Annotated in this window: 213 protein-coding genes, 1 tRNA gene and 6 pseudogenes; 133 read left to right on the top strand and 87 right to left on the bottom strand. The window is 68.5% G+C overall.

Annotated elements, in window-relative coordinates; all coding sequences use genetic code 11:
* Positions 1-24 precede the first annotated feature (24 nt).
* Positions 25-834, bottom strand: coding sequence for a hypothetical protein (locus AWB94_RS19920; protein WP_133058219.1), 810 nt, complete (start codon positions 832-834; stop codon positions 25-27).
* 531 nt (positions 835-1,365) lie between these two features.
* On the opposite strand from AWB94_RS19920, the gene AWB94_RS19925 reads away from it, so the two are divergent.
* Together AWB94_RS19925 and AWB94_RS19930 are read left to right on the top strand one after the other, a co-directional pair.
* Entirely contained in the window at positions 1,366-2,688 is a 1,323-nt protein-coding gene (locus AWB94_RS19925; RefSeq protein WP_062657235.1) for a UDP-glucose dehydrogenase family protein, read from the top strand.
* On the top strand, positions 2,688-3,617 hold the full coding sequence (locus AWB94_RS19930) for a glycosyltransferase family 2 protein (RefSeq protein WP_062657234.1): 930 nt from the start codon (positions 2,688-2,690) through the stop codon (positions 3,615-3,617). Before AWB94_RS19925 ends, AWB94_RS19930 begins: the two co-directional genes overlap by 1 nt.
* A gap of 74 nt (positions 3,618-3,691) precedes the next feature.
* Here the strand turns inward: AWB94_RS19930 and AWB94_RS19935 are convergent, their stop codons facing one another.
* The 3 genes from AWB94_RS19935 to AWB94_RS19945 are packed head-to-tail and all read right to left on the bottom strand — an operon-like array spanning position 3,692 to position 6,149.
* Positions 3,692-4,486, bottom strand: coding sequence for an ABC transporter permease (locus AWB94_RS19935; RefSeq protein WP_062657233.1), 795 nt, complete (start codon positions 4,484-4,486; stop codon positions 3,692-3,694).
* Complete coding sequence (locus AWB94_RS19940; protein ID WP_201029550.1) at positions 4,483-5,220, bottom strand: ABC transporter permease; 738 nt, start codon at positions 5,218-5,220, stop codon at positions 4,483-4,485. Before AWB94_RS19940 ends, AWB94_RS19935 begins: the two co-directional genes overlap by 4 nt.
* Positions 5,217-6,149, bottom strand: coding sequence for a daunorubicin/doxorubicin resistance ABC transporter ATP-binding protein DrrA (locus tag AWB94_RS19945; protein WP_062657232.1), 933 nt, complete (start codon positions 6,147-6,149; stop codon positions 5,217-5,219). Before AWB94_RS19945 ends, AWB94_RS19940 begins: the two co-directional genes overlap by 4 nt.
* 149 nt (positions 6,150-6,298) lie before the next feature.
* Between AWB94_RS19945 and dnaE the strand changes: the two genes are divergently transcribed.
* The 4 genes from dnaE to AWB94_RS19965 all read left to right on the top strand — a co-directional run bounded on the left by dnaE (position 6,299) and on the right by AWB94_RS19965 (position 12,470).
* Positions 6,299-9,841, top strand: coding sequence for a DNA polymerase III subunit alpha (gene dnaE, locus AWB94_RS19950; RefSeq protein ID WP_062657231.1), 3,543 nt, complete (start codon positions 6,299-6,301; stop codon positions 9,839-9,841).
* Positions 9,842-9,966: 125 nt separating this feature from the next.
* Positions 9,967-10,455: a hypothetical protein gene (locus AWB94_RS19955; RefSeq protein WP_062657230.1), complete on the top strand. Its 489-nt coding sequence runs from the start codon at positions 9,967-9,969 to the stop codon at positions 10,453-10,455.
* Positions 10,452-11,606 carry a hypothetical protein gene (locus AWB94_RS19960; RefSeq protein WP_064961308.1) on the top strand — a complete coding sequence of 385 codons (1,155 nt, stop codon included), beginning with the start codon at positions 10,452-10,454 and terminating at the stop codon, positions 11,604-11,606. Before AWB94_RS19955 ends, AWB94_RS19960 begins: the two co-directional genes overlap by 4 nt.
* A gap of 39 nt (positions 11,607-11,645) precedes the next feature.
* The gene (locus AWB94_RS19965; protein WP_131805309.1) at positions 11,646-12,470 is read left to right on the top strand and encodes a hypothetical protein; all 825 of its coding nucleotides are present in this window, start codon (positions 11,646-11,648) and stop codon (positions 12,468-12,470) included.
* 4 nt (positions 12,471-12,474) lie between these two features.
* On the opposite strand, the gene AWB94_RS19970 is transcribed toward AWB94_RS19965, so the two are convergent.
* Positions 12,475-13,188: a hypothetical protein gene (locus tag AWB94_RS19970; protein WP_062657228.1), complete on the bottom strand. Its 714-nt coding sequence runs from the start codon at positions 13,186-13,188 to the stop codon at positions 12,475-12,477.
* 61 nt (positions 13,189-13,249) lie between these two features.
* On the bottom strand, positions 13,250-13,441 hold the full coding sequence (locus AWB94_RS19975) for a hypothetical protein (RefSeq protein WP_062657227.1): 192 nt from the start codon (positions 13,439-13,441) through the stop codon (positions 13,250-13,252).
* Between the two features lie 100 nt (positions 13,442-13,541).
* Between AWB94_RS19975 and ilvA the strand changes: the two genes are divergently transcribed.
* Positions 13,542-14,834 (top strand): threonine ammonia-lyase IlvA, encoded by a 1,293-nt coding sequence (gene ilvA, locus AWB94_RS19980; RefSeq protein ID WP_062657226.1) that lies wholly within the window; start codon positions 13,542-13,544, stop codon positions 14,832-14,834.
* Positions 14,835-14,862: 28 nt separating this feature from the next.
* Here the strand turns inward: ilvA and treZ are convergent, their stop codons facing one another.
* Genes treZ through AWB94_RS20000 form a run of 4 tightly spaced genes read right to left on the bottom strand, consistent with a single transcriptional unit; the run spans position 14,863 to position 23,138 of the window.
* Positions 14,863-16,578 (bottom strand): malto-oligosyltrehalose trehalohydrolase, encoded by a 1,716-nt coding sequence (gene treZ / locus AWB94_RS19985; protein ID WP_062657225.1) that lies wholly within the window; start codon positions 16,576-16,578, stop codon positions 14,863-14,865.
* Entirely contained in the window at positions 16,575-18,857 is a 2,283-nt protein-coding gene (gene treY, locus AWB94_RS19990; protein ID WP_062657224.1) for a malto-oligosyltrehalose synthase, read from the bottom strand. Before treY ends, treZ begins: the two co-directional genes overlap by 4 nt.
* Positions 18,858-18,868: 11 nt before the next feature.
* Positions 18,869-20,998 (bottom strand): glycogen debranching protein GlgX, encoded by a 2,130-nt coding sequence (gene glgX / locus AWB94_RS19995; RefSeq protein WP_062657223.1) that lies wholly within the window; start codon positions 20,996-20,998, stop codon positions 18,869-18,871.
* Position 20,999: 1 nt separating this feature from the next.
* The gene (locus AWB94_RS20000; protein ID WP_062657222.1) at positions 21,000-23,138 is read right to left on the bottom strand and encodes an acetyltransferase SucT; all 2,139 of its coding nucleotides are present in this window, start codon (positions 23,136-23,138) and stop codon (positions 21,000-21,002) included.
* Between the two features lie 92 nt (positions 23,139-23,230).
* On the opposite strand from AWB94_RS20000, the gene AWB94_RS20005 reads away from it, so the two are divergent.
* Genes AWB94_RS20005 through AWB94_RS20020 form a run of 4 tightly spaced genes read left to right on the top strand, consistent with a single transcriptional unit; the run spans position 23,231 to position 26,899 of the window.
* Positions 23,231-24,523, top strand: a complete 1,293-nt coding sequence (locus AWB94_RS20005; protein WP_062657221.1) for an adenosylmethionine--8-amino-7-oxononanoate transaminase — start codon at positions 23,231-23,233, stop codon at positions 24,521-24,523.
* Positions 24,524-24,560: 37 nt separating this feature from the next.
* Positions 24,561-25,706: an 8-amino-7-oxononanoate synthase gene (locus tag AWB94_RS20010; protein ID WP_062657220.1), complete on the top strand. Its 1,146-nt coding sequence runs from the start codon at positions 24,561-24,563 to the stop codon at positions 25,704-25,706.
* Between the two features lie 7 nt (positions 25,707-25,713).
* Positions 25,714-26,385: a dethiobiotin synthase gene (gene bioD, locus AWB94_RS20015; RefSeq protein ID WP_062657219.1), complete on the top strand. Its 672-nt coding sequence runs from the start codon at positions 25,714-25,716 to the stop codon at positions 26,383-26,385.
* Position 26,386: 1 nt separating this feature from the next.
* Positions 26,387-26,899, top strand: a complete 513-nt coding sequence (locus tag AWB94_RS20020) for a 2'-5' RNA ligase family protein (protein ID WP_062657218.1) — start codon at positions 26,387-26,389, stop codon at positions 26,897-26,899.
* A gap of 4 nt (positions 26,900-26,903) precedes the next feature.
* Here AWB94_RS20020 and AWB94_RS20025 read toward each other — a convergent pair whose 3' ends face one another.
* Together AWB94_RS20025 and AWB94_RS20030 are read right to left on the bottom strand one after the other, a co-directional pair.
* Complete coding sequence (locus tag AWB94_RS20025; RefSeq protein WP_062657217.1) at positions 26,904-27,215, bottom strand: transcriptional regulator; 312 nt, start codon at positions 27,213-27,215, stop codon at positions 26,904-26,906.
* The gene (locus AWB94_RS20030; RefSeq protein WP_062657216.1) at positions 27,208-27,672 is read right to left on the bottom strand and encodes a hypothetical protein; all 465 of its coding nucleotides are present in this window, start codon (positions 27,670-27,672) and stop codon (positions 27,208-27,210) included. The genes AWB94_RS20025 and AWB94_RS20030 overlap by 8 nt, the downstream gene beginning before the upstream one ends.
* Positions 27,673-27,753: 81 nt before the next feature.
* Here AWB94_RS20030 and AWB94_RS20035 point away from each other — a divergent pair, with 81 nt between their 5' ends.
* Positions 27,754-28,521 carry a maleylpyruvate isomerase family mycothiol-dependent enzyme gene (locus AWB94_RS20035; protein ID WP_062657215.1) on the top strand — a complete coding sequence of 256 codons (768 nt, stop codon included), beginning with the start codon at positions 27,754-27,756 and terminating at the stop codon, positions 28,519-28,521.
* Here the strand turns inward: AWB94_RS20035 and AWB94_RS20040 are convergent.
* Complete coding sequence (locus AWB94_RS20040; protein ID WP_062657214.1) at positions 28,474-29,100, bottom strand: TetR/AcrR family transcriptional regulator C-terminal domain-containing protein; 627 nt, start codon at positions 29,098-29,100, stop codon at positions 28,474-28,476. The two genes, AWB94_RS20035 and AWB94_RS20040, sit on opposite strands and share 48 nt — an antisense overlap.
* Positions 29,101-29,168: 68 nt before the next feature.
* Between AWB94_RS20040 and bioB the strand changes: the two genes are divergently transcribed.
* The 5 genes from bioB to AWB94_RS20065 all read left to right on the top strand — a co-directional run bounded on the left by bioB (position 29,169) and on the right by AWB94_RS20065 (position 32,985).
* Positions 29,169-30,164, top strand: coding sequence for a biotin synthase BioB (gene bioB / locus AWB94_RS20045; RefSeq protein WP_062657213.1), 996 nt, complete (start codon positions 29,169-29,171; stop codon positions 30,162-30,164).
* A 12-nt stretch (positions 30,165-30,176) separates the two neighbouring features.
* The gene (gene bsaP, locus AWB94_RS20050) at positions 30,177-30,413 is read left to right on the top strand and encodes a biotin synthase auxiliary protein BsaP (protein ID WP_024453998.1); all 237 of its coding nucleotides are present in this window, start codon (positions 30,177-30,179) and stop codon (positions 30,411-30,413) included.
* Positions 30,410-31,033, top strand: a complete 624-nt coding sequence (locus AWB94_RS20055; RefSeq protein ID WP_062657212.1) for a DUF2567 domain-containing protein — start codon at positions 30,410-30,412, stop codon at positions 31,031-31,033. Before bsaP ends, AWB94_RS20055 begins: the two co-directional genes overlap by 4 nt.
* Positions 31,034-31,130: 97 nt before the next feature.
* Complete coding sequence (locus tag AWB94_RS20060) at positions 31,131-32,069, top strand: methionyl-tRNA formyltransferase (RefSeq protein ID WP_062657211.1); 939 nt, start codon at positions 31,131-31,133, stop codon at positions 32,067-32,069.
* 4 nt (positions 32,070-32,073) lie between these two features.
* Positions 32,074-32,985 carry an ATP-grasp fold amidoligase family protein gene (locus AWB94_RS20065; RefSeq protein WP_062657210.1) on the top strand — a complete coding sequence of 304 codons (912 nt, stop codon included), beginning with the start codon at positions 32,074-32,076 and terminating at the stop codon, positions 32,983-32,985.
* A 22-nt stretch (positions 32,986-33,007) separates the two neighbouring features.
* Here the strand turns inward: AWB94_RS20065 and AWB94_RS36135 are convergent, their stop codons facing one another.
* From AWB94_RS36135 to AWB94_RS20080, 3 genes are all read right to left on the bottom strand, one after another.
* The gene (locus AWB94_RS36135) at positions 33,008-34,774 is read right to left on the bottom strand and encodes a hypothetical protein (protein ID WP_085122488.1); all 1,767 of its coding nucleotides are present in this window, start codon (positions 34,772-34,774) and stop codon (positions 33,008-33,010) included.
* A gap of 141 nt (positions 34,775-34,915) precedes the next feature.
* The gene (locus AWB94_RS20075) at positions 34,916-36,268 is read right to left on the bottom strand and encodes a lipase family protein (RefSeq protein ID WP_062657208.1); all 1,353 of its coding nucleotides are present in this window, start codon (positions 36,266-36,268) and stop codon (positions 34,916-34,918) included.
* A gap of 42 nt (positions 36,269-36,310) precedes the next feature.
* A complete protein-coding gene (locus AWB94_RS20080) occupies positions 36,311-37,003 on the bottom strand; it encodes an NUDIX hydrolase (protein ID WP_062657207.1) in 693 nt (230 codons plus the stop codon).
* Positions 37,004-37,063: 60 nt separating this feature from the next.
* Here AWB94_RS20080 and nadA point away from each other — a divergent pair, with 60 nt between their 5' ends.
* The 3 genes from nadA to nadC are packed head-to-tail and all read left to right on the top strand — an operon-like array spanning position 37,064 to position 40,571.
* Positions 37,064-38,125: a quinolinate synthase NadA gene (gene nadA, locus AWB94_RS20085; protein WP_062657206.1), complete on the top strand. Its 1,062-nt coding sequence runs from the start codon at positions 37,064-37,066 to the stop codon at positions 38,123-38,125.
* On the top strand, positions 38,122-39,717 hold the full coding sequence (locus AWB94_RS20090) for an L-aspartate oxidase (RefSeq protein ID WP_062657205.1): 1,596 nt from the start codon (positions 38,122-38,124) through the stop codon (positions 39,715-39,717). The genes nadA and AWB94_RS20090 overlap by 4 nt, the downstream gene beginning before the upstream one ends.
* The gene (nadC, locus tag AWB94_RS20095) at positions 39,714-40,571 is read left to right on the top strand and encodes a carboxylating nicotinate-nucleotide diphosphorylase (RefSeq protein ID WP_062657204.1); all 858 of its coding nucleotides are present in this window, start codon (positions 39,714-39,716) and stop codon (positions 40,569-40,571) included. The genes AWB94_RS20090 and nadC overlap by 4 nt, the downstream gene beginning before the upstream one ends.
* Here nadC and AWB94_RS20100 read toward each other — a convergent pair.
* The 3 genes from AWB94_RS20100 to AWB94_RS20110 are packed head-to-tail and all read right to left on the bottom strand — an operon-like array spanning position 40,568 to position 42,277.
* Positions 40,568-41,137, bottom strand: a complete 570-nt coding sequence (locus AWB94_RS20100) for a TetR/AcrR family transcriptional regulator (protein WP_062657203.1) — start codon at positions 41,135-41,137, stop codon at positions 40,568-40,570. The genes nadC and AWB94_RS20100 overlap by 4 nt on opposite strands.
* Positions 41,138-41,179: 42 nt before the next feature.
* Positions 41,180-41,821 carry a LysE family transporter gene (locus AWB94_RS20105; RefSeq protein ID WP_062657202.1) on the bottom strand — a complete coding sequence of 214 codons (642 nt, stop codon included), beginning with the start codon at positions 41,819-41,821 and terminating at the stop codon, positions 41,180-41,182.
* A 33-nt stretch (positions 41,822-41,854) separates the two neighbouring features.
* The gene (locus AWB94_RS20110) at positions 41,855-42,277 is read right to left on the bottom strand and encodes a nitroreductase family deazaflavin-dependent oxidoreductase (protein ID WP_062657267.1); all 423 of its coding nucleotides are present in this window, start codon (positions 42,275-42,277) and stop codon (positions 41,855-41,857) included.
* Between the two features lie 75 nt (positions 42,278-42,352).
* On the opposite strand from AWB94_RS20110, the gene hisD reads away from it, so the two are divergent.
* Genes hisD through hisI form a run of 8 tightly spaced genes read left to right on the top strand, consistent with a single transcriptional unit; the run spans position 42,353 to position 48,716 of the window.
* Positions 42,353-43,651, top strand: a complete 1,299-nt coding sequence (gene hisD, locus AWB94_RS20115; protein WP_062657266.1) for a histidinol dehydrogenase — start codon at positions 42,353-42,355, stop codon at positions 43,649-43,651.
* Positions 43,651-44,769 (top strand): histidinol-phosphate transaminase, encoded by a 1,119-nt coding sequence (locus AWB94_RS20120; protein ID WP_062657201.1) that lies wholly within the window; start codon positions 43,651-43,653, stop codon positions 44,767-44,769. The genes hisD and AWB94_RS20120 overlap by 1 nt, the downstream gene beginning before the upstream one ends.
* Entirely contained in the window at positions 44,766-45,386 is a 621-nt protein-coding gene (gene hisB / locus AWB94_RS20125; RefSeq protein ID WP_062657200.1) for an imidazoleglycerol-phosphate dehydratase HisB, read from the top strand. The genes AWB94_RS20120 and hisB overlap by 4 nt, the downstream gene beginning before the upstream one ends.
* Positions 45,383-46,003: an imidazole glycerol phosphate synthase subunit HisH gene (gene hisH, locus AWB94_RS20130; protein WP_062657199.1), complete on the top strand. Its 621-nt coding sequence runs from the start codon at positions 45,383-45,385 to the stop codon at positions 46,001-46,003. The genes hisB and hisH overlap by 4 nt, the downstream gene beginning before the upstream one ends.
* Entirely contained in the window at positions 46,000-46,734 is a 735-nt protein-coding gene (gene priA / locus AWB94_RS20135) for a bifunctional 1-(5-phosphoribosyl)-5-((5-phosphoribosylamino)methylideneamino)imidazole-4-carboxamide isomerase/phosphoribosylanthranilate isomerase PriA (RefSeq protein WP_062657198.1), read from the top strand. Before hisH ends, priA begins: the two co-directional genes overlap by 4 nt.
* 5 nt (positions 46,735-46,739) lie before the next feature.
* Positions 46,740-47,552, top strand: coding sequence for an inositol monophosphatase family protein (locus AWB94_RS20140; RefSeq protein WP_062657197.1), 813 nt, complete (start codon positions 46,740-46,742; stop codon positions 47,550-47,552).
* A complete protein-coding gene (hisF, locus tag AWB94_RS20145; RefSeq protein WP_062657196.1) occupies positions 47,549-48,340 on the top strand; it encodes an imidazole glycerol phosphate synthase subunit HisF in 792 nt (263 codons plus the stop codon). Before AWB94_RS20140 ends, hisF begins: the two co-directional genes overlap by 4 nt.
* Positions 48,341-48,368: 28 nt before the next feature.
* Positions 48,369-48,716, top strand: coding sequence for a phosphoribosyl-AMP cyclohydrolase (gene hisI, locus AWB94_RS20150; RefSeq protein WP_062657265.1), 348 nt, complete (start codon positions 48,369-48,371; stop codon positions 48,714-48,716).
* 1 nt (position 48,717) lies between these two features.
* On the opposite strand, the gene AWB94_RS20155 is transcribed toward hisI, so the two are convergent.
* A complete protein-coding gene (locus AWB94_RS20155; RefSeq protein WP_062657195.1) occupies positions 48,718-48,960 on the bottom strand; it encodes a hypothetical protein in 243 nt (80 codons plus the stop codon).
* Positions 48,961-49,047: 87 nt separating this feature from the next.
* Between AWB94_RS20155 and AWB94_RS20160 the strand changes: the two genes are divergently transcribed.
* Together AWB94_RS20160 and AWB94_RS20165 are read left to right on the top strand one after the other, a co-directional pair.
* Complete coding sequence (locus AWB94_RS20160) at positions 49,048-50,670, top strand: N-6 DNA methylase (protein ID WP_234811810.1); 1,623 nt, start codon at positions 49,048-49,050, stop codon at positions 50,668-50,670.
* Positions 50,660-51,670 (top strand): hypothetical protein, encoded by a 1,011-nt coding sequence (locus AWB94_RS20165; protein ID WP_062657194.1) that lies wholly within the window; start codon positions 50,660-50,662, stop codon positions 51,668-51,670. Before AWB94_RS20160 ends, AWB94_RS20165 begins: the two co-directional genes overlap by 11 nt.
* Here the strand turns inward: AWB94_RS20165 and AWB94_RS20170 are convergent.
* The 3 genes from AWB94_RS20170 to AWB94_RS20180 all read right to left on the bottom strand — a co-directional run bounded on the left by AWB94_RS20170 (position 51,667) and on the right by AWB94_RS20180 (position 53,760).
* Entirely contained in the window at positions 51,667-52,464 is a 798-nt protein-coding gene (locus tag AWB94_RS20170; protein WP_062657193.1) for an ABC transporter ATP-binding protein, read from the bottom strand. The genes AWB94_RS20165 and AWB94_RS20170 overlap by 4 nt on opposite strands.
* Entirely contained in the window at positions 52,461-53,147 is a 687-nt protein-coding gene (locus AWB94_RS20175) for a FadR/GntR family transcriptional regulator (protein WP_234811811.1), read from the bottom strand. Before AWB94_RS20175 ends, AWB94_RS20170 begins: the two co-directional genes overlap by 4 nt.
* A 148-nt stretch (positions 53,148-53,295) precedes the next feature.
* On the bottom strand, positions 53,296-53,760 hold the full coding sequence (locus AWB94_RS20180; protein WP_062657192.1) for a peroxiredoxin: 465 nt from the start codon (positions 53,758-53,760) through the stop codon (positions 53,296-53,298).
* 30 nt (positions 53,761-53,790) lie between these two features.
* Between AWB94_RS20180 and AWB94_RS20185 the strand changes: the two genes are divergently transcribed.
* The 6 genes from AWB94_RS20185 (at position 53,791) to lgt (ending at position 60,644) form a co-directional block, all read left to right on the top strand.
* A complete protein-coding gene (locus AWB94_RS20185) occupies positions 53,791-55,398 on the top strand; it encodes an anthranilate synthase component I (RefSeq protein ID WP_062657191.1) in 1,608 nt (535 codons plus the stop codon).
* Positions 55,395-55,994: a TIGR02234 family membrane protein gene (locus AWB94_RS20190; protein ID WP_062657190.1), complete on the top strand. Its 600-nt coding sequence runs from the start codon at positions 55,395-55,397 to the stop codon at positions 55,992-55,994. Before AWB94_RS20185 ends, AWB94_RS20190 begins: the two co-directional genes overlap by 4 nt.
* 80 nt (positions 55,995-56,074) lie before the next feature.
* The gene (gene trpC / locus AWB94_RS20195) at positions 56,075-56,893 is read left to right on the top strand and encodes an indole-3-glycerol phosphate synthase TrpC (RefSeq protein WP_062657189.1); all 819 of its coding nucleotides are present in this window, start codon (positions 56,075-56,077) and stop codon (positions 56,891-56,893) included.
* A complete protein-coding gene (trpB, locus tag AWB94_RS20200) occupies positions 56,894-58,153 on the top strand; it encodes a tryptophan synthase subunit beta (RefSeq protein WP_062657188.1) in 1,260 nt (419 codons plus the stop codon).
* Complete coding sequence (gene trpA / locus AWB94_RS20205; RefSeq protein WP_062657187.1) at positions 58,150-58,938, top strand: tryptophan synthase subunit alpha; 789 nt, start codon at positions 58,150-58,152, stop codon at positions 58,936-58,938. The genes trpB and trpA overlap by 4 nt, the downstream gene beginning before the upstream one ends.
* On the top strand, positions 58,935-60,644 hold the full coding sequence (lgt, locus tag AWB94_RS20210) for a prolipoprotein diacylglyceryl transferase (protein ID WP_062657186.1): 1,710 nt from the start codon (positions 58,935-58,937) through the stop codon (positions 60,642-60,644). The genes trpA and lgt overlap by 4 nt, the downstream gene beginning before the upstream one ends.
* A 163-nt stretch (positions 60,645-60,807) precedes the next feature.
* Here lgt and AWB94_RS20215 read toward each other — a convergent pair whose 3' ends face one another.
* Positions 60,808-61,497, bottom strand: a complete 690-nt coding sequence (locus tag AWB94_RS20215) for a GntR family transcriptional regulator (protein ID WP_062657185.1) — start codon at positions 61,495-61,497, stop codon at positions 60,808-60,810.
* A 269-nt stretch (positions 61,498-61,766) separates the two neighbouring features.
* Here AWB94_RS20215 and AWB94_RS20220 point away from each other — a divergent pair, with 269 nt between their 5' ends.
* The 6 genes from AWB94_RS20220 to AWB94_RS20245 are packed head-to-tail and all read left to right on the top strand — an operon-like array spanning position 61,767 to position 67,375.
* Entirely contained in the window at positions 61,767-62,498 is a 732-nt protein-coding gene (locus tag AWB94_RS20220; RefSeq protein ID WP_234811812.1) for a transporter substrate-binding domain-containing protein, read from the top strand.
* An 11-nt stretch (positions 62,499-62,509) separates the two neighbouring features.
* A complete protein-coding gene (locus AWB94_RS20225) occupies positions 62,510-63,172 on the top strand; it encodes an amino acid ABC transporter permease (protein ID WP_062657183.1) in 663 nt (220 codons plus the stop codon).
* Positions 63,172-63,879: an amino acid ABC transporter permease gene (locus AWB94_RS20230; RefSeq protein ID WP_062657262.1), complete on the top strand. Its 708-nt coding sequence runs from the start codon at positions 63,172-63,174 to the stop codon at positions 63,877-63,879. Before AWB94_RS20225 ends, AWB94_RS20230 begins: the two co-directional genes overlap by 1 nt.
* On the top strand, positions 63,876-64,604 hold the full coding sequence (locus AWB94_RS20235) for an amino acid ABC transporter ATP-binding protein (RefSeq protein ID WP_062657182.1): 729 nt from the start codon (positions 63,876-63,878) through the stop codon (positions 64,602-64,604). The genes AWB94_RS20230 and AWB94_RS20235 overlap by 4 nt, the downstream gene beginning before the upstream one ends.
* Position 64,605: 1 nt before the next feature.
* On the top strand, positions 64,606-66,204 hold the full coding sequence (locus AWB94_RS20240) for an N-acyl-D-amino-acid deacylase family protein (RefSeq protein WP_062657181.1): 1,599 nt from the start codon (positions 64,606-64,608) through the stop codon (positions 66,202-66,204).
* A gap of 34 nt (positions 66,205-66,238) precedes the next feature.
* Positions 66,239-67,375, top strand: coding sequence for a mandelate racemase/muconate lactonizing enzyme family protein (locus tag AWB94_RS20245; RefSeq protein ID WP_062657180.1), 1,137 nt, complete (start codon positions 66,239-66,241; stop codon positions 67,373-67,375).
* A gap of 199 nt (positions 67,376-67,574) precedes the next feature.
* Here the strand turns inward: AWB94_RS20245 and AWB94_RS20250 are convergent, their stop codons facing one another.
* The 5 genes from AWB94_RS20250 to AWB94_RS20270 all read right to left on the bottom strand — a co-directional run bounded on the left by AWB94_RS20250 (position 67,575) and on the right by AWB94_RS20270 (position 72,217).
* Positions 67,575-68,225 (bottom strand): DUF222 domain-containing protein, encoded by a 651-nt coding sequence (locus AWB94_RS20250; protein WP_165605336.1) that lies wholly within the window; start codon positions 68,223-68,225, stop codon positions 67,575-67,577.
* On the bottom strand, positions 68,123-69,007 hold the full coding sequence (locus AWB94_RS20255; protein ID WP_084395191.1) for a DUF222 domain-containing protein: 885 nt from the start codon (positions 69,005-69,007) through the stop codon (positions 68,123-68,125). Before AWB94_RS20255 ends, AWB94_RS20250 begins: the two co-directional genes overlap by 103 nt.
* Positions 69,008-69,102: 95 nt before the next feature.
* Positions 69,103-69,399 carry a Rieske (2Fe-2S) protein gene (locus tag AWB94_RS20260; protein ID WP_062657177.1) on the bottom strand — a complete coding sequence of 99 codons (297 nt, stop codon included), beginning with the start codon at positions 69,397-69,399 and terminating at the stop codon, positions 69,103-69,105.
* Positions 69,396-71,864 (bottom strand): nitrite reductase large subunit NirB, encoded by a 2,469-nt coding sequence (nirB, locus tag AWB94_RS20265; RefSeq protein ID WP_062657176.1) that lies wholly within the window; start codon positions 71,862-71,864, stop codon positions 69,396-69,398. Before nirB ends, AWB94_RS20260 begins: the two co-directional genes overlap by 4 nt.
* Positions 71,861-72,217, bottom strand: coding sequence for a hypothetical protein (locus AWB94_RS20270; protein WP_062657175.1), 357 nt, complete (start codon positions 72,215-72,217; stop codon positions 71,861-71,863). Before AWB94_RS20270 ends, nirB begins: the two co-directional genes overlap by 4 nt.
* A gap of 193 nt (positions 72,218-72,410) precedes the next feature.
* Here AWB94_RS20270 and AWB94_RS20275 point away from each other — a divergent pair, with 193 nt between their 5' ends.
* The 3 genes from AWB94_RS20275 (at position 72,411) to AWB94_RS20285 (ending at position 78,271) form a co-directional block, all read left to right on the top strand.
* On the top strand, positions 72,411-73,826 hold the full coding sequence (locus AWB94_RS20275; RefSeq protein WP_201029549.1) for a nitrate/nitrite transporter: 1,416 nt from the start codon (positions 72,411-72,413) through the stop codon (positions 73,824-73,826).
* A 109-nt stretch (positions 73,827-73,935) separates the two neighbouring features.
* Positions 73,936-77,967, top strand: coding sequence for a bifunctional nitrate reductase/sulfite reductase flavoprotein subunit alpha (locus tag AWB94_RS20280; RefSeq protein ID WP_062657261.1), 4,032 nt, complete (start codon positions 73,936-73,938; stop codon positions 77,965-77,967).
* A 103-nt stretch (positions 77,968-78,070) separates the two neighbouring features.
* On the top strand, positions 78,071-78,271 hold the full coding sequence (locus tag AWB94_RS20285; RefSeq protein WP_062657173.1) for a hypothetical protein: 201 nt from the start codon (positions 78,071-78,073) through the stop codon (positions 78,269-78,271).
* Between the two features lie 229 nt (positions 78,272-78,500).
* Here the strand turns inward: AWB94_RS20285 and AWB94_RS20290 are convergent.
* A tRNA-Leu gene (locus AWB94_RS20290) sits at positions 78,501-78,586 on the bottom strand.
* Positions 78,587-78,689: 103 nt separating this feature from the next.
* Between AWB94_RS20290 and AWB94_RS20295 the strand changes: the two genes are divergently transcribed.
* Complete coding sequence (locus AWB94_RS20295) at positions 78,690-80,045, top strand: M20/M25/M40 family metallo-hydrolase (protein WP_084395190.1); 1,356 nt, start codon at positions 78,690-78,692, stop codon at positions 80,043-80,045.
* Positions 80,046-80,054: 9 nt separating this feature from the next.
* The gene (locus tag AWB94_RS20300; RefSeq protein ID WP_062657172.1) at positions 80,055-80,579 is read left to right on the top strand and encodes a YbhB/YbcL family Raf kinase inhibitor-like protein; all 525 of its coding nucleotides are present in this window, start codon (positions 80,055-80,057) and stop codon (positions 80,577-80,579) included.
* A 2-nt stretch (positions 80,580-80,581) separates the two neighbouring features.
* On the opposite strand, the gene AWB94_RS20305 is transcribed toward AWB94_RS20300, so the two are convergent.
* Genes AWB94_RS20305 through AWB94_RS20315 form a run of 3 tightly spaced genes read right to left on the bottom strand, consistent with a single transcriptional unit; the run spans position 80,582 to position 82,862 of the window.
* Positions 80,582-81,646 carry a quinone-dependent dihydroorotate dehydrogenase gene (locus AWB94_RS20305; RefSeq protein ID WP_084395189.1) on the bottom strand — a complete coding sequence of 355 codons (1,065 nt, stop codon included), beginning with the start codon at positions 81,644-81,646 and terminating at the stop codon, positions 80,582-80,584.
* Entirely contained in the window at positions 81,643-81,882 is a 240-nt protein-coding gene (locus AWB94_RS20310) for a DUF5703 family protein (RefSeq protein ID WP_024453565.1), read from the bottom strand. The genes AWB94_RS20305 and AWB94_RS20310 overlap by 4 nt, the downstream gene beginning before the upstream one ends.
* On the bottom strand, positions 81,879-82,862 hold the full coding sequence (locus tag AWB94_RS20315) for an NHL repeat-containing protein (protein WP_109762302.1): 984 nt from the start codon (positions 82,860-82,862) through the stop codon (positions 81,879-81,881). The genes AWB94_RS20310 and AWB94_RS20315 overlap by 4 nt, the downstream gene beginning before the upstream one ends.
* 139 nt (positions 82,863-83,001) lie before the next feature.
* On the opposite strand from AWB94_RS20315, the gene AWB94_RS20320 reads away from it, so the two are divergent.
* The 8 genes from AWB94_RS20320 to AWB94_RS20355 all read left to right on the top strand — a co-directional run bounded on the left by AWB94_RS20320 (position 83,002) and on the right by AWB94_RS20355 (position 89,429).
* A complete protein-coding gene (locus AWB94_RS20320) occupies positions 83,002-83,313 on the top strand; it encodes a hypothetical protein (RefSeq protein WP_062657170.1) in 312 nt (103 codons plus the stop codon).
* A gap of 36 nt (positions 83,314-83,349) precedes the next feature.
* Positions 83,350-84,180, top strand: a complete 831-nt coding sequence (locus AWB94_RS20325) for an undecaprenyl-diphosphate phosphatase (RefSeq protein ID WP_062657169.1) — start codon at positions 83,350-83,352, stop codon at positions 84,178-84,180.
* A complete protein-coding gene (locus tag AWB94_RS20330) occupies positions 84,177-84,878 on the top strand; it encodes a histidine phosphatase family protein (RefSeq protein ID WP_062657168.1) in 702 nt (233 codons plus the stop codon). The genes AWB94_RS20325 and AWB94_RS20330 overlap by 4 nt, the downstream gene beginning before the upstream one ends.
* 33 nt (positions 84,879-84,911) lie before the next feature.
* Complete coding sequence (locus tag AWB94_RS20335; RefSeq protein ID WP_062657167.1) at positions 84,912-85,499, top strand: Rv2134c family protein; 588 nt, start codon at positions 84,912-84,914, stop codon at positions 85,497-85,499.
* Entirely contained in the window at positions 85,480-86,346 is an 867-nt protein-coding gene (locus tag AWB94_RS20340) for an Rv2133c family protein (RefSeq protein WP_109762283.1), read from the top strand. Before AWB94_RS20335 ends, AWB94_RS20340 begins: the two co-directional genes overlap by 20 nt.
* Positions 86,346-87,146, top strand: coding sequence for a 3'(2'),5'-bisphosphate nucleotidase CysQ (locus AWB94_RS20345; RefSeq protein WP_062657165.1), 801 nt, complete (start codon positions 86,346-86,348; stop codon positions 87,144-87,146). The genes AWB94_RS20340 and AWB94_RS20345 overlap by 1 nt, the downstream gene beginning before the upstream one ends.
* A gap of 113 nt (positions 87,147-87,259) precedes the next feature.
* Positions 87,260-88,498, top strand: a complete 1,239-nt coding sequence (mshC, locus tag AWB94_RS20350) for a cysteine--1-D-myo-inosityl 2-amino-2-deoxy-alpha-D-glucopyranoside ligase (RefSeq protein ID WP_062657164.1) — start codon at positions 87,260-87,262, stop codon at positions 88,496-88,498.
* A 40-nt stretch (positions 88,499-88,538) separates the two neighbouring features.
* Complete coding sequence (locus tag AWB94_RS20355; RefSeq protein WP_062657163.1) at positions 88,539-89,429, top strand: SDR family oxidoreductase; 891 nt, start codon at positions 88,539-88,541, stop codon at positions 89,427-89,429.
* A gap of 48 nt (positions 89,430-89,477) precedes the next feature.
* Here the strand turns inward: AWB94_RS20355 and AWB94_RS20360 are convergent, their stop codons facing one another.
* Entirely contained in the window at positions 89,478-90,335 is an 858-nt protein-coding gene (locus AWB94_RS20360) for a PAC2 family protein (protein ID WP_062657162.1), read from the bottom strand.
* An 82-nt stretch (positions 90,336-90,417) separates the two neighbouring features.
* Here AWB94_RS20360 and AWB94_RS35200 point away from each other — a divergent pair, with 82 nt between their 5' ends.
* Complete coding sequence (locus AWB94_RS35200; RefSeq protein WP_165605335.1) at positions 90,418-90,564, top strand: hypothetical protein; 147 nt, start codon at positions 90,418-90,420, stop codon at positions 90,562-90,564.
* Between the two features lie 206 nt (positions 90,565-90,770).
* Positions 90,771-94,529, top strand: coding sequence for a methionine synthase (gene metH / locus AWB94_RS20365; protein WP_234811814.1), 3,759 nt, complete (start codon positions 90,771-90,773; stop codon positions 94,527-94,529).
* A 3-nt stretch (positions 94,530-94,532) separates the two neighbouring features.
* Here the strand turns inward: metH and AWB94_RS20370 are convergent, their stop codons facing one another.
* Positions 94,533-95,330: an SDR family oxidoreductase gene (locus AWB94_RS20370; protein WP_062657258.1), complete on the bottom strand. Its 798-nt coding sequence runs from the start codon at positions 95,328-95,330 to the stop codon at positions 94,533-94,535.
* Between the two features lie 87 nt (positions 95,331-95,417).
* Between AWB94_RS20370 and AWB94_RS20375 the strand changes: the two genes are divergently transcribed.
* Together AWB94_RS20375 and AWB94_RS20380 are read left to right on the top strand one after the other, a co-directional pair.
* Positions 95,418-96,089 carry an HAD family hydrolase gene (locus AWB94_RS20375; RefSeq protein WP_062657257.1) on the top strand — a complete coding sequence of 224 codons (672 nt, stop codon included), beginning with the start codon at positions 95,418-95,420 and terminating at the stop codon, positions 96,087-96,089.
* 66 nt (positions 96,090-96,155) lie between these two features.
* Positions 96,156-97,622, top strand: a complete 1,467-nt coding sequence (locus AWB94_RS20380; RefSeq protein WP_062657160.1) for a sugar porter family MFS transporter — start codon at positions 96,156-96,158, stop codon at positions 97,620-97,622.
* Here the strand turns inward: AWB94_RS20380 and pth2 are convergent.
* Positions 97,619-97,963, bottom strand: a complete 345-nt coding sequence (gene pth2 / locus AWB94_RS20385) for an aminoacyl-tRNA hydrolase (protein ID WP_062657159.1) — start codon at positions 97,961-97,963, stop codon at positions 97,619-97,621. The two genes, AWB94_RS20380 and pth2, sit on opposite strands and share 4 nt — an antisense overlap.
* Positions 97,964-98,004: 41 nt before the next feature.
* On the opposite strand from pth2, the gene AWB94_RS20390 reads away from it, so the two are divergent.
* From AWB94_RS20390 to AWB94_RS20405, 4 genes are read left to right on the top strand one after another with little or no spacing between them, the layout of a single operon-like run.
* Positions 98,005-98,286, top strand: coding sequence for a phosphoribosyl-ATP diphosphatase (locus AWB94_RS20390; RefSeq protein WP_062657158.1), 282 nt, complete (start codon positions 98,005-98,007; stop codon positions 98,284-98,286).
* Positions 98,287-98,292: 6 nt separating this feature from the next.
* Entirely contained in the window at positions 98,293-99,138 is an 846-nt protein-coding gene (gene hisG / locus AWB94_RS20395; RefSeq protein ID WP_062657157.1) for an ATP phosphoribosyltransferase, read from the top strand.
* Between the two features lie 43 nt (positions 99,139-99,181).
* Positions 99,182-99,682 carry a DUF4126 family protein gene (locus tag AWB94_RS20400; protein ID WP_062657156.1) on the top strand — a complete coding sequence of 167 codons (501 nt, stop codon included), beginning with the start codon at positions 99,182-99,184 and terminating at the stop codon, positions 99,680-99,682.
* 2 nt (positions 99,683-99,684) lie between these two features.
* Positions 99,685-101,064: an FAD-containing oxidoreductase gene (locus AWB94_RS20405; protein WP_062657256.1), complete on the top strand. Its 1,380-nt coding sequence runs from the start codon at positions 99,685-99,687 to the stop codon at positions 101,062-101,064.
* On the opposite strand, the gene AWB94_RS20410 is transcribed toward AWB94_RS20405, so the two are convergent.
* From AWB94_RS20410 to AWB94_RS20430, 5 genes are read right to left on the bottom strand one after another with little or no spacing between them, the layout of a single operon-like run.
* Positions 101,048-101,650: a flavodoxin family protein gene (locus AWB94_RS20410; RefSeq protein ID WP_062657155.1), complete on the bottom strand. Its 603-nt coding sequence runs from the start codon at positions 101,648-101,650 to the stop codon at positions 101,048-101,050. The genes AWB94_RS20405 and AWB94_RS20410 overlap by 17 nt on opposite strands.
* Positions 101,651-101,660: 10 nt before the next feature.
* Positions 101,661-102,161 (bottom strand): SRPBCC family protein, encoded by a 501-nt coding sequence (locus tag AWB94_RS20415; protein WP_062657154.1) that lies wholly within the window; start codon positions 102,159-102,161, stop codon positions 101,661-101,663.
* Positions 102,158-102,496, bottom strand: coding sequence for an ArsR/SmtB family transcription factor (locus AWB94_RS20420; RefSeq protein WP_062657153.1), 339 nt, complete (start codon positions 102,494-102,496; stop codon positions 102,158-102,160). Before AWB94_RS20420 ends, AWB94_RS20415 begins: the two co-directional genes overlap by 4 nt.
* A 50-nt stretch (positions 102,497-102,546) precedes the next feature.
* Entirely contained in the window at positions 102,547-103,344 is a 798-nt protein-coding gene (locus AWB94_RS20425) for a thioesterase family protein (RefSeq protein WP_062657152.1), read from the bottom strand.
* Entirely contained in the window at positions 103,341-104,168 is an 828-nt protein-coding gene (locus AWB94_RS20430) for a RecB family exonuclease (RefSeq protein ID WP_062657151.1), read from the bottom strand. The genes AWB94_RS20425 and AWB94_RS20430 overlap by 4 nt, the downstream gene beginning before the upstream one ends.
* 72 nt (positions 104,169-104,240) lie before the next feature.
* Between AWB94_RS20430 and AWB94_RS20435 the strand changes: the two genes are divergently transcribed.
* A complete protein-coding gene (locus tag AWB94_RS20435) occupies positions 104,241-105,071 on the top strand; it encodes a tRNA (adenine-N1)-methyltransferase (protein WP_062657150.1) in 831 nt (276 codons plus the stop codon).
* A 15-nt stretch (positions 105,072-105,086) separates the two neighbouring features.
* On the opposite strand, the gene lppK is transcribed toward AWB94_RS20435, so the two are convergent.
* Both lppK and AWB94_RS20445 read right to left on the bottom strand, forming a co-directional pair.
* Positions 105,087-105,602 carry a lipoprotein LppK gene (lppK, locus tag AWB94_RS20440; RefSeq protein WP_062657149.1) on the bottom strand — a complete coding sequence of 172 codons (516 nt, stop codon included), beginning with the start codon at positions 105,600-105,602 and terminating at the stop codon, positions 105,087-105,089.
* 8 nt (positions 105,603-105,610) lie between these two features.
* On the bottom strand, positions 105,611-106,093 hold the full coding sequence (locus AWB94_RS20445) for an MTB12 family secreted protein (RefSeq protein WP_109762281.1): 483 nt from the start codon (positions 106,091-106,093) through the stop codon (positions 105,611-105,613).
* 145 nt (positions 106,094-106,238) lie between these two features.
* On the opposite strand from AWB94_RS20445, the gene arc reads away from it, so the two are divergent.
* Both arc and AWB94_RS20455 read left to right on the top strand, forming a co-directional pair.
* On the top strand, positions 106,239-108,086 hold the full coding sequence (arc, locus tag AWB94_RS20450; RefSeq protein WP_062657148.1) for a proteasome ATPase: 1,848 nt from the start codon (positions 106,239-106,241) through the stop codon (positions 108,084-108,086).
* Between the two features lie 43 nt (positions 108,087-108,129).
* Complete coding sequence (locus tag AWB94_RS20455) at positions 108,130-108,735, top strand: hypothetical protein (protein WP_062657147.1); 606 nt, start codon at positions 108,130-108,132, stop codon at positions 108,733-108,735.
* On the opposite strand, the gene AWB94_RS20460 is transcribed toward AWB94_RS20455, so the two are convergent.
* Complete coding sequence (locus AWB94_RS20460) at positions 108,717-109,622, bottom strand: LysR family transcriptional regulator (protein WP_062657146.1); 906 nt, start codon at positions 109,620-109,622, stop codon at positions 108,717-108,719. The two genes, AWB94_RS20455 and AWB94_RS20460, sit on opposite strands and share 19 nt — an antisense overlap.
* Positions 109,623-109,693: 71 nt before the next feature.
* On the opposite strand from AWB94_RS20460, the pseudogene AWB94_RS35870 reads away from it, so the two are divergent.
* Positions 109,694-110,455 (top strand): annotated as a pseudogene (locus tag AWB94_RS35870) (DMT family transporter); the annotation flags it as partial.
* Here AWB94_RS35870 and AWB94_RS35875 read toward each other — a convergent pair.
* On the bottom strand, positions 110,405-111,727 hold the full coding sequence (locus AWB94_RS35875; protein ID WP_234811820.1) for a hypothetical protein: 1,323 nt from the start codon (positions 111,725-111,727) through the stop codon (positions 110,405-110,407). The pseudogene AWB94_RS35870 and the gene AWB94_RS35875 overlap by 51 nt on opposite strands.
* Before the next feature lie 31 nt (positions 111,728-111,758).
* On the opposite strand from AWB94_RS35875, the gene AWB94_RS20475 reads away from it, so the two are divergent.
* The gene (locus tag AWB94_RS20475; RefSeq protein ID WP_062657254.1) at positions 111,759-113,174 is read left to right on the top strand and encodes a HAMP domain-containing sensor histidine kinase; all 1,416 of its coding nucleotides are present in this window, start codon (positions 111,759-111,761) and stop codon (positions 113,172-113,174) included.
* On the opposite strand, the gene AWB94_RS20480 is transcribed toward AWB94_RS20475, so the two are convergent.
* Together AWB94_RS20480 and AWB94_RS20485 are read right to left on the bottom strand one after the other, a co-directional pair.
* Positions 113,153-113,824, bottom strand: a complete 672-nt coding sequence (locus AWB94_RS20480; RefSeq protein ID WP_062657144.1) for a response regulator transcription factor — start codon at positions 113,822-113,824, stop codon at positions 113,153-113,155. The two genes, AWB94_RS20475 and AWB94_RS20480, sit on opposite strands and share 22 nt — an antisense overlap.
* A 13-nt stretch (positions 113,825-113,837) precedes the next feature.
* Positions 113,838-114,989 (bottom strand): hypothetical protein, encoded by a 1,152-nt coding sequence (locus AWB94_RS20485; RefSeq protein ID WP_062657143.1) that lies wholly within the window; start codon positions 114,987-114,989, stop codon positions 113,838-113,840.
* Between the two features lie 74 nt (positions 114,990-115,063).
* Here AWB94_RS20485 and dop point away from each other — a divergent pair, with 74 nt between their 5' ends.
* The 12 genes from dop to pafA all read left to right on the top strand — a co-directional run bounded on the left by dop (position 115,064) and on the right by pafA (position 128,390).
* Positions 115,064-116,560 (top strand): depupylase/deamidase Dop, encoded by a 1,497-nt coding sequence (dop, locus tag AWB94_RS20490; RefSeq protein ID WP_062657142.1) that lies wholly within the window; start codon positions 115,064-115,066, stop codon positions 116,558-116,560.
* A gap of 74 nt (positions 116,561-116,634) precedes the next feature.
* Positions 116,635-116,829, top strand: coding sequence for a ubiquitin-like protein Pup (locus AWB94_RS20495; protein WP_024453532.1), 195 nt, complete (start codon positions 116,635-116,637; stop codon positions 116,827-116,829).
* 62 nt (positions 116,830-116,891) lie between these two features.
* Positions 116,892-117,683, top strand: a complete 792-nt coding sequence (gene prcB, locus AWB94_RS20500; protein WP_062657253.1) for a proteasome subunit beta — start codon at positions 116,892-116,894, stop codon at positions 117,681-117,683.
* Complete coding sequence (prcA, locus tag AWB94_RS20505; RefSeq protein ID WP_062657141.1) at positions 117,683-118,399, top strand: proteasome subunit alpha; 717 nt, start codon at positions 117,683-117,685, stop codon at positions 118,397-118,399. Before prcB ends, prcA begins: the two co-directional genes overlap by 1 nt.
* A gap of 93 nt (positions 118,400-118,492) precedes the next feature.
* Complete coding sequence (locus tag AWB94_RS20510) at positions 118,493-119,755, top strand: GlnX family signal transduction membrane protein (RefSeq protein WP_234811815.1); 1,263 nt, start codon at positions 118,493-118,495, stop codon at positions 119,753-119,755.
* Positions 119,752-120,711 (top strand): glutamate ABC transporter substrate-binding protein, encoded by a 960-nt coding sequence (locus AWB94_RS20515; RefSeq protein WP_062657140.1) that lies wholly within the window; start codon positions 119,752-119,754, stop codon positions 120,709-120,711. Before AWB94_RS20510 ends, AWB94_RS20515 begins: the two co-directional genes overlap by 4 nt.
* Before the next feature lies 1 nt (position 120,712).
* On the top strand, positions 120,713-121,858 hold the full coding sequence (locus AWB94_RS20520; RefSeq protein ID WP_062657139.1) for a hypothetical protein: 1,146 nt from the start codon (positions 120,713-120,715) through the stop codon (positions 121,856-121,858).
* Complete coding sequence (locus AWB94_RS20525; protein WP_062657138.1) at positions 121,855-124,044, top strand: serine/threonine-protein kinase; 2,190 nt, start codon at positions 121,855-121,857, stop codon at positions 124,042-124,044. The genes AWB94_RS20520 and AWB94_RS20525 overlap by 4 nt, the downstream gene beginning before the upstream one ends.
* On the top strand, positions 124,041-125,042 hold the full coding sequence (locus AWB94_RS20530) for a PP2C family protein-serine/threonine phosphatase (protein WP_062657137.1): 1,002 nt from the start codon (positions 124,041-124,043) through the stop codon (positions 125,040-125,042). The genes AWB94_RS20525 and AWB94_RS20530 overlap by 4 nt, the downstream gene beginning before the upstream one ends.
* Positions 125,039-126,334 carry a vWA domain-containing protein gene (locus tag AWB94_RS20535; protein WP_062657136.1) on the top strand — a complete coding sequence of 432 codons (1,296 nt, stop codon included), beginning with the start codon at positions 125,039-125,041 and terminating at the stop codon, positions 126,332-126,334. Before AWB94_RS20530 ends, AWB94_RS20535 begins: the two co-directional genes overlap by 4 nt.
* Complete coding sequence (locus tag AWB94_RS20540) at positions 126,334-126,951, top strand: FHA domain-containing protein (RefSeq protein ID WP_062657135.1); 618 nt, start codon at positions 126,334-126,336, stop codon at positions 126,949-126,951. Before AWB94_RS20535 ends, AWB94_RS20540 begins: the two co-directional genes overlap by 1 nt.
* 80 nt (positions 126,952-127,031) lie before the next feature.
* Positions 127,032-128,390, top strand: coding sequence for a Pup--protein ligase (gene pafA / locus AWB94_RS20545; RefSeq protein ID WP_109762279.1), 1,359 nt, complete (start codon positions 127,032-127,034; stop codon positions 128,388-128,390).
* A 3-nt stretch (positions 128,391-128,393) separates the two neighbouring features.
* On the opposite strand, the gene AWB94_RS20550 is transcribed toward pafA, so the two are convergent.
* On the bottom strand, positions 128,394-129,425 hold the full coding sequence (locus AWB94_RS20550; RefSeq protein WP_234811816.1) for a LacI family DNA-binding transcriptional regulator: 1,032 nt from the start codon (positions 129,423-129,425) through the stop codon (positions 128,394-128,396).
* Between the two features lie 212 nt (positions 129,426-129,637).
* On the opposite strand from AWB94_RS20550, the gene AWB94_RS20555 reads away from it, so the two are divergent.
* From AWB94_RS20555 to AWB94_RS20610, 12 genes are all read left to right on the top strand, one after another.
* Positions 129,638-130,609: an asparaginase gene (locus AWB94_RS20555; RefSeq protein WP_062657133.1), complete on the top strand. Its 972-nt coding sequence runs from the start codon at positions 129,638-129,640 to the stop codon at positions 130,607-130,609.
* Positions 130,610-130,636: 27 nt separating this feature from the next.
* On the top strand, positions 130,637-131,536 hold the full coding sequence (locus AWB94_RS20560; protein WP_062657132.1) for a polysaccharide deacetylase family protein: 900 nt from the start codon (positions 130,637-130,639) through the stop codon (positions 131,534-131,536).
* A 101-nt stretch (positions 131,537-131,637) separates the two neighbouring features.
* The gene (locus AWB94_RS20565; RefSeq protein ID WP_062657131.1) at positions 131,638-132,987 is read left to right on the top strand and encodes an MFS transporter; all 1,350 of its coding nucleotides are present in this window, start codon (positions 131,638-131,640) and stop codon (positions 132,985-132,987) included.
* On the top strand, positions 132,984-133,754 hold the full coding sequence (locus tag AWB94_RS20570; protein ID WP_062657130.1) for an SDR family NAD(P)-dependent oxidoreductase: 771 nt from the start codon (positions 132,984-132,986) through the stop codon (positions 133,752-133,754). The genes AWB94_RS20565 and AWB94_RS20570 overlap by 4 nt, the downstream gene beginning before the upstream one ends.
* A 20-nt stretch (positions 133,755-133,774) precedes the next feature.
* Positions 133,775-134,524: an SDR family NAD(P)-dependent oxidoreductase gene (locus AWB94_RS20575; RefSeq protein WP_062657129.1), complete on the top strand. Its 750-nt coding sequence runs from the start codon at positions 133,775-133,777 to the stop codon at positions 134,522-134,524.
* A gap of 47 nt (positions 134,525-134,571) precedes the next feature.
* On the top strand, positions 134,572-134,820 hold the full coding sequence (locus AWB94_RS20580; protein WP_165605334.1) for a hypothetical protein: 249 nt from the start codon (positions 134,572-134,574) through the stop codon (positions 134,818-134,820).
* Positions 134,821-134,841: 21 nt separating this feature from the next.
* Positions 134,842-135,846 carry a helix-turn-helix transcriptional regulator gene (locus AWB94_RS20585; protein ID WP_062657127.1) on the top strand — a complete coding sequence of 335 codons (1,005 nt, stop codon included), beginning with the start codon at positions 134,842-134,844 and terminating at the stop codon, positions 135,844-135,846.
* The gene (locus AWB94_RS20590; RefSeq protein WP_062657126.1) at positions 135,843-136,796 is read left to right on the top strand and encodes a helix-turn-helix transcriptional regulator; all 954 of its coding nucleotides are present in this window, start codon (positions 135,843-135,845) and stop codon (positions 136,794-136,796) included. Before AWB94_RS20585 ends, AWB94_RS20590 begins: the two co-directional genes overlap by 4 nt.
* A 30-nt stretch (positions 136,797-136,826) precedes the next feature.
* Positions 136,827-137,069, top strand: coding sequence for a Sec-independent protein translocase subunit TatA (gene tatA / locus AWB94_RS20595; RefSeq protein WP_024453512.1), 243 nt, complete (start codon positions 136,827-136,829; stop codon positions 137,067-137,069).
* A 55-nt stretch (positions 137,070-137,124) separates the two neighbouring features.
* The gene (gene tatC, locus AWB94_RS20600) at positions 137,125-138,075 is read left to right on the top strand and encodes a twin-arginine translocase subunit TatC (protein WP_062657125.1); all 951 of its coding nucleotides are present in this window, start codon (positions 137,125-137,127) and stop codon (positions 138,073-138,075) included.
* Positions 138,059-140,788: a DEAD/DEAH box helicase gene (locus tag AWB94_RS20605; protein ID WP_062657124.1), complete on the top strand. Its 2,730-nt coding sequence runs from the start codon at positions 138,059-138,061 to the stop codon at positions 140,786-140,788. Before tatC ends, AWB94_RS20605 begins: the two co-directional genes overlap by 17 nt.
* 77 nt (positions 140,789-140,865) lie before the next feature.
* Complete coding sequence (locus AWB94_RS20610) at positions 140,866-141,639, top strand: DUF4333 domain-containing protein (protein ID WP_062657123.1); 774 nt, start codon at positions 140,866-140,868, stop codon at positions 141,637-141,639.
* An 87-nt stretch (positions 141,640-141,726) separates the two neighbouring features.
* Here the strand turns inward: AWB94_RS20610 and AWB94_RS20615 are convergent, their stop codons facing one another.
* Complete coding sequence (locus AWB94_RS20615; protein WP_264021005.1) at positions 141,727-142,689, bottom strand: 5'-3' exonuclease; 963 nt, start codon at positions 142,687-142,689, stop codon at positions 141,727-141,729.
* Positions 142,690-142,713: 24 nt separating this feature from the next.
* Between AWB94_RS20615 and AWB94_RS20620 the strand changes: the two genes are divergently transcribed.
* Positions 142,714-143,109: a VOC family protein gene (locus AWB94_RS20620; RefSeq protein WP_062657122.1), complete on the top strand. Its 396-nt coding sequence runs from the start codon at positions 142,714-142,716 to the stop codon at positions 143,107-143,109.
* A gap of 10 nt (positions 143,110-143,119) precedes the next feature.
* A complete protein-coding gene (locus tag AWB94_RS20625) occupies positions 143,120-144,265 on the top strand; it encodes a M24 family metallopeptidase (RefSeq protein WP_062657121.1) in 1,146 nt (381 codons plus the stop codon).
* Positions 144,266-144,291: 26 nt separating this feature from the next.
* Here AWB94_RS20625 and AWB94_RS20630 read toward each other — a convergent pair whose 3' ends face one another.
* Positions 144,292-144,726 carry a F420-dependent biliverdin reductase gene (locus AWB94_RS20630; protein ID WP_062657120.1) on the bottom strand — a complete coding sequence of 145 codons (435 nt, stop codon included), beginning with the start codon at positions 144,724-144,726 and terminating at the stop codon, positions 144,292-144,294.
* A gap of 35 nt (positions 144,727-144,761) precedes the next feature.
* Here AWB94_RS20630 and AWB94_RS20635 point away from each other — a divergent pair, with 35 nt between their 5' ends.
* The 4 genes from AWB94_RS20635 to AWB94_RS20650 are packed head-to-tail and all read left to right on the top strand — an operon-like array spanning position 144,762 to position 148,211.
* Positions 144,762-145,568: a decaprenylphospho-beta-D-erythro-pentofuranosid-2-ulose 2-reductase gene (locus tag AWB94_RS20635; protein ID WP_084395183.1), complete on the top strand. Its 807-nt coding sequence runs from the start codon at positions 144,762-144,764 to the stop codon at positions 145,566-145,568.
* The gene (locus AWB94_RS20640; RefSeq protein WP_062657119.1) at positions 145,565-146,731 is read left to right on the top strand and encodes a bifunctional cobalt-precorrin-7 (C(5))-methyltransferase/cobalt-precorrin-6B (C(15))-methyltransferase; all 1,167 of its coding nucleotides are present in this window, start codon (positions 145,565-145,567) and stop codon (positions 146,729-146,731) included. The genes AWB94_RS20635 and AWB94_RS20640 overlap by 4 nt, the downstream gene beginning before the upstream one ends.
* Entirely contained in the window at positions 146,728-147,483 is a 756-nt protein-coding gene (gene cobM, locus AWB94_RS20645) for a precorrin-4 C(11)-methyltransferase (RefSeq protein WP_062657249.1), read from the top strand. Before AWB94_RS20640 ends, cobM begins: the two co-directional genes overlap by 4 nt.
* Entirely contained in the window at positions 147,483-148,211 is a 729-nt protein-coding gene (locus tag AWB94_RS20650) for a cobalt-precorrin-6A reductase (protein ID WP_062657118.1), read from the top strand. The genes cobM and AWB94_RS20650 overlap by 1 nt, the downstream gene beginning before the upstream one ends.
* Here AWB94_RS20650 and AWB94_RS20655 read toward each other — a convergent pair.
* From AWB94_RS20655 to cobG, 4 genes are read right to left on the bottom strand one after another with little or no spacing between them, the layout of a single operon-like run.
* Positions 148,208-149,248 (bottom strand): phosphotransferase family protein, encoded by a 1,041-nt coding sequence (locus tag AWB94_RS20655; protein WP_062657117.1) that lies wholly within the window; start codon positions 149,246-149,248, stop codon positions 148,208-148,210. The genes AWB94_RS20650 and AWB94_RS20655 overlap by 4 nt on opposite strands.
* A 51-nt stretch (positions 149,249-149,299) precedes the next feature.
* Complete coding sequence (locus tag AWB94_RS20660; RefSeq protein WP_062657116.1) at positions 149,300-150,877, bottom strand: precorrin-2 C(20)-methyltransferase; 1,578 nt, start codon at positions 150,875-150,877, stop codon at positions 149,300-149,302.
* A complete protein-coding gene (locus AWB94_RS20665) occupies positions 150,874-151,500 on the bottom strand; it encodes a precorrin-8X methylmutase (RefSeq protein ID WP_062657115.1) in 627 nt (208 codons plus the stop codon). Before AWB94_RS20665 ends, AWB94_RS20660 begins: the two co-directional genes overlap by 4 nt.
* Positions 151,501-151,509: 9 nt before the next feature.
* A complete protein-coding gene (gene cobG, locus AWB94_RS20670) occupies positions 151,510-152,613 on the bottom strand; it encodes a precorrin-3B synthase (RefSeq protein ID WP_062657114.1) in 1,104 nt (367 codons plus the stop codon).
* Positions 152,614-152,745: 132 nt separating this feature from the next.
* Here cobG and AWB94_RS20675 point away from each other — a divergent pair, with 132 nt between their 5' ends.
* A complete protein-coding gene (locus tag AWB94_RS20675) occupies positions 152,746-152,928 on the top strand; it encodes a hypothetical protein (protein ID WP_062657113.1) in 183 nt (60 codons plus the stop codon).
* Positions 152,929-152,932: 4 nt separating this feature from the next.
* Here the strand turns inward: AWB94_RS20675 and AWB94_RS36140 are convergent.
* A pseudogene (locus tag AWB94_RS36140) lies at positions 152,933-153,250 on the bottom strand (TauD/TfdA dioxygenase family protein); the annotation flags it as partial.
* A 333-nt stretch (positions 153,251-153,583) separates the two neighbouring features.
* Here AWB94_RS36140 and cobN point away from each other — a divergent pair.
* From cobN to AWB94_RS20720, 8 genes are read left to right on the top strand one after another with little or no spacing between them, the layout of a single operon-like run.
* Positions 153,584-157,189 carry a cobaltochelatase subunit CobN gene (gene cobN / locus AWB94_RS20685; protein WP_062657111.1) on the top strand — a complete coding sequence of 1,202 codons (3,606 nt, stop codon included), beginning with the start codon at positions 153,584-153,586 and terminating at the stop codon, positions 157,187-157,189.
* 9 nt (positions 157,190-157,198) lie between these two features.
* Positions 157,199-157,582, top strand: a complete 384-nt coding sequence (locus tag AWB94_RS20690) for a PPOX class F420-dependent oxidoreductase (protein WP_062657110.1) — start codon at positions 157,199-157,201, stop codon at positions 157,580-157,582.
* Positions 157,569-158,450: a formyltetrahydrofolate deformylase gene (purU, locus tag AWB94_RS20695; RefSeq protein ID WP_234811817.1), complete on the top strand. Its 882-nt coding sequence runs from the start codon at positions 157,569-157,571 to the stop codon at positions 158,448-158,450. The genes AWB94_RS20690 and purU overlap by 14 nt, the downstream gene beginning before the upstream one ends.
* A 34-nt stretch (positions 158,451-158,484) precedes the next feature.
* The gene (locus tag AWB94_RS20700; protein ID WP_062657108.1) at positions 158,485-158,889 is read left to right on the top strand and encodes a PPOX class F420-dependent oxidoreductase; all 405 of its coding nucleotides are present in this window, start codon (positions 158,485-158,487) and stop codon (positions 158,887-158,889) included.
* Positions 158,890-158,930: 41 nt separating this feature from the next.
* Positions 158,931-159,419 carry an FxsA family protein gene (locus AWB94_RS20705; protein WP_062657107.1) on the top strand — a complete coding sequence of 163 codons (489 nt, stop codon included), beginning with the start codon at positions 158,931-158,933 and terminating at the stop codon, positions 159,417-159,419.
* Positions 159,420-159,442: 23 nt separating this feature from the next.
* Positions 159,443-161,035, top strand: a complete 1,593-nt coding sequence (locus AWB94_RS20710; protein WP_062657106.1) for an amidohydrolase — start codon at positions 159,443-159,445, stop codon at positions 161,033-161,035.
* Positions 161,028-162,848, top strand: coding sequence for an apolipoprotein N-acyltransferase (lnt, locus tag AWB94_RS20715; RefSeq protein WP_084395182.1), 1,821 nt, complete (start codon positions 161,028-161,030; stop codon positions 162,846-162,848). The genes AWB94_RS20710 and lnt overlap by 8 nt, the downstream gene beginning before the upstream one ends.
* Complete coding sequence (locus AWB94_RS20720) at positions 162,845-163,633, top strand: polyprenol monophosphomannose synthase (protein WP_062657105.1); 789 nt, start codon at positions 162,845-162,847, stop codon at positions 163,631-163,633. Before lnt ends, AWB94_RS20720 begins: the two co-directional genes overlap by 4 nt.
* Before the next feature lie 55 nt (positions 163,634-163,688).
* Here the strand turns inward: AWB94_RS20720 and AWB94_RS20725 are convergent, their stop codons facing one another.
* Positions 163,689-164,027, bottom strand: a complete 339-nt coding sequence (locus AWB94_RS20725) for an RNA polymerase-binding protein RbpA (RefSeq protein ID WP_024454873.1) — start codon at positions 164,025-164,027, stop codon at positions 163,689-163,691.
* Between the two features lie 146 nt (positions 164,028-164,173).
* Here AWB94_RS20725 and AWB94_RS20730 point away from each other — a divergent pair, with 146 nt between their 5' ends.
* Entirely contained in the window at positions 164,174-164,527 is a 354-nt protein-coding gene (locus AWB94_RS20730; protein ID WP_062657104.1) for a hypothetical protein, read from the top strand.
* A gap of 72 nt (positions 164,528-164,599) precedes the next feature.
* Positions 164,600-165,301, top strand: coding sequence for a hypothetical protein (locus AWB94_RS20735; RefSeq protein WP_062657246.1), 702 nt, complete (start codon positions 164,600-164,602; stop codon positions 165,299-165,301).
* A 150-nt stretch (positions 165,302-165,451) separates the two neighbouring features.
* Here the strand turns inward: AWB94_RS20735 and AWB94_RS20740 are convergent, their stop codons facing one another.
* Positions 165,452-166,135 (bottom strand): hypothetical protein, encoded by a 684-nt coding sequence (locus AWB94_RS20740; protein ID WP_062657103.1) that lies wholly within the window; start codon positions 166,133-166,135, stop codon positions 165,452-165,454.
* Between the two features lie 33 nt (positions 166,136-166,168).
* Here AWB94_RS20740 and AWB94_RS20745 point away from each other — a divergent pair, with 33 nt between their 5' ends.
* The 3 genes from AWB94_RS20745 to AWB94_RS20755 are packed head-to-tail and all read left to right on the top strand — an operon-like array spanning position 166,169 to position 170,066.
* Complete coding sequence (locus tag AWB94_RS20745) at positions 166,169-167,689, top strand: carboxylesterase/lipase family protein (protein ID WP_062657102.1); 1,521 nt, start codon at positions 166,169-166,171, stop codon at positions 167,687-167,689.
* A gap of 47 nt (positions 167,690-167,736) precedes the next feature.
* The gene (locus AWB94_RS20750; protein ID WP_062657101.1) at positions 167,737-169,719 is read left to right on the top strand and encodes a DUF7064 domain-containing protein; all 1,983 of its coding nucleotides are present in this window, start codon (positions 167,737-167,739) and stop codon (positions 169,717-169,719) included.
* Between the two features lie 17 nt (positions 169,720-169,736).
* Complete coding sequence (locus AWB94_RS20755; RefSeq protein WP_062657100.1) at positions 169,737-170,066, top strand: YnfA family protein; 330 nt, start codon at positions 169,737-169,739, stop codon at positions 170,064-170,066.
* Here AWB94_RS20755 and AWB94_RS20760 read toward each other — a convergent pair.
* Positions 170,063-170,941 (bottom strand): SCO6745 family protein, encoded by an 879-nt coding sequence (locus tag AWB94_RS20760; RefSeq protein WP_062657099.1) that lies wholly within the window; start codon positions 170,939-170,941, stop codon positions 170,063-170,065. The two genes, AWB94_RS20755 and AWB94_RS20760, sit on opposite strands and share 4 nt — an antisense overlap.
* A gap of 62 nt (positions 170,942-171,003) precedes the next feature.
* Between AWB94_RS20760 and AWB94_RS20765 the strand changes: the two genes are divergently transcribed.
* Positions 171,004-171,642, top strand: a complete 639-nt coding sequence (locus tag AWB94_RS20765; protein WP_062657098.1) for a TetR/AcrR family transcriptional regulator — start codon at positions 171,004-171,006, stop codon at positions 171,640-171,642.
* A 7-nt stretch (positions 171,643-171,649) separates the two neighbouring features.
* Here the strand turns inward: AWB94_RS20765 and AWB94_RS20770 are convergent, their stop codons facing one another.
* Complete coding sequence (locus AWB94_RS20770) at positions 171,650-172,354, bottom strand: FadR/GntR family transcriptional regulator (protein WP_062657097.1); 705 nt, start codon at positions 172,352-172,354, stop codon at positions 171,650-171,652.
* Between the two features lie 122 nt (positions 172,355-172,476).
* Between AWB94_RS20770 and AWB94_RS20775 the strand changes: the two genes are divergently transcribed.
* On the top strand, positions 172,477-172,992 hold the full coding sequence (locus tag AWB94_RS20775; protein WP_062657096.1) for a gluconokinase: 516 nt from the start codon (positions 172,477-172,479) through the stop codon (positions 172,990-172,992).
* Positions 172,989-174,386, top strand: coding sequence for a GntP family permease (locus tag AWB94_RS20780; protein ID WP_062657095.1), 1,398 nt, complete (start codon positions 172,989-172,991; stop codon positions 174,384-174,386). Before AWB94_RS20775 ends, AWB94_RS20780 begins: the two co-directional genes overlap by 4 nt.
* A gap of 12 nt (positions 174,387-174,398) precedes the next feature.
* On the opposite strand, the gene AWB94_RS34265 is transcribed toward AWB94_RS20780, so the two are convergent.
* Entirely contained in the window at positions 174,399-174,725 is a 327-nt protein-coding gene (locus tag AWB94_RS34265) for a hypothetical protein (protein WP_062657094.1), read from the bottom strand.
* A gap of 21 nt (positions 174,726-174,746) precedes the next feature.
* Entirely contained in the window at positions 174,747-175,679 is a 933-nt protein-coding gene (locus AWB94_RS20790; RefSeq protein WP_062657093.1) for a LysR family transcriptional regulator, read from the bottom strand.
* Between the two features lie 59 nt (positions 175,680-175,738).
* On the opposite strand from AWB94_RS20790, the gene AWB94_RS20795 reads away from it, so the two are divergent.
* Positions 175,739-176,548, top strand: a complete 810-nt coding sequence (locus AWB94_RS20795) for an acyl-CoA thioesterase domain-containing protein (RefSeq protein ID WP_062657092.1) — start codon at positions 175,739-175,741, stop codon at positions 176,546-176,548.
* Positions 176,549-176,561: 13 nt separating this feature from the next.
* Here the strand turns inward: AWB94_RS20795 and AWB94_RS20800 are convergent, their stop codons facing one another.
* Entirely contained in the window at positions 176,562-177,104 is a 543-nt protein-coding gene (locus tag AWB94_RS20800) for a cysteine hydrolase family protein (RefSeq protein WP_062657091.1), read from the bottom strand.
* A gap of 283 nt (positions 177,105-177,387) precedes the next feature.
* Here AWB94_RS20800 and AWB94_RS20805 point away from each other — a divergent pair, with 283 nt between their 5' ends.
* Positions 177,388-177,780, top strand: a complete 393-nt coding sequence (locus AWB94_RS20805) for a heme-binding protein (RefSeq protein ID WP_062657245.1) — start codon at positions 177,388-177,390, stop codon at positions 177,778-177,780.
* A gap of 51 nt (positions 177,781-177,831) precedes the next feature.
* Here the strand turns inward: AWB94_RS20805 and AWB94_RS20810 are convergent, their stop codons facing one another.
* Positions 177,832-178,305: an RDD family protein gene (locus tag AWB94_RS20810; RefSeq protein WP_062657090.1), complete on the bottom strand. Its 474-nt coding sequence runs from the start codon at positions 178,303-178,305 to the stop codon at positions 177,832-177,834.
* 100 nt (positions 178,306-178,405) lie between these two features.
* Between AWB94_RS20810 and AWB94_RS20815 the strand changes: the two genes are divergently transcribed.
* Positions 178,406-179,278: an EamA family transporter gene (locus tag AWB94_RS20815; protein WP_062657244.1), complete on the top strand. Its 873-nt coding sequence runs from the start codon at positions 178,406-178,408 to the stop codon at positions 179,276-179,278.
* A gap of 34 nt (positions 179,279-179,312) precedes the next feature.
* The gene (locus AWB94_RS20820; protein ID WP_062657089.1) at positions 179,313-179,663 is read left to right on the top strand and encodes a hypothetical protein; all 351 of its coding nucleotides are present in this window, start codon (positions 179,313-179,315) and stop codon (positions 179,661-179,663) included.
* Positions 179,664-179,741: 78 nt separating this feature from the next.
* Here AWB94_RS20820 and AWB94_RS20825 read toward each other — a convergent pair whose 3' ends face one another.
* The 4 genes from AWB94_RS20825 to AWB94_RS20840 are packed head-to-tail and all read right to left on the bottom strand — an operon-like array spanning position 179,742 to position 183,979.
* Positions 179,742-180,572: an ABC transporter permease gene (locus AWB94_RS20825; protein ID WP_062657088.1), complete on the bottom strand. Its 831-nt coding sequence runs from the start codon at positions 180,570-180,572 to the stop codon at positions 179,742-179,744.
* Positions 180,569-181,444 carry an ABC transporter permease gene (locus tag AWB94_RS20830; RefSeq protein WP_062657087.1) on the bottom strand — a complete coding sequence of 292 codons (876 nt, stop codon included), beginning with the start codon at positions 181,442-181,444 and terminating at the stop codon, positions 180,569-180,571. The genes AWB94_RS20825 and AWB94_RS20830 overlap by 4 nt, the downstream gene beginning before the upstream one ends.
* Before the next feature lie 31 nt (positions 181,445-181,475).
* Positions 181,476-182,663 (bottom strand): polyamine ABC transporter substrate-binding protein, encoded by a 1,188-nt coding sequence (locus AWB94_RS20835; RefSeq protein WP_062657086.1) that lies wholly within the window; start codon positions 182,661-182,663, stop codon positions 181,476-181,478.
* Between the two features lie 56 nt (positions 182,664-182,719).
* Positions 182,720-183,979, bottom strand: coding sequence for an ABC transporter ATP-binding protein (locus AWB94_RS20840; protein ID WP_084395181.1), 1,260 nt, complete (start codon positions 183,977-183,979; stop codon positions 182,720-182,722).
* 165 nt (positions 183,980-184,144) lie between these two features.
* On the opposite strand from AWB94_RS20840, the gene AWB94_RS20845 reads away from it, so the two are divergent.
* Positions 184,145-185,554 carry a purine-cytosine permease family protein gene (locus AWB94_RS20845; RefSeq protein WP_062657085.1) on the top strand — a complete coding sequence of 470 codons (1,410 nt, stop codon included), beginning with the start codon at positions 184,145-184,147 and terminating at the stop codon, positions 185,552-185,554.
* On the opposite strand, the gene AWB94_RS20850 is transcribed toward AWB94_RS20845, so the two are convergent.
* Both AWB94_RS20850 and AWB94_RS20855 read right to left on the bottom strand, forming a co-directional pair.
* Positions 185,526-186,653 carry an epoxide hydrolase family protein gene (locus tag AWB94_RS20850; protein WP_062657242.1) on the bottom strand — a complete coding sequence of 376 codons (1,128 nt, stop codon included), beginning with the start codon at positions 186,651-186,653 and terminating at the stop codon, positions 185,526-185,528. The genes AWB94_RS20845 and AWB94_RS20850 overlap by 29 nt on opposite strands.
* A gap of 70 nt (positions 186,654-186,723) precedes the next feature.
* Positions 186,724-187,323, bottom strand: a complete 600-nt coding sequence (locus AWB94_RS20855; RefSeq protein WP_062657084.1) for a hypothetical protein — start codon at positions 187,321-187,323, stop codon at positions 186,724-186,726.
* A 90-nt stretch (positions 187,324-187,413) separates the two neighbouring features.
* Between AWB94_RS20855 and AWB94_RS20860 the strand changes: the two genes are divergently transcribed.
* From AWB94_RS20860 to rox, 3 genes are all read left to right on the top strand, one after another.
* Positions 187,414-188,865: an LLM class flavin-dependent oxidoreductase gene (locus AWB94_RS20860; protein WP_062657241.1), complete on the top strand. Its 1,452-nt coding sequence runs from the start codon at positions 187,414-187,416 to the stop codon at positions 188,863-188,865.
* A gap of 17 nt (positions 188,866-188,882) precedes the next feature.
* Positions 188,883-189,356: a GNAT family N-acetyltransferase gene (locus AWB94_RS20865; RefSeq protein ID WP_062657083.1), complete on the top strand. Its 474-nt coding sequence runs from the start codon at positions 188,883-188,885 to the stop codon at positions 189,354-189,356.
* 90 nt (positions 189,357-189,446) lie between these two features.
* Positions 189,447-190,889: a rifampin monooxygenase gene (rox, locus tag AWB94_RS20870; protein ID WP_062657082.1), complete on the top strand. Its 1,443-nt coding sequence runs from the start codon at positions 189,447-189,449 to the stop codon at positions 190,887-190,889.
* Here rox and AWB94_RS35880 read toward each other — a convergent pair.
* The 5 genes and pseudogenes from AWB94_RS35880 to AWB94_RS20895 form a co-directional block, all read right to left on the bottom strand.
* Positions 190,864-191,058: pseudogene (locus AWB94_RS35880) on the bottom strand (MetQ/NlpA family ABC transporter substrate-binding protein); the annotation flags it as partial. The gene rox and the pseudogene AWB94_RS35880 overlap by 26 nt on opposite strands.
* Before the next feature lie 12 nt (positions 191,059-191,070).
* A complete protein-coding gene (gene upp / locus AWB94_RS20880; protein WP_062657081.1) occupies positions 191,071-191,700 on the bottom strand; it encodes a uracil phosphoribosyltransferase in 630 nt (209 codons plus the stop codon).
* A 4-nt stretch (positions 191,701-191,704) separates the two neighbouring features.
* Positions 191,705-192,874 (bottom strand): URC4/urg3 family protein, encoded by a 1,170-nt coding sequence (locus AWB94_RS20885; RefSeq protein ID WP_062657080.1) that lies wholly within the window; start codon positions 192,872-192,874, stop codon positions 191,705-191,707.
* Positions 192,871-194,127, bottom strand: a complete 1,257-nt coding sequence (locus AWB94_RS20890; protein WP_062657079.1) for a GTP cyclohydrolase II — start codon at positions 194,125-194,127, stop codon at positions 192,871-192,873. The genes AWB94_RS20885 and AWB94_RS20890 overlap by 4 nt, the downstream gene beginning before the upstream one ends.
* A gap of 220 nt (positions 194,128-194,347) precedes the next feature.
* Entirely contained in the window at positions 194,348-195,040 is a 693-nt protein-coding gene (locus tag AWB94_RS20895; protein ID WP_062657078.1) for a TetR/AcrR family transcriptional regulator, read from the bottom strand.
* Positions 195,041-195,149: 109 nt separating this feature from the next.
* On the opposite strand from AWB94_RS20895, the gene AWB94_RS20900 reads away from it, so the two are divergent.
* Complete coding sequence (locus AWB94_RS20900; protein ID WP_062657077.1) at positions 195,150-196,307, top strand: acyl-CoA dehydrogenase family protein; 1,158 nt, start codon at positions 195,150-195,152, stop codon at positions 196,305-196,307.
* Between the two features lie 3 nt (positions 196,308-196,310).
* On the opposite strand, the gene AWB94_RS20905 is transcribed toward AWB94_RS20900, so the two are convergent.
* The 6 genes and pseudogenes from AWB94_RS20905 to AWB94_RS34270 form a co-directional block, all read right to left on the bottom strand.
* Positions 196,311-196,625, bottom strand: a complete 315-nt coding sequence (locus AWB94_RS20905; protein WP_131805307.1) for a hypothetical protein — start codon at positions 196,623-196,625, stop codon at positions 196,311-196,313.
* Between the two features lie 65 nt (positions 196,626-196,690).
* The gene (locus AWB94_RS20910) at positions 196,691-197,872 is read right to left on the bottom strand and encodes a zinc-dependent alcohol dehydrogenase (protein ID WP_062657075.1); all 1,182 of its coding nucleotides are present in this window, start codon (positions 197,870-197,872) and stop codon (positions 196,691-196,693) included.
* Positions 197,817-199,421, bottom strand: coding sequence for an FAD-dependent oxidoreductase (locus AWB94_RS20915; RefSeq protein WP_084395180.1), 1,605 nt, complete (start codon positions 199,419-199,421; stop codon positions 197,817-197,819). The genes AWB94_RS20910 and AWB94_RS20915 overlap by 56 nt, the downstream gene beginning before the upstream one ends.
* A 41-nt stretch (positions 199,422-199,462) precedes the next feature.
* Entirely contained in the window at positions 199,463-199,666 is a 204-nt protein-coding gene (locus AWB94_RS20920) for an NAD(P)-binding protein (protein ID WP_062657074.1), read from the bottom strand.
* 131 nt (positions 199,667-199,797) lie between these two features.
* A pseudogene (locus AWB94_RS20925) lies at positions 199,798-200,134 on the bottom strand (rhodanese-like domain-containing protein).
* 53 nt (positions 200,135-200,187) lie between these two features.
* Entirely contained in the window at positions 200,188-200,394 is a 207-nt protein-coding gene (locus tag AWB94_RS34270) for a hypothetical protein (protein WP_062657073.1), read from the bottom strand.
* A 79-nt stretch (positions 200,395-200,473) separates the two neighbouring features.
* Here AWB94_RS34270 and AWB94_RS20935 point away from each other — a divergent pair, with 79 nt between their 5' ends.
* Together AWB94_RS20935 and AWB94_RS20940 are read left to right on the top strand one after the other, a co-directional pair.
* Complete coding sequence (locus tag AWB94_RS20935) at positions 200,474-201,436, top strand: DMT family transporter (RefSeq protein WP_084395179.1); 963 nt, start codon at positions 200,474-200,476, stop codon at positions 201,434-201,436.
* Entirely contained in the window at positions 201,420-201,650 is a 231-nt protein-coding gene (locus AWB94_RS20940; RefSeq protein ID WP_062657072.1) for a hypothetical protein, read from the top strand. The genes AWB94_RS20935 and AWB94_RS20940 overlap by 17 nt, the downstream gene beginning before the upstream one ends.
* An 18-nt stretch (positions 201,651-201,668) precedes the next feature.
* Here AWB94_RS20940 and AWB94_RS20945 read toward each other — a convergent pair whose 3' ends face one another.
* From AWB94_RS20945 to AWB94_RS20960, 4 genes are all read right to left on the bottom strand, one after another.
* Complete coding sequence (locus tag AWB94_RS20945) at positions 201,669-202,496, bottom strand: ANTAR domain-containing response regulator (protein WP_062657071.1); 828 nt, start codon at positions 202,494-202,496, stop codon at positions 201,669-201,671.
* A gap of 165 nt (positions 202,497-202,661) precedes the next feature.
* Positions 202,662-203,006: a hypothetical protein gene (locus tag AWB94_RS35205; protein ID WP_165605333.1), complete on the bottom strand. Its 345-nt coding sequence runs from the start codon at positions 203,004-203,006 to the stop codon at positions 202,662-202,664.
* 21 nt (positions 203,007-203,027) lie between these two features.
* Positions 203,028-203,624: a TetR/AcrR family transcriptional regulator C-terminal domain-containing protein gene (locus AWB94_RS35210; RefSeq protein ID WP_165605332.1), complete on the bottom strand. Its 597-nt coding sequence runs from the start codon at positions 203,622-203,624 to the stop codon at positions 203,028-203,030.
* A gap of 165 nt (positions 203,625-203,789) precedes the next feature.
* Complete coding sequence (locus AWB94_RS20960; RefSeq protein ID WP_234811819.1) at positions 203,790-204,374, bottom strand: chorismate mutase; 585 nt, start codon at positions 204,372-204,374, stop codon at positions 203,790-203,792.
* A gap of 398 nt (positions 204,375-204,772) precedes the next feature.
* Here AWB94_RS20960 and AWB94_RS20965 point away from each other — a divergent pair, with 398 nt between their 5' ends.
* Positions 204,773-205,489 (top strand): TetR/AcrR family transcriptional regulator, encoded by a 717-nt coding sequence (locus AWB94_RS20965; protein ID WP_062657239.1) that lies wholly within the window; start codon positions 204,773-204,775, stop codon positions 205,487-205,489.
* A 126-nt stretch (positions 205,490-205,615) separates the two neighbouring features.
* Here the strand turns inward: AWB94_RS20965 and AWB94_RS20970 are convergent, their stop codons facing one another.
* Entirely contained in the window at positions 205,616-206,770 is a 1,155-nt protein-coding gene (locus tag AWB94_RS20970; protein ID WP_062657069.1) for an acyl-CoA dehydrogenase family protein, read from the bottom strand.
* Positions 206,771-207,333: 563 nt separating this feature from the next.
* Here AWB94_RS20970 and AWB94_RS20975 point away from each other — a divergent pair.
* From AWB94_RS20975 to AWB94_RS20985, 3 genes and pseudogenes are all read left to right on the top strand, one after another.
* A complete protein-coding gene (locus AWB94_RS20975; RefSeq protein WP_062657068.1) occupies positions 207,334-208,656 on the top strand; it encodes an FAD-binding oxidoreductase in 1,323 nt (440 codons plus the stop codon).
* Between the two features lie 403 nt (positions 208,657-209,059).
* Positions 209,060-209,407 (top strand): annotated as a pseudogene (locus AWB94_RS36300) (hypothetical protein); the annotation flags it as partial.
* 441 nt (positions 209,408-209,848) lie between these two features.
* Positions 209,849-210,544, top strand: coding sequence for an RNA polymerase sigma factor (locus AWB94_RS20985; protein WP_084395176.1), 696 nt, complete (start codon positions 209,849-209,851; stop codon positions 210,542-210,544).
* A gap of 147 nt (positions 210,545-210,691) precedes the next feature.
* On the opposite strand, the gene AWB94_RS20990 is transcribed toward AWB94_RS20985, so the two are convergent.
* Positions 210,692-212,347: an amidohydrolase gene (locus AWB94_RS20990; RefSeq protein ID WP_109762273.1), complete on the bottom strand. Its 1,656-nt coding sequence runs from the start codon at positions 212,345-212,347 to the stop codon at positions 210,692-210,694.
* Between the two features lie 249 nt (positions 212,348-212,596).
* Positions 212,597-214,030 carry an FAD-dependent oxidoreductase gene (locus tag AWB94_RS20995; RefSeq protein ID WP_201029548.1) on the bottom strand — a complete coding sequence of 478 codons (1,434 nt, stop codon included), beginning with the start codon at positions 214,028-214,030 and terminating at the stop codon, positions 212,597-212,599.
* 280 nt (positions 214,031-214,310) lie between these two features.
* Here AWB94_RS20995 and AWB94_RS36305 point away from each other — a divergent pair, with 280 nt between their 5' ends.
* The 3 genes and pseudogenes from AWB94_RS36305 (at position 214,311) to AWB94_RS21010 (ending at position 215,090) form a co-directional block, all read left to right on the top strand.
* Positions 214,311-214,439, top strand: coding sequence for an SDR family NAD(P)-dependent oxidoreductase (locus tag AWB94_RS36305; RefSeq protein WP_409371345.1), 129 nt, complete (start codon positions 214,311-214,313; stop codon positions 214,437-214,439).
* 15 nt (positions 214,440-214,454) lie between these two features.
* Positions 214,455-214,754 (top strand): annotated as a pseudogene (locus AWB94_RS36310) (hypothetical protein); the annotation flags it as partial.
* Positions 214,755-214,787: 33 nt separating this feature from the next.
* Entirely contained in the window at positions 214,788-215,090 is a 303-nt protein-coding gene (locus tag AWB94_RS21010) for an EthD family reductase (RefSeq protein WP_062657065.1), read from the top strand.
* Positions 215,091-215,559 lie beyond the last annotated feature (469 nt).

A 215,559-nucleotide genomic window follows, 5' to 3' on the forward strand; every position in this document is an offset into this window, starting at 1 on the left:
CTCATTTTCGAGAGACCTCGACCTCTATCCCGGCAACGACGCGCCAACCACCTCTACACCCTCATCTGTGAAGAGCCTCTTTGCGCCCGACCTGATTGCGGCGTAGTGGAGCCAGAAGTCGTCGGCGCGAGGGCATACAGTGGTGAATTCGTCGCCACGGACTCTGAGCGTGTGGAGCACTTCCGGCGCGTATGCCACACCGGAGGTACCCGTTGCGAATACGGTGTCCGCGGGTTCGGTTGTGGAGCACATCGGCCAGTCGCGATACGGCCCCTCCGTGCGAATTCGTGCGCGGAAAGCCGTCACTTGTTTCGAGCTGTGCGCGGCGAGAAGCTCGCTGAGCCAATTCACCGGGTAATAGACGTCGTCGTCAGCGGTGACCAGGGTGCGGTCGGGCTCGTCCGGCAGGATCTCATTGACATAGGGGAAGTACTTCTTGTGCGGCCCGTAGTCGGCGCATCTGCGGACTTCCAACCCGCGTGCCTGTAGGCGCTTCAGCGCCGGCGGCAGATCGGCAATAGCCGCGGCCTCATCCAGCCACAGGATCAACCGGCGGGGTTTGACGGTACCGGCACCGATGGTCTCGATTGTCTGCCATACGGTGGCAATTCGTTTGCCGTAGCTCGTCAACGACACGTTGACGTCAGCATCCCCCAGGATGCTTGCGGTGGACGTGCGGTTCGTGCGGCGTAGTTGCGCCGCCTGACGAGCATATTCGGCGACTGCAGCACACCACGCAATCGGCGTAGTCGGGAAGGTACCTGTGTTTCGGGTAGCTCGCTTCGGCCGCGCCGGAACGGGTTCGAGTCCCGTCACCGGGGGTGTGACGGCCACCGCTGTCCTCGCATGCCCCGATGAACGTAGCCCGCTCGCCAGCCCCCACATAGCCATGCGCCGGACCTTAACAATCTAAAGTGCCTGGTACCAGGCACTTTTGCAGACTCGACGGGGAGCGCCGAACACCGCGCACCCATGAGAATTTGCTGTTCCGCCGATTAGCTTCGGATATACGCGCCGTGCGGCTTCCCAGTGGTCCACCTCACATTTGCCCCGGTGTGTGCGCGCAAGCCAAAGAATTTCGTGTTAACACCCCGAGGCCGCATCGCCGGACCCGCCGACTCATCGCGCGCATGTCACCGCCGGTTCATCGGCCCGTCGGACCGTGTTCGCAGTGTGCACGACGTTGCGTGCGGGTGTCCGCCCGTAGCGAGAGCGGTGGTGATGAGGTGTGGTGTACTTAGCTGCGACCGAGCAAGGAGAAGTATTGGCGGGCAGACTCGATCCGGCCTCGATCGCGCTTCGCGACAATCGGCCGATGGCCCCCGTGCGGTCGCAACATACTGCGAGAGCCTGGAGTTCAGCTAGATGAGAATGAGCGTCATTGGAACGGGCTACCTGGGTGCCGTCCACGCCGCCTGCATGGCGCATATCGGGCACGAGGTCGTCGCGTATGACACCGACGCGGCCAAGATCGCCGCGCTGGCAACCGGCACCTCCCCGTTCTACGAACCGGGATTCGACGAACTGCTCACCGAGGTGCTCGGCACCGGCCGGTTGCGGTTCACCCAGTCCGTGCAGGAGGCCGTCTCCGGAGCCTCCGTGCACTTCGTCTGTGTCGGGACGCCACAGTCCTCGGGTTCGGACGCGGCCAACGTCGCCTACGTCGACAGCGCGTTCCGGTCGGTTGCCGTCAACGCCGATGTCGACGGATTGATCGTCGGCAAGTCCACCGTCCCGGTGGGCACGGCGCAGCGCCTCGCCGCCGAGGTGGCCGCGACGTCGTCGCCGCACCGCCTGGAGGTGGCGTGGAATCCCGAATTCCTTCGAGAGGGCAAGGCGATCGAGGACACGCTGCAGCCGGACCGCCTGGTTTTCGGAGTCACGTCCGAGTATGCCGAGAAGACGTTGCAAGAGGTGTACGGCAGTCTGCTGGATGCCGGGACGCCGCATCTGACGGCTGACCTCGCGACCTCGGAACTGGTCAAGGTCGCGGCCAACGCCTTTCTGGCCACCAAGATCTCGTTCATCAACGCGATGGCCGAGGTGTGCGAGATCGTCGACGCCGATGTGGTGACGCTCAGCCGCGCGCTGGGCTACGACGACCGGATCGGTAAGCGATTCCTCAACGCCGGCTTGGGTTTCGGCGGCGGGTGTCTGCCCAAGGACATCCGCGCCTTCAGCGCCAGGGCCGGTGAACTCGGTGCCGCCGACGCACTGCGATTCCTGCATGAGGTCGACAAGATCAACCTGCGCCGGCGCGAGAAGGCCGTCTCGGTGGCGCGCGCCGTCGTCGGTGGAGAATTCCTGGGCAAGAGCATCGCCGTCCTGGGTGCGGCGTTCAAGCCCAACAGCGACGACGTCCGCGATTCGCCGGCGTTGAACGTGGCCGCCGCCATGCATCTGAAGGGCGCGGACGTGCGCGTGCACGACCCGAAGGCGATCGACAACGCGAAAGCCCGGTTCCCCACGCTCGGATACTTCGCCAGTGTCGAGGATGCCTGCCGCAACGCGGATCTGATCGTGCTGGCCACCGAATGGGACGAGTACTGCAACATCGACCCGGTGGCGTTCCGGTCGGTGGTGAAACAGCCGCGCCTGCTCGACACCCGCAACGCGATCGACCGGGAGTACTGGTCCGGCGCCGGATGGCAGGTGTACAGCCTCGGCCGGGGCGGACTGAACGTCTGATGACCAAGCAGACCATCGAGGTCATCATCCCGGTCCGCAACATGGCCGACCATCTGCCGAAACTGCTGACGCCGGTGCTCGACCAGCTGGCCGAGGGAGACCGGGTGACCGTCGTCAACGACGCGTCCACCGACGAAACCGAAGCGGTGGCACGGTCCTTGGGTGCCAACGTGGTGACGGTGACCGACAGCCGGGGCCCGTACTACGCCCGGCAGGTCGCGGCGAGCAAGTCCACGGCGGACATCCTGCTGTTCACCGACGGGCGGTGCCGGCCGCTGCCGGGACTGATCGAGGCGCACCGGGCCCTGCAACAGAAACCGGGAGTCGCGCTGTCCTGCACCAACGTCCGCACGGTCTCCGGGGCGACGCTGGCGGCCAGGATGGCGGCCGCGATGCAGCCCTTCATGCTGCCGCGCGGGGGCGGGGCGATGAAGGCCACCATCGGGATGGTTCCGCCCAAACCGGATTACTATCCCACCGCCAACCTCGGCATCGACCGGATCGCCTTCGCCAAGGTGGGTGGTTTCCGGTCGATGCGCGGCGGGGGAGACCTCGACATCTGCTGGCGCATCCAGGAACAGGCGCTGGGTACGATCGCCACCGACACCCGGGTCCTGATGGAGTGGGAGCCGCGCACCTCGATGCGGGATCTGGCCAGCCAGTGGAAGCGCTACGGGCACAGCAACGCCTACATCCGGTGGGCCAGCCGCAACGACGCGGGCGCGGGCGGGCACGCCGCGCCGCGGCATTCACCGGTGCAGGCCTGGGCGACGTTGCGTACCGAGTTGCGCCGCCCGCCCGCCGAGTTGGCGGCCAACGCGCTCGTCGGTCTGGCCTTCCAGTACGGCTACCTGACCGCGACGCTGAAACGTTCGGAATTCGAGATGCCGGCACGCTTCGAGATCGCGCCCGACCTGGATTCGGTGTAGCCGAGCGGGTCATACCGACGGCTCAGCCACCTCTGTTCGATCGACGGCTCAGCCACCTCTGTTCGATCGACGGCTCAGCCGTCCTGTTTGCCGCCTTCGACCGCCGCCCGGTATCCGCGCACGGCCACCGGGACGAACAACGCCGCGATCACCACCGCCCACAGCAGCGTCAGCAGGATCGGCTGCCACAGCCCGCCGCCCGAGGACAGCGCACGCATGGCCGCCGCCGGCGGCGCGACCGGTTGGTACTCGGCCAGCGGGCGCAGCACCGCCGGCAGCCGGTCCAGCGGGATGAGCGTCGCGAATGCCAGCCCCATGCACGCGGTCTGGGTCCAGGTCAGGATGATCCGCCCCTGCGGACGCAGCGCAAGCGTGATCACCACCGTCGCGAAGACCACGACCACGACCACCGGCATCAGCAGGTAACCCAGCAGCTCGATCCAGCCTCCGCCGAAGCGGAACCCCATCACGTAGCCGGTGGCCACCACGACTGCCGACCCGGCGAAGGTGCGCACCGCCTCGGCCAGCAGCGCGCCGGTCAACGGCGCCGTCCGGTGCACCGGCATCAGCCACAGCCGGGTCAGCAGACCGCTGTCCCGGTCGTACGGCACCGCCAGGCCCGCCCCGACGGCGCCCGACATGGCGCCGGCCAGCGTGCACACCGGGATCAGCAGATCCAGTCCGCTGTTGCCGGTCAGCCGGACCATCGACTTGCCCACCAGCGCGCCGTAGATGATCAGCAGCAGCGTCGGGAACAGCAGCGCCTGCAGCGGCACCATCGGATAGCGGCGCCATTGCACGAACAGCCGGCCCGCGAAGATCCAACTCTCCGCCAGCAGCGAATGCCGATGTGCTGAACTCGTGGTCACGACGTGCGCCCCTGAAGTCGGATGGCGATCGGGCCGAACACGGCCAGCATGCCGATGCACCATGCCAGGCTGGTCGCCAGGTTGGCCGTCGTGACGTGGCCGCTGGTGAAGCCGCGCAGCGTCTCGGTGATCTGCGAGATCGGCTGGTAGCGCACGAAGCCCTGCAACCAGGACGGGAACGCCTCCACGGGGGCGAGGCCGGTGGACAGCATCACCAGCAGCAGCTGCGGGATCAACAACAGCTGGCTGGCCACTTCGGTGCGGCCGGCCTTGGCTCCCGTCGCGTCGGCACCGAACGACAGCGCCAGCGTCAGCGTCAGCGCCAGCAGCACAAACGCTGCGGCATAACCGAATCCGGTGGTCAACCGGAAGCCGAACAGGTAGGCCGCCAGGAACGACGCCACCAACGCCAGCACGCCGCGGATCAGGCAGTAGGCCATCCGGGCCATCAGCGGTGCGTAGGGCGAGATGGGCAGGGTGCGCATGCGCGCGCTCAGCCCGCTGGCCTTCTCCCAGGCCGCGCGGTCGGTGGTGGTGAGCGCGCCGAACAGCATGGCCTGCACCACCACCGCGGGCAGGATGTACTGGGCGTAGCTCATCTGACCGGTCGGGATGATGTCGCGCAGCAGGAACGTCAGACCGATCAGTCCGGAAATCGGTACCAGTGCCGCGAAGGCGAGATCCATCCGACCCTTCTGCACGATGCGTGCGGTCAGCAGTGCGAACGGCGTCACTTCGAGATGACCGGGGTGGTGAGGTGCAGGAACACCTCGTCGAGGGAGGGCCTGCGCAGCGAGATGTCCAGCAGTTCGACACCGAGCCCGTCCATCCGGCGGAACACCTCCGACAGCGTCGCCACGCCCTGCGGGGCGGGCACCGACACGGTGCTGGTGTCGGCGTCCACCTCCACCTCGTGGAAATCGGCGAGGGCCGCGGCGATCCGCGGCAGATCGTCGGAGTTGAGCGCGGTCATCTCGCAGTAGCTGGAACCGGTCTGGCGTTTGAGTTCGTCGGCGGTGCCCTTCGCCACGATCTGGCCGTGGTTCAGGATCACGATGAAGTCGCTGAGGATATCGGCTTCCTCGAGGTACTGGGTGGTCAGCAGGACGGTGATGTCCTGAGCCGCCATCGAGGACACCAGATTCCAGACGTCACGCCGGCTGCGCGGATCCAGCCCGGTGGTCGGCTCGTCCAGGAACAGCACCTTGGGCATCACCACCAGGGAGACGGCGATGTCGATGCGCCGCCGCATGCCGCCGGAGTAGCCACTGACCTGTCGGTCGGCCGCGTGGCCCATGTCGAATTGGGTGATGAGCTCCTCGGCCCTGGCGCGGGCCTCGGCGCGCCGCAACCCGCGCAGCCGCCCGAACAACACCAGGTTCTCCCGGCCGGTCAGCCGCGGATCCAGGGCGGCGTCCTGACCGGTGACACCGATGCTGCGGCGCACCATGGCCGGTTCGGTGGCCACGTCGTAGCCCGCGACGATGGCCTGACCGGAGGTCGGCTTCAGCAGTGTGGAGAGGATTTTGACCGTCGTCGTCTTCCCGGCGCCGTTGTGCCCCAGCAACGCGCACACGGACCCGGTGGGAACGGAAAAGCTCACGTCGCGCAGGGCGGGGACGTTGCCGCCGAATGTCTTGGCGACATTATTGAGCTCGATCACGGAGTCATACGATACAGCCGTTGCCGGGTATGTGAGACCTACGGTCGCAGGGTCACACCGGGCCCGCCGCCGGGCTCCACGCCGGGTGAGCAGACACGTCGCGCGACACGCCGAGAACTGTCGGTGGGCACCCATAGACTGGCGTTCCTATGAGCTCTCACCGGTCCTTCGTGCACTTACACAACCACACCGAATACTCCATGCTCGATGGTGCGGCGAAGGTCAAGCCGATGATCGCCGAGGCGCAGCGCCTGGAGATGCCCGCGATCGGGATGACCGACCACGGAAACATGTTCGGCGCCAGTGAGTTCTACAACAAGGCGACCGAGGCGGGCATCAAGCCGATCATCGGCATCGAGGCCTATATAGCGCCGGCGTCGCGCTTCGACACCAAGCGCGTCACATGGGGTGATCCCAGTCAGAAGGGCGACGACGTCTCGGGTAGCGGTTCGTACACCCACATGACGATGGTCGCCGAGAACGCGACCGGGCTGCGCAACCTGTTCAAGCTGTCCTCGCTGGCCTCCTTCGAGGGGCAGCTGGGCAAGTGGTCGCGAATGGACGCCGAGATCATCGCCGAACACGCCGCGGGCATCATCGCCACCACCGGCTGCCCGTCCGGTGAGGTGCAGACCCGGTTGCGGCTGGGTCACGAGAAAGAGGCGATCGAGGCCGCGGCGAAGTGGCAGGACATCTTCGGCAAGGAGAACTTCTTCCTGGAGCTGATGGACCACGGCATCGACATCGAGCGCCGGGTCCGCGAGGGACTGCTCGAGGTCGGGCGCAAGCTGGGCATCCCGCCGTTGGCCACCAACGACTGCCACTACGTCACCCGCGAGGCCTCGCACAACCACGAGGCGCTGCTGTGTATCCAGACCGGCAAGACCCTCTCGGATCCGGCCCGGTTCAAGTTCGACGGTGACGGCTACTACCTCAAGTCCGCCGAGGACATGCGGGCGCTGTGGGATCCGCAGGTTCCCGGGGCATGCGATTCCACCCTGCTGATCGCCGAGCGGGTGCAGTCCTACGCCGACGTGTGGGCCCCGCGCGACCGGATGCCCGTCTTCCCCGTCCCCGACGGGCACGATCAGGCCAGCTGGCTGCGCCACGAGGTGCACGCCGGCCTGAACCGGCGTTTCCCGGACGGCGTGCCGCAGGAATACCTCGACCGCGCCGACTACGAGATCAAGGTCATCTGCGACAAGGGTTTCCCGTCCTACTTCTTGATCGTGGCGGACCTGATCACCTACGCGCAGTCGGTCAACATCCGGGTGGGCCCCGGCCGTGGTTCGGCGGCCGGCTCGCTGGTGGCCTACGCCATGGGCATCACCAACATCGACCCGATCCCACACGGCCTGCTGTTCGAGCGGTTCCTCAACCCGGAGCGCCCGTCGGCTCCCGATATCGACATCGACTTCGACGACCGTCGCCGCGGCGAGATGGTGCGCTACGCCTCGGAGAAGTGGGGCAGCGACCGGGTGGCCCAGGTCATCACCTTCGGCACCATCAAAACCAAAGCGGCGCTGAAGGATTCGGCCCGCGTGCACTACGGCCAGCCCGGCTTCGCCATCGCCGACCGGATCACCAAGGCGCTGCCGCCGCCCATCATGGCCAAGGACATCCCGCTGTCCGGGATCACCGACCCCAACCACGAGCGGTACAAGGAAGCCGCCGAGGTGCGCGGGCTGATCGACACCGACCCCGACGTGCGCACCATCTACGAGACCGCCCGCGGCCTGGAGGGCCTGGTCCGCAACGCCGGCGTGCACGCCTGCGCGGTCATCATGAGCTCCGAACCGCTCATCGACGCCATCCCGATGTGGCGGCGGGCGCAGGACGGCGCCATCATCACCGGGTGGGACTACCCGTCGTGTGAGGCCATCGGCCTGCTCAAGATGGACTTCCTTGGCCTGCGCAACCTCACCGTCATCGGTGACGCGCTGGAGAACATCAAGGCCAACCGCGGCATCGACCTGGACATGGATCACCTGCCGCTGGACGACCCGGCCACCTATGAGCTGCTGTCCCGCGGTGACACCCTGGGCGTGTTCCAGCTCGACGGCGGCCCCATGCGGGACCTGTTGCGCCGCATGCAACCCACCGGCTTCAACGACATCGTCGCCGTGCTGGCGCTGTACCGCCCCGGCCCGATGGGCATGAACGCGCACAACGACTACGCCGACCGGAAGAACGGCCGGCAACCGATCAAGCCGATCCACCCCGAGCTGGAGGAACCGCTCAAGGACATCCTGGCCGAAACGTACGGCCTGATCGTCTACCAAGAGCAGATCATGTTCATCGCCCAGAAGGTCGCGTCGTACACCATGGGCAAGGCCGACGCGCTGCGCAAGGCCATGGGCAAGAAGAAGCTCGAGGTGCTCGAGGCCGAGTACAAGGGCTTCAAGGAGGGGATGACGGCCAACGGCTTCTCCGAGGCCGCGGTGAAGGCGTTGTGGGACACCATCCTTCCGTTCGCCGGGTACGCGTTCAACAAATCGCACGCCGCCGGCTACGGGCTGGTGTCGTTCTGGACGGCCTACCTCAAGGCCAATTTCCCGGCCGAGTACATGGCCGGGTTGCTCACCTCGGTCGGTGACGACAAGGACAAGGCCGCGGTGTACCTGTCGGATTGCCGCCGGCTCGGGATCACCGTGCTGCCACCGGATGTCAACGAATCCGTGCACAACTTCGCCTCGGTCGGCAACGACATCCGGTACGGCCTCGGTGGTGTGCGCAACGTCGGCGCCAACGTGGTGCAGTCGATCATCGCCGGGCGCCGCGACAAGGGCAAGTACACCGATTTCTCCGATTACCTGAACAAGGTGGACATCACCGCCTGCAACAAGAAGGTGACGGAATCGTTGATCAAGGCCGGGGCCTTCGACTCCCTCGGCCATCCCCGCAAGGGCCTGTTCCTGGTGCACGCCGACGCCGTGGATTCGGTGCTCGGCACCAAGAAGGCGGAGGCCATCGGTCAGTTCGACCTGTTCGGCGGGGGCGACGGTGATGCCGGCATCGAATCGGTTTTCACCATCCCGGTTCCCGACGGTGAGTGGGACGACAAGCACAAGCTGGCGCTGGAACGGGAGATGCTGGGCCTGTACGTGTCCGGCCATCCGCTCGACGGGGTGGCGCACCTGCTGACCGCCCAGGTGGATACCCAGATCCCGGCGATCCTGGAAGGCGATATCGCCAACGACACCCAGGTGCGCGTCGGCGGCATCCTGGCCTCGGTCAACCGTCGCGTCAACAAGAACGGCCTGCCGTGGGCCTCGGCTCAATTGGAGGACCTCACCGGCGGTATCGAGGTGCTGTTCTTCCCGCAGACCTATTCGGCGTTCGGAGCCGATATCGCCGACGATGCCGTGGTGCTGGTCGGGGCCAAGGTGGCCAAACGTGATGACCGGATCTCACTGATCGCCAATGACCTTGTGGTGCCAGACTTTTCGAACGCGCAGCCGGATCGGCCGCTCGCGCTGAGCCTGCCGACCCGGCAGTGCACGCACGACAAGGTCACCGCCCTCAAGCAGGTGCTGGCCCGCCACCCCGGCACGGCGCAGGTCCACCTGCGGTTGATCAGTGGGGAGCGGATCACCACGCTGGAGTTGGACCAGTCGCTGCGGGTGACGCCGTCCTCGGCGCTGATGGGTGACCTCAAGGCCCTGCTGGGCCCCGGCTGCCTGGGGGGATAGCCGGGGTACGCCGATCGGGCGAAAACGAGGGCTCGCCCTGCCACGGCCCCAGAATTGGGTTTACCGTGCCAACGGTGGTGTTCAGCAAACCCTTTGGGCGTCGCCATGATGCGGCGGAGGGCGCAGTGAGGCCGGCTAACAAGCGCACGGTGCGGATCGTCTTCGGGGCGACGGTGCTGTGGATCGTCGTGCTGCAGTACATCCCGTTCGCCGTGTGGCGCGCGGAACCCTATCCGGCACTCGTGCTGCCCGGCTTCCCTGCGCAATGCGCGGGGTGCCTCCTGGAAACCGGGGTACCACGGACGAAAGAGCCGGCGGTGGTGGCGCGGTTCACCGACGGTGCACCGCGACGGGTGCCGTTGGACAGCCTGCTTCCCGCCGGCCCGTCGGTGCGCCTGATGGTCTTCACCGCCGCGTTCAGCGACGGCAGCGTCGCCACCGATCCCGATGCCGTCGCCTGGCTGCGCTCCAGGACGGCCCAGCTCTTCCCCGGCTACCAGCCGACCGGACTGGACATCGTCTGGCGCACCGCGACTTACCGTGCCGCGGACGCATCCGCGGTGGAGTACCAGCCGCTGCGCACCATTCACATCGACTTCGGGAACCCGACGTGACGATCGCCGAGAGGTTCGACCGCTGGGTCGACAGCGGGCCGTTCACCCCGGCGGACCTCGGGATCTACCGGATCATCTATGCGATCAGTGCGCTGTTCATCGTCCCGGACATCGCGTGGCTGGGTCGGTACCCGGATTTCATGTTCCACGCCCCGCCGGGGCCCCTCCGGTTGTTCGCAGGCTTCCCTTCGCCGGGCGTGCTGATCGGGCTGGAAGTGCTGCGCTCGCTCACGCTGATCCTGCTCGGCCTGGGCCTGTGGACGAGGTACGTGTCGCTCGCCGCCGCGGTGATGCTCTTTGTCACCTATGGCTTCATGTATTGCCTCGGCAAGGTCGACCACACCATCCTGTTGCTGCTGGCGCCGCTGGTGCTGGCGTTCGCGGACTGGGGGAATCGCTACTCCCTCGACGCCTACCGACGCGGCGGTGCGCCTGTGCCGCAACGACAATGGCCGTTACGCCTACTCGCCCTCTTGATCGGGTGGGGATTCTTCACCGCGGCCCTGACCAAGTTGCTGACCGGTTGGCTTTCGTGGTCCAGCCAAGCGGCACGGGGGTACTTCGTCCTCGGCTTCCTGACCGAGGGCCGGACGTACTGGCTGGCCGAGTGGCTGGCCGCGCACGACATGCGCGCGATGTGGGAACTGGCCGACTGGCTGACCGTCATCTTCGAATTCGCCATCCTGCTGGCCATGCCCTGGTGGCGCGCCTTCCGGACGGTGCTCGCCGTCGCCACCGTTTTCCACCTGGGTGTGCTGCTGACCATGAGTATCGATTTCAGCAGTGCCGTGGTGGCCTATGGCGCGTTCGTGTCGTGGGGCGTCATCGCGCGGCGGATCGGTGATTCGGCCGCCGGGAGATTCGTCGCCACGACGGGCTTCGCGCGGCTCGGCCGATCCGGCGCGGTCGCCGCGTCGTGGCTGTGCGCCCTCGGTATCGGCGCAGCCGCGTGGGTTCTCATGGTCAGCCCGGCGGGGCGGATCTCGACCGGGCTCATCGCCAGCAATGTGGTCATCGTGCTCGCGGCGGCCATCGGGCTGTCATACCTCGCGCTGCAGGCCGGTCACGCCGAGCGGGCCCTCGCCCGGTTGCTGCCAGCCGTCCGAGCGAGGTCGAAGGCTCGCGCTGCCGCTCGCCCGATGATCGATTAACCTGCATAAAGGTGGTGGGGACCGCCCGTAGGGGGCAAGATGCGCAACACAGGGGTTCTTCCCGGAAACGGCATGCAATTGGGCATGGCGCTGGTCGAATTCGCGACGCTGAACATGCGCCTGTGGCTGCGGAATCGGCGTTGCGACACCCCGGTCGTCGGCGACGGTGCCGCCGACGTGTCGCTGACCAGCCACGGTCACCGGATCGGCACGGTGTGGCGGACGATCGAGACCATCGGCGCCGGTACCGTGAAACCGCGCCGGCTGATCCTGTGGCTCGACGACCCGGCCGCCATGGCGGCGCTGCCGGCATCGCTGGTCCGGCTGCGTACGCGCGGCTTGGAGATCAGGCTGTGTCGCGGCTACGGGCCGCACACCAAGTACTATCCGTACGTACGCGAAATTACTTGTGACGGCGAAGATTTCACGCTGGTCACCGCCGATGACGATGTCTACTACCCACCGACGTGGTTGGAAGAGCTGCTGCGGGCCCACCGGCCGGGTCAGGTCACCACGTTCCGGGCCCGGATACGGTCGGCGGAGCCGTACGTCAGCTGGCCGACGTGCACGACCACCGAAACCTCACCGCGGGTGTTCGCCACCGGTGTCTCGGGTGCGGCGTACCCCCCGGAGCTGCAGCGCACCCTGCGCGACCGCGGTGACGCGTTCATGGCGGTGTGTCCCCGTGCCGACGACTTCTGGCTGCACTATGCCGCCGTGGCGACGGGTATCCCGGTGCATCAGGTGCGCGACACCGCCGCGTTGTGGTGGTCGATGCCCGTCGCGTCGAAGCGCGGGCTCTGGGACGGCAAGGGCACCGCCAACGACGCGATCGCCGCGGCCACGGAACGGGCCTGGTTGTGAGCACTCACTTCAGCACGTTCACCGCGCGGGCGATCACCAGGGCCACCGTCGACATCGACACCAGTGCCTGCACCATCATGAGCATCTTGGCCCACCGGGCCAGTGGCATGGTGTCGGTGGGGGAGAAGGCCACCACATTGGTGAAGCTGACGTACAGATAGTCGACGAAGGTCGGGCGCCAGCCGGGTTCGGCGGTGTTCGGGTCCGACATCTGCGGGAACAAGAAATCGGGGTAGGGCTGCTCGCCGGCGCGCCGCGCGAATGGTCCACCGCGATCCAACTCCCAGTACCACAGCGCGAAGGCCAGCACGTTGGTGATGAAAATGGCCCCACCGCTGCCCAGCAGCACGGCCGCGTCATTGCTGACGTCCCCCGAGAGGATCCGGTAATCGAGAACGACGGCCGAGGCGGTGTTGTCGACGGTGATGGCGATGGTGAGCACCAGGCTGCCCCAGCGTGCCGCGGTGGTCCGGCGGGTCAGCCGCAGCGGGTTGATCGCCACCAGGACGACCAGCAGCAGCAACTCCATGACGATCAGCGGCCAGCGGGGCACCACGGTGTAGCGCTCGGGTACCGCGCGTTGCAGGGCGACGGCCACCAGGATGGCCGCGAGCACCGGCAGCCGGTTCTCGGGCTCGCCGGGCCGTAGCCAGGACGGCACCCGCTGCTCGGCGCGTTTGACGAACGCTTCGGCCGGCGTCTCCCGATTGGGTTCCATCGGCCCAGTGTGGCGGCCTGTGCTGCCTATCGACTGTATGTGCGGCGGCGCGCCGTGTCGGCTATCGGCGGGTTGCCGCGCCGAACACGGCCCAGGTCACGGTGCTGATCGCGGCGGCGCTCAGGACGGCGGTGGGGGCGCTGGCGGTGAGGACACCGACGACGATCAACGCGAGCGCGCCGACGATGAGCGCGATCACCTTGTACGTCGGCCACGGGACCCCGGCAATCCGTACTTCGGTGGGCGTGGTCATAGTTCAACGATAGCGCGTAACCCAGAGTTCGGACAACCGAAACTCCGATAGCGGCGCCCAGATTTTTCGTCGTGGGGACCGATGGTGGCACCATGAAGCGGTGTCTGCCGAACTGAGCCAGGATCCCCGAAGGACGCAGCTGACCTCACCCGTCTCAGCTGCCGATATCGACGAGGCCGCTCAGCGAATTTCCGGCGTGGTCACCGCCAGCCCGCTGCAGTTCAGCGAACGGCTGTCGACCCTGACCGGTGCCCAGGTCTACCTCAAGCGCGAGGACCTGCAGACGGTGCGCTCCTACAAGCTGCGCGGCGCCTACAACCTGCTCATGCAGCTGTCCCCGGAGGAGCTGGCGGCCGGGGTGGTGTGCTCCTCGGCCGGAAACCACGCCCAGGGCTTCGCCCTGGCATGCCGCTCGATGGGTGTGCACGGCCGGGTGTACGTCCCGGCCAAGACCCCCAAGCAGAAGCGGGACCGAATCCGCTATCACGGACGAGAGTTCATCGAGGTCATCGTCGGCGGCAAGACCTACGACATGGCGGCCGAGGCGGCCCTGGAGGACGTCGCCAGGACCGGCGCCACGCTGGTGCCCCCGTACGACGACCCGCGCACGATCGCCGGCCAGGGCACCATCGCCGTCGAGATCCTCGATCAACTGCCCACCGAACCCGACCTGGTCATCGTGCCGGTCGGCGGCGGTGGGTGCGTCTCGGGCATCACGACCTACCTGTCGGAACGCACCGCGGGCACCGCGGTGCTCGGCGTGGAACCCGCCGGCGCGGCGTCCATGATGGCCGCGCTCGCCGCCGGCGGTCCGGTGACGCTCGAGCACGTCGACCAGTTCGTCGACGGCGCCGCCGTGGCCAGGGCCGGCGTCAACACCTATGCGGCGCTGGCCGCCGCCGGCGACATGGTGTCGATCACCGCGATCGACGAGGGCGCGGTGTGCACCGCCATGCTCGACCTCTACCAGAACGAGGGGATCATCGCCGAGCCCGCCGGTGCGTTGTCGGTGGCCGCACTGCGCGAGACCGATATCGAGCCGGGGTCGACGGTGGTGTGCATCGTCTCGGGCGGCAACAACGACGTGTCCCGCTATGGTGAGGTGCTGGAGCGCTCCCTGGTGCATCTTGGCCTGAAGCACTACTTCCTGGTCGACTTTCCGCAGGAGCCGGGCGCGCTACGCCGCTTCCTGGACGGCGTGCTCGGACCCAACGACGACATCACCTTGTTCGAGTACGTCAAACGCAACAACCGCGAGACCGGCGAAGCCCTGGTGGGCATCGAACTGGTGTCGGCATCCGACCTGGACGGCCTGATGGCGCGCATGCACAGCTCGGAATGCCACGTGGAACTGCTGGAGCCGGGCTCGCCGACCTACCGCTATCTGACCTAGGCGGTTTCGTCAATTTCCCCGTCGGGCACTACCCGGTGCGCAGCACCGCGAACGAATGTCCCGGCAGCCGGGTGCCCGAGCCGTCCGGCGTCGGGTCGTCGGACGCCAGCACCACGGTCCCGGTCACCGGAACCAGCACCGCTTCGGTATTCAGATTGCAGACCACCGCAAAGGCGCCGCGGTACATGACGATCCAGCGGGTGTTCTCGTCGTAATCGACGCGCAGATGCGGCAGCCATGGATCGGCGAAGTCGGATTCGTTGCGGCGCAGGCGGATCAGGCCACGATAGGTCTCCAGCAGCCGGGCGTGTTCGCCGTTGCCCACTTCGGACCAGTCCAGCTTCGAGCGCTCGAAGGTCGCCGGATCCTGCGGGTCGGGAATCTCGTCGGCATCCCAGCCGTGCGCGGCGAACTCGGCTTTACGGCCCTCCGCGGTGGCGCGGCCCAATTCCGGTTCCGGGTGCGAGGTGAAGAACTGGAACGGGCTCGACGATCCCCACTCCTCGCCCATGAACAGCATGGCCGTGTAGGGGGAGCCAAGGGCCAGAGCGGCTTTCACCGCAAGCTGGCCGAACGTCAGGTTCTGCGACGGGCGGTCGCCGACGGCCCGGTTGCCGACTTGGTCGTGGGTGAGGGTGTAGGCCAGCAGCCGGGTGGCCGGAATGGTGGTGACATCCAGCGGCCGCCCGTGCCGTCGGTGCCGGAACGACGAATAGGTGCCTGCGTGGAAGTAACCGTGCGTCAGCGTCTGCGCCAGGGTGGCCAGTGATCCGAAATCACCGTAATAGCCCTGCCGTTCGCCCGACACCGCGGTGTGGATGGCATGGTGGATGTCGTCGTCCCATTGGGCGGTCATCCCCAGACCGCCCTGGGCGACGGGGGTGATCAGCCGCGGGTCGTTGAGGTCGCTCTCGGCGACCAGCGACAGCGGCCGTCCCAGTTCGGTTGCCAGCGCCTCGGTTTCGGTGGCCAGCTCCTCGAGGATGTGAATGGCGGTGGTATCCACCAGCGCGTGCACCGCGTCCAGGCGCAGCCCGTCCGCGCCGAAATCACGCATCCAGCGCAACGCGCAATCCAGGATGTAGCGGCGCACCTCGTCGGCATCGGCGTCGGCGATGTTGATCGATTCGCCCCACGGATTGCTGCCGCGCGACAGGTACGGCCCGAACCGGGGCAGGTAGTTCCCGGAAGGTCCGAGGTGGTTGAAGACGGCGTCGACCAGCACGCCGAGCCCCCTGGCGTGGCAGGCGTCCACGAAATGCAGCAAGCCGTCCGGCCCACCGTAGGGTTCGTGCACGGCGTACCACAGCACCCCGTCGTAACCCCAGCCGTGCGTGCCGCTGAACGCGTTGACCGGCATCACCTCGACGAAATCGACACCCAGGTCCACGAGGTGGTCGAGTTTCTCCACCGCTGTGTCGAAGGTGCCCCCGGGGGTGAAGGTGCCCAGGTGCAGCTCGTAGATCACCGCACCCTCGACGGACCTGCCCGCCCACGGCGCGGGCGCCGTCCGCGGCTCCCACACCGCCGAGCGGGCGTGCACGCCATCGGGTTGGCGGGCCGAGCGCGGGTCGGGCAGTACCGTCTCGTCGTCGTCGAGCACGAAGCCGTACCGGCTGCCGGGCGCCGCGGGCACGTCGGCCCGCCACCAGGCGTCCTCGCCGCGGGTCATCGGGTACAGCGTCCCGTCCACGTCGAGGCGTACCAGCTCGGGGCGCGGGGCCCACACCGCGAAGGACGTCACGACAGCCGCTCCAGCAGCGCCACGGGCAACTGCTCGAACAGATCGCCTGCCGGCACCGTGCCGGTGAACGTGCGCCCGGACAGCCGGTCCGACCAGGTGCCCGCGGGCACGTCCACGGTGGTGTCACCCCAGCCCGTCTCGTTCAGCCGGACGGTCCAGCGTGCCACCGCCACCACGACGTCGGCCCCGCGCCCGAACGCCACCACGTGCTCGGCCGCGGCACCGGATGCCGACAGCGGGTGATACCCGCCGGACAGGAATGTGTCCGGTTTGTCGCGACGCAGTCGCAGGGCGGCGGCCACCACCCGAATCTTGGGATCGCTGCCGGCCGCCAGTGCGGCCCGGCGGGCCGCGTAGTCGACGAGGCGACGGTTGTCGGGGTCCACGAGGCTGTCGTCGGGCAACTCGGTGCCCTGGTAGACATCGGGGATGCCGGGCACAGTCAGGGCCAGCAGCTTCTGGCCCAGTGCGTCGCCGGTCGCGTGCGGGTGCACCTGCGCCACCAGTGCGGTCAGTTCGGTGGCCACCGGTCCGTCGATGATCGCGTCCAGCCAGGCGTGTACGGCCGTCTCGAAATCGCCGTCCGGGTCGTTCCACGTGGTGTGCGTGGCGGCCTCCCGGATCGCCTTCTCGGCGTATCCGTGCAGGCGGGCGCGCAGCTCGTCGGACACCTCGCCGTCGACCGGCCACACACCGAAGATGTTCTGCCACAAGAACAGTGCGGTGTCCTCGTCGGGGGCCAGCACGACGTTCGACCAGCGCCGCACCCGGTCGGCCCACAGCGCGGGAATCTGGGACAGCACCCCGATCCGGGCCCGCACATCCTCGCTGCGCTTGGTGTCATGGGTCGACGTGGTGACCATGGCGCGCGGCCACAGCCGGGCCCTGGTCGCCGAGCGCACGTGGAACTCGGCGACCGTGACGCCGAATCGGTCGGGCTCGCCGCCCACCTCGTTCAGTGACACCAGGCGGGCGTCCCGGTAGAACAGGCAGTCCTCGACGGACTTCGCTGTCACCGCGCCACACAGTTGCTGCAGCCGCTTGGCGCCCTCACCGCCGATGGCCAGCGACGTCGCGACGAGTTCCAGTGGTTGTGCAAGATCGCTTCGGGCAGCGGCGGTTTCGGCAATCGCGACGGGGCCGACGGCAGCCAGGCCCGGATAGTCGAACCGGTACACCCCGACATGGGTGAGCAACGCGGCCACCGCGTCGGCCAGCAGCGGATGATCGCTGCCGGCCTCGGCGGCAATGGTGCGACGCACCCGGGCCAGCTCGCTGCCGAGCGTCGAGGTCGCAGCGGCGGCCTTCAGCGCTCCGGTCGCCTCGGCGGTGTCCCGGTGATACAGGGTGCTCAGCTCCGATTCCCCGCTGGGGTCGACGAACACCCCGCCGATCTCGCGCAGCGCGTCGTAACCCGTGCCGCCGTCGACGGCCAGGCTGGTGTCCAGCGGCTCGTCGGGGGCCAGGATCTTCTCGATGACGATCCAGGCGTCCGGCCCGACCAGGTCGCGCAGCCGGGCCAGATAGCCGGGGGGGTCGGTCAGGCCGTCCGGATGGTCGATGCGCAGGCCGTCGACCAGGTGATCGGTGAACCAGCGCCGGACCTCGGCGTGGGTGGCGGCGAACACGTCGGGGTCTTCCTGCCGTAGGCCCGCCAGCGAGGTGATGGAGAAGAACCGCCGGTATCCGCACACGTTGTTGCGCCAACCGATCAGCTTGTAGTGCTGGCGGGCGTAGACGTCGGCGGGGGAGCCGGCACCGGTGCCCGGGGCGATCGGCCAGCTCCGGTCGCCCAGCCGCAGCACCTCGTCGTCGACGACCAGGTCGTCGACATCGGTGTCGGAGCCCAGGACCGGAAGCACGACCTTGCCACGCTCACCCTGGAACTCCAGGTCCCAGTCGATGTCGAAGAAACCCGCGTACGCCGAATCCCGGCCGTGCTTGAGCACATCCCACCACCACGCGTTCTGCGTGGGATCGTCCACCCCGACGTGGTTGGGCACGATGTCCACCACCAGGCCCAGGCCCCGGGCCCTGGCGGCCGCCGAAAGACGTTGCAGCCCTTCGGGTCCGCCCAGGGCTTTGGATACCGTCGTCGGATCGGTGACGTCGTAGCCGTGGGTCGACCCGGCCGCCGCGGTCAGGATGGGGGACAGGTACAGGTGTGACACGCCGAGCTCGGCGAGATAGTCCAGCAGGCCTTCGGCGTCGGCGAAGGTGAACGAATCACCGCGCAGCTGAAGGCGATACGTCGACAGGACAGCGCTGTTCCCGGTCACCGGCCGTCCGCTCAGTTCGTCTTCTGCAGCACCAGCAGGGAACGCGGCCGCAACGAGATCTTCTCGCCCGCCGCGGCGACGAGGTCGTTGGTGCCCTTCGGGTCGGCGGTGTCCAGCACCGCGGTCCACTGCTCGGCGTAGGCCTCGGCGGGCAGCACGAAATCCAACGCCTCGTCGTGGGCGTTGAAGCACAACAGAAACGAGTCATCCGTGACGCGTTCGCCGCGGGCGTTCGGTTCGGGGATGGCATCGCCGTTGAGGAACACCGCGATGCTCTTGCCGAAGCCCGAACCCCAGTCCTCCGGCGTCATCTCGGTCCCGGCCGGCGTCAGCCAGGCGATATCGCGCTCCTGCTCGGCGGTGCGGATCGGTGTGCCGTCGAAGAACCGGCGCCGGCGGAACACCGGGTGGTCCTTGCGCAGCGCCACCACCTTGCGGGTGAAGTTCAGCAGGTCGGCGTTGGTCTCGCACATCGACCAGTCCACCCAGGAGATCTCGGAGTCCTGGCAGTAGGCGTTGTTGTTGCCGCCCTGGGTGCGGCCGATCTCGTCGCCGTGGCTGATCATCGGGGTGCCCTGGGACACCATCAACGTGCCCAGGATGTTGCGCATCTGCCGGTGCCGCAACTCCAGGATGTCCGGGTCGTCGGTGGGACCCTCCACCCCGCAGTTCCACGACCTGTTGTGGCTTTCGCCGTCGCGGTTGTCCTCGCCGTTGGCCTCGTTGTGCTTCTCGTTGTAGGACACCAGGTCGTTCAGCGTGAAGCCGTCGTGACAGGTGACGAAGTTGATGCTCGCGCTCGGGCGCCGTCCGGTGGCCTCGTAGAGGTCCGAGGAACCGGTCAGCCGCGAGGCGAACTCACCCAGGGTTGCGGGCTCGCCCCGCCAGTAATCGCGCACAGTATCGCGATATTTCCCGTTCCATTCGGTCCATAAACCTGGGAAGTTGCCGACTTGATAGCCGCCCTCGCCGATGTCCCACGGTTCGGCGATCAGTTTCACCTGGCTGATCACCGGGTCCTGCTGCACCAGGTCGAAGAACGCACTCAGCCGGTCGACGTCGTAGAACTCGCGGGCCAACGTGGAGGCCAGGTCGAACCGGAAACCGTCCACGTGCATGTCCATCACCCAGTACCGCAGCGAGTCCATGATGAGCTGCAGGGTGTGCGGGTGCCGGGCATTGAGGCTGTTGCCGGTGCCGGTGAAGTCCTTGTAGTACTGCGGCTGACCGTCGAGCAGCCGGTAGTAGGCGGCGTTGTCGATACCACGGAAGTTGATGGTCGGCCCGAGGTGATTGCCTTCGGCGGTGTGGTTGTAGACGACATCGAGGATGACCTCGATCCCGGCTTCGTGGAAGGACCGCACCATGGCCTTGAACTCCGCGACGGCGCCGCCGGCGTGCTGGTTGGCCGCGTATTGGTAGTGCGGTGCCAGGAAGCCGAATGTGTTGTAGCCCCAGTAGTTTCGCAGTCCGAGGTCGAGCAGTCGGTGATCGTGCAGGAACTGGTGCACCGGCATGAGTTCGATGGCGGTGACGTTCAGCGATTTGAGGTGGTCGATGATCACCGGGTGCGCCAGCCCGGCGTAGGTGCCGCGCTGCTCCTCGGGAACGCCGGGATGGCGCTGCGTCATGCCCTTGACGTGGGCCTCGTAGATGACCGTCTCGTGATACGGCGTGTGGGGCGCGCGGTCGGATCCCCAGTTGAAGAACGGGTTGATCACCACGCTGGTCATGGTGTGGCCCAGCGAGTCCACCCGGGGCAGCGGGCCCGGAACATCGGGGTCCTCGGCGCTCAGGTCATAGGAGAACAGTGCTTGGGTGAAGTCGAAGTCGCCGTGGAAAGACTTGCCGTAGGGGTCCAGCAGCAGCTTGCTCGGATCACAGCGGTGACCGGCGGTCGGGTCCCATGGCCCGTGCACCCGGAAGCCATAACGCTGGCCTGGGCTGACGGTCGGCAGGTACGCGTGCCACACATACCCGTCGACCTCCTCGAGCGGGATGCGGTCCTCGGTGCCGTCCTTGGCGATCAGGCACAAGTCGACCTTCTCGGCCACCTCGGAGAACAGCGAGAAGTTGGTGCCCGCCCCGTCATAGGTGGCGCCCAGCGGATAGGCGGCCCCCGGCCACACCGCGTTCACCACCTCACCACCACCCGGTCGCGGCCGCCATCTGGCGTCCCAACTCGTTCGTCATGGTGCGCATGTAGGTGGTCGAAAGATGGTGAGAGTCGTGGTACATCAACACATTTCCCTCCACAACTCGACACACGTCTGGCCGGCACACCGCGTCGCTCATGTCGAGTGGCTTGAGGTTGGGAAACCTTCCTACGAAATCCAGGGTGGGGTTGTGGTCGGACAGTACCGCAGAGCGCTTCATGCCGCATGAGATGGCGTCCCCGCCGTCGGCCAGGCAGTCGGCGGCGAAGTACGGCTTGCCGTTGCGGACCAGCCACGGGGTGTCACGCATCGCCAGCACGTTGATCCCGGCGTCGGCGAACTGCTGCCAGATGCCGATGTAGAAGCCGGGCATCACGTCACCGTCCTTGATGTTCCAGGGCCGGGTCGACGTGGTGAACACGTAGTCGGGATGGTCGGCGAGCAGTTTGGGCATCACCTTCTGGTTCCACTCCCGGCAGTTCGGGTAGGGCCGGTTGTCGCCCATGACGAGGGGTTTCTCCTCGGTGGTCAGCGGACAGCCCATCTTCAGATAGGTGACGATCTTGAAGTGGTGCAGCCGGCCGAGCAGGTCCAGCGCGGTGATCCAGTGTTCGGCGTGCGAGCCGCCGGCCAGCGCGACGGTCCGGGTGGCGTCCTTGTCGCCGTAGGTGCAGTTGATGATGTCGACGCTGTCGAAGTCGGCGATACAGCCGTCGTCGGTGGTTTCCGGCAGGTCGTTCTTGGCTTCCAGCACGGTGGGCCGCATCGGCAGTTTGGGCACCTTGGCATGGTTGAGCAGCGCCCGCGCACCCGGGTAATCGCGGGCCGAGAGCCCGGACAGTTCCTTGCCGCTGGCCCGCTGCACGGTGACGTGTTCCCGCCAGGTGAACGATGTCGCGGTCAGCGCCACGCCCAGCAGGGTGACCACCGAGCCGAGCGCGATCGTCGGGCGGCGCAGCCGGGCACGCCACGGCAGGACGGGCGCGGTGCGGGCCGCCGGCGCCCGGTAGCGCAGCGGTGTCTCCACATACCGGGTGGTCAGCCAGGCCAGCACCCCGGACACCAGGAGCACGACGGAACCGTCCAACAGGCCGGCGTGCGGATCACCGCTGTAGGCCAGCCAGAAGATCAGCAGGGGCCAGTGCCACAGATAGAGCGCGTACGCCATCGAACCCAGCGACACGAACGCCTGGGTGGCCAGCAGCCGGTTGGGCACGGGCAGCGGCGCGTCGCCGCGGTTGGCCGCCGACAGGATGAACAGCACCGTGGCGCCGACGGGCACCAGTGCCCACGGGCCGGGGAACTCCCGCACCCCGTCGATGAGGGCACCGCAGCCGACGATCGCGGCCAGTGCCACGGTGGCGATCACCGTTCGCAGCCACATCGGCCAGTGCACCCGGGGCACCAGGGCACCGGCCAGGACGCCGGCGAGCAGCTCCCAGCCGCGGGCGAAGCTGTTGTAGTACGCGGTGGCCTGGTCGGTGTTGTGGGCGATGATCGCGTATACGAACGAGGCGACGGTCAACCCCGCGATGAGGATGATGAATGCGGCCCGCAGGTGCCGCCCCAGCCGGTTGCGCAGCAGATAAGCGAACCCGAACACCAGCGCCAGGAAGGCGATGTAGAACTGGCCCTGCACCGACATCGACCAGATGTGCTGCAGCGGGCTGACGGCCTCTCCGGCGCGGAGATAGTTGGCCGCGGTGGCGGCCAGCTCCCAGTTCTGGAAGTAGCCCAGGCTTGCCAGGCTCTGATCGGCAAACGTCTCCCAGCGAGTTTCCGGTTGCACCAGGATGGTCAGCACCGCCGCGGCGGCCAGCACCACCACCAGTGCGGGCAGCAGGCGCCGCACCAGGCGGATGACCTCGGGCACCGGCCGCAGTGCCGCGCCGGGCCGCAGCGCCATGCGCAGCAGCCGGCCGCCGAAGAAGAATCCGGACAGGGCGAGGAAGACGTCCACACCACCGGAAACCCGCCCGAACCAGACGTGGAACACCGCCACCAGAGCGATCGCGACCCCGCGTAACCCGTCCAGGTCGTGCCGGTAGAAACCCGATGTGCGGGTGCCCATTTCGGCGCGGTCGGCGGCACCGGAGGTGGTCCGGCTGGTGGTTGGGGTCTTCATGGTCGGTGACTCAATCTACCCAAGATCCCTGGAGACCTCAGGTCACGGTGACCGCCGCGTCGCCTGTGAGCAAAGCGATAGTGTCGGATCCCATGCCCGCGTTGACACCCGACGAGATCAGCGCGATCGACGCCGCGCATGTCTGGCACCCGTACAGCACCATCGGCGCCCAGGCGTTGCCGCCGGTGGTCGCCGTCGGCGCCAAGGGCGCCTGGTTGACGCTGGTGCACGACGGGGCCCGGATCCAGGCGCTGGACGCGATGAGCTCGTGGTGGACGGCGGTGCACGGGCACGGGCACCCGGTGCTCGACGCGGCCATCACCGCGCAGCTGGCCACCATGAATCACGTCATGTTCGGCGGGCTCACCCACGAGCCCGCGGCCCGGCTGGCCCAGCTGCTGGTCGAGGTCACCCCGGCCGGGCTGGAGACGGTGTTCTTCAGCGATTCGGGGTCGGTGGCCGTCGAGGTGGCCGCCAAGATGGCCCTGCAGTATTGGCGCAGCCGGGGCCGGCCGGCCAAACACCGGCTGATGACCTGGCGGGGCGGCTATCACGGTGACACGTTCACCCCGATGAGCGTGTGCGATCCCGACGGCGGCATGCACGAGCTGTGGACCGATGTGCTGACCCCGCAGGTGTTCGCCCCGCGGGTGCCGTCGGACTACGACCCCGCCTACAGCGCAGCGTTCGAGGCGCAGCTGGCCGAGCACGCCGGCGAGCTGGCCGCCGTCATCGTCGAACCCGTGGTGCAGGGCGCCGGCGGCATGCGGTTCCACGACCCCCGCTATCTGAGCGATCTGCGCGCGGCCTGTGACCGGCACGGTGTGCTGCTCATCTTCGACGAGATCGCGACCGGTTTCGGGCGCACCGGCGCGCTGTTCGCCGCCGACCACGCCGGGGTCACCCCGGACATCATGTGTGTGGGCAAGGCCCTCACCGGCGGATACGTCACCTTGGCCGCCACGTTGTGCACGACGGAGGTGGCACGGACCATCAGCTCCGGTGAGCCGGGGACGTTGATGCACGGCCCGACGTTCATGGCCAACGCGCTGGCGTGCGCGGTGTCGGTGGCCTCGGTGGAGCTGCTGCTGAGCAGTGACTGGCCGGCGCGGGTGCGCGCGATCGAGGCCGGTCTACGCGCCGGGCTTGAACCGGCGCGGGAACTGCCGGGGGTGACCGACGTCCGGGTGCTCGGGGCGATCGGGGTGGTCGAGATGGCCGAGCCGGTGGACATGGCGGTGGCCACGGAGGCGGCGTTGCGGCACGGGGTATGGCTGCGGCCGTTCGGCCGGCTGGTCTATGCCATGCCGCCGTTCATCTGTACGACCGACGAGATCGCGCAGATCGGTGCGGCGATGGTGGCGGTGGCGCGTGCGCTAGTCTGAGCGGGAATTGAACACCGTTCAGGAGGTCGTCGCACCCGTGACCCGCACCGGTCTTTCGCCGCTGGCCTGGCTGGCCGAGGTCGAGCAGCAGCGCCGCGCCGCCGGGCTGCGCCGCTCGCTGCGGGTCCGCCCGCCGGTCGGTGCCGAACTGGATCTGGCTTCCAACGACTACCTCGGGTTGTCTCAGCACCCCGCCGTGCTCGACGGCGGCGTGCAGGCGCTGCGCACCTGGGGGGCCGGTGCGGGTGGGTCGCGGCTGGTCACCGGCAACACCGAGCTGCACGAGGAGTTCGAGACCGAACTGGCCCGCTTCACCGGCGCCGAGTCGGCGCTGGTGTTCTCGTCGGGCTACACCGCCAATATCGGCGCCCTCGTCGCGCTGTCGGGGCCGGGTTCGCTGATCGTCTCCGACGCGTTGTCCCATGCGTCGCTGGTGGATGCCTGCCGGCTGTCCCGGGCTCGGGTGGCGATCGCTCCCCACCGGGACGTCGCCGCCGTCGAGACGGCGCTGGCCGAGCGGGCCGAGCAGCGGGCGGTGGTGGTCACCGAGTCGGTGTTCTCCGCCGACGGCGTGCTGGCCCCGCTGCGCGACCTGCACGACGTGTGCCGCAAGCACGGTGCGTTGCTGTTCGTCGACGAGGCGCATGGGGTCGGGGTGCGCGGTAGCGGTGGCCAGGGGCTGCTGTTCGAGACCGGGCTGGCCGGCGCTCCCGACGTGGTGATGACGACGACGCTGTCCAAGGCACTCGGATCGCAGGGCGGGGTGGTGCTCGGCCCCGCGGCGGTGCGGGCCCACCTGATCGACGCGGCCCGCCCGTTCATCTTCGACACCGGGTTGGCGCCGGCCGCCGTCGGCGCCGCCCTGGCGGCGCTGCGGGTGCTGATCGCCGAGCCGCAGCGGGCGGCCACGGTGTTGGCCCGCGCCACCGAACTGGCCCGGGTGTGCGATGTGCCCGACGATCCCACTTCGGCGGTGGTGTCGGTGATCCTCGGTGCGCCCGAGGTGGCCGTCGCCGCCGCGGCGGCCTGTCTGGACCGCGGCGTGCGGGTCGGGTGTTTCCGACCGCCGAGCGTGCCCGCCGGCACCTCCCGGCTGCGGCTGACCGCACGGGCATCGCTGTCCGCCGACGAGATGCAGTTGGCTCGCGAGGTGCTGACCGACGTGCTGGCATCGGCTCGATGAGGCCACGGTGAGCCTGCTGTTGGTGACCGGCACCGACACCGGTGTCGGCAAGACGGTGACCACCGCGGCGCTGGCCGGTGCGGCCCGGCAGGCCGGGCTGGACGTCGCGGTGTGCAAGCCGGTGCAGACCGGAACCGCCAACGACGACGACGACCTGGGGGAGGTCGGGCGGCTCGCCGGTGTCACCGCACTGCACGGCGGCTGGCGTTATCCCGAGCCGCTGGCACCGGTGGCCGCGGCGGCGCGGGCCGGTCTGCCGTTGCCCACCAGGGCCGAGCTGGTCGCGTCGGTGCGGGCGGTCGATGCCCCGGGCCGGCTGACCCTGGTCGAGGGTGCCGGCGGGCTGCTGGTCGAACTGGGGTCGGCCGGGGTGACACTGCGTGATCTCGCCGCCGATCTCGACGCCCCGGTGCTGCTGGTCGTCGCCCCCGGGCTGGGCACCCTGAACCACACCGCGCTGACGCTGGAATCTCTTGCCGCTCACGGTATTCCGTGCGCGGGATTGGTCATCGGGAGCTGGCCGACCGATCCCGGGGTGGCCGAACAGGGCAACCGGGAGGCACTGGCGCGGCTGGCGCCCCTGCGCGCCGTGCTGCCGGCAGCCGCCGCGTGTCGCGGCGATTTCGCCGCGTTGAGCGCCGCCGCATTCGACCGGGATTGGCTCGCCGGCCTGGTCTGAGATGGTGCATTCCGTCGAGCTGGTCTTCGACCCGGATACCGAGACCACGGTCCGGTCGATATGGGACGCCCTGCACGAGCACGGCATCCGGGCTCCATCGCCGGGGGCACGGCCGCACACCACCGCCATCGTCGCCGATCGGATCGACGCCGAGGTGCTCACGGCACTCGCCGGGCTGGCCGGCCGGTTCCCGTTGCGTGTCCGCATCGGTGCCGCGCTGGTGTTCGGTCGCTCGGCAGGGATCCTGGCCCGGCTGGTGGTGCCCAGCACCGAGTTGCTGGACCTGCACCGCGAGGTCGCCCGGCTCGCTGCGGCGTATCTGCGTCCGGGCCCCCTGCCGCACACCCTGCCGGGGGACTGGACGCCGCACGTCACGCTGGCGCGCCGCGTCGAACCGGCCCAGCTGGCCACCGCGCTGCACATCACCGGGCGACCTGCCGAGATCGAGGCCACCGCCATCGGGCTGCGGCTGTGGGACAGTGCCACCCGCACCGAGCGATTCGTGGAGTTCTAGGCGATCACGGCCGCGGCTCCGTGAGCCGCCCGGACACGATGGCATTCAGCGCGGCGATGTGCCCGCGGTACGCGATGCGCCCGGCGTCGGTGAGCCGGGCCCGCAGCTTGTGCCTGCTGCCCTCGAGCCGGCGTTCGGTGTGCAGGTAACCGGCGTCCTCCAGGACGGCGAGCTGTTTGGACAATGCCGAGTCGGACAGCCCGAGATGGTCTTTCAGATAACCGAATTCGGCCCAGTCGGCGGCGTCCAGGGTGGCCACCAAGGTCAGCCTGGTGCTGGGGTGGATCAGGTCGTCGAAACGCGCGGGGTCAGGCATGCGCCCACCGGCGGGTGACCCGCAGGATCTCCGGTCCGCCGAACCCGACCACCGTCGCCGCCAGGACCGCGGCCCACGTTCCGGCATGCCGGACGCCGTCGGCGTGCAGCGCGAAACCGGCCGCGACGGTCAGGACGACCAGGCTCAGCAGGATCCCGACCACCACCAGCGGTACCCGCTGACCCGCGGTGGCAGCGCTGACCTGCACCCGGTCCGACCGGTGCCGGCCACTGAGCAGCCGCGAGGCCACCGTGCTGTGCCCGATCGCGAACGCAATCGTCGCGATGGTGGTCAGCCAGTGCGGGCCGAGGTCGCCGAGCACGCCGAGCGCCACCCACGCCGCGGCCATCGCCCACCAGTACCCGCGTGGCAGGCCCACTTCGGCGGCCACCCGGCGGCGTGCGTGCTCGGCGGTCTCCAGTGCGTTGCGTGCCCCCTCGGGCGTGATGTCGTCCATGGCGCCTCCCCACTTTCCGGTATGGAAACAAGCCTTGACTTTCCGGCCCGGAAAGTCAAGGCCCTCTGGAATGCTTGGGGCATGGACCGTGCAGCGATCATCCGCGCCGAATCCCAACGGCTGGCCGAGGTGCTGGCCGCCACCGCCCCCGAGGCGACGTGTCCGACTTGCCCGGACTGGAATGCACTGGACCTGCTGTGGCATCTGACCGAGGTGCATTGGTTCTGGGCGCAGGTACTGGCACGCGGGGCCAGGACCGATGGCGACATCGGCGCCGTCGAGGCGGCCAAACCGCCGCGGCCCACCGATGTCGGCGAGCTGCTGGCGCTGCGGGAGGACAGCACCGAGGCGCTGTTGGCGGAGCTGGGGCGCCTCGACGACGCCGAACCGCGGTGGTCGTGGTGCAAGCCCGATCAGACCGTCGGTTTCACCCGTCGGATGCAGACCTACGAGGCCACCATGCACCGCGTCGACGCCGAACTGACCGCGGGTGTGCCGGTCGGGCCCATCGCCGCGGACGTCGCGGCCGGAGCCCTCGACCATGCCGTCGACGTGATGTGGGGTTGGCTGCCCGACGGCGTGCACTACGAACCGTCGGCCGTCGCGGAGTTCGTCGCCTCCGACGCCGACGCACGCTGGCTGGTGGAAGTCGGGCGGTGGAGCGCGCCGTCGGGCCGCGGCGCGCCGCGGGCGGTGCGGGCATCGGGCGGGCGGCCGGCGGTGACGGTCACCGCGCCCGTACTGGACCTCGCGTTGTGGGCATGGACGCGCGGCGGGTCGGTGGCGGTGACGGGGGAGCCGTCAGCCGAGGCGGCGTTGCGCGACGTCGTCGCCGCAGGCATGCCGTAGCACCGAATCACCTTGTGCGGCAAGGCCTTCGATGACGACGGTGAGGCCGAACGCGAACCGGCGGGACGGCTCGGCGGTCAGCACGGACTGGCCGTCGGGCAGGGTGGCGCCCGCGGCGTCCCACTGCAGCCGGGATTGCTCGTCGACGGCGAATCCGAGCACGTAGTAGATCACGGTGCGGGCCGCCAGTTCGGTGTCGGCGCCGGCGACGCCCGCGGCATCGGCGGCCGCGGACAGCCGGGCCACGATCTCGGTCATCGCGGCCGATTGCCCGGCGGCGAAGCTCGCCGACACCAGTTCGGCACCGTCGGTGTGCGAGAGCAGCGCGTCGCGCAGCCGGTGGCATTCGCCGGTGATCTGCTCGCGCCAGCCGGTCGCGGTGGACCGGCCCAGCGCGGGTTCCAGGATCCGATCGGCCACGGCGCCCAGGAGTTCCTGTTTGTTGGCGAAGTGCCAGTACAGGGCGCCCGGGCTGACGGTGAGTTCACGCGCCAGCCGGCGCATGGTGAGGTCGGCCATCCCGAAGTTGTCCAGGATGGCCGTCGCGGCATCGACTACGTCACGTTTGTGCAGCTGCACACCGTTACTCTAACCTGAACGGTGTTCAAGTCAGGTAGGGGTTGTCGGACTGTTAGGGAGATGTACCGGTGAGCGACATTCTGGTTCAGGCGCGTGAGCAGGTACTCGAACGCGGTGTCGGGCTCGATCAGGACCAGACCCTGCAGGTGCTGCAGCTGCCCGACGACCAGCTCGACGAGCTGCTTGCGCTCGCCCACGAGGTCCGGATGAAGTGGTGCGGACCCGAGGTCGAGGTCGAGGGCATCATCAGCCTCAAGACCGGCGGCTGCCCCGAGGACTGCCACTTCTGTTCGCAGTCCGGCCTTTTCGCCTCGCCGGTGCGCAGTGCGTGGCTGGACATCCCGAGCCTGGTCGAGGCGGCCAAGCAGACCGCGAAGACCGGCGCCACCGAATTCTGCATCGTCGCCGCGGTGCGCGGGCCGGACGAGCGGCTGCTGGCCCAGGTGGCCGCGGGTATCGAGGCCATCCGCAACGAGGTCGACATCCAGATCGCCTGCTCGTTGGGCATGCTCACCCAGGAGCAGGTGGACCGCCTCAAGGACATGGGCGTGCACCGCTACAACCACAACCTGGAGACCGCCCAGTCGTTCTTCCCGAACGTCGTCACCACGCACTCTTGGGAGGAGCGCTGGGGGACGCTGGAGATGGTGCGCGAGGCCGGCATGGAGGTCTGCTGCGGCGGCATCCTCGGCATGGGTGAGACGCTGGAGCAGCGCGCCGAGTTCGCCGCCAACCTGGCCGAGCTGAACCCGCACGAGGTCCCGCTGAACTTCCTCAACCCGCGTCCGGGCACCCCGTTCGGTGACCTCGAGGTGCTGCCCGCCGCCGACGCGCTGCGTGCGGTCGCCGCCTTCCGGCTGGCCTTGCCGCGCACCATGCTGCGGTTCGCCGGCGGCCGCGAGATCACCCTCGGCGACCTCGGCGCCAAGCAAGGCATTCTCGGTGGGATCAACGCCGTCATCGTCGGCAATTACCTGACCACGCTGGGCCGGCCGGCCGAGTCCGACCTGGAACTGCTCGACGATCTGCAGATGCCGATCAAGGCCCTCAACGCCACCCTGTAGAAACGGGTGGTGATGACAGACGAAGTTCCGGTGTTGCCCGCTCCCGTCGGGGCCGGGGTCTACAACGTCTACACCGGGGGTCCGGCCGGCAGCACCGTCCCGACCGCCGCCCAGCTCGGCCTGGAACCGCCCCGATTCTGCGCCGACTGTGGCCGCCGGATGATCGTGCAGGTCCGCCCCGACGGTTGGTGGGCCAAATGCTCGCGCCACGGGCAGGTCGATTCCAAGGATCTGGACACCCGGCGATGACCGTGCTGGACGCGGATATCGTTGCCGCCCCCAAGGTGTCGCGAGTCTCCGCCGCGGTGCGCGTGTTCGCCGGTGTGGCGTGCAGCGGTGTGCTGATCGGTGCGTTGTGGGCCTGGCTGGCACCGCCGATCCACGGCGTGATCGCGCTGACCAAGAGCGGCAACAGGACCACGGCCTACCTGGGTAACGAGTCCGACAACTTCTTCCTCGGCGAGTTCCTTTTGTTGGGGATGCTCTCCGGCCTGGCGGTGGTGGCTGCGGTGCTGGTGTGGCAGTGGCGTGCGCACCGGGGGCCCGTGCTGCTGGCCGCGCTGACCGCAGGTGCCGCCGGTGCCGCGGGTGCCGCCGTCGGCATCGGTGCGGTGCTGGTGCGCTGGCGCTACGGCGTCGTCGACATCGGCGCGGCGCCGGTCACCCCGGAACACCGGATCCACTACGTGACCGAGGCACCCGCGGTGTTCTTCGGCCACGGCGCGTTCCAGATCGCCGCGACCATCGTGCTACCCGCGGCCGTGGCCGCACTGGTCTACACGTTCACCGCGCTGTCCACCCCACGCGACGACCTCGGTGCCTGGCCGCCGGTGGAATATCCCGGCGGGCCGCAGATACCGCAAACGTAGCCCCCACAAAGCGCGCCTCCGCAGATACATTCGACAGGCTCACAGCTGAATCTCAGCAAATTGCAGCCACGAAAACATCTGAGTGAGGGTTTTGGTCATGCGCATCGTGTCGTTCGGTTTCCAGACGTGGGGAGTCAAGACGCTCCAGGCGTTGGTCGATCTCGGGCACGAGGTTGCCCTCGCTGTCACCCATCCGGGCAGCGACGACGCCTACAAGGGCATCTTCTCCGATTCGGTCGAGGAGCTGGCCGCCGGACTCGGCATCCCGGTGCACCTCACCGAACGGGTCGACAACGAGACCATCGACCTGGTCAAGCGGGCCGAGCCCGATGTGATCGTGGTCAACAGCTGGTACACCTGGATGCCGCCGGAACTGTACGAACTGCCGCCACACGGGACGCTCAACCTGCACGACTCCCTGCTGCCGAAGGGCACCGGTTTCTCGCCGGTGCTGTGGGCCCTGATCAGCGGTGAGTCACAGATCGGGCTCACGATCCACCGGATGGACAAGGACCTCGACACCGGGGACATCCTGGTGCAGCACGCCCTGCCGATCGGCCCCACCGATACCGGCACCGAACTCGTCGAACGCGGTATCGCGTTGATCCCCGGCGCATTGAAAGAAGCGCTGACCGCACTGGAATCCGGCACCCCGCAATGGCGGCCACAGAACAAGGCCGAGCGCACCTACTTCCACAAGCGCTCCGAACGCGACAGCCTGGTGGACTGGAACTGGCCGGCCGAGGCGCTCGAGCGGCTGGTGCGCGCGCTGTCGGAGCCCTACCCCCGCCCGTTCGCGTTCTACCGCGGTGAGCGGATCGAGATCCTGGAAGCCAAGGTGTCCCAGATCCGCTACGGCGGAACGCCGGGCCGGGTGATCGTGCAGGAGGACGGCGGCGCCGTGGTGTGCGGCCCCGAGGCATACCTGGGCGGCAACCGCGGGTTGGTGATCACCAAGGTGCGCTCCGCCGACGGTGCCGAGCACAGCGGAGACAAGTTCTTCCGGCGCGGCGGTTATCTCACCAGCCAGGCGTGATCTCATGCCGTTGCTGACCTACAAACAGACCCCGGCGTGGCTGCGATCCCCGCGCCGCCGGATGCTCGCGGCGTTACCGCTGCCGCTGCTGCGCCACGCTCTCTATCTCATGCTGATCCGCAGGCCGGGCAACTTCACCGACCCGAAGACCTTCAACGAGAAGGTGAACTGGCGGCTGTTCAACGACCGGCGCGACCGGATCGTCAAGGCCTGCGACAAGATGTGGATGAAGGAGATGGCGCGTGAGGCCTACCCCGGTGCCGATCTGCGCATCCCGGCCACCTACTGGTCGGGGACCGATCTGCGGGACGCCCCCGAGCTCGGCGAGTTGCCGCCGTGGGTGCTCAAACCCAACCACAGCAGCGGGCACGCATTGTTCGGCCCGGACCCGCACACCGATCTGGCCGCCCTGCTCGAGCTGACCGAGCACTGGTTCGACGAGACGCCGCTGGAACTCGGCGAATGGGGCTACAGCCAGGCCCGGCCGCGGCTGCTGCTGGAGGAGAAGATCCTCACCCCGGACGGCCAGGCGCCCGTCGACTACAAGTTCTTCGTCTTCGAGGGCCGCATCGAGCTGATCCAGGTGAACCGCGGACGGTTCGCCAGCGTGCAGACCGCCACCTTCCTGGACGCCGACTGGCGCCGGTTGCCGGTGCGGTGGCGGATCCAGCCCGTCGCCGACGAGCAGCGGCCCGCTGAGCTGGACAAGATGATGCACATCGCCAGCACCCTCGGGGCTGACTGGGATTTCATCCGCGTCGACCTGTACGCCGTCGACGGTGAGGTGTGGTTCGGCGAGTACACGCCGTACCCGGGCAGCGGCCTGCTGCGGTACAAGCCGATGAGCTTCGACCGCGAGCAAGGGGCGGTCTGGAACCTCCCGACGCTGGCGCAGGTGCAGCCCGGCCAACCGTGACCGGGCTGCCCCCAGGCAGACGCTAGGCCGTCGACCCGCCCGGGCTGCCGTTACCGCCGCCCGGGCTGCCGTTACCGCCGCCCGGGCTGCCGCCCTGGCCGCCGCTGCCGTCGGCGGAACCGCCGTTGCCGCCGCGCCCGCCCGGCCCACCGAGGTTGCCGTTGCCGCCGCGCCCGCCGGATCCGCCGGCCCCGGTGGCCGAACCGGTGTCGGAGATGCCGTTACCGCCGTTGCCCCCGCGTCCGCCCGGGGTGAGGACGCCGCGGCCGTTGCCGCCGGCACCGCCCTGGCCACCGGCCGAGGTGCCGCCGGCCGACGTGTGGGTACCCGTGCCACCGTCTCCGCCGCGGCCACCGCCGCCGACGATGCCGCTGGTCCCGCCGCCGCCACCGGTACCGCCGGTGCCGGCGCCGGTGCCGGACGTGCCCGAACCGCCGGCGCCGCCGCGCCCGCCGTTACCCGCGATGGCATTGTCACCGCCCGCTCCGCCGGTCCCGCCGGAGCCCTGGCCCGCGCCGGCGTATCCGTTACCGCCGGCGCCGCCCGAGCCGGCAACCCCGATCTCGACGACGCCGCCGCGCCCGCCGGCACCGCCGGTGGCGGTGTCGTCGGCTGAGTCCGATTCGGGGGTGTAGGCGTCGCCGCCGCGGCCGCCGTTGCCGGGCGCGTACAGCGACTGGGCGCCGTCACCACCGCGCCCGCCGGTGGCGGAGCTGCCGCCGGCGCCACTGACGCCCTGCGCATCACCACCGGTGCCGCCGCTGCCGCCGGCCCCGAGAGTCCCTGCGGTACCGCCGTTTCCGCCGTTTCCACCGACGGCATGCAGACCGGTGGCGTCCGCGCCGTCACCGCCGCGGCCGCCGTTGCCCGCGATCAGGCCACCGGCACCGCCGTTACCGCCATGGCCGGCGTTCTCCAGGCCCACCGTGTTGTCACCGTTGCCACCGCGACCGCCGTCGCCCAGGAAGCCGCCGCGCCCGCCGTCGCCACCATTCGGATTCAGCCCGGCACCGTCGCCGCCGCGGCCGCCGTTTCCGATCAACAGGCCGGCCGCCCCGCCGTCACCGCCGCCGGCACCGCCGGCACCGCCGTTGCCGACCAGCCCGCTCGCGCCGCCGTTGCCGTACAGCCCGCCGCTGCCGCCGTTGCCCAGCAGCAGACCGCCGCGGCCGCCGTTGACGCCCTCGGCGGTCACGTTGTAGCCGTTGCCGATCAGCAGGCCGGCGTCCGGGTTGGCGGCGGTGCCGTTGCGAACGAACACCGCGACGATCGGGATGTTGCCGCCGATATCGCCCAGCACCCCGGCGATCGCGCCCGGCAGGTCGGCGAGGCTGACCGTGGTGGCCAGGGTGGCCGCTCCCGCGGGTGCGACACCGGTGGCCGCGCCCAGCGCCGAGCGCCGGGTGCTCAGCGGATTACCGGCGTCCGGCGCCGAGAGGGCCGTCCGGCCCAGGGGCGAGCCGGGATCGGCCGCGGGGGCTGCCGGCCCGGCGCCCGTCCCGGCCAACGGGATCAACACCAGGGTGGTGTCGTTGCCGACGGGCAGGCTGATCGGCGGGATCGCGCCCGGCTCGGCCGGGTACGCCGAGCTGACGGCCGCCAGCAAGGTGGTCGGGGTGGCCAGCCGGGCAAGCGAGGCGGCCGGCGCCGGGATCGACTGCGCGGCGCGTGGGGCGGGTGCCGACTCGGCTTGTTGGACGGCGATCGCCGCGGTGCCGGCCAGGACCATCGCCCCGGCCGCGGCGGTTGCGGCCGTCTTCGCGGTGATTCCCGTCAGTCTGCCTGTCATCGGTTGACTCCCTGTTTGCTCGACCACTGCCGTCCGGCGGATGCCTTCGACATAGTGCCGGTCGCACAGCAATTTCGCAGGTGTTTCGCAACAGGTTGCTGAGAGGGATTCACAGCTCGAGTCGGCGCCGGGCGCCGGTTGTCAGCGGTCGAACACCGACAGTGGCAGATGCCGAATGCGTTGTCCCGTGAGGACTTTCGCGGTGATGACGGCGAGCCTGGCCATGCCGCGATAGGTCGACGGGTTCAGCAGGGTGGGCCATGTGGTGCGCCGGATATTGGCATCGAGCGGTCGGCCGGCGAATCGGTCGGCAAGCCACCGCAGCGCCATCGGGGCCGACATCGGGTGCAGCAGCAGGTGTTCGCTGAGCATGTCGCGGTGATAGGTCACGCTGGCCCCGCCGGAGGCATAGGTGTCGGCAAGTTCGTCGATGCCGCCGACCGAGATGATCTCGTCGTGCACGGCCTGGATGATCAGCACCGGCGGGCTGGGCACTGCGGCGCCGAGCTTGATCTCGTCGAACACGTGCCGCACCTCCGGGGTGGCCAGGATCTGTTCCAGCGGCTGGTCCAGCATGTCGCCCATATCGGTGCGCATCAGGCGCAGCACGGCCTCCACGGTGGTCATGTGGTGCAGCCGCTCGAGCAGCTCGTGGCCTTCGGAGTTGGCGTGCTCGTCGATGATCCGGCGCAGCCCCGGATAGACGTCGGCCAGCGCGGCCACCACCAGGGCCGGCAGTGCCGAGCCGAAGGTGCCGTTGAGCCGGCGGAAGGTGTGGCCCAGATCGCCGACGGGCGAGCCGAGGACGGCCCCGACGATGTTCAGTTCCGGCGCATAGCCGCCGCTCATCTCGGCCGCCCAGGCGGTGGCCAGCCCGCCGCCCGAGTACCCCCACAGGCCGATCGGCGCGTCGGGTGACAGCTCGAGGCGTTCGGAGCCGATCGCGGCCCGTAATCCGTCGAGGATGCGGTAGCCCGGCTCGTACGGGGTGCCCCAACTGCCGGCGCGACCCTCGTGGTCGGGCACCGACACCGCCCAGCCTTCGGCGATCGCGGCGGCGATGAGCAGCAGTTCGAACTGCGGTACCGCCCCCGGGGCGACGGCGCGGCGGCGCAGCGCATAGGACGGGAAGCATCGGGAGGTGATGGCGTCGATGGCGCACTGATACGAGATCAGCGGCGCGGAGCCGGCCAGGTCCCGGTCGGCCGGCAGCAGCACGGTGGTGGCGGCCGCGTCCGGCCTGCCCTTCATATCGGTGGTCCGGTACAGCAGCTGCACGGCCCGCACCTGCTGCGGTATCACGCCGAGGAATGCCACCTCGACGTCGCGGCTGCGCAGCACGGTGCCGGGCTCGGCGTGCTGGAAGCCGGTCGGTGCGGCGTAGAACGGGTCGTCATGCGGCAACTGGGGGCGGGCCCCACGGTCGAGTGGCTCGTGCGGCACGCACCCGATCCACTCGGCGCCGGTCGCGGTGGCCGCACTGCCCAGTTCCATCCGGGCATTCTTACTTAAGAATGGTCTAAGAATCCAGTCGACTCACCCGGGCGGGCGCAATGCGGCGAATTCGTCGGTGACCCGATAGCGGGACTCGGTGAACCGGTACAGCGCCGCAGGACGGCCGCCGCTGCGGCCGGAGCGGGCGGTGGTGCCGGTCCTGGTGATGACGTTCCGGCGTTCCAGTACGCGCTGCAGGTTGGTGGCGTCGACCGGGTGCCCGAGTGCGGCGCTGTAGATGTCGCGCAGTGTCGACAAGGCGAACTCTTTTGGGGCCAAGGCGAAGCCGATATTCGTGTAGGACAGTTTGGCGATCAGCCTGGCGTGCGCGTTGGTGACCATCGGCCCGTGGTCGAAGGCCATCGGCGGCAGCGCCGAGACCGGGTGCCAGCGGGTGTCCGGTGGCAGTTCCGGGGTGGCAGGAGAGGGGACGAGGCCCAGGAAGGTCGACGCGATGGTGCGCGGGCCGGGTACTCGGTCCGGGTCGGAGAACACGGCGAGCTGCTCCAGGTGGGCCAGTTCACGCAGGTCGACCTTCTCGGCAAGTTGACGACGGACTGAACTGGTCATGTCCTCGTCGTGACGCAGCCGACCGCCGGGCAGTGACCAGGCGCCGCGCTGCGGTTCCATTGCGCGCTCCCATAGCAGCACGCTGAGCTGCGGTTTCTTTGTCGACAGCTGGCGCACCTGGAACACGACGGCCAGCACTTCGTGCCCGGTGCTAGTATGTGACATGTTTTCGATTGTAAGTCGAAAACCGGGCTACACAAACTTGGCTTCACGAAGGAGACGGCCATGACGGTCCTGTATCGCACCGGGGCACCGACGGGGGAGCACGCCAGCGTGCTGGCGTCGCGCATCGTCGACGGTCCCGGCGGCTATGGGGGCGTTGTCGCCGACGGCCAGTGGGCCGCGGAGATCCGCAGGCTCGCCGATCTGCGCAACGCCACGGTGCTGGCGCACAACTACCAGCTGCCCGAGATCCAGGACGTGGCCGACCACGTCGGGGACTCGCTGGCGCTGTCCCGCATCGCCGCGGCCGCGCCCGAGGACACCATCGTGTTCTGCGGTGTGCACTTCATGGCCGAGACCGCCAAGATCCTGTCACCGGACAAGACCGTGTTGATCCCGGACCAGCGCGCCGGCTGCTCGCTGGCGGACTCGATCACCGCCGACGAACTACGGGCCTGGAAGGCCGAGTTCCCGGACGCCGTCGTCGTCTCCTACGTGAACACCACCGCCGCGGTGAAGGCGCTGACCGACATCTGCTGCACCTCGTCCAACGCGGTCGAGGTGGTCGCCTCCATTCCCGAGGACCGCACCGTGCTGTTCTGCCCCGACCAGTTCCTCGGCGCGCACGTGCGCCGGGTCACCGGCCGCAAGAATCTGCACGTCTGGGCCGGTGAATGCCACGTGCACGCCGGCATCAACGGTGACGAACTGGCCGCCCAGGCCCGCAGCCACCCGGACGCCGAGCTGTTCGTGCACCCCGAATGTGGTTGCGCCACGTCGGCGCTGTACCTGGCCGGTGAGGGTGCGGTGCCCGAGGACCGGGTCAAGATCCTGTCCACCGGCGGCATGCTCGACGCCGCGCGGGCGACGGACGCCCGTCAGGTACTGGTCGCCACCGAGGTCGGCATGCTGCACCAGTTGCGCCGCGCCGCACCGGAAGTCGACTTCCTGGCGGTCAACGACCGGGCCTCCTGCACGTACATGAAGATGATCACCCCGGCCGCGCTGCTGCGTTGCCTGGTCGAAGGCGCCGACGAGGTGCACGTGGACGCGGATGTTGCAGCGGCCGGGCGCAAGAGCGTGCAGCGCATGATCGAGATCGGACAACCCGGCGGCGGGGAATGACCGCGTGCGGTGGTGCCGGCTTCTGGCAACAGCGCGCTGACGTCGTCGTCATCGGCACCGGGGTGGCCGGACTGGTCGCCGCGCTGGCCGCGGTCCGGGCCGGTCGAAAAGTGATGGTGCTGAGCAAGATTGCCGAAACGGCCACTTTCTATGCCCAGGGCGGGATCGCCGTGGTGCTACCGGAGTCCCTTCGCGAGGACCACGACTCGGTCGAAGCGCATGTCGCCGACACCCTGGCCGCCGGCGGCGGGCTGTGCGACCCAGCGGCGGTGCGCTCCATCGTCGCCGACGGATACCGGGCCGTTGCCGACCTGGTGGCCGACGGCGCCCGCTTCGACGAGTCCACTCCCGGCCACTGGTCGCTGACCCGCGAGGGTGGACACACCCGGCGCCGCATCATCCACGCCGGCGGCGACGCCACCGGAGCCGAGGTGCAGCGCGCCCTCGACCATGCCGCCACCCATCTGGACATCCGGCGCAACCATGTGGCACTGCAGATCTGCCGCGACACCGACCAGGTGACCGGCGTGCTGGTGCACAGCCCGGACGGGCCCGGCCTGGTGCACGCGCCGGCGGTCATCCTGGCCACCGGTGGCCTGGGGCACCTCTACGCCGCCACCACCAACCCCGACGGCTCCACGGGCGACGGGGTGGCGCTGGCGCTGCGGGCCGGGTGCACCGTCACCGATCTGGAGTTCGTCCAGTTCCACCCGACGATGCTGTACGCCGGCGCCGCCGGCGGGCGCCGTCCGCTGATCACCGAGGCGATCCGCGGCGAAGGGGCGGTCCTGCTGGACCGCCGGGGACGTTCGGTGACCGCGGGTGTACACCCGATGGGTGACCTGGCGCCGCGCGACGTCGTGGCCGCCGCGATCGACGCGAGGCTGCGCGAGACCGGCGACCCGTGCGTCTATCTCGATGCCACCGCGATAGCCGATGTGGCGCACAGGTTTCCGACGGTCACCGCGGCCTGCCTGGCGGCCGGGGTCGATCCGGCCCGCCAGCCCATCCCGGTGGTGCCCGGCGCGCATTACAGCTGCGGGGGCGTCACCACCGACGTGCACGGCCGTACCGAACTGCCGGGGCTGTTCGCCGCCGGCGAGGTCGCCCGCACCGGGATGCACGGCGCCAACCGGCTGGCGTCCAACAGCCTGCTGGAAGGCCTGGTCGTCGGTGGCCGCGCCGGACGGGCCGCCGCCGCGCACGCGCTGGCGACCGGTCCGGTCCGGGCCCGGGTGCCGGAGGTGGCCGGGCAGCCCAGGCTGGACCGCGGTGCCCTGCAACAGGCGATGAGCCGGGACGCCGCCGTGGTCCGCGATGCCGACGGGCTGGCCCACCTGATCGCCGCGCTCGACGGGGCCGGGACACGCGTTGTTGCCAACCGCACCGATTTCGAGGATGCCGCTTTGACCATGACCGCACGGGCGGTGGCCGTGGCCGCCGCCGAACGCACCGAGTCCCGGGGCTGTCACCACCGCGTGGATCATCCGCAAACCGATGCCGCGCAGGCGAAGAGCATCGCCGTGCGGCTCGACGCATCCGGGGTGCCTGCCGTCCTGGCTTCCGCCGCCGTGTCGGTGGGTGCCCGGTGAAGCCGTCGGCCGACGAGCTGGACGAGGCCCGCACCGTCATCGCCCGTGGCCTCGACGAGGACCTGCGCTACGGACCTGACGTCACCACCGCGGCCACCGTGCCCGCCGACGCGATGACCACCGCGTCGATGGCCACCCGGGAACCCGGTGTGGCCGCCGGTGTCGACATCGCTTTACTCGTGCTCGACCAGGTGCTCGGTCCCGACGGCTACACCGTGACCGGCCGGGTCGAGGACGGCGCCCGGCTGGTGCCCGGCCAGGCCCTGCTGACTGTCCAGGCACCCGCGCGGGGCCTGCTCACCGCCGAGCGCACCATGCTGAACCTGGTGTGCCACCTGTCCGGGATCGCCACCGCCACCGCGCACTGGGTGGACGCCGTCGAGGGCACCCGCGCCAAGATCAGGGACACCCGCAAGACCCTGCCCGGGCTGCGCGCCTTGCAGAAGTACGCCGTGCGCGTCGGTGGCGGCGTGAACCACCGGATGGGCCTCGGTGACGCCGCCCTGATCAAGGACAACCATGTCGCGGCGGCCGGTTCGGTGCTGGCCGCGCTGAACGCGGTGCGTGCCGCCGCACCGGATCTGCCGTGCGAGGTCGAGGTCGACTCGCTGGAGCAGCTGGACGACGTGCTGGGCGCGGGCGTGGAACTGGTCCTGCTGGACAACTTCCCGGTATGGCAAACCCAGATCGCCGTGCAGCGCCGCGACAGCCGTTCGCCGGCAACACGATTGGAATCTTCCGGTGGGCTCTCGCTGGAGTCGGCGGCCGACTACGCGGCCACCGGCGTGGACTATCTGGCCGTCGGCGCGCTGACCCATTCGGTGCGGGTCCTCGACATCGGTCTGGACACCTAAGCGCGCTCGAGCAGAACGCGCGCCGCGGTCTTGGCCGCCAGCAGCGCGCTGGGTTCGCCCGATACCCGGGACAGCAGCAGGGCGCCCTCGATCAACGAGAGGACCGCCCGCGCCGTCTCGTCCGCGCGCACCGGGTCCCAGCCGTCGGCGCGCAACCGGTCGGCGACCGCGCCGAGCCAGTCGCCGAACGCCCGCGTCGCCGCGGCCCGCACCACCGGGCTGGCCGTCACCGCTTCGGTGGCGATCGGTTCGATGGGGCAGCCGTCGCGTTCGTCGGCGCGCAGGTTGGCGGCCGCCACGTCCACCCAGCGGTCCACGAGATCGGCGGCCGGTTCGTCGGCCGCCAGCATTTGGCGTAGCACCGCGCCGATTCCGCCGCCGACGGTGTCGACGACGGCGGCCGCCAGTTCGGCCTTGCCGTCGGGGAAGTGGTGGTACAGCGAGCCCGCCTTGACCTGAGCGACGTCGAGGATCTGGTTGATGCCGGTGGCCGCGTAGCCCTGCCGCCGGAACAGTTGTGCGGCGGTGTCCAGCAGGGCGGCACGACTGCGGTCGGGGCGAGGCATGGCTGCGATGCTACCGGCGATACCGGAACGATCGCTCAAGTATCAGGCCGGCACGCCCCTGCGTACGAACGACAGCACGACGGCCGCAGTGGCGAACAGGCCGGAGAACACCCGGTTCAGGATCGTCTGCTGCCGCGGGGTGTGCAGCCAGCCCACCAACCGCATCGCCAGGCCGGTGTAGAGGCCCATCACCACGCAGTCGACGACGATCATCGTCGCGCCGATTGCCAGATACTGCGGCAACAGCGGTGCCGTCGGCACCACGAACTGCGGCAGCACCGCCAGGAAGAACACCAGGCCCTTCGGGTTGGTCGCGTTCACCAGGAAGCCGCGGGTGACCAGGGCAACCCGGCCGCCGCCGTGGTGGCCGACCTTGCCGACGGTCTCGCGCAGGTCGGTGGTGGCGGTGCGCCATTGCCTGATGGCCAGGTACGCGAGGTAGCCGACGCCGATCCACTTGATCACGGTGAACGCGATGACCGACCGGGTGACCACCGCACCGAGCCCGGCGGCGACCAGGGCCAGCTGCAGCATCAGCCCGATCTCCAGGCCGAGGATGCTCCAGTAGCCGCGGCGCAGGCCGTGCGCCATCCCGGTCGCCATCGACTGCACCGCTCCGGCGCCGGGGGACACGCTGATCGCGATCGCGGCACCGAGGAATGCCAGCCATACCTGCCACGTCATGCGATCAGTCTGGCAGCCCCGGTCAAACCGATATCAGCTGATATCGGCCACGAAGACACCCGACTTGCGGGCGACCAGCCGGACCATCCGGGGCAGCGACGGATCGTCGGTGCCCGCGGGCAGCACCCGGGGGTTGGTGATGTGGATGTCGCCACTGAACAGGTGCACATCGGCCTCGCCGGCGGCCAGCACGTTCTTCACCCAGTTGGTCTTGCCGTGCATGAGGCCGATCGCCAAGGTGTCGCCCTTGCGGAAGCTGGTGACGGTCGTCTCGTACGGCGTGCCCGATTTGCGGCCGCGATGCTTCACGACGGTGAACCCCGGCAGCCGTTTGGCCAGCGGGGCGATCATCGGGTTGATGTATTTGATCTGGAAGTTCTCCAGCCACGGCGGGAAGATCATCGGCACCCCGGGCGCGTTGTTCGGATGCTCGTGCCTGGATTGTGCAGCGGACATGGCGTCTCCCATGGCTCGTGAATTCGATTTGGCCTGCTCTGGGACAATAGTCGGGTGAGCGCACCGCAACCCGTCATGGCCCGCATCGATCTGCGGGGCACCGCGCTGTCGGCGGCCCGGCTGCGGGGCGTCCTGCCGCGCGGTGACGTGGACGTCGACGCCGTGCTGCCCACGGTTCGCCCCGTCGTCGCCGACGTCGCCGAACGCGGTGCGCAGGCCGCGCTGGAGTACGGCCAGAGGTTCGACGGAGTGCGCCCCGAAACCGTGCGGGTGCCGGTCTCCGCGCTCACCGAGGCGCTGGCCGCCCTGCCCGTGGACGTGCGTGCCGCCCTGGAGGTGGCCATCGAACGGACCCGCGCGGTGCACGCCGACCAGCGCCGCACCGACACCACCACCACGTTGGCCCCGGGAGCGACGGTCACCGAACGCTGGGTTCCGGTGGAACGGGTCGGGCTGTACGTGCCCGGCGGCAACGCCGTCTACCCGTCCAGCGTGGTGATGAACGTGGTGCCCGCGCAGACCGCCGGGGTGGAATCGCTGGTGATCGCCAGCCCGCCGCAGAAGGAGTTCGGCGGGCGGCCGCATCCGACCATCCTGGCCGCCGCGGCGCTGCTGGGTGTGGACGAGGTGTGGGCCGTCGGCGGTGCGCAGGCGGTCGCCCTGCTGGCCTACGGGGACGCCGATCACCCTCCGGTGGACATGATCACCGGCCCGGGCAACATCTACGTCACCGCCGCCAAGCGCATCTGCCGCTCGCAGGTCGGTATCGACGCCGAGGCCGGTCCCACCGAGATCGCCATCCTGGCCGACCACACCGCCGATCCCGTGCACATCGCCGCCGACCTGATCAGTCAGGCCGAGCACGACGAGATGGCCGCCAGTGTGCTGGTGACCGACAGCGAAGCGCTGGCCGCCGCGTCCGACGCGGAGGTGCTCAACCAGCTGCAGACCACCGTGCACCGCGAGCGGGTGACCGCCGCGCTCACCGGCAGCCAATCGGCCATCGTGCTGGTCGACGACATCGATGCCGGAGTGAAGGTGGTCAACGCCTACGCCGCCGAGCATCTGGAGATCCAGACCGACGACGCTTCCGCGGTGGCCGGCCGGATCCGTTCGGCGGGAGCGATTTTCGTCGGCGCCTGGTCGCCGGTCAGTCTGGGTGACTACTGCGCGGGTTCCAATCACGTGCTGCCCACCGCGGGCTGCGCGCGGCACTCCAGCGGTTTGTCGGTGCAGACCTTCCTGCGCGGTATCCACGTCGTCGAATACGACGAGGCCGCGCTCAAAGACGTGTCAGGCCATGTGATCACGCTGTCGCAGGCGGAGAACCTGCCCGCGCACGGCGAGGCGGTACGACGGAGGTTCGAACGCTAGTGTCCCGCATATCCCTCGACGACCTGCCGCTGCGGGACACCCTGCGCGGCAAGAGTCCCTACGGTGCGCCGCAGTTGCAGGTGCCGGTGCGGCTCAACACCAACGAGAACCCGCACCCGCCGAGCCAGGCGCTCGTCGACGATGTCGCCGCGTCGGTGCGCGACGCCGCGTCGGACCTGCACCGCTATCCAGACCGGGACGCGGTCACTCTGCGCGCCGACCTGGCGGCCTACCTGACCGGCCAGACCGGTGTCCCGGTGGCCACCGAGAACGTCTGGGCGGCAAACGGTTCCAACGAGATCCTGCAGCAGCTGCTGCAGGCGTTCGGCGGACCGGGCCGCACCGCCATGGGCTTCGTCCCGTCCTACTCGATGCACCCGATCATCTCCGACGGCACCCAGACCGAATGGCTACAGGCCGCCCGGGCGCAGGACTTCGGCCTGGATACCGCCGTGGCGGTTGCCGCCGTCAAGGAACACCAGCCCGATGTGGTGTTCCTGGCCAGCCCGAACAACCCGTCGGGCCAGAGCATCACCGTCGACGAACTGCGCCAGCTGCTCGAGGTGGCCCCAGGGGTTGTCATCGTGGACGAGGCGTACGGCGAGTTCTCCTCGCAGCCCAGCGCCATCGGCCTGGTCGCCGAGTACCCGGCCAAACTGATCGTCACCCGCACGATGAGCAAGGCGTTCGCCTTCGCCGGTGGCCGGCTGGGATATCTGGTCGCCGATCCGGCCGTCATCGAGGCCCTGCTGCTGGTCCGGCTGCCGTACCACCTGTCCTCGCTGACCCAGGCGGCCGCGCGTGCCGCGCTGCGGCACGCCGACGACACGCTGGCCAGCGTGGCGCTGCTCATCGCCGAGCGCAACCGAGTGTCGAAGGCCTTGTCCGAGATGGGCTTCCGGGTCATCCCCAGCGACGCCAACTTCGTGCTCTACGGCGAGTTCGCCGATGCGCCCGCGGTATGGCAGCGCTACCTGGATGCCGGCGTGCTCATCCGCGATGTCGGCATCCCCGGCTACCTGCGCGCCACCATCGGCCTGGCCGAGGAGAACGATGCCCTGCTCGACGTCAGCGCCGAGATCGCCGAATCCGCTTTGTCCGCACAAGGAGCTTCATGAGCCGCCGCGCCAGGGTCGAACGTAAGACCAAGGAGTCCGACATCGTCGTCGAGATCGACCTCGACGGCTCGGGCAGAACCGATATCAGTACGGGAGTACCGTTTTTCGACCATATGCTGACGGCGCTGGGCAGCCACGCCAGTTTCGACCTGACGGTGCACGCCAAGGGTGATATCGAGATCGAGGGTCACCACACCGTCGAGGACACCGCCATCGTGCTGGGCCAGGCACTCGGCCAGGCCCTGGGGGACAAGAAGGGCATCCGCCGGTTCGGCGATGCCTTCATCCCCATGGACGAGACGCTGGCGCACGCCGCCGTCGACGTGTCCGGGCGGCCGTACTTCGTGCACACCGGCGAGCCGGATTTCATGGTGTCCTTCACGATCTCCGGATCGGGTGCCGGGGCCACGGCGCCGTACCACACCGTGATCAACCGGCACGTGTTCGAGTCGCTGGCGTTCAACGCCCGCATCGCCCTGCACGTGCGCACCCTCTACGGTCGGGACCCGCATCACATCACCGAGGCCGAGTACAAGGCGGTGGCCCGCGCCCTGCGCCAGGCCGTCGAGTTCGACCCGCGGGTCACCGGGGTGCCCTCGACCAAGGGCACTCTGTGACCCCCAAAAAGGTGGTGGTGCTGGATTACGGGTCCGGCAACCTGCGCTCGGCGCAGCGTGCGGTGCAGCGCACCGGAGCCGAGGTCGAGGTCACCAGTGACCCGGTCGCGGCCGCGAACGCCGACGGTCTGGTGGTGCCCGGCGTCGGCGCCTTCGAGGCCTGCATGGTGGGACTGCGCGGCATCGGCGGCGACGAGATCATCGCCAAACGGGTGTCCGCGGGCCGACCGGTGCTCGGCGTCTGCGTGGGCATGCAGATCCTGTTCGCCCGCGGTGTCGAATTCGGGGTGGAGTCCACCGGGTGCGGCCAGTGGCCCGGCGCGGTGACGCGCCTGGACGCGCCGGTCATCCCGCACATGGGCTGGAATGTGGTCGACGCGCCCGCAGGCAGTACCTTGTTCCGGGGCCTGGACGCCGACACCCGGTTCTACTTCGTGCACTCGTACGCCGCACAGCAGTGGCAGGGCCGGCCCGAGGCCCTGGTCACCTGGGCGACACACCATGTGCCGTTCATCGCGGCCGTGGAGGACGGCCCGCTGTCGGCGACACAATTTCATCCGGAGAAAAGCGGCGACGCCGGCGCGGCGCTGCTAGCGAATTGGGTTGAGGGACTGTGAGTTTGATTCTTTTGCCGGCCGTCGACGTGGTCGAGGGCAAAGCGGTGCGCCTGGTGCAGGGCAAGGCGGGCAGCGAAACCGACTACGGGTCGGCACTGGAGGCAGCCCTTGCCTGGCAGCGCGACGGTGCCGAGTGGATCCACCTGGTGGACCTGGATGCCGCGTTCGGGCGCGGCTCCAACCGCGAACTGCTGGCCGAGGTGGTCGGCAAGCTCGATGTCGCGGTGGAACTGTCCGGCGGTATCCGCGACGACGAATCGCTGCGGGCCGCGCTGGCCACCGGCTGTGCGCGGGTCAACATCGGCACCGCCGCGCTGGAGAACCCGGCCTGGTGTGCGGCCGCCATCGCCGAGTACGGCGACAAGGTGGCCGTCGGGCTCGACGTCCAGATCGTGGAGGGGCAACACCGGTTGCGTGGCCGCGGCTGGGAAACCGACGGCGGCGACCTGTGGGAGGTGCTGGAACGGCTTGAGCGCGAGGGCTGTTCGCGCTACGTCGTCACCGACGTCACCAAGGACGGCACCCTGACCGGGCCCAACCTGGATCTGCTGGGCGAGGTCGCCGAACGCAGCGGGGCGCCGGTGATCGCGTCCGGCGGGGTGTCCAGCGTCGAGGACCTGCGCGCCATCGCCACCCTGACCGGCCGCGGCGTCGAGGGTGCCATCGTCGGGAAGGCGCTCTATGCGGGACGTTTCACCCTGCCCGAGGCGCTGGCCGCGGTCGGCGGATAACGACCATGGATCCCATCCGGCTGGACGCGCTGGTCGCCACCGCGGCCGACGTTCTCGATGCGGCGTCGGCTCAGTTCATCGCGGGGCACCGCGCGGACTCGGCCGTCCGCAAGAAGGGTAATGATTTCGCGACCGAGATCGACCTGGCCATCGAGCGGCAGGTGGTGGCCGCACTGCAAGAACAGACCGGGATCGGCGTGCACGGTGAGGAATTCGGTGGCGAGCCGATCGACTCCGAGCTGGTGTGGGTGCTCGACCCGATCGATGGCACCTTCAACTACGCCGCCGGCTCACCGATGGCGGCCATCCTGTTGGGCCTGCTGCACAACGGTGTACCGGTCGCCGGGCTGACCTGGCTGCCGTTCATGGGTCAGCGTTACACCGCGCTGGATGGAGGTCCCGTCCGCGACAACGGCGTGGCGCTGCCGGCGCTGGACACGCCGACACTGGCCGACTCCATCGTCGGGATCCAGACGTTCAACATCGACTCGCGGGGCCGCTTTCCCGGCCGGTACCGGGCCGCGGTGCTGGCCAACCTGAGCCGTGAGTGCTCCCGGGTCCGCATGCACGGCGCCACCGGCGTCGACCTGGCCTACGTGGCGAGCGGAATCCTGGGTGCGGCCATCAGTTTCGGTCATCACATCTGGGATCACGCCGCCGGAGTGGCGTTGGTGCGGGCCGCGGGCGGTATCGTCACCGACCTGTTCGGAGCGCCGTGGACCGCGGAGTCGAAGTCCGCACTGGCCGCCGCGCCCGGCGTGCACCAGCGCATGCTGGAGATCATCGCCGCCGCCGGTAGCCCGGAGGATCACCTGTGACCAGTGACCGTGACAGTAGGTTGGCCACCCGCGTCATCCCGTGCCTGGACGTCGACGCCGGCCGGGTGGTCAAGGGCGTCAACTTCGAAAACCTCAGGGATGCCGGCGATCCCGTCGAGCTGGCGGCGGCCTACGACGCCGAGGGCGCCGACGAGCTGACATTCCTGGACGTCACCGCCTCGTCGTCGGGCCGGTCCACCATGCTGGAGGTGGTGCGCCGCACCGCCGAGCAGGTGTTCATCCCGCTCACCGTCGGCGGCGGGGTGCGTTCGGTCGAGGACGTGGACACCCTGTTGCGGGCCGGTGCGGACAAGGTATCGGTGAACACCGCCGCCATCGCCCGCCCCGAACTGCTCGCCGAGTTGGCCCACCAGTTCGGTTCGCAGTGCATCGTGCTCAGCGTCGATGCCCGCACCGTCCCGGCGGGTTCGGCACCCACAGCGTCGGGTTGGGAGGTCACCACGCACGGCGGCCGGCGTGGCACCGGCATCGACGCGGTCGAATGGGCCCGGCGCGGGGCCGAACTCGGCGTGGGGGAGATCCTGCTGAACTCGATGGACGCCGACGGCACCAAGGCCGGTTTCGACCTGGACATGTTGCGCGCGGTGCGTGCGGCGGTGACGGTGCCGGTGATCGCCAGCGGTGGCGCCGGAGCGGTGGACCATTTCCCGCCCGCCGTCGCGGCCGGTGCGGATGCGGTGCTGGCGGCCAGCGTGTTCCATTTCCGGGAGTTGACGATCGGTCAGGTCAAAGAGGCCATGGCGGCCGAGGGGATCACGGTGCGATGAGCGCTTGCGCGAAGAGTGGACAATGCCGATGAATCTCGATCCCGGTATCGCCGCCCGGCTCAAGCGCAACGCCGACGGGCTGTTCACCGCCGTGGTGCAGGAGCACGGCACCGGTGACGTGCTGATGGTGGCCTGGATGGACGACGACGCGTTGGCCCGCACGCTGGAAACCCGTGAGGCCACCTACTTCTCACGGTCCCGCGGCCAGCAGTGGATCAAGGGCGCCACGTCCGGGCACACCCAGCACGTGCGCTCGGTGCGGCTGGACTGCGACGGCGACACCGTCCTGCTCGAGGTCGACCAGGTGGGCGGCGCCTGCCACACCGGCGATCACAGCTGCTTCGACGCCGACGAACTGCTGGCGCCCGAGGCCTGACTCAGCTGAACGGCAGGAATTGCCCGTTGACCCAGACGCCCCAGTGCCCGCCCGAACCCCAGTCCCACCAGACCATCGGGTGACCCTGCCACGCCTCGGCGGGCTTCTTGGGCGCGTTGGCCGGTGCCTCCAGAGCGGGACCGCCGGCATCGACCGGCGGCTCGGCGGCCGCCGTACCCATGCCGAGGGCGGACCCGAGGATTGCGCCGGCGGCCACCACGGTGGCCAAGACTGACTTCGACATGCCTGAAAGCTTAGCCAATCGAAGCGAATCGCGGGGAAGTGACCCTCGGCGCTGTCTTGCGCCGACTTGTCGGTGTCGTCGGACAGAATGGCCAGCGTGATCGATTCCGCCGGGGCCCGCAAAGCGCGCGGGGCGTTCTTCACCCCGCCGGAGATCACCCGCTATCTGGCGCAGTGGGCGGTCCGGGCGCCCGGCGACCGGGTGTTCGAACCGTCGGCCGGGGAGGCGGCATTCCTGGTCGCGGCGGCCCGCCGGCTGTCCGAGCTGGGCGCCGATGCCCCGGTACTCGAGGGGGTGGAGATCCATCCGGCCAGCGCCAGGGCCGCCCGGGCGCGCGTCGCCGAGGCCGGTGCCACCGCACGCATCCGCACCGCCGACTTCTTCGCCGTGGACCCGCAACCGTCGTACACCGCGGTGATCGGCAACCCGCCCTATATCCGTTATCAGGACTTCCGGGGCCAGGCGCGGGCCCAGTCCCGGCGGGCGGCCCTGCAGGCTGGGGTCAGCCTGTCCGGCCTCGCATCGAGCTGGGCGGCCTTCACGGTGCACGCGGCGCTGTTCCTGCAGCCGGGCGGCCGGATGGCACTGGTGCTGCCCGCCGAGCTGCTGAGCGTGAACTACGCGGCGCCGGTGCGCAAATTCCTGTTCGACAGTTTCGCGACCGTCGAACTGGTGATGTTCGACGAGCAGGTGTTCCCCGGGGCCGAGGCCGACGTGGTGCTGCTGCTGGCCGACGGCTTCGGCGGTGGCCCGTCCGGGCACGCGGTGATCCACCGGGCCCGTAACGCCCAATCGCTGACATCGGAACTGGCCCAACGTCATTGGGCGCCACTGGATCCGTCGGACAAGTGGGTCAGCGGGCTGGTCGGCGCGGCGCCGGTGGGTCAACTGCACGCGCTGCACGAGACCGGCCGGTTCGCCACCCTGGACCGCTGGGGTGACACCACGCTGGGCATGGTGACCGGGAACAACGGCTTCTTCGCGCTGTCCCCGGCGCGGGTGCGGGAGCTGGGCCTGCGGCCGGCCGATCTGTTGCCGCTGTCCCCGCCGGGCAGCGCACACCTGCGCGGGCTCACCCTCACCACCGCACAGTTGGACCGGCTGGGCCAGGACGGCAAGGCGACCCACCTGTTCCGGCCGGCCGGTGCCGGATCGACGGCCGCCCAGCGCTATATCGCGGCCGGCCATGCGGCCGGGGTGCACCTGGCCTACAAGTGCCGGGTGCGCAGCCCGTGGTTCGCCGTCCCGCTGTTGCCGCCCGCGCACCTGCTGCTGACCTGTATGAACGCCGACACCCCGCGCCTGATCACCAATCGTGCCGGGGCGCATCATCTCAACTCGGTGCACGGCGTGTATCTGCACGACGGGCTGGTCGGGCTCGGACAGGATCTGCTGCCGTTGGCGGCACTCAACTCGGCGACGGTGCTGCACGCCGAGATCGTCGGCCGTTCCTACGGCGGCGGGATCCTCAAGCTCGAACCGCGCGAGGCGGACCGCTGGCTGGTGCCGTCGGCCGAGCTGGTCGGTGCCCGCGCCGGCGAGCTGCGCGCGGCCCGGCGCACCGTGGCGGGTCTGCTGTCACGGGGCCGGTTGCTGGACGCCGTGCACGCCGTCGACACCGCGCTCGGTCTCGTTGACGTGGATTCGATTCGTGCAGCACGTGATTCACTGGCCACCCGGCGGGCGGTAAGGTCGCGGCGTGCCCGCTGAGCCAGCCGCGAAACCTCCGTCGAAACCTTCCGCGAAGGCCACCGCGTGGGCCATCTTCGACCGCATCGTCGCCGATGCCGCCCCGCACGGCGAGCACACCAGCCCGTGGCGCCGGGTCGACGACACCCTGGTGTATCAGCCCGACTTCCGGGTGTTGCGCCGCCTGCTCGGTGTGCCGCTGTACCTGGACGCGCCGTCCACCACCGGCGTACCCGCGCTGGCCCTGGACGTCTGGCTGTCCTACGAGCTGCGCCGCGCCGGATTCGATCCGAACGCGGTGTGGCCGCGGGCCACCGAACCGCGCATCATGCCCAGCGCCATCGCCAGCCTGCTCGAGGCGCTGCCCGTCAAGGAACGCCAGCTCATCGAGCACCGGCTGCAACGGTCGATGAAGGGGGTGGCCGGGTCCAGCGCCAGCGTGCTCGGCAAGCACTACATGAAGCAGGTCGACATCGTGATGTCGGACTGGGACACCGGCCCGGAACTGCTGATCAGCACCAAGCGGATGGATTCCAGTTTCGGCAAGAACGCCGCCAACCGGGTGGAGGAAAGCTACGGCGACGCCAAGAATCTGCGGCTGCGGCACCCGTTGGCCGCGCTCGGCTTCGTCTACGGTCTGCGCTCCACCATCCTGACCACCGAGCCGGACAAGGCCGAATGGCTGATCGACCTGCTGGCCAAACTCGGCACCGAGGACGACGCCTACCACGCCGTCGCGCTCATCATGATCGACTATGACAGCGACGGCGCCCCGCCCGCCGAGGACGAGGTCGACAGCCTGGAAAAGGCGGAACCCGACGTGCTTTTCGAGATCGTCGACGTCGAGACCGCGGCGGTGGACGAGGCGTTGGCGGCGCTGCCGGACATCACCATCCGCCACGACACCGTCCCGCCCGGGCTGGCGCCGGCGCGGTTCCTGGCGATCATGGTGAACCGGGTGCTGGACACCACGCCGGTGACTCGGCACCGCGAAGCGCGGCGCCGCCGCCGGGAGGCCTAGAGCACCTTCGAACTCGCCTTGGCCCGGGCCGACCAGCGGCCGTCTTCGAACCCGACGGTGACGGGGTGTTCGAAAGCCGTCGTCACATGATCGGTGGTGACGGTCTGGCGCGCAGCGCCGCTGGCCACCGTGCGACCGTGCCCGATCAGCAGCGCGTGGGTGGTGGAGGTGGGCAGCTCCTCCAGGTGGTGGGTCACCAGGATCGAAGCCATATCCGGATGTGAATCATCCAGCGTGTCAAGCGTTTCCAAGAGCTGCTCACGCGCGGCCACATCCAGTCCGGTGGTCGGCTCGTCCAGTAGCAGCAGCCGCGGTTCGGCGATCAGTGCCCGGGCGATCAGGGTGCGGCCCCGTTCGCCCTGGGACAGGGTGGGCCACACCGACTCCGCGCGTGCCGACAGGCCGACGGTGTCGATGAGTTCGTCGGCGCGGGCCAGCTGCGCGGCGCTCGGGCTCCAGCGGGCCGCGATATCGATGGTGGCGGTGATCCCGGTGAGCACCACCTCACGCACGGTCAACGGGTACTGCAGCCGGTGCCGCGGATTCACGTGACCGATATCGCGGCGCAGCACGGACAGGTCGGTCTTGCCCATCTGATTGCCGAGCACCCGCACCGTTCCGGAGGTCGGAAAGGTCACGGCCGCACAGAAACCCAGCAAGGTGCTCTTGCCTGCGCCGTTGGGACCCAGCAGCGCCCAGTGCTCGCCGGACCGCACGGTCAGCGAGATGCCGTCGATGATCTGTTTACCGTCGCGGCGGAACGTGACGTCGTCGATCTCGAGCACCGGTGTCATGTGAAGGACTCCATCAAAGCGGTCAAATGGGTACGGCTGGCGGCGGCAGCAGCCTCGGGGGAGCGGGCCGCGATGGCCTCGGTGAGTTCCTGATGGCAGGCGTGGTCGGCGGATTCGGAGAACGAGCCGGACGGTGCGATCTTGAGCATGTCGATCATGGCGGTACGCAGCCGGGGTAGGAACGCGTCGAACAACTGCAGCAGCACCTCGTTGTGCGCGGCGGCGATCACGGCGCGGTGAAACGCCATATCGGCGTCGACGTGGTCGGGCACCGATTGACCCGGTACGCCGCGGGCGGCCAGCGTCCGGCGGATATCGCGCAGATCGGCAGGCGTGCGCCGGGTGGCGGCCAGTGCGGCCGCCTCGGCTTCGATGGCGATGCGGGCTTCCACGACGGTGGCGATGGTGGTGCGCCGCAGCACGGTGTCCCAGTCCTCGGTGACATCGGTGGCGGTGACGAACACGCCGGCGCCCTGGCGGCTCTCCAGCACGCCCTTGCCGGCCAGCTCGCGGATCGCCTCCCGCAGCGTGGAGCGGCCCACGCCGAGCTGGGCCGCCAGGGTCGTCTCACCGGGAATGCGGTGGCCCAGCGGCCATTCACCGGCGCGGATCCGGGACAGCAGCAGCTCGGCCGCCTGGCCGGCCAGCGGATGGCGCTGCACCTGGCGAATCGGCGACGTCACCGTGAACCTCTCTACTTGTCTGAGGAGTTTCGTCCAAGTGTAGCCATCGTGACGCGGTCGGCACCGGCACGCCCACCTCGATCACCGCGGAGAGTGCCGTTACGGCAATGCCCTTGACCGGATGCACGGACCGGCGCCACGTACGGCCTCAACGCGCCCTGAGCACCTCCAGCGCCTTGTCGGCGTGGGTGTCCATGCTGAACTCGCTGGCGATCACCGCCAGGATGGTGCGGTCGGTGTCGATGACGAACGTGGTCCGCTTGACCGGCATCAACTTGCCGAGCAGGCCGCGCTTGACCCCGAACTGGGTGGCCACCACGCCGTCGGTGTCCGACAGCAGCGGATAGTCGAAGTTCTGCTGATCGGCGAAGCGGGCCTGCTTGTCCACCGCGTCGGCGCTGATCCCCACCCGGGTCGCGCCGACGGCGGCGAACTCGGCGGCCAGGTCGCGGAAGTGGCAGGCCTCCTTGGTGCAGCCCGGTGTCATCGCGGCCGGGTAGAAGAACAGCACCACCGGTCCGTCGGCCAGCAACCCCGACAGGCTGCGCACGGTGGCCGTCTGGTCGGGAAGTTCGAACTCCGCGACGGTGTCACCCGTCTTCAAGGCAGTCATGATTCATCACGCTACTGGGGCGAGCGACGCATGCCGAGGTCGCTGTCGTCCGTCTGGGAGGATTGCCCCGTGCAGACACTGGCATCAACCACCTCACGCGAGGATTTCCGGACACTGGCGGCCGAGCACCGGGTGGTCCCGGTGACCCGCAAGGTGCTCGCCGACAGCGAGACCCCGCTGTCGGCGTACCGGAAACTGGCCGCCAACCGCCCCGGCACCTTCCTGCTGGAGTCGGCGGAGAACGGGCGGTCGTGGTCGCGCTGGTCGTTCATCGGGGCCGGTGCGCCCTCGGCCCTGACGGTGCGTGACGGCCAGGCCGTGTGGCTGGGCAGCACCCCGCAGGGCGCCCCGTCCGGCGGTGACCCGCTGCAGGCGCTGCGCAGCACGCTTGAGCTGCTGGCCACCGCGCCGGTGCCGGGCCTGCCGCCGCTGTCCTCGGGCCTGGTCGGCTTCTTCGCCTACGACCTGGTGCGCCGGCTGGAGCGGCTGCCCGAACACACGGTCGACGATCTGCACCTGCCCGACATGCTGCTGCTGCTGGCCACCGATATCGCCGCCGTCGACCACCACGAGGGCACCATCACGCTGATCGCCAACGCGGTGAACTGGAACGGCACCGACGAGCGGGTCGACTGGGCCTACGACGACGCGGTGGCCCGCCTCGATGTCATGACGGCCGCGCTGGGTGAGCCGTTGCACTCGTCGGTGGCCACCTTCTCCCGGCCCGCACCGCAGCACCGCTCGCAGCGCACCGTCGCCGAGTACACCGCCATCGTCGACAAGCTCGTCGGTGACATCGAAGCCGGTGAGGCGTTCCAGGTGGTGCCGTCGCAGCGGTTCGAGATGACCACCACCGCCGATCCCATCGACGTCTACCGAATGCTGCGGGTGACCAACCCCAGCCCCTACATGTATCTGTTCAACGCGCCCAACGCCGAAGGCGGCCTGGACTTCTCGATCGTCGGTTCCAGTCCCGAGGCCCTGGTCACGGTGCAGGACGGCAAGGCCACCACCCATCCGATCGCCGGCACCCGGTGGCGCGGCGCCACCGAGGAGGAGGACGTCCTGCTGGAGAAGGAGCTGCTGGCCGACGACAAGGAACGCGCCGAGCACCTCATGCTCGTCGATCTGGGCCGCAACGACCTGGGCCGAGTGTGCGAGCCCGGCACCGTACGGGTCGAGGACTACAGCCATATCGAGCGCTACAGCCACGTCATGCACCTGGTCTCGACGGTCACCGGGCAGCTGGCCGAGGGCCGCACCGCCCTGGACGCGGTGACCGCCTGCTTCCCGGCGGGCACGTTGTCCGGGGCGCCGAAGGTGCGGGCCATGGAGCTCATCGAGGAGGTCGAGCTGACCCGGCGGGGGCTGTACGGCGGGGTGCTCGGCTACCTGGACTTCGCCGGCAACGCCGACTTCGCCATCGCCATCCGCACCGCGCTGATGCGCGACGGCACCGCCTACGTGCAGGCCGGCGGCGGCGTGGTGGCCGACTCGAACGGGCCGTACGAGTACAACGAGTCCACCAACAAGGCCAAGGCGGTGCTGGCCGCGGTGGCTGCCGCCGAGACGCTTCAGATTCCCCGGTCGCTGCGCTCCTGCCCGCCGGTGCAGATTCCCGAGGCGCAGACGCCGTGATCCGGATCGCGCAGGCCCTGCTGGCGCTGGCGGCGCTGGCGTTGTGGGGTGCGTCGCGGCTGACCTGGGTCCAGGTGCAGTCCTTCGACGGCCTCGGACAGCCCAAGTCCTCGACCCTGACGGGTGCCCAGTGGTCGACGGCGCTGGTGCCGTTGGCTCTGGTGCTGCTGGCCGCGGCGGTTGCGGCGCTGGCCGTGCGCGGCTGGGCGCTGCGGCTGCTGGCGGTGCTGGTGGCCGTCTGCAGCGCCGCGCTGGCCTACCTGGGGATCAGCTTGTGGGTGGTCCGCGATATCGCGGTGCGCGGCGCCGACCTGGCCCAGGTCCCGGTCGCCGCGCTGGTCGGTTCGTCGCGCCAGTACGTGGGAGCCGGGGTCACGGTGGCCGCGGCCGTGCTGACCCTGGCGGCCGCGGTGCTGCTGATCCGGTCCGCCGCGACCGCGCGCGCCACCAAGTACGTCGCACCGGCCGCCCGCCGGCAGGCGGTCAACAGCGAAAGCGCAGCGGACGGGATGTCGGAGCGGATGATCTGGGATGCGCTCGACGAGGGGTCGGACCCAACGGATCCGGACGCAGGTTCTGACTCGAAGGGTCGGTGATCGACGGTGTGGTGCAGGCGACTAACCTCTAGGCAGATCAATCCGGGAGCGTCCCGGCCGACGGAGAAGGACGAGGGCTCATGAGTTCGGGGACCGTGCTCGACTCCATCATCGAAGGAGTTCGCGCCGACGTTGCCGCCCGTGAAGCCGCGGTTCCGTTCGCCGACATCAAACAGCTGGCCAAGGACGCGCCGCCGCCGCTGGACGTGATGGCGGCGTTGCGGCAGCCGGGCATCGGCGTCATCGCGGAGGTTAAGCGGGCCAGCCCGTCGCGGGGTGAGCTGGCGTCCATCGCCGACCCGGCGGAATTGGCCAGGGCCTACCAGGACGGCGGCGCGCGGGTGATCAGCGTGCTGACCGAGCAGCGCCGGTTCAACGGTTCGCTGGACGACCTGGATGCGGTCCGCGCCGCGGTGTCGATTCCGGTGCTGCGCAAGGATTTCATCGTCGGGCCGTACCAGATCCACGAGGCCCGCGCGCACGGCGCCGACATGCTGCTGCTCATCGTCGCGGCCCTGGAGCAGGACGCGTTGGTGTCCATGCTGGACCGCACCGAATCGCTGGGGATGACCGCGTTGGTCGAGGTGCACACCGAGGAAGAGGCCGACCGTGCCCTGCAGGCCGGCGCCACCCTGATCGGGGTCAACGCCCGCGACCTCAAGACGCTCGAGGTCGACCGCGACTGTTTCGCCCGGATCGCCCCCGGGCTGCCCAGCAGCGTCATCCGGGTCGCCGAGTCCGGCGTGCGTGGCACCGCGGACCTGCTGGCCTACGCCGGCGCCGGGGCCGACGCGGTGCTGGTCGGTGAGGGGCTGGTCACCAGCGGTGACCCGCGCAGCGCCGTCGCCGACCTGGTCACCGCCGGCACGCATCCGTCCTGCCCCAAGCCCGCCCGTTAGATGGCGGATATCTCCGGCCCGCAACTGCCCCGCATGAGCGCGGCGGTGGCCGAACCCACCAGCCATGACCCTGACGCGAAGGGCCATTTCGGCGCCTACGGCGGACGTCTGATCCCCGAAGCCCTGATGGCCGTCATCGAAGAGGTCACCGCCGCCTACGACAAGGTGCGGCGCGATCAGACCTTCCTCGACGAACTCGACCGGCTGCAGCGGCACTACACCGGCCGCCCGTCGCCGCTGTACGAGGCGGCCCGACTCGGTGAGCACGCCGGCGGTGCGCGCCTGTTCCTCAAGCGCGAGGACCTCAACCACACCGGGTCGCACAAGATCAACAACGTGCTCGGGCAGGCGTTGCTGGCCAAGCGGATGGGCAAGACCCGCGTCATCGCCGAGACCGGCGCCGGCCAGCACGGGGTGGCGACCGCCACCGCCTGCGCGCTGATGGGCCTGGACTGCGTCATCTACATGGGCGCGGTGGACACCGCGCGGCAGGCGCTCAACGTGGCTCGGATGCGGCTGCTCGGCGCGCAGGTGATCTCGGTGGAGTCCGGCTCGAAAACCCTCAAGGACGCGATCAACGAGGCGTTCCGGGATTGGGTGACCAACGCCGATGACACCTACTACTGCTTCGGCACCGCGGCGGGCCCGCACCCGTTCCCGCTCATGGTGCGCGATTTCCAGCGCATCATCGGGCTGGAGACCAGGGCGCAGATCCTGGAGCAGGCCGGCCGGCTGCCCGACGCGGTGACGGCGTGCGTGGGCGGTGGGTCCAACGCGATCGGGGTTTTCCACGCGTTCATCGACGATCCCGGCGTGCGGCTGATCGGTTTCGAGGCCGCCGGTGACGGGGTGGAGACCGGCAGGCACGCGGCGACCTTCACCGGTGGCTCACCGGGAGCCTTCCAGGGCTCGTTCTCCTACCTGTTGCAGGACGAGGATGGCCAGACCATCGAATCCCATTCCATCTCAGCGGGTTTGGACTATCCAGGGGTGGGTCCCGAACATGCCCTGCTCAAGGACATCGGGCGCGCGGAGTACCGGCCGATCACCGATACCGAGGCGATGGACGCGTTCTCACTGCTGTGTCGCACCGAGGGCATCATCCCGGCCATCGAGTCCGCCCATGCGGTGGCCGGTGCGCTCAAACTCGGCGTGGAACTCGGGCCGTCCTCGGTGATCGTGGTGAATCTGTCCGGTCGCGGTGACAAGGACGTCGAGACCGCGGGCAAATGGTTCGGGCTATTGGACGGTGATTCGTGAGCCGACTCGGCACCCTGTTCGACACGTGCCGCGCCGAGGGGCGTTCCGCACTGATCGGCTATCTCCCGACCGGCTATCCCGATGTGGACACGTCCATCGAGGCGATGGTGGCGCTGGTCGAATCCGGTTGCGACATCGTCGAAGTGGGTGTCGCTTACTCGGATCCGGGAATGGACGGGCCGACCATCGCCAGGGCGACCGAGGCCGCGTTGGCCGGTGGGGTGCGGGTGCGGGACGCGCTGCGGGCCGTCGAAGCGATCAGCAACGCCGGTGGGCGGGCCGTGGTGATGACGTATTGGAATCCGGTGTTGCGGTGGGGCGTGGATGCTTTCGCGCGCGATCTGGCGGCGGCCGGAGGAATGGGGTTGATCACCCCGGACCTGATTCCGGACGAGGCGGGGGACTGGGTGGCGGCCTCCGAGCGGCACGACCTGGACCGCATCTTCTTGGTGGCCCCGTCGTCCACCCCCGAGCGGCTGGCCGCGACGGTGCAGGCGTCGCGCGGGTTCGTCTACGCCGCCTCGACGATGGGTGTGACCGGCGCGCGTGACGCGGTGTCCAACGCTGCTCCGGAGTTGGTGCAGCGGATCAGGGAGATCTCCGACATCCCGGTGGGGGTCGGTCTCGGTGTGCGCTCACGCGAGCAGGCCGCCGAAATCGGTGCCTACGCCGACGGGGTGATCGTGGGGTCGGCGTTGGTGTCCGCGCTGGATGCCGGCATTCCGGCGCTGCGGGCACTGACCGCGGAGCTTTCCGAGGGCGTGCGGCAGGGGATTCCCGCATGACCGAGACGATCCTGGCTTATATCCCGAGCCCGGCGCAGGGCGTGTGGCATATCGGCCCGGTGCCGATTCGGGCGTATGCGCTGTGCATCATCGCCGGCATCGTGGCGGCGTTGGTCATCGGCGATCGCCGGTGGGCAGCGCGCGGTGGTGAGCCGGGCGTCATCTACGACATCGCCTTGCTGGCCGTGCCGTTCGGGCTGGTCGGTGGCCGGCTGTACCACGTGATGACCGACTGGAAGACGTACTTCGGCGATGGTGGCGCCGGGTTGGGTGCGGCGTTCCGGATCTGGGATGGCGGCCTGGGGATCTGGGGCGCGGTGGCGCTCGGGGCCGTCGGTGCGTGGATCGGCTGCCGGATGCGCGGTGTTCCCCTGCCCGCGTTCGGTGATGCGATTGCGCCGGGCATCATCCTGGCCCAGGCGATCGGGCGGTTGGGTAACTATTTCAACCAGGAGCTGTACGGCCGTGAGACCACGGTGCCGTGGGGCTTGGAGATCTACGAGCGGCGTGACGCCAGCGGCGCGCTGAACACCCTGAACGGTGTTTCCGACGGCCAACTCGTCGCGGTGGTGCACCCGACGTTCCTGTACGAGTTGTTGTGGAACCTGCTGATCTTCGCGCTGCTGCTGTGGATCGACAAGCGGTTCAACATAGGGCACGGACGGTTGTTCGCCCTGTACGTTGCCGGATATTGCGTGGGCCGGTTCTGGGTCGAGTTGATGCGCAGCGACCCGGCGTCCATGCCCGTCGACGGTATCCGGGTGAACACCTTCACCTCGACGTTCGTCTTCATCGCGGCGGTGGTGTACGTCATGGTCGCACCGAAGGGCAGGGAAGCCCCGGAGACGTTGCGCGGCAAGCAGGATGCCGATGCGGAGTCCCCGGTCGACGACATTCTGGCCAAGGAGCTCGCGACCGTGGGCGCGACCACCGGCGTGGTGGCGGCCGCGACCGTCGCCGGTGATGCCGAGGACGAAGATGCCGCCGCGGTGGGTGACACCGAGGCTGAGGATGCCGCCGCCGAGGATGTGGCGGCGGAAGCCGAGGCCGCGGACGAGGCCGAGGAGCCCGTCGATGCCGGCACCCTCGAGGTGGCCGGGGAGCCGGTCGAAGAGTCGATCGAAGATTCGAGCGAAGGGGAGTCCGACCCGTTCGACATCGGGCACGAGTTGGAGGTTGCGGCGGAGTCGTTGGCGGCCGAGCGCGAGGCGGAGTCTCACGAGGCTGACGCTGCTGACGAAGGTGAGCCGGCCGCCGAAGACAGCGTCGAAGAGCCCGGCGAAGAGCCGGCGGAAGACGCCGTCGAGGAAGCGGAAGCCATAGACGCGGCCGAGGGTGAGGCCGAAGAGCCGGTCGAAGAAGAGTCCGAGCCGTTCGACATCGGGCACGAGTTGGAGGCTGCGGCGGAGTCGTTGGCGGCCGACCATGACGGCGGCGAGGACGAAGAGGGCGAAGCCCAGCCCGCCGCTGACGAAGGCGCTGATGAGGCGGACACTCCTGCAGAAGCTGAGGTTGCGGTCGAGGACGAGTCCGCCGACACTCCTGCTGATCCTGCAGCCGAAGTCGAAGCCGAAGCCGAAGCCGCAGAAGATGATTCGCCGGAGGAAGAACCCGCCGACGCGAAGTCTGAGCCGGCCGTCGAAACCCCAGCGGCGGTCGAACCGCCACGGCGCACCCCGCGCTGGTGGCGCCGAAATAACGACTGACACACACACCGGCGGCACCTCGGGTCGGGTGCACCCACAGCTTGTCCCGCGACCATTCGGTCAGGCGGAACGCACCGTCCCGAATGACCGCAATGGCAACGTCATCGGCCACGTAGCAGTCGCAAGGCAACGGAATCTGTGAACGGCCGCACTAAGACCAGGGCTAGGTAGGGGCGGAGCCCATCTGCTCGAGTGCGAGGAGTTGCCGAGCGCTGGCCATGATGTGGTCGTCTAGCGCCCGTCGACGACGCTCGGGCTCGTCGTGACGTATCGAGTCAAGGAGCACTCGGTGTTCCTCGGGGATGGCGAAGGGGGTGTTGTGGCGCTTGGCCAAGCGGTGGATCTGCATCCTGATCCGCGGCTGGACGCTTGCCCACAACTGCATTGCGTGCTCGGAATGAGCACTGCGCACGATCATTTCGTGGAAGGACACGTCGAGTTCGTTCAGTAGATCAAGGTCTTTACGCTCGGCGGCGGCATCCATGAGGTCGACCAATTCCTGCAAGTGGTCGATAGTGGCGGAGTCAGCGCTGGCCTTCTCGATGGCGAAGGATTCGATGGCCAAGCGCACGGGCAGTAGGACACCGAGAAGTTCTTCTGCACTCACCGCAGTGACGAACGCACCGCGGTTGGGGATGTGGTGGACCAAGCCCTCGCTTTCCATCTGACGCAAGGCTTCCCGAACGGGGCCCGGGCTGGTGCTGAGATGCGCGGCGAGAACGTCCTGCTTGAGCTGCGCTCCCGGTGCTAGCTGACCCTTGACGATCTGCTCTCGCAGCCAGTCGGCGATCTGGTGTCGGCGCGAGGGCGCCGCGAGGCCAGGCGCGACTGCCAACCCGTCAGCTTGGGTCATGCGCTCTTCTCTCTTTCCGTGTCAGTCGGATCGATCCTATGCATGCAGCGGTGTCTGCACTCGGCCTCTTGCGCACAGCTATAGATTATAGATAATCTTCAATTACGGCGATCGCGTCACATCTCAAGCGGTATCGCCCGTGTCATGGCCATAGCGGCCGCAGTCCCTACCGAAGGTTGAGGATGCGTAAAGGGGTACTCGCAGTGTTCGCTGCGTGGATGGTGGTGCTGCTTCTGTCGAGCTGTAGCTCGTCGGGGCAAGGGGGCGGTATGGCCGGCGGCGGCGCCGGCGTTCTGAACAAAGTGCTCCAGTCCAAGAAGATCTCGATCGGCGTCTTCGCCGACGCGCCGCCATACGGTGTCATGAACAGCTCGGGCCAGTACGAAGGCTTCGACATCGACAAGGCGCGCGCGTTGGCCGACTCCTTGGGCGCCGAGGTCGAATTCGTCAGTACTACCAACGCCAGTCGGATCCCCATGCTGGAGACCGGCAAGGTCGATGTTGTCATCGCGGCACTGACGAATCTCGACGAGCGCGCCCAGGTCGTCGCCATGACGCGGCCCTACGCCTCTGAGGGGCAACTCGTCGTCGTACCGGCCGACAGCGACATTCGGGTCTACGACGATCTCGCAGGCAGAAACGTCGCAGCGACCAGAGGCAGCGTACCGGCCACGATCCTGCAGACCCAGTTCCCCGCTGCGAAAGCCAGTCTCTTTGACGCCGTGGCGGATTCGATTCAGGCGCTGCGCAGCGGCAAAGTCGACGCATTGATGGAGAGCACCGCGGTCGTCGCCGACATCCGCAAGAGCGAGGGCAGCGCGGTGCGTGTTCTGGAAGCCCCCGCACTGGCCCCATCTCTCGTGTCCTTCGGCGTCAAGATGGGCGACCAGATCTGGCTGAACTACCTGAACAACTTCATCATGAACTACAACATCAGCAAGGCGGGGAACGACTCGTACAACCGGTGGCTCGGCATGGACGTGCCCGAACTGATCAAGTAGCGCAGGCCACCGTGCAGCTCTATTACGGAGATATCCTGCCGCACCTTCCTGCGCTCCTCACCGGTCTGGCGATCAGCATCGCGGTGAGCACCGCCGCCGCATTCGCAGGGGCCGCATTCGGCATCGTCCTCTACCTCGGCCGTGCATCACACGCCCGCGCGCTTCAGGCGTTGGCAGGAACCTACATCGAGGTCGTCCGGAACACGCCGCTGCTGCTCCAGTTGTATCTGGTCTTCTTTGCGCTTCCTCAGGTCGGCGTCAACTTGGACCCGGTCGCGGCGGGCATCATGGCCCTGACGATCAACAACGCCGCCTACATGGCCGAGATCTACCGTGCCGGCTTCGAATCGGTACCGAACGGCCTACGCGAGGCAGGGGGCGCGTTGGGTCTCAGTGGGCGCGACACCTTCCTGCGGGTGCTGTTGCCGCCGGCGGTGCGCAACGTCCTGCCGGCCATCACCAACCAGACGATCCTGCTGTTTCTCGCCTCCTCAGTCACCTCGGTGATCGCGTTGCCGGACCTCATGCACGTGATGCTGGGAATCACGTCGACCACGTTTCGGACCATCGAGACGTTGACCGTCGGCGGGGTGTTGTATTTCGGCGTCGCATTCCTCATCGCGAGCATCTCGCGGCTGGTGGAAACCAGAGTCATCAAATGGAAGGTGGCGTGATGTTCCAGGCGATCGGCTGGCAGCACCTGTCGTTGATCCTGCGCGGAGCCGTTGTCACAGTCCAGATCTGTGTGCTCTCGGTGCTTTTCGGCGGTCTCCTGGGGCTGTTCATCGGGTTGATGGCAGCGGGAACCGTGCGCACGTTGCGCTGGATCAGCGCCGTCTATGTCGCGGTCATACGTGGCGTGCCAGTGCTCCTGATCATCTTCTTCGTCTACTTCGGCATCCCACTGCTCGTCCCCGGCAGCAGCCTTGCCGAGTATTGGGCTGCGGTGATCGCGCTGTCCATTTTCGCATCCGCGTATGTCGCCGAACTGGTCCGCGGCAGCATTCAGGCGTTGCCACGCGGGCAGATCGAGGCGGCGGAGGCGCTCGGGCTGTCCTATGTGGATCGGATGCGGTGGGTCATCCTGCCGCAGGCGGCCCGAGTGATCGTGCCACCGGGCGTCGGGTTCCTCGTGGTGCTCATCAAGGACAGCTCACTGGTCGCAGTCATCGGCTTGATCGAGCTCACCAGGGCGGCCAACATCGTGAGCTCCCAGACCGCGGACCCGATCCTCGCGTACACCCTCGTCGGCGCGTTCTACTTCGCCATCTGCTATGTCCTGTCGGCTCTGTCCCGGCGCTATGAACGCCGCCTCGGCCGAAAAATGCCAGCGCCGACAGTCGGCGACGCGCTCACTACGTCGATAGGAGCAAAGAAGTGATCCAGATCAACGAGCTTCGGCTGAGCTTCGGTGACGTGGAAGTCCTCCGCGGTATCACGTGCACCGTGGCCGAGCGTGAGGTTGTCTGCATCATCGGCGCCTCCGGGTCGGGCAAGAGCACCTTGCTCAGGTGTATGAACGGGTTGGAGCGTCCATCCCACGGGAGCATCGTCGTCAACGGGCATCGTCTCGGGCCGGACGAGAAGCGTGCCGACCTGGCGGTGGTGCGACGCGACGTCGGGATGGTGTTCCAACACTTCAATCTCTTCCCCCACATGACGGTCATCGAGAACATCGCGCTGGCACCCCGGCGCGTACTCGGACGCACCAAAGCCCAGGCACACGAACGCGGACGCGCCCTCCTGGGCCGCGTCGGCCTGATCGAGAAGGCCGATGCGTACCCCGACGCCCTGTCCGGTGGGCAGAAGCAGCGTGTGGCAATCGCCCGTGCGCTCGCTATGGATCCGACCATCATGCTGTTCGATGAGCCGACCTCCGCCTTGGACCCGGAGATCGTCGGCGAAGTGCTTGCCGTGATGAAGGACCTCGCCGCCGAGGGCATGACGATGGTCGTCGTCACGCACGAAATGGGCTTCGCCAAAGAGGTCGCCGACCGGGTGATCTACATGGACAAAGGAAACATCGTCGAGACCGCCGACCCGAAGCAGATTTTCGGATCTCCCCGCGAGCCGCGGACTCGAGAATTCCTCAGCAAGGTGTTGTGAGATGCCAGATTTCGACACGCTGATCGTCGGAGCCGACGTCGTCGATGGCTCCGGGGCCGCGCCGAGCCGCTGTGACATCGGGATCGTCGGCGACCGGATCGCCTATCTCGGCTGCTCGGTCGAGGCGCGTGCTGCGCGCACCGTGCAGGCCGCCGGCATGCTGGCTACTCCGGGGTTGATCGACCCGCACAGTCACAGCGACTGGTCAGTGTTGGGTAACCGGTACGCGTTCAGCACCATTCATCAGGGCGTCACGACGGAAGTGGTGGGCAACTGCGGTGTGACATATGCGCCGTTGGGCGCCGCGGACGTCGAGTCGGCATGTAGTGCCCTGCGAGCGCTGGGTTACGACGGGCCCGTCGACTGGCGCAGTTTCGGCGAGCTGGTGGACACCGTCCATTCCGGTGGAACCGCACAGAACCTCGTGTGGTTCGTCGGACACACCGCGATTCGGTCGGCTGCCCGCAGCAACGCCGAAACCGGCAGGTGCGATGAAGCCCGCGAGCGGATTCGGCTCCTGGAGGAGGCTTTGGAGGCCGGTGCGATCGGTTTGTCGAGCGGTCTGGAATACGGGGCGGGCCGATTCGCCGACGCGGAGGAGCTCGCGGCTCTGACCGGTGTCGTCGGGCGGCGGGGCGGCCTCTACGCCAGCCACATTCGCAACCGCGACACCGCCCTCGGGGCGGCCGTGGACGAGTTCTTCCACGTCGTGCACCGGGGCGGCGGGGTACGCGCGCAGCTGTCACACCTCAATGTCCGATACGACACCGGAGCCGGCCGCGGTGCGTGGGAACAGGCGGCGCAGCGGGTGATCAACGAGCGGCAGCGGGGCACCGATGTCCTGGCTGACATGACCCCCTATCCACACGGAATCGGTATGGCGGTCGGTCTGCTGCCCGGATGGCTGGCCGTGCGACCGCCCGCGGAGGCCGCCGGCCTCCTCGCCGACACCGATGTCCGCGCCCGGGTGCGGCAGGACTGTGACCGCTACTGGCGGTTCGTGCACCGTGGCCAGTGGGACCGGGTACGGCTCGGGGTGTCGCCCACCCACCCACAGTGGGAGGGACTCACCTTCCCCGAGATCGCCGAGCGCCACGGCCGCGATGAATGGGACTGCCTTTTCGACATCCTCGCCGCTGCCGGCGCCGACCTCGGTGCAGTGCAACTACTCGGTCGGCTGTTTACCGACGACCACCTGGCCGACGCGATCAGCCACGATCACTTCCTCTTGGGTGTCGACGCCTTCAGCACCCGCCGGGAGGGCCCACTGCACGCGCGCACCCGCGATCCGCTGTTTTACTACGGGCACACGCACTACCTCAGCCACCATGTCCGGACCGGCACGCTGTCGCTCGAACTGGCCGTCCACAAGATGACCGGTATGGTCGCCGATCATTTCGGCATCCGCGACCGCGGATATCTCAGGGTCGGCCACCATGCGGATGTCGTGCTGTTCGACCCAGAGATGCTGCGCCAAGCCGATACCTGGTCGATGCCCGACGAGTACTCGCGGGCCGCGCGCCATGTCTGGGTCAACGGGGTCCCGGTGGTGAGCGATGGCCAACACACCCGCCGGCTCCCCGGCCACATGCTGCGCTGACCAACAACCGATTTCACAAAGGAGTACGAACAACATGCACATCACCCGCATCGAAACCTGCGGCCTGAGGGGCGCCACGCCGGAGGGCGGATGGTCGAACGAACTGCGTCCCGACGACGTCGTGCACACCCTTGTCGCTGTCCACACCGATACCGGTCACGTCGGTATCGGCAGCGCGTTCACCGCAGAGGGCTTGGTGCGCGCCGCGCTGGAGCTGCTGCGGCCGCTGATCATCGGCGGGAATGCGCTCGAGGTCGAGCGCCTCACGGAAACCCTGCACCAGAGCGCATTCTGGATGGGCAGGGGCGGCACGCTGACCCATGCCACCAGTGCCGTCGACATCGCCTTATGGGATCTGGCCGGGCAAGCACTCGGACAACCGGTCGGCCGGCTACTCGGGGGACGCTACCGCGATCGCGTCCGGCCGTACGCCTCTGTGCTCATGGACGAGGCGGCCGCCATGACCGACAACCTCCGCGCACTCGTCGACGAAGGCTTCACTGCGTTCAAGATCGGATGGTGGAAATTCGGGCGTGTCGATCAGGCAACCGACGAACGCACGGTCGCCGCGGCGCGAGCGGCGGTGGGGGATCGGCTGCTCGCCGTCGACGCCGGCGGATCCGAAGCGTTCTTCCCTGGAAATCTGTCCTGGGCCAAACGCACGGCCGACATGCTCGCCGGCTACGACGTCGCCTGGTTCGAAGAGGCGTTGGCGCCCGATGACGTCGATGGTTTCGTCGCGCTGCGCGCGCACTCGAAAGTCCCGATCAGCGGCGGCGAGGTCCTCACCCGGCGGCAAGCGTTCGCGCCGTACATCGAGGCGGGCGCCTTCGACATCGTGCAACCCGACACCACCAAAGGTGGTGGTCTGAGTGAGTCCCGTCGAATCGGTTGGGCTGCTCAGGATCGTGGCATTCGCCTGGTGCCGCACGGGTGGAACACCGGCATCGGTCTGGCGGCCGATCTGCAGTTGGCGTCGGCCCTCGCGGCGACCGACCTGGTCGAGTACAAGACAGGATCTGCCTACATCGACGAGCTCATTGCCGGTTCATGGAGCCTTGACGGCGACGGCCTGCTCACCGTGCCCGACGCACCGGGGCTCGGCGTCGTACTCGATTCGACTGCGCTGCAACGCTATGGCACCAACCCGTCGTTCGCGGAAGCCGCATGAAAGTTCCTCCCGGCCGGCTCGGCTGAGCAGTGTCCACAAGTACCCGCCAAGCGAAGCATCCACTGCCCAGCTCTCAACACCAGCGCACACGCTCCGCGCCCGATTTTCCAATCCCATGTAATTGGAGCCGGCCAGTGACGTCACCTGATCGAAGGTGATCGGCCGCGGCGTCGTGTGCTTGGCCAAGGCCAACAAGCGATTACGGGTCCTCCCCGCCCGGTGGGCGCAGGAGCTCTTCGGGGTGGAAGTGGTGGTTGGTGCGGTCTTGGCCGGTGTCGAGCAGTGGTGGTGGGTGCCATTGGGCACGGCCGGTGGTGGGGTCGATGGTGGTGGTCCAGCCGGTTCGGTAGGCCAGTCGATTGTCGGGGCCACAGCCCAGCACGATGGTGTCGGCGTTGGTTTTACCGCCGGCGGTCCAGTCGAGGTCGGCGTGGTTCGCCTGGCAGCGGTCGGCGGGGGCGAAGCAGCCGGGGCGCGTGCAGCCGCGGTCCCGGGCGATCGCGACCAGGCGTTGGGCTTTGGAGGCCAGGCGTTTGGTTCGGCCGAGGTAGAGCGGCTCGGCGGTGTGGTGCTTGAACACCAGCAGGTAGTGGTGGGCGTGGGCGGCCAGCCGGATGAGGTCGGGGATGGGGATCTTGACTCCGCTGCTGCTGCGCGCGACCCCGGCGCCCTCCTCCAGTTCGGCCAGCGTCGTCGAGACGACCACGGTGACCGGCAGCCCGTTGTGTTGGCCGAGTTTCCTGGACATCAGGATTTCCCGGCACAGGGTCTTGAAGGCGTCGTGGCTGCGGCGGGCCGGGGTTCGGGTGTCACGTTCGGCGGCTTCGGCCTGGCGTTGTTCGGCGTCCACCTCCGGCGGCGCATCGGGATCAGGCGGGTTGGGGGTGGGATTGGGGATGGGTTCGGCATCGGCGGGGTTGTTGATACCGGTGCGGCCCAGACGGATTCGATGGTCTTGATGTAGGCGGCGGCCTCAGCGTCGACATATCCCGACACGCGATGCAGCCCGTCGGCGTCCTGGGGTCCCAGGCGCAGGCCGGGCTGATGGGTGGCGAGGTCGGGACCGGACCCGTCCTGGTTGAGCAGGTACAGCATCTGGGCGCCGACGTCCTTGACCGTCTCGGGCGGGTTCGAGGCCGCGATGCGTACCAGGGTGCGTTCCCATTCGGCCCGGTCGGTGGCGGTGGTGTGACGCTCGGACTTGCGCAGCACGTCGCGAATGTGGCCGGCGTGTTCGAGATTGATCGCCCCGGATGCCAGCGCTTCGGCACACGCCGGCAGGACCGGCTCCAAGACGTCGCCGCCGATGACACATCGCGGTCCGAGGTGCTCGGCATCTTTCACCCTGGCCCTGGCCTCGACCTGACTGATACCCAGGCGTATGGCCAGGATATCCGGCCAGGATTTCCCGCCCATCTCACGCGCGGTGGCCTGGTTCTGCAGTGCGGCCAGGATCCGGTGGTCGGCACATGCGGCGATGCGGGCCTGGCGTTCCCGGCGTGATTGCAGCTCCAGCAGCTCGGCAACCGAGAAGGCAGTGAAGTCCGTGCGTGCGAGCTGCCCGGCTGCAGCGTCGAGGACATCGAAAGCTGCCAGCACAGCCTCTCGATTGCCCATCGTATTCGCAAGCATGTTCGAATACTATCGAGCGGCGGCGACAACGTCGGACGTTATCCACAGGGCCGAAAGATATCCACAGCCAATAACTTTCGGACTTGCGCAGAAGCTCAAAGAGTGATCCGGATCTGCCCGTTCACCTCGGCGACGTCGTAGCTGCGCACCGGAGCGCCACCGCCGGCTTCGGATCCGGTGCACAGGTCGAAGGTCGCGCCGTGCAGCGGGCAGACCACCACCTGGTCGTCGGCCAGTCCGTCGGCCAGTGGTCCGCCCTTGTGGGGGCACACCGCGTCCAGTGCCCGCAACGACCCGTCGCGCAGCCGGAACACCGCGATCTGGGCATCGTCGACGGCGAACGTGCGGCCTTCGCCGACGGGTATCTGGGAGGCCGGCCCCAAATAACTCATCGCACCGGAACCTGGGGGAGCGGTAACAACGGCAGCGCCGACCGGAACTGCCCCTCGCTCACCGGATCCCGGCCATCCAGCCACGGATCACGGTATGCGTCAACCGATTTCTGCATCCGCGCATCCAGTCCCTCGGCCCAGCCGTGCGCGTCGTCGACCACCACGGCGCGGATATGGTCGATGCCTACCCGCGGCACCCACGCGTACGTGCGCTCGAGCCAGTTGGCATTCTCCCGGTAGTACTGCAGGAAACGCCCCGTCAGCGTGATCACGGTGGCCGGATCATCCACCACCGCAAGCAGATCCCCTTTGCGGATATGCGCGCCCGCCGCCCCGCCGACGTAGATCTCCCACCGGCCGCCGTCGACCGCCACCACACCGAGGTCCTTGCACAGCGCCTCGGCGCAGTTCCGCGGGCACCCCGTCACCGCCAGCTTCATCTTCGCCGGGCTGGCCAGCCCCTGATAACGCTCCTCCAGCGCGATGCCCAGCGCAGTCGAGTCGCCGAGGCCGTAGCGGCAGAAGTCGCTTCCCACACAGGTTTTCACGGTGCGGAAACTCTTGCCGTAGGCATAGCCCGACGGCATGCCCAGATCGGCCCACACCGCGGGCAGATCCTCCTTGCGGACGCCCAACAGATCGATGCGTTGCCCTCCGGTGCACTTGATCATCGGGATCGCATACTTGTCGGCCACATCGGCGATCTTGCGCAATTGTTCGGAGCTGGTCACCCCGCCCTTCATCTGCGGCACCACCGAAAAGGTGCCATCCCGTTGGATATTGGCGTGCACCCGGTCATTGATGAACCTGGCGTCCCGCTCGTCGACGAACTCCTCGGCCCACATCATTTCCAGCAGCGACGCCAGCGCCATCTTCGACCCGGCGTCGACACGGCCGTCGGGCGCCAGCGCGGCGAATACCGACGACACCGAATGCAGCCGCAACTCCCGGATCAACGCCATCAGCGACGGCTTGTCGTACGGCACCCCCGGCACGTACCAGGACGCCGACGGATCCTCGGTGACCGCGCCGCCGGCCGCCCACTCGACCACCTGCCCGACGAGCTCCTTGCACGAGCCGCAGCCCTTGCCGGCCTTGGTCTTGGCCATCACGCCCGACACCGTGGTCTCACCGGACTGCACGCACGCCACCAGGGCGCCCTTGGACACCCCGTTGCAATTGCACACCTGCGCATCGTCGGACAATTCCGCAACACCCACGGCCACCTCGGGTGTACCGATGTCGAACATCAATGAGACACGCTCATCGGGCAGCGGCAACCCACTGTCGAAGGCCTGCGTCAGGAAGGACACCTTGGACATGTCGCCGACCAGGGTGGCGCCCACCAGCTTGCCGTCGCGGATGACGATCGTCTTGTAGACGCCGTGCCGCGGCTCGGAATACTGCACGAACTCGTCGTCGGGCAGTTCCGGCGCCTTGATGCCCATCGACGCCACGTCGACGCCGGCCACCTTGAGTTTGGTCGCGGTTCGCGACCCGCGGTAGGCCGCGGTGGTGTCGGTACCGGTGAGGTGGTCGGCCAGTACGGCGGCCTGCTCCCACAGCGGTGCCACCAAGCCGTACACCTGACCGCGGTGCTGGGCACACTCGCCGACGACGTAGACGCGATCGTCGTCGACGGAGCGCATATGGTCGTCGACGACGATGGCCCGCTCCACCGTGAGCCCGGCCCGTTGTGCCAGGCCGACATTGGGCCGGATCCCGGCGGCGATGACCAGCATGTCGCAGTCCACGGTGCTGCCGTCGGAGAATACGATCCCGGTCAGCTTGCCGTCGTCGCCGACCAGCACCTCGGTGGTGCGCTTGTCGGTGTGCACGGTGATGCCGATGCCCTCGACGGACCGGCGCAGGATGGCACCGGCCGCATCGTCGAGTTGCGCGTTCATCAAGGTGGGCCCGGCATGCACCACCTCGACCGCCAGCCCGCGATTCTGCAGTCCCCGTGCGGCTTCCAGGCCGAGCAGCCCGCCGCCGATCACCACGGCCTTGGTCCGGTTGGCCGCCTCGGAGATCATCCCCATGCAATCGTCGAGGGTGCGGAACCCGAACACACCGTCGGTCAGCGTCTTGTCATCGGCCCACAGGCCCGTCATCGGGGGGAAGAACGAACGGCTGCCGGTGGCCAGGATCAACGCGTCGTACCGCATGGTGGTTCCGTCGTCGGCGTGCACCAGCCGGGCGTAGGTGTCCAACCGCACGATCCGCACCCCGGCCCGCAGATCGATCGCGTTGTCGGTGTACCAATCCAGCGCGTTGAGATAGATCTCGTCCGAATCGTCGCTGCCGGCAAGCACATTGGACAGCAGGATCCGGTTGTAGTTGCCGTATGGTTCGTCACCGAAAACGGTGATGTCGAACGATTCGCCACCGCCGCGGGTCAGGATCTCCTCGATTGCCCGGACCCCGGCCATCCCGTTGCCGACGACCACCAGTCGCCGCTTCACGGGATCTCCACCAGCCCGAGATCGACGACGACCGTCCCGGACACCCCGGCCGGCGCCGCGACGTACAGTTCCAGCACGGTGTCACCCAGCAGATCCTCGACCACCCGAAGCGCCACATGGGTGGCCCCCTTGGCGGCGACGGGAAAGTAGCGCATCGGGGCGCCGTCGCGGAACAACACCACCGTGATCAGCTCGTCGGTCGAGTTACCGCCCCGGAAATACACCGGCTGGGTGACCGCACCCGCCGGCACCACGTACCTCAGCGGCGGGTCGAGCGGTTGCGGTTTGTCCAGACCGACACCCTCGAATGCGAAGGCGCCCTGCAGGAAACGTGGTGCACTGCCATCGCTCATGCCTCAGCCAACGTAGGGCCCGTTTGTTTCGTGGTCGTTTCCCCGGTGCAACACCGGTGAATACCGTTGCGCACCGCGGGTGCCCCTCGAGGTGTGAGTAGGTGTTGACAGACCCGACACGGTGGTGCAATCGGTGCGGAATGGCGCGGGCCTACTTTTCTGGGCAACCGATCCACACTTGGGAGGAACCTCCGTGACCATTCTTACCCGCGACCGTGACATCGAGCACTGGGACGCCGAGGATGTCGAAGCCTGGGAGGCCGGTGGCAAAACGACCGCTCGACGCAACCTCATCTGGTCCGTCGTCGCCGAACACGTCGGCTTCTCGGTGTGGTCCATCTGGTCGGTGATGGTGCTGTTCATGCCGCAGAACGTGTACCACATCGACGCCGCGGGCAAGTTCTATCTGGTGGCAGTCCCGACGCTGGTCGGTGCCTTCATGCGAATCCCGTACACCGTCGCCCCGGCGCGCTTCGGCGGGCGCAACTGGACGGTGGTCAGCGCACTGCTGCTCCTCATCCCGACGCTGCTCACCTGGTGGGCGATGAAGAACCCCGGCACCACCTACACCCAGTTCCTGGTGATCGCGGCGTTCGCCGGGTTGGGCGGCGGCAACTTCGCCTCGTCGATGACCAATATCAACGCCTTCTACCCGCAACGGCTCAAGGGCTGGGCGCTGGGCTTGAACGCCGGCGGCGGCAATATCGGTGTCCCGGTGATCCAGCTGATCGGCCTGCTGGTGATCGCCACCGTCAGCAATACCGCACCCGAAATCGTCTGTGCCATCTACCTTGTGCTGATCGCTGTGGCCGCCGTCGGCGCCGCCCTGTTCATGGACAACCTGCGCAACCAGAAGTCCAACATGGGCGCCATGATCGAGGCGATGCGGTTCAAGCACTCCTGGGTGATGAGCTTCCTGTACATCGGCACCTTCGGCTCGTTCATCGGGTTCAGCTTCGCCTTCGGTCAGGTGCTGCAGATCAACTTCCTCGCCGGCGGATCCACTGCCGCGCAGGCCTCGTTGCACGCCGCGCAGATCTCCTTCCTCGGACCGCTGCTCGGCTCCATCTCCCGGCCGTTCGGCGGCAAGCTCGCCGACCGCATCGGTGGCGGCAAGATCACGCTGTACACGTTCATCGCGATGATGTTCGCCGCCGGCATCCTGGTCACCGCAGGCATGCTGGACGACGCCCACAAGGGTGCGCCCACCGGCGGACAGATGGGCGCCTACGTCATCGGCTTCATCCTGCTGTTCATCCTGTCCGGTCTGGGCAACGGCTCGACCTACAAGATGATCCCGTCCATCTTCGAGGCCAAGGCGGCCGACCACGACGAGTGGAGCCGTGAGGAAAAGGCGTCCTGGTCACGCCGGATGTCCGGGGCCCTGATCGGATTCGCCGGTGCCATCGGCGCCCTGGGCGGCGTGTTCATCAACATCGTGCTGCGGGCCTCGTACGTGAGCGACGCGAAGTCGGCGACCAACGCCTTCTGGGTGTTCCTCGGGTTCTACGTCGTCTGCGCGGTCGTCACATGGTTCGTCTTCCTGCGCATCGCGCCGGTCAAGGGAAAGGTTGCCGACGGCCTTCCGGAGTCCGTCGCAACGGCCTGAACTGGAAGAACTCGACCTCACAGTGTGCCAACCGGGCTGTGAGGTCGAGTTTTCCTCACGCTAACGTCGACTCAAAAGAACCGGAACAGTGGCAGCACACGATGGCACCATGTCGGTGCAAACGCGGACCGCGTGCTCGTACTGCGGGGTCGGCTGCGGCATCGAGGTCACCACCAAGGCCGACCCGGTCAGCGGGTTACCGGTGATCGCACGGGTCAGCGGCGACAAGCTGCACCCGACCAACTACGGCCGGTTGTGCACCAAGGGCGCCACCCACGCCGAACTGATGGCCGCTACCGACGGTCGGCTCACCACCGCGCTGGTCCGCTCGGAGCGGGGCGCCGAACCGGTTTCCACCCCGGTCGACGACGCCATCGCCGAAGCCGGCCGCCGGCTGCGCGCCATCGTCGACGAACACGGTCCCGACGCCGTCGCGCTGTACGTGTCCGGCCAGATGTCGATCGAGGCCCAGTACCTGGCGACCAAACTCGCCAAGGGGTATCTGCGCACCGTGCACATCGAGTCGAACTCGCGGTTGTGCATGGCCAGCGCGGGCACCGGCTACAAACAGTCGCTGGGCGCGGACGGCCCGCCCGGTTCGTACACCGATTTCGACCACGCCGACCTGTTTTTCGTCATCGGCGCCAATATGGCCGACTGTCACCCGATCCTGTTCCTGCGGATGGCCGACCGCATGAAGGCCGGGGCCAAACTCATCGTGGTCGACCCCCGGCGCACCGCCACCGCGGACAAGGCCGACCTGTACCTGCCGATCAAGCCGGGCACCGATCTGGCCCTGCTCAACGGCTTGCTGCACGTGTTGGTCGAAAATGGGAATATCGACCGGACATTCATCGCCGAACACACACAGGGCTGGGAGGCGATGCCGGCCTTCCTCGCCGACTACACCCCCGAGCGGGTCAGTGCCATCACCGGCATCGCCGAGGAGGATATTCGCGCCGCGGCAACGATGATCGCCGCGGCGGGCGACTGGATGACCTGCTGGACCATGGGCCTGAACCAGAGCACCCACGGCACCTGGAACACCAACGCGATTTGCAACCTGCACCTGGCAACCGGCGCCATCTGTCGGCCCGGCAGCGGGCCGATGTCGCTGACCGGTCAGCCCAATGCCATGGGCGGCCGCGAAATGGGTTATATGGGAACGGGTTTGCCCGGCCAGCGGTCGGTGCTGTCGGCCGAGGACCGTGCGTTCTGCGAGGACCAGTGGGGACTGGAACCCGGCACCATCCGCACCGACGTCGGGCCAGGGACGGTCGCGATGTTCGAGCAGGCGGCCGCCGGAGATATCAAGGCGTGCTGGATCATCTGTACGAATCCCGTCGCCTCGGTGCCCAACCGCAAGACGGTGATCACCGGACTGGAGACGTGCGAACTCGTCATCACCCAGGATGCCTACCAGGACACCGCAACCAACCGGTATGCCGATATCGTGCTGCCGGCCACGCTGTGGGCCGAATCCGACGCGGTGATGATCAACTCCGAACGCAACCTGACGCTGCTGCAACAGTCGGTGCCGCCGCTGGGTGACGCGCGCCCGGACTGGGAATTGATCTGCGGGGTGGCCGAACACCTGGGCTTCGGCGACCATTTCGACTACAAGTCCAGCTCGGAGATCTTCGACGAGATCCGCCGGTTCGCGAACCCGCGCACCGGGTATGACCTGCGCGGCGCAAGCTACGACCGGCTGCGCGAGGCCCCGCTGCAGTGGCCCTGCCCACCGCAGGACGCCGCGGACCGTCACCCCATCCGGTATCTGAACGACGGGGTGTCCCAGACCTTGTTCGTCGACGAGAACGGTCACCGGCCGCGGTTGGCCTTCGCGACTCCGTCCCGCAAGGCGGTTTTCCTCGCCCGGCCGCACATTGACGCCCAGGAGCTGCCCGACGAGGACTACCCGATGGTGCTCAACACCGGACGGCTGCAGCATCAGTGGCACACCATGACCAAGACCGGTCGGGTGGCCAAGCTCAACAAACTCAACGGTGCGCCGTTCGTCGAGATCCATCCCGAGGACGCCGCCGCGGCGGGTATCACCGAGCACTGCCAGGTGGAGCTGACCTCGCGGCGAGGCCGGGCGGTGCTGCCACCGATCATCACCGACCGGGTGCAGCCGGGCAACGTGTGGGTGCCGTTCCACTGGAACGACGAACACGGTGAGTACCTGACCGTCAACGCGCTCACCAACGACGCCGTCGACGCCGACTCGCTGCAGCCCGAACTGAAGGTCTGCGCGGTCGCGCTGCGGCCCATCGCGCCGGCGCTACCCACCGCGGCCGCTCACCCGCTCGCCGAGGCGCTCGGATTGCAGGGTTTCACCATGGACCTCACCGACGACGAAAAGGTTTATATCGCAGGGTTTCTGGCCGCGCTCGACGGTGGCGCCGACGGCGTTCCGGTGCTGCCGGGCAGCGCACCGGTCCGCCCGCAGGCCCGGTTGTGGATCGACGGGCTGCTGGCCGGCAGGTACTCCCGGGCCGGGGGAGCGGCGCCGGAGCCGGCTGCGCCCGGCCCGTTGGTGCTGTGGGCGTCGCAGACCGGCACCGCCGAGGAGTTCGCGGCCACGGTGGCCGGCCGGCTGACCGGTGCGCGCCTGGCGACCATGGACGACGTGACCCTGACCGAGCTGGCGGCTGCCACCGAAATCGTCGTCGTGACAAGCACCTTCGGTGACGGCGGACCGCCGGACAACGGTGCCGACTTCTGGCAGCGGCTGGCCTCCGCCGAGGCTCCCTCGCTGCCCGGTCTGCGGTACGCGGTGCTGGGGATCGGCGACAGGTCCTACGACAACTTCTGCGGGCACGCCAAGGCGCTGGACGCCAGGCTGGCCGCCCTCGGAGCGACCCGGCTGCTGGGCCGGGTCGACTGCGAGGCGTACGACGGCGAACCGATGACCGCGTGGGCCGACCAGATCGCCGGCATCGTCGGCGCCGCGGTCGAAACTGGCAGCGGGGCCGAAACCGGCAGCGCGCCTGCCCTGGTCGTGCGGTCAGCCACGGCACAGCCGCTGACCCGTAACGCACCGCTGCTGGCGCCACTGTGCCGCAATATCCGCCTCACGCCCGAGTCGGCACAAAAAGAGGTGCGCCAGTTCGGCTTTGACATCTCCGAGCACGTCGCCGAACACGGGGCGAGCTATGCGGCCGGTGACTCGCTCGGCGTGTTCGTCACCAATTCCGACGATGCGGTGGCCGGCTGGCTGGCCTGCACCGGGCTGACCGGCAACGAGATCATCGAGGTCGACGGTGCGGACGCCGACCTGCGCAGTGCCCTGACGTCGTGTTACGACATCTGCCGGATCACGCCCAACCTGCTGCGCTTCATCGCGGACCACCGGCCCAAGGCCGCCAAGCGGCTGCGCGGGCCGAGGGCCGAGCTGGACTCTTGGCTGGACGGGCGCAACGCGCTCGACATCGTCGAGGAGTTCGGGGTGCGGGCCGCCCCGGAGGAGTGGCAGGACGCGTTGGTGCGGCTGACCCCGCGGCAGTACTCCATCAGCTCGAGCCCACTGGTGAGCCCCACCGAAGTCCAACTGACGGTGTCGGTGGTGCGCTACCGCAGCGCCCGCGGCGCGTTGCGGCACGGAGTGGCCTCGACCTTCCTGGCCGACCGCGCGCACGCCGCGCCGGTGTTCATCCAGCGCTCGCCGAACTTCCGGCCGCCCGCCGAATCGCAGACGCCGATGATCATGGTGGGGCCGGGCACCGGGATCGCGCCGTTCCGCGCCTTCCTGCAGGAACGGCGTGCGCTCGGTCACACCGGCCGCAACTGGCTGTTCTTCGGCGATCAGCACCGCTCCGAAAACTTCTACTACCGCGAAGATTTGGAGCACATGCTCGCCGACGGGCTGCTCAATCACCTGGACCTGGCGTTCTCCCGGGACCAGGCCGAGCGGACCTACGTTCAGCACAAGATGCTCGACGCCGGCGCCGAACTCTGGCGGTGGCTGGAGGATGGCGCACATTTCTACGTGTGTGGTGACGCTGCCCACATGGCCAAGGATGTGGACAGCGCGCTGACCGCCATCATCCGCCGGCACGGCGGCCTGTCTGACGAGCAAGCACACGATTACAAACGCGAACTGGTAGCCGAAAAACGTTACGTACGTGACGTCTACTGAGCCGGCACCTGCAGAATAAATCGCTCGCCCCGATTGTTACTACGACGTAACAATGAACTATGCCCGCACCGCGAGGGCGGAACGGGGAAGGGGAGAGATACCGATGAGTTGGCATCGAGGCGACGTCGTCACCGCCTGCCGGCAGATCGAGGAGATGGATGTTCCGGCAGTGCCCGAGGGCACCGAGGGCACCGTCGAGAGCACGACGGTATTCGGCCGGCCGAAGCGAGTGTGCTTCACCGTGCGCACGATCTGGGGCAAGAAGCGGGCCTGCGTGAACGTGCACCGCGGAGACGTGGGCTAACACCAAAAACGAGAGAGGTACCTGATCGGCAACGGCGCCGGTCGGGTACCTCTTCATATATCGGTTGTGCTCACCGCTTCGCGGCTCAGCACACTCCATCGGCTCGGAAATGAACGTGGGGCGTTCTTTTCTCTCGTCTCAGTCGTGTGTGGTCGCCGCTTCGCGGCTCAGCACACTCCATCGGCTCGGAAATGAACGCGGGGCGTTCTTTTCTCTCGTCTCAGTCGTGTGTCCGAGGGGGGACTTGAACCCCCACGCCCGTTAATAGGGCACTAGCACCTCAAGCTAGCGCGTCTGCCATTCCGCCACTCGGACCAGCCCACATCCATCGGGTGGGGCGCTTAAGGCTAACGGATGGTGGCTGCCCCGACAAAACCATGCCCGGCGTTCCCTCCACGGCAGGTGGTAGGAAAGGGACGTGACATTGCCCCACGGCGAGCGAAGCGACGGGATTCGACCAGAAGACGAAGTGGTCGACCTCGTCAGCAGCCTCATCCGATTCGACACCTCCAATACCGGGGATCCCGAGACCACCAAGGGGGAGGCCGAATGCGCGCATTGGGTGGCCGCCCAACTCGAAGAGGTGGGGTATGAAACCGAGTACGTCGAAGCGGGTGCACCCGGCCGCGGGAACGTCTTCGCCCGCCTCAAAGGCGCCGACCCCACTCGGGGCGCCCTGCTGATCCACGGCCACCTCGACGTGGTGCCCGCCGAACCGGCCGACTGGAGTGTGCATCCGTTCTCCGGGGCCGTCGAGAACGGCTATGTGTGGGGCCGCGGCGCGGTCGATATGAAAGACATGGTCGGGATGACGCTGGCCGTAGCCCGCCATCTGAAACGTGAGGGCATCGTCCCGCCCAGGGATCTGGTGTTCGCCTTCGTCTCCGATGAGGAACACGGCGGCACCTATGGCTGCCAGTGGCTGGTCGACCACCGGCCCGACCTGTTCGAGGGCATCACCGAGGCGATCGGTGAGGTCGGCGGGTTTTCGCTGACCGTGCCGACGCGCGATGGCGGCGAGAAGCGGCTCTACCTCATCGAGACGGCCGAGAAGGGGCTGTCCTGGATGCGGCTGGAGGCCCGCGGGCGGGCCGGCCACGGCTCGATGGTGCACGACGACAACGCCGTCACCACCATCGCCGAGGCCGTCGCCCGGCTGGGTAAGCACCAGTTTCCGATCGTGCTGACGCCGTCGGTCGCCGAATTTCTCACCGCGGTGTCGGAGGAGACGGGCTACGAGTTCGACCTCGGCTCCCCGGACCTCGACGGCACCATCGCCAAGCTGGGCGGCATCGCCCGCATCGTCGGCGCCACGCTGCGCGACACCGCCAACCCCACCATGCTCAAGGCCGGCTACAAGGCCAACGTCATCCCCGCCACGGCCGAGGCGATGGTGGACTGCCGGGTGCTGCCCGGCCGCAAGGAGGCCTTCGAGCGCGAGGTCGACGAGCTGATCGGGCCCAACGTGTCCCGCACCTGGGAGCGTGACCTGCCCTCGGTGCAGACCACCTTCGACGGCGACCTGGTGGACGCGATGAACGCCGCGCTGCTGGCCGCCGACCCCGGTGCGCGCACGGTGCCCTACATGATGTCCGGCGGAACCGATGCGAAGGCCTTCTCGCGCTTGGGAATTCGTTGTTTCGGGTTCGCGCCGCTGCGGCTGCCGCCGGATCTGGATTTCGCGGCGTTGTTCCACGGTGTCGACGAGCGGGTACCCGTGGACGCACTACAGTTCGGGTCGAAAGTCCTGCATCACTTCTTGACGAATTGCTGAAAGGGTGCGATGAGCACGTCACCGTATGACAACCTGCCGCAGCTTCCGACGTTCACGCTGACGTCCGAGTCGGTGACCGACGGTCAGCCGCTGGGCAACGACCAGGTCAGCGGGATCATGGGGGCGGGTGGCTCCGATGTGTCACCGCAGCTGAGCTGGTCCGGTTTCCCGGCGGAGACCCGCAGCTTCGCGGTGACCGTGTACGACCCGGACGCCCCGACGGCGTCGGGTTTCTGGCATTGGGCGGTGGCCGATCTGCCGGTCGAGGTCACCTCGCTGCCCGCCGATGCCGGCAACGGTGACCCGCTGCCCGGCGGCGCGGTAACCCTGGCCAACGACGCAAGCCTCAAGCGTTACATCGGCGCGGCCCCGCCGGCCGGTCACGGCCCGCACCGCTACTACATCGCCGTGCATGCGCTGCCCGTCGAATCACTCGGGCTGCCCGACGGCGCCACCCCGGCCTATCTCGGCTTCAACCTGTTCGGCCAGGCCATCGCCCGTGCCGTCATCTACGGCACGTACGAGCAGAAGTAAGCCTACCGCGCGGCCGACCCGACCGCCTCGGACAGGGACCCGAACCCCCCGGCCCGCAGGCGCTCGGCGATGCCGTCGTGGATGTGTTTGGCCCACAGCCCGCCGCCGTAGATGAACCCGGTGTAGCCCTGCAGCAGCGAAGCGCCGGACACGATGCGCTCCCAGGCGTCGTCGGCGGTCTCGATTCCGCCGACGCTGATCAGCACCAGGCGATCGCCCACCCGGGCGTGCAGCCGGCGCAGCACCTCCAGCGCGCGCGCCTTCACCGGCGCACCGGACACCCCACCGGGCCCCAGATCGGCCACCCCCGGGGTGCGCAGGCCGTCGCGGGAAATCGTGGTGTTGGTGGCCACGATGCCAGCCAAGCCCAATTCGACTGCCAGATCGGCGATTTCGTCGATATCGGCATCGGAGAGGTCCGGCGCGATCTTCACCAGCACGGGTGTGTCGGTGGCGGCCCGGACCGCGGTCAGGATCGGCCGCAGCGACGACACCGCCTGCAGATCGCGCAGCCCGGGGGTGTTCGGCGAGCTGACGTTGACTACCAGGAACGCGGCCAGCGGGCCCACCAGCCGGGCGCTTTCGGCGTAGTCGTCGACGGCCCGGTCGGCCGGGGTCACCTTGGTCTTGCCGATATTCACCGCGATCGGCACGTCGGGGGTGTGCCGGGCCAATCGCAGGGCCAGCTCGGCGGCTCCGCGGTTGTTGAAGCCCATCCGGTTGAGCAGTGCCCGGTCCTCGGGCAGCCGGAACAGCCGGGGCGCCGGATTGCCCGGCTGCGGTTGTGCCGTCACCGTGCCGACCTCGGCGTAGCCGAAGCCCAACGCGCCCCAGACCGCCATCCCGCGGCCGTCCTTGTCGAATCCGGCGGCCAGGCCCAGCGGCCCGGGGAAGTGCACACCCAGCACCGTACTGGCCAGGATCGGATCGGTCGGGGCTAGCAGGCGGCGCAGCGCCGTGCGGCTGACGCCGACCGCGGTCGCCGCCCGCAGGGCCGCGAACACGTACGTGTGGATGCGTTCCGGATCGACGAGGAAGAACATCCGGCGCAACAGGTGGTAGATCACAGCGCCGGCTGATCCCCGAGTGCGGTTTTCTTGCGGCGCAGCAGCACCCGGCGGCTGCCGTCGGTGTACAGCCGGACCCGGGTCAACTCCCAGCCGCGGTATTCGGCCTCGATCGACAACCGGATGGACGCCGAGAGCCGGGTCACATCCGGTGGTAGTCGCAGCGGCACCCACTCGTACTCGTCGGACAGCTCACCGGCCCAGCCGGCGGGCATCCGGCCTCGTTGCACGCTCATCGGGCAGCCTTCTCGATCACCTGCACCCCACCTCCGGATCCGGACACCACGTACAGGGTGCCCGACGCGTCGTCGTAGGCCAGGGTGTCGGGTTGCTGCACGGTCCTATAACGCACCTTCTCTACGGGTATTCCGGTGCTCAGATCGTAACCAACGACCGTGTTGGTGGCGGTTTGTGACACCCAGGCCAGGGCACCCGAGCCGGCCAGCCCGTACGGCGCGTCGTGCACCGGGTAGGCCTGCCGCAGGATCAGCGGCTCGGTGCCGTAGACCAGCAGCGCGCCACCGCGGGTGTCGGCGACCAGCACCCGTCCGGCACGGTCGGCGGCGATGGTGGTCGCCCCCTCACCGGCGCGCAGGGCCTGCTCGGCCTTGGTGCCGTCGTCGTCCACCTCCGTCACCGAGGTTTGCCCCCGGTCCAGCACCACCACCGAGTTGCCTTGCGCGGCAAGTCCGTCGACATGGGCAAAGATTTTCAGCTGCGCACTGACGGCGTTGGCGGACTCGCCCGCCGCCAGCGTCAGCACGGCGCCGTCGGCGCTGCCGAGGACCAGGCGGCCGTCCGCCCGCACGGCGATCGCGGTGAAATCGGTGTCGGCCTGGCCGGTGACGTCCACCCGGGTGGCCGCGCCGGTGCCCAGATCGACGCGCAGGTACCCACCGCGGGTGGCCAGATAGGCCCGTCCGGCGCCGTCACCGGTCAGCGCGCGGGCCGGCGACGGCAGCGTCACGGTCCGGGGTTGCGCGCCGAACACGGTGAGCCGGTCGGCCGGTCCCAGTACGGTCAGCGCCGCGGTCGCAGGGTCGAACACCACCGCCAGGCCGGGCGCCGGCAGCGGGCGTACAACCCCGGGGACCGCGCCGGCGACCGGCGGTGACACCGCGGCGGAGGCCGGTGTGATGGTGGGCGGTGGCGAATCCGCGGGGTTCTTTGAGCATCCCGCAGAGAACGTCACAACCAGGGCGAATGCGCCACTCAACAGCGACAGCGCAGCGGATTTCGTGTGCAAAGCCCCGTTCGACTCCTCTTTGCGTGGTGCATATTGTTTCGATTTCAATTTTCGGGCAAACGCTCGGTAAGGCCGGACGAGTTCGTCGGTATGGCGGTAGGGTGCCGGTATGGCTCTCGTGCCGGACTTCCTGATTGACCATGAGTTTGCCATCGAGGACATCTCGACCGGCGTGCACGCAAGCGGTTTCGGCATGCTCGCTGGTGGCCGCAGCTTTTCCTTCCACGTGCAGGAACGTCAGTCGTTGGTGGTCGAGGTCTACCGGCCGCGACTGAGCGGGCTCGTCCCGCTCGAGGAGGACATCGTGGCGGTGGCCACCCACAGCCTCACCGACGTCGACCTGTCCGATGAGCGAAGCCTGGCCGCCGCGGTCCGCGACGCCGTGGCGACCGCCGAGCCGGTGGAGCGCAACGCACGCTGACAACGGACCCACGGTACGGTCGTCCGCGTGACTGACGTGTCGTGGCTCCAGGTGGTCGTGTTATCGATAGTCCAGGGCCTGACCGAATTCCTGCCGGTGTCCTCGTCCGGGCATCTCGCGATCGTCTCCGAGGCGTTCTTCGGCCGCGACGCCGGGGCGTCGTTCACCGCCGTCATCCAGATCGGCACCGAGATCGCGGTGCTCATCTACTTCGCGCGCGATATCGGCCGGATCCTCACCGCGTGGTTCGGCGGCCTGTTCGACGCCGGGCGCCGCACCGCCGACTACTGGCTGGGCTGGTGGGTGATCCTGGGCACCATCCCGATCGGCATCGCCGGCCTGGTGTTCAAGCACTACATCCGCGACGACATCCGCAATCTGTGGATCATCGCCACCGCGCTGGTGGTGTTCTCGGCGGTGATCGCCGCCGCGGAGTACTTCGGCAGGCAGACCCGCGAGATCACCCAGTTCACCTGGCGGGACAGCCTCATCGTCGGCACCTCGCAGGCGCTGGCGCTGATCCCCGGCGTGTCCCGGTCCGGCGTCACGATCAGCGCGGGACTGTTCCTCGGCCAGAAACGCGAGGCCGCGGCCAGGTTCGGCTTCCTGCTCGCCATCCCAGCGGTGCTGGCGTCGGGACTGTTCTCCCTGCCCGACGCCTTCCACCCCGAGGGTGCCGGGCAGAGCGCGACCGGGCCGCAACTGCTGGTGGGCACCGTGATCGCGTTCGTCATCGGCTACGCCGCGATCGCCTGGTTCCTGAAATTCCTGATCCGGCACAGCATGTACTGGTTCGTCGGATACCGGATCATCGTCGGGGTGACCGTGTTGATCCTGCTGGGCACCGGCGTGATCGGGGCCCAGTGACCGTCATCCTGTTGCGGCACGGCCGTTCGACCTCCAACACCGCGCACACGCTGGCCGGTCGCTCCGAGGGGGTCGACCTCGACGAGAAGGGCCGCGAACAGGCCGCCGCGGTGGTCGACCGGATCGGCACGCTGCCGGTCAAGGCGATCGTGCGCTCACCCTTGCTGCGCTGCGCCACCACCGTCGCGCCCCTGGCCGCCGCGCTCGAGCTGCAGCCAACCGTCGACGACCGCATCTCCGAGGTCGACTACGGCGCCTGGACCGGCCGCAAGATCGCCGACCTGGTCAAGGAACCGCTGTGGGCGGTGGTGCAGCAACAGCCCAGCGCCGCGGTGTTCCCCGACGGTGAAGGCCTGGCCCAGGTACAGGCCAGGGCCGTCGAGGCCGTCCGGGAGCACGACCGCCGGCTGGCCGCCGAGCACGACGGCGATGTGTTGTGGGTGGCCTGCACCCACGGCGATGTCATCAAGGCGGTGCTGGCCGACGCGCTGGGCACGCACCTGGACAGCTTTCAGCGCATCACTGCCGACCCGGCGTCGATGAGCGTCATCCGCTACACCGACACCCGGCCGTTCGTGCTGCACGTCAACCACACCGGCAGCGGCCTGACCGCCGCCCTGACCCCCAAGCCCGCCGGCGAGCCCGGTGCCGAGGCCGCGCCCGCCACGGATGCGGTTGTCGGCGGCTCCACCGACTGAGTCCTGGCCCGTACCGGTATTTTGAAAGGTGCCATGGCACGCGCAATTCACGTCTTCCGCACACCCGACCGCTTCGTGGCCGGGACCGTCGGGCAGCCCGGGAACCGCACGTTCTACCTGCAGGCGGTGCACGACAAGCGGGTGATCTCGGTGATGCTGGAAAAGCAACAGGTGGCCGTGCTCGCCGAGCGCATCTCGGCGCTGCTGGTCGAGATCAACCGCCGTTTCGGTACCCCGATCCCGCCGGACACCGGCGAGGTGGACGACCTCAACCCACTGGTCACTCCCGTGGACGTGGAATTCCGGGTGGGCACGATGGGCCTGGGCTGGGATTCCGAGGCGCAGACGGTGGTGGTCGAGCTGTTGGCGGTGTCCGAGACCGAGTTCGACGCGTCGGTGGTGCTCGACGACGCCGAAGACGGGCCCGACGCCGTGCGGGTGTTCCTCACGCCGGAGTCGGCGCGAGAATTCGCCAACCGGTCCAACCGGGTCATCTCCGCGGGCCGGCCGCCGTGCCCACTGTGCGATGAACCGCTCGATCCGGAAGGCCACATCTGTGTCCGCACCAACGGCTACCGGCGCGGCGCGTTCGGCGGAGCCGATGATGACACCGAATCCTGACCGGGAGCGGGCGCACCGGGTTCTCGCGCACGGCGACCTGACCGTCATCGGACGGATCCGCTCGGCCAGCAACGCGACCTTCCTGTGCGAGGCCCGGCTCAAGGACGGCCTCGAGGACCACCAGGAACACTGTGTGTACAAGCCGGTGGCGGGGGAGGCCCCGCTGTGGGATTTCCCGGACGGCACGCTGGCCGGCCGCGAGTTCGCCGCCTACCTGGTGTCCGCCGCCCTGGACTGGAACATCGTGCCCTACACCATCATTCGGGACGGGCCGGCCGGCCCGGGGATGGTGCAGCGGTGGGTGGACCAACCCGGTGACGCGTTGTCCGAGCAGGACCCCGCCGAAGACGCCGACAACCCCGACACCGCCGGCCCGGACCTCGTCGACCTGGTGCCCGCCGGGCAGCTACCGCAGGGCTACCTGCCCATCCTGCAGGCCTACGACTACGCCGGGGCCGAGGTGACCCTGGTACACGCCGACACCGACGCGCTGCGGCGGATGGCGGTCTTCGACGTGGTGATCAACAACGCCGACCGCAAGGGTGGCCACATCCTGGCCGGCGTGGACGGCGGCGTGTACGGGGTCGACCACGGGGTGAGCCTGCACGCCGAGGACAAATTGCGCACCGTGTTGTGGGGCTGGGCCGGTAAGCCGGTCGAGGACGCCAACCTGACGGCCGTCGCACGGTTGGGGCGGCGTCTCGACGGTGAGTTGGGCGCCCAGCTGGGTGCGCACATCACCGACCGTGAGGTTGCCGCCTTACAGTCGAGAATCATTGCGCTACTTGATAATCCGGTGATGCCGACGCCCGATCGGCACCGGCCCATCCCGTGGCCGGCGTTCTAGTGGGTTCCGCCCCGCTCACCGATGCCGACGTCGCCGCCACCGTTGCGGCCGAGGCCGGCCGTCTGCTGCTCGCGGTTCGCGACGAGGTCGGCTTCTACGATCCGTACGACCTCGGCGATGCCGGCGACCGCCGGGCCAACACGTTGATCCTCGACCGGCTGCGGGAACTGCGCCCGGGCGACGCGGTGCTCTCCGAGGAGGCCGCCGACGACCTGTCCCGCGTGCACGCCGACCGCGTGTGGATCGTCGACCCGGTGGACGGTACCCGCGAATTCTCCCTGCCGGGGCGGGCGGACTGGGCAGTGCACATCGCCCTCTGGCAACGCGACACGCCCGCAGCCGGAACTGCGGCAACCGGCACCGACGCCGCCGGTGCCATCACCGACGCCGCGGTGGCACTGCCGGCCATCGGCCAGGTCTACCGCACCGACACCGTCACCCCGCCGCCCCCACGCGCCGACGGACCGATCCGCATCACCGCCAGCACCTACCGGCCGCCCGCGGTGCTGTGGTGGCTGCGCGACCATCTCGACGTCGAGCTGGTGCGGATCGGCTCGGCCGGCGCCAAGGCGATGGCGGTGGTGCGCGGCGACGTGGACGCCTACATCCATGCCGGCGGGCAGTGGGAGTGGGATTCGGCCGCACCGGCCGGGGTGGTGCAGGCCGCCGGCCTGCATGCCACCCGGCTGGCGGGGGAGCCGCTGGTGTACAACCGCCGCGATCCGTACCTGCCCGATCTGCTGATGTGCCGGCCGGAGCTGGCCGGGATCCTGCTGGACACCATCAGGTCCGCACACTGATCCGGGAATGGAATGCCCGTCGATGTTGTCGGTATTCGTCAGCACCGCGATGTCGGCACCACCGACGGGCCCGACGGGAGAGCACGCTGAGCGCACACCTTAGAGTCGACGTCATGCAGTCGTGGCCGGCGCCGACCGTTCCCAAGTTGCCCGGTGCGGGCGTACCGTTGCGGCTGTTCGACACCGCCGACCGCCAGGTCCGTCCGGTCTCGCCGGGACGGACCGCCACCATGTACGTCTGCGGGATCACCCCGTATGACGCAACACATCTGGGGCATGCGGCCACCTACCTGACCTTCGACCTGGTGCACCGGTTGTGGCTGGACGCCGGGCACGGCGTGCACTACGTGCAGAACGTCACCGACGTCGACGACCCGCTGTTCGAACGGGCCGCCCGGGACGGCATCGACTGGCGCGAGCTGGGCGACCGCGAGACGCAACTGTTCCGCGACGATATGACCGCGTTGCGGGTGCTGCCCCCGCGGGATTACGTCGCCGCCACCGACACCGTCGGCGAGGTGGTCGAGCTGGTGGAGAAACTGCTGGCCTCGGGTGCGGCCTACGTCGTCGACGACGCCGAGTACCGCGACATCTATTTCCGCGCCGACGCCACCGAACAGTTCGGCTACGAATCCGGGTACGACCGGGACACCATGCTGCGCTTCTTCGCCGAACGCGGTGGCGACCCGGACCGGGCCGGCAAGGCCGACCCGCTGGACGCCCTGCTGTGGCGGGCCCAGCGCCCCGGCGAGCCGAGCTGGCCGGCCTCGTTCGGGCCGGGCCGGCCCGGCTGGCATATCGAGTGTGCGGCCATCGCGCTCAATCGCATCGGCAGCGGATTCGACATCCAGGGCGGCGGGTCGGACCTGATCTTCCCGCATCACGAATTCTCGGCCGCGCACGCCGAATCCGTCACGGGCGAACGCAGATTCGCCCGGCATTACGTGCACAGCGGCATGATCGGCTGGGACGGGCACAAGATGAGCAAGAGCCGCGGCAACCTGGTGCTGGTGTCTCGGCTGCGTGCCGACGGGGTGGACCCGGCGGCGGTGCGACTGGGCCTGTTCGCCGGGCACTACCGGGCGGACCGGTTCTGGAGCGCCGATGTCCTCGACGATGCGCAGGCCCGGCTGGCCCGATGGCGGCAGGCCGCGGCACTGCCCGCCGCTCCGGATGCCACCGATGTGCTCAGCCGGGTCAGGCACTACCTGGCAGATGATCTCGATACGCCGAAAGCCCTTGCCGCCCTGGATGGTTGGGTCACCGACGCGCTCACTTACGGCGGTGCCGACCCGAGCGCGCCCCGCCTGGTGGCCGATATCGCCGACGCGTTGCTCGGAGTGGCCCTCTGACCCCATTCCCGTGACCGCGGGTACCGGGTAGCTTGGACGCATGTCCGCAAGGTATGCCGTCGACGGCAAGGTCGTGTTCATCACCGGGGGCGCCCGCGGCGTCGGCGCCGAGGTCGCCCGCCGGCTGCGCGCCAAAGGGGCCCGGCTGGTGCTCACCGACCTCGACGAGGCTCCGCTGGCCGACCTGGCGGCCGAACTCGGCGGGGCCGACCACGTGCTCACCGCCCTCGCCGACGTGCGGGACCTGCCGGCCATGCAGCGGGCCGCGGACGCGGCCGTGCAACGATTCGGCGGTATCGACATCGTGCTGGCCAACGCCGGCATCGCCAGCTTCGGGTCGGTGCTCCAGGTCGACCCGGAGGCGTTCAAACGCGTCCTCGACGTCAACGTGGTCGGGGTGTTCAACACCGTGCGGGCCACGCTGCCTGCGGTGATCGCCCGCCGTGGTTACGTGCTGGTGGTGTCCTCGTTGGCGGCGTTCACGTCCGCACCGGGGCTGTCGGCCTATCACGCCTCCAAGGCCGGCGCCGAGTACTTCGCGAACACCCTGCGCCTGGAGGTCGCCCACCTCGGGGTGGACGTCGGGTCGGCGCACATGAGCTGGATCGACACCCCGCTGGTGCAGGACGCCAAGGCCGACCTGTCGGCGTTCCAAGAGATGCTGTCCAAGCTGCCGCCCCCGCTGAACCGCACCACCACCGTGCAGGCCTGCGGCGCGGCATTCGTCAAGGGCATCGAGGGCCGCCGCAAGCGCATCTATTGCCCGGGCTGGGTGGGCGCGTTCCGCTGGATCCGGCCGCTGGTGTCCACCGACGTGGCCGAACGCGATATCCGCAAGATGACCCCGGAGTTACTGCCCAAGCTGGACGCAGAGGTCGCCGCGCTGGGCCGGTCGCTCAGCGCGCGCACCGAGGCGCTGGAGAAGCCTTAACGCCTGTGTCTGATGTGGCCGCTCAGCGCCTCTGTCTGATGTGGCCGCTCAGCGGCCGCGTCTGCGCAGGTAGCGCTCGAACTCCGCCGCCAGCGCATCCCCGTCGATCTTGCCGAGCGCCTCGTTCATGTCCACCTCGGCATCCCCACGTTCCTCCAGGGACTGCACATACTCGGCGATCTCGTCGTCCTCGGTGGTCATCTCGGTGACCGCCTGCTCCCACTCCTCGGCCTGCGTCACCAGATCGCCCAGCGGAACCTCGATGTCGAGCACGTCCTCGACCCGCCGCAGCAGCGCGACGGTCGCCTTCGGGTTGGGCGGCTGCGAGACGTAGTGCGGCACCGCGGCCCAGAACGTCACCGCCGGGATCCCGGCCTGTACGCAGGCGTCCTGGAACACTCCGGCAATGCCGGTCGGGCCCTCGTACCGGGTTTCCTCCAGGCCGAAGAACTTCGCCGAATCGGCGGAGTAGGCCGCCCCGGACACCGGAACCGGCCGGGTGTGCGGCGTGTCGGCCAGCAAGGCACCCAGGATCACGACGGTGTCGACGTTGAGCTTGTCGGCGATGGCCAGCAGCTCCGCGCAGAAGGTGCGCCAGCGCATATTGGGTTCCACACCGTGCATCAGCACGATATCGCGGTCACTGCCGGGTGGGCGGCAATGCGAGATCCGCATCGACGGCCACACCAGTTCCCGGGTCACACCGTCCACCTGGCGGATCACCGGGCGATTCACCTGGTAGTCGTAGTAGGCCTCGTCGTCGATCTCGACGATCGTCTCGGCTTCCCACATCGCGTCCAGGTGTTCCAGTGCGTCGCTGGCGGCATCACCCGCATCGTTCCAGCCTTCGAAGGCCGCGACGATGATGGTGTTGCGCAGATCGGGCAGGCCATCCGACGGGGTCACACCTTCAGCGTAAGCCCTGCACCGGGTGCAGGAGCGGCATCGCCCCGCCAATGAATTTGGCTAGACGGACTACTCTGTTGGTGTGACCGCCCGTACCGAACGGCCCTATGCGACCGACCTGCTCGACGTGCTGACCCAGCGCGCCATGGCGGGCCTCGGCGCCCTGGGCACCCGAATGTGGGCTGGGGCCGCGGTCGACACGAAATACGTTCGGCTGCAATCTGGTTAGGGTTGTAACTACGACAGTGCCGTCGAAATCCGCGAGCCGTCGGCCGCGACGATGAAGTGGGCGTCCAGACGTCGACCCTGTGACGACGTAGACTTTTTACCGCCGAGAGGCGTTGCAACGGTTGCTGGAGGGGATCGCCGGGTCCCGCCCGGGAGCCGCCACGCTCGGCGAAGTCAAGGACGCCTTCCGCTACGGAAGGAACACACGTGAGCGCTGACGTGACCGCCTCGAACTTCGAACCCAACATCCGTCCCGACTGCACCGACGAGCTGACCGCCGAGCTGCGCCGGCGGATCGTCGTGATCGACGGTGCGATGGGCACGGCGATCCAGCGCGACCGACCCGACGAGGCCGGCTACCGCGGCGAGCGGTTCAAGGACTGGCCGAGCGACCTGGTGGGCAACAACGACCTGCTCACCCTCACACAGCCGCACATCATCTCCGGCATCCACCGCGAGTACCTCACAGCGGGCGCCGACATCATCGAGACCAATACGTTCAACGCCAACGCGGTCTCGCTCGCCGACTACGGTCTGGCCGAACTCGGCTACGAGCTCAACTACGCCGGCGCGGCCCTGGCCCGCAGCGCCTGCGACGAGTTCGCCACCCCCGACAAGCCCCGTTATGTCGCCGGGGCGCTCGGGCCGACGACGCGGACCGCGTCCATCTCGCCGGACGTCAACGATCCGGGGGCGCGCAACGTGTCCTACGACCAGCTGGTGGCCGCGTACTCCGAGGCCGCCAGGGGCCTCGTCGACGGCGGTGCCGACCTGCTCATCGTCGAGACGATCTTCGACACGCTGAACGCCAAGGCCGCGATCTTCGCGATCGAGTCGCTGTTCGAGGAGCGCGGCCGCCGCTGGCCGGTGATCATCTCGGGCACCATCACCGACGCGTCCGGACGCACGCTGTCCGGACAGGTCACCGAGGCATTCTGGAACTCGATCCGGCACGCCAAGCCGCTCGCGGTGGGGCTGAACTGCGCCCTGGGCGCCCCGGAGATGCGGCCCTACCTCGCCGAGATGTCGCGCATCGCGGACACCTTCGTCTCGTGCTATCCGAATGCCGGTCTGCCCAACGCCTTCGGTGAGTACGACGAGACCCCGACGCGGCAGGCCGGCTACGTCGCCGAATTTGCGCGCGCCGGTCTGGTCAACATGGTCGGCGGCTGCTGTGGCACGACACCGGCGCACATCGCCGACATCGCCGAGGTCGTCGAGGGCGTGCGGCCGAGGGACGTACCGCGCATCCCGGTGGCCACCCGGCTCGCCGGCCTGGAGCCGCTCAACATCACCGACGAGTCGCTGTTCGTCAACATCGGCGAGCGCACCAACATCACCGGCTCCGCCCGGTTCCGCAACCTGATCAAGGCGCAGGACTACGACACCGCGCTGTCGGTGGCCCTGCAGCAGGTCGAGGTCGGTGCGCAGGTCATCGACATCAACATGGACGAAGGCATGATCGACGGCGTCGCCGCGATGGACCGGTTCACCAAGTTGGTCGCGGCCGAGCCCGACATCAGCCGCGTCCCCGTGATGATCGACTCCTCCAAGTTCGAGGTCATCGAGACGGGCCTGAAGAACGTGCAGGGCAAGCCGATCGTCAACTCGATCTCCCTGAAGGAGGGCGAGGAGAAGTTCGTCCGCGAGGCCCGGCTGTGCCGTAAGTACGGCGCCGCGGTGGTCGTGATGGCCTTCGACGAACAGGGGCAGGCCGACAACCTGGAGCGCCGCAAGCAGATCTGCGGGCGCGCCTACCGCATCCTGACCGACGAGGTCGGCTTCCCGCCCGAGGACATCATCTTCGACCCGAACTGCTTCGCGCTGGCCACCGGTATCGAGGAGCACGCGACGTACGGGATCGACTTCATCGACGCCTGTGCGTGGATCAAGGAAAACCTGCCCGGGGTGCACATCTCGGGCGGTATCTCGAACGTCTCGTTCTCGTTCCGCGGTAACAACCCGGTCCGCGAGGCCATCCACGCGGTGTTCCTGTTCCACGCCATCAAGGCCGGCCTGGACATGGGCATCGTGAACGCCGGTGCGCTGGTGCCCTACGATTCGATCGACCCCGAGCTGCGCGAACGTATCGAGGACGTCGTGCTGAACCGGCGCGAGGACGCCGCCGAGCGGCTGTTGGAGATCGCCGAGCGGTTCAACAAGACCGAGAAGGCCGACGATGCGGGTGCCGCCGAATGGCGCAGCCTCCCGGTGCGGGAACGGATCACGCACGCGTTGGTCAAGGGCATCGACGCGCACGTCGACGATGACACCGAGGAGCTGCGGGCCGAGATCGCCGCCGCGGGCGGACGGCCGATCGAGGTGATCGAGGGCCCGCTGATGGACGGGATGAACGTCGTCGGCGACCTGTTCGGTTCCGGCAAGATGTTCCTGCCCCAGGTGGTGAAGTCCGCGCGGGTGATGAAGAAGGCGGTCGCATACCTGCTGCCGTACATCGAGGCGGAGAAGGCCGAACTCTTACCCGGCGAAACGGCCAAGAAGGACACCAACGGCACCATCATCATGGCCACCGTGAAGGGCGACGTCCACGACATCGGCAAGAACATCGTCGGGGTTGTCCTGCAATGCAACAACTTCGAGGTGATCGACCTCGGCGTGATGGTGCCCGCGAGCAAGATCCTGGACGCGGCCAAGGAGCATGACGCCGACATCATCGGACTGTCCGGCCTGATCACCCCGTCACTGGACGAGATGGTCAACTTCGCCGTCGAGATGGAACGCGAGGGCCTGCAGATCCCGCTGCTGATCGGCGGCGCGACCACCTCGCGGGCGCATACCGCGGTCAAGGTGGCCCCGCGCCGGTCCGGTCCGGTGGTCTGGGTCAAGGACGCGTCCCGGTCGGTGCCGGTCGCGGCCGCGCTACTGGACGACAAGCAGCGCCCGGCACTGCTGGAGGCCACCGAGAAGGACTACGCGTCGTTGCGGGAGCGGCACGCCCAGAAGAACGAACGGCCGATGCTCACGCTGGAGAAGGCGCGGGCCAACCGCACGCCTGTCGACTGGGACGGCTACACACCGCCGGTGCCGGCCCAGGGGCTCGGGGTGCGAGAGTTCACCGATTACGACGTCAGCGAGTTGCGCGAGTACATCGACTGGCAGCCGTTCTTCAACGCCTGGGAGATGAAGGGCCGCTTCCCCGACATCCTGAACAACCCGGCGTCGGGCGAGGCCGCCCGCAAGCTGTACGACGACGCCCAGGAGATGCTCGACACGCTGATCAAGGAGAAGTGGCTGACCGCCAACGGCGTGATCGGTTTCTTCCCCGCCAACGCCGTCGGTGACGACATCGAGGTGTACGCCGACGAGACGCGCACCGAGGTGCTGACCACGCTGCACAACCTGCGCCAGCAGGGCGAGCACCGCGACGGCATCCCGAACCGGTCGCTCGGCGATTTCGTCGCGCCGAGGGAGACGGGGATCCCGGATTTCATCGGTGCCTTCGCCGTCACCGCGGGGCTGGGGAGCGCGGACAAGATCGCCGAGTTCAAGGCCGATCACGACGACTACAGCGCCATCCTGCTGGAGTCACTCGCCGACCGGCTGGCCGAGGCGTTCGCCGAGCGGATGCACGAACGGGTCCGCAAGGAGTTCTGGGGTTACCAGCCCGACGAACAGCTGGACAACGAGGCGCTCATCGCCGAGAAGTACACCGGCATCCGCCCGGCCCCCGGCTACCCGGCCTGCCCGGAGCACACCGAGAAGGTCACGCTGTTCTCGTTGCTGGAGGCCACCGAGCGCACCGGCATCGAGCTGACCGAGTCGATGGCCATGTGGCCGGGCGCCGCCGTCAGCGGGTGGTATTTCTCGCACCCGCAGTCGCAGTACTTCGTGGTCGGGCGGCTGGCCCAGGACCAGGTCGCCGACTACGCCAAGCGCAAGGGGTGGACGCTGAAGGAAGCCGAGCGCTGGCTGGCGCCCAACCTGGGCTACAACCCGGAGGACTGAACCTCAGGCGAACACCTCACGATGGCGGGATGCCCAGTGCGCCATGGTTTCGGCGGGTGTCCCGGTGAGCACCTCGACGTTGTCGTTGGCGGCCTGCGGTTCCGGTTCGCCCTCCCACAGGTCGAGGTACCACCCCGCGCCGTCGCCCATGACCGGCCGCAGCAGCGCCTCGGCTTCGGCACGGCTGCACCTCCGCGCCTCGACGGGCATGCCCAGGCCGAGACCGATCTGCCGCGCGATCTCCGCGCGGCTGATCGCCACCGGTCCGGTCAGTTCGTACATCCGGCCCAGGTGCGCGTCGCGTGGGTGGGCCAGCAGGTGGGCGGCGACGCGGGCGATGTCGTCCATGGACACCGGCGCCTCGACGGCGTCGGGCGCCACGTCGCGCACCAGGCCCGTGCGGATCTGGGGCGCCCACATGGCGAAGTTGTCGCAGAACTCGCCGGGCCCGAGCTGCGTGCTGGGGACCGGCGCGGCGGCCACGGTGTCCGCGTGCTGCTGCCAGTGCGCGCCGCCGGACAGCGCCACCAGGTACTCGACCCCCGCCGCCGCAACGTGTTCGAGGGCGATATCGAGGGTGGGCGGGTGCGGCGCGAGGTAGACGCTGTGCACCCCGGCCAGTGCGGCGGGCAGCGTGTCAGGCCGGCCGAGGAAGCCTGTGACGACTTGCACACCGTCGGGCAGGTTCGCCTTGGCCGGGTTGGTGGTCAACGCGCGGATATCGCGGACGCCCAGGTCGAGAAGCCGGTCGACGACCTTGCGGCCGATATTTCCGGTGGCGCCCGTCACAAGGACCGTCATGACGACCACCCTAACCACGGCGACCGACAGCCCCGGATTTTCGGCGGCTCCCTCGTCGATGACAGAATCGAGCACATGCATTCGCCGCTGCGGGCCGTCCTCTTCGATATGGACGGCACCCTGGTCGACAGCGAGAAACTGTGGGACGTCGGCATGCACGCGTTGTACGCCCAAATGGGCGGAGTGATGTCCGAGGAGTCCCGGGCGGCGACCGTCGGCGGCTCGGCCGAGAGCGTGATGGTGCACACCTACCGGGATCTGGGGCGCGAGCCCGACCCGGCGGCGATGGCCGCCTCCATCGACTGGCTGCACGTGTACGTGGGGGAGCTCTTCGAGGGCGGGCTGCCGTGGTGCGCCGGTGCCCGCGAACTGCTGGACGCGCTGCTGGCGGATGACGTCCCGATGGCGTTGGTGACCAACACCCGCCGCGACCTCACCGAGAAGGCGCTCGAAAGCATTGGCCGGCACTACTTTTCGGTGACCGTATGCGCCGACGAGGTGCCGCACGGCAAACCCGCCCCGGACCCGTACCGGCGGGCCGCGCAGTTGCTGGGGCTGGCCCCGGCACAGTGCCTGGCCATCGAGGACTCGATCACCGGCACCACCGCCGCGGAAGCGGCAGGTTGCCCGGTGGTGGTGGTGCCCAACGATATTGCGGTACCCACCAGCCCACGACGGCACCTCGTCTCGTCACTACAGGATGTCGATGTCGCCGTGCTGCGGGATATCCACTCGGGACTCGCCACGGAAGTGGCCTGACGACGGTCCCGGCTGTGCGATGGTGAGGACACACCGATCACGCATTGCCGCGGGAAAGGACTTTTCATGTCTCATGGTCCGGTAGCCGGCGACGGTCCGTCCGTCTTCGGCGACGAGAGGCACACGTCGGGCACCAGCGCGGTGCGCATCGCCTCGGTGGCGGCTCTGGGTGGTCTGCTGTTCGGCTACGACAGCGCCGTCATCAACGGCGCCGTCGCGTCCATCTCCCAGGACTTCGGTGTCGAAGGCCTCACCCTGGGCAACGCGGTCGCCTCGGCGCTGCTCGGCGCCGCGGTGGGCGCCATGACCGCCGGCCGGATCGCCGACCGCATCGGACGAATCACGGTGATGAAGATCGCGGCGGTGCTGTTCTTCATCAGCGCCATCGGCACCGGGCTGGCGCCGAACGTCTGGGTACTGGTCTTGTTCCGCATCGTCGGTGGCATCGCGGTCGGCATCGCCTCGGTCATCGCGCCCGCCTACATAGCCGAGACGTCGCCGCCGCGGATTCGCGGCAGGCTGGGCTCGCTGCAGCAACTCGCGATCGTGTCCGGCATCTTCCTGTCGCTGGCCATCGACTACGTCCTGGCCCAGATCGCCGGTGGCGCCAACGAGACCTTGTGGCTCGGCCTCGATGCCTGGCGCTGGATGTTCCTGGTCATGATGGTGCCTGCCGTCGTGTACGGGCTGCTGACGTTCACCATTCCCGAGTCGCCGCGGTATCTCGTTGCCAGCCACAAGGTTCCGGAAGCCCGCAGGGTGTTGAGCATGCTGCTGGGCGAGAAGAATCTCGAGATCACCATCGACCGGATCAAGGAGACGCTGGAGCGCGAGGACAAGCCGTCCTGGCGTGACCTGCGCAAACCGGGTGGCGGGTTCCTGCGCCTCTACGGCATCGTATGGGTGGGTCTGGGCCTGTCGATCTTCCAGCAGTTCGTCGGCATCAACGTGATCTTCTACTACTCCAACCTGCTCTGGGAAGCGGTCGGATTCTCCGAAGGCGACTCGTTCCTCATCACGGTGATCACCTCGGTGGTGAACATCGTCACCACCCTCATCGCCATCGCCCTGGTCGACAAGATCGGCCGCAAGCCGCTGCTGTTGATCGGTTCGACGGGCATGGCGGTCTCGTTGATCACGATGGCGGTCATCTTCGGTACCGCGTCGCTGGACGCGGCGGGCAAGCCGTTCCTGGGTGATGTGGCCGGACCGGTGGCGCTGGTCGCCGCCAACGTGTTCGTGATCGCCTTCGGCATGTCGTGGGGTCCGGTGGTGTGGGTACTGCTGGGCGAGATGTTCCCGAACCGCATCCGCGCGGCGGCGCTCGGCCTGGCCGCGGCCGGGCAATGGGCGGCGAACTGGTTGATCACCGTCTCGTTCCCCAAGCTCAGCGACCACCTGGGCGTGGCCTACGGGTTCTACGGACTGTGCGCGGTGCTGTCGTTCGTGTTCGTCCTGCGCTGGGTGCGGGAGACCAAGGGTGTCTCACTGGAAGACATGCATGCCGAGCTGCTGCACGACGGCAAGGGTTAGAGCAGCCGCAAGCCACCGGTGATCGGGTCGAGGTTGTCGGCGGTGTCAGGCCCGATCGCCGCGCACGTCGGGGTGGGCACCCCGCCGAATTCGGTTCGGCCCGAATCCACGATGCCGCGCGCGATCAATCCCGCGGCCTGCGCCCTGGCGACGATCTCGGACAGTTCCTGCTCGCCGTCCACCCCGACGCAGATCTTGGTGAAGTGACCGTCGAGCCACTCGACCACACGCGGGTCGGTCAGGTTCTCCACGACGGCGGCGACCGCCGCGTGCGCCCCCTGGGCGACCATCTTGCCCTTGCGCATGTTCAGATCGGTGCGCATCACGATGATCTGTTTCACGTGCCCATCATGACCACCCGTGCAAATCGGCTGGGGCCCACGTGAAAGAATCGCAGGTCGTGAAGACCTTCGACGGCCTGTTCGCCGAGCTCAGTGAGAAAGCACAGACCCGGCCCGCCGGCAGCGGAACCGTTGCCGCGCTGGACGCCGGGGTGCACGGGCTGGGCAAGAAGATCCTCGAAGAGGCCGGTGAGGTGTGGCTGGCCGCCGAGCACGAGGATGACGACGCGCTCGCCGGGGAGATCAGCCAGCTGCTGTACTGGACGCAGGTGCTCATGCTCGCCCGTGGTCTCACGCTCGACGACGTCTACCGGAAGCTGTGAGAGAGAATGCTCCGTATCGCCGTGCCCAACAAGGGCGCGCTCAGCGAATCCGCCGCCGAGATCCTCTCCGAGGCCGGCTACCGGCGGCGCACCGATCCCAAGGACCTCACCGTCGTCGACCCGGCGAACAACGTCGAGTTCTTCTTCTTGCGGCCCAAAGATATTGCCATCTATGTCGGGTCCGGACAGCTGGACCTCGGCATCACGGGCCGTGATCTGGCTGCCGAATCCGACGCCCCGGTGCGTGAGCGGCTGGCCCTGGGTTTCGGCTCGTCGACCTTCCGCTACGCGGCCCCGCGGGGACAGTCCTGGACCGAGGACGACCTGCAGGGTAGGCGGATCGCCACCGCCTACCCGAACCTGGTGCGGAAAGATCTTGCCGCCAAGGGAATCGAGGCGACGGTCATCCGGCTCGACGGCGCGGTGGAGATCTCCATCCAGCTCGGCGTGGCCGATGTGATCGCCGATATCGTCGGCTCCGGTCGCACCCTTGGGCTGCACAACCTGGTGGCGTTCGGGGCGTCGCTGTGCGATTCCGAGGCAATCCTGATCGAACGCGCGGACAGTGCGCCCGATCCGGCGCGCGACCAGCTGGCCGCCCGGGTACAGGGCGTGGTGTTCGGACAGCAATACCTGATGCTGGACTACGACTGCCCGCGCAGTGTGCTGGAGCAGGCCACCGCGGTGACACCGGGACTGGAATCGCCGACGATCGCCCCGCTGGCCGACCCGGACTGGGTGGCCGTGCGGGCGCTGGTGCCGCGGCGTGAGGTCAACGCGATCATGGACCGGTTGGCCGCCATCGGGGCCAAGGCGATCCTGGCCTCCGATATCCGGTTCTGCCGATTCTGATTCACCCCGCCACCAGCGCCTGGGCCGTGTTAGCGTCCCCGGTATGACCGTGGTGGTGGTGCTGCTGCTCGCGTTGTTGATCGGTGTGGTGGCCGGGCTCCGGGCGCTCACCCCACCGGCGGTGGTGGCCTGGGCCGGGGCGCTGGGCTGGATCAACCTGGACGGCACCTGGGTTCAGTGGCTGACCCATCCCATCACCCTCACGGTGTTGACCATTCTGCTCGTCGTCGAATTGGTCACCGACCAGCTGCCGTCCACCCCGAGCCGAAAAGTGCCGCCACAGTTCGGCGCCCGGTTGCTGACGGGTGCATTCGCGGCCGCGGTATTGGTCACCGGCGCCATCTACCAGGCCAAGACGGGAACCATCGTCTCCGGTGTCGGTGCAGGCATCATCGGCGCCGTGCTGGGCACCCTGGGCGGGGCCGAGGCGCGTACCCGGTTGGTGGCCCGCATCGGCGGACGTGACCTGCCGATCGCACTGACCGAGGATGTCGTTGCCGTCGCCGGCGGGTTCGCCGTCGCTGCCGCTGCCTCGCTGCTATGACCATGGCAAGCGACACAACGTCTTTCGACGCGATCATCATCGGCGCGGGCCAGGCCGGCCCGCCGCTGGCAGGGCGGCTGACCGACGCGGGACAGCGGGTGGCCGTCATCGAACGTCACCTGGTCGGCGGCACGTGCGTCAACAGCGGATGTATCCCCACCAAGACGCTGGTGGCCAGTGCCTACGCCGCACACCTGGCCCGGCGTGGCGCGGAGTACGGCATCGGTACCGGCGATATCACCGTCGACATGACAAAAGTGAAGGCCCGCAAGGACAAGATCATGCTCGACGACCGCGCGGGCGTCGAGAGCTGGATCGAGGGCATGCACGGCGCCACCCTGATCCGCGGGCACGCCCGGTTCGTCGATCCGCACACCGTCGACGTCGACGGACGGCTGTTGCGCGCCGACCGGTTCTATCTGAACGTCGGCGGCCGCGCCGCGGTACCGGACCTGCCCGGCCTGGACGGCATCGACTATCTGACCAACGTCTCGATCCTGCAGCTGGACGCGGTGCCCGAGCATCTGGTCGTGATCGGCGGCAGCTACATCGGCCTGGAGTTCGCGCAGATGTACCGGCGGTTCGGCGCGCAGGTCACGGTCGTCGAACGCGGGCCGCGACTGGCCTCCCGGGAGGACGAGGACGTCTCGGCCGCCATCCGCGACATCCTGGAGGCCGAGGGCATCACGGTGCACACCGATGCGGCGGACATCCGATTCGAGAAGCGGGACAACGGAATTGCCGTCACCCCGAACGCGGGGGTTGCCCCCGTTGTCGGCAGTCACGTACTGATGGCCGTCGGACGGCGGCCCAACACCGACGATCTGGGACTCGAGCACGCCGGGGTGCAGACCGACGCCCGCGGCTACGTCGTCGTCGACGACCAACTGCGCACCAGCGCCGAGCACATCTGGGCGATGGGGGACTGTAACGGCAAGGGCGCGTTCACCCACACGTCCTGGAACGACTACGAGATCGTCGCCGCCAATCTGCTCGACGACGATCCGCGCCGGGTCAGCGATCGCATCACCACCTACGGGCTGTTCATCGACCCGCCGCTGGGCCGGGCCGGCCTGACCGTCGAGCAGGTGCGCCGTTCGGGCCGAAAAGCCTTGGTGGGTAAGCGCCCGATGACCCGGGTGGGGCGCGCGGTGGAGAAGGGCGAAACCCAGGGTTTCATGAAGGTGGTCGTGGACGCCGAAACCCAGGAGATCCTGGGCGCTGCGATTCTCGGGGTGGGCGGTGACGAGGTGGTGCACCTGATTCTCGACGTGATGACCGCCAAACTGCCCTACACCGCCATCTCGCGCACCATGCACATCCACCCCACGGTGAGCGAGTTGGTGCCGACGATGCTGCAGGAGCTCAGACCGCTGCAGTAGCGGCCCGGCCGGCCTTGAACTGAGCGGTGACCACCGCGACCCGGTGGCCCAGATGCTCGCAGGTGGCCAGGTCGGCGGGATGCACCTGGTCGGGGTCGGCGTCGACATCGGTCTGGGTGCCTGCGCCGAGCCAGAAGCCGAGCCGGTTGAGGTCGTACTCGCTGCCGCCGGCGCTGTTCCAGCCCGCGCCCAGACCCAAACTCACCCAATGCATGTGGTGCTGCGCGGCGAACACCGACAACGAGATCAGGGCGGTCATCTTGTCACCGCTCTTGGCGCCGGAGTTGGTGAATCCCGCCGCGATCTTGTCCCGCCAGGCGCCCTCCATGCAGCGCCGGCCGGTCCGCTCGGCGAAGGCCTGGAATCCGGCCGAGACGTTCCCCATATAGGTGGGCGTCCCGAAGATGAGCGCATCGGCGGCGTCGATGGTGTCCCAGTCCGCCGGGGTCAGGGTCTCGGCGGGAAACAGCCGGACCTGCGCGCCGCCGCGTCGCGCACCCTCGGCGACCGCGTCGGCCAGGGTGGCGGTATGCCCGAAACCCGAATGGTGGACGATGCCGATGTGTGGGAAGAGGTTGGGGGACATGACATCTCCTTCAGGGCGTGATGGAGTCTGCGATTTCGCGGTAGCGCTGCTGCCAGTCCGGCAGCGGCTGCCCGGCCAGATGTGCGGTGAGCCGGTCGAGGAAGGCGTGGGTACCGGGACGGAAGCCCTTGGCGCCGGGAACCGACAGACCTCGGTGGGTGAAGCGCAGCAGGGTGCCGTCGACGTCCGGGCTCAGCTCGTAGCGCACCACACCGCCCTTGACGCCCAGGATCTGTTGCTGCCATTCGTGTTCGAACACGTGCGGTGGATCCCAGACCAGGATGCGGCCCGAGACCCGGGTGCGCTCGGGCGGATACGGCGGCCCGTTCGGAATCATCTCGATCAGTCCGCCCGGGCGCGCGTCGATGGTGGTGGCACCCATCCACCGGGTGCGCTGGGCCGGCTCGGTGATTGCCGACCACACCGCCTCCACGGGGTAGGGCAGCCGGCGTTCGAAACGCAGCGTGGCCAGCTCGCCCTGGACGATGAGTTCCCCCTCGTGCCGGCTCATCTCATGCCAGACCCTTCTCCCGTCGCTTCGCTCGCCCGGGCGTCCAGGTGCTCCTCGAGCGCATCGAGGTGCGCCGACCAGAACTGTCGGTACTGCTCGATCCACCGGTCCATCTCGACCAGGCCGGCGGCGCGCAGGGCGTAGACCCGCCGCTGGGCGTCGGCACGGACCTCGACGAGCCCGACCTCGCGCAGGATGCGCAGGTGCCGGGATACCGTCGGCTGGGTCAGCCCAGGCAGGGCGGCGACGAGCTGGCCGGCGGTGCGTTCCCCGGTGCGCAGCGCGTCGAGCAGGGTGCGCCGATTCGGCTCGGCGACGGCCTCGAACGCGTCCATGGTCCGAGTATTGCAATTGATCTATATAGACGCAAGAGCATATAATCGGGTCATCGACGCTGCACGAGCAGCGTCTGCGCCGATGTGCCGATGAAACCGTGCCGGTCGAAGATCTCCGCGCTGGTGACGCCGATCCCGTCCGGGCCGATCGAGCCACGCGAGCGCAGCGCGAAATCGGCCCCGACCGGTGCGCGGTGCAGATGCACGGCGGTGTCGGTGTTCATGAACACGAACTCGTCAGGGTCGAGCGCCGCACCCACCCCGTTGGCCGAATCGACCACCAACGCCAGCCGCTGCAGATCCGTCAGCGGTTCCGTGTCGACGAGCGGCACCAGCGGGCTCATCCAGGTCACCGCGGCCTGAGCCGGATCGGTGTGCTGGGCGCGCCAGCTGACCGTCTCCAGGTATCCCGGGACGCCCATCCAACCGTGCGGGGCGTCCCTGGCCGGTCCCTCGGTCAGTGGTGGGTAGCGGTCGGTCACCGCGTCGTGGGTGTCGCTGGTGGCCAGCAGCCAGGCGCTCACCGTGGCCACCGCGCGATCGGTACCGTCCGGGCGGGTGGCCAGCATCTCGGCGTCCACCTTGGCGATCCGGGCGCCGGGGCGCACCACCCGGGCGCGCACCTTCACCGGTGCCACCGGGATCGCGCCGAGGATGTCCAGCAGCAGCCGGCCGACCCGCAGCTCGGGCCGATCGGCACACAGCTCCTCGATTGCCTTGGTCAGCAACGCCAACGGCGGCGAACCGTGCTGGATCGCGGGATCCCAGTTGCTCGCGGTGCCGACGGTGGACTCGAACACGGCGAGGTCACCGTCGGAACCCGTCCGGCGGTAGTAGCAGTCGATCATGCAGGGGACTCCGCAGGTCCGGTGGACACGGGCCAGCCGGGATACGGCGGGGGAGTGCCGCCGAACTCCGGACAGCGGTCGCGGTGGCTGCACCAATCGCACAGCCGCGACGGCTGCGCCCGGAAATCGCCTGTCACACCGGCGGATTGGATGGCCCGCCAGATCGCCATCAAGGTGCGCTCGAAGCGCTCGAGCTCATCGCGTTCGGGGGTGTAGTCCAGTACCTCACCGTCGGCCAGATACAGCAGCCGCAGCCGCGCGGCCAGCACACCCCGCGAGCGCAGCAGCGCCACCGCGTAGAACTTCATCTGGAACAGCGCCTTCGCTTCCGCGAACGGCACCCGGCCGGTCTTGTAGTCGACCACCCGCAGCTCCCCGGTGGGCGCGACATCGATGCGGTCGACGAAACCGCGCAGCAGCGTGCCGTCGGCCAGCTCGACCTCGACCCGCTGTTCGCAGCTCTGCGGGTCGAACCGGGTCGGGTCCTCCAGCCGGTAGTACCCGGCCAGCAGCTTGCGCGCCTCGCCGAGCAGGTCGTCGCGCAGGCCCGGTTCGAGCTCGCCGAGTTCCGGCGACTCCGAGAGCACCCGCTCCCAGGCCGGACCGATCAGCTCCAGGGCGGTGTCCTGGCCGCGCTGCTCGGCGGGCAGGCCGTAGAGCTGCTCCAGGGCGGCGTGCACCACCGACCCGCGCACCTGGGGGATGGACGTCGGCTCCGGCAGCCGGTCGATGGCGCGGAACCGGTACAGCAGCGGACACTGCTTGAAATCGGCGGCGCGCGACGGCGACAGCGCCGGCCGTCGCAAGGTCAGGGGCACGCTCATGACGCTCAGCCTAGGTTCCGGTACCGACAGCGGTTGGCAGCCGCGACGGCGTTTCTGGCAGGCTGACGTTCCGTGTCTACTACCGGTCCTTTCGTCGTCGGCGATCGTGTTCAGCTCACCGACGCCAAGGGGCGGCACTACACGATGGTGCTCGAACCCGGCGCGGAGTTCCACACGCACCGCGGTGCGCTGGCCCACGACGACGTGATCGGGCAGCCCGAAGGCAGCGTGGTGAAGTCGGCCAACGGCGATCAGTTCCTGGTGCTGCGGCCGCTGTTGATCGACTATGTGCTGTCCATGCCGCGCGGCGCGCAGGTGATCTACCCCAAGGACGCCGCCCAGATCGTGCACGAGGGCGACATCTTTCCCGGCGCGCGCGTGCTCGAGGCGGGGGCCGGTTCGGGCGCCCTGACCTGCTCACTGCTGCGCGCAGTCGGCCCGCAGGGGCAGGTGATCTCCTACGAGGTGCGCGACGACCACGCGGTGCATGCCATCCGCAATGTCGAGACGTTCTTCGGGGAACGCCCGGCCAACTGGGAGCTGGTGATCGCCGATCTGGCCGAGTACGCCGGTCCGCAAGTGGACCGCGTGGTGCTCGACATGCTCGCGCCGTGGGAAGTGCTGCACGCGGTGTCGGAGGCGCTGATCCCGGGCGGCGTGCTGATGGTCTATGTCGCCACCGTGACCCAGCTGTCCAAGACCGTCGAGGCGCTGCGTGAGCAGCAATGCTGGACCGAACCGCGGTCATGGGAGACCCTGCAGCGCGGCTGGAACGTGGTGGGCCTGGCCGTCCGGCCGCAGCACAATATGCGCGGGCACACGGCGTTTCTGGTCTCCGCGCGCCGGCTGGCACCCGGGACCATCACACCCACACCGCTGAAGCGGCGCAAACAGCAGGTCTGAAACCGCCGACAGCGATCAGCGGGGCGGGACCGGGGCGGACGTGTCCTGGCCCATGTCCAGCAGCTGATCGGCGGTGGCCCGGGTGAGCTGCCAGCCGCTGCCGGCGGGCGTGAACTGCATGGGATAGACGAACGGTTTCGCGTCGGGGGCGGCCGACGTGATCCTGATGGTGGCCACCACGTCGCCCGGTTGGCCGGGCGCCCAAGCCAGGTCGGTCGCCCGGATATCGAGCGGGGGCAGCCGGTTGTCGGCCAGCGCGTGACCGAACTTGTCCAGCGCCGGGGCCTCCTCCGGTGTGGCGTACTGCACCAGGGTCACCTTTTGTTCGGCAGGAACCGAGATATCGGCGAGTCGCGCCAGCACATCGGTGAGCGCCTCGGGTGCGGGCAACTGGGCCTGGGCGGGCGGGGCCGCCACCGAACTGATGGTGGCGGTGGGCGCCGGCGGTACGGGTTCCGGGCTGCACCCGGACAGTCCGAGCGCCGCCATCGCGATGGCGGCGCCGCGAACTGTTACCGAATGGCGGGACACCGGCCCGATCAGACCGCCGACAGCAACGCCAGGGCCGAGTCTTTCGAGATCTGCCAGCCGGTGGGGCTCGGGCCTGCGACGAAGGTCACAGTCTGCGAGGCCGACGCGCCGGTGGCGGCCGTGGCCGTCACGTCGGCCGTGGCGAAGCCCTCACCCTCGTCGATGGCCGACAGCGCGAAGGTGAGTGGGAACTGGCCCTTGGCGGCGGCGTTGCGGTACGCGCGATCCGCGGCGATGGTCTCGATGCGGCCGAGGCCACCCTGGATGTAGGCGGCTTTGCCGGAGAACGATCCGGGACCGGCAAGGCCGTTGAGCGTCTGCACCAACGGCGCTTCCAGCTGCGGCGCCGGGGTCTGCGGCAGCGGGGTTCCCCACGCAGCCGGGGTGATGGCGGGCGCGCCGCCCGATGCAACCGATGTCACAGTCCCCGTCGCGGCGGCGGCCACTACCGCGGCGGCGGCCATACCGGTAATGAGGGATTTCTGGATCACAGTGGTCCTTTCAATTGGGCCAGCTCATCAAGAGGTTAACAACCGTTGCTGGTGTGTCGAATTCCTAGACCGCACACAAAGGCTGAATCGCCGGTAGCGTTGAAGTTGTTACTGCGCCAACATTCGGTGCGGGAGGGAGCGCAACATGAGCGAGTCAGAGCGTTCAGAGAATTTTCGCGAGGATCTGAACACACCACTTTCCGACGATGACGCTGCCGAACTGGAGCGGCTGCGCCGCGAGACCGCGGCGCTGCGCGAACAGCTCGAAGATGCCGTGGGTGCATCCAGCGGATTGCGGACCGCCCGTGATGTACACCAGCTCGAAGCACGCATCGACTCCCTGGCGTCCCGCAACGCCAAGTTGATGGACACCCTCAAAGAGGCCAGGCAGCAACTGCTGGCCCTGCGCGAGGAGGTCGACCGGCTGGGCCAGCCGCCCAGCGGCTACGGGGTGCTGCTGGCGACCCATGACGACGACACCGTCGACGTCTTCACCTCGGGGCGCAAGATGCGGCTCACCTGCTCACCCAACATCGATACCAGCACGCTCAAGCAAGGTCAGACCGTGCGGCTCAACGAGGCCCTCACGGTGGTCGAGGCCGGCACCTTCGAGGCCGTCGGCGAGATCAGCACACTGCGCGAGATCCTGTCCGACGGTCATCGTGCGCTGGTGGTCGGGCACGCCGACGAGGAGCGCATCGTGTGGCTGGCCGAACCGTTGGTCGCCGCCGAGTTCCTGCCCGAGGGTGTCGACATCGCCGCGCCCGACGACCTCAACGGACTGGACGACCAGCCCCGCAAGCTGCGTCCCGGCGATTCGCTGTTGGTCGACACCAAGGCCGGCTACGCGTTCGAGCGCATCCCGAAGGCCGAGGTCGAGGATCTGGTGCTGGAGGAGGTGCCCGACGTCAGCTACGGCGACATCGGCGGCCTGACCCGCCAGATCGAACAGATCCGCGACGCCGTGGAGCTGCCGTTCCTGCACAAGGACCTGTATCGCGAGTACGCGCTGCGCCCACCCAAGGGCGTGCTGCTCTACGGTCCGCCCGGGTGCGGTAAGACGTTGATCGCCAAGGCGGTCGCCAACTCGCTGGCCAAGAAGATGGCCGAATTGCGCGGTGAGGAGTCCCGGGAGGCCAAGAGCTACTTCCTGAACATCAAGGGCCCCGAGTTGCTCAACAAGTTCGTCGGTGAGACCGAGCGCCACATCCGGCTGATCTTCCAGCGGGCGCGCGAGAAGGCCTCCGAGGGCACCCCGGTGATCGTGTTCTTCGACGAGATGGACTCGATCTTCCGCACCCGCGGCACCGGTGTGAGCTCTGACGTGGAGACCACCGTGGTGCCGCAGCTGCTGTCGGAGATCGACGGTGTGGAAGGTCTGGAGAACGTCATCGTGATCGGCGCCTCCAACCGCGAGGACATGATCGACCCGGCGATTCTGCGGCCCGGCCGCCTCGACGTGAAGATCAAGATCGAGCGCCCGGATGCCGAAGCGGCACAGGACATCTTCAGCAAGTACCTCACCGAGGACCTGCCCGTCAACGCCGATGATCTCGACGAGTTCGGCGGCGACCGCGCACTCACCATCAAGTCGATGATCGAGAAGGTCGTCGACCGGATGTACGCCGAGATCGACGACAACCGGTTCCTGGAGGTCACCTACGCCAACGGGGACAAGGAGGTCATGTACTTCAAGGACTTCAACTCCGGCGCCATGATCCAGAATGTCGTGGACCGGGCCAAGAAGTACGCGATCAAGTCGGTGCTGGAGACCGGGCAGAAAGGTCTGCGCATCCAGCATCTGCTGGACTCCATCGTCGACGAGTTCGCCGAGAACGAAGACCTGCCCAACACCACCAACCCGGACGACTGGGCCAGGATCTCCGGCAAGAAGGGCGAGCGGATCGTGTACATCCGCACGCTGGTCACCGGCAAGAGTTCGTCGGCGAGCCGGGCCATCGACACCGAGTCCAACCTGGGTCAGTACCTCTAGGCACCGCAGGCGGTTTTCGGTGGTTGACTCAGGCGCCGACTCGATGGTCGGTGATGTGTTCGGTCTGCGCTACGGCGAGGTCCTGTTGGTCACGAACGGCGAGTCGGGCCCGGAGGCGACGGTGTACAACACGTTTCCGCTCAACGACTGCCCGGCCGAGTTGTGGGACCAGCTGGACGCTGCGGACATCGCCGCACGCAACGGTGCGGTCGCGGCGGTGCTGAACGGGCCCCGGTACTGGTTGATGAGCAGCATCGACAAGGCGGCCGGTGCAGCGCTGCCGCACAAGACCTTCGGCGGTCTGGATATGCTCAGGCAAGCCACGGTGCGACTGTCCTCGATGAACCCGGCGCCCTACGGTGTCAACACGGTCGACCGGCAGGCGGTATTCGTCTTCGACGCCGGGCGGGAGGTGTACGAACTCCTCGACCCCGACGGCCGGCGCTGGATCATGCAGACCTACAGCCAAACGGTCGACAAGCATCTGCGCCTGGCCGATCTGCCCGGCCTGGGCGCGCGGTTGTCCCTGCCGCCGGGATGGCGGTACCGGGCGCACACCCCCGAGCAGACGATCGTCGTCGACACCCGCCAGCGCGACGCGACCGTCACCCAGGACGACCTCGCGAACACCTACTCGCTGATCGGGTGAGCGATCCCGGCGGCGACGGTGCACAGTTCGTCGAGCACCGCGGCGACGGCCGGCCGCGCCGCGGCCCCGGCGCGGGTGACCGCCTCGACGCGGCGTGCCACGGTGATATCGCTGATCGGCAGCCGGACCAGCGGACGGTTCAGCCGCACGAACCGCGGCATCAGCGCGATGCCCAGGCCGGCGTGCACCAGTTCTTCGACAACCCGGAAGTCGTTGACCCGCTGGGTGATCCGTGGCTGCACGCCGGTCAGCAGGGCCAGCGAGTTGAGTACGTCGTCGACCATCAGACCGCCCTGAACCCCGATCCACCGGTCGTCGGCAAGTTCCGCCAGCCGCACCCGGTCGTGGCGGGCGAGTCGGTGGCCGGCGGACATCACCACGTCGAGCGGTTCGCGTAGCAGGTGCGTCGCGGCGAAACGTGGCCCCCAGTCGGTGGTGTCGCGGTCGTCGCGGTGTACCACGACGATGTCGAATTCGGCCAGTTGCTGCGATGCCTGGGATGCGGGCACGTCGATATCGCGGCCGACGACGTCCACGCCGCGGGAGTGCGCGCGGACGATCAACGGCGCCAACAGCATTGCCGCACCGGATGGGAAGAAGGAGACGCCGACCTGTCCACGTTCGGTGCTGCGGTAGGCCGCCATCTCGGCGGCGGCCCGGTCCAGGGCGGCCAGCACGACATCGGCGTGGTCGACCAGCACGCGTCCGGCGTCGGTGAGCCGCAGCCGCCGTCCCGCCGGCTCGAGCAGGGGTACGCCCGCTTCCCGGGCCAGGACCTTGAGCTGTTGACTCACCGCCGATGGCGTCATCGACAGGACGTCGGCGACGGCGGCCACCGTGCCGTGATCGGCGAGTTCGCGCAGCAGCCGCAGCCGGTGAACATCCATGTAGAGATGCTACATCTATAGCTTAGAATCATTAGATTGACTGAATCTTTCGCCCTGGCCAGGCTTGCCCCATGCGTCTCGTCGATTCCGCCCTGCTCGCCGTGGCCGTGGCATGGGGTTCCAGCTATCTCGCTGCGAAGGAAATCGTCACGCCGGACTCTGTGTTGAGTTTCCTGGCGGTGCGTTTCGGCATCGCCACGCTGGCGCTGGCACTGCTGATGGGCCCGCGGCTGCGTCGGATCGGGCGCGCCGAGATACGGTCCGGTGTGCCCTTCGGCGCCATCCTGGCCGCCGTCGTGGTGTGCGAAACCTACGGCGTCACCATGACATCGGCCTCCAACGCCGGGCTCATCATGGCCCTGGCCATCGTCATCACGCCGATGCTGCAACGCGACGCGGTCCCGCCGGCCTTCTACCCGGCGGCGGGCACGGCGGTACTGGGCTGTGTCCTGCTGACCCAGTCGGGCGGCTTTGCCGCCCCCGGTGCCGGTGATGTGCTGGTGGCAGCGGCCGCCGTGCTGCGGGCGGTGCACGTCACGGTCATCGACCGGACCGCGGTGCGGCGGCAGACCGATGCGGCGGCCACGACCTTGGTCCAGTTGGCAACCGTCGCCGTCCTCGGCGCGGTGGCGGCAAGCCTCGGCGGGCAGTTGGGGTCGGCCGTGCGGATGTCGGGATCGGACTGGGCGCTCACGCTGTATCTGGCACTGGCCTGCACCGTCTTCGCGTTCGCGGTGCAGATGTGGGCGTTGCGACGGACCTCGCCGGCTCGGGTGAGCCTGCTATTGGGCAGCGAGCCGTTGTGGGCCGTGCTCGTCGGGGTCGGGTTGGCCGGCGACCGGCTGACCACTGTCGGCGTGGCCGGTGCCGCCCTGCTGCTGGCCGGAACCTGCTGGGGTCGTGTGCTTCTCGCCCGCTTCCAGCTCGAGATAAGCGTCCCGGCCGGCGAGGCTGACCGCGACGTCGGCGATCAGCGGGTCGAAGAAACGCTGGCGATACAGCGGGTCGACGCTGGTGCTGACGGTGAAGTAGAGGCCGGACAGCACCGCGACGAACAGCGAGGTGTGCACCACGGTCTGCGGTATCGGGATGTGCACCCCGAACCACGTTCCGGCACAGGGCGGCTCGCCTGCGCTGAATTCCCCCTCGCGTCCGGGGACGGGACAGTTCTCCTCGGCCGACCACAGCACCGTGACGTCGTCGGGGATCGCGATGACGCCCAGCGCCAGGAAGAACGCGAACAGCCCGGCGGTGAACAGGACCACCTGAATCGCCTGTGACACCACCATGATTGCCACCACGTTCAGATTCTCGGCCCGCGACAGCTGCGTCCGGGCGGGTTGGCGACCCGGTGCCGGCTGTAGTGGGGTGCCGGCCAGCAACCGGGCCGGATCGGTCTGTTCGGCGCGGCCGTCGCGCAGCGCCTGCACCTCGTCACGGATGGTGGCGATCACGAACACCAGCGCCACCAGCGCCAGGAAACCGATTGTCTGCCAGAGTCGTTGGCGCGTCATCCGGGCGGCCAGCTGCCACAGCTCACCGGTGAAGTACACGACCACGGTCAACATCAGCAGCGGCAACGCGCGGCTCATCAGGGTGCCCAGCGCGCCCAGCTGCACCCAGGCGAAGCGGAAGGCCCACGCCGCGATGGACCCGAAGCCCAGATACGTCAACCAGATCGCCAGCAGCGAAATCAGCACGAACACCGGAGCTTCGGCGGCCGCGGCACCCGTCCAGCCGCTGACCGTCACCGGCATCACCACCACGAAGATCGCCATCACCACCCAGGCACCGGAACGCCGGCCGGTCTCGCCGAGCCGGCTGTCCAGCCGGTGCAGCAGGGTGAGTGCGAACGGCGCCACGAGCAGAACCACCGCGATCACCCCCAGCCGCACGGCATACCCGTAATCGGGCCGCTCGTCGGTGACCTCGGCGAGCAACATGGTCACCGCCGTCAGCGCCCCGACCGCCGAGATCATCGGGGCGGACCGTTCCACCAACGCCCGGGAACGCACCCGCCGGGTCAGCACCAGCGGCAACCCACGATGCAGGAACCATTCATGCACGGCCGATACGTCGGCAGCCACCACCCGGGACACCGCCATATTGTCGGCGATCTGGTGCAATCTGGGGGAGATGCGACGAGAACTGCTGCGACCCGCAAACTGGGGAATCTCGGCCCGGTCGGCTTTCGTGGCGGCCAGTGTGGTGTTCGTCGCGCTCGGCATCGCCGGGATGGTGCTCTCGGCGGTGCTGTACCGGTCGATGCTCAGCGGTGTCGACAACGCCGCCGCGGCCCGGGTCACCGAGGTCGCCACGGGTATCGCCCGCTCCGGACCGGCGGCGCTGGACGACGAGCTGCTGGCCACCGACGAACGCATCGTCGCCGTGCAGGTCATCGTGCACGACGGGCCGGGCGGCGGCCGGGTGGTGCTGCGCTCGGCGTCGGCGCCCGACACGCCGCTGATCCCGGTCGGCGAGCTCGGTACCGGCACCCGGATCGGGCTGCCCGATGTGGCCGCGCAGTACGGCCACATCCGGTTCAGCGCCCAGTCGGTGGACGACCCGGCCGGCCACAACTACACGGTGCTGGTGGGCGAGGGCAGCCGGGTCGTCACCGCCACCGTGAGCACGGTGGTGGTGGCGCTGGCCGTCGCCGCGCCGGTGGTGATCGCCGTGTCGGCGGCGGCCACCTATCTGCTGGTCCGGCGGTCGCTGCGATCGGTGGACGAGATCCGTGCCCATGTCGACGCCATCACCACCTCCGATCTCACCGGCCGGGTCCCGGTGCCCGACAGTCGCGACGAGATCGCCGCGCTCGCGGTGACGATGAACGAGATGCTGGCCCGCGTCGAGGCCGGGCACGCCGCCCAGCAGCGCTTCGTCGGCGACGCCTCCCACGAACTGCGCAGTCCGCTGGCCACCATCATCTCCGCGCTGGAGGTCGCCCAGGCGCACCCCGACCTGCTCAACACCGATCTGGCCGAGCACACCCTGCTACCGGAGGCCCATCGGATGGCGTCGCTGATCGACGACCTGCTGCTGCTGGCCCGGGCCGACGAGCGGGGGCTGACCACGCGCTCGGCCGATGTCGACCTCGACGACCTGGCCATCGGGGCGGCCGAGGCGGTGCGGCACACCACCGCCATGGAGGTGCGCTGCGAGGCGCAGCCCACCCGGGTGGTCGGTGATGCGGCGGCACTGACCAGGGTGCTGCGCAATCTGCTCGACAACGCGGCCCGGCACGCGGCGTCGCTCATCGAGATCACCGTCGGCACCGACGACGGGCACGCGGTCCTGACGGTCGCCGACGACGGTCCCGGGGTGCCGGTGGCGGATCGGCGTCGGGTCTTCGACCGGTTCGTGCGGTTGGACGGTGACCGGTCCCGCAGCGCCGGGGGGACCGGCCTCGGGTTGGCCATCGTGGCCGAAATCGTTGCCGCCCACCATGGTCGGGTGTGGCTGGAGGGCCGGCCGGGTGGCGGGGCGCGGGTGGTGGTGACGCTGCCGCTGGACGCGGCCGAGGTCGATCAGGCGGTGGTCAGCCGGTAGCCGACACCGCGGACGGTTTCGATGGTGTTGGTGCCGAACGGTGTGTCGATCTTGCGCCGCAGATAGCCGACGTACACCTCGACGACGTTGTCCGGACCGTCGTAATGGGTGTCCCAGACATTCTTCAGCAGTTCGGCTTTGGTGACGGCGGTGTCCTTGTTGCGCATCAGGTACTCGAGCACGCCGTACTCGCGCGGCGTCAGCGAGATGAGGGTGTCCGCGCGCGATACCACCCGGTGGATCGGGTCCAAGGTGAGGGTGCCCGCGGTGATCACGGCCGGCCGCTGCGCGGTGCTGCGCCGCACCAGGGCGCGCAGCCGCGCCACCAGCACGATGAACGAGAACGGTTTGGTGAGATAGTCGTCGGCGCCCAGCTCGAACGCGTCGGCCTGGTCGTAGTCGCCGTCCTTGGCCGTGAGCATCAGCACCGGCGTCCACACCTCACGTGCACGCATCCGGCGCAGCACCTCGTACCCGCTGAGCCCGGGCACCATGATGTCCAGCACGATGACGTCGAACTGGTTCTCGGTGGCCTGGCGCAGTCCCTCGACGCCGTCGCCCGCCTCGGTCACCGCGAAGCCTTCGGCGCGCAGCCCGACGGCGAGGGTCGACCGGAGCCGCGTTTCGTCCTCGACGATCAGAAGTTTCATGACGCTTTCATGTCTACCGTCCGACACCGGGCCGGGTGTACAGCCGGTACCGGTCGCGGGCGTCGAGGGTGAGCGTGAGGTCCTCGATCAACGGATCGAGGAACCGGGTCCGGTAGTCGGCATCGCCGGCCGCCCGGGCGCTGATGTACATGAACGTCATCGCGCCCAGGAACATCGCGGTCTGGATCAGCGCCTGCGGGATGGGCAGCGTCATCCCGAGGATCACCCCGTCGCTGGCCCCGTTGCGGGTCCATTCGGCCAGCAGCCGCGGGGTCAGCAGGATCAGGCCGAGCACCCCGAAGATCAGCGTGGTGACCACGGCAACCGCCAACACCTGCAGCACCTGGGACAGCACCAGCACGAACACCACGTTGACCCGCTCCAGCCGGGACAGCCGGGTCCGCTGCGCCGGCGCGGGCAGGCCGTGGAACGGGGTACCTAGCAGCGCGCCGTCCACCATCGGCGGCCGCGTCGACGATATGAGGGTGGGGCGCACCCGGTCCACGGTCGCCGAGGCGACGAAGGCGACCGCGATCCCGCCCAGGAACAGCAGCGCCAACCACAACCGCGACCGGGGGACATAGGCCGCCATCAACCACACATAGGTGTTGAAGAACACCAGGACCGTCAGCAGGATCACCGGCAGTGCCCGCGCCAGCAGGCCGCCGACCAGCGACAGGTTGTGCAGCATCGAGCGCAGCGCCAGCCCGAGGATCGACCCGATGCCGCACGCGGTCAGCGCGACGATCGCCGCGATCAGCCCGGCGACCAACAGCAGATCGGCCAGCACGTACACCGACGGTCCGCCGAAGACCGCGCCGAGCACGCACACCAGCACCGACACCGCGGCCGCCGCCGCGCGCCCACCCAGGCTGCCGATCCGCGACACCGCCCAGCCGACGGCCGCGGCCACCGGCAGCACCAGGACCAACAGCACCAGGATGAACCACTCGTTGCGGGTCGGCGAGCCGTCGATGTCGATGGTGTGTTTGCCGGTGATGGCCACGACGGCCACCGAGTTGGCCATGAACACCGCCAGCACCGCCAGTGCGGGTGCGCTGCGCTGCCAGAGATGGCGGGCCAGCACGCCCGGGCGCAGCACCGTGGGCAGCCCGCGCCGAAGAAACCAGGCGTGCGCCTCGACCAGGTCCAATTCGCCTCCCAATCCGGGCGGGTAATCCGGCCGGCACCGGGCCCTACCTGACATGGGCCGGGCACCCGTCGCTAGGGTTGCAACTTATGCAACGGATTATCGGAACCGAGGTGGAATACGGCATCTCGTCGCCGTCGGACCCGACCGCTAATCCGATCCTCACCTCCACCCAGGCGGTGCTGGCCTACGCCGCTGCGGCCGGTCTGCAGCGGGCCAAGCGCACCCGGTGGGATTACGAGGTCGAATCCCCGTTACGGGATGCCCGCGGGTTCGACCTGTCGCGTTCCTCGGGCCCGCCGCCGATCGTCGACGCCGACGAGGTCGGCGCGGCCAACATGATCCTCACCAACGGCGCCCGGCTCTACGTCGATCACGCCCACCCCGAGTATTCGGCGCCCGAGTGCACCGACCCGCTGGACGCGGTGATCTGGGACAAGGCCGGTGAACGGGTGATGGAGGCCGCGGCCCGCCACGTCGCCAGCGTGCCGGGGGCGGTCAAGCTGCAGCTGTACAAGAACAACGTGGACGGCAAGGGCGCGTCCTACGGGTCGCACGAGAACTACCTGATGAGCCGGCACACCCCGTTCTCCGCGGTGATCGCCGGACTCACACCGTTTTTCGTCTCCCGTCAGGTGATCACCGGGTCCGGACGCGTCGGCATCGGGCCCTCCGGCGACGAGCCGGGTTTCCAACTGTCCCAGCGTGCCGACTACATCGAGGTCGAGGTCGGCCTGGAGACCACACTCAAGCGCGGCATCATCAACACCCGCGACGAGCCGCACGCCGACGCCGACAAGTACCGTCGGCTGCACGTCATCATCGGGGACGCCAACCTCGCCGAGACGTCGACCTACCTCAAGGTGGGCACCACCTCGCTGGTGCTCGACCTGATCGAATCCGGCGCCGACCTGTCGGATCTGGCGCTGGCCCGCCCGGTGCACGCCGTGCACGTGATCAGCCGGGACCCGTCTTTGCGCGCCACCGTCGCGCTGGCCGACGGTCGCGAACTGACCGGTCTTGCCCTGCAACGCATCTATCTGGACCGGGTGGTCAAACTGCTGGATCAGCGCGATCCGGATCCGCGCGCCCAGCACGTCGTGCAGACCTGGGCCGAGGTGCTGGACCTGCTGGAGCGCGATCCGATGGAATGCGCGGAGATCCTGGACTGGCCGGCCAAGCTGCGACTGCTCGAGGGTTTCCGCCATCGGGAGAACCTGGCCTGGTCCGCACCCCGGCTGCACCTGGTCGACCTGCAGTACTCCGATGTGCGCCTGGACAAGGGCCTGTACAACCGGTTGGTGGCCCGCGGGTCGATGAAACGCCTGGTCACCGAGCAGCAAGTGCTCGACGCCGTGGACAATCCGCCGACCGACACCCGGGCCTACTTCCGTGGTGAGTGTCTGCGCCGGTTCGGTGCCGATATCGCCGCGGCCAGCTGGGACTCGGTGATCTTCGATCTGGGCGGCGATTCACTCGTCCGGATTCCCACCCTGGAACCGCTGCGGGGCAGCAAGGCACATGTGGGTGCGTTGCTGGATTCGGTGCACAGCGCGGCCGAATTGGTGGAACAGCTCACCACGTAAGTACTTGCTATGCCGGGCAGGAAGCGCGTTGACCGGTAGTGTGAAAGAACCGATCGAGCAATCAGGAGGCGGCGATGGCTCAGGAACAGACCAAGCGTGGCGGTGGTAGCGGTGAGGACGACGATCTCACCGGTACGACGGCCGCCGGCCAGGAGCGTCGCGAGAAGCTGACCGAGGAGACCGACGACCTGCTGGACGAGATCGACGACGTGCTGGAGGAGAACGCCGAGGACTTCGTGCGCGCATACGTCCAAAAGGGCGGCCAGTGACGGGCCGGTTCGACAAACCCCTTGCACCCTTCGCAGACCCTCTGGACATTTCTTCCCCCTACCTGCACCTGTCGTCGTTCAGCGATTTCCTGGGCCGACAGGCCCCGCACCTGCTGCCGATGGCCGCGGGCGTGAGCGGTAACGGTGCGGCCGACCTGCCGCACGGCACCACCATCGTGGCGCTGAAGTATCCGGGCGGGGTGCTCATCGCCGGCGACCGGCGGGCCACCCAGGGCAACATGATCGCCAGCCGCGATGTCGAGAAGGTGCACATCGCCGACGATTACACCGCCACCGGTATCGCCGGTACCGCGGCCATCGCCGTGGAGTTCGCCCGGTTGTACGCCGTGGAGCTCGAGCACTACGAGAAGGTCGAAGGCGTGCCGCTGACGTTCCGCGGCAAGGTGAACCGGCTGGCCATCATGGTGCGCGGCAATCTCGGTGCGGCCCTTCAGGGTTTCGTGGCGCTGCCGCTGTTGGTCGGCTTCGACGTCGACGATCCGGATCCGGTGAACGCGGGCCGCATCGTGTCGTTCGACGCGGCGGGCGGCTGGAATCTCGAGGAGGAGGGGTATCAGTCCGTCGGTTCCGGATCGCTGTTCGCCAAGTCCTCCATCAAGAAGTTGTATTCCCAAGTGACCGACGGGGATTCGGCGTTGAAGGTGGCCATCGAGGCGCTCTACGACGCCGCCGACGACGATTCGGCCACCGGCGGACCGGATCTGGTACGCGGTATCTACCCGACCGCGGTGCTGATCGGGGCCGAGGGCGCTGCCGAGGTCACCGAGGAACGGATCGCCGAGCTGGCCCGTGAGGTCATAACCGGCCGGACCCGGGCCGGAGGCAACGCCTGATGAGCTTCCCGTATTTCATCTCACCCGAACAGGCGATGCGTGAGCGTTCCGAGCTTGCGCGCAAGGGCATTTCGCGTGGCCGCAGCGTGGTGGTGCTGGCGTACGACGGCGGTGTGCTGTTCGTCGCCGAGAACCCGTCACGCTCGCTGCAGAAGGTCAGCGAACTCTACGACCGCGTCGGCTTCGCCGCGGTGGGCCGCTTCAACGAATTCGACAAGCTGCGCGTGGCCGGGATCCAGTACGCCGACACCCGGGGATACGCCTACGACCGGCGTGATGTGACCGGACGGCAGCTGGCCAATGTGTACGCGCAGGCGCTCGGCACCATCTTCACCGAGCAGGCCAAGCCGTTCGAGGTGGAACTGTGCGTCGCCGAGGTCGCGCACTACGGCGAGACCAAGGCGCCCGAGCTGTACCGGATCACCTACGACGGGTCCATCGCCGACGAACCGCATTTCGTGGTCATGGGCGGCACCACCGAGCCCATCGCGACGGCGCTCAACGAGTCCTACACCGAGAACGCCACGCTGACCGACGCCGTCAAGATCGCCGTCGACGCGTTGCACGCCGGCGGAAACGGTACCGAGCAACGGGTTCTCGGGCCGGCCACGCTCGAGGTGGCCGTCCTGGATACCAAGCGGCCCCGCCGCGCGTTCCGTCGGATCACCGGTTCGGCGCTGGAAGCTTTGCTTCCGTCGGCAAGCACCACCGAGTAGTCGGCGGTCGACGCCGGCCGGATCGCCAGCGGGCGGCCGGTGTTGAGGTCATAATCACTCCAACCATCGCTGTTGGAGGGAACCGGCACCGAGATGAGTACGTCCCGTACCCAAGCCTCGGTGCCGTGGTGGCCATGGCTGCGCCGGTTCTTCGGCACCACCCCGGGCGTGCTCAGCCTTGTCGTGCTGGTGGTGGTGACCGGTGCACTGCTGGCCGCGATCATCTCGGCTGCCCAACTCAACGGCCGGATCGCCGAGCGCAACGCGATCCTGGAACGGTCCGAGCCGCTGGCGTATGCCGCGCACAACCTGTACGCGGCGCTGTCGGCAGCCGACGCCGCGGCGGTATCGGCGTTCCTGTCCAACGAGATCGACACCGGTCCGATGCGCAAGCGCTACCAGCAGGCCCTGGCCGACGCCTCGGCGGCGCTGGCCGACGCGACCGCCGGCGTCAGCGATGTGCCGACCCGAACGGTCATGGCGCAGATCGCGGCGCAGCTGTCCGCCTACACCGGACTGGTGGAGGCCGCCCGGGCCAATGACCGGCAGGGTTTTCCCGTCGGCTCCGGCTATCTGCGTGAAGCGTCCACGCTGATGCAGACCGCCATGCTGCCCGCGGCCGAGCGGGTCTACACGACGGACACCTCGACCGTCGAGGACGACCAGCGTGCCGTGGGCGCGCTGCCCGGGCTGGGGTTGTCCCTGATGGTCGCCGGCCTGCTCGCGATCGTGGTCGGGTCGGTGGTCGTCTACCGCCGGACCAATCGGATGTTCAACATCGGTCTGGTGGTCGCGGCGGTCGCGGTGCTGCTCGCCGGCGGCTGGCTGGTGGTGGCCACCCGGCTGGCCGCGGTGGACATCGATCAGAGCAGGTCGGCGGGCACCGAACGGTTCGCCCAGCTGGCGAAGGCCCGGATCCTGGCCCTGCAGACCAGGACCGGCGAGACCCTGCAACTGGTCGCGCGCGGTGACATCGCCGCCAGCAACACCGCCTTCGACCGCCACATCGACGACCTGAACCGGTTGCTCGTCGACGGGCCCCCCGCCACGGTCGACGGCGTCCAGAAGTGGACCGCGAGCCACCGCAAGCACGCCGAGATCTACCGGTCCGGCGATTATCCGGGCGCGGTGGCCCAGGCCATCGGTGCCGATCCGAATGCCTCGGCCGCCCAGTTCGACATCGTGGATTCCAGCTTGCGTGCCGAGTTGGAGTCCACCCGCGCAACCCTGCGCGGTGAGGTCGCCAGCGCCGGGCACCGGCTGGCGTGGAGCCCGACCGGGTCGCTGTTGCTGCTCGGGATCGCCGCTGCCGCTGTCGTGATCGGTCTGTGGCCCCGCCTCAAGGAGTTCCTATGAGGGCGCGAATCATCTTGGTGCTGGCCATGATCGGGATCGTGGTCGGGTGCGGCTCGGTCAGTGAGCCGGTATCGGTCAGCGTCGCCCCGGTCGACGCCAGCCCCGCCGGTGTCACGGAGGCCACCGCGGCACCGGCCGTCGCGGGCGACAACTGCGACACGGAGGCCAGCCTGCGCCCCGGTCGGCAGGCCGCGCCGGGTGCCATGCCGCCCGGCTCGACGATGGCGGCCATCGCGGCGCGCGGCAGGTTGATCGCCGGGGTGGACCAGAGTCAGTTCCTGTTCGGCTTCCGCAACCCGGCCACCGGGGCGCTGGAGGGCTTCGACATCGACATCGCCCGCCAGATCGCCCGCGCCATCTTCGGGGATCCGAACCGCATCGAATTCCGGGTGGTCGAAGCCGGCCGACGGGAGGCGGTGCTGCAGTCCGGCGAGGTCGACGTGGTGGTGCGCACCTTCTCGATCAACTGTGCGCGCAGGCAGAATGTCGAGTTCTCCACGGTGTACTTCAACGCCGATCAGCGCATCCTGGTGCTCGAGGGTTCCGGAATCGACTCTGCCGCAGCTCTTGCCGGCAAACGTGCCTGCGCGGTGTCGGGCACCACCTCGCTGGCCAAGCTCTACGGGCTGGACCCCAGGCCCATCGTGGTGGGGGCGCCGACCTGGACCGACTGCCTGGTGATGCTGCAGCAGGGTCAGATCGATGCCATCGGTACCGACGGGGTGGTCCTGGCCGGCCTGGCCGAACAGGACCCCAATGTCCGGATCGTCGGCGGCAGTCTGGGCGTCGAGCCCTACGGTGTCGGGATCAAGAAGGAAAACCAGGATCTGGTCCGGTTCGTCAACGGCATGCTCGAGCAGATCCGGGCCGACGGGACCTGGCAGCGCCTGTACGACGCCAGCCTGCAACCGCTCGGGCCGTCACCGGGCCCGCCTCCCGCGCGGTATCAGGATTGAGATGACCGCACTCAGTACCGACGCCATCGACCGCGAAATCGACACGCGGACTGTCGAAGTCGCGGCGATGTCGACGACGATGGTCGAGCTGGACAGCCATCCGGGGCTGTCGCACGTGCGGCTGTACCCGCCCACCGGCGTCACCGCGCGACACTGGACCGCGGTCGAGGCCGCGATTGCGCAGCTCTGGGAGGACCTCGGCCGGATGACCGCGATCCTGGACGGTACCCGCGCGATCCGGGCCCGCCGGTCCAAGCCCTCGGAGGCCGACCGGGCCGAACTGACGCACTGGCTGCGGGAACGCCCGCTCGAGGTGTCCAGGGAACGCGTGCCGCTGGCGCGGCGGTCGCTCACCGGATCCGGCGAGGTGATCGAGTACGTCGGCCTGGCCGATACCGCCGATCGGATGCGAGCCGCCTATCCGGCGGTGGCCGAATTCCTCGACGAGGTCGACCGGGTCAACACGCTGGTGGTGCACGGTCTTGCGGCCGTGCAGGACAGGGTGGCCGCCACCGGCGCACCCGAGCCCGCCGGTGTCGCCGACCTGCTGGCGGTCGCGGCGACCGATCCGCTGTCGCTGTCCGCCGGTGCCGTCGAGACGCGGGTACGTGCCATCACCGTCGCTTTCGAGAGGCAGGCGGCCGAGCTTGTCGAGCTCGCCGAGCTGCGCTCCCATTGGGCTGCGGCCGTGCAGAAGACGTCGGGCACGCTGGACGCCCTGCGTGCGTCGGCGGCGCGCGCCGGCGAGGTCCGGGAGCGGGCCCGGCGGCAGGTGCTGTGCGGGCCGCTGCCCGCGCACCCGGACGCCGAACCGGGTCTGCGCGCCGAACTGGCCCTGCTGACCGCCGACGATCCGGCCGCATTGCGTGCCCTGCAGCGGCGAATCGACGAAGCCCAGCGCGTGCTCGACGAGGACGAACGACTGGCCCAGGGGCTACTGGACCGGCGCGCCGAACTGGCCGGCCGACTGGAGGTCTACCAGACCAAGGCCGCCCGACTCGGCCTGGGGGAGGACCGGGATCTGTTGGCGTCGGGCCGGATCGCGGCCGGACTGCTGTCGCGGCGCCCGTGCGATCTGCGTGAGGTGACCCGGGCGGTATCCGCTTTCCAACAGATCCTCGCCCAGAAGCGGGAGGCGGCCAGATGAAGTGTGCCGAGCCGGGTTGCGGCGGTACCGTCACCGACGGGTACTGCGATGTGTGTGGCAGCGCACCGGTACCGCAGCAGCAACCCGCTGCCACCGCGGCAGCCACCCGCGGCAGCACGTCCGCGCGATCGGCCCGCACCGCGCGGACCGGCTCGTCACGATCGACCTCCAGCGCGCGGGGCCGGCTCGGTGCCGGGGTGGTCACCATGCCGCGGATCCCCAAAGGTGATCCCGCCGCGGCGATCATGGCCGATCCCAAGGTGCCCGAGGGGAGCCGTTTCTGCGGAAATCCGGACTGCCGCAAGCCGGTCGGGCGTGGCCGCGATGGTACGCCGGGACGGCCCGAGGGGTTCTGCACCGCCTGCGGAAGCCGCTATTCGTTCGTGCCCATGCTGTCCCCCGGTGATCTGGTCGCCGGCCAGTACGAGGTTCAGGGCTGCCTGGCTCACGGCGGGCTGGGCTGGATCTACCTGGCGATCGACCGCAACGTGCACAACCGCTGGGTGGTACTCAAAGGGCTGCTCAACTCGGGCGACAAGGATGCGATGGCCGCCGCTGCCGCCGAGGTGCTCGCCCTGGCCGAGGTGGAGCACCCGAGCATCGTCCGGATCTACAACTTCGTGCAGCACCCCGACCCCTCCGGGGTGCCGGTCGGGTTCATCGTCATGGAATATGTCGGCGGCACCTCGCTCAAACAGATCCGCAAAGCGCACAACGGGCCGCTGCCACCGGATCAGGCGGTCGCCTACATCGTCGAGATCGTGCCGGCGCTGGATTTCCTGCACGGTCAGGGCCTGGCCTACTGCGATTTCAAACCGGACAACGTGATGCAGACCGACGAGCAGCTCAAGCTCATCGACCTGGGCGCGGTCATCGCCATGGATGATCAGGACAGCGCGATCTACGGCACCATCGGCTATCAGGCGCCCGAGATCGCCAGGACCGGGCCGACCGTCGCCAGCGATGTCTACACGGTGGGCCGCACGCTGGCCGTACTGGTCATGGACGTACCGCAACAGAATGGGCATTTCGCGGCCGAGTTGCCGGGTCCGGAGACGGTGCCGGTGCTGGCCGCACACGAGTCGTTGCACCGGGCGCTGCTGCGCGCCACCGATCCGGATCCGGCGCGCCGATTCTCCTCGATGGCGGAGCTGGCCGACCAGCTCACCGGGGTGTTGTACGAGATCGTGGCGGCCGGGGGAGCGCCCCCGGAACCCCGGGTCTCGCTGCACTTCAGCCAGCAGCGCGGCGCTTTCGGCATCAGCAGGGTGGCCCCGGCCGACCGGATCGAGGTGATCGCCGCACTCCCGGTACCCAGCGTCGACCTCACCGACCCGGGCGCGGCGGTGCTGGCCACCACCAGTGGCACCCCACCGGCCCAACTGGAGCAGGCACTGCAGCTGGCCGGTGGCGCAGCGGCATCGGTGGAGATCCCACTGCGCCTGGCCCGCGCCGATTTGGAGACGCGCGCGCCGGCGGCCGCCCGCAAGCGGCTGGTCAGGCTGGACGCACTGATCCCCGGCGACTGGCGACTGGCGTGGTATCGCGGCCAGTGCGCCCTGCTGGAAGGTAATTTCGACAGCGCCGCACAGGAATTCGAGACCGTGCTGGCCACCCTGCCCGGCGAGCTGGCACCGAAGTTGGCGCTGGCAGCGGTCGCCGAACTCAGCGGCGCCCTGGACACCACCGCGGCCAGGTACTACGACACCGTCTGGCGCACCGACCACGGCTACGTCAGCGCGGCATTCGGGCTGGCGCGCCGGCGCGCCCGGGCCGGTGACCGGGCCGCGGCGATCGCGGCCCTCGACGAAGTCCCTTCCACGTCGGCGTATTTCACCGCCGCCGGCGCCACCGCCATCGACATCTTGCTGGACGGCCGCGACGGCGCGGATCTCGACGAACCGACCCTGGCCGACGCCGGCGCCCGCGCCGCGGCGCTGACCGTGGAGTCGGCCACCAAACGGGCACAGATCGACCTCCAGGTGCTGGGTGCGGCCCTGAGCTGGTTACAGGCCGGCCACACCGGGTCTACCGCGACGTTGCTCGGGTACCCGTTCGACGTCCCCGGGATCCGGCGCGGGATGGAGCAGTGCTACCGCGACCTGGCGCAGGGCAGCCGAACCATCTGGGACCGAATAGCGTTGGTGGAGCAGGCCAATGCGGTCCGGCCGAGGACCCGGGTATGACGGGGGTACTGCCCGGCACCGGCTGCCCGCGCTGCGCGCAGCCCACCCATCCTGCCGACCGGTTCTGTGAGAGTTGTGGCGCGGCACTGGCCGACGCCACCACCGTCGTCATCCCGCGTCCCGGCCGCGGTGTCGGGCCGTGTGCCGACTGCGGCGCGTCGGTGGGTGCCGACGGCTACTGCACGACGTGTGGTCAGCTGCGGTCCGAACCGGACCGCGACGAGGCCGAACTCGGCGGTGTTGCGATGGTCACCGACCGCGGTATCGAGCACGCCCGCAACGAGGACGCCGGCGCGGTGGGGATTCTGGCTCCCGCCGACGGGGGCCGGCCGCATGCGATCGCGGTCGTGGTCTGCGACGGCGTGTCGACGTCGATCAATCCTCACGTGGCGTCGGGCGCGGCGGCTCGGGCGGGTGTGGCGCAGATACTGGACGCCCTGTCCGGTTCGCGCGACGCGGTGGCCGCCATGTATGCCGGGCTGGCCGGTGCCGCGGCCGCACCGACGGCCGGTGCCGGGATCCCCGGCTCGTGTACGTTCACCGCGGTCATCGTGCTGCCCGGCGACGGCAACACCCAGGTGACGGTGGGCAATGTCGGCGACAGCCGGTCCTACTGGCTGCCCGACCCGCCCGCGGTCGGGCGGCAGCTCACCGTGGACGACTCGCTGGCCCAGGAGCTGATCGCCGCGGGCGCCGCGCCGCAGTCCGAGGCGGTGCTGCGCGGCGCCCACACGCTGACCCGCTGGCTCGGTGCCGACGCCGAGCCCACGCCCTGGACCGAGCGCAGCGTGCACATCCTCAGCGTGACCGGGCCCGGCGCGCTGGTGGTGTGCAGCGACGGATTGTGGAACTACCTGCCCGAGCCCGACGCGCTGCGGGAGTTCTGTACCCGCACCGACGCGGTATCGGCGGCCCGGGCGCTGACCGACCGTGCGTTGCACGCCGGCGGCGCCGACAACATCACGGTGGCCGTGATCCCGATCGGAGGAGCCTCATGAGTGCCGCTGGGCCGCAGTCTATTTCGGTTGACGTAGACCACAACCACTACATCGCCGAGGGTTCCGGGACGGTGGATGCCATCGTCAGCGTCATGGTGCCAGAGGGTGTCGCCGTCGCCGACGGCACCGACCGGGTCGAGGCCATCATCATCGACTGCTCCACCTCGATGCGTTCGCCGGCCACCAAATTCGACGAGGCCAAACGCGCCACCGCGGCGGCCATCGGAGAACTGGTCGACGGCACCTATTTCACCATCATCGCCGGCACCGAACGCGCCACCTACGTCTACCCGCTGGACGGGTGGCCGGTCCCCGCGTCGGCGGCGACCAGGGCCGAGGCGTTACGGGCGGTCGATGCGTTGCGGCCCAAGGGCGGTACCGCGATGGGCACCTGGCTGGCGCATGTGCGCGGTGTGGTCGCCGCGCATCCGGGCGCGATCATCCACGCCATCCTGCTGACCGACGGGAAGAACGAGCACGAAACCCCGGAGGCTCTGGGCGAGCAGATCGGGCTGTCCGAGGGCGAATTCACCTGCGACTGCCGGGGTGTGGGCACCGATTGGCAGGTCGACGAGCTGCGCGCGATCTCCTCGGCGCTGCTGGGCACTGTCGACATCGTGGCCGACCCGGAGGATCTGGCCGAGGATTTCGCCGCCATGATGCGCACCTCGATGAGCAAGTCGATCGCCGGGCTGACGCTGCGGTTGTGGACGCCGGCCGGGGCCAGGGTGGCCTTCGTCAAACAGGTGGCGCCCACCGTGGAGGATCTCACCGCGCGCCGGGCCGAGGCGGGCGCGCAGGCGGGGGAGTATCCGCTGGGGTCCTGGGGCGCCGAGGAACGCGACTACCACATCCAGGTGGAGGTCGAGCCCGCCGACGTGGGCCGGGAGAAACTCGCGGCGCGCGTGAGTGTCGTTGCCGGTGAACAGATTCTGGGGCAGGGACTGGTGAAGGCGGTGTGGACGGCCGATACCTCGCTGTCGGCGGTGATCAGCCGCCGGGTGGCGCATTACACCGGTCAGGCCGAACTCGCCCAGGCCGTGCAGGAGGGGCTGAGCGCGCGCAAGGACGGTGACGTGCAGACCGCCACCGCCCGCCTGCAGCGGGCCATGGACCTCGCGGTGGAGTCTGGCAACACCGGTACCGCGAAACTGCTGCGTGGCGTCGTCGAGGTGGACGAGCGCACCGGCACCGTGGCGCTGCGGCGCGAGGTGGCCGCGGCCGACGAGATGGCACTCGATGCGCGGTCGACCAAGACCGCGCGGGTACGCAAGGAAGCGGGGGACAGCTGATGCCGACCTGCGTCGAGGGACATACCTCCGCCGCCGCCGATTTCTGCGATGTGTGCGGATCCCCGATCGGGGACCCGGTCGCGCCGCCGCCGCCGGCCCCTGCGGCGCAGTGCCCGGCGTGTGGGGCGGCGATCGGCGGCCGGTTCTGTGAAGCCTGCGGCCATGATTCGGCGCTGCCTGCACCCGATGCGGCGCCGCCCGGTACGGCACCGCCCGCGGTCACCTGGACCGCCGTCGTTGCCGCCGATCGGGAGTTCTATCAACGGGTGCTGGCCCGTGAAGGCCCGGACACCGTCGACTTCCCGGACTATTTCCCGCACCGCCGCATCCCCCTGGACCAGGACGTCACCCTGATCGGCAGACGCAACCCGGACAAGGGGGTCGACCCCCAGATCGACCTCGCCCTGCACCCGACCGACCGCGGGGTCTCCACCCAGCACGCCGTGCTGCGGTTGCGCGACGGCGCCCTGACCATCACCGATATCGGGTCCACCAACGGCACCAGCCTCAACGGCAGCGACGACCGACTGCCGCAAGGGCAGGAGATCCCGCTGGCCGACGGGGACCGCATCCACGTCGGGGCGTGGACCACCATCACCGTGGTGCACACGGCTTAGCGGTGGGGACGACTCAGCGGTAGGACGACTTGGGGAGTCTTACCCACCTTTACCGAGACCCACCCCGTAAGCTCGATTGTGTGCAGCGACGGATCATGGGTATCGAGACCGAATTTGGCGTGACCTGCACTTTCCACGGTCATCGTCGGCTCAGCCCGGACGAGGTTGCCCGCTATCTGTTCCGGCGGGTGGTGTCGTGGGGCCGCAGTTCCAACGTCTTTCTCCGCAACGGGGCCCGGTTGTACCTCGACGTGGGATCGCACCCGGAGTACGCCACCGCGGAGTGCGACAACCTGGCCCAGCTGGTCACCCACGACCGTGCGGGTGAGCGCGTGCTCGAGGACCTGCTGATCGACGCCGAACAGCGGCTCGCCGACGAGGGCATCGGCGGCGATATCTACCTGTTCAAGAACAACACCGACTCCGCGGGTAACTCCTACGGCTGCCACGAGAACTACCTGATCGTGCGCGCGGGCGAGTTCTCCCGGATCTCCGACGTGCTGCTGCCCTTCCTGGTCACCCGCCAGCTGATCTGCGGTGCCGGCAAGGTGCTGCAGACGCCGAAGGCGGCGACGTTCTGCCTGAGCCAGCGCGCCGAGCACATCTGGGAGGGCGTCTCCAGCGCCACCACCCGCTCCCGGCCCATCATCAACACCCGCGACGAGCCGCACGCCGACGCCGAGAAGTACCGCCGGCTGCATGTCATCGTCGGCGACTCGAACATGAGCGAGACCACCACCATGCTCAAGGTGGGCACGGCCTCGCTGGTACTGGAGATGATCGAGGCGGGGGTGGCGTTCCGGGACTTCTCGCTGGACAACCCGATCCGGGCCATCCGTGAGGTCAGCCATGACCTGACCGGGCGCCGGCCGGTGCGCCTCGCCGGTGGCCGGCAGGCCAGCGCGCTGGACATCCAGCGGGAGTACTACGGCCGCGCCGTCGAGTATCTGCAAACCCGGGAATCCAACCCACAGGTCGAGCAGGTCGTCGACCTGTGGGGGCGCCAGCTGGATGCGGTGGAGAGCCAGGATTTCGCGAAGGTGGACACCGAGATCGACTGGGTGATCAAACGCAAGCTGTTCCAGCGCTACCAGGACCGCTACGACATGGAGCTGTCCGACGCGAAGATCGCCCAGCTCGACCTCGCCTATCACGACATCAAGCGCGGCCGCGGGGTGTTCGACCTGTTGCAGCGCAAGGGGCTGGCGGCCCGCGTCACCACCGACGAGGAGATCGAGGCCGCGGTCAACACCCCGCCGCAGACCACCCGGGCCAAGCTGCGCGGCGAGTTCATCAGTGCCGCACAGGAAGCCGGCCGGGACTTCACCGTCGACTGGGTGCACCTCAAGCTCAACGATCAGGCGCAGCGCACGGTGTTGTGCAAGGACCCGTTCCGGTCGGTCGACGAGCGGGTCAAGCGGCTGATCGCCAGCATGTAGGGCTCAGCCCGAGTCGCGCACCACCAGGGTCGGGGTCAGCCGCTCCGAGTCGGGCGTGCCGCCGCCGAGGATGTCGATCAGCAGTTCGACCCCGCGGCGACCCATCCGGTGCATGGGCGAATGCACGGTGGTCAGCGGTGTCGGCAGTTCGGCGGCGATCGGTATGTCGTTGTAGCCGATCAGCGCAACGTCTTCGGGGACCCGCAGGCCGCGGTCGCGCAGCACGCCGAGCGCGCCGATCGCGGCGAAGTCGTTGGTGGCGAAGATGGCGTCCGGGTAGGGCTCGCCGGCCAAGAGTTTCTCCGCGGCTTGCCGGCCGCCCGCGGCGTCGAACGGCCCCCACACGACGCGGTCGTCGGGCACGTGGAGGCCGGCCTCGGTGAACGCGTCCACCGCACCCTTGGTCCGTTCGATCGCCGTGGACGTGAACGGCAGCCCGGCCAGCACGCCGAGATCGCGCCGGCCCGCGGCCACCAGCCGGCGGCCCACCAGCCGGCCGCCGAGCAGATCGTCACAGGTCACCGAGACATGCTCACCCGAGTGGCGGGACACCAGCACGAACGGGACACCCCGGGCGGCCAGATCGGCCAGCAGGGGATCGTCGCGATGGGCGTCGCCGAAGATCATCCCTTCGACGCGGCGCTGCAACATCATGTCCGTCCGGGACACCTTGTTGGCCGGATCGTCGAGTGAGTTGGTGACGAACGTCGAGTAGCCGTTGTCCGTCGCGGCCTCTTCGATGCCTTCGTAGATGGTGGCCAGCACGAAATCCTGCAGGCGGGGCACCAGTACGCCCACCAGACCCGATTTGGCGGTGCGCAGGCTGGCCGCGTGCGGATTCGGCCGATACGCCCTGGATGCGGCGCATTCCCTGATCCGCGCCACGGTCCGGGCCGAGGCCCAGCGGTGGGCGGCGTCCCCGTCGGCCTTGAGCACCCGCGACACCGTGGACGCGCTCACACCCACCTCTTCGGCGATCATCCGCAAGGTGACGGGGGCGAGCCGGCCCGCGGCCGATGCGGCTGGGTCGGTCATCGCTACCTCCTTGAGCGCCGGCTCGGCCCGTCGGTCCACTGTGCAGCTCACACGGTGCAGCTCACACCTTAACGGCGGCGGTTCACCATGTTTCACGGAGTTTACACAAACGATTGGCCCAAACGATTGTGTAAAGGGCGGGGGTGGTGTTTCATTGGCCGGGAACTGGCCCACCGCCGGTTGTCTGCCCACTACGAATCGAGTCTGCTGAGTTGCCCCACGTCGTTGTCCTCACCACCGGCGGCACCATCTCGTCGCGCAGCACCCCGGACGCCGTCGTCGCGGTGGACGACGCGACGGCCGTGCTGTCCGGTATCGAACCCGGCGACGGCATCACCATCGAGGCGCGCGACCTGCTGCGGGTCGGCTCGTACCGGATGTCGCTGGCCGATATGCGCCGCGTCGCCGACGAGGTGGCCCGCGCCTCGGCGCGCGACGACGTCGACGGTGTGGTGATCACCCACGGCACCGACACGCTGGAAGAGACGGCGATCCTGCTGGATCTGCTGCATGCCGACGACCGGCCGGTCGTCCTGACCGGCGCGCAACGTGCCGCCGATATCGGCGACACCGACGGGCCCCGCAATCTCGGTGACGCGGTGGCCGTCGCCGCGGACCCGGCCGCGCGCGCACACGGCGTGCTGGTGGTGTTCGCCGGGGCGGTCTTCGCCGCCCGCGGTGTGCGCAAGGCGCACACCGTCGACCTCGCGGCGTTCGGCAATCCAGCCGGCACCGCAGGCGTGGTGCATTCCCGCGCGGTCACCATGCACAGCGTGCCCACCCGGCCACCGGTACTGACCCACCCCGGAGCGGCGTTCGACACGGTCAGGGTCGACATCGTCGCGGCGTATCCCGGTGGTGACGGGACCCTCCTGCGGGCCGCCGCCCAGGCCGGTGCCCGCGGAATCGTGTTGGCCGGCATGGGAATCGGCAATGCCCCACCCGGTGTCGCCGACGCCGTGGCCGAACTGGTCGCCGACGGTGTCGTGGTGGCGCTGGCCACCCGGGTTGCGGCCGGACCGGTGTTACCGGTGTACGGGGCCGGCGGTGGCAGCGATCTGGTGGCCGCGGGCGCCGTCGCGGTGGGACTGCCGGCATCACAAGCCCGGATCGTGCTGGCGCTGCTGCTGTCGGGGGATCGGTCCCCGGCGGCGGTCGGGGCGGCGCTTCGGACCTACGCATAACCGTCATCGTCGAAAGGAATCACCAACATGACCAATGGATCCGGCAAGAACATCTTCGTCGCCTTCGGGGTCGACGTCGACGCCGTGGGCGGCTGGCTCGGCTCGTACGGCGGCGAGGAGTCACCCGGTGACATCTCCCGCGGCGTCTTCGCCGGTGAGGTCGGGGTGCCCCGCCTCAACCGGCTGTTCGACCGCTACGGCCTGCGCACCACGTGGTTCTGGCCCGGCCACTCGATCGAGACCTTCCCCGTGCAGTTCGACGAGGTGGTGGCCGCGGGGCACGAGATCGGGCTGCACGGCTACAGCCACGAGAACCCGATCGCCATGAGTCGCCAGCAGGAGTCCGACATCCTGGACCACTGCATCGATCTCATCACCACCAGGGCGGGACGGCGGCCCACCGGGTATGTCGCCCCGTGGTGGGAATTCAGCAGGGTCACCAACGAACTGCTGATCGAGCGCGGTATCAAGTACGACCACTCCCTGATGCACCGGGACTTCGAGCCCTACTACGTGCGTGTCGGTGACCAGTGGGCGCCGATCGATTACGACAAACCCGCCGCGGCATGGATGAAGCCGTTGACCCGCGGTACCGAAACCGACCTCGTCGAGATCCCGGCCAGTTGGTACCTCGACGACCTGCCGCCCATGATGTTCATCAAGACCAGCCCCAACAGCCACGGCTTCGTGAACCCCCGGCACATCGAGGAGATGTGGCGCGATCAATTCGATTGGGTGTATCGCGAATCCGATTACGCCGTCTTCACTTTCACCATCCACCCGGATGTGTCCGGCCGTCCGCAGGTGCTGCTCATGCTGGAACGCCTGATCGAACACATCAACACCCACGCCGGCGTCACCTGGACCACCTTCGACGCGATCGCCGACGACTTCCTGGCCCGCCGGCCACGAAACCCGGCCGCCTAGTCCGAACACCCGAGCCGGGGTGGCGATTGCGACCCGACACCCCGACCCGGCCCCACCGATGAAGCCACACCATCCGCACGACCCACCGGAGGACCTCCAGTATGAACCCCGCACCCGAAGACACCCAAAAACCGACACTGCGGCGGGTTTCGGCCCGCGAGACCCGCCGCGCCAGCGGTATCGCGTTCCTGGCCTGGACCATCGCCGTCTACGACTTCATCCTGTTCGGTACCCTGCTGCCCAGGATCGAGGAGTCGTTCGGCTGGAGCACCAGCTACGCCCTGCTGGTCTCGACACTGGTCAGCGTCGGAACCGCCGTCGTGGTGCTCGGCGTCGGTCCCATGGTGGACAAGCTCGGCCGGCGCCGCGGGATGATCATCTCGGTCGCCGGCACCGCGGCCTCCTCGGCGGCCACCGCAGCCACCGCCGGGGCCGCCTCGCTGATCGGCGTGCGCTCCATCAGCGGCCTCGGGCTGGCCGAACAATCCGTCAACGCCACCTATCTCAACGAGCTCTACGCCGTGACCGAGGACGAAAAGGTCCGGCGCAACCGGGGATTCGTCTATTCGATGGTGCAGACCGGATGGCCCATCGGCGCGCTGCTGGCGGCCGGTTTCGTCGCGGCCGTCAGCGCGGTGTTCGGTGCCGACGCGTGGCGGCTGGCCTTCCTGCTGGCCACCGTTCCGGCGATCCTGGTCGCGCTGTTGTGCCGGACACTGCGCGAGAGTCCGCAATTCGAACTGCAACAACGCATCCGCAAGCTGCGCAAGGGCGGGGACGCGGCGGGCGCGGCCCGGCTGGCCGCCGCCTACGACGTCGACCACGAGACCGCCGCACCGTTCCGGCGCATCTTCCACGGCGTCCACCTACGCAACACCATCGTGCTGTCGGTCGCCTGGTTGTTCAATTGGTTTGCCATTCAGACGTTCTCGGTGCTCGGGACCACCGTACTGGAAACCGGGAAGGGCATCGACGCGTCGAACACCCTGCTGATGGTGGTGGTGTCGAACCTGGTCGGCGCGCTGGGCTACCTCGCCCACGGCTGGGCCGGTGACCGGTTCGGGCGGCGCAACACCATCGCGGTCGGCTGGTTGCTGTCCGGGGGCTTCTTCGCGGCCATGCTGCTGGGCCCGAGCACGCCGGTGTACGTGATCGTCACCTACATGATGGGGCTGTTCTTCCTGCTCGGCCCGTACGCGGCCATCCTGTTCTTCCAGGCCGAGTGTTTCAGCGTGGAATGCCGGGCCACCGGCAGCTCGTTCATCGGCGCGATGAGCCAGCCCGGGGCGATCGTCGCCGGCTTCATCCTCACCGCGCTGACCGCTGCGGCGGTGCCGTATTCGGCCGCCGCGCTGTACGTCGGTGCGGTCGGCGCGGTCCTGTCCGCGGTCGCGGTGCTGTTCGCCCGCAGCGTGGCACCGGCCGGCGACACCGACAAGGCCGCGGCGTGACCGCCGCCGCGGCGCCGGTCGCCGTCATCACGGGTGCCGCATCGGGTATCGGCGCGGCCACCGCCATGGCGCTGGCCCGGTCCGGATACCGGGTCGGTATCGGCAGTTTCCCCGGTGATCCGCACGACCCGCAACGCACCCTGGCCGCGGTGCAGCGGGCCGGCGGTGTCGGCGCCGTCATCGAGGTGGACGTCCGCGACACCGCCTCGGTCGAGCGGTTCGTCGAGCAGGCCGTGCAGCGGTGGGGACGGCTGGACACCGCGATCGCGAATGCCGGCATCCTGCGCGCCGCCCCGTTCACCGCGATGACCGACGACCAGTGGGAGGACGTGCTGTCGGTCGATCTGCACGGCGTCATGCGCACTGCGCGGGCCGCGGTACGCCACCTCGGTCCCGGTGGGTCCATCGTGGCGGTGTCCTCGATCGCCGGCGGCGTCTACGGCTGGGGCGAGCACGCCCACTACGCCACCGCCAAGGCCGGTGTCATCGGGCTGGTGCGCAGCCTGGCCGTCGAGTTCGGCCCGCGCGGTATCCGTGCCAATGCCATCATTCCGGGGCTGATCGAGACACCGCAGTCCCTCGATGCCGTGAATTCCCTTGGGCCGGAAGGCCTTCGGCAGGCGGGTGGCTACATCCCGGCCGGGCGGGTGGGCCGGCCCGAAGAAGTCGCCACCGTTGCGGCCTTCCTGGCCGGCGACGGTGCGTCCTATGTCAACGGTCAGGCGATCATCGTCGACGGTGCGCTGACCGTCGCCATGCGCGACTGACCCGACTCCAGGAGAGACCTATGAGCATCCCGCACACCGACCTGCTGAGCGGACGGACGGCCGTGGTCACCGGCGCCGCCAGCGGTATCGGGCGCGCCATCGCCGCGCACTATCTGGCCGCCGGCGCCCGGGTGATCCTCGCCGACCGCGACACCGCGGTCGGCGATGTCGCGACCGAACTCGGCGCCGAAGCCGGCCTGGTCCTCGATGCCACCGACGAGGATCAGGTGACCACCGCGATCGCCGGTGCCGAGGAGACACTGGGCCGAATCGACATCCTGGTCACCTCGCACGGCATCCTCACGCAATCCCCGCTGGCCGACATGACATTGGGCCAGTGGCAGGAGACCCTGCACATCGACCTCACCAGCGTCTTCCTGCTCAACCGCGCGGTGCTGGCCGGCATGCTAGGCCGTGGCGGCGGCCGCATCGTCAACGTCGCATCGCAGCTGGCCATCAAGGGCGGTGCATCGTTGGCCCACTACGCTGCCGCCAAGGCCGGGGTCATCGCGATGACGAAATCCCTTGCGCTGGAAGTCTCCGCACGCGGGGTCCTGGTCAACGCGATCGCGCCCGGGCCGATCGAGACGCCGCTGCTGGCCGGGATCGACGACGACTGGAAGGTGGCCAAGCGAGCCGATCTGCCGCTGGGCCGGTTCGGCACCCCCGACGAGGTGGCGCCCACCGCCGTGCTGCTGGGTTCCGATCCGGGCGGCAACCTGTTCGTCGGCCAGGTGCTCGGGCCCAACTCCGGCGACGTGATGCCCTGATGTGCGGCGGATGCGGCGGCGGCCCGCACGACCCGATGCAGGCGCGGATGTCCGGTCCGCGGCGCCGCGCCGCCGTGGCAGCGACGGCGGCGCGGCTGCGCCCGGGGCTCACGGTCCGGGTGGCCGAGCGCGCGTGGACGGTGACCGACCGCACCGGACGGGTCACCGTCTGCCGCACCTTCGGTCAACTGGTCGACGTCCTGCACCGGCACGGGGTGGCACGCACCGTCGCGCAGACCCGCCTGCTGGATGCCGCGGCAGCGGTGGACCGGAGCGCCGCACCGGAAGCCGGGTGAACCCCCGCTAAGCTGTGCCGAGTGGCGACATCCAAGGTCGAGCGGCTGATGAACCTGGTCATCGCGCTGCTGGCCACCCGTAACTACCTCACCGCGGAGAAGATCCGCAGCTCGGTCGCCGGCTACGCGGACAGCCCCAGCGATGAAGCGTTCTCCCGGATGTTCGAGCGGGACAAGAACGAGTTGCGCGATCTGGGCATCCCGCTGGAGACCGGCCGGGTGTCCGCCTTCGACCCCACCGAGGGGTACCGCATCAACCGGGACGCCTACGCGCTGCCGCCGGTGCAGCTGACCGCCGACGAGGCCGCCGCGGTGGCGGTGGCCACCCAGCTGTGGCAATCGCCGGAACTGGTCACCGCGACGCAGAGCGCGGTGCTCAAGCTGCGGGCCGCCGGGGTGGACGTCGACGCCGATGCCGATGTCGCGATCACCTCGACGGCCAACCTGCCCGGACTGCGCGGCTCCGAGGAGGTGCTGCGAGTTCTGTTGTCCGCCATCGATTCCGGTCATGCGGTCCAGTTCGATCACCGCCCGGCGCGCAGCGAGCCGTTCCTGACCCGCACCGTCGAGCCGTGGGGTGTGGTGACCCACCGGGGCCGCTGGTATCTGGTCGGGCACGACCGCGACCGCGACGACACCAGGACCTTCCGGCTGTCCCGGATCGGCAGTGTGCCCGTGCCGGTCGGCCCGCCGGGCGCGGTGCACAAACCGGCCGGGGTGAATCTGCGCGAGCTGGTGGCTCGGGCGGTGTCGGAGGTCCCGACGGGCGAGCAGGCCCGGGTGTGGATCGCCGACGGCCGGGCCACGGCGCTGCGCCGGCAGGCCACCCACACCCAGCCGCAGAGCTTCGGCGGCCGGCCCGGTGAGGTGATCACCGTCGATATCGGCATGTCCGACCGGCTGGCCAGGGAGATCGCCGGCTACGGCGCCGACGCGGTGGCGCTCGAGCCGCAGGCGTTACGCGAGGATGTGGTGAGCCGGTTGCGGGCGGGGGCCGGCGCAGAGGTAGAGGCGGATCGCGCATGAGCCAAGTGTCCGAGCGGCTGGTCCGGCTGCTGAACATGGTGCCGTACTTCAAGGCCAACCCGAAGGTGACCCGGTCGGAGGCGGCCGCGGCGCTGGGCGTGTCCCGCAAACAACTCGACGCGGACATCGCGCAACTGTGGATGTGCGGTCTACCCGGGTACAGTCCCGGCGACCTCATCGACTTCGACTTCACCGACGACACCGTCGAGGTGACGTTCTCCGCCGGGGTGGACCAACCGCTGCGGCTGACCTCGCCCGAGGCCACCGGCATCCTGGTTGCGCTGCGGTCGCTGCTCGACGTGCCCGGCATGGTCGACCCGGAAGCCGCGCGCAGCGCCATCGCCAAGATCGAATCGGCGGCCGGTGAACAGCTCACGGTCCCCGGCACACATCAAGACCCGACGCCGGTGGAGAGCGCCGCCGCGGCGGCGGTGCGGGCGGCGGTACGCACCGGGCGGGCGCTGTCGATCGAATACCACTCGGCCTCCCACGACGCGGTGTCGGTGCGCATCGTCGACCCCATCCGGGTGGTGCTGGTCGGCGACAACAGCTACCTCGAGGCCTGGTGCCGGTCCGCCGAGGGGGTGCGACTGTTCCGGTTCGACCGGATCGTGCGCGCCGAGGTGCTGGACGAGCCGGCCACCCCGCCTCAGCCGGCGGTGGCGGCCGAGCCCGACACCTCGCTGTTCGACGCCGACCCGGCGCTGCCGTCGGCGACACTGCTGATCGACCGGTCGGCCGCGTGGATGTTCGACTACTACCCGCTGCGCGTGCTGCGGGAGCTGCCCGGCGGGTCGTTCGAGGCGGCCATGACCTACGCCTCGGACGCGTGGATGGCCCGCTTCGTGCTGGGTTTCGGCTCGGCGGTGCGGGTGCTTGCGCCCGAGGCGCTGGCGGCGCGGGTACGCGAGTCGGCCGCGGCGGCACTGCGCGCCTACGAAGACGGGTAGACTCGGCCTCAATCTTTTGGAGGTGACTGAATGGGCGGTCTTCAACCCTGGCATTGGTTGATCGTCATCGCGGTGTTCGTCCTGCTGTTCGGCGCCAAGAAGCTGCCGGACGCGGCGCGCTCGCTGGGCAAGTCGATGCGGATCTTCAAGTCGGAGATCAAAGAGATGCAGGCCGAGTCGCATTCCGACTCCACCGAGCCGGCCAAGCCGATCACCTCGGAGCGTGTCGACACCCCGGCGCCCGAGCAGACCTCGGACAAACGGCCGGCCTGACGCCATCGCGCCTGCCCGCCGCGGCCTGATGCCGCGGCTTTAGGCGTGTCCAGACATGTCACCGAAGCCCGGAATATTCAAGAAGCTCGACCCGCGGCAGCGCCGAGCCCGGGTCAACCCCGACGGCACGATGTCGCTCGTCGACCATCTGACCGAACTGCGCAACCGGCTGCTGATCGCGATGGCGGCCGTCGTCCTCACCACCACGCTGGGATTCTTCTGGTACTCGCACGGTTTCTTCGGCTTCCACAGCCTCGGCGACTGGTTGCGCGGCCCGTACTGTGCGCTGCCGCCGTCGGCGCGGGCCTCGATCTCGGCCGACGGCGCGTGCCGGTTGCTGGCCACCGCACCGTTCGACCAGTTCATGCTGCGCCTCAAGGTCGCGCTCACCGCCGGCGTGGTGCTGGCCTGCCCGGTATGGCTGTACCAGATCTGGGCCTTCATCACCCCCGGCCTGTACAAGAAGGAACGCCGCTTCGCGATGCTGTTCGTGGGGTTCGGCGCGGCCCTGTTCATCACCGGGGCAGTGCTGGCCTACGTGGTGCTGGCCAAGGCCTTGGACTTCCTGCTGACCGTGGGCAGCGACGTGCAGGTGACCGCGCTCAACGGCGATCAGTACTTCGGCTTCCTGATCAACCTGCTGCTGGTGTTCGGCATCAGCTTCGAATTTCCGCTGCTGATCATCATGCTCAACATGATCGGCGTGCTCAGCTACGACAAGCTCAAGGCGTGGCGGCGCGGCCTGATCTTCGGCCTGTTCGTCTTCGCCGCCTTCGCCACCCCGGGTTCGGATCCGTTCTCCATGCTGGCGCTGTCGTGCGCGCTGTCCGTGCTGCTGGAGCTCGCCATCCAGATCGCCCGCCTGCACGACCGGCAGAAGGCGCGGCGCGCGGCGCTGGAGGAGGTCCCCGACGACGAGGCCGCCCCGATCGGTGCCGCCGAACCCATCGAGCCGCCGACCGCCGTGTCCTCGGCATCCTCACCGGTTGATGACGACGCCACCTGAGCTGCGTGCGTTCGCCGCACAACTGCCTTTCGGGCTGGACGAGTTCCAGGTCAAGGCCTGCACCGCGCTGGAGGCCGGGCACGGTGTGCTGGTGTGCGCCCCGACCGGTGCAGGTAAAACCGTGGTGGGCGAGTTCGCGGTGCATCTCGCGCTGGCCGCCGGGCGCAAGTGCTTCTACACCACGCCGATCAAGGCGCTGAGCAATCAGAAGCACGCCGATCTGGTGCAGCGCTACGGAGCGGAACGCATCGGCCTGCTCACCGGGGATCAGGCGATCAACGGTGACGCACCGGTGGTGGTGATGACCACCGAGGTGCTGCGCAACATGCTGTACGCCGATTCCCCTGCGCTGCAGGGTCTTTCCCACGTGGTGATGGACGAGGTGCACTTCCTCGCCGACCGGATGCGCGGCGCGGTGTGGGAGGAGGTGATCCTGCACCTGCCCGAGGAGGTACGGTTGGTCAGCCTGTCGGCGACGGTGAGCAATGCCGAGGAATTCGGCGGCTGGATCCAGACGGTCCGTGGTGACACCACCGTCGTGGTCGACGAGCACCGCCCGGTGCCACTGTCGCAGCACATGATGGTCGGGAAGCGGTTGTTCGACCTCTTCGAGGGCACCGACCACGCGCTGGTGGCGCCGGAGCTGCTGCGGCACATCGCCCACCGGCGCGAGGCCGACCGGCTTGCCGACTGGCAGCCGTCCCGCGGACGCGAGCGATCAGGTGGGCGGCGGCAGAACGCCCGGCCCAGCCTCAGCCGGATGCCCACTCGTCCCGAGGTGATCAGCACCCTCGACGCCGAGGGCCTGCTCCCGGCGATCACGTTCGTGTTCTCCCGGGCCGGCTGCGACGCCGCGGTGAAACAGTGCCTGCGCTCGTCCCTGCGCCTCACCGACGAGGAGCAGCGGGCCCGGATCGCCGAGGTCATCGACCGCCGGTGCGCCGATCTGGCCGAATCCGATCTGGTGGTGTTGGGCTATCACGAATGGCGCGAGGGGCTGCTGCGCGGGCTGGCTGCCCACCACGCCGGCATGCTCCCGGTGTTCCGGCATACCGTCGAGGAGTTGTTCACCGCGGGCTTGATCAAGGCGGTGTTCGCCACGGAGACACTGGCTTTGGGTATCAACATGCCGGCGCGCACGGTGGTGCTGGAGCGGTTGGTGAAGTACAACGGCGAGCAGCATGCGCCGCTGACACCGGGGGAGTACACCCAGCTGACCGGCCGGGCCGGACGCCGCGGGATCGACGTCGAGGGTCATGCCGTGGTGCTGTGGGATCCCCGCGACAGTGCCGCCGAACCCGCGGAGGTCGCCGGCCTGGCCTCCACCCGAACCTTCCCGCTGAAGAGCTCCTTCGCCCCGTCGTACAACATGACGATCAACCTGGTCAGCCAGCTCGGCCCGGTGCAGGGCCGCAAGTTGCTGGAACGTTCCTTCGCGCAGTTCCAGGCCGACCGTTCCGTGGTCGGCCTGGTCCGGGGTATCAGCCGCGGCGAGAAGATGATGGCCGACATCGCCAAGGAGCTGGGCGACGATCAGGTGCTGGAGTACGCCCGGCTGCGGGCGGACATCTCGGCCAGGGAGCGCGCCCAGTCCCGGGCGTCGCGGCTGCAACGCCGCAAGGCGGCCGACGACGCGCTGGCCGAACTGCGCCGCGGCGACATCATCACCATCAGCCAGGGCCGGCGCGGCGGCCTGGCCGTCGTGCTCGAGCCTGCCCAGGACACCGACGACCCGCGCCCGCTCATCCTCACCGAACACCGCTGGGCGGGCCGGATCTCGTCGGCCGACTATTCGGGAGCCTCGGCACCACTGGGCTCGATGAGCCTGCCCAAACGCGTCGAACACCGTCAGCCCCGGGTGCGCCGCGATCTGGCCTCGGCGCTGCGGTCGGCCGCGGCCGGGCTGCGGATGCCATCGGACAAGCGCCGCGCGGCCGGCGAACGGGATATCGATCCCGAATTGACCGCCCTGCGTGAGCAACTGCGCCGCCACCCGGTCCATTCGGCGCCGGACCGCGAAGAGCGGGTACGGGTGGCCGAACGCTACCTGCGCATCGAACGCGACAACGCACAGTTGCAACAAAAGGTCTCCGCGGCGACGAATTCACTGGCCCGCACCTTCGACCGCATCCTGGTGCTGCTCACCGAACGCGGCTTCATCACCGGCCGTGGTGCTGCGACCGCGGTCACCGACGACGGCCGGTTGCTGGCCCGGATCTACAGCGAGAGTGACCTTTTGGTCGCCGAATGCCTGCGCTCGGGCACCTGGAACGGCCTGGACGCCGCCGAACTGGCCGCGGTGCTGTCGGCGGTGCTGTTCGAATCCCGTGGTGACGGCCCGTCGCCGCAGGGGTTCGACATCCCGACGGCCGCCCTGCGCCGCGCACTGACCAGCACCCGGCGGGTCTCCTCGGAGCTGCGCGCCGACGAGACCCGGCACCGCATCGCCCCCAGCCGGGAAACCGACGACGGATTCGTCACCGCCGTCTATCGGTGGGCCACCACCGGCGACCTGACCGCCGCGCTGCTGGCCTCCGACGTCAACGGCAACGGATCACCGCTGTCCGCAGGCGATTTCGTGCGTTGGTGCCGTCAAGTGCTCGACCTGCTGGACCAGGTCCGCAACGCCGCACCCGATGCGGCCCTGCGGGCCACCGCCAAGCGTGCGATCACCGCGATTCGCCGCGGTGTGGTGGACATCGACACCGCTTAGCTGGGACACAACGGTTCCGCCTGCTCACCGACCCGAAACGGTACTGTGTTGCCAACGGACCTCAACCAAGGAGAGACATGAGCGGACCGCAGGGATCTGACCCGACGCAGGCGTGGCCGGGTCAGCAGCCGCAGTCCGGCGGAGCGCAGCCGCCGAGCGAGCAGCACGCTTGGCAGCCGCCGTCCACGCCCGAGCAGCAGCCCACCACCGAGGCACCGGCCTGGCAGCCGCCGGCATACCAAACCCCGCAGTACCCCCAGTACCAGCAGCCCGCCCCGCCGGTGCCGCCGCAGTACAACCCGCAGCAGTACCCGCCGCAGCCCGACCAGTACGGTCAGCCCACGGCCTACGCCCCGCAGGGCTACCCGCAATACGGCCCGCCCCCCGGCCAGCCGCAGCCGTACGACCCGGCCGCACAGCAGTACGGACAGCCCCAGCCGTACGGCCAGCCCGGTCCGTACGACCAGCAGTACTCGCCGTACGGCGCGCCGGTCCCAGCCGAGGAGAGCTCCAAGAAGTCGCTCGCCGTGATCGGCGGGGTCGTCGGCCTGCTCGCCGCGATCATCGTCGCGGTGGTGCTGGTGCTCGGCTTCTGGAAGCCGGGCTGGTTCGTCACCACCAAGCTCGACGTCAACGCGGCCCAGACCGGTGTGCAGCAGATCCTGACCGACGAGGCCAACGGGTACGGCGCCAAGAACGTCAAGGATGTCACCTGCAACGACGGCAACAGCCCGACGGTCAAGAAGGGTGACAGCTTCGAATGTGTCGTCAGCATCGACGGCACCAAGCGTCAGGTGACGGTGACCTTCCAGGACGACAAGGGCACCTACGAGGTCGGCCGACCGAAGTAGGCCGGCACCGCCCACGAACAGACCACGAACCGACACTGACTCCCGCATTCCCGTCGAGGAATGCGGGAGTTGGTGTCTGCTCGGCAGCTACAACCGATCCAGCGCCTTCTGCAGTCGCCCGATCGATGACGTCACCCCGAACTCGCCGGCCAGCTCGGCCACTCGGGCCGGGTCGGCCGCCGCGAGCGGCAGCGTGTCGGTCGGGGTCGACATCGTCACCGCCGCGTCGGTGGCGACCCGCACCACCGGCTCGGCCGCGGTGATGTAGTCGGTGGCCGCCAGCAGTTTCTTGCGCGCTGCGGCCGGCAGCGTCGAGCGCGGATCGGTCGCCGCGGCCAGGATCGCTGCCAGCGACCCGTATTGCGCCAGCAGGGTCGCGGCGGTCTTCTCGCCGATACCGGCCACCCCGGGCAGCCCGTCGGAGGCGTCACCACGCAGCAGCGCCAGTTCGGCGTACGCCGGTCCGGCCCGGTCGATCGGCACGCCGTAGGTGTCGGCGACCTCGGCGGGGCCGAACAGTGTGGCCTTGGCCAGTCCCCGCCCGATGTAGAAGACCCGCACCGGGACCGGGTCGTCGCCGACCAGCTGCAGCAGGTCGCGGTCGCCACTGACCACGGTCACCGCGTCCCGGCGCTCCCGGGCGGCCAGGGTGCCCAGCACGTCATCCGCCTCGTACCCGGCCGCGCCCGCGGTGGCGATCCCGAACGCGTCCAGCATCGCCATGATCATGTCGACCTGCGGGGTGAGCTCGTCGGGCACTTCTTCGATGTCCGGGGTGCCCGCCGGCTCCGGCACCGCGACCCGGTGCGCCTTGTACGACGGGATCAGATCGACGCGCCACTGCGGCCGCCAATCGTCGTCACGGCACACCACCAGTCGCCGCGGCCGGTGGGCGGTGACCAGTGCGGCGATGTTGTCGAGGAAGCCGCGCAGCGCGTTCACCGGCCGACCGTCCGGTGCGGTGATCGAGGATGGCACCCCGAAGAAGGATCGGAACCACATGCTGGCGCCGTCGAGCAGCAGGACCGGGCCGGGATCTTCGTCGTGCAGCACGGCCTGACAGTAGCGTGAGGTATGACCTTCACCGTCGATCGCGTCGACCACGTCGTGCTCAACTGCCGTGACACCGCCGCCACCATCGAGTGGTATGTCCGGGTGCTGGGGATGCGCCGGGAAGAGTTCGGCGAGGGCCGGACCGCGCTGGTGTTCGGCAGCCAGAAGCTCAACGTGCGCCCCACCGGCGCACCGAACTGGGTGACCGCGCACGCCGATGTGCCGGGCTCGCTGGACCTCTGTTTCATCGCCGACGCCGACGCCGCCGAGATCGGTGCGCACCTGCGCTCCTGCGGCGTCGAGATCACCGAGGGGCCGGTCGCCAAGACCGGCGCGCTCGGGCCGATGACCTCCCACTACTGCCGCGACCCGGAAGGCAACCTGGTCGAGGTCGCCACCTATCGGGCCGCCCACTAACCTCGACGCCATGCACTCCAGCCGCTTCAGCACCGACGTGTACGCCCAACGGCTGCGGATCGCCGCTGCCGGTGCCGCCGAGGCCGGCCTGGCCGGGCTGGTCATCACCCCCGGCTATGACCTGCGGTACCTGGTCGGATCGCGCGCGCAGACGTTCGAACGGCTCACCGCGCTGGTGCTGCCCGCCGACGGGTCGGTGCCGACGATCGTGGTGCCACGCCTGGAGCTGGCCTCGCTCAAGGAGTCGGCCGTGCCGGATCTGGGTGTGACGGTGCGGGATTGGGTCGACGGCGAGAACCCGTACCGGCTGGTCGCCGATGCGCTGCCCGGCTCGATGGCCGCGGTGCCCGATGGGCGGCTCGCCGCCGTTACGGATTCCATGCCCGCCCTGCACCTGCTACCCCTGGCCGACCTGCTGGGGACCGTGCCGGTGCTGGCCACCGACGTGCTGCGGCGCCAGCGCATGATCAAGGACGCGGCCGAGATCGGCGCGCTGCGCAAGGCAGGCGCGGCCATCGACCGGGTGCACGCCCGGGTGCCGGAGTTCCTGGTGCCGGGCCGCACCGAAGCCGATGTCGCCGCCGATATCGCCGAAGCCATTGTCGCCGAAGGCCATTCGGAGGCTGCATTCATCATCGTGGGCTCCGGGCCCAACGGCGCGGACCCGCACCACGAGTGCTCGGACCGGGAGCTGCGCGCGGGCGACATCGTCGTGGTGGACATCGGCGGACCATATGAGCCCGGCTACAACTCCGATTCCACCCGCACCTACAGCCTCGGCGAGCCGCAGCCGGAGGTGGCTCGGCAGTACGCGGTGCTCCAGCGGGCCCAGGCGCAGGCCGTCGCGGCGATCCGGCCGGGCATGAGCGCGGCGGCCGTGGACGCGGTGGCGCGCGACGTGCTGGCCGACGAGGGGCTGGCCGAGGTGTTCGTGCATCGCACCGGGCACGGCATCGGCCTGTCGGTGCACGAGGAGCCCTACATCGTGGCGGGCAACGACCTGACGCTGGAACCGGGGATGGCCTTCTCGGTGGAGCCCGGAATCTATTTCCCGGGCCGATGGGGCGCCCGCATCGAGGACATCGTCGTCGTCACCGAACAGGGAGCCGAGTCGGTGAACAACCGCCCGCACGAGCTGATCGTGGTGCCCGTCTGACCGACCGGCCGCGCGCCGCGGACGGTTCAGTCGGACTCGGTGTCGCCGCGGTCCAGCAGACCCGAGGATCCCAGTACGCGCTGCACACGCACCTCGATGACCACCCGGCGCGGGTTCACCCGCGGGGTGCGGTACCGCTGGGCATAGCGCAGCTCGGCATCGCGGACATCGTCGGGATCGGCGCTGACGGTGGACGTGCCCTCCAGGGACAGCCAGCGTGCGCCGTCGACCTGGCTGAGCACCGCCACACCGCGCTCGGCGGCGTTGACGGCCTTCTGCGAGCCGCCGGTGGTGATGACCCGGGCGATGTGGGTCTTGGGGTCGAAGGTGAAGCCGACGGCCACGACGTGCGGTGAATTGTCCCCGCGCAGGGTGGTCAGCATGGCCAGATGCCGCTCGGTCAGAAACGCCAGGGCATCGTTGGTCAGTCGCGTCGTCGCCTTACGACCGGAAGTAGCCATCGGGGTCCACGCTAGCGCAGGCCATAATCGCTGCCATGAAGGACACACCGGCGGCCTGGGGACACCTCCCGCTTGCGGGGGAGAGCGAAGCGACCCGGCGGGCCACCTCGGGTCCCGTGGTGATCTTCGGCGGCCGCAGTGAGATCGGCCTGGAGCTGGCCACACGGCTGGCACCCGGCAACACCGTGGTGCTGGCCGCGCGGCGCGCCGACCACCTCGGCGAGCAGATCACCGCGCTCGAGGCGGCCGGGGCTACCGACGTCCAGGTGCGTGAGTTCGATGCCGACGACACCGCCGCGCATCCGGCGCTGGTCGCCGCGATCGAGGCCGAGGTCGGTCCGATCGGCACCGCGGTGCTGGCGTTCGGTGTGCTCGGGGACCAGCAGCGCGCGGAAGCGGATCCGGCGCACGCGGTGGCCGTCGTGCACACCGACTACGTGGCTCAGGTGAGCCTGCTCACCGTGCTGGCCGCGGCGATGCGGGCCCGCGGCAGCGGACGGCTGGTGGTGTTCTCGTCGATCGCCGGCGCCAGGGTGCGTCGCGCCAACTACGTCTACGGGTCGGCCAAGGCCGGCCTGGACGGGTTCGCCAGTGGCCTGGCCGATGCGTTGCACGGCACCGGCGTCCACGTGCTGATCGTGCGTCCCGGATTCGTGATCGGTCACATGACCGCGGGCATGGAGCCGGCCCCGCTGGCCAGCACGCCCGGTCAGGTGGCCGAGGCGACCGCCCGGGCGCTGGCCCGGGGCAAGGGCGCGGTGTGGGTGCCGGGGGCGATCCGGCCGCTGATCTTCGCGACGCGGCTGGTGCCGCGGGCCGTCTGGCGCAGGTTGAAGCGATGAGGGTTGTCGTCGTCGGCATCGGCGCCGACGGGATGGCCGGGCTTTCACCGGCATCCGCCGCCGAATTACGCAGGGCCACCGTCATTTACGGCGCATCGCGGCAGCTGGGGCTACTCGACGACAGCATCACAGGGCAACGCCGGGAGTGGCCGTCGCCCATGCTGCCGGCGCTGCCCACCCTGTTCGACGGGCTCGACACCGCACACGTGGTGGCCTCCGGTGACCCCATGCTGCACGGTATCGGCGCCACCCTGGTTCGCATCTTCGGCGCCACGGCGGTCCGGGTGCTGCCGCACGTGTCGTCGGTGACGCTGGCCTGCGCCCGGCTCGGGTGGTCGGTGCAGGACACCGAGGTGATCAGCCTGGTCACGGCCGACCCCGTCACCGCGGTGCGCCGGGGCGGGCAGGCGGTGGTGCTCAGCCGCGACGGGGACACACCCGCGGCACTGGCCCGCCTGCTCACCGAAACCGGCCGCGGTGCATCGGAATTCACGGTGCTGGAGCAGCTCGGCGGGCCGCGGGAACGGGTGCGGCACGCGCCGGCCGAACGGTTCGCCGACACCGTGGACGACCTCAACGTGATCGCGGTGCGCTACCTGCCCGACGACCGGCGGCTTCACACATTGCCCGACAGCCAGCTGGCCCACGACGGGCAGATCACCAAGCAGGGCATCCGTGCGGTCACGCTGGCTGCGCTCGGCCCGCGGCCGGGTGAACTGTTGTGGGATGTCGGCTCCGGGTCGGGCAGCATCGCCGTCGAATGGTGCCGCAGCGGGTCCGGTCTGCGGGCGGTGGCGTTCGAGCGGGATCCGCAGCGCCGTGACCGCATCGCCGCCAATGCGCGCGCCTTCGGTGTCGGCATCGACATCCGCGGGGCGGCGCCCGACGATTTCGGCGACGCACCGGCCCCGTCGGCGGTGTTCGTCGGTGGCGGCATCACCACACCAAGCTTGCTCGACGGGTGCTTCGAACACCTGGCGCCGGGCGGCCGCCTGGTGGCCAACGTGGTCACCGCGGAATCAGAAGCCGTTGTCATCCAGTGGTATTCGACGTTAGGTGGACAGTTGCACCGGTTCCAGCACTACCGAGGAGAGCCCGTGGGCGGGTTCACCGGCTTCCGGCCGGCCTACCCGGTGACCCAGTGGTCGGTGAGCAAGCCGTGACGGTCTACTTCATCGGTGCCGGCCCCGGTGCGGCCGACCTGATCACCGTGCGCGGGCAACGCCTGCTGCAGAACTGCCCGGTGTGTCTCTACGCCGGCTCGATCATGCCCGCCGACCTGCTCGGGTACTGCGCGCCGGGCACCAGGATCGTCGACACCGGCCCCCTCACGCTGGCCCAGATCATCGACGAATTGGTGGCCGCCGACCGCGCGGGTCTCGACGTCGCGCGGCTGCATTCCGGTGACCCGTCGATCTACAGTGCGCTCGCCGAGCAGTGCCGCCACCTGGACGCCCAGGGTGTCGAGTACGAGATCGTGCCCGGCGTACCGGCCTTCGCCGCCGCGGCGGCGGTGCTCGGGCGTGAGCTGACGGTTCCCGGTGTCTCGCAGACCGTCACCCTGACCCGGGTGGCGACGCTGTCGACGGCGATGCCGCCGGGAGAGGACCTGCGCACGCTCTCGGCACCCGGGGCCACGCTGGTGCTGCACCTGGCGGCTGCACAGATCGAGACCATCGTCGCCGACCTCACCGCGGGCGGCTACACCACCGATACCCCGTGCGCGGTGGTGGCGTTCGCCAGCTGGCCGACCCAGCAGGTGCTGCGCAGCACGCTGGGGGAGATCGCCGGACAGCTGCGCGACGCGGGGATCACCAAGACCGCGGTCATCTTCGTCGGCGATGTGCTGGCCGCGGAGGGATTCACCGACAGCTACCTGTATTCGGCGGGCCGACGACGCGGGAGCCGGCACTAGTGCGGGTGCTCATCCTGGGCGGCACCGGTGAAGCCAGGGCGTTGGCCGCCGCGCTGCACCCGCGCGTGCAGGTGATCAGTTCACTGGCCGGCCGGGTCCCGGATCCGGCGCTGCCGGTGGGCGAGGTGCGGGTCGGCGGGTTCGGCGGCACCGCCGGGCTGGTGCACTGGCTGCGCGAGACCGGGGTGGACGCCGTGGTCGACGCCACCCACCCCTTTGCCGCGACCATCACCGCCCACGGCGCCCAGGCGTGTGCCGAAACCAGCGTGCCGCACCTGGTCCTGGCCCGTCCGGCCTGGCCCACCGGCAGGGCCATCGTGGTGGGTTCGGATACCGAGGCCGCACAAACCGTTGTCCAACACGGCTTTTCGAGGGTTTTCCTGACGACGGGCCGGTCCGGCACGGCGGCGTTCGCCGGGGTGAACGCGTGGTTTCTGATCCGTGCCGTCACCGCACCGGAGCCCGCGACGCTGCCGCCCGATCATCGACTGCTGTTGTCGCGCGGACCGTACGACTATGACGGCGAACTCGCGCTGCTGCGCGACCACCGGATCGATGCACTGGTCACCAAGAACAGTGGCGGTGCCATGACCGAGGCCAAGATTCGGGCCGCCGAGGCCGCGGACGTCGCGATCGTCATGGTGGACCGGCCCGCCCTACCGGCCGGGGTGCACACCGTGGCCACCGTCGAGCAGGCGGTGGCTTGGCTGGCCGGCCTGTCGTCCTAGATGAGGGCGAACGTATCGAGTTCGCGGATGGCCGCGCAGGAACGCTTCGCCATCACGAGCATCATCTCGTCGCCGCGGTCGGTCGCGGCGGCGAACGCGGTGCCGAACGCGATGATCAGCGGCGCCTGCAGCATGCCCAGACGGTAATCACGCCAACAGGTTTCGCGGTCGTAGCCGGTGACCCCCAGGCTCAGTAACTCGGCGTGGTAGGCATCCACCAGCTGCGCCTCGGCGTGCGCGCGCACGTCGGGATCCAGACTGGTGCCGGTGAAGTAGGCCAGGTCTCTGGCCGGCAGACCGGACCCCAGCGTCTGCCAGTCCACGATGGTCACAGCGGTGTGACCGGGATCGAAGAGCATGTTGTCCAGCCGGTAGTCGCCGTGCAACAGCGCGAACCGTTCGGGTTCGGCCAGCAGCCACGGCGTCACCATGCTCAGCGCCGCTTCCAGCGTCTCCCGGTCGACGGCGCTCAGCCGCGGGCCCAGCTTCTCCACTGTGATCCCGCTGGCCATGGTGGCGACCTCACCCATCCCGGAGGCCATCGCGCTGTCCGGCCGCGGCATCGCGATTCCGGGGAAGTCGGTCCACTTCGGGTCACACCAACTGGGCGCGTGCAAGCCGGCCAGCGCCCGCACCGCCAGCAGCGCGTCCCCGGCCGAGCAACCGGCAATCTGGTCGCCCTGCCGGGCCGGAGCCAGATCGGCCAGCAGCAGCACGAATTCGGCGCCGTCGTCCTCGATCTCGCAGTAGTAGCTCTGCGGCACCGGCACCGAGACCAGGTCGGCGATGTCGTTGTAGAAGGCGTGTTCGGACCGATAGCCGATCGCGACGCGGTCGCGCACGGTGTCGTCCTGGGCCGGCAGCTTGACCGCAAAGCTGGCGGGCAGCCCGGTCTCGTCGGTGTACTCGACCGTCAACCGGTAGGTCGCACCGGTTTGACCGGTCCCGATCGGCGTCACCCGGACCGCTTGTACCTCGGCACCCAGAACACCGGTGAGCCAGTCCGCCGTCACGTCACCGGGCGTCCGCGGGATCATGCGCGGACCCTAAGCCGGGTACTGACGCGTGTCAACGATCGTCGAGCAGCGTCAGCCGGGGTAGTAGCGGGGCGTGAACACCCGGTCACCGTGCCACTGCGTCTGCGACGAGCCGATGATCAACATGCAGCGCATGTCGATCTCGGCGGGATCGAGCTTCCCGAGTGTCACCACCCGCACGTTCTCCTGCGGGCCCGCGACATCCCTGCCGATCACCACGGGCGTCGCCGGGTCGCGGTGCCCGAGCAGCAGCTCTTTCATCGCACCGACCTGCCAGGTACGCGTCTTGGATGCCGGGTTGTAGACGGCGATGGCCATATCGGCCGCCGCGGCCGCGCTGATCCGCTTGGCGATGATCTCCCACGGCTTGAGTCGATCCGACAGCGAGATCACGGCATAGTCGTGCCCCAGCGGTGCACCGACCCGGCTGGCGACCGCCTGCGCGGCCGTCATTGCCGGAATCACCCGCACCGGCACGTCCGGCCAGGCCTTGGCTTCCTCCAATACGGCGGTGGCCATGGCGAAGACGCCGGGGTCACCGGAGGAGACCACCACCACGGCCTTGCCCTGCTGGGCCAACTCGCAGGCCAGCCGGGCCCGCGCCGGTTCGTCGGTGTTGTCGCTGGGATGGCGGGTCTGCCCGGTGCGCACGCCCACCCGCTCCAGATAGGGGAAGTACCCGATGAGATCGGTGGCCTTGGCCAGCTCGCGGCGCGTCTGCGGGGTGATCCAGTCCAGGTCGCCGGGGCCGAGCCCGACCACCGCGACGCTGCCTTTCGGCGTCGGCGTCGGCGTCGGCGTTGGGGCGAGCGAAGCGACGGGGGAGTGACCCGGGGCGAGCGAAGCGACGGGGGAGTGACCCGGGGCGAGCGAAGCGACGGGAGAGCTACCGTGCCGCGGCTGCGCCGCCTCACCGGGCAGCATGACGATCGAGAAGTACGGCACCGATGCGTCGTCGACGTCCCCGGCAGCGAGCACCCGTTGCTGCTCGGTGCTGGCCCGCTCCACGTAGAACGCCCGATCGAGGCTCTTGGTGGCCGAAAGTGCCTGCCGCACTTCGGGATATGACTTGCCCAGCTTCATGATCACGGCGGCGTCGGTATCGGCCAGCCGCCGGGTCAGTTCGGCGGCCGGCAACGTTCCCGGCAGGATGGTCAGCACCTCGTCGCCCTGCACCAGTGGGGTGCCGGTGGCAGCCGACGCCGCGCTCACCGACGTCACGCCGGGCACGATCACGGCGTCGAACCGTTCGGTGAGTCGGTTGTGCATGTGCATATAGGAGCTGTAGAACAGCGGATCGCCCTCGGCGAGCAGGGCGACGTCGCGCCCGGCGTCCAGGTGGGCGGCGATGCGGTCGGCGGCCTGGGTGTAGAAATCCTCCATCGCCCCGGCGTAACCACCCGGATGTTCGGTGGTCTCGGTGGTCACCGGGTACACCAGGTGCTCCTCGAGCTGGCCGGCGCGCAGATACGGCTCGGCGATACGCCGCGCGATGCTGCGGCCGTGCCGGGCGCTGTGATAGGCCACCACGTCGGCGGCCGCAATCAGCCGCGCCGCCTTGACGGTGACCAGCTCCGGGTCACCGGGGCCCAGGCCCACGCCGTAGAGGATGCCTTTGCCTTCGCTCATTCGTGTTCGCTCGCAATCGCATTCACCGCCGCGGCGGCCATTGCACTGCCGCCTCGGCGGCCCGTCACCACCAGATAGGACATCCCGCGCGGGCGGGCGATCAGCTCATCCTTGGACTGCGCCGATCCGACGAACCCGACGGGTCCGCCGAGCACCGCGGCGGGCGTCGGGGCGCCCTCGTCGATCAGCTCGAGCAGCCGGAACAGTGCCGTCGGCGCGTTGCCGATGGCCAGCACGGCGCCGTCGAGGCGGTCGGCCCACAGGTCCACCGCGGCGGCGGACCGGGTGCTGCCCAACGTGGCCGCCAGTGCCGGCGCGCGCGGGTCGGCGACCAACGACACCACCTCGTTGTCGGCGGGCAGCCGCGACCGGGTGATACCGGCGGCCACCATCGAGGAGTCACAGAGGATGGGCGCGCCGGCGGCCAGGGCGGCGTGGGCCCGGGTGACGACATCGGGGCTGAACGCCACATGCTCACCGAGATCGACCTGGCCGCAGGTGTGGATCAGGCGGACGACGACACGCGCGATCTCCGCGGGGAACCGGGTCAGGTCGGCCTCGGCGCGGATGGTCGCAAACGATTGCCGGTAGATCTCCGCGGCGTCGCGGACGTAGTCGAGCACCAGATCACCCTACGGGTGACGCCCCTGGTAGCCGTTCCCGGTGGCCACCAGCACCTGCGCGCCCGCCGGACTGCCACAGGCCCGTGGGCAGCCAACGAAATGCCGATGTACGCCGGGCGCCCCGTCGTGGAGCGCCGCCGCGGCATCCGAGCGCACATCAGTGAGAGATTTGTCACATCCCGGTCGTCCGGTACAGGCGCTGACCCGCAGCCACGGCGAGTTCTCGTCGAACACCAGACCCAGCGGGGCCAGCACCCGCAGCGCCGTGTCGGCCACGCTCTCGTCGAGATCGCAGATCAGCACCGATCGCCATGGCGTGATGAGCACCGGCGCCTCGATGGCGGCCAGGTATTCGGCGACCCTGGCGCGCAGCACGCCCAGCGGCACCACCGCGCCCAGGCTGACGTTCCCGTCGTCCTGGGTGATCCAGCCAACCGGTGGGCACGATATCGCCGGATAACGCGGGCCGGTCGCGGCACCGTCGAGCAGCACGGCGGGGTCGGGCAGTTCGCTCACTCGCCATGCGGTGCCCCTGATCCCGACGAACCGGCGGGCGACCGAGAGCAGCGTCGCAACCGTCTCCGCGGGCGCGATGCGCACTCCGCTGTCCCGGCCGGCCAGGATCACCGCGAAGCTGTCGGCACCGTCGGCGTGCACGCCGACGTCGGGTCCCAGCCCGGCCACGTCGCCGCGGCCGTCGTCGAGGGCGAACAGGAAGCGGCCCGGCAACGCGGCCAGGTCGGGCGAGTCGCACAGCGCCGCATCCAATTCGGCCGCCAGGGTCCGGACGTCGGCGCGGCCCCCGCTGCGGCCGGAAAGCGGCGAGGCCACGATGTTGCGGACCCGCTCATGGGTGGGCGAGGGCAGCAGCCCGGACGCGGCGACGGCGGCCGCCACCGCATCGGTATCGGTGATGGCGCGGATCTGCAGATTGCCGCGCGAGGTGAGTTCCATTGCCGGCGAGGCGAACTGATCGGCGGCCTGCGCGAGTGCGATCAGCTGCGCGGCCGTGATCGCACCCCCGGGCAGCCGGATGCGGATCAGCGCACCGTCGGCGGCCCGGTGCACCTGCAGCGCGCCGGGGCACGCGTCGTCGTCACGGACCCGGATCATGCACCAACCGTACGGCCTGCGTAGGGGTGGCGGCACGGGACCGCAGAACAGGTACCCGCCTACGCAATCGGCCAGGCCCCCGCGCTTCTAGATTCGGGGCATGCCCGCAGTTTGGGCAAATGTTGACGGGAAGTGATCGACATGACCAGCTTGGCCATCCGCCTACCTCACCCCAGCATCCACCTGGTCAGTGACGCGGCACGCGCAACCACAGCAAAGCTCCATGCGGCTTATGAACGGCGTGAACACCACGAGTGCAAACGGTACGAATTCCTCGAAGACGCGCTGCTGTCACGGGAGATGAAGCGGCTGTAGCCACTCAGCCGGCCAGCGGCACCGGCGTCACCACCGCGGAGTATCGCGACGGGTCCCCGGCCACCACCCGACTGGACTACCCGTGCACGTCCGGCGTCCAGGTCCACCGAACGGTGTTCTCCAGCTTGGTGACTCGAGCCTGCAGCAGAGCGAACAGGGTCGCCGACTCGGTGGTGCCGAGTCCGCGGAACCGTTTGACGAAGTGGCCCAGCAGCACCCGCTTGCCGGTCTCGGGGTGCACCCGCACCACCGGGTGCCCGGTCTCGAAGTACTCGGACACGGACTCGGCGCGGTACTCGCGGTTGTTGTCCGACACCTGATCCAGATCGGCGGACAACCGGACGCCGTCCACACGCGCGCCGATCCGAACAGCAGTTCAACGGGCATTCCGCGGGCGGTTCTGTGATGTGGCTCACGTCGGCGCGCGGGCTGTCTCGTCCGGCACAGAAACCCGGTACCGGCGGTCCGGGGAAGTAGATTTCAGCCAGAAGAAAGGGGCGAACAATGGCGTCACTCATTGCCATCGGAATCGGCGTCGCGTTGGTGTTCGGCGCCCTCGTGACACCGTACCGGGATTCGTGGTACGGCCGCTGGAGCCGTTCGGACCGCTGACGGCGCTCACCTGAGCACCCGGTACGTGCGGTACGAATAGACGGTGCCGTCCGTACTGCTGTTGTCGACATCCGACACCGATCTGATCACCGCCCGCGCGTCCGGGGCCGACTATCGGTGGGCCAACCCGTCGCGGTTGGTCGACGACGAGCTCGAGCGGGAGCTGGCCGGCCTGCTCGACGGGATCGATATCGCCGTCGTGCGCATCCTCGGCGGGTACCGCAGCTGGCAGCACGGGATCGACACCGTCGTCGCCAGCGGCGTGCCGACCATCGTGCTGTCGGGTGAACAGACCCCCGACGCCGAACTGATGCGACATTCCACCGTGCCCGCCGGGGTCGCGGTGCAGGCGCACATCTATCTGGCCCAGGGCGGCACGGCCAACCTGCGCGGGCTGCACGCCTTCCTGTCCGACACCCTGCTCATGACCGGGTTCGGCTTCGAGCCGCCGCTGTCCGTCCCCACCTGGGGGGTGCTCGAACGGACCACCGACGCAACGGGTGCAGCCACATGCTCTTCGCGCGAGCGCTCATCGACCGTGGCGGTGCTGTACTACCGGGCGCAACACCTGGCCGGCAACACCGGCTACGTCGAGGCGCTGTGCGACGCCATCGACGCCGCAGGCGGTACGGCGCTGCCGGTCTACTGCGCCTCCCTGCGCACCGCCGAACCCGAACTACTGCAACTGCTCGGCACCGCCGACGCGCTCGTCACCACGGTGCTGGCCGCAGGCGGGGCCACGCCCGCGGCGGCGGCAGCGGGTGGATCCGACGACAGCTGGAACGTCGCCCACCTTGCCGCCCTGGACATCCCGATCCTGCAGGGGCTGTGCCTGACCAGCTCCCGGTCCCGCTGGTCGGACAACGACGACGGCCTGTCCCCGTTGGACGTCGCGACCCAGGTGGCGGTGCCCGAGTTCGACGGCCGCATCATCACGGTCCCGTTCTCCTTCAAGGAGATCGACGACGAGGGCCTGATCACCTACGCCGCCGATCCGGAGCGATGTGCGCGCGTCGCCGGCCTGGCGGTCCGGCATGCGCGGCTGCGTCACATCGCGCCCGCGGACAAGCGGGTGGCCCTGGTGTTCTCGGCGTACCCCACCAAACACGCCCGCATCGGCAACGCCGTCGGGCTGGACACCCCGGCCAGCGCGGTGGCCCTGTTGCGCGCCATGCGCGAGAAGGGCTACGACATCGGCGACGTCCCGGGGGTGGACGCAGGCGACGGCGACGCGCTGGTGCATGCGCTCATCGAACGCGGGGGACAGGACGCCGACTGGCTCACGCCGGAGGCCCTGGAAGCCAACCCGATCCGCGTCTCGGCCGCCGACTACGCGAAGTGGTTCGCGACGCTGCCCCACGACTTCGCCGACGCGATCGTGCGGCACTGGGGCCCGCCGCCGGGCGAACTCTTCGTCGACCGCAGCCGTCATCCCGAGGGCGAGATCGTCATCGCCGCCATGCAATCGGGCAACACCGTGCTGCTGGTGCAACCGCCCCGCGGGTTCGGTGAGAACCCGGTGGCCATCTACCACGACCCCGACCTGCCGCCCAGCCATCACTACCTGGCGGCCTACCGGTGGATCGACACACATTTCGGCGCGGACGCCGTGGTGCACCTGGGCAAGCACGGCAACCTGGAATGGCTGCCCGGTAAGACGCTTGGTCTCAGTGCCGGTTGCGGTCCCGACGCCGCCCTGGGCGACCTGCCACTGATCTACCCGTTCCTGGTCAACGATCCGGGGGAGGGCACCCAGGCCAAGCGCCGTGCCCACGCCACCCTGGTCGACCACCTCATCCCGCCGATGGCCCGCGCCGAGACCTACGGCGATATCGCCCGGCTGGAGCAGCTGCTGGACGAGCACTCCGCCGTGTCCGCCCTGGACCCGGCGAAACTTCCGGCCATCCGCCAGCAGATCTGGACGCTGATGCGCGCGGCGAAGATGGACCACGACCTGGGTCTGGAGGATCGGCCGGACGAGGATTCCTTCGACGACATGCTGCTGCACGTCGACGGCTGGCTGTGTGAGATCAAGGATGTGCAGATCCGCGACGGCCTGCACATCCTCGGTCAGGCACCCGCCGGCGAGGCCGAACTCGACCTGGTGCTGGCCGTCCTGCGGGCCCGGCAACTGTTCGGCGGCGAGCAGACCGTGCCGGGCCTGCGCCAGGCGCTGGGCCTGGCCGAGGACGGCAGCGAGGCCTTGGCCCGTGTCGACGCCGTCGAGGCCAGGGCCCGCGAACTGGTCGCAGCCCTGCAGGACAGCGGCTGGGACAGCGCCGCCGTCGACGGGCTGACCGACGACCCGGTCGTCGCGGACATCCTGCGGTTCGCCGCCGACGAGGTGGTGCCCCGGCTGCGCGGCACCGCCGGCGAGATCGACGCGGTGCTGCGGGCATTGGACGGGCATTACATTCCGGCCGGCCCGTCGGGCTCGCCGTTGCGCGGCTTGGTCAACGTGCTGCCGACCGGGCGCAACTTCTACTCGGTGGATCCCAAGGCCGTGCCGTCCCGGCTGGCCTGGGAAACCGGTGTGGCCATGGCCGATTCGCTGCTGGAGCGGTACCGCACCGACTACGGCCGCTGGCCGGCTTCGGTCGGGCTGTCGGTGTGGGGCACCTCCGCGATGCGGACCTCCGGCGACGATATCGCCGAAGTGCTTGCGCTGCTCGGTGTTCGGCCGGTGTGGGATGACGCGTCGCGCCGGGTGGTGAGCCTGGAACCGATCTCGCTCGCCGAACTGGGCCGGCCCCGCATCGACGTGACCGTGCGCATCTCCGGCTTCTTCCGGGACGCCTTCCCGCACGTGGTCACCATGCTCGACGACGCGGTCCGGCTGGTCGCCGGCCTGGACGAGGCGCCCGAGGACAACTACGTGCGGGCGCACAGCCAGGCCGACCTCGCCGAGCACCGCGACGAACGGCGCTCCACCACAAGGATTTTCGGTTCCAAACCGGGTACCTACGGGGCGGGCCTGCTGCAGCTGATCGACAGCCGCAACTGGCGTGACGACAACGACCTGGCACAGGTGTACACGGCCTGGGGCGGATTCGCCTACGGTCGCAACCTCGACGGCGCGCCGGCGGCCGACGACATGAACAAGGCGTATCGCCGGATCGCGGTGGCGGCCAAGAACACCGACACCCGCGAACACGACATCGCCGACTCCGACGACTACTTCCAGTATCACGGCGGCATGATCGCCACCGTGCGGGCGCTCACGGGTGCGGACCCGGCCGCCTACATCGGCGACAACACCCGCCCCGATGCGGTGCGCACCCGCACCCTCAGCGAGGAGACCACCCGGGTGTTCCGGGCCCGTGTGGTCAACCCGCGCTGGATCAACGCCATGCGCCGGCACGGCTACAAGGGCGCCTTCGAGATGGCGGCCACCGTCGACTACCTGTTCGGCTACGACGCCACCGCGCACGTCATGTCCGACTGGATGTACGAACAACTCTCGGCCTCCTATGTTCTCGACCCGGAAAACCGCAAGTTCATGACGGAGTCGAATCCGTGGGCGCTGCACGGGATGGCCGAGCGGCTGCTCGAGGCGGCCGGCCGGGGGATGTGGTCGCAGCCGGAAGCCGACACCCTGGACCGTCTGCGGCAGGTGCTGCTGGAGACCGAAGGCGATCTGGAAGGCTAGATTCACACCATGGCTCTCACATTCGCCGATGTCGCCAAGGCCGAGTACATCCTGCTGACCACCTTTACCAAGGATGGCAGGCCCAAGCCGACCGCCATCTGGGCGGCCCCGGACGGGGACCGGCTGCTGGTCATCACCCAGGGAAAGTCATGGAAGGTCAAGCGGATCCGCAATACCCCGCGGGTCACGGTGGCGGTCTGCGATCGCCGGGGTAACCCCAAGAGCGAGGCCGTGGAGGCCACCGCCGCCATCCTGGACCAGTCCGAGGTGGGCCGGGTGTACGACGCCATCGGCGCGCGCTACGGGCTGCTCGGCAAGACCTTCAACCTGTTCTCCAAGCTCCGTGGCGGCATGAAGAACAATGTCGGCCTGGAACTCCGTGCAGCCGTCTAGACCCGCCACGGCCCGACAGACCGATATCGGCCGGCTGCTGCTGACCTGCCCGGACCGGTCCGGCATCGTTGCGGCGGTCTCGACCTTCCTGACCCGCTCGGGCGCCAACATCATCTCGCTGGACCAGGATTCCACCGAGTCCGAGGGCGGAACATTCCTGCAGCGCACCGTCTTTCACCTGCCCGGACTGCCCGCGGCGGCACCGGAGCTGGAACGCGAGTTCGCCGCGCTGGCAGCCGAATTCGACATCGACTACCGGTTCACCGAGGCGGCCAAACCCAAACGGGTGGCCATCATGGCCTCGACCGCCGACCATTGCCTGCTGGACCTGCTGTGGCGCAACCGCCGCGGCGAGCTCGACATGACCGTGGTGGTGGTGATCGCCAACCACCCCGAACTGGCCGAACAAGTACGCGCCTTCAACGTGCCGTTCGTCTACATCCCGGCCACCCGCGACACCCGGGCCGAGGCCGAACAGCGGCAACTGGAACTGCTCAAGGGCAATGTCGACCTGGTGGTGCTGGCGCGCTACATGCAGATCGTCACCCCGGAATTCCTGGACGCGATCGGCTGCCCGCTGATCAACATCCATCACTCGTTCCTGCCCGCTTTCGTCGGTGCGAACACCTACCGGCGGGCCAGGGAGCGCGGCGTCAAACTGGTCGGGGCGACCGCCCATTACGTGACCGCCGATCTGGACGAGGGCCCCATCATCGAGCAGGACGTGGTGCGGGTGGACCACACGCACACCGTCGAAGACCTGGTCCGCCTCGGCGCCGACGTCGAACGGGCGGTGCTGTCGCGGGCGGTGCTGTGGCACTGCCAAGACCGCATCCTGCGCCACGACAACGAAACCGTGGTCTTCTGAGCCGTACAGATCCGCACAGGAGGTGGACAGATCCATGGCCCCGACATTCGACGACGTCTATCGCGAGCAGTACCTGCTGCTGACCACCTTCACCAAGGACGGCCGCCCCAAACCCACCCCGGTGTGGGGCGTGCCGCATGAGGGCAAGCTGCTGATCAGCACCGACGACGGCTCGTGGAAAACCAAGCGGATCAACAACACCCCGCGAGTGACCATCCAGAAATGTGGGGTGCTGGGAAAGGTCAAAGGCGAACCCGTCGAGGCGGTGGCCCGCAACCTGCCCAAGTCCGAGACCCGGCGGGTCTTCGACATGGTGACCAGACGGTACTGGTGGCACGCCTGGTGGTGGATCCCGCAGGCGATCCTGCGCGGTGGCATCGGCAAAGTGCACGCCGCCATCGAGATCCGCCCCCTCGACGCCGCCCACCAGGCCCCGTAGCGATCCAGGAACCCGAGCGCCGTCCCACGCGTTGACCCGGTATGGCATCACGACTGTTCCTCGTCTACGTCCTCGTCGAACTGGCGGTCGTCGTGGGCCTGATCTCGACCATCGGGTTCGGCTGGACGGTACTGGCGCTGCTGGCCGCGTTCGGCCTCGGCCTGGCGCTGGCCGGCGCCCAGTTGACCCGTCAGCTGGCACGCCTGCGGGGCGCGGTGAACACCAGGACCGGCGATCCGTCGCTGGCCACCGACAGCCTGCTCGTCGCGCTGGGCACGGTACTGGTCGTCATACCGGGTCTGGCCAGCTCCGTCGTCGGTGCGCTGCTGCTGCTGCCGCCGACCCGAGCGGCGGCGCGACCGCTGGCCACCCGATTGGTCAACCGACAGCTGAACCGCGCGGTGCCGGTCATGGTGTTCAGCAGCACCACAACCACCACCCACAAACGCGGTGACTACGTCGACGGCGAGGTCATCGACGTGGTGGACGAGGTGGTCACCCCGGCGCCGCTGCCGCCTCGGCAGGTCTGAGCGCCGACTACTGTTTGTCCCTCGTGACCACACTTCTGCTCAACGGGCGTGTGTACAGCCCGGCCGCCCCCGATGCCACGGCCATGGCCGTGCGCGACGGGATGGTGGTGTGGCTCGGGTCCGACGACGCCGCCCGTAGCGAATTCCCGCACACCGAGTCGGTCGATCTGGACGGTGCCTTCGTCGCACCGGCGTTCGTCGACAGCCACGTCCACGTGACAGCCACCGGGTTGGCCCTGACCGGTCTGGACCTCCGCTCGGCGCGCTCGCGCGAGCACTGCCTGCAGCTGGTCGCCGACTACGCCGCGACCCATCCGGACGGCATCGTCTGGGGACACGGCTGGGACGAGACCGGCTGGCCCGAGCCGGAGCCGCCGGCCACCGCAGAACTCGACACCGTCCTGGGGCAGCGGCCCGCCTACCTGAGCCGGGTCGACGTGCACTCCGCGGTCGCCTCGACCGGGTTGCGCGGGACGGTCGCCGAACTGGCGGCCGCGACCGGATTCCATCCGCAGCGGCCACTGACCGCCGATGCCCACCACGCCGTACGGGCCGCGGCCCGTGACCTGCTGACACCGGCGCAGCGCCAGGCCGCGCAACGTGCCGCCCTGGATACCGCCGCCGCGCTCGGGATCGCCGCCGTGCACGAATGCGCCGGACCCGACATCGGCGGGCTGGACGACTGGCAGGCGCTGCACGCCCTGGACCACGGTGTCGAAGTCGTCGGTTACTGGGGCGAAGCGGTGGGGTCGGTAGGACAGGCCCGCGACCTCGTCCAGCGCACCGGCGCCCGCGGGCTGGCCGGCGACCTGTTCGTCGACGGCGCGCTCGGCTCGCGGACCGCCTGGCTGCACCAGCCGTACACGGACGCCCCGCACACCTGCGGCAACACCTACCTGGACGCCGACGCGGTCACCGCGCACCTGCTGGCCTGCACCGAGGCGGGGATCACCGCCGGGTTCCACGTCATCGGCGACGCCGCCGTCGCGACCGTCACCGACGCGCTGCAGGTGGTGGCCGACCGGTTCGGCGGGCCGGCGGTGGCCCGCTGTGGGCACCGGCTCGAGCATCTGGAGATGGTCGAGCCCGATCAGGCCGAACGGCTCGGCCGCTGGGGTGTCATCGCGAGCATGCAACCCAACTTCGACGACCTGTGGGGCGGGCCGACGGGCATGTATGCGCAGCGGCTCGGGGTTGACCGAGCCGGCAAACTCAACCCCTTCGCGCTGTTAGCATCCCAAGGCGTGCCGCTCGCCTTCGGATCCGACAGCCCGGTCACCGGGCTGGACCCGTGGCAATCCGTGCGGGCCGCGGCCGAACATCGCACCCCCGGCAGCGCGGTCTCGGCACGCGCGGCGTTCGCCGCCGCCACACGGGGCGCCTGGCGGGCAGCGGGGGTCCGCGACGGGGTGACCGGCACGCTGGTCCCGGGCGCGCCCGCCTCCTACGCCATCTGGGACGCCGGTGATCTCGAGGTGAGTGCCCCGGCGGCCGACGCCGTCCAGCGCTGGTCCACCGACCCGCGGTCACGGGTGCCCGCACTGCCGCGGCTGACACCCGACCGTTCGCCGCGCTGCCTGCGCACCGTCCACCGCGGCGTGGTGCTGTATGGCTGACGCCGAGCCCGACACCGACACCGGACCCGAAACGGACACCGAGCCGGAAACCACCCCCGAGGCGGAGCCCGCCGGCCCTGGTCGGCTGGCCCGGTTCGGTGAGCGGCTGCGCCGGACACTGATGCCCCGGCTGACACGCCTGGTGGTGTCGGTGCTCGCGGGCGCGCTGATGTGTGTGAGCTTCCCGCCGTGGGGATGGTGGTACTGCGCGTTCCTGGCCCTGGCGGCATTGGGTTGGGTGCTGACCCGCACGCCGACCACCCGGGCCGGTGGGTTCGGCTACGGCCTGGTGTTCGGGTTGGCCTTCTACATTCCACTGCTGCCGTGGATCGGCAACCTCGTCGGCACCCTGCCCTGGCTGGCCCTGGCATTGCTCCAGGCACTCTTCCCTGCGCTGTTCGGGCTGCTGGCCGTGCTGGTTCGGGGCCTGCCCGGCTGGCCGGTGTGGTTCGCCGCCGAGTGGGCGGTCGGCGAGTGGCTGAAATCGGTGGTGCCGTTCGGTGGCTTCCCCTGGGGTGTCGTCGGCTTCAGCCAAGCCGGAGGCCCGCTGCTACCGCTGGCCCAGATCGGCGGCGCACCGCTGGTGTCGGTCGCCGTGGCGTTGGTCGGGTTCAGCCTGACCGCCATCGGCCTGGAGATCGTGCTGTGGTGGCGGCACAGCCACCCCGATCACGCGGCCACCATGACCGACGCCGCGCGACCCGAGGTCGTGCTGCCCGGGGTGTGCATCTGCGTGGTGCTGCTCGGCACCGCGCTGGTGTGGCCGGCGGTGCGTCAGGCCGGGGCCGGGGCCGGCACCCAACCTTCGATCACCGTGGCCGCGGTGCAGGGCAACGTGCCGCGACTGGGGCTGGATTTCAACGCGCAACGCCGCGCCGTGCTGGACAACCACGTCTCCGAGACACTGCGGCTGGCGGCCGATGTCCAGGCCGGCCGCGCGCCGCAGCCCATGGTGGTGGTCTGGCCGGAGAACTCCTCGGATATCGACCCGTTGCTCAACGCCGACGCCGGTGCCGAGATCGCCCAGGCCGCGCGGGCCGTACATGCACCGATTCTGGTCGGCACCGTGCTGCGGGCGCCCGGCTACACCCCGGAGAATCCGGCGGCGACCAATACCGTGATGGTCTGGGATGACGTCACCGGTCCCGGTCAACGGCATGACAAGAAGATCGTGCAGCCGTTCGGCGAGTACCTGCCGTGGCGCAGCTTCTTCCGCCACATCTCGTCCTATGCCGACCGTGCCGGGTTCTTCGTGCCGGGCGCCGGGGACGGCGTGGTGCAGGCGGCCGGCGTCCCGATCGGCGTCACCACCTGCTGGGAGGTCATCTTCGACCGGGCCGCACGCGAGGCCGTGCGCAACGGCGCGCAACTGCTCACCGTGCCCACCAACAACGCCACCTTCGACGAGGCGATGAGCGCTCAGCAGCTGGCATTCGCCCGGCTGCGGGCGGTCGAGCACGATCGCTACGTCGTGGTGGCCGGAACCACCGGGATCAGCGCCGTGATCGCACCCGACGGGCGGGAGCTGGCCCGGACGAAGTTCTTCGAACCGGCCTATCTGGACACCTCGGTGCGGCTGAAATCCGGTCTGACCGTCGCCACCGTGTGGGGCCCGGCCATCCAGATCGGACTGATCGTGATCGGCGTTGCCGCTGTGATCGCGGCCATGCTGCACAATGGGAGCTTCGTGCGAAGGCGCCGGACGGCCGCCTCCGCCGGCTCGGATTTGCCCGACGCGGGCACAGCAGGACAGCCCGACGCGGGCAGTTCGGAGAAGCCCGACGCGGGCAGTGAGGACAAGGGAAGCACATGACCACTCCTGGGGCAGGAGCGGACCGACCGGGCGTTCCGGCGTCGCCGAGCCGGCGCACGCTGGTGATCATCCCGACGTACAACGAGCGGGAGAACCTCCCACTGATCGTGCGTCGCGTACACGCCGCCCGGCCCGACGTGCATGTGCTGGTGGTCGACGACGGAAGCCCCGACGGCACCGGCCAGCTCGCCGACGAACTGGCCCTCGCCGACCCCGACCGGGTGCACGTGATGCACCGAATCAGCAAGGACGGACTGGGTGCGGCTTACCTCGCCGGGTTCGCCTGGGGTCTGAGCCGGGAGTACTCGGTGCTGGTGGAGATGGATGCCGACGGCAGCCATGCCCCCGAGGAGCTCAGCCGCCTGCTCGAAGCGGTCGACGCCGGCGCCGATCTGGTGATCGGTTCGCGGTATGTGCCGGGCGGGACGGTGCGCAACTGGCCGTGGCGCCGGCTGGCGCTGTCCCGGACGGCCAACACCTATTCGCGGGTGCTGCTCGGGGTGGATATCAACGACATCACCGCCGGGTACCGCGCCTACCGCCGCGAGGTGCTGGAGAAGATCGACCTGGCCGCGGTGGAGTCGAGGGGTTACTGCTTCCAGATCGACCTGACCTGGCGCGCGATCAACGCCGGATTCACCGTCGTAGAGGTACCCATCACGTTCACCGAACGGGAACTGGGCGTATCGAAGATGAGCGGATCGAATATCCGCGAGGCGATGTCGAAGGTCGCCGAATGGGGCATCCGGGGGCGGTTGGACCGCGCCCGCGGTGTCACGCGCTGAGCGAACGGAGTGATCGTGCCCGCCCCGGTTCGGGACGGGCACGTCTCACCGTGATTCAGGACCCGCGGCGACGGGTCTTGATGATCTCCAGGCGCTCCTTGAGCAGTTCGTCGAGTTCCTCGACCGAGCGGCGCTCCAAGAGCATGTCCCAGTGCGTGCGGGGCGGCTTCACCTTCTTGGGCTCGGGCACGTCACCCTCGATGAGGGTCCCTTCCAGGCCGTTACGGCACAGCCAGGTGCCGGGGATCTCGGCGTCGTCGGCGAAGGGAACGTCGAATTCCTCGCCGTTCTCGGTGCGGTAACGCGCGACCTGACGGGGCGCCAGGTCATGGTTACGATCGGTCTCGTAGCTCACTGCTCCGAGGCGACTGCCTCGCAGGACACGGTCGGCCATCGTCCACACTCCTCTTACCGGCTGAATTTCGTCCGCAGTTTCAACGCGGATGCTGCCCGCGAAGTTCCCGACTCGACCTACCAGGATACCGCCTGCCCCGCGCCGCTACCGGGGACGCCGCCCGCGCAGGTCTACAGTCGTGTGTCGTGACCGCAGCCGTGCCCTCCCCGACGCGCCGCCGAACCCGCCCGCAGCCCTGCCGCTGGTGCGGCCGGGAGGTCGCCGACGCCGGCATGGGGCGCCGTCGGCAGTATTGCCGGCAGTCCTGCCGGCAGCGTGCCTATGAACAGCGCGCACAGGTCAAGGGCACATCGCTGGCGCCCGACGCGGTGGTGTTGACGGCCGACGAGGCCGCCGATCTGGCCGACCGGGTGTACCAAGTGCGCTGCGCGGCCGAGGACATCGCCACCGCCGTCGCGGAGGGGGCGCAGGGTTCCGAGCTCCGCGCCCTGTGTGACGTGCTGGTCGAGGCCGCCAAGGCCGCCGACGGTTGGCGCTGAAACCGGCCGTTCTCCGCGCAATCTCCACGGAATCTCCAAGTGCGGCTGCGTGTCGGCGACCATGCTGATCGCATGACAAAGTTCACCCGCATCCTTTTCGCCGGCGCCGCCGCGATGCTCGCATTGGGCACCGTGGCCTGCTCCGGTGGCGCGCCCACCCAGGCCGGATCCAGCGCGGCCACCGCAGCATCGTCGCCCAGTGCGACACCGTTTCCGCAGTCGGCCCGCTACATGGCCGACACCGTGAAGGACGGCAAGAAGATGGCGATCGGCATCTCCGTCGACGGCGACTCGGTGACCGCCTACGCCTGCAACGGCGTCGACGACGAGGCCTGGTTCTTCGGCAATCAGACCGCCGGCAGCATCGACATCACCTCCAAGTTCCGGGACACCCTCGACGCGTCGTTCACCGGCTCCGACGTCAAGGGGTCGCTGACCATGAACGGCATCACCTACGACTTCACCGCCGCACCCGTCTCCGCACCGGCCGGCATGTACTCCGCAGCGCTCGACGGTGTCCGCGCTTCGTGGATCGTGCGGCCCGACGGATCGGTGACCGGCGTGCAGTTCAACGGGGGCATCACCGGCCGCGATTTCGAGCAGGCCGAACTGCAGCAGCTCAATGCCGCTCAGTTCCAGGCGCAGGTCCGCAACAAGCGCAAGCTGCAACAGGCCGACCAGTCCGTGAAATTGGCCAACAACACGCTGAGCTCGCGGATCAACGGACGCGAAGTGACCGGACAACTCGTCACCGGCACCACCCGGTTCGGCTGACCGCGCGAGGCGATGGCCCCGGCAACCATGGTGCCGGGGTCATCGCTCGTGTCCGGCCTCTCACTCGAAATGACTACGAAAGCACCTGCACTACAAGAGAATTCAGCACCGGAGGGTCAGTGCAGCATCCGGGCGGCCGGGCACCACCGGTCAGCAGGACAGCCTGATCCCGATATCGGGCGGGGCCTGCGCCGGCGCCAGGCAGCCGAACCCGTCCACTCCGGCGGGTCGCATCCGGGCCGCCGTCCGGCGGGCGTAGTTCACGCACACCACCGCGTCACCGTCGGCGCGGCAGGCGAAGTCGCCGAACTTCACCGTCTCGCCGGCGCCCAGCCGGGGCCCACTGCCGTTTCCGAACGGCCCCGGATCACCGTGCAGCGAGCCGATATTCACGCTGGTGCCGTCGAAGTCCACCCAATTGCCCTTCCACATCGTGTAGGCGTCGGGGGGTTTCGGTGGCGGGTTGGTCAGTTTCACCAGGCAGGCCAACGCACCGTCGTTGTACTGGGCGCTGCTGATACAACTGACCGTCTCGGTGGTGAAGGCGACACCCTGCACATCGGTGCTGACACCGTCGCGGGTGGTGGAGCCGAATTTTGCGGCCGGCACCGCCGTGCCCGCATCCACCCACCGGGCCACATCGGCGATCGGCGCACCGGCCGACGGCGCATGAGGCGCGGCCGACGACGTCGCCGGGGGACCGGTCGGCGCCGGACGGGAAGTGCCCGGGGTGACGGCCGTCAGCGGCGGTGGGGCGGACACCGCGGCACCCCTCATATCCTGCGAGCATCCCGCGAGCAGGGCGGACGCCACCACCAGCACTGCCATCCGCATGCGGCCAGGGTAGTCGTTCGCTACCGTCGGGCCATGCACGAACACACCGTCCGCGTGAAGATCGGCAGCGGGACGATCGAGGGTTTCACCCGCGACGGAGTGCACCGCTGGCGCGCCATCCCGTACGCGAAGGCGCCGGTAGGCGCCCTGCGGTACCGCGCACCACAGCCCGCGGAGCCGTGGCCGGGAGTGCGCTACTGCCACGGGTTCGGCAACTGCGCCCCGCAGCAGCGCCGCTACACCATGCTCGGCATCGGCAAATACCAGCCGACGAGCGAGGACTGCCTGACGCTCAACGTGGTCGCCCCCGAACAACCCGGCGCCGAGCCGCAAGCCGACCGGATGCCGGTGATGTTCTTCATCCACGGCGGCGGCTACATCATGGGCAGCTCGGCCACGCCGCTCTACGACGGTGTCGCGCTGGCGCGCCGCGGTTGCGTGTACGTCTCGGTGAACTACCGGCTGGGTGCGCTGGGGTGCCTGGACCTGTCGGCGCTGTCCACTCCCGAGCATCCCATCGAGGACAACCTGTACCTGCGTGACCTGATCCTGGCGCTGAAGTGGGTTCGGGAGAACATCGCGGCGTTCGGCGGTGACCCCGACAACGTGACGATCTTCGGGGAAAGTGCCGGTGCGCACGCGGTGGCCACGTTGATGGCGGTGCCCGACGCCGAAGGGTTGTTCGCACAGGCAATTTCGCAGAGCGCAGCCAGTGGCATGGTCCGCAATCCGGAACAGGCGGCCATCTTCGCCGAGCAGTTCGCCGGCTTGCTGGGCGCATCCCGCGCTGACGGTGCGGCCGCCGCGATGGCGGCCCGGCCTGCCGAGCTGCTGACGGCGCTGGACAGCCTGATCTCCCGGGCCGGCAAGGAGATGCCGGGCGCCTTTCCGGTCGGGCCGACCTCGGGCACCGAGTTGCTGCCCGAGGACCCGGTGCAGGCCATGCGCGCCGGCCGGGCGCACCCGATCCCGCTCATCGTCGGCAGCAACGCCGACGAGGGCAGGCTGTTCACCCGGTTCATGCAGCTGTTGCCGACCACCGAACAGAGCATCGAGATGCTGCTGGCGGCCACCGGCACCGAAACCCGCGACCGGGTCATCGCCGCGTACCCGGACTATCCGGGGCGGGCCGCCTGTATCCGGCTGGGCGGCGACTTCGCCTTCGGCACCGCCGCCTGGGATATCGCCGAGGCGCACAGCCGACATCGGCCGACCTACGTCTACCGCTACGACTATGCGCCCCGGATCCTGCACTGGTCGGGGTTGGGCGCCACCCACGCCACCGAGTTGCTCGCGGTGTTCGGCGTGTACCGCACCCGATTGGGCGGGCTGCTCACCGCCGCCGCAGACGGCGCCTCGGCCCGCCGGGTGAGCCGTCAGGTGCAGGCCCGCTGGGGTGGCTTCAGCCGGACCGGCAACCCGGGTGAGGGCTGGCCCCGCTACGACGAGGGCATGCGGGCCGTGCTGGTCTTCGACCGCGATACCCACCTCGAATACGATCCGGCCGCCGAGCGGCGTCGGGCCTGGGCGGGTTTCACCCTCGCGGTCGGTTGACTTGACACCTGTCACATGTGATCCGCGCCACTGCTAGGTTCACAGGGGTGCAGAGTCGACCCATCGAACGCCCCGCCGATCTGACCGATGACTGGCTGACCGCGACGGTGGGCGCCGGCCGGATCATCGACCACGACGTCGAACGGATCGGCACCGGCCAGATGAGCGAGTGCTACCGGCTCCGGCTGCGGTATGCCGACGGCGAGAGCGGCCCGGCCTCGGTGGTGCTCAAAGTCGCCGCCACCGACCCGAACAGCCGCGCCACCGGGCTGGCGATGGGTCTCTACGAGCGCGAGGTCCGGTTCTACGCCGAGATCGCGCCGAAGCTGGGTGGGGCGGCGGTGAACCCGTTCGCGCCGTGCTTCCACCATGCCTACGATCCCGAGTCCGGGTCGTTCGATCTGCTGCTGGGTGATGCCGCACCGGCCACCGTGGGTGACGAGATCCGCGGCGCCACAGCCCACCAGGCGACGCTGGCCGTGCACCAGCTGGGCCTGGTGCACGGCCCCCTGCTCGGCGATCCGGAGCTGGCCGGCGCCGGCTGGCTGAACCGGGACGCCCCGCTGAATCAGGCGCTGATCGCCGGGCTGTACGCGGGTTTCACCGAACGGTACGGCGACCGTATCGACCCGCGGCACCGGCGGGTGTGCGACCGGTTGGTGGCCGCGTTCGACGGGTATCTGGCGCAGGAGTCGGCGGCGGCCAAAGGCCTGGTGCACGGCGACTTTCGGCTGGACAACCTGCTGTTCGGCGCTCCCGGGGCGCAGCGCCCGCTGACGGTGGTGGACTGGCAGACGGTGACCTGGGGCCCGGCCCTGACCGACGTGGCCTATTTCCTCGGCTGCGCCCTGGAACCGGAGGTGCGGCGCGCGCATTACGACGATCTGCTGGCGACCTATCGCGGTGCGCTCGGTACCGATGTGCTCGGTCTCGACGAGGTGCGCGACGGCGTGCGCAGGCAGAGCTTCTTCGGGGTGATGATGGCGATCGTCTCCTCGATGCTGGTCGAACGAACCGATCGGGGCGACGAGATGTTCATGACGATGCTGTACCGGCACTGCGAGCATGTGCTGGACACCGACGCGCTGGCGGTGCTCCCGGAACCGGCTGTACCGCAGGCACTTACACCTGCCCCGGGGGACGAGCACCCGCACCCGCCGACCGATGAACCGCTGTGGAGTGAAAGCTGGTACTTCGACTTCGTCGACGCGTCGCAAGGCATCGGCGGGTGGGTGCGGCTGGGGTTGATTCCCAACCAGCACACCGCGTGGGTCAACGCGCTGGTGTGCGGACCGGACATGCCGACGGTGGCCGTCAACAATTTCCAGGTCGCCCTGCCCGCCGAACCCGGCCACATCGGCACCGCCGGGTTCGAGCTGCGGTTGAGCCCCAGCGATCCGCTGTGCAGCTACCGGGTGAGCATCCGCGGGCGCGGCGAGTCCTTCGGCGACCCCGCGGACCTGCTGCGCGGCACGGCGGGTCGGCCCACCGATCTCGCGCTGGCACTGGACTTCACCACGGCCGGAACGCCCTACCAGTACCGGATCACCCCGCGTTACGAGATCCCCTGTACCGTCAGCGGAACGGTGACGGTGGGCGGCGCGCAGTACCGGCTGACGTCCGTTCCCGGACAACGGGATCACTCCTGGGGTGTGCGGGATTGGTGGAGCATGGACTGGGTCTGGAGCGCCCTGCACCTCGAGGACGGCACCCACCTGCACGGCGTCGACATCCGCATTCCCGGCGTGCCCCCGGTCGGCATCGGTTATCAGCAGCGCGCCGGTGAACTCGTCGAGCTGCAGTCGGTACATGCCGCGAACACGTTTGCCGACAACGGTTTACCGCTGTCCTCGACGCTGACATTGGCACCCGGAGACCTCGAGGTGCAGGTGCACGTACGGGGCCACGCACCGGTACTGCTGGTCGCACCCGACGGCAGGGTCAGCCAGTTTCCCCGCGCGTGGGCGACGATCACCACCGCCGACGGGCGCGCGGGTACCGGCTGGGTGGAGTGGAACCGCAACCTCTGAGCGGGCAAGCTTGGTCAATGCTCGCAGTGAAGTCCGTCGCCTTGTTCGTGCTCGCCGCGGTGCTCGAGATCGGCGGCGCCTGGCTGGTGTGGCAGGGCGTGCGCGAGCACCGCGGCTGGTGGATGGTCGGCGCCGGGGTGATCGCACTGGGCGCATATGGATTCGTCGCGGCATTCCAGCCGGATGCACAGTTCGGTCGGGTGCTGGCCGCCTACGGCGGCGTGTTCGTGGCGGGCTCGTTGGTATGGGGGATGCTGGCCGACGGGTTCCGGCCGGACCGCTGGGACGTCACCGGGGCGCTGGTCTGTCTGGTCGGGGTCGGGCTCATCATGTACGCCCCGCGCTAGAGGGCGTCGTCGTCCAACTCGTCGCGGCGCAGGCCCATCGGGGTGGCGGCGGGCACGTCGCCACCGGCCACCACCCGCCGGGTCAGCGGCGTCAGCGCGGCGAACAGGGCGGCCAACTGCTCGTCGTCGAGCACATCGAAGGCGGCCAGCGCCAGCCGGTCGGTGCCCTCCTCGATCCGGGCCTTGAGTTCGGTTCCGGCCGCCGTCAACGCCCCGGTTCCGTCGAGCAGCCCCCGGGTGGCCAACCGGTCCACCTGCTCCTGCCAGTCGTCATCGTCGTAATCCCTTGAAGGCGCGATCATCTCACGCGGTACCCGGCCGGCCGCGGCGTGCAGAACATTGCATTCCCGGCCGCTTATGCCGTGCGCGGCCAGCACCGCATTGTGGCCGTCACCGCGGTGCTCCCGCAGCAATGTGGTGGCGTGCCAGAGTTTGGCCACCGGCTCCTCGGGCCACGGCAGTGCGACGTTGGCGGCGAACAATGCGCGTCCGTCGGCCGTGGCGGATCGGGCGGCGGTCTCCAACACCCCGGCCGCGGTGCGCACGGGCTCGTCATCGGTGATGCCGTAGCGGTGAAGTGTCGCCACCGCCCCGTCGGCACGGGCGGTCAATGCGGCAGCCGGTGCGGCGATCTCCCACGCCGCGGGCAGCGCCTTGTGCACCTGACGCACGGAGAAGTTGTAGAACAGCGCCGCGACCACCTCGGGGGCCACCCGCCCCAGGGGTGCCGACCGCGCGGCGAAGTACCCCATCCAGAATCCGCGATAACCCAGGCCGGCCAGCGCGGCGCGCGGCTCCGGCGCGAAGTAGGTGACTGCGTGCACGGGTTCCAGCCGGTCGAACAGTCGGCGGGCGACAGAGATCGGTCGAATCATGCCGTCAGTCAAGCACCACCGAATCCGCGGTGGCCGGCGGCCGCCCCGGTAGGGTTTCGGCCATGCAGGATGCGGCGGGATCCAGTTCGTCCCCGCAGGCTGATTCGACCATGGTGGAGCGGATCCGCGACACCGCGATGGCGTGCATCGCCGAGCGGGGTGTGGCGGGTACGTCGCTACGCACCATCGCCGACGCGGCCGAGGTGAGTGTGGGCCTCATCCAGCACTACTTCGGCAGCAAGGCGAATTTGATCGCGGCGATCGACGAGCACGTGCTGCAGGTGTACGGCCGGTTGCTCGAGGAGCCCGAGCCGGCACCGCAGGACGACCCGGACATCTATCGCGGCGGGACGGCACGGTTGTTCATCGAACGTCCGGACGTGGTGGATTATGTCGCCCGGGTGCTCACCGAGGAGGGACCGACCGGTGCCACCATCTTCGACGGACTGGTCAAGATCAGTGCCACCCAGGGCGAGACGTTCACCGCCCGAGGGCTGGCCAGGCCCGATCTCGATCCGGTGTGGTCGGTGCTCAACCCGGTGCTGGTGCGGGTCGCGGCCAGCGTGTTACGCAGGCACGTCGAACGGCACATCCCCGGACCGCTGTACAGCCCGGAACAGACCGTGCGCTGGGACGAGGCCACCACCAACCTGATCCGCCACGGTCAGCTCCGCCCCGGCCCGGAGCCGACTGAGGACTGAGCCGGCGTCAGCCATCCTCGGCGACCGCGCGGGCCGCCTCGTCGATGATGGCGCGCATCGCGCTTTCGGCACCCGCCTCATCGCGCAGCCGCACGGCGCGGGCCACCTCGTCGTGCAGCTCGATGGCCGCCGGGTTGGGCAGCTCCGGCATCATCCCGTGGTGGGTGCGCCCGGTGAGCACCTCGGCGACGACGGCGTTGAGGGCGCGGAACATCTCGTTGCCGCTGGCTTCCAGCAGGGTTTGGTGAAAGATCTTGTCCGCCTGCAGGTATGCCACCAAATCACCGGACCGGCCATGGACCACCATGTCGGACACCGCGGCGGCCATGATGCGGCACTGATGCGCGTTGGCCCGGCGCGCCGCGAGCGCCGCTGCCGCCGGCTCGAACCCGCGGCGTAGCTCCGACAGCGAGACCAATTGGGCGGCCCGGTCCCCGGATTCGAGTCGCCAGCGAATCACCATGGGGTCGAACACATTCCAGTTTGCGGCGGGCTGGATGGTGATGCCGACCCGGCGGCGCGAGGCCACCAACCCCATCGACTCGAGCACGCGAATCGCCTCGCGCGCGACGCTGCGGGACACGCCGTGTTCGGCGCTCACCCCCTCGAGTGTGATCACCGCGCCGGGTGGGTACTTCCCCGACACCACGGCGGCGCCCAGAGCGGTCAGCACGTTGTCGTGCAACGCGCTGACGTTTGGCGAGGCACTCACGGTTACATCGTGTCATAACTTCGTCGGTCGAGATTTAAAGCAGATCTATCTGTGATCTTCTTGCAATAGTCATATCTTTGCGGCAAGCTATGTGAGGTCAACCACAGCAAGGGCAGGTAGCAATGGTTCTCAGGCCGGCGTCGCCGATCGTCGTCATGGGCGTCTCGGGATCCGGGAAGTCGACGGTCGGCGCGGCTCTGGCGCAGCGGCTCCGGGTGCCGTTCGCCGACGCGGACGACTTTCACCCGGCCGCCAACATCGAGAAGATGAAGGCGGGTCATCCCCTCGACGACGATGATCGTCGTCCGTGGCTGGAGGCCATCGGCCAATGGCTGGGGGAGCACTGCGGCGACGGCGGGGTGATGAGCTGCTCGGCGCTCAAGCGCCGGTACCGCGATCAGCTGCGTGAGCACTGCGCGAGCACCGAGTTCCTGCACCTGAGCGGCACACCGGAGATCATCGGTGCCCGTCAGGCCAGCAGGCCGGGCCACTTCATGCCGGCCTCGCTGCTGGCATCCCAATTCGACACCTTGGAACCGCTGGAGCAGGACGAGGCAGGTGTCGTCATCGACGTCGGCCGCAGCATCGACTCCATCGTCGACACCTACATCTCACTCACCGGAGGAGAGCCCCGATGATCGACACCGTCACCCTGCTGGCCGACGCCCCCAAGCTCGTGGAGCCGGTTGCCGCAGCGCCGCAGCTGATCCTGGCCTTCCTCGTCGGCATCGGCGTCATCGTCGTGCTGATCACGGTGGTCAAGCTGCATCCGTTCCTGGCGCTCATCTTCGGCGGGCTGACCGTGGGATTGGTTGCCGGCGAGAATCTCACCAAGGTGCTGAAATCGTTCACCGACGGTTTCGGGTCGACAGCGGCCAGCGTGGGCATCCTCATCGCGCTCGGCGCCATGTTCGCCAAACTGCTCGCCGACTCCGGCGGCGCCGACGAGATCGTCGACACCATCGTGGGTGCCGCCTCACCGCGCATGTTGCCGTGGGCCATGGCACTGGTCGGTGCGATCATCGGCCTGCCGATGTTCTTCGAGATCGGTCTGGTGCTGTTGATGCCGGTCATCTACCTGGTGTCCCGGCGGTCGCAGCAGTCGCTGATCACCATCGGCATCCCCGCCCTGGCCGGCCTGTCGGCGATGCACGGTTTCGTGCCGCCGCACCCGGGGCCGCTGACCGCGGTCGGCCTGCTCAACGCCGACCTGGGCATCACCCTGGGTCTCGGTGTGCTGGTGGCCATCCCGACGATCATCGTGGCGGGCCCGCTGTTCGGCCGGCTGGCCGGAACCTGGGTGGTGGTGGACGCACCGGACACCTTCGACGCCGACCCGCAGGCCGAGGGCGCCCAGCAGCGACATCCGTCATTCGGCATCACCCTGTTCTCGGTGCTGCTACCGGTCGCGCTGATGCTCGGCAAGGCGCTCGCCGACATCTTCATCGACGACGAAAAGCAATGGCTCCGACAGATTCTCGACGCCCTGGGCACTCCGCTCGTCGCGCTGCTGCTCGCCGTCGTCGTCGGGATCTTCACCCTCGGCAAGGGCGCCGGCATGAGCCGCGCCGCGATCACCGGTTGCATCGAATCGAGCCTGCCCCCGGTCGCGGGCATCATCCTGATCGTCGCCGCGGGCGGCGGCTTCAAGCAGGTGCTGGTCGACAGCGGCATCGGCACCATGCTGGCCCGGTGGGCCGAGGGTGTGCACATCTCGGTGCTGGTACTGGCCTGGGTGCTGGCCGTGCTGATCCGGTTGGCGACGGGCTCGGCCACGGTGGCCACCATCACCGCGTCGTCGTTGATACTCGGCCTGGTCGAAGGCATGAGCACCGGCCAGGTATCGCTGGTGGTGCTGGCCGTCGGCGCCGGATCGCTGTTCTTCTCGCACGTCAACGACGCCGGATTCTGGTTGGTCAACCAGTACTTCCGGCTCAGCGTCGGTCAGACCATCAAGACCTGGTCGATCATGGAGACGGTGCTGTCGGTCAGTGGTCTGGCGGTCGTCCTGATCCTGGATATCTTCGTGTAGCGCTGTGTAGCGCTAGGGGCTCTGCCTGGGGCGGGTGTCGACCTGCGGCACCTTCACCCAGCCCGGGTTGTTCACGAAGTCGGCGAGGCACCCGGGCAAACCGCGGCACGCGATGATCGCCCCGGCACTGGGCGCGGCCCCGATGGCCGGCGGCGGGGTGACCACCAGATCGCAGTTGGTGGTGTAGGCGCCGACCTGCTGCTTGCCGACCAGCACACCTTGATTCGGACACGTCGCCACCGCTGCCGCGGGTTCGGACAGCACGGCCGGGCCGACGAGCGCGGCGACCGCACCGCCGGCGATCAGGCCGGCGGCCGCCCAACGCGACACCCTGTGCATGTTCTGAGAATACGCTGGATGTCACGCCGATTTCGGGCCCGGCGCCGGCCGCGGCCAGTCACGCACGGGCAGCGGGCCCGCCGGTGGCCGAAGCCGGTCCAGCACCGCCCGCAGCGGCGGCCACCCGGCGCGGCCGCGCCGGGTGACCGCGTACGTGGTCAGCACGACGCTGGGGTCGGCGAGGTGCATCACCCTGACTCCGGGCATGGTGGGGCGGCCCACCGGCAGGAGCCCGACACCGTAGCCGCCGATGATGAGGTCCTCCACCAGGTCCAGGCTGTCGATCTGATGGGCGATGCGCGGTGTGAAGCCGGCCAGCGCACCCAGCGCGCGCAGCGCCACCTCGTCGGCGGTGTTGCGCGAGTTGACAATCCACGCGCGGTCCGCGTAGGCGCTGATGTCGACCGGTGCATCGGTATGTCCGGCTTGCTCCGGAACGCCCAGGCCCCACGGGATCGACCACAGCGGCACCGTTTCCAGCACCGGGCTGGGCGCCGCGGGGGCGAGGTTGTAGTCGTAGGTGAGCGCCAGGTCCAGATCATCATCGGTGAGCAGACGGAACGCCTCGATCGGTTCGTACTCGCTGATCACGATGTCGATACCGGGATGGTGGGCCGTCAGCTCCGGCACGATGGGCAGCAGCGAGACGCGGATCCCGGTCGCGAAGCCCCCGACCCGCAGGGTTCCCGCGGGTTCGGCGTGCGGATCGAGATCCAGTCGGGCCGCGTCGAGGGCGGCCAGGATCGTCACGGCGTGATCGGCGAGGCGCCGACCGGCCGGCGTGAGCCGGACCCGCCGGCCGTCCGGTTCGATGAGCGTGGCACCGGTTTCCTTGGCGAGCGCGGCCAGCTGCTGCGAGACCGTCGACGTGGTCAGGTGGTGGGCATCGGCAACCGCACGCATCGAACCGAGCCGCGACAAGGTCAGCAACAGTTGTAGTCGGCGGGGATCCATCCGCCCATTGTGCGGCCCCGAACCACGGCTTCGTCGCGCCGCTGTGCGACGATGCGCCGATGGCACGTCCGTTTCATTTCAGCCAGGTCGAGGAGGGCACCTTCGTGCCCACCGAGTACGCGCAGAGCCACTGGGGTCCGGACCACCTCAACGGGCCGGCGCTCGTCGGTCTGGTGGCGCGCGCGCTGGAAACCGCGTTCGGGCGTCCCGAATTCCTGCCGGCCCGGCTGACGGTCGATCTTTTCAAGGCCGCCCGCGGTGTACCGACGACCGCCAAACTCGCCCTGGTCCGCGACGGTCATCGCGTCCGCAATGCCGAGTGTGAGCTGATCCAGGACGGCGTGCCGGTGGTCCGCGCGGTCATGGTGCAGTATCGCCTCTCGGCGCCGCCGCGCGGCCGGGAATGGGTTCCGTCGACGAGCTTCACGGGCCCGGTCCAGCGGGACGACACCAGGGGAATCGGCATCTGCAGCGATGACGTCGGTTGGACGGGCGCCATCGCCGATCACCAGAACACCTCGCGCAAGCGTTTCGTCAACCGGACCATCGCCGTCGTCGAGGGCGATACGAACTCGCCGTTCGTGCGAGCCGCCATGGCCGCCGAGGGCACCAGCCTGGTCACCAATCTCGGCACGGCGGGCGTCGGGTACATCAACGGCGACCTGACCGTGGCGCTGTCCCGGCTACCCAGCGACGAGTGGATCGGCGTTCAGGCCGACTCGCACTGGACCTCGGACGGCATCTCGGTGGGCACGTCGACCCTCTTCGACGGTGTCGGCCCGGTCGGGACCGGCATGGTGACCGCCGTCGCCAATCCGGCCGCGCAGATCGACTTCGCCAACGACCCGTTTCCCGAACGGACCCGCTGAGACTGCCTCGATCTCAATCCGGCAGGCAGTTCGCACAATCGGTGACGGCGGCTCGCATATTGCGCTGCATCATGGCCAGCGCTGCGCGCCCCAGATCCGCGTCGATGTGGGCCACCGCGTCGGCAGGTATCACGATGTCGAAGTGCCGGACATAGGCATCGAGGGCGCTGTACATGATGCATTGCTCGGTGACTTGCCCGGTGAGGATGACCATCTTGGTGCCCAAGCGCTGCAGCAGGTAATCCAACGGTGTGGCGTAGAAGACGCTGTGGCGGACCTTGGTGACGAACAACGCGTCGGGCGCCGGCACCAGCGGCTTGACCAGGTCGGGGCGCCGGCCGTGCACCGCGCCGCGCACGATGTCGTCGGTGCTCGCGGTGAAATCCCCGCGATTGTCGTTGACGTACACCAGATCCACTCCGTCGTGGTCGCGGGCGCGCTCGGCCAAGGCGGCCAGCGGCGCCACGATGGGCCCGACGTTGTCGGCCAGCGCGTCGGCGTCTTCGTGCCGGTAGTCGTTGAACATGTCGACCACCAGTAGGGCGCAGTCACTCATCCGGCCTGGGTACCCGCATAACGATTGGGTCACGCCTTCGATCGCGATCTGCTAAGAAAACCCGGCAAACCTTGAGATTGATTCAGGAATTCTCGGCCATTCTGGATCACTCCTCAGCGGTGCCCACGAAATTGCGAGACATCTCACGCCCGGTGCGTGTAACGCCCGAAACCGTGGGCCGCCAAGCGAGTTCGCGGCTCTCGACTGGTTTCGATGGTCACGTACGGTGGAATCCGGGTCGGGGAATCCACATCTGAACGACTCGAAGGAACACCCGATCATCATGAATTTCATGCCGAATCCCCGAATGACCATCGTCGCACTGGCCGCGGGAAGCCTGCTAAGCGCGGGCGCGGCCGCCTTGGCACCGACGGCTTCTGCCGCACCGGTCGACTGCAGCCGCCAGGCGCTGGACGCGACGGTGCAGCAGACCACCGGTGCTGCGCAGGGCTACCTGAACGCCCATCCGGGCGCCAACCAGGCGGTGTCCGCCATCTACACCCAACCGCGTGACGTGGCCTCGGCGAACATCCGGGCCTACTTCAATGCCAACCCGCAGGAGTACTTCGACCTGCGCGGCATTCTGGCGCCGATCGGCGACAAGCAGCGTGCGTGCAACACGCAGGTGTTGTCACCCGAATTGGCTTCGGCGTACCACGAATTCATGGCAGGTTGACGATGCTCGGTTTCGTCGGCCACCCAGGTACGGGTGGCCGACGAAACCGTTTCATGTCCTGACGACCTGCGTACCACCGGCCAGATCGTCGTGTGTGCCTTGGCGCCACGGACTGTTCTTGATCGACACCGCGATGAGCACGTAGGCGATGAAGGCCAGCAGCCAGCCCACGTACGGGATCATCGCCAGCAGGGTGAACGAGTTGCGGATTGCCGACTGTTTGAGGTCGGGATGCGGGCGGCCATGTGGCCCGCGAACCTCCAGCCCCAACAACTTCTTGCCGGGCGTCCAGCCGACGGCCACCTCGAACGCCACGAAGTAGATGAATGTCAGTAGGCCCGAAAACAGGCCAGTGACAAGGATATTCGACAGCCCGTCCAGTGACACCACGGCGAAGACGCTGGCGATGTTGACGATGACACCGTCGATGACGCGGGCGAAGAAGCGCCTGCCGAGATTGCCCGCCACGGCGGGTGTGGGCGCCGGTGACCGCCATCGCTGCGGTCCGTAATCACCAGTGGTCATGGCGCCAATCTACGCATGAAAGCATTGTTTGGTTTTCATGAACGATATATCCGCACATATCACGTGGACGTGAACATTGCGGCTGCCGTTCAATGCAGAGGTGACCACCACGACCGCCCGTGACGGCGCCCTCATGGCCATCACCGCAATGTGTTCGGTACAGCTCGGTGCCGCGATCGCGGTGGGGCTCATCGACGATATCGGCGCCGAGGGCGCGGCGTGGTTGCGTCTGATGTGGGCCGGTGTGTTGATGCTGATCCTGGTGCGCCCTCGACCCTCGGCGTTCAGTCGATCGGCATTCGGAACCTGCGTCGTGCTCGGAGTGGTGACCGCCGGTATCACGCTGCTCTTCATGATGGCGCTGGCTCGTATCCCGCTGGGGGTCGCCAGTGCACTGGAATTCCTCGGGCCGCTCGCCGTCGCGGTGGCCAAAGGCTCCGGCCGGTACCGGCTGCTGTGGCCCGGACTGGCGGCCGGCGGGGTGCTGCTGCTGACCGAACCGTGGACCGGATCGGTCGACCCGGTGGGCGTGCTGTACGCGCTGGGTTCGGCGGTGTGCTGGGGGCTGTACATCCTGTTGACCCAGCGGGTGGGGGATGCGGTGGCCGGCATCACCGGCCTGGCGGTGTCCATGCCGGTGGCGGGCCTGGTCGCAACCGTGGTGGCAGGTCCGGCGGTGTTCGGCCGGGTCACCCCGGAGATCCTGCTGATCGGCGTCGGCCTGGCCATCCTGTTGCCGGTCATCCCGTTCGCGCTGGAACTGCTGGCGCTGCGCCGGCTCACCACGGCCTCGTTCGGCACGCTGATGAGCCTGGAGCCGGCTTTCGCGATGCTGATGGGCTTGATCGTCCTGCACCAGGTACCGGCGCCGCCCGCCGTGCTGGGCATCATCACCGTCGTCGCGGCCGGGGTCGGCGCCGCCCGCACCGGCGCCCGGTCCGCCCCACCCGTCCCCGCCGAGGCCATGACGTGACGGTTCCCCGGCGAGCGCCGATACCCTCGGAGGAATGGCTCAGGGTTTCTCCGCTTCATCGTTCGTCCGGGCATTCAACACCGGATTCGTCGCATTGATGCATGCCCCGGTGGTCGGCGGCCTGCTGCGCCGCGGCACCGTCGTCATCCGGTACCAGGGCCGCAAGTCCGGCCAGACCTTCGAACTGCCGGTCGGCTACCGACGCTCCGGTGACACCGTCACCATCGCGGTCGCCCTGCCGGACAGGAAGAACTGGTGGCGCAATTTCACCGGCGAGGGCGCACCGCTGGTGTTCCTGGGCCTCGACGGCGCAGACCGCCCGGCGCACGCCGTGGCGACCCGGGATGCCAGGGGAGCGGTCTCGGTCACGGCGACCTTGAGCTGAACCCTGCCGCGAGCGTGCGCATGTGCACGCGTACGACGGCGTGTCGGTGTGCAGACACGCACGCTCGCGGACGATACGTCAGGCGTCGATGCGCTTGCGGCGGTACAGCGTCCCGACGCCGAGCAGGACCAGGCTGATCAGCAGGATCGCGGTGGCCAGCACGTTGATCTGAGGTGGCACAGCCGCTTTCACCGCCGCGTTGACGTACAGCGGGTAGGTCACGGTGGAACCGCTGACGAAGTAGGTGATGATGAAGTCGTCGAGCGACAGCGCGAACGACAGCATGGCCGCCGCGACGATGCCCGGGACGATCAACGGCAGAGTCACCTTGAAGAACGTCCGGGTGGGGCTGGCGCCCAGGTCCATCGACGCGTCCTCCAGCGTCCAGTCGAAACCGCGTACCCGGGCCCGGACCGTCATGGCGATGAAGCTCACCTCGAACGCCACATGTGCGATCACGATGGTGGTGTAGCCCGCTGCCCAGTGCAGGTCGAGGAACAGGGTCAGCAGCGAGGCGCCCATCACCACCTCGGGGGCGGTCAGCGGCAGCACCATGAAGGTGTCGACCGCTCTGCTGCCGCGGAAACGCTGGCGCACCAACGCGATCGCGATCAGCGTGCCCATGACCAGCGCGATCAACGTGGACACGAACGCCACGTTGAGGCTGAGCTTGAGCGCGTCCACGAGGGCGGGATATTTGAACGGGTGCAGCCAGTTGTCCAGGGTGAAGCCCTGCCAGCTGTAGTTGAACTTGCCTGCCGGATGGTTGAACGAGAACAGCACGATCACGAAGATCGGCAGGAACAGGTACAACAGCACCAGACCGGCGATGATCCGCAGCACCAGATCGCCCCACTTCGGGCGGGCCCGAACGGGTTTGACGACCGACGGTTCGAGGGTGGCCGTCATACCAGGTCCTCGGTACCGAGCGCGCGGGTGTACAGCAGCACCCCGATGAGGATCAGCACCATCAACCCGAGGCTCAGCGCCGCGGCGACGGGGTAGTCCTTGACCACCAGGAACTGTTTCTGGATGACATTGCCGATCATGGTGGTCTGGGTGCTGCCCAGGTAGTCGGCGTTGATGAAATCGCCGACGGCCGGGATGAAGACGAGCATGCTGCCGGCCAGCACCCCGGGCAGCGAGAGCGGCAGGATGACCTTGCCGAAGCTGCGGGTGCCCGAGGAGTACAGGTCGCGGGACGCTTCCAGCAGTCGCGGGTCGATCTTCTCCAGGCTGACGTACAACGGCAGGATCATGAAGATGATCCAGTTGTAGATCAGGCCGCCGATCACCGCCCAACTGGTCGAGAGCAGCCTGCCCTCACTGGGCAGCAGGCCGATCGTGTTGAGCAGCCCGACCACCCAGCCGTCGTCGGCGAGAATGGTCTTCCAGGCCAAGGTCCGGATCAGGAAGGTGACGAAGAACGGCAGGATCACCAAACCGAGGATCAGATTCTTGAATCTGCCTGCCTTGAAAGCGATCACATACGCCAACGGGAACGCCAGCAACACGCAGACCACCGTCGCGACGGCGGCGTATCCGAACGAGCGCAGGATTTGATCCTGATACAGCTGGAACGCCTTACCGAAGTTGCCGAAGTTCCAGTCGAAGGTCAGCGTCGGCAGGTACACCGACCCGCCCGAACTGGACAGCGAGGTCCTGGCCAACGAGAACAGCGGCACCACGAAGAACACCGCGAGATAGGCCAGCCCTGGCAAGATCATCAGGTACGGAGCGATCTTGCTGCGCTGCCTGCTGCTGGAGGCGACGCCGGCCATCTACGCTCCTCTCCTCTTCAAGACCATCCGATCAGCCGCCGGTGACCGCGGCGTACAGGTTGTTGAACTCCTGCGTCTGCTCGTCGGTCAGCGATGCCCAGCTCTTCAGCCGCGCCTGCACGTCGGCCGGCGGGTTGATCAAGGGGTTGGCACCGAGCTTCGGATCGATCTTGTTCAGTTCGTCGGTCATATCCGAGAGCACCGGCACATACTGCGTGAACGCGACCAGCTTGGCGTAGTTGGCGCGGTCGTAGACGTAGTTGATCCACGCCTCGGCGGCCTTCTGATTCTGGGTGGTGTACGGGATCACCTGGGTGTCGATGAACCAGTCGCCACCGGATTCGGGCACCACGAACTTGAGGTCGGGATTGTCGGCCTGCAATTGCACCACGTCACCCGAATACGCCTGCGCGACGGCGATATTGCCGGCGGCGAGGTCATCGGAGTAGTCGTTACCGGTGAAGCGGCGGATCTGCCCCTTGTCCTTCTGCTCCCGCACCAGATCCACGGCCTTGGTCACCGTCTCGGTGGTCGGGTTCTCCGGCGAGTTGCCCTGGGCCTGCATGATCATGCCGAGGGCGTCCTGCACGTCGGAGAACAGGCTGACCCGGCCCTTGAACGCGGGATCCCACAGGTCGTCGATCTTGGTGATGTCACGCTTGGTGGCGGCCTTGTTGTAGGCCAGGCCGACCATGCCCGTCATGTACGGCGCGGTGTACTTGCGGCCGGGATCGCCCGACGCGTTGAGCAGGTCCGGACGCAGGTTCTTGCGGTTGGGCACCCCGGCCTCGCTGATCTCGTTGAGCCAGTTCAGACCCTTGAGCCGCAGCGCCATGAACTGGGTGGGCACCACCAGGTCCGCGCCGATGTCCTGCTTGCGTGACAACGGCTCCTTGACCTTGGCGAACCACTGCTCGTTGTCGTTGAAGTCCTCTTTGTAGTCGACGGTGATGCCGGTGGCCTTCTGGAACGCGGCCACGAAACCGTCGGCCATGTACAGCGGCCAGTTGGAGATGCGCAGCGTGCCCGACGCGGGGCCGCTGTCCTGGGTGGTGCTGGTCGACGACGAGCCACCGCCGTTGGAGCCGCAGGCTGCCAGGAAGGACGGGCCCAGGATCGCCGCCGCGGCCGCGGCCGCACCGCCACCGATGAAGCGGCGCCGGCTGGTCCGGTTGGCGGCCAGACGCGAGAACAGGCGAGGGTCGATCTCGTTGGACATGCGGGACCTTTCGTGAAAGCTGGTCAAGTTGGGGGACAGGAGAACTCGCGACCCGTTCAGGAGTCGTCGAGCATTTCCTCGAGGTCCTCGGTGGTGGGGATGTCGGCGGCCGGCAGCACCAGCGAGGAGTCCGGTGTCCAGCTGACGAACACCTGGTCACCGGGCCTCAGCAGGGGCAGATTCTGTTCGGGGCCGACGTGGGCGACGACGACGGAATCATCGGGGGCCACCACGGCCAGCCGCACCACCGGACCCTGGAAGGTCATGTCGCGCACCGTGGTCGGCACCGAGACCACGTCACCGGTGGGGGCTTCGGTGGACACCCGGACCCGTTCGGGTCGGATCATCAGGGTGGCCTGGCCGCCCGGCTCGATGGCGGTGTCACCCGGGCGGGACTTCAGGGTGGACCCGAGCACCTCGATCTCGACGAAATCACGGTTGGCACGCCCGGTCTGGCGGCCGGCCCACAGGTTGGCCTGCCCGATGAACCCGGCGACGAACACCGTCGCGGGCCGGTCGTAGATCTCGGTGGGGGAGCCGATCTGCTCGACGTTGCCGGCGTTCATGACCGCGATGCGGTCACTCATGGTCAACGCCTCCTCCTGGTCGTGGGTCACGTAGATGAAGGTGATCCCGACCTCGCGTTGGATGCGTTTGAGTTCGAACTGCATGGCGTGGCGCAGCTTGAGGTCCAGCGCGCCCAGCGGTTCGTCCAACAGCAGCGCGCTGGGGTAGTTGACCAGCGCGCGGGCCAGCGCCACCCGCTGCTGCTGGCCGCCGGAGAGTTGGCCGGGCTTGCGCTTGGCGAAATCGGTGAGCCGGACGATCTCCAGGATCTCGTCGACCGAGCGCTTGATCTCAGCGGTGTCTTTGCGCTCGGACTTCTTGCGGCTGCGCGGTCCGTAGGCCACGTTGTCCCACACCGTCATGTGCGGGAACAGAGCGTAGTGCTGGAAGACGGTGTTCACGTTGCGCTTGTGCGGCGCAACCTTGGAGACGTCGACGCCCTCGAGGCGGATCGCCCCGGAGGTGGGCGTCTCGAATCCCGCGATCATCCGCAGCGTCGTGGTCTTGCCGCACCCCGACGGGCCCAGCATGGAGAAGAACTCCCCGGAACCGATGGTGAAGTCGGCGTCGGCCACCGCGACGTAGTCGTCGAAGCGCTTCGTCACGTGGTCGATCTCGATGACCGGGGCCGCCTTCTCGATGGCGGCTCCGTCCTCGCCCGTCGCGTTGCCAGCGGCGGTGATATTTGTGCCGGTCAGAGCCCGTCCTCCCTCAGCGTCATGATCGATGCGCTCCCAACCTTGGTCCATCGTCGGGGTCTTCGCAAGCGATTCCGCAACGAATTTACATTTTGACAATGGAATCCATAGGCAAGATGCCAAATATCGGCAGAATCCGCCGCGCCGATGGGTTCAAACCCCGTCGTCGGTGGTGAGGCGTGAGGCCGCTGTTCTCGACCGTGATCGAATGGTCGCATGACAAGTGGGACCACAGGCACGTTCCGCGGACTCGATGCCGAACCGTTCACCGGCCGCACGCCCAGCGGCGCCGGCGATCTGTCGGTGGAGACGCACGGCATCGCCCCGGTGCCGGCCGACCGTCGCTACGGCACCCCGGGGCGGCTGTTCACCGTGTGGTTCGCACCGCAGGTCAACATGACCGGGGTGTTCACCGGGACCCTGGCCATCACCCTGGGGCTGGGATTCTGGCTCGGCCTGATCGCGATGATCATCGGCACCGTGCTCGGCGGGCTCGTGGTCGGCTATCTTTCGACCTGGGGTCCGCGCACCGGCACCGCGCAGCTTCCCGCGTCGCGGCTGGCGTTCGGGCGCGGTGTTGCCCTGCCTGCCGCCTTGCAATGGCTGTCGTCGATCGCCTGGGACGCCCTGGTGGGGCTCTTCGGGGGCGAGGCGTTGTCCGTGCTGCTGGGCATCCCGTTCTGGGCCGCGGTGCTGATCGTGTTGGCGGTCCAGGGCGCCGTCGGATTCTTCGGCTATGAACTGATCCACCGCCTGCAGGCCGTCCTCACGGTGGTGCTGTTGGTGACGTTCGTGGTGTTCGCGGTCAAGCTGGTGGCCGGCCACGACGTGGTGACGGCGGCGACGGTGGCCGGCCCCGATCTGGTCGGCGCGTTCGTCTTCGAGGTGACCATCGCGCTCAGCCTGTCCATCTCATGGGCGAGCTATGCCGCGGACTTCAGCCGTTACCTGCCCGCACAGTCATCCCGACCGAAGGTGTTCGGCTACACCTTCGGCGGTGTCGTGCTGGCCTATGTCTTCGTCCAGGCCATCGGTATCGCGGCGGCCGGGGTGATCGGCGACCAGACCGCCGCGGGGGTCCGCGACGTGATGGGCGGGGGCGTCCTGGGTGCGCTGGCGTTGCTGATCATCGCGCTGGCCTCGATCGGATCCGGCGTGATGAACGACTACAGCGGGTCGCTGGCCCTGCAGACCCTGGGTGTGCGGATGCGCCGGCCGTACTCGGCCGCGCTGGTCACCGTCGTGGCCTTCGCGCTCATCTTGTGGCTGCACGGCGGCAACACCGCCACCCGATTCCAGAACGTGCTGCTGCTCGTCAGCTATTGGATCCCGGCGTTCGTCGCCATCGTCGTCATCGACTGGCTGCTGCGCACCAGGGGCCGCACCACCCTCACCGTCGACGTCACCGCCGAGCCGACCGGCCGCGGCGACGCGCTGGCCGCGCTCGTGGTGTTCGTCGTCTCCTATGCGGCGGCCATCCCGTTCATGAACACCACGCTGCTGCAGGGGCCGATCGCCGTGGCCTGGCACGGTGCCGATATCGCCTACTTCGTGAACTTCGCCGTCGCGGCCTTGCTCTACGGCGCGTACCGGTTGGTCAGCGGACCGTCGCGAAAAAGCTCCTGACGTCGGCCACGAACAGGTCGGGCTGCTCGAACGCGGCGAAGTGACCACCGCGCGGCATGGCGGTCCAGTGGGTGATGTTGTAGCCGTCCTCGCACCAGCTGCGTGGGGTCCGCGTGATCTCCTTCGGGAAAGCCGCGACGCCGGTGGGTTTTTCGACACGCTCGCCTGCCCCGAAACTGGTGAAGCTCTCCCAGTACAGCCGAGCCGACGAGGCGCCGCTGCCGGTGATCCAGTAGAGCATCACGTTGTCGAGCATTTCGTCGCGCGTCAGGACGTTCTCGGGGTGTCCGTCGCAGTCGGCCCACGCCCAGAACTTCTCGACGATCCACGCCAGTTGGGCCACCGGTGAATCGACCAGGCCATAACCCAGCGTCTGCGGCCGGGTGGACTGCTGCTTGGAGTAGCCGGTGCCCCATGTGCGGTGTTCCTTGAGGACGGCGAACGCGGCGAGGTCCTCTTCGGTGGGGGACTCCACGCTGGCGGCCGGCGGGCGACCGATCGGCATGTTGATGTGGATGGCCAGGCACCCGTTGTCGCCGTTGCGCCCGATCTGCGTGGTCACCGCCGCACCCCAGTCCCCGCCCTGCGCGCCGTAGCGGTCGTACCCCAGCCGGCGCATCAGCGTGTCCCAGGTTTCGGCGATCTTCGGTACGCCCCAGCCGGTCGAGGTCGGTTTACCGGAGAAGCCGTAGCCGGGCAGCGACGGGCACACCACGTGGAAGGCGTCCTCGGGGCGGCCGCCGTGCGCAGTGGGGTCGGTCAGGGGGCCGATCACCTTGTGGAACTCGACCACCGACCCGGGCCAGCCGTGCGTGATGAGCAACGGCAGCGCGTCGGCGTGCGGTGAGCGCTGATGGATGACGTGGATATCGAGGCCGTCTATCTCGGTGATGAACTGTGTGAAGCGGTTGAGTGCGGCCTCGCGTGCCCGCCAGTCGTAGTCCTGCGCCCAGTACCTGGCCAGTTCCCGGGTATAGGCCAGGGGGACGCCCTGACTCCAGTCGTCGACGCATTCGGCCTCCGGCCAGCGGGTGGCGGCCAGCCGGCGCCGCAGGTCGTCGAGGTCGTCGTCGGGAACGGCGATGCGGAAGGGCCGGATATCACTCACGATCCCCATCGTGGCATGAACACCTACGTCGGCTCGGCCCGCCCGCCCGGCGATGCGGTGGTCAGGCCTGCGGAACGTCGGTGTAGGTCAGCTGGTAACCGTCGGCGGCGAAGGTGAATCCCTTGCCGCTGGACTCACTGCCACACGACACGCCGGTCGCCTCCTGCACGTTGCAGCGGAACCCGGCGACGGCCAGCACGGTGCCGAACGGCAGCGTGGCCGCCGGACCGGGCTGCAGGCTGAACGGGTCGCCTTGCAGCGCAACGAATTGCGCATCATCGGTGCGGTCGATTACCAGCGCGGTGGGCTTCACCTGGGTGCCGTCGGCGGCCGGCACCGCCGTCGGCGCCCCGGTGATCGGCAATGCGGTGGAGCTGGCCGCCTGGCATCCGGCCTGCGCGTGCGCGACGATGGCGCAGTGCCACCGCCCGCTGGGGGTGGCGAAGTAGTACGCCTGTTGGTCACCCGAGGTCGCGTAGAACTCGTCGGCGTTCGCCAGGTGGGCGTTGGTGGCATACGGCGGCAATCCCGGTGGCGCCGCGGGGGTGGCCACCGGAGTGTGCGGTTCGCCGGTGTTGACGACGGTGGGTGTGCCGCAGGCCGACACCATGAGCGCCGCCGTCAACGAGAACCAACCGATGGCGGGTGTGCCGCGTGCCATGTGCACAGCGTAGGGGATCGGCTGGCGCTCGATTGGCGCACGCTGAATGCAACCGGTGACCGCGGATCCGATCTCGGGGAGGCTTCCGGCGTGACCCGCGTAATTCGATTCAACGCCTTCGACATGAACTGTGTCGCCCATCAGTCGCCCGGTCTGTGGCGGCACCCGCAGGACCAGTCCTGGCGTTACAAGGATCTGCAGTACTGGACCGAGTTGGCGAAGTTGTTGGAACGCGGCAGATTCGACGGCGTGTTCATCGCCGACGTGCTGGGCACCTACGACGTGTACGGCGCCAGTGACGAGGCCGCCATCCGGCAGGCCGCGCAGATCCCGGTGGGCGACCCGCTGCTGCTGGTTTCGGCGATGGCACTGGTCACCCAGCATCTGGGCTTCGGTATCACCACCGGAACCGGATTCGAACACCCCTATCCGTTCGCCCGCCGCATCTCCACCCTGGACCATCTGACCGGCGGACGGATCGGATGGAATGTGGTCACCGGTTATCTGCCGGCCGCCGCCCGCAACATGGGCCAGACCGATCAGCCGGCCCATGATGCCCGCTACGACCATGCCGACGAGTACCTGGAGGTGCTCTACAAGCTCTGGGAGGGTTCCTGGGAGGACGGCGCGGTGATCCGCGACCGGGAACGCGGGGTGTTCACCGACCCCGACAAGGTGCACCACATCGGCCACGAGGGCACCCACTTCAGCGTGCCGGGCGTGCACCTGGCCGAACCGTCGCCGCAGCGCACGCCGGTGATCTACCAAGCCGGTTCGTCGCCGCGCGGCGTGCGCTTCGCCGCCGAGAACGCCGAAGCCATCTTCACCGCGGCGCCCACCAAAGCGCTGCTGCGCGAGACTGTTTCGACCATCCGGTCCGAGCTCGAGTTGGCCGGGCGCGATCCGTACTCGGCGAAGATCTTCAACCTGTCCACCATCATCACCGCCCCGACCGACGAGCAGGCACACGCCAAGCACGCCGAGTACCTGTCCTACGGCGACCCCGAGGGTGCGCTGACGTTCATGTCCGGCTGGATGGGCGTGGACCTGTCCCGCTACGGGCTCGACGAACCGGTGGGCAACGTGGACTCCAACGCCATCCTGTCTGCGGTCAAGGCCTTCCAGTCCGCCGACCCGGACGGCGGCGAGTGGGCCGTCCGCGATATCGCCGAATGGGGCAAGATCGGTGGGATGGGCCCGCGGATCGTGGGTTCGGGTGCACGGGTGGCCGACACGTTGCAGGAATGGGTCGAGGAGACCGACGTGGACGGCTTCAACCTGGCCTATGCGATCACCCCGGGTTCGTTCGCCAATTTCGTCGAGCATGTGGTGCCGGTGTTGACCGCGCGCGGCGCCTACCAGCAGGAGTACACACCCGGCACGTTGCGCAACAAGCTCAACGGCAAGGGTGACCGGCTCCCCGAGGAGCACCGCGGGGCCAGTTACCGTGTCGGAGGCCGGAATTCGACGATCATCGAGCGGCCGTCGACGCGGCCGTCGTCCTCGGCGTCGACGGCCGCGCAACCGACTCGAGGCCGGTAGCCACGTAGAGTGGCCCGATGGACGCTGCACCCATCCGGCCGGCCACCGGCGCCGATCACACCGCGGTCAACCGTGTCGTCGCGGAGGCGTTCGAGAAGTACGTCGACCGGATCGGGCGCCGACCCGCGCCCATGGACACTGATTTCACCGCGGCACTTGATGATTCGCGGGTCTGGGTGATCGAGCACGATGGCGGGCTGCACGCCGTGTTGGTGATCGAGTACCACGACGACCATGTGCTGATCGACACCGTCGCCGTGCATCCCGCAGCGCAGGGCCGCGGTCACGGCGCGCGGCTGCTGCGGCGGGCGGAGTCGCGGGCCCGCGAACTCGGGCTGGCCGAGGTGCGGCTCTACACCAATGAGGCGATGTCGGAGAACCTCGCGTACTACCCCCGGCAGGGCTACCAGGAGACCGCACGTCGAACCGAGAACGGATATCGACGGGTGTACTTCCGGAAGCAGATTTCCCCCGCCCCTTTCAAGATATAGCCGACCCGGGGGCTTGCCGCAAGGCCCCCGGTGTGTCGCACAATCGTCCCTCCATGCCTGTTCGACAGGCCGATTGGATTGGGGGATTGCATGTTTGACGTGATCATCATCGGTGCGGGGCCGACCGGATTGATGCTGGCCGCCGAACTGCGCCTGCACGATGTGCGGGTGCTGGTGCTGGACAAGGCGGCCGCGCCGACCCCGGTGGTGCGGGCACTGGGGTTGCATGTGCGCAGCACCGAGATCATGGACCAGCGCGGCGTGCTGGAGCGCTTCCTGGAGCTGGGGCGGACATTCCCGGCCGGCGGGTTCTTCGCGGCCATCGACAAACCGGCGCCCAGCGGACTGGACACCGCGCATGCGTACACCCTGGGTATTCCGCAGCCGGTCATCGAACGGCTGCTGGGCGACCGGGCCGGACAGCTCGGCGCGCAGCTGTGCAGGGGCGTCGAATTGGTGGGGCTGGCGCAGGACGTCGATGGGGTGACGGCGCACCTGGCCGACGGGACGCAGCAACGGGCCGCTTTCCTGGTCGGCTGCGACGGTGGGCGCAGCGCGGTGCGCAGCCTGACCGGTATCGCCTTTCCCGGCGAGCCGGCCAGCGCCGAGACCCTGCTCGGTGAAATGAGACTGTCGGCCGACCCGCAGGTCATCACCGCGACGGTGGAGCGGATCCGGCAGACCCAGAAGCGGTTCGGTGCCGGACTCCTCACCGGGACGGACGGTGTGTACCGGGTGGTGGTGCCGGCGGCCGGGCTGACCGACGACCGTGGGGTGCCGCCCACACTCGAGGAATTCCGGCAGCAGCTCCGGGCGGTCGCCGGCACCGACTTCGGGGCGCATGCACCGCGGTGGTTGTCGCGCTTCGGTGACGCCACCCGGCAGGCCGAGCGCTACCGCTGCGGGCGGGTGTTCCTGGCCGGCGACGCGGCGCACATCCACCCACCCGCCGGTGGCCAGGGACTCAACCTGGGTGTCCAGGATGCGTTCAACCTGGGTTGGAAACTGGCCGCACACATCCGGGGCTGGGCACCGGCGGGCCTGCTGGATACCTATCACGACGAGCGGCACCCGGTGGCCGCCGACGTCTTGAACAATTCGCGCGCGCAGATGGAGTTGATGTCCACCGCCGCGGGCCCGCAGGCGGTGCGCCGGCTGATCTCAGAGCTGATGGACTTCGACGAGGTGAACCGCTACCTGGTCGAGAAGATCACCGCCATCGGCGTGCGCTACGACGTCGGCGACCACAGGTGGGGACGCCGGTTGCGGGACATGCCCGTCGGGCGGGGACGGCTGTTCGATCTCACCCATCACGGCCGCGGCCTGCTGCTGGACCCCACCGGTGCACTGTCGGTGGCCGGATGGGCCGACCGGGTCGATCACGTCACCGACAGCGCTCCGGAGCTGGACGCCGGCGCGGTGTTGTTGCGCCCGGACGGGCACATCGTCTGGACGGGTGACGATCAGCCCGGCCTGGCCGACCGGCTGGCGGCCTGGTTCGGTGCCCCTACAGCGGCAGCAGGATGTTCTTGACGTTCGGGTCCGTGGCCAGGAACTGTTGCACGGCAGAATCTTTGAACGTGTCGACAAGTTTCTTGATGTTCTCGGTATCGGCCCACTCAGTACCGATGGTGAGCTGGCCGGCGAACTCGTCGGGGGCCGGGGGTGCGAAGATCTGCTGGCTGATCGGTACCTTGGCGGCCGGGCATGACGCTCACTTGGTCCCGAAGATGCGGTCACCGACATCGCCGGCGCCGGGCACGATGTAGCCGTGCTCGTCGAGGGCACGGTCGACGGCGGCGGTGAAGATGGGCACATCGGGATGGGCGCCGTGCAGCGCCGCCACACCTTCCGGGCAGGTGAGCAGGCAGACGAACTTGATCGACCTGGGGGAGTACTCCTTGAGCCGGTCGACCGCCGCGATGGCCGAGTTGCCGGTGGCGAGCATGGGATCTACCACGACGATGTCCCGCTCGTGCAGGTCACTGGGCATCTTGAAGTAATACTCAACGGCGATATGCGTTTTCGGGTCGCGATAAAGGCCGATATGACCCACCCGGGCGCCCGGCACGACATCGAGCATCCCGTCGAGAATGCCGCTGCCCGCCCGCAGGATGGACACGAACACCAATTTCTTACCGTCGATGACACGCCCGGTCGTGACTTCCAGCGGGGTCTGCACCTGGACCTCCTGGGTGGGGATGTCCCGCAAGACGTCGTAGGTCATCAGGGTCGCGATCTCGTGCAGCAGGGTGCGGAAACTGTTGGTGGAGGCGTCGTGCCTGCGCAGCAAGGTCAGCTTGTGCTGTACCAGAGGGTGGTCGATCACGTGCACACCCGTCATGTGTCTAGAACACCGTCCCGTCACTGATGATGGCCAAAGGGGGAAGACCGCCGCGCAGCCGCTGTGCGGTGGCGCGGCCGGCTTGCCAGGTGCCGCCCTCCAGGACGCACGCCAACGGCACGTCGGCGCCCAGTTCGGTGCGTACCAGCGGGGCGAGTTCGTCCAGCAGCGCGACGGTGAGTGCCCGCCACTCCACCACCAGCTCGTCGCCGACGGACCAATCACGTTGGGTGACAGCCGTATCCCGCAAGCCGAGTACCCCGGTGTCGATCAGCAGACCGCCGTTGCGGTATTCCGGCAAGCCGGTCAGCTCCTCGATACCGGTCACCCGGACACCCGCCCACCCGAACGGTTCCAGGAGTGAATAGGTCAGCCATTGCGACAGTTTGTGGAACGGCATCCAGCCCGCACTCGCGCCGGGGCCGGGCACCGCGGGATGTCGCCACACGTCGCCGAGTGCCTGGTCGCCGATCGTGTTCCCGGACGGCCAGACGCTGGACAGGGTGGACAGCAACACCGACAGGATGGCATGCGCGGACACCGCTTTGTCGGGCCCGACGAGTGCATCGAACATCGCACCCGGGCGCCCGTCCGGCCCGTAGACCGCAGCGTTGTCGGCCAGCGCGGCACCGAGCCGGCGCAGCAGCCGAGCCCGGCCGTCCAGACCGACCAGCGGATTGTCGGGAGCGACCTGGAAGGCCGCGGCCAGTGCCTCGGTTGTCATGGCGCGCAGCCCGGCGGCGTCGGCACGCAGGGGGTGATCGGGATCGCCGGAGAACACACCGTCGGTGAAGGCATGCCAACTGGCCACCCCCAATCCCTCGGAGCGGGTGAACGACAGTCCGGTGGCATGCTCGGCGTAGCGCCACTGCGCTCCGGCGCCGGCGTCGAGCAGCACGCTGACCACCGTCAGATCGATCATCGCGGCGGCGTCCAGCCCGGCGACCCGCGTGATCCCGCCGGCCTCGAAGTGGCGCCACCGGCTGTGGAACGGAACGTCCAGATCGGGGTAGCGGCTCCGGGTCACCGTCGCGACCTCGGCGGCGGTGGCCGGTAACGCGTCGTCGTCGACGGTGAACCAGGCCGACTCACCGGCGCGGGCGCGGGCCAGCAGAAAGCGGGCGCGCTCGCGGATGGCAGCGGTGGTGCGCAGTTCGGCAATCGGGTCGGTCACCCGTCGAGCCCCCGACCCTTGACCTTGCGCAGTTCGTCGGCATCGGGGATGTCACCGGGGGTGAAATAGCCGGCGGCCATCTTGGCGTCGATCTCCACCCGGGCGTCGGCGGGCACCAGTTCGTCGGGGATGTTGACCCGTTCGCCGACCTCGATGCCCGACCCGGTGATGGCGTCGTATTTCATGTTGCTCATCGACACCAGGCGATGGATCTTGCGGACGCCCAGCCAGTGCAGCACGTCCGGCATCAATTCCTGGAAGCGCATGTCCTGCACGCCGGCCACGCATTCGGTGCGGGCGAAATACTGGTCGGCGGTGTCACCGCCCTCTTGACGTTTGCGGGCGTTGTACACCAGGAATTTGGTGACCTCGCCCAGCGCCCGGCCCTCCTTGCGTGAGTAGGCGACCAGTCCGACGCCGCCGCGCTGAGCACCCAGGATGCACTCCTCGATGGCATGTGTCAGATAGGGGCGGCAGGTACAGATGTCGGACCCGAACACATCGGAGCCGTTGCACTCGTCGTGAACCCGCGCGGTCAGCTCGACCGATGGGTCGGCCAGATCTCGTGCCGCACCGAAGATGTAGAGGGTCTGCCCTCCGATGGGCGGCAGGAACACTTCGAGGTCACCGCGCGTGACCAGCTCCGGGTACATCCCGCCGGTTTCCTCGAACAGCACGCGCCGCAGTTCGGTCTCGCTGCATCCGAATCGGGCCGCCACGCCGGGCAGATACCACACGGGTTCCAACGCCACCTTGGTCACCACTGCGGCACCGCCTTCGAGCAGGTGTCGGCCGTCCGGGCGCAACCTGCCCTTGGCGATCGCGTCGGCGATCTCGGGCAGGATGACGTGCGCCTTCGTCACCGCGATGGTCGGACGGATGTCGAATCCGGCGGCCAATTCGGCGGCGAAGACGTCGGCGACGGTCGCGCCCCAGGGATCGAGGCTGACGATCTTGTCCGCGTCGCCCCACTGTTCGTATGGGCCGATCAGGTCGGTGGGGGCGGTGTTGGTCAGGTCCGCGCGGTGGGCACGCGACAAGGCACCCGCGGCCACCGCCAGCGCGCGGTACACGCTGTAGGAACCGCTGTGGGTGCCGATGACGTTGCGGTGGGCCCGGGTACCGGTGGTGCCGACCACGGGTCCGCGTTCGGCGGCGGTGGCGGCACCCCAGCGGATCGGCAGCGCAGCCGAACCACCACTGTGCGAGGTCAGCCGGATGTGCCCGGGCTTGGGTGTGGCGGTGTCCGCCATCGGCGCTCCTCTCCTCACTGGTGACCCCAGCAGGGGAAGGCGCCAGCTTAGCGACTCCAGCTGGGCGGCGCCGCGCTACACCACCGACACCGGGCCCGACCTGCGGCACAGTTCCGTCATGAGCAGTCGTGGGTGGCCGGAACCGGGTCCCGGGCGGACGCCGGCTCCGCCCCTGAACCGGGAGTTTCCCGGCCGGACACGTCCACCGGGAAGTCCGTCCTCAGGCGATCGGAGCCGAATCCCCGGACACCGGCTTGACCAGGGTCCGGCGCCGTTGCCGGCGTGCACCGATCGCGCCGAACCGCATCTTCAGCCCGTCGATGAACGCGGTGAGCGCCAGTTCGAAACTGGCCGTGTCGATTTCGTCGGCCTTGCCGCGTAACAGGTGCGCCTGGTGCATGTGCGGATAGCGGTCCCGGTAGACCTGCACGTCGTCGGCGAACCCTTGGGAGAACGACCCGACGGTGGATCCCAGCACCAGTGATCGGGTGGCCGCGCCGATCAGCGTGGCGTCCCGGGGCGGCCACCCCGCAGCCACCAGTCCACCGTGCACGGCGTCGGCGATCCGCAGGCTGGCATCGCGGCGGCCGATGCCACCCGCCAGATAGGGCACCAGGTTGGGGTGGGCGGCCAGTGCGGCCCGGTACGAGCGGGCCCAGTCGGCCAACCCGGCCGGCCAGTCCGCGCCATCGTCGAAGGCGGTGGTTTCGACGTCGCTGACCACCCGGCTGGCGACATCGTCGAGCACGTCGTCCTTGGTGGGGTAGTGCTTGTAGAGCGACGCGGCTTGCACCCCCAGCGCGGTCGCCAGCTTGCGCATGGACAGCCCGTCCAGACCGTCCCGGTCGATCATCTCCAGCGCCGCATCGCGGATGCGCTCGCGGCTGAGCAGGGGCACGCGCGGCCGTCCCATGACGCGCCTCACTTCCCGGCAACCTTGCCTTGGCTAACACCGTTAGCTTAAACTGGTGGACATAAGCTAACACTGTTCGCTATTGGGCGCCAGCCCAGAGGAGACACCGATGCGCAGGACCGTTTTCACCGAAGAGCACGAGGACTTCCGATCGATGATCCGCGCGTTCATCGAATCCGAGGTCGTGCCGGTCTACGACAAATGGTTCGAAGACGGCATCGCGCCCCGGGACTTCTACTACAAACTCGGCGAACTGGGCATCTTCGGGATCGAGATCCCCACCGAATACGGCGGCGCCGGGCTCGACTCGTACAAGTTCCAGGCCATCATCACCGAGGAGTGTGCCCGCGCCGGCGTGTCCTTCGGCGGCTCCAGCGTGCACGTCGGCCTGTGCCTGCCCTACCTGAAGGCACTGGCCACCGAGGAACAGAAACAGCGTTGGTACCCGGGCATGCTCAGTGGCGAGACGATGTTCGCGATCGCGATGACCGAGCCAGGAACCGGCTCGGATCTGGCCGGAATACGCACCACGGCAAAGCCTTCCGGTGATGGAACGCACTACGTGCTGAACGGCTCGAAGACCTTCATCACCGGTGGCGTGCACGCCGACCGGGTCATCGTGTGCGCCCGCACCGCACCGCCGCGCGAAGACGACCGCCGGTTCGGCATCACCCTGCTGGTGGTGGACACCAAGTCCGCCGGGTACCAGGTCGGCCGCAAGCTGGACAAGCTGGGCCTGCGGGTGTCCGACACCGCCGAGCTGAATTTCACCGACGTGGTCGTGCCCGTCGAAGATGTGCTCGGCGAGGTCAACATGGGATTCTCCTACCTCGGACAGAACCTGCCGCGGGAACGCCTCGGCATCGCCGTGGGCGCTTACGCCCAGGCCAAGGCCGCGGTGCGGTTCGCCGCGCAGTACACCAGGGACCGGACGGTGTTCGGCAAGCCCGTCGCGTCATTCCAGAACACCAAGTTCGAGCTGGCCGCATGCCAGGCCGATGTGGATGCCATGGAGGCCGTTGTCGACCGGGCCATGGAAGCACACGATCTCGACGAGCTGACCCCGGCCGATGCCGCTTCGGCCAAGCTGTTCTGCACCGATGTCGCCTCCCGCGTCATCGACCGCTGCCTGCAGCTGCACGGTGGGTACGGGTACATCAACGAGTATCCGATCGCCCGGCTCTACGCCGACAACCGGGTCAGCCGCATCTACGGGGGGACCAGCGAGGTGATGAAGATGATCATCGCCAAGAACATGGGGCTGTAGCGCTCAGGGCGTCCAGGTTCCGTACGGGACAAGGGGATTCGTCCCGTACGGAATGTGCGGGTTCGCCCCGCCGACCGACTGTTCGCGCGGGATCACGATGGTGGGCACATGCTGGTTCGGGCTGCCGGCCGCAGGTCGCGGCGCCAGATCGGCCGGCACGTGGGGTGGCAACACCACCGCGCCGCCCGGCCCGGCATCGGATACCGCGGCCGGACCGGGCGGAGCGCTCGGGTCGTTGAGGGGCAGCGTGTCCGCACCCATGAAGGTGCCCACTCCGACAAGAATTTTCGCCGCTCCCGCGGTCAACATTTCGATCATGTGTTCCACGATGCCGCAGATGTGCGCCACCGGCCGCTATCTCTAAGCGACCTCATATCAAAGCATCACGGGTGCAAGACGACTTTCACCGCGCCGTGTTCCTTCTTTTGCAGTGCTTCATAAGCCCACGGCGCCTGCTCGAGCGGCAGCACATGAGTGGCGAAATCCTCGACGCCCAAGGGGTCGTCGTCGACCAGCAACGGCATGATGTCGGGCACCCAGCGCTTCACGTTCGCCTGCCCCATCCGCAACTGCACCTGCTTGTCGAACAGCGTCAACATCGGCAGGGGATCGGCGGCGCCGCCGTAGACCCCGATGATCGAGATGGTGCCGCCACGGCGCACCGCGTCGATGGCGGTGTACAGCGCGTCCAGCCGATCGATCCCGGCCTTCTGCATGAGTGGCTTTGCCACGGCGTCGGGAAGCAGTGCAGTCATCTGCTGCAAGGCTTTTGCGACCGGAGAGCCATGTGCCTCCATGCCCACCGCGTCGATCACCGAGTCGGCACCGCGTCCGTCGGTCCGGGACCGGATGACCTCGCCGATCGGCGCATCCGTGGTGCCGGCGTCGATCACCTCGACGCCCCGTGCGGCCGCCCGGGCCAGCCGTTCCGGAACCAGGTCGACGGCGATCACCCGGTAGCCCAGCTGCGCCGCGATGCGGGCCGACATGTCACCGATGGGGCCGAGCCCGATGACGGCCACGGTACCGCCGTCGGGAATGTCGGCGTAGGCGACGGCCTGCCAAGCGGTCGGCAGCACATCGGACAGGTAGACGAAGCGGCTGTCCGGCGGTCCCTCCGGCACCTTGATGTGGGTGAATGCTGCGTGCGGCACGCGCAGGAACTCGGCCTGCCCACCGGGCACCGAACCGTAGAGCTCGGAATAGCCGAACAGGGCTGCCCCGGTACCGTGTGTGCGCACTTGGGTGGTTTCGCATTGGGTGTACAGCTGCCGGTCACACATGAAGCAACTGCCACAGGAGATTTGGAACGGTATCACCACACGGTCTCCGACCGCGAGGTTCGTCACGTCGGCGCCCACCTCGCGCACGATGCCCATCGGTTCGTGTCCGAGGATGTCACCCGGCCGCATGAATGCCCCGAGGACCTCGTACAGGTGCAGGTCGGAACCGCAGATATTGGTGGAGGTGACTTCGATGATCGCGTCGCCGGGCTCCTGGATCTTCGGATCAGGGAAGGTCTCCACGCGGACGTCCCGTTTTCCTTGCCAGCTCACCGCTCGCATCTGAGGCTCCTTCCGCGCCGCGCGGCGCATCATCGATTGGCGAAAGTCCCTTGGTAGCAGTACCTTCCAGTAACGAGCCGTCGGGCGCGAAGCGTGAACCGTGCAGCGGGCATTCCCATGCCTGGTCGACGTTGTTCCACCCCACGATGCCACCGAGGTGCGGGCAGACTGCCGACACCGTGCGCCGGCTCCCGTCCACCACAGAGGTGGCGTGTGGCCTCCACAACGGGCACGTGACCGCACCGCCACTGTCGTGTGGTGCCGATGCGCTCGAAATGACCGGCGTCAACCAGCCTTTCGCGAGATTGATGCCGACTTCCACGTTGTCCTTGACCGCCGTGGTGAGCCCGGCCAGCTCGTGAGTGCTCCAGCTGCCGAACGCTTGCGCCCAATCCATCCGCCCGCCGAGGATGCGCGCGGACAGCGCCAGTGCGGCCGCCACCCCGTTGGTCATGCCCCATTTGTCGAATCCGGTCGCGACGAAAATGCGGTCGGTTTTCGGCAGCAGCGGTCCGACGTAGGGCAGTTCGGCGGCGGGGTGGTAGTCCTGCGCAGACCAGCGATGTGTCTGGACCGCGCCCGGGTAGTGCACCGCGGCCCAGCGGGCGAGTTCGTCGACGGCGGCGGCCTCGTCACCACCGCGGCCCACCGGATGGCCGGCGCCGGCCACGATCAGCTTGTCACCCTCAGGGCTGGGGGCATAGCGCACCGATCGGGTGGGGGAGTCCACCGAGATGTACATCGACCGGGTGATGTCCCCGGGAACGTCGAAAGCCATGCAGTACGAACGTTGCGCCTTGAGACGCGCGAAGAAGCCGCCCCGGTCCAGGATGGGTGTCCCGGTGGCCAGGACGCAGCGGTCGGCCGTGACGGAGAAGTGTCGGTCCCGGGTGTCGTCGGCGGCATGGCTCATGCGCAGATCCACCCGCAGCGGTCCGGTGCCGGATATCGACGTGGCGCGCACGCCCTGCAGCACGGTGCCGCCGTGTGTTTCTAGTTCCACCACCAGGCTGTCCAGGAAGGGGATCGGGTCGATCTGGGCCTGGTCGCGTAGCCGAACACCGCCGGCAAACGGGAAGGGAACGTCGGCCGAATCCAGCCACTCGGGATCCAGACCGCCGCCGCGGCAGGCATCGAACACCGCTCGCACGGTCGGCAGGCCCTGGGCGGTCTGGGCGTAGGCGTGATCGTCCTCGCGCTGCGTCGACAGGCCATGGTCGGCGCAATGGCGCAGCAGCCAGTCTCGCCCTTCCTTGTTGCCCGCGACATAGGCTTCCAGCACCGACGTGCCGTGTTTGGCCGCGAGGCGGGCCAGCTTGCTGCCCTGCAGCAGGGTCACCTTGCCGGTGGTGTTCCCGGTGGCGCCCGCGCCGATGTGCCGGGCTTCCACCACGGTCACCCGCTTGCCGGCGCGGGCCAGCAAGACCGCCGTGGTCAGGCCGGTCAAACCCGCGCCGACGACGATCACGTCCGCGGCTTCCGGTGTGGCTGTCAGAGCCGGTGCCGGTGTCGCGGCCTCGATACGGTCGGTGGTCCACAGCGACGACATGCGGTGTGGCTACCCTGTCGCGGCGTCGTCAAACCCGCCGGTCAGCATCGCAACTTGTGCGCCGCGGTGGAGACCGATCGTCGTCCCGGAAGGAGCCGTCGCATCGAGGCGGCCACGGCCGTGGTCCGGCCGTCGGCTTCGAGCATGGTGACGTCCCAGCCGGCGGCCACCAGGGCGGCCGCTGCGGTGACGCCGTTGCGTCCGGTTCCGATGACGACGGCATCGGGTGTATCGATCGGTGGCAAGGGAGAACGCTTTCTCATCGGTGTGTGCACATGTGGCTGGGCCGGAAAATCGCCGCAGGCCATCGCCGTGGCGAGCACCCGTGGTACCTCGTGTCGGCGGCGCTGAAACCGCCGCACACCGGTGTGCTACCTCACACCCTGGTGGTGAGCTGCCCTCCGGCGGCGCGCCATTGGATCAGCCCACCGCTCATGTTCACCGCCTCGAAGCCGTTCTCTACCAACAGGTTCGCCGCACCCGCCGAGCGCAGGCCGCCGGCGCAGAAGGTAATGTGCATCCGGTCCTCCGGCAACTCCAGCCAGCGCTGCGGCAAGCGCCTCCAGCGGAATGTGCACGGCGCCAGGAATGTGCACCCGATTCCATTCGAACTCGCGACGGACATCGACCACGAGCGCCCCCTCGGCCACCAACCGGACCGCCTCGGATGCGCTGACCGCCGGCGGCCGTTTCAGGAAGTGGCGAAAGCTCATCGGCTCCTCGCCTCCCACCGCACGTTCATCATGGTGAGGACGACGACGATCGCCTACAGCAGGTTGAAGATGCCGGCCAGCATGCCGAGCCGCCGCAACGCGGCAGCGGCCTGCGGCGCGTCGAGTGCCTCGAGCTGTCGGGGTGCGATCTGCAGTGCGAGCAGGCCGCCGGCGGCCGCCGTCAACACCATCGCGACGATGGTCCAGATTTCGGTGGCCCGGCCCTGCACCATCGCGAGCAGTACCCCGACCAGGGGCACGACCAGCGCGAGGGTGCCGTAGAGGCGGGTGATTTAGTGTTCCGGTGACCGTTGCAACATTGCGCTGTTCGGGCCACCGGTGAGCGCACGCGGCTGGGTGCTGTTCGCGGCGATGAGCGTGATCTGGGGCATCCCGTACCTACTGATCAAGATTGCGCTGGAGGGACTGTCGGTGCCCGTGCTGGTGCTGGCCCGCACGTTGATCGGCGCCGCGGTGCTGTTGCCGCTGGCGGTGTCCCGCACCAACATCGCAAGCGTCATCGCGCATTGGAAGCCGTTGCTGGCCTTCGCCTTCTTCGAGATCATCGCGGCGTGGCTGCTGCTCTCCAACGCCGAGCACCACCTCAGCAGCTCGACGACGGGGCTGCTCATCGCCGCGTCACCGATCATCGCCACGGTGCTGGACCGGATCACCGGAGGTACCCACCGTCTCGGTGCCGGCCGGTGGGCCGGACTGGTGGTCGGCATCGTCGGCGTGGCCGTGCTGGCGGGGCCGGGTCTGTCCGGCGGGGGAGCATGGCCCATCGCACAGGTGCTGCTGGTGGCCACCTGTTATGCGATTGCCCCGCTGATCGCCGCGCGGCGCCTCACCGGCGTCCCGGCCTTGCCGTTGACCGCGAGCTGTCTCGCCGTAGCCGCACTGGTGTACGCCGTGCCGGCGGCGTTGCGGTGGCCGACCGAAATGCCCAGTACACGCGTGCTGGTGGCGACCGTCCTGCTTGCCGTGGTCTGCACGGCACTCGCCTTCATCGTGTTCTTCGCCTTGATCCGCGAGGTCGGCCCGACCCGCGCCCTGGTGTTCACCTACGTCAACCCGGCGGTGGCCCTGGCCGCCGGCGTGGTGATCCTCGCCGAACCTCTGACGGTGTTCAACGTGGCCGGGCTGGCGCTCATCCTGGTCGGCTCGGTGCTGGCCACCCGCCGCTCGGCCGGAGAGCCGGTGCCCGCGCCGCCGGTGGTGGGTGACGGCGCGCCGGACTACGGTTGCGGCGTCACCGATGGACCTGCAGTCGGCAGGTCTCGATGTGGGCGACGACGGTGATCGGATCGGCTCCGTCGGGGCCGCCTCGACCACGTGGACGGTCACCGTGTCGGTGCGCTGCACCGGGGCCCACGGCGGCGCCCCCGTGACGACGACAGCGGCGTTCCGACGGTGTGGAGCAAGTGCCGCGGCGCCGATCAGCGTGAATGTGGCGGCCTTCATCGTGGTCATGAAGCGAGCGATGGCCGTCGGGCCGGCTACCGATCGCAAATGACCGATACGGCCGGCGGCCTCAGACCGCTTCGTCGTCGGGGGCCGACGTGAGGCGCTCGACCAGGCGGAGCGCCACCGCACGCAGCGGGATGTTCGTATTCTGGCTTTCGCGGCGAAGACGCTCGAAGGCTTCGTCGGCGTCGATGCCATGAATGGCCATCAACATGCCCTTGGCTTGTTCGATCGGTGCCCGCGTCTCCAACGCCCGCTGCAGGCCGGTGGCGACGTCCTGGGCCGACCGGTACCGCGCGAAGTCGCCGATGGCGCGCGACACCGATTCAGTCAGCAGGTCCAGGATCTCGGCATCGAAGCTGTCGAACGCCGATCGGGATCGGCCGTAGAGGTTGAGCGATCCGAGGGTCTGATCCGCGGTCACCAGCGGTGCGGCCAGGAAGCTCCGGATGCCTTCGGCGCGGGCGGCGGCGGCGAACTGCGGCCAGGTGGCGGCTGCCTCCTCCGCGTCGACAAGCATGATCTGGCGGGTCCGCGCGGCCTCCAGGCACGGGCCTTCGCCGCTGTCGTACTGCTCGCTGTCCACCCGAAGGGTGCGCTGGTCGGTGTGTACGGCGGTGTACGTGTGTCCGCCGAGGTCGATGGTCACACCGGTACTGTCGGCTCCCGGAATGGCCTCTTGCGCGATCTGGGCGAGATTCTGCAGCAGGCTCAGCAGTTCGTCCTCGTCGACGACGCTGCGGTTGACCGCCAGCAGCATCCGGCCGAGTTCGGTGGCGCTGACCTGCTGCACGCCGACGGCCGCCGCGACCACCAGGTCCGCCGCTTCGGCGGCGTCCTGGTCCGCCGCCGCCGCCGGCAGTGAGGCATCGGTGCGCCGATCTGAGGACGTCATTCAGTCAGTGTGGCACAGTCTCCGCCGTCGGATGAAGCCGCATTTCGTGGTGCTGACCTGCAGCGGCCCGGGCTCCAGGAGCGGCGTCGGGGCGGGGATACGCCTCGAGGTCACGAACCCGGCGTCGCCCCCTTCTGGCGTGACCGAATCGGCCGCCGTCGTCCGCTATCCCGAGGCAATCGGCCATTCGGCGCAGGCAGGCCAAGCAGCGCCCAAAGCTCTTCTGGCCAAGCACCATTCGACCTTGGCCGACGTTCTGACATGATGGGCGGCAAGGAAGTTCCACCAGAAGTTCTGGTCCGGTGGTGTGGATTCTCTATGAGTCTCGGCAATTTCGCTGATTCTGACCATAGGGTTGATGGTGACAAACCGAACGGCAAAGGAGACCTGTTCAGTGAGAAACGTGTTGGTGCACATGGGCTTGATCGCCGCGGGGCTTGGCTTGGGGCTGCTCGCCAGCGGAACAGCTTCTGCCGCACCGTCTTCAGAGATCTCCGCCCAGGAGACCATCAGTCAACTGGAGAGCGAGGGTTATCGGGTGATCGTGAGTCGCGTGGGCAGCGGATCGATCGACGATTGCACGGTCAGCGCAGTCCGGCAGGGCCGCTCCGTGACCGGCCCGCAACCGCCATCACCGACTGCCAGTTGGACGCTCATGGGGCCCGGACAAGTGCTGCAGTACACGACCATGCATGTCGATCTGGTGTGCAAGCGATGAGGTAACCCGCGCTGCGCCAGCATCTCGCCCAGTATGACGTCGATTAACTGCGTTGTCGCCAGATCGGGGTCATCGATGCGGAAGCCACGATCCTGGCCGAGTCGTCGCACATAGCCATTCACCGCACGTCGCGCAGGACTTCGACCGCAGTCCATCAGGCCGTGGCCGAGTTCGGGGAACCGCGGGCCTTCCCAGATGATCAACCGCAAGAACGCCACGGCTTCCGCCGGCGACCAGAAGTCGGTGATCGCCCGGCCGATGCCGTACACCACCTCCTCAGTCACTTGACTCGCCGCATCGACAATGGCGTCCAACGGCATGCGGTTCCACAGCTGCGTCATCGTTGCCTCGAAGAGGCAGCTGTTTACCCGGCGAAGTGGTTGTACAACGTGCGTCGAGCCAGCCCGCACTCGAGTGCAATCTCATCCATGCTCGAATGGCCGTAGCCGTGGGCGAGGAACACCTGACCGGCTGTGCGCAGAATCAAAAGCCCCAGCAGCGCTTCCCGAGCCCTGACGAGATGGCCATCTGACAGGTAAGCGCGCCCCGGCCCGGTACCCTTCGCACCAACGTGTTTAAAGGCAGTAGGAATGGGTGGCGTAGTCCAATCCACGCTGGTACAGCTCGTCGAGCTTTCGACTCTCAACGACAGCGGCTTTCGCGGCCGCCAGGGTGGGTGCACAGCCGGGTCCCTGCAGCAGCGTCCACTGGGCTGCGAATTGATCCACGATGGCGCGATTGAGCCGATCAATCTCGCTGCGCGAGGCCGATAGGTCTGGCGCCGACCTCGGGGCTGCGGCGCGATCGGTCTTCCAGATGCTGAAGAGGCCGTATTCGACGGCGACCGTCGCGTCAATCTGGTCACGGAAGGCTCCGGCGACGAAAGCCGTATCCACGGCACGATCTTTCGCCGCCGCGGTTACCGCATCGAGCACTTGCTGTTCCCGGGCTGAGTCCTCGATGGAGCCGCCAGTCGTCCATTTCGACGCCGCCACATCTGCCGCCGTCTGCAATCGCTGAGCCGCGGCATCGACCAAGGCGGCGAAGGGGCCCGTCATGTCGGCTCGCGCGGAGGACGTCACGAACCCCTGCCCGAGCAGTACAGCCGCGGCAAAACCGGCGCCCATCAGACCACGCACGGTGTTGTTGAAAGTTTCCACACCATCTCCTATCAATTGTCCGGCTATCCGTCCGGTCATTTTTGTGGCTCAGATATTCCCCTCCGCTTGCGATTCGAGGTTCTCTCACGTCAAGGCGCTCCGGCGCATCAGCCGACGCCCAGCTGGCGCCAGCGGGACGATGCCATCGATACCAACGATTCTCTCGAAACGTTTCCGACGATAACATAGTCTCGAAGTCTGCTTGCGCATACTCCCACAAGCACTCAGGATGCCTAACTGTTGGCCATCTCTGACTAGGGCCCGCCGCCAAGTCGAACGCAACTCACCGTCGGTTCGTCTCAATCATTGGTGGACCTAGACCGTGACCTCCGGGACTCGGCCGCGTCTGAATCCGGTGGCGCAATCACCGTTACCGGATCGGTGTTACCGTGCTTTACATGGCGATCGATACGGGAACATCTGCGTCGGACCGATTGCTGGAGGCCGCGGCCGAACTCCTGGCCTCAGGAGGTGTAGAGGCGGTGTCCACACGGGCAGTCGCGGCGGCCGCAGGCACGCAGCCACCAATTCTCTACCGTCGCTTTGGGGATAAGGACGGCTTGCTCGAAGCCGTCACCCTCCACATACTGCAGGGCTATATCGCGCGGAAGCGTAAGTTGCTGAGACAGTCCGATGACCCGGTAGCCGATCTGCGTCGCTTGTGGGACTTGTTCGTCGCGTTCGGGTTCTCGCAGCCCGAGTGCTTCGCATTGATCTATGGTCATCCGCGACGGGGTGGCCCTGTTTCAGCGGCAGCGGAGACAACGGTGTCGATGCTGCACACCGCAATCGCCCGGATTGCCGACGAAGGGAAGCTGCGCATGAGTGTCGAGCGCGCAACGGACCTTTTCCGATCCTGCGGTGTGGGATTCGTCATCACCCAATTGACCGTCGCCCCACGAATGCGCGACCCCGAGTTGAGCGACATAGCACGGGAGAACGCGCTTGCGAGCATCATGGTGACCTCGGGAGCGGGAAAAGCCCGTAGCACATTGGCCGGACGGGCAACGGCGCTCCGGCAAGCCATCGGCAATGACGAAGTACCGCTGACCGCCGCTGAACGAGATCTGTTGTTCGAATGGCTGGATCGCATCGCCAACAGGCGGGCCCGGTAACGACGGGCGAGCCGGCGACCTCGCGGCTGGCGCTACCAGCTGGCCGATGGCAGAGTCTCCGCGCGGCTGTTGATTACCCGGTAAGCCTTGCACCAGCACTTTTCAGCGCCATCCGTAATTCGCCGACTATCCGGCACTGACGAGCCGACGCGCATAGTCTTCGGCCGCGACATAAGGCGTGAGAGCCCCGTGGCGGCTGCCGATCGCCAAGTCGCGCCACATCCGCTGCAGCGGGTTGGAGACGGCGAAACCGCTCGACCCGTGTAAATCGAGCAGCAGTTCAACGGCCTGTCGGCACTGCCGCAGGGCAGAAATTACTTCCACCAGCATCTGCGCTTCTTTGACGGTGGTCTGCTCGGCTCCGCCCGAGCGCAGGGCGGCGTCTGCCCTAGCAGCGACGTGCAGTACACGTCGGTGCGCATCCTCCACCAGCATGGACGCCCGTGCGAAGGTCTCTCGTGCAGCGGGAATCTCGGCAAGGTTCGTGTAAGTCGATCGCGGCGGACGCCGGGTGGCCATGATCGCTCCGACGAGGTCCAGGGCGCCCTGTGCGACACCGAACAAGGGGGCGCTTCCCAACGCGTTCAGGCGCGTGAGCAGGCCTGTCGGCACCGAGTTTGACAGGTCGAGTTGCACTACATGCGATGCCGGGACGAACACGTCCTCGGCCACCAGGGTGTGGCTACCCGTTCCGCGCAGACCCGCGACATCCCATGTCCGATCGATCCGAAGGCTGGAGGTGCGGACCAACGCCATTTCGTTGCCGCCCGCCGACCGGTTGCGGACGCGATCGCCGTCGACCACCGGGGCGGCGAGCAAGGCCCACTGGGCATCTTCGCATCCCGAGGCGTAGTTCCACCGGCCCGACACCCGCAAACCACCCGGGACCTCAGTGGATCGCCCCGTGGGCAGCATGGAACCGCATATCCGGACATCGGGTTCGGCGAAGAATTCATCGCGGGCCTCCTGGCCCATGAAGGGCGCGAAACCGTATTTCACACCTGCTGAAATCGCCGCCACCCAGGCGGTCGAGCCACATCCGCGGCCGAGTTCGATCAGCACCTGGACTGCGGTCGCGGTGTCGGCATCGATGCCACCGAAACGGCGGGGCGTGGTCAATGCGAACGCTCCGGCCTCGGCAGCTGCGGCCACGCTCTCCGGCGCCATACGCAAGGCACGTTCGGTCTGTTCAGCGTACGCCGCCAGCGTAGGCACTGCGGCGCGCGCCCGCGCCACCACAGCTTCCATCGCCGCCGCATTGGATTGGTCAATCTGTGTCATGCATCCTCCGATTCCCGTCTACTGCACTGCCGGTCGACAGGCGCAGGCATCCCTCGTCCTGCAACCGACAGCCGCCCCGTCGAAGTCCCACACCAGAGTTCACGCTCCGGGGACTCCGTCGGATGCCATCCAACTGGTTCACTTCCGATAACGTCGATTGCCGGTGATCGGTTCGCCGGCCGAAGCGGTAGCTGCTCCGCTGCCGAGTCGCACGCAGGGCGACCGGATCTAGATCGCGATCGGCGTCGGTGACACCTTCGCGGCGATCGACGACCTGATGGGTTTCATCGTGGCCGAGCACATTCCGGCTGGCGACGATCGGCGATCGCCGGGCTCGCGCTCGCCCCCGGCTTCCTCCGTCAATACGTGACCCCGCCGCACGAGAGCCTGTGCAGAACGCTTCAAGACAGCTGCACGTTGGGATCATTGGACGTGTCAGTCAGAACTGCTCACCCCGTAATCGCATGTAAATAAACGACTCGAGAGGATCTTCCTTGACCGCCAACGCACCGACATACCGAGATGACGACGCCCGACCTACGCCAGGGGCGCTAAGGGACCTCATGCGGCTCCTCCCCGGTCGAGTACATCTGCCGGGTGCGCAGCCTTACGTCGGCGCCGTCGCCGTATGGAATGGCGCTGTGACAGCGCGCCCAGCCGTTGTGGTCCAGCCCCGTTCGGCCGAGGAGGTGCAACTAGTCGTACACGTCGTCCGCGATCACGGCCTGACCGTCACCGTCAAAGGGGGCGGGCACGACTGGGCCGGCCGGGCACTCAACGACGGCGGCCTGGTGATCGATCTGTCAGCCATGTGCGAAGTCCACATCGACCCAACGAAGCGCGAGGCCGTTGTCGACGGTGGGGCGACCGCGAACGACGTGGTTCGTGCCGCGGAACTGCACGGACTGACCGCCGCGACGGGATCCGTCGGAGACGTCGGCATGGTCGGATTCACCTTGGGCGGGGGATACGGTCCGATCAACGGCGTGGCCGGGATGGGTGTTGACAACCTCATTGAAGCCGATCTCGTCCTCGCCGATGGGCGCCTCGTCACCACCAACTCAGCGATCGAACCGGACCTGTTCTGGGCTCTGCGCGGCGGCGGCGGCAACTTCGGCGTGGTGACCCGTATCCGGATCCGCCTGCACGCCTGGGCCGAAGTGACCACCGGGGTCATTACGTTTCCTTGGCAACAAGCGGCTGACGTCCTGCAAGGATACGAAGCTCTGTCGCGGTCGATGCCCGACCATCTCACCGTGCAGAGCGGTGTCATCTCCGGAGCCGATGGCCAGCCAACAGTCTTTCTGGCGCCCACCTGGGTTGGCACCACCCGCGACGCCGAGCAGTGGATCAGCGAGTTGCGCCGACTCGGCAGCCCGTTGCTGCAGCAAGTAGGCCCACTGGCCCCCAGCGCCCAGTTACACCTACTCGACAGTCTCGTCCCACCGGCACTCCGGTACGAGATGCGCACTGTCAACATCGCCTCTCTGTCGACGAACGTCATCGACGCGGTGGTGAGGGCGGGATCGACACGCACCAGTCAGTCGAGCGCAATCTCACTCCACCACTTCCACGGTGCCTCGACCCGCGTCGGTCCGACAGATACGGCGTTCGGCATCCGCGTGCCGCACCGCATGGTCGAGATCATAGGCGCCTGGGAGACGGGCGACGGTGCCGAGCACAGACGTTGGGCCCAAGCGTGCTTGGACGATTTGCAACCTCATTCCCTCCCGGGTGGCTACCCCAACCTCCTGGGCCCCCTTCAACGCGCGCAGGCCGATGCTGCCTACGGGCCGAACGCCGAACGCCTGGTCGCCTTGAAACGTCAGTGGGACGGCGAGAACATGTTCGCTGCAACCCTGTTGCCCGCAGTCCCCCCTCGCTGACAGTCAGCACCAGCGTGAGCGACTGTCCTTGCTAGACGGCACGCAATCAGGGTCGTCGGGGAGGCGCCGCACCTTCTCGATGCACGTTTTTCGGGCGCGACTCAGTGGCAGATTGATGGTCCGAACTCATGAGTCGCTCTTATGTTCTTTTGGATTGTCGGGGAATAAAGATCAAGTGGGAGAGCCGTATGGGCAGGCCCTACTAGCTTGGCATCGAAACCGTTGCGCAGCCGGCCCTATGGTCGCCATGAGGTGGAGGATGGCGCTGTCACAGTGCGGCGCAGCACATGTCGACCGACTTGTTCGCGTCGCGGTGCATCCGACCGGCCCAGCATCACCACGTGACTGATCACGAAGGAAGCAGTGTTTGACGTGACGGGACTTCCGCCCCTGGGCTGCACGGCTCAATCTGTCACCTCACCCTGGAGGAGGGTGGTTCTCACAGACCTGGCGTAGCGATCTGACTATCCCTGCAGAGGTGTTGCCGCCGATGTCCGCAAATCCACGGGGTACTGGGATACACGGTTTTCGCGCAATGGGGGGCGCCGAGTCGCCCAGTCCTCCCAGAATTCGGGTGTACGGCCAGCGCCGGGAATGGGCTTCTCCCTGGCTGCAACGACCACGAAAAACTACACCGGATCGAGACGTGTTACCGTCGATAGCGATAGATCAGGAACGACGGAAACGCAGAGTCGCGCCTTCCTACCCGTCTTCACCTGAGCAGCTCTCGAAGAACGGAGATGCTCGCTGATGGTCATCCACCGCCGGCACGAGCTTCATGTCGTCCACGCCTCGGGCACACACTTCTACGCGTGTCGATACCGACTGGCGGCCAGGCGCGCATATCGCAGGTACCCGTATGCCCGTCGCCGGTCGCGAGCGACTCGCTTCGTAGTTCCAGCAATCGAGGGACCAACAGTCTCAGTGTGATGGAGCAATCACTCCAGTCGCCCAGCCTTCGCAGTCGTGCCGGATAGTTCACCCTTCTCCCGAAATTCTGACGGCATCGGACATTAGCCGCATGGACACGTATACCACAGTGGCACAACCAATTACATTGACACATTGCGCCTGGTACTGGCTATGAACGCAAAAGTTGCGATGCGGGGACCGTGTGCAGATCTCGACCTGACATTCCCTATGGCAAGCCGGCGACCCGGCCCAGACACCCGCGATCAAGGAGATTGATCCTATGCGCGAAACGGGACAAGCTGATCAGCAACTAGCGGCTAGCGGCGACACCGCTCACCTATGCCCAGTCGAACTCTCCCACCCCCGCGGTGTTCCTCGTGTACCGCGGGCACCAAGGCACCGCCCCGGCGGAGCGCCGTCTCGCTATCGCGACCTGGATCTCGACGACGAGCGCTTTACACGCGAAACCGCTGATATCCGTGACTATCTCATCCGCTATGCGGCCCGGTTGACCCATCAACGTGCCGATGCCGAAGACCTGGTGCAAGAGACCCTCCTCAAAGCGTACTTGTCTTTCAATAGTTATCGCGAGGGGACTCATCTGAAGTCCTGGTTGGGCCGGATCATGTCCAACACGTGGATTGACAAGCACCGATCGACACAGAGGCGGCCCGCGGAGCAGCTGAGTGCCGACGTCAACGACAGCTGGCTGGCCATCGGGGGATCAACGGTCACAAACGGGAGTACCGAATCCGCGGAGGCCGTAGTGCTTCGCCTATCTCCAAGCGACGCAGAACGAGCACTACACGATCTGCCGGAGGACCTACGCGAAATTGTCTACTATGCCTGCATCGCCGGCTACCGCAACACCGAGATAGCCGATCTGCTCAAGATGCCGGTAGGGACCGTAGGATCGCGGTTGCACCGGGGTAAGGCTCTGCTTCGGCTCTCCCTTACCAACCCCGCTGCCAGTTAGCGTGCCGAGCCTGCAATCACGCCATCGTGACGATCAGAAGGTGGATGCAGGACGGGGTTGCGACGTCGACTAGCACTCACCCCGGAGCGACTTGCTCACTTTCGATTGGAGCTGAGATCATTTCACGATAGGTAGCCGCAGCGTGCATCACAACTCAGTACCGTGAACCCGGCGGCCGCGGAAATACGTTTGAAGAACTTCGGTTCGGTGAATGGCAGACGTGTCGACATCGAACAGGTTTTGGTCCAAGACGATGAAGTCTGCAGACCGGCCTGGCACCAGTGCTCCGATGGTGTCCGCCATCCCCATAGCTCGGGCGCCGCTGCTGGTGAACGCCATGATCCCCTCGCGCAGAGTGATCGCGCCTGCTGGGTTGGTCCGGCCACCGACCCGTGAATCGGGGCTTGCGCGGGTAACCAAGGTTTCCAACGCATTCCACGGGTTGGGCGTGGGGACGATGGGCCAATCGGATCCCGCGGCCAGTAGGGCGTTGTGATCGAGAAGCTCTCGGAGCGGCCAGGACCGATCGAATATAGACGGCGGGACCTGGTTCTTGATGCTCCCTTCGAACGGCGTGGGAAACCAGATGTAGGGTGACGCATCAGCGACGACGCCCAGGGCTGCAAAGCGGGAAACATCAGCGGGCGCGACGTACTCCACGTGCGCGATGTGGAAGATCGATTGTGTGCCGTGGCGTTGCCGCATGACCTCGAACGCGTCGAGGGCTTGGCGAACGGATCGATCCCCGGTGGCGTGCAGCTTTGCCCCTAGCCCCGCCTCCTGACACAGCTCAAGTTCGGCGATGAGTTCGCTGTCCGTCCAGAACAGGGGACCGGTGTCGGCGGGATCCTCGTGGGCACCGTGGCAGATATAGGGTTCCAGGAGAGCGGACGTCCGGGTTGTCGGAACCCCGTCGAGGAAAAGCTTGGCGAAGTCGGGTCGTACCTGTGCGCGCCGGTGCTGCACAGCGGCGGCGTACAACTGCGGCCCCACTGTGGCATCACTCATCCAGGGCCGCGCCGGCAGGGAGGCCACAATCCATGAAGTCAGCCCGTTTGCGTCATCGAGTTCGCTGAGGGCGCGCAGCGAAGGCTCTAGTGTGGCTGCGTCCTGAACCGCGGTGATTCCGAAGGAATTCATGTGCTCGATCGCATTGCGCATTGCCACCCGATCGCGGGCGGCAGGATCGCTGATCGACGCGGTGGCCGCTCGCTCGGCCACCGTGCATGCCGACTCATAGAGAACACCGGTCAGGCCTCCGTCCCTGTCTCGCACGATGGTGCCGTCGGGCGGATTGGGAGTATTTCGATCAACACCCATCAATTGCAAGGCCTTCGAGTTGACCCAACGATTGTGGTAGGAGTGGTCACGCAGCAGTACCGGCCGGCCTCCGGCGGCCGCATCAAGTGCTGGCAGGTATCCGCCCTCGGCGAGTCGATCCATTACCGAGCTGCCGACAACACCACCAATGATCCACTCGTCTGGGGGTGTGATCTTTGCGTGTGCTCGTACGGCAGTGAGGATGTCATCGAGAGTGTCTTCGGGCTGTAGCGGCAACTCCCAGGTGATTGCGGTGCCGCCCGTCAGCAGATGCGCGTGGATGTCGATCAGGCCGGGCATCACCATGCGGCCGCCGACGTCCACGACGTCAGTGCCACGCGTCGCGAGCGCAGCGACGTCGGCGGCAGCGCCCACCGCCGTGATCAGCCCACCCGACACCGCGACCGCTTCCGCCCGACTCGACGTCGAGTCACACGTATGGACGTCTGCGTTGGTGATGATCAGATCGGTCGATTCGCTCACGATGAGCCCTTCTACTCGATTGTGTATGGACTGCTGCCGGGCGCCGGGATGCTGAATGGGCACGCCGGTTCGCCGCACACACAGTCAACGCCTCTCTTACACAGAGCATTCCAACGTGGAACTCGACCATCAACCTGCTTCGGGCAGGCCCGGCGCTCGCGCACAGTCTGTTATCGTCGTTATCACTGTATGACTCTCACCGGAATCGCGGAATGGTTGGGCCCTGCGTGGTCAGGACCAGCCTCCCGTTCACCGCCGCCGCTGCTGCTGGTTGACCGCTACCGCTCGCTCGACGATGGCCGTAGCAGAGAGCGTCGACGGGTGGGCGAGCATGGCCATCACCGCGCTCGACGCTTCGGCCAGCGTGCGGTCGATCTGGGCGGCTTGCATCACTTGATCCAGGGCCCACCGACGACGTCTGACGTCGTCGGGCACCTCGATGCCGTTGATGGCGTCCAGCCGGGCCGCGTCTGCACCTGCAGACACGGCCCATGCCGCATCGACGACAACCGACTGCAGTTCGAAGAAGCCCGTCGCCATGCTGTTGAGTTGCGGAGAAGAGCACAGATATTCGGACAGTGCGCTGGCTTGCAACGCCGCCGACGACATGCCCTGGCCGTAGACCGGGTTGAAGGATGCCACCGCGTCACCGACGCTGACCAGACGGCTCGGGTATCGCGTGAGTTCGATGAACTCACGGCGGCGGCTGTCTGCAAGCCGGTACGTCTCGACGTCACGCGTCACCTTCCCAGCGACCGCGCGTCCGAAGATTGCGGGAAGCGACGCACACACCGACCGGAACGCGTCGATTGTCTTGGGGGGCCGGACGTCCCCATACTCCATGAGAAGCACCATCCATTGATGTCCTTCGACTGGGAACGCGAAAGCGTGCGGGCGTTCAGGCCTCAACAAGTCAGCGGGGTGTGCGTGAGCACCGAGGACCGGCTGCTGTTCGGCATCTCCAGACCGCTTGAACATGGCTGTCGCATAGTTGATCTCGGCTCCGATGCGCTCAAGGGGCGGACGCTGGTAGCCGGCCTGCTCGACCCAGGAGCCCACCTTGCTGGACCGTCCCATCGCGTCTACTACAAAGTCGACGTCGAGGGTCTTGCCGCCGCCACACTCATGGTATCGAACGGCACGGACAGCATTATCACGTATCTCCAGGCCGGTAGCGGCCGCCGATATCGAGTGCACGTTCGGCAGTGCGAGAACTCTGCTGCGGATCAATGACTCCAGGAACGGGCGCGTCCCACCCAGTATCGACGAACCGCGGCTGCGCACCTGCTCATTGCCGCCGACGTAGTAAGCGACCCGGTCCGGACCGATCAACACCCCGCCGCGCTCCTGTGCTTGGCGGGTGAAGCCCGGAAGCCACCGATCGAGAAAGGAGCGTCCAGCGGGTAGCAGCGCGTGCTGCTGTCGGTCGTGGGGGACGCCCGCGCGCGAACGTCCCTCCCCATCGACCTCGTCGCGCTCGATCACCATCACCGTGCGTGCGTGATCGGCGAGTACACGCGCTGACAAGAGTCCGGCGATGCTGCCACCTAGCACGCACGCCGTGTCGATAGTTGTGGGTGTCCTGGTGGGTGGGCCGGTGCGAACCAATCGGTCGAAGGTGTCGCGGGGGTTGTCGGTGGTCGTAGTCATGCGGTCTCCTCGTCGAAGGTCGGGGCCGGTCACGTCGTCGCCTTGCCGACGGCTGATCAGCGGGTCCGGTAGCCCCTGGTGGCGGTGGTTGGTCGACCGAAACCGCGTGTCCGTGATTTGAGGCCGTGATGGCAGGTCGACAGTCGAGCACGTGGCTCCCACCGTTCCTATGGAAGGAACGGCACCGCTGCAGAATTGATTCGCCGCGCCCTGTGACGGCGCCGTTTGCGCTGCCGGCGGACGCACGAATCGTGGATGAAACTTCGATGCGAAGAGTGGTAACCGGGGGATCGCGGGTATCGGCGCTGAGATCATCACCCGACTGGGCGGATTGGACATCGTGGTGAACAACGCCGCTGTTCTATACCGGGCGCCGCGCGACGATTACTCTCAGGAGCAGTACGACCGGATGATTTCGATCAACATCGGTGGGCCGTTCTGAACGGTTCACTACGCGCTCAAGCATCTGCGCAGCGGCGAGCGCATCATCAACATCGGTAGCATCAACGCCGACCGGGTCTCGGCTCCTGAGCTGGCTGTGTACGCGCTGATCAAGGGGGCGTTGTCAGCCTTTAGCCTTGGGATCGCCCGCGAGCTCGGGTCGCGTGGCGTCACATATGGCTGCGACGAGGAGATCTCGCGCGTGCCGATACAGAGTGGCGGGTGCAAGAAGGCGTCGACGGATACCGAGCACATCGAAGAGTCGCCCTCACTTTGCAGTCGGCGAGTTGCTCGTTGCCGAACACCAACCGCTTGACCAAAATAGAACACCACAGAAAGGAACACCTCGATGACCAAGATGATCGTTGTGTGTGCTGGCGATTCCAGTACTTGGTTCGACCGAAAGTACTACGCGACTGAACATTTTGCGTTGGCGATGGCATGCTGGGGCAAGTATGGACTCCAGGCCGCCGAGGCCTTCTATCCTGTTGGCGATGGCGACGGATGGGTGTCCATAGGTGTGTACCGGTTCGCCGAACCCGGCGACGTCGACCGGGCGCTCAACTCGGCGGAAACCGAGCGCGTGATGGCGGACGTGAAGAACTTCACCGACACCACGGTCGTGATGCGTCATGTCTTCGATCCGCGCTGAGGCATCCTTGGGCCGACCGTTGCACAGCGTTTCTTGGTGGATTGCGTTCGTGTGTATCGACACACCACGCGCACATCGACGATCGTCGTGACAGACGGGGGGACTGCCCCGGTTTGGTTGACTCCTGACCGGTGAGGATTCGTCCTTGCTGGAAGGATCAACCTCGTGTCGACACCGTTCCCTGCCGAGTTAGGCATCCGCCATCCGGCTAGGCCTGTGGCGCCTCGAAATTCTCTACGCGCGATCGAAAGTAGACCGTCTCTCGACAAAATGCTGTCTTCCGCCCACTTTTCAACGCTGCGCGACACGACCTCTCCCACTTCACCATCTGACAGTGTCGGGGGCGACGCCCTCCAAACGGCTCGACACCGCCGCCGCAAGGTTGATGGGGGCCTTCCGCGTCAGAGATCGGTAACCAGGACTCGGTTTTAATTCTCCGCATTTTTGCTGGTTCGATCACCGGACCGGA

Source organism: Mycolicibacterium canariasense (assembly GCF_002101555.1).
GTDB lineage: Bacteria > Actinomycetota > Actinomycetes > Mycobacteriales > Mycobacteriaceae > Mycobacterium > Mycobacterium canariasense.

Bases quoted from the DNA above. Each gene is read 5' to 3' on its own strand.
- AWB94_RS20180 (WP_062657192.1), bottom strand. From the start codon at position 53,760: ATGACTGCCTTGAAGACGGGTGACACCGTCGCGGAGTTCGAACTTCCC.
- AWB94_RS20300 (WP_062657172.1), top strand. From the start codon at position 80,055: ATGAGCACGTCACCGTATGACAACCTGCCGCAGCTTCCGACGTTCACG.
- AWB94_RS36135 (WP_085122488.1), bottom strand. From the start codon at position 34,774: ATGACAGGCAGACTGACGGGAATCACCGCGAAGACGGCCGCAACCGCC.
- rox (WP_062657082.1), top strand. From the start codon at position 189,447: ATGTTTGACGTGATCATCATCGGTGCGGGGCCGACCGGATTGATGCTG.
- AWB94_RS20630 (WP_062657120.1), bottom strand. From the start codon at position 144,726: ATGGCTACTTCCGGTCGTAAGGCGACGACGCGACTGACCAACGATGCC.
- AWB94_RS20745 (WP_062657102.1), top strand. From the start codon at position 166,169: ATGCACGAACACACCGTCCGCGTGAAGATCGGCAGCGGGACGATCGAG.
- AWB94_RS20840 (WP_084395181.1), bottom strand. From the start codon at position 183,979: ATGGACCAAGGTTGGGAGCGCATCGATCATGACGCTGAGGGAGGACGG.
- AWB94_RS20425 (WP_062657152.1), bottom strand. From the start codon at position 103,344: ATGATCGACTGCTACTACCGCCGGACGGGTTCCGACGGTGACCTCGCC.
- AWB94_RS20810 (WP_062657090.1), bottom strand. From the start codon at position 178,305: ATGACCACTGGTGATTACGGACCGCAGCGATGGCGGTCACCGGCGCCC.
- AWB94_RS20515 (WP_062657140.1), top strand. From the start codon at position 119,752: ATGAGGGCGCGAATCATCTTGGTGCTGGCCATGATCGGGATCGTGGTC.
- AWB94_RS20410 (WP_062657155.1), bottom strand. From the start codon at position 101,650: ATGTCCCCCAACCTCTTCCCACACATCGGCATCGTCCACCATTCGGGT.
- AWB94_RS20805 (WP_062657245.1), top strand. From the start codon at position 177,388: ATGAATTTCATGCCGAATCCCCGAATGACCATCGTCGCACTGGCCGCG.
- AWB94_RS20905 (WP_131805307.1), bottom strand. From the start codon at position 196,625: ATGATCGAAATGTTGACCGCGGGAGCGGCGAAAATTCTTGTCGGAGTG.
- AWB94_RS20080 (WP_062657207.1), bottom strand. From the start codon at position 37,003: ATGTCACATACTAGCACCGGGCACGAAGTGCTGGCCGTCGTGTTCCAG.
- AWB94_RS20795 (WP_062657092.1), top strand. From the start codon at position 175,739: ATGGCACGTCCGTTTCATTTCAGCCAGGTCGAGGAGGGCACCTTCGTG.
- AWB94_RS20340 (WP_109762283.1), top strand. From the start codon at position 85,480: ATGATGACACCGAATCCTGACCGGGAGCGGGCGCACCGGGTTCTCGCG.
- AWB94_RS20380 (WP_062657160.1), top strand. From the start codon at position 96,156: ATGTCTCATGGTCCGGTAGCCGGCGACGGTCCGTCCGTCTTCGGCGAC.
- AWB94_RS20945 (WP_062657071.1), bottom strand. From the start codon at position 202,496: ATGACGTCCTCAGATCGGCGCACCGATGCCTCACTGCCGGCGGCGGCG.
- AWB94_RS20430 (WP_062657151.1), bottom strand. From the start codon at position 104,168: ATGAGCGTGCCCCTGACCTTGCGACGGCCGGCGCTGTCGCCGTCGCGC.
- AWB94_RS20520 (WP_062657139.1), top strand. From the start codon at position 120,713: ATGACCGCACTCAGTACCGACGCCATCGACCGCGAAATCGACACGCGG.
- AWB94_RS20415 (WP_062657154.1), bottom strand. From the start codon at position 102,161: ATGAGCCGGCACGAGGGGGAACTCATCGTCCAGGGCGAGCTGGCCACG.
- AWB94_RS20355 (WP_062657163.1), top strand. From the start codon at position 88,539: ATGTCCGCAAGGTATGCCGTCGACGGCAAGGTCGTGTTCATCACCGGG.
- AWB94_RS20255 (WP_084395191.1), bottom strand. From the start codon at position 69,007: ATGCTTGCGAATACGATGGGCAATCGAGAGGCTGTGCTGGCAGCTTTC.
- hisI (WP_062657265.1), top strand. From the start codon at position 48,369: ATGAATCTCGATCCCGGTATCGCCGCCCGGCTCAAGCGCAACGCCGAC.
- AWB94_RS20335 (WP_062657167.1), top strand. From the start codon at position 84,912: ATGGCACGCGCAATTCACGTCTTCCGCACACCCGACCGCTTCGTGGCC.
- AWB94_RS20400 (WP_062657156.1), top strand. From the start codon at position 99,182: ATGACCGTGGTGGTGGTGCTGCTGCTCGCGTTGTTGATCGGTGTGGTG.
- AWB94_RS34265 (WP_062657094.1), bottom strand. From the start codon at position 174,725: ATGCACAGGGTGTCGCGTTGGGCGGCCGCCGGCCTGATCGCCGGCGGT.
- AWB94_RS20000 (WP_062657222.1), bottom strand. From the start codon at position 23,138: ATGAAGACCCCAACCACCAGCCGGACCACCTCCGGTGCCGCCGACCGC.
- AWB94_RS20790 (WP_062657093.1), bottom strand. From the start codon at position 175,679: ATGGATCCCCGCCGACTACAACTGTTGCTGACCTTGTCGCGGCTCGGT.
- AWB94_RS20560 (WP_062657132.1), top strand. From the start codon at position 130,637: ATGACCAATGGATCCGGCAAGAACATCTTCGTCGCCTTCGGGGTCGAC.
- AWB94_RS20565 (WP_062657131.1), top strand. From the start codon at position 131,638: ATGAACCCCGCACCCGAAGACACCCAAAAACCGACACTGCGGCGGGTT.
- AWB94_RS20820 (WP_062657089.1), top strand. From the start codon at position 179,313: ATGGCTCAGGGTTTCTCCGCTTCATCGTTCGTCCGGGCATTCAACACC.
- AWB94_RS19925 (WP_062657235.1), top strand. From the start codon at position 1,366: ATGAGAATGAGCGTCATTGGAACGGGCTACCTGGGTGCCGTCCACGCC.
- AWB94_RS20760 (WP_062657099.1), bottom strand. From the start codon at position 170,941: ATGATTCGACCGATCTCTGTCGCCCGCCGACTGTTCGACCGGCTGGAA.
- AWB94_RS20720 (WP_062657105.1), top strand. From the start codon at position 162,845: ATGACCACTCCTGGGGCAGGAGCGGACCGACCGGGCGTTCCGGCGTCG.
- bsaP (WP_024453998.1), top strand. From the start codon at position 30,177: ATGACAGACGAAGTTCCGGTGTTGCCCGCTCCCGTCGGGGCCGGGGTC.
- hisB (WP_062657200.1), top strand. From the start codon at position 44,766: ATGAGCCGCCGCGCCAGGGTCGAACGTAAGACCAAGGAGTCCGACATC.
- AWB94_RS20525 (WP_062657138.1), top strand. From the start codon at position 121,855: ATGAAGTGTGCCGAGCCGGGTTGCGGCGGTACCGTCACCGACGGGTAC.
- AWB94_RS20370 (WP_062657258.1), bottom strand. From the start codon at position 95,330: ATGACGGTCCTTGTGACGGGCGCCACCGGAAATATCGGCCGCAAGGTC.
- AWB94_RS20605 (WP_062657124.1), top strand. From the start codon at position 138,059: ATGACGACGCCACCTGAGCTGCGTGCGTTCGCCGCACAACTGCCTTTC.
- AWB94_RS20035 (WP_062657215.1), top strand. From the start codon at position 27,754: ATGGACCGTGCAGCGATCATCCGCGCCGAATCCCAACGGCTGGCCGAG.
- hisD (WP_062657266.1), top strand. From the start codon at position 42,353: ATGGCCCGCATCGATCTGCGGGGCACCGCGCTGTCGGCGGCCCGGCTG.
- AWB94_RS20270 (WP_062657175.1), bottom strand. From the start codon at position 72,217: ATGAGCGATGGCAGTGCACCACGTTTCCTGCAGGGCGCCTTCGCATTC.
- trpB (WP_062657188.1), top strand. From the start codon at position 56,894: ATGGCGGATATCTCCGGCCCGCAACTGCCCCGCATGAGCGCGGCGGTG.
- AWB94_RS20230 (WP_062657262.1), top strand. From the start codon at position 63,172: ATGTTCCAGGCGATCGGCTGGCAGCACCTGTCGTTGATCCTGCGCGGA.
- AWB94_RS20240 (WP_062657181.1), top strand. From the start codon at position 64,606: ATGCCAGATTTCGACACGCTGATCGTCGGAGCCGACGTCGTCGATGGC.
- AWB94_RS20140 (WP_062657197.1), top strand. From the start codon at position 46,740: ATGGATCCCATCCGGCTGGACGCGCTGGTCGCCACCGCGGCCGACGTT.
- AWB94_RS20625 (WP_062657121.1), top strand. From the start codon at position 143,120: ATGCACTCCAGCCGCTTCAGCACCGACGTGTACGCCCAACGGCTGCGG.
- AWB94_RS20420 (WP_062657153.1), bottom strand. From the start codon at position 102,496: ATGGACGCGTTCGAGGCCGTCGCCGAGCCGAATCGGCGCACCCTGCTC.
- AWB94_RS20110 (WP_062657267.1), bottom strand. From the start codon at position 42,277: ATGTCCGCTGCACAATCCAGGCACGAGCATCCGAACAACGCGCCCGGG.
- AWB94_RS20800 (WP_062657091.1), bottom strand. From the start codon at position 177,104: ATGAGTGACTGCGCCCTACTGGTGGTCGACATGTTCAACGACTACCGG.
- AWB94_RS20320 (WP_062657170.1), top strand. From the start codon at position 83,002: ATGGCTCTCGTGCCGGACTTCCTGATTGACCATGAGTTTGCCATCGAG.
- trpC (WP_062657189.1), top strand. From the start codon at position 56,075: ATGAGTTCGGGGACCGTGCTCGACTCCATCATCGAAGGAGTTCGCGCC.
- AWB94_RS35205 (WP_165605333.1), bottom strand. From the start codon at position 203,006: ATGGTCTCCTGGGCGGAGATCTCTGAAGACGGTGCGGCAGAAGCTGTT.
- dnaE (WP_062657231.1), top strand. From the start codon at position 6,299: ATGAGCTCTCACCGGTCCTTCGTGCACTTACACAACCACACCGAATAC.
- AWB94_RS20985 (WP_084395176.1), top strand. From the start codon at position 209,849: ATGCGCGAAACGGGACAAGCTGATCAGCAACTAGCGGCTAGCGGCGAC.
- AWB94_RS20775 (WP_062657096.1), top strand. From the start codon at position 172,477: ATGGTTCTCAGGCCGGCGTCGCCGATCGTCGTCATGGGCGTCTCGGGA.
- AWB94_RS20970 (WP_062657069.1), bottom strand. From the start codon at position 206,770: ATGACACAGATTGACCAATCCAATGCGGCGGCGATGGAAGCTGTGGTG.
- AWB94_RS20155 (WP_062657195.1), bottom strand. From the start codon at position 48,960: ATGTCGAAGTCAGTCTTGGCCACCGTGGTGGCCGCCGGCGCAATCCTC.
- AWB94_RS20835 (WP_062657086.1), bottom strand. From the start codon at position 182,663: ATGTCCAACGAGATCGACCCTCGCCTGTTCTCGCGTCTGGCCGCCAAC.
- AWB94_RS20540 (WP_062657135.1), top strand. From the start codon at position 126,334: ATGCCGACCTGCGTCGAGGGACATACCTCCGCCGCCGCCGATTTCTGC.
- lgt (WP_062657186.1), top strand. From the start codon at position 58,935: ATGACCGAGACGATCCTGGCTTATATCCCGAGCCCGGCGCAGGGCGTG.
- AWB94_RS20495 (WP_024453532.1), top strand. From the start codon at position 116,635: ATGGCTCAGGAACAGACCAAGCGTGGCGGTGGTAGCGGTGAGGACGAC.
- AWB94_RS20725 (WP_024454873.1), bottom strand. From the start codon at position 164,027: ATGGCCGACCGTGTCCTGCGAGGCAGTCGCCTCGGAGCAGTGAGCTAC.
- AWB94_RS20245 (WP_062657180.1), top strand. From the start codon at position 66,239: ATGCACATCACCCGCATCGAAACCTGCGGCCTGAGGGGCGCCACGCCG.
- AWB94_RS20700 (WP_062657108.1), top strand. From the start codon at position 158,485: ATGGCCCCGACATTCGACGACGTCTATCGCGAGCAGTACCTGCTGCTG.
- AWB94_RS20005 (WP_062657221.1), top strand. From the start codon at position 23,231: ATGCCCGCGTTGACACCCGACGAGATCAGCGCGATCGACGCCGCGCAT.
- arc (WP_062657148.1), top strand. From the start codon at position 106,239: ATGAGCGAGTCAGAGCGTTCAGAGAATTTTCGCGAGGATCTGAACACA.
- hisG (WP_062657157.1), top strand. From the start codon at position 98,293: ATGCTCCGTATCGCCGTGCCCAACAAGGGCGCGCTCAGCGAATCCGCC.
- AWB94_RS20280 (WP_062657261.1), top strand. From the start codon at position 73,936: ATGTCGGTGCAAACGCGGACCGCGTGCTCGTACTGCGGGGTCGGCTGC.
- AWB94_RS19965 (WP_131805309.1), top strand. From the start codon at position 11,646: ATGCGCAACACAGGGGTTCTTCCCGGAAACGGCATGCAATTGGGCATG.
- AWB94_RS20580 (WP_165605334.1), top strand. From the start codon at position 134,572: ATGTCCGGTCCGCGGCGCCGCGCCGCCGTGGCAGCGACGGCGGCGCGG.
- tatA (WP_024453512.1), top strand. From the start codon at position 136,827: ATGGGCGGTCTTCAACCCTGGCATTGGTTGATCGTCATCGCGGTGTTC.
- AWB94_RS20530 (WP_062657137.1), top strand. From the start codon at position 124,041: ATGACGGGGGTACTGCCCGGCACCGGCTGCCCGCGCTGCGCGCAGCCC.
- AWB94_RS19975 (WP_062657227.1), bottom strand. From the start codon at position 13,441: ATGACCACGCCCACCGAAGTACGGATTGCCGGGGTCCCGTGGCCGACG.
- AWB94_RS20610 (WP_062657123.1), top strand. From the start codon at position 140,866: ATGAGCGGACCGCAGGGATCTGACCCGACGCAGGCGTGGCCGGGTCAG.
- AWB94_RS20575 (WP_062657129.1), top strand. From the start codon at position 133,775: ATGAGCATCCCGCACACCGACCTGCTGAGCGGACGGACGGCCGTGGTC.
- AWB94_RS20185 (WP_062657191.1), top strand. From the start codon at position 53,791: ATGCCGAGGTCGCTGTCGTCCGTCTGGGAGGATTGCCCCGTGCAGACA.
- AWB94_RS20025 (WP_062657217.1), bottom strand. From the start codon at position 27,215: ATGCCTGACCCCGCGCGTTTCGACGACCTGATCCACCCCAGCACCAGG.
- AWB94_RS20060 (WP_062657211.1), top strand. From the start codon at position 31,131: ATGCGCATCGTGTCGTTCGGTTTCCAGACGTGGGGAGTCAAGACGCTC.
- AWB94_RS20020 (WP_062657218.1), top strand. From the start codon at position 26,387: ATGGTGCATTCCGTCGAGCTGGTCTTCGACCCGGATACCGAGACCACG.
- AWB94_RS20405 (WP_062657256.1), top strand. From the start codon at position 99,685: ATGGCAAGCGACACAACGTCTTTCGACGCGATCATCATCGGCGCGGGC.
- AWB94_RS20895 (WP_062657078.1), bottom strand. From the start codon at position 195,040: ATGGGACGGCCGCGCGTGCCCCTGCTCAGCCGCGAGCGCATCCGCGAT.
- AWB94_RS20825 (WP_062657088.1), bottom strand. From the start codon at position 180,572: ATGACGGCCACCCTCGAACCGTCGGTCGTCAAACCCGTTCGGGCCCGC.
- AWB94_RS20065 (WP_062657210.1), top strand. From the start codon at position 32,074: ATGCCGTTGCTGACCTACAAACAGACCCCGGCGTGGCTGCGATCCCCG.
- AWB94_RS20170 (WP_062657193.1), bottom strand. From the start codon at position 52,464: ATGACACCGGTGCTCGAGATCGACGACGTCACGTTCCGCCGCGACGGT.
- AWB94_RS20900 (WP_062657077.1), top strand. From the start codon at position 195,150: ATGCGCAGGACCGTTTTCACCGAAGAGCACGAGGACTTCCGATCGATG.
- AWB94_RS20550 (WP_234811816.1), bottom strand. From the start codon at position 129,425: ATGACCGACCCAGCCGCATCGGCCGCGGGCCGGCTCGCCCCCGTCACC.
- AWB94_RS20890 (WP_062657079.1), bottom strand. From the start codon at position 194,127: ATGGCGGACACCGCCACACCCAAGCCCGGGCACATCCGGCTGACCTCG.
- AWB94_RS20975 (WP_062657068.1), top strand. From the start codon at position 207,334: ATGCGGCTCCTCCCCGGTCGAGTACATCTGCCGGGTGCGCAGCCTTAC.
- AWB94_RS20220 (WP_234811812.1), top strand. From the start codon at position 61,767: ATGGCCGGCGGCGGCGCCGGCGTTCTGAACAAAGTGCTCCAGTCCAAG.
- AWB94_RS20105 (WP_062657202.1), bottom strand. From the start codon at position 41,821: ATGACGTGGCAGGTATGGCTGGCATTCCTCGGTGCCGCGATCGCGATC.
- nadA (WP_062657206.1), top strand. From the start codon at position 37,064: ATGACGGTCCTGTATCGCACCGGGGCACCGACGGGGGAGCACGCCAGC.
- AWB94_RS20855 (WP_062657084.1), bottom strand. From the start codon at position 187,323: ATGGCACGCGGCACACCCGCCATCGGTTGGTTCTCGTTGACGGCGGCG.
- AWB94_RS20690 (WP_062657110.1), top strand. From the start codon at position 157,199: ATGGCTCTCACATTCGCCGATGTCGCCAAGGCCGAGTACATCCTGCTG.
- AWB94_RS20160 (WP_234811810.1), top strand. From the start codon at position 49,048: ATGGCCAGCGTGATCGATTCCGCCGGGGCCCGCAAAGCGCGCGGGGCG.
- AWB94_RS20215 (WP_062657185.1), bottom strand. From the start codon at position 61,497: ATGACCCAAGCTGACGGGTTGGCAGTCGCGCCTGGCCTCGCGGCGCCC.
- AWB94_RS21010 (WP_062657065.1), top strand. From the start codon at position 214,788: ATGACCAAGATGATCGTTGTGTGTGCTGGCGATTCCAGTACTTGGTTC.
- AWB94_RS20510 (WP_234811815.1), top strand. From the start codon at position 118,493: ATGAGTACGTCCCGTACCCAAGCCTCGGTGCCGTGGTGGCCATGGCTG.
- AWB94_RS20660 (WP_062657116.1), bottom strand. From the start codon at position 150,877: ATGAGCGAAGGCAAAGGCATCCTCTACGGCGTGGGCCTGGGCCCCGGT.
- AWB94_RS20030 (WP_062657216.1), bottom strand. From the start codon at position 27,672: ATGGACGACATCACGCCCGAGGGGGCACGCAACGCACTGGAGACCGCC.
- AWB94_RS20475 (WP_062657254.1), top strand. From the start codon at position 111,759: ATGCGACGAGAACTGCTGCGACCCGCAAACTGGGGAATCTCGGCCCGG.
- AWB94_RS20260 (WP_062657177.1), bottom strand. From the start codon at position 69,399: ATGAGTTATTTGGGGCCGGCCTCCCAGATACCCGTCGGCGAAGGCCGC.
- tatC (WP_062657125.1), top strand. From the start codon at position 137,125: ATGTCACCGAAGCCCGGAATATTCAAGAAGCTCGACCCGCGGCAGCGC.
- AWB94_RS20845 (WP_062657085.1), top strand. From the start codon at position 184,145: ATGACAAGTGGGACCACAGGCACGTTCCGCGGACTCGATGCCGAACCG.
- AWB94_RS20865 (WP_062657083.1), top strand. From the start codon at position 188,883: ATGGACGCTGCACCCATCCGGCCGGCCACCGGCGCCGATCACACCGCG.
- AWB94_RS20100 (WP_062657203.1), bottom strand. From the start codon at position 41,137: ATGCCTCGCCCCGACCGCAGTCGTGCCGCCCTGCTGGACACCGCCGCA.
- AWB94_RS20620 (WP_062657122.1), top strand. From the start codon at position 142,714: ATGACCTTCACCGTCGATCGCGTCGACCACGTCGTGCTCAACTGCCGT.
- AWB94_RS20285 (WP_062657173.1), top strand. From the start codon at position 78,071: ATGAGTTGGCATCGAGGCGACGTCGTCACCGCCTGCCGGCAGATCGAG.
- AWB94_RS20635 (WP_084395183.1), top strand. From the start codon at position 144,762: ATGAAGGACACACCGGCGGCCTGGGGACACCTCCCGCTTGCGGGGGAG.
- AWB94_RS20090 (WP_062657205.1), top strand. From the start codon at position 38,122: ATGACCGCGTGCGGTGGTGCCGGCTTCTGGCAACAGCGCGCTGACGTC.
- AWB94_RS19930 (WP_062657234.1), top strand. From the start codon at position 2,688: ATGACCAAGCAGACCATCGAGGTCATCATCCCGGTCCGCAACATGGCC.
- AWB94_RS20535 (WP_062657136.1), top strand. From the start codon at position 125,039: ATGAGTGCCGCTGGGCCGCAGTCTATTTCGGTTGACGTAGACCACAAC.
- mshC (WP_062657164.1), top strand. From the start codon at position 87,260: ATGCAGTCGTGGCCGGCGCCGACCGTTCCCAAGTTGCCCGGTGCGGGC.
- AWB94_RS20655 (WP_062657117.1), bottom strand. From the start codon at position 149,248: ATGATCCCGCGGACGCCCGGTGACGTGACGGCGGACTGGCTCACCGGT.
- AWB94_RS20830 (WP_062657087.1), bottom strand. From the start codon at position 181,444: ATGGCCGGCGTCGCCTCCAGCAGCAGGCAGCGCAGCAAGATCGCTCCG.
- AWB94_RS20780 (WP_062657095.1), top strand. From the start codon at position 172,989: ATGATCGACACCGTCACCCTGCTGGCCGACGCCCCCAAGCTCGTGGAG.
- AWB94_RS20740 (WP_062657103.1), bottom strand. From the start codon at position 166,135: ATGCGGATGGCAGTGCTGGTGGTGGCGTCCGCCCTGCTCGCGGGATGC.
- lnt (WP_084395182.1), top strand. From the start codon at position 161,028: ATGGCTGACGCCGAGCCCGACACCGACACCGGACCCGAAACGGACACC.
- AWB94_RS20640 (WP_062657119.1), top strand. From the start codon at position 145,565: ATGAGGGTTGTCGTCGTCGGCATCGGCGCCGACGGGATGGCCGGGCTT.
- AWB94_RS19970 (WP_062657228.1), bottom strand. From the start codon at position 13,188: ATGGAACCCAATCGGGAGACGCCGGCCGAAGCGTTCGTCAAACGCGCC.
- upp (WP_062657081.1), bottom strand. From the start codon at position 191,700: ATGACGGGTGTGCACGTGATCGACCACCCTCTGGTACAGCACAAGCTG.
- AWB94_RS20590 (WP_062657126.1), top strand. From the start codon at position 135,843: ATGAGCCAAGTGTCCGAGCGGCTGGTCCGGCTGCTGAACATGGTGCCG.
- AWB94_RS20735 (WP_062657246.1), top strand. From the start codon at position 164,600: ATGACAAAGTTCACCCGCATCCTTTTCGCCGGCGCCGCCGCGATGCTC.
- prcA (WP_062657141.1), top strand. From the start codon at position 117,683: ATGAGCTTCCCGTATTTCATCTCACCCGAACAGGCGATGCGTGAGCGT.
- AWB94_RS20455 (WP_062657147.1), top strand. From the start codon at position 108,130: ATGGTCGGTGATGTGTTCGGTCTGCGCTACGGCGAGGTCCTGTTGGTC.
- cobG (WP_062657114.1), bottom strand. From the start codon at position 152,613: ATGATCCGGGTCCGTGACGACGACGCGTGCCCCGGCGCGCTGCAGGTG.
- AWB94_RS20915 (WP_084395180.1), bottom strand. From the start codon at position 199,421: ATGTCGTCGCTGTGGACCACCGACCGTATCGAGGCCGCGACACCGGCA.
- AWB94_RS20480 (WP_062657144.1), bottom strand. From the start codon at position 113,824: ATGAAACTTCTGATCGTCGAGGACGAAACGCGGCTCCGGTCGACCCTC.
- AWB94_RS20055 (WP_062657212.1), top strand. From the start codon at position 30,410: ATGACCGTGCTGGACGCGGATATCGTTGCCGCCCCCAAGGTGTCGCGA.
- dop (WP_062657142.1), top strand. From the start codon at position 115,064: ATGCAACGGATTATCGGAACCGAGGTGGAATACGGCATCTCGTCGCCG.
- AWB94_RS20460 (WP_062657146.1), bottom strand. From the start codon at position 109,622: ATGGATGTTCACCGGCTGCGGCTGCTGCGCGAACTCGCCGATCACGGC.
- AWB94_RS20075 (WP_062657208.1), bottom strand. From the start codon at position 36,268: ATGGAACTGGGCAGTGCGGCCACCGCGACCGGCGCCGAGTGGATCGGG.
- AWB94_RS20705 (WP_062657107.1), top strand. From the start codon at position 158,931: ATGGCATCACGACTGTTCCTCGTCTACGTCCTCGTCGAACTGGCGGTC.
- AWB94_RS20310 (WP_024453565.1), bottom strand. From the start codon at position 81,882: ATGAGCGTGCAACGAGGCCGGATGCCCGCCGGCTGGGCCGGTGAGCTG.
- AWB94_RS20965 (WP_062657239.1), top strand. From the start codon at position 204,773: ATGGCGATCGATACGGGAACATCTGCGTCGGACCGATTGCTGGAGGCC.
- AWB94_RS20910 (WP_062657075.1), bottom strand. From the start codon at position 197,872: ATGCGAGCGGTGAGCTGGCAAGGAAAACGGGACGTCCGCGTGGAGACC.
- AWB94_RS35875 (WP_234811820.1), bottom strand. From the start codon at position 111,727: ATGGCGGTGTCCCGGGTGGTGGCTGCCGACGTATCGGCCGTGCATGAA.
- AWB94_RS20765 (WP_062657098.1), top strand. From the start codon at position 171,004: ATGCAGGATGCGGCGGGATCCAGTTCGTCCCCGCAGGCTGATTCGACC.
- AWB94_RS20755 (WP_062657100.1), top strand. From the start codon at position 169,737: ATGCTCGCAGTGAAGTCCGTCGCCTTGTTCGTGCTCGCCGCGGTGCTC.